This is a genomic window from Marinobacter sp. MBR-105 (assembly GCF_053628895.1).
In genome coordinates this window covers 1-225607 of sequence record NZ_JBRJHG010000002.1, presented here as the reverse complement: position 1 = coordinate 225607, position 225607 = coordinate 1, and the positions used below count along the sequence as shown (strand labels likewise).

The following is a 225607-nucleotide window of genomic DNA, read 5'->3' as shown; positions in this document are numbered from 1 at the left end:
TTTCTGCCATGGCGTTGATGGTCAGGTCACGGCGGCGAAGGTCGTCTTCCAGGGAGACATCCGGTGCACTGTAAACGCTGAATCCGTGGTACCCGCGCCCCTGCTTGCGCTCGGTCCGGGCCAGGGCGTATTCCTCGCCGGTGTCCGGGTGCAGGAAAACCGGGAAATCCGCGCCTACCTGTTTGAAGCCTCGCTGGAGCATGTCTTCGGGGGTGGCACCAACCACTACCCAGTCCCTGTCTTTAACGCCCAGGCCGAGCAGTTTGTCGCGGACAGCGCCGCCCACCAGATAGGTTTGCATAATGCGGTTTGTTCCTGATTGCCATGAATGGGTAACGGGGATTATCCGGCCACGACCGGCCAGAGGCAAACTGTGGTGAACTGGCGTCTTCCGTGATATCCAGCACGCTGGATAATGACTTGTTCTGTCTATATCGATAGAGGCAATATTTTGCCGTCGAAACTGTTCGAGTGTGGTGCCAAATGGTAGAAAGTGAATAAATATCAATTAGGTGGAGAACGTGGCGTGATTTTTTCATGATTCTGGCTAAAGTCTTTTGTGGAGACATGATAATGACGTTGCGCTGGATCCTAGTTCCTGTTCTGGCTATTGCTGTTGCCGCCTGTGCGCCGTTGAGCAGTTACTGGAGCGACCAGTCCGGATCTGAAGTCTTTCAGCCTATAACCGTTCGGGTTAGTGGTTTTGGTGCCTATCAACATACTCAGAACGATAGGGTTGACCCCAGGAAGCGCTTACTGGCTCGACGGGCTTCACAGCTGGACGCCTACCGGAACCTGGCCGAGCGGGTCTACGGTACCGTGATCTACGGCAGTTCCACGGTGAATGACTTCGTGTTGCAGAACGACAGTTTCCGCACCTATGTGGACAGCTACATTCGCGGCGCCCGGATGGTGGCGGTGAATGAGCATAGCGATGGCGTGGTGGAAACCGTGATGGAGCTGCGCCTGGAGCCGAGGTTCCGGGAGTGTGTGGCGAAGGTGGCGGACGATCAGGTGCAGGATGTCTGTGCCATTCCCATGCCCAGGCGGAATGACCGTGTAGGGGATGTTGAGGCCCGTCGCACAGATTCCCTGTACTACCTCGATTAGGCCTGTTGATGAACGCCGTGATTGAACCGGTATCGTTCCGGTGGGTTAAATTGCCATGATGAGATCAATGCTTCTGTTCTGGATGCTGAGCCTGTGCACCGGGTTTGCCCATGGCGTGGTCCTCGAAGGCGTGGGGCACGCCAATATCCGGGAGAATAATCTGGACCAGGCCCGCACCGAGGCGCGTCAGGCGGCGATGCGCGACCTGGCGCTGCAATATCAGGCCAGGGTCAGCACCCGGGATACCATGGAGAACGGTGAGCTTGTGGGCTCTCATACCGAGCTGTCGGCCATGGCCCAGGTTCGCAATGCCACGATTGTGGATGAGTACCGAAGTGGCAATCTGCTGAGGGTGATTGTCCGGGCAGAGATGTCGGATGCCGAAGGCCACGCTGGCAGCTGCAAGGCCGGGCAGGCATCCGGTTTGCGTAAACGGGTGGCGGTAACCGCGTTCCCGATCACCCGTCCGGAGCAGGGCGGCGGTGCGGCCTTGGATGACGCCGGCGAACAGTTGCCGCGGGAACTGGTGGCTCGCTTGCAACAACAGGGGCAATTGCAGGTGCTGGGGGCGACATCGTTACAGCTGTTCAGCAACCTCCCGGATGCGCCCACGTCTCAGAAAAATCTGGCCAGCAATCATCTGACAAATGTGGTTCAGCTGGCCCGGGAACTGGGTGCTCAGTTTGTGGTGGCCGGTGTGATTCGGGATATCGGCCTGGCCGACCCCGGTGCCTGGGGCAGTTCGATTCTGGATCGCATGCAGCGCGGTATCGGAATGGCTGACACCACCCGCCGGTTTGAGGCCGAAGTGATGGTTTTTGACGGCTTCAGCGGTTCCCCGGTCTTCCGGCAGCGGTTTGAAACCTCGGCACGGTGGCAGCCGGATGGCAGTGGTACCGGCGGTTTTGCCTCGGCGGGCTTTGAAAGTTCCGAGTGGGGGCAGGCGGTTGACGGTGTGATTGCCGAGATGACCGCCGCCGTTAACAATGCTCTGGCCTGTCAGCCATTCATGGCCCGCATAACCCGTGTGGATGGCAACCGGGTGACTCTTGCCTCCGGCGCAACGGCGGGGCTCCGCCCGGGGGATGAGCTCAATCTGTACCGCAGTCAGCGTTACTTTGATTCATTGGACGGTACACCCGAACTGTCAGATACCGGGGTGACGCTGACACTGGACAACGTGCATCCGGATTTCAGTAACGGGCGAATCCCTACGGAAGGTGGCCTGATCAACGTTCAACGCGATGACCTGGCCATTATCTGGTAAGTCTCAGGCGGCCTCGGCCGCCGCAATATCCCGTATCTTGCCGACCATAGCTCGCAGGCCGTTGCCCCGGGTGGGGGAAATATGGCGGAACAGATCCAGCTGCTCGAACAACTCATCGATATCGGTGGCCAGCAGCTCTCGCGGCGTCTTGCCGTTCAGGGCCACCAGAATGATAGCGGCCAGGCCGCGCACAATCATGGCATCGGAATCGATCAGCAGGAACAGTTTACCGCTTTCCTCATCGTAACGATGAATCAGCCATACCTGGCTCTGACAGCCGTGTACGTAGTTTTCTTCAACCCGCTCATCATCCGGAAAACCGGGCAGCTGTTTGCCCAGATCGATGATGTAGGCGTAGCGTTCTTCCCAGTCGTCCAGAAACTCAAACGCATCCAGAACGTCTTCAAGGGTGGTGTCTTTGCCCAGGGGATTGTTCAGAAATTGTTCCTTGCTGGCGGTCATAGCATTCCCAGTTCAAGTTTGGCTTCGTCGGTGAGCATATCGTTGTTCCAGGGCGGATCAAAGGTCAGCTCAACGGTAACCTTGTCCACATTAGGTACATGCTCCACCTTGCGCTTCACATCGTCGGTGATTACCGGCCCCATGCCGCAGCCAGCCGCGGTCAGGGTCATTTTGATGTAAACGTGATTGCCGTCTTCTGTGCCGTTCTCAATCCGGCATTCGTAAATCAGGCCCAGGTTGACTACGTCCACCGGGATTTCCGGGTCGTAGCAGTTACGCAGCGCTTCCCATACCTGGTTTTCGTTGATGGTGCCGTCTTCCGGGGTCTCGAAGCTGCTTTCCAGCGGCTGCTTGCCCAGGGCATCGGCGTCGTGGCCTTCAATGCGGGCAAGATTGCCGTTGACCGCCACGGTGAAGCTACCGCCGAGGGATTGGGTAATGGTCACAAAGGTGTCTGACGGAATCATGATTTCCGTTCCGGCAGGTACCAGGCGGGCTTCCACTTCGCGTTTGGTCAGGACGACTTCGCGTTCTTGCATGTTTGATCAGTCCTATCTTTGTGCTTTACGCCACCGTGAAGCTTTCACCACAGCCGCACTCAGCGGTGGCGTTGGGGTTGCGGAAGCGGAACAGGGAGTTCACACCCTCGGTGACAAAGTCGATTTCGATGCCGTTTACCAGTGGCAGGTGTTCCTGCTTTACGAACACATCCACGCCGTCGATGGTAAAGATACGGTCATCGGATTCCGGTGTTTCTACCCACTGGGTTTCATACTTGAAGCCGGAGCAGCCACTCTTTTTGATGGCCAGGCGAATGCCTTTGGCTTCCGGTTTCTTGTCCAGTTGTTTGCGAACGTGTTTGACCGCCGTTGGGGTCATGGTCACGTTCACATCGCTTGGGGTGAAGACTTCGGCTGTCATGTTTCCACCTCCTCAGGCAAACAGGCGCTGGATTTTCTGCAGGCCGGTAAACAGTTTCTCGACCTCTTCCAGCGTATTGTAGAACGCAAACGAAGCCCGGGCTGTACCGGGTACTCCGTAGAAATCCATCAATGGCATGGCGCAATGGTGGCCGGTGCGGATGGCGATGCCTTGCTGGTCCAGCAGGGTGCCGATGTCGCTTGGGTGCAGACCGGCAATCTTGAACGACATCACCGGTACCTTATTGGCAGCGGTACCGATGATCTCCATGCCTGGCACGGTTTCGACCAATTCATTAGCGCGGCGCAGCAAGGCATCCTCTGCTGCTTCCATGGCCTTTCGGTTCAGCGAGTTCAGATAGTCGATGGCGGCGCCCAGGCCCACTGCTTCGGCAATAGCCGGGGTTCCGGCCTCGAATTTGTAGGGCAACACATTCCAGGTGGTTCGCTCGAACGATACCCGCTCAATCATTTCGCCACCGCCCTGATAAGGCGGCATTTCTTCCAGCAGTTCGGCGCGGCCATAAAGCACGCCAATGCCCGTGGGCCCGAACAGCTTGTGGGAAGAGAATGCATAGAAGTCACAGCCCAGAGCCTGAACGTCCGGCTGGAAGTGGGGCACCGCCTGGGCGCCATCCACCAGGGTCAGTACCCCCTGTTTTTTCGCCTGTTCAATCAGGGGCGCAATTGGGTTGACGGTGCCCAGCGCGTTGGACACGTGGGTGATCGCCAGCACCCGGGTGCGCTCGTTCAGCAGGCTGTTGAACGAATCCAGATCCAGCTCGCCTTGCGGTGTCACCTGGATGGGCACAACCCTGGCACCGGTGCGCTCGGCCACCATCTGCCAGGGCACAATGTTGGCGTGGTGTTCCATGTGGCTGACCAGAATCTCATCGCCGGCTTTCAGGCGTGGGGCCAGGCCATTGGCTGCCAGGTTGATGGCTTCGGTGGTGCCACGGGTCCAGATGATTTCGCGGGTGCTGGGCGCATTCAGGAATTCGCGCACGGTTTCCCGGGCGCCCTCAAAGGCGGCGGTCGCACGATCACCCAGGGTATGGGCGCCACGGTGCACGTTGGAGTGCATCTCGCGGTAATAGCGATCCATGGCATCCAGCACGGCCTGTGGCTTCTGCGCCGACGCGCCATTGTCCAGATACACCAGCGGCTTCCCGTTGATCTCCTGATGGAGAATCGGGAAGTTGCGGCGAATGGCTTGTACATCAAACGCCATCGACTGGGTGTTGTTTGCCACGGACAGATCAGTCATGCCCCTCAGGCCTCCTGAAAGGTTTGCTCAAAGAAATCACTCAACCGCGCCTGGGCGGTTTCACGCACGGCTTCGACCGGAATCTGTTGCACCAGCTCGTTAATAAACGCCATGGTGAGCAGAACATTGGCCTGCCGGCGGCCGATCCCGCGCGATACCAGATAGAACACGGAGGTTTCGTCCAGCTGGCCGATGGTGGCGCCGTGCGCGCACTTCACATCGTCGGCGTAGATTTCCAGTTCCGGCTTGGTATCAATCTCTGCCCCGTTGGACAGCAGCAGATTCTTGTTGTTCATATCCGCATTGGACTTCTGGGCGTCCTGGTGGATATGAATCCGGCCGTTGAACACAGCATGGGACTGGTCTGCTGCGATATTGCGATAGGTCTCTTCGCTGTTGCAGTGGGCGGCGACATGGTCAATGGACGTGTGGTTGTCGTAGTGCTGTTTGCCCTGGGTAACCACCACGCCATTGAGTTTTGTTTCCGCGCCTTCGCCTTCCAGTCGCACCTGCAGATCGTGCCGGCGCAGGGGGCCGCCAAAACCAACACAATGGCTCTCGAAACGGGAGCTGCGCTGCTGCAGCACACCGGTAGCGCCAATGTGCTGAACATTCTCGCCTTCCATGTTCAGGCGGATGCTGGTGACGTTGGCGCCATCGGCCAGATTGAATTCGGTTACTGTGCTGACCAAGGCGGATGCTTCACCACTGGAGGTGTATTCCTCTACCAGGGTCAGCTGGCTGTTGGCGCCGGCTTCCACGAAGATGCGTGGGTAGGCGGAGCCACTGGCGTCAGCGCTGGTTTCATGGATGATGAACAACGGCTGATCCAGCACCGCGCCGGGTTTCAGGCGAATGAACAGGCCATCTTCGAAGCGCGCCCCGTTCAGGCGGGCGAATTGGACCTGATCGTGATTCAGGGTGCTGCCCAGCTTTGCAGACAGGGCTTCAGCTTCGTCGTTAGCCAGATCGTTGAAGCTCAGGATCTCGATACCGTCGAGATCCGGATACTCGCTGGCTTCAGGAATCATCACGCCGTTGATGAAAACCACTTTGTAGCCGGGCACAGCGAGACTGTTGCCGGTCTTGCCTTCGGCCGGCAGGGAAATGGCCATATCGTCGGCCAGCTTCAGGTACTTGCTGGAGTACTTCCAGTTCTCGGTCTTGCGAGTAGGCAGCGGCATATCTACCAGCGCGCTGGCCCGCTCCTTGCGCAGCGCCAGCAACGGCTCCGGCAGGGATTCCCCGGCCGGGTGCAGGAAGGCGCTGGAAAGCATGGGTACAGATTTCATTCCACGGCCTCCTGATCAGTTGCTGGTGTCGTCGTCTTTAATGCCCAGCCAGCCGTAACCTTTCTCTTCCAGTTCCAGGGCCAGTTCACGACCGCCCGACTTGATGATCTTGCCACCAGCCAGTACGTGCACATAATCCGGAACAATGTGGTTCAGCAAGCGCTGGTAGTGAGTGACCATCAGAATGGCGCGGTCTTCCGAGCGCAGAGCATTCACGCCATCGGAAACCACTTTCAGGGCGTCGATGTCCAGGCCGGAATCGGTTTCATCCAGAATGGCCAGTTTCGGCTGCAGCAGCAGGGCCTGCATGATCTCGTTACGTTTCTTCTCGCCACCGGAGAAGCCTTCGTTCACGCCGCGTTTCAGGAAGGCCGGGTCCAGGTCTACCTGTTTGGAAACTTCCTTGGCCAGCTTCATGAACTCAGCCGCGTTCATCTCGTCCTGGCCCTTGTGCTTGCGCATGGCGTTAACGGCGGTGCGCAGGAACTGCAGGTTGCTCACGCCAGGGATTTCCACCGGGTACTGGAAGGCCAGGAAGATGCCTTCGCGGGCGCGTTCTTCGGTTTCCAGATCCAGGAGGTTGTCTCCGTTCAGGGTGACTTCGCCCTCGGTGACTTCAAATGCGTCGTTGCCTGCCAGAACCTGTGACAGGGTACTCTTACCGGAACCGTTCGGGCCCATGATGGCGTGAACTTCCCCGGCCTTGATCTCCAGGTTAATGCCCTTGAGGATTTCTTTGCCCTCAACGGAGGCGTGCAGGTTTTTGATACTCAGCATTTGTAGATGTCTCTCTATATCCTGAATTTCGATCTATAAATTCGTACCCTTTGATGCCCCTGAAAACGTTCGGGACAGTGAGCGGTTGAGTTTTCCGGGATCGTCAAAATCAGGGATGATTTTGTCGAGCGCACAGGGATGTATTCACAGCGTATCCCGGAAAACTCAACCGCTCGCTGGCCTCCTCCGAGGCCAGCGGGGCATAACGTTTAACCAACGGAACCTTCAAGGCTCACTTCCAGAAGCTTGCCAGCCTCAACCGCAAACTCCATCGGCAGCTCCTTGAACACCTCTTTACAGAAGCCGTTGACAATCATGGACACTGCCTGCTCCGGGTCGATACCGCGCTGGCGGCACAGGAACATTTGCTCGTCGCTGACCTTGGAAGTGGTCGCCTCGTGTTCCACGATGGCCGACTTGTTCTTGCTCTCGATGTACGGGAAAGTGTGCGCGCCGCAGCGGTCGCCGATCAGCAGCGAATCACACTGGGTAAAGTTACGCGCGCCCTCTGCGCCCGGGCCGAATTTCACCAGGCCGCGGTAGGCGTTGGAGCTCTTGCCGGCGGAAATACCCTTGGAGATGATGGTGCTGCGGGTATTCTTGCCCAGGTGGATCATCTTGGTGCCGGTATCGGCCTGCTGGTAATTATGCGTCAGCGCGACAGAGTAGAACTCGCCAACGCTATTCTCACCGCGCAGTACACAACTCGGGTACTTCCAGGTGACGGCGGAGCCGGTTTCCACCTGGGTCCAGGAAATCTTGGAGTTCTTGCCGATGCAGGCGCCACGCTTGGTCACGAAGTTATAGATACCACCCTTGCCGTTTTCATCGCCCGGGTACCAGTTCTGTACGGTGGAGTATTTGATCTGGGCATCGTCCAGAGCCACAAGCTCAACCACGGCCGCGTGCAGCTGGTTCTCGTCGCGCATCGGTGCGGTACAGCCTTCCAGGTAGCTTACGTAGCTGCCTTCGTCGGCGATAATCAGGGTGCGTTCGAACTGGCCGGTGTTGGCGGCGTTGATGCGGAAGTAGGTGGACAGCTCCATAGGGCAACGCACACCCTTGGGCACGTACACAAAGGTGCCGTCAGAAAACACCGCCGAATTCAGGCCCGCAAAGAAGTTGTCGCCGTGGGGAACCACGGTGCCCAGGTATTTCTGGACCAGTTCGGGGTAATCACGGACGGCTTCGGAAATCGAGCAGAAGATTACGCCGGCTTTGGCCAGAGGCTCTTTGAAGGTGGTGGCTACGGAAACCGAGTCGAATACTGCGTCCACGGCAACGCCGGCAAGCTTTTCGCGCTCGTGCAGGGGAATGCCCAGCTTTTCGTAGGTTTTCAGCAGCTCCGGATCCACTTCATCCAGGCTTTGTGGCATATCCTCTTTGCGCTTGGGCGCGGAATAATAGGAAATCGAGTTGTAGTCGACTTTCGGGTAGCCGACATGAGCCCAGTTCGGCTCTTCCATTTCCAGCCAGCGACGATAGGCTTTGAGGCGCCATTCCAGCATCCATTCCGGCTCTTTCTTTATGGCGGAAAGGCGGGCAATGACGTCTTCGTTCAGGCCGGGTTCGAACGTGTCGGCTTCGATTTCGGTCACGAAACCGTGTTCGTATTCCCGTTTGATCAGCTCTTTCACCTCGTTGTCGGTGGTCGCCATGATCGTCGCTCCGTAATTCTCTCATCCAGGGCTTGCGCCCTTTGTGTCATCGGCAGCCCTTGGGCTGGCGGATGGGTGTATTCGGTTTGCTGATGTCGCAGTGGTCGCTCTCTCCGTGAGTACGCCCTGCAATCGGTTTTTGGATGACGGGAGGGGCTGTTAGCCGGTTTCCCGTTGCTTCTGGCGAGCGATTATACAATACCAGAGTAAAATAGTCAGGTATTAAATCGGTTGTGTAGGGATTATACCTTAATCGGCCTTTGGGGCACTAAGGGGGCGTACAGATCGCCCCTCGAGTTTAACGGCAGGTGTTTTCGGCAAAAATCTTGGTCAGATAGGTGAAGTCCAGTTTATCCGGCAAGTTCGCTGGTTTAGGAATTTTTACGATGTGGCCACTGCCTGGTGCGCACTCCATGGCCTCGCCGTGGCGATTTTCCATGGTGTTGGCAGAGAATCGCAGGTTGCCGGCCGGGGTGATGAGTTCCAACTGGTCGCCGGGGGCGAATTTGTTTTTTACGTCGATGGTGAGCCATCGGTCATCCGCATCGGCAATGGTGCCTACCACTTGCTGGGTGCCGAGATATGAGGAGCCCTGTTCGTAGGTCTGGTATTCCTGGGGCACGTGCCGGCGCAGGAAGCCTTCGGTGTAGCCGCGGTTCGAGAGGGCTTCGAGTTCGTCCATCATGTGCATGTCGAAGGGTTTGCCGGCGAGGGCGTCGTCGATGGCTTTTCGGTACACCTGAGTGGTGCGGGCTACGTAGTAGGTGCTTTTGGTGCGGCCTTCGATTTTCAGGGAGTGAACGCCCATTTTGACCAGTTCCTCCACGTGCTGGACGGCGCGCAGGTCTTTAGAATTCATGATGTAGGTGCCGTGTTCGTCTTCGTAGGCCGGGATGAAGCCGCCGGGGCGGTTGGGTTCTTCCAGCAGGATTTCTTTGGGCTCGCAGGTTTCTACCGCATCTGCAGAGGTGGCGATCAGGTCGCCAGTCTGGTCATGGCTGTGCTGGACTTCTTTATAGTTCCAGCGGCAGGCGTTGGTGCAAGCGCCCTGGTTGGCGTCGCGGTGGTTCATGTAGCCGGACAGCAGGCAGCGGCCGGAGTAGGCCATGCACAGGGCGCCGTGTACAAACACTTCCAGTTCCATCGCCGGAACCTTTTCGCGGATTTCGCGGATTTCTTCCAGGCCCAGTTCCCGGGACAGGATCACGCGGCTGATGCCCTGGCGGCGCCAGAATTCCACGGTGGCCCAGTTGACAGCGTTGGCCTGCACCGACAGGTGGATGGGTTGATCCGGCCACTTCTCCCTTACCAGCATGATCAGGCCGGGGTCAGACATGATCAGGGCGTCGGGTTTCTGTTCTATGACTGGTGCCAGGTCTCTCAGGTAGCTGCGCACCTTGTTGTTGTGGGGTGCAATGTTGGAGACCAGGTAGAACTGTTTGCCCAGTTCGTGCGCTCGTTCAATGCCGGCGCCCAGGGCTGCAACGTCTTTGAAACTGTTGTTCCTTACTCTCAGCGAATATCTCGGCTGGCCGGCATAGACGGCATCTGCGCCATAGGCGAAGGCGGTTTCTAGATGTTCGGGGGTGCCGGCGGGAGCAAGCAGTTCCGGGGTGGTCATGGTATCTCCGGGTATTAACTGAAAAGCGGATGGATGCAGGTAGGGCATTCTGAAAGCGAGCATTGTGCCGCAAATAATCCGATGCGCCATTGATCTTGCTCAAAGGTCGTATTGATTGATTTCGGCTAACATGTGTACGCTGATGGAGTTGGCAGTTTGGGCCAGGACGATAGGCAGGAGGAACCAGCATGGCATCAGAGCCATTAAGGCCTGAAAATTCAAAGCGTTCGCTGAGTATGCGGGTCAGCAAGCTGATCCGGATTCAGTTGGAGCGAGGGAAAGTCGGTGTCGAGGCGGTGGCCGGGCAGTTGAATATGAGCCGGTATACGTTGCACAAGAAGTTGCGCCAGGAGGGGCTGACGTTTGCGGCTCTGCTGGAGCAGGTTCGTCGGGAGCAGGCGATCACCTATATGAAAGATAAATCCAAGCCGCTGGTGGAAATTGCCGAGCAGCTCGGATTTTCGGAATTAAGCGCATTCAGCCGGGCATTCAAGCGCTGGATGGGGACGCCGCCGGCTGAATATCGCTCGCTTCGGCTGTCCTGATCAGACCTTCTTGAAGATCAGGGTGGCGTTGGTGCCGCCAAAGCCGAAGCTGTTGCTCATTACCAGGTTCAGATTCTGGTTGTCCATGCGTTCACGCACAATCGGGTAGCCTTCGGCGCCTTCGTCCAGGGTCTGGATGTTGGCTGACGGGGCAATAAAGTTCTCCCGCTGCATGATCAGGCTGTAGATGGCCTCGTGTACGCCCGCCGCACCCAGTGCGTGGCCACACAGGGGTTTGGTGGAACTCAGCGGCGGGATCTTGTCGCCGAAGGTTTCCTTGAGCGCTTTCAGCTCGGTTACATCACCTGCCGGCGTGCTGGTGCCGTGGGTGTTGATGTAGCTGATTTCGCCGTCGATGTTGGCCATGGCCTGTTTCATGCAGCGAATGGCACCTTCACCGCTGGGAGCCACCATGTCGGCACCGTCGGAGGTGGCGCCAAAGCCGACCAGTTCGGCCAGGATGGTGGCACCGCGGGCTTCGGCGTGTTCCAGGGATTCCAGTATCAGCGTGCCGCCGCCACCGGAAATCACGAAACCGTCACGGTCTGCATCGTAGGTGCGCGAGGCCTGTTCCGGCGTGTCGTTGTACTTGGTGGACAGCGCCCCCATGGCATCGAACATCAGGCTCAGGGTCCAGTGGATGTCTTCGCCGCCACCGGCCAGCATCACGTCCTGGCGGCCCAGGGCGATCTGGTCAGCCGCGTGGCCGATGCAGTGGGCGCTGGTGGCGCAGGCAGAGGTGATGCCGTAGTTGATACCGGTGATACCAAAGGCGGTGGTGATGGAGGCGTTGATGGCGCTACCCATGGTGCGGGGTACCCGGTACGGGCCCACCCGGCGAAGGCCTTTGTCGCGGTGAGTGTCGATGGCATCCAGCAGTTCGACGGTGGAAGCACCACCAGTACCAAATACGGCGCCGGTGGTGTTTGCACGCAGCTGTTCGTCGGTCAGGCCAGCCTGCTCAATGGCCTCTTTGGCGGCCAGGTAGCAGTAGCCGGCGGCCGGGCTCATAAAGCGCCAGATCTTGCGGTCGATCAGTTCTGACAGGTTCAGGTCGATCTTGCCTGCAACGTGGCTGCGCAGGCCGTTATCCCGGGCTTCTTCGCTGAAGGCAATGCCGGAGCGGGATTCGCGAAGCGACTGGGCCACTTCTTTCTGGTTGGTTCCAAGGCTGGAGACAATCCCCATGCCGGTAACTACAACGCGACGCATTGTGCTAACTCCTAAAAGTCATCAGTCGATGTGAACAGGCCGACCCGAAGGTCTTTGGCGGTGTAGATTTCCCGCCCGTCCACTTCCATGCGGGCATCCGCAATGGCCATGGTCAGTTTGCGGCGAATCAACCGCTTGATATCCAGATAGTAGGTGACCTTTTTGTTTTCCGGCAAAACCTGTCCGAAAAACTTCACCTCTCCGGCCCCCAGGGCACGACCCTTACCTTCACCGCCGCTCCAGGCCAGGAAGAAGCCGACCAACTGCCACATGGCATCCAGGCCCAGGCATCCAGGCATCACCGGGTCGCCCTCAAAATGCACTTTGAAAAACCAGAGATCCGGGTTGATGTCCAGTTCGGCCACCAGGCTGCCTTTGCCATATTCGCCGTCATCGGCTCCGATGTGGGTAATACGGTCGACCATCAGCATTTCGTCGATGGGCAGGCGCATGGCGCCGGGGAACAGCTGGCCGTGGCCGCAGCGGATCAGGTCTTCTTTGTCAAAGTGATCAGGATACATGTTGCCTGTGTCTCTGTTGCAAAATGATTTCTTCTACTTTAGCGCCTGTTCTGTGAACGGCTATTGACCTTTAGTGGATGATTACCGCCGATAAGTTCCCCGAAAGCCGCATCCAGAGCCGGTTGATGGTCATCAAGGCTAATTTTTGTCCGGTTTGATACTTTCGTCGAATCTGTGAAGTTCGCCATATTTGGGAGGGCCTATGTCTGCAGATGAGGAATTCATCGATGGACAAATCCGGTTCGAGACGGGCCGGGTATTGGTACACCTGGAACGGTTGCTGGATCATCCTCCAGAGGCTGTCTGGAATATGCTGACCGATTCGGTGCATTTGGCCAACTGGTTGGCTGCCGGGTCTCTGGAGGCTCGTGAAGGTGGCCGGGTTCAGCTGGATTTTGGCAACAGTGGCATGCCCATCGACTGTACCATTACCGCCTGCCGGCCTCACCGGCTGTTGTCCTACTCCTGGAGTTCCGGAGATGCCCCTGAGCGGCCGCTGACCTGGGAAATACTGCGGGAAGGAGTCTGTACCCGGCTTTGCCTGACGCTGTCGTTGCCGGACGATGAGGTGGTGCCTATTGCCTGCGCCGGTTGGGATGCCCATCTGGAAATGCTGATGGCAGCACTGGAGGGCATCAGCATTCACTTTCCGGCAGCCCGGTTCCGTGCGGCCCGATCCCATTTTGAAAAGCTGCTGAAAGAGAAAATGGCGGCCTGAAGTCCTGCCGCCGAAAACAGAAAGGCCGGCTCGGTTACGCCCCGAGCCGGCCTTTTCGTATCTGGCACTGGATCAGCCTTCGCGCCCGTCTGGCCGGGGGCTGGCCAGAATGACGGTATAACGCACCAGGAACAGGCCATAGGCCAGCATCCACAGCAGGGTGCTGGTGCCAATGCCGGGGTGCCAGGGAATCAGATTGAATGCGGTCAACACCCTAACAACCGCAGCGAGCTGGATGGCCACAAACGCCAGAACCATGCCCTTCGGCAACACCAGCGGCCGGCCGGTATGGCCCAGTGACACTCGAGCAATCACCCCCAGAATCAGGCAGCCGATGGCGCCAGTGCCGGCGGCATGGCTCCAGGCATTGGTTGGCCAACCGGCCACCAGAGCGCCTGCCAGCAGAATCAGTGCAACCGGCACCCAGAGAATGGACAGGTGCAGAATCCAGAGCAAGGGATCTTTGCGCACCAGCCAGCCTTTCCAGTTATACAGGCGCACCAGCATCAACGATGCAGCAACCACCGCAATGACGGCGGTGACGGTTTGCCAGCCCGTCACCAGGGATGCCATCAGCAGGATCATGGAGAACAGTGCCGCCATATCCAGTGCCGGAATCATCTTGACCGCCTCTGCATTGCCGCCACGCTGGCGCAGCCATCCAGCCGAAAATGCCGGGGTAATCCGGCCTCCGATGATGCTGATCAGTGCCATGGCCATGATCAGCGCACCATAGCTGAACGCCATGTCCAGGCGGGTGACAAAGCCGATCTGCATCAACCAAAGTAACCCGAGCACCACCAGGATCATCAGCTGTCGTTTCTGGCGGGCCTTCCACACGCGCCAGCCGGCATCAATCATCACCAGGGGCAGAAAAGCCAGATTCACGCCCTGTACCAGCCAGTCCGGCAGGTTGCCGCCAAAGGCCAGTAACAGGCGACCGGCCAGCCACACGCCCCAGAGTCCTGCGAGCAGTGCACCATGGGTTCGGTTGGTCTGGGTCCAGACGCAGACAGCGGTGAGCAGAAAGCCTGCGATGGCAGCAGAGAGAAAGCCGAACAGCATTTCGTGCTGATGCCAGAACAGGGCGGGCAGAGCCAGTGGCAACTGAACCATGCCGGTGACTTCCAGAACCCAAAGCGGGATGGCAACAATGGCCAGTACCGTCATGGACAGGAAAAAAATCCGGAAAGGATAGGAAAAGAGTTGGCTGAGGCTGGCAGACGCCCGTTCAGGGGAAGTCGGTATGGCCTGCATAGATGTCTCCCATATACATGTATTCTGGGTATATGTTAAACCTTCATGCCAGTATTAACCATACCTGCTTGGGGGTAGTTTGCGTACAATGGCCGCAAATCGTTTGTTAACAAAGGAACTTCCATGACCTCGTACATGATCCTGAAGCACCTGCACATGACCACCGCCTACCTCACCATTACGCTGTTTGCCCTGCGGCTACTGCTTGATGCGGTCGGGCGACCAGGCTGGCGCCAGACGCCGCTACGGTTCATTCCCCACATCAATGACACCATCCTTCTGGTCGCGGCCATTGCGCTGGTGTTTGTGGCCGGTTATGCCTCTGCCATGCCCGGTTGGCTGATCACCAAGATCGTGTTGTTGTTCGGTTACATCATTGCCGGGGTGTTTGCGCTGAAAACCACTGTGGGCAAGCCCGCACGCATTGTGGCGGCGGTACTTGCCCTGGTGCAGGTGACGGCTATTTTCCATCTGGCCATGGCCAAGCCATTCTGAATCAGCGTTTCTCGCTGACCTGCTTCGTCAGTTCCTGCAGCTGTTCCTGTACAGCCCGGAGCTGACGGGCAATCTCATCCCGCTCATCGTGGGCCTTCTGGGCCTGTTTGGCGTTCTGCTCCTCGCTCATTACCTCCAGTATCGCCCCGATCATCATGTTCAGGAACACAAAGGCCGTCAGGAAGATAAAGGTCAGGTAGTACAACCAGCTCATGGGATAGTCTTCCATGGTGGCATACATCACGTCGGTCCAGTCCTCAAAGGTTGCAACCCGGAACAGTGTGAGCATGGCGATGGCGACATCGCCCCAGAGTGTTTCGTCAACGGTGGCGAAGAACATGGAGCCCATGGCAGCGTAGATGTAGAAGATGATGAACATCAGCAGGGCAATGTAGCCCATGCGCGGAATAGCTTTCAGTAACGAGTTGATCAGAAAGCGCAGCTCGGGCACCACTGATACCAGTCGAAGCACCCGGAATACGCGCAGTAACCGGCCCAGCAATACCGCCTCGGAATTGTCCAGAGGGATCAGGCTGCCGATCACCACGATGGTGTCGAACAGGTTCCAGCCATCCATGAGAAAGCGGCGTTTGAGTGGGCAGGCGGCGAACCGGAACAGGATTTCCACCAGAAAGAACAGGGTGATGGCGTTGTCCATCACCGACAGGCTCTGTTCCACCAATGGTGGCAGATCATAGGTTTTGGCGCCGATGGTCAGGGCAGACAGAATGATGATGGCGATAACAACAGTCTGGAACACCTTGCTCGATTCAATGCGCTTGAGCTGGGCAAAGCTGCTGGCGGGATTCATGTCCATGGACATCTCGACGGCTCCGGGAGAATTGAAACGCGGCAATTCTAAAGCTACGGAGCCGGTGGTGGTAGGCCTGTGATCTGAGTTTAATCGACCAGGTGGAGGATTTGCTGCCACTCGGCATCGCTGACCGGCATGACCGAGAGTCGGCTGCCTCTGCGTACCAGAGCCAGTTCACTGAGCTCCGGCATGGCTTTGAGTGAGTCCAGTGGGATCAACGCCGGCAATTTCCGTTCAAACTGCAGGTCGACCGCTTGCCAGCGAGGTTTTTCTGCAGTGCTTTTGGCGTCGTAGTAGGGAGACTCCGGGTTGAACTGGCTTGGGTCCGGGTAGGCGGATTTCACTACGCGAACAATACCGGCAATGCCTATGCGCTTGCAGCTGGAGTGATAGATAAAGACGAGATCTCCCTCCCGCATCTGCGCCAGGAAGTTGCGGGCCTGGTAATTGCGCACACCATCCCAGGGAATAACACCCTCAGGCTGACGGGCAAAATCATCAATGCCGCATTCAGAGGGTTCGGTTTTAACCAGCCATTTTGCCACCAGCGGGACTCCACTCGATCATTGTTGGGCCAGTATACAAAAAAGCCCCGAAGGCGGGGCATAAAGCACGAAACGGTGTCCGGGGCATTTACCCGTGTTGGTCGGAGTTCCGCATGGCGGCATCTGCTGCCGGACGACGGTTCATGGGATAGAACAACTGCGGGGAGGCCAGTTCCGGCAGATCGGTCTGCTCGGTCTGGGCCGCCCATTCCACCCGTTCCGCCTTGCGGATGGCGTAGTGCATCCAGGCCAGGGCTGCCGCCACAATGGCGAACATCAGCATGAAGCAGCTTTGCCAGATGCCGGTTATGTCGTTCAGCACGCCGAAGGTAAGCGGCAGAACGAAACCACCTATGCCCCCGATCATTCCTACCACGCCGCCGACCGCACCCACATGCATCGGGTAGTACACCGGAATGTGTTTGTAGACGGCCGCCTTACCGAGCGACATGAAAAAACCGAGTATAAAGGTGAGCACCACGAACATGGGCAGGCTCATGGCCAGGGTGAAATGGATATCCCCTTCGATGCCATGCACCACATAGCGGGTTGGTGGATAACTGAGCAGGAAGGTACAGACTGCCGAGGCAATAAACGTCCAGTACATCACGCGTCTGGCGCCGTAGCGGTCCGACAGCCAGCCCCCGAGGATGCGGAACAGGGAAGCGGGGATGGTATAGAGCGCGGCGATCATGCCGGCGGCCTTGATGTCCAGACCATAAACGCCGATCAGGTAATGGGGAAGCCAGAGAGCCAGGGCAACAAAGGCGCCGAACACAAAAAAATAGTACAGGGCAAAGCGCCACACCCGAAGGTCCCGGAGCGGCGCCATCTGTTCGGCAAACGATTTCTGTTCGGCGTTTCGGCGTTGTTCGGCCAGCGGGTCGGTTTTTGCCAGTAGCAGGAAGGCGATGCCCATAATGGCCAGCACCGTTGCGTATATCTGCGCGGTTTTCTCCCAGCCGAAGGCTACCAGCAGAAACGGGGCACCGAAGTTGGTCACGGCAGAACCGACGTTGCCGGCGCCGAAAATGCCCAGTGCTGTACCCTGTTTAGCCGGTTCAAACCAGGCCGCAGTATAGGCCACCCCGACAATGAAAGCGCCGCCGGCCAGGCCCACCCCGAGGGCCCCGACCAGCATCATGGCGTAGGTGGTGGCAAAGGTCAGCAGATACACGCAGGCCGCCGTGGTCAGCATCAGAATACCGAACACCCAGCGCCCGCCGTAACGGTCGGTCCAGATGCCCAGGAATAAACGACTGATGGAGCCGGTAAGAATCGGCGTGGCCATCAGCAATCCCAGCTGGGTGTCGGACAGCGCCAGCTCTTCACTGATGCGAATGCCGATGATGGAAAAGATGGTCCAGACGGCGAAACAAAGGGTGAAGGCAAAGGTAGAAAGGCCCAATGCCCGATATTGCTGAGCTTTTGCGGGCGTGCTCGTCATGGTCTCTCCTGGCCAGATAACTCTCCTCTGAAACCATACCAAAAAGCCGGATTTCTGGGCCGAGGCATTAGAGGTACCTCCTGCTGGGTGCAAAGGGGGTAGGTCAATGGTCACTATCCCGGGAAAGGTGATATTCCGGGGCTTTCTCTGGTGGGGTACGCGAGTTCAGGCTTGATCAAGATCAATTATGGCAGCTGGGTGCTATGGGGTAATGCTGACTGATATCAACTCGAATGCCTCCGTTTTGGGGGGTGTGATACCGGGAGAACCCCATGAACATCATGATTGCCTACGACGGTTCCCGAAACGCGAAACTGGCGCTGGCCCAGACCATCACCATGTTTCGGCGGCTGGAGCCAAAAATCACGCTGGTTGCGGTGGCAGAAAACCCACGCGACATCACCTCCGGTAATGAAGACCTGTTTCAGGAAGAAGTGGGCGAGCTGAAACAGCACCTGCAGGAAGCGCTGGAACTGTGTGAAAGCGAGCAGGTAAGCGCTGAGACCCTGATGCTGGAGGGTGACGCCCGAAAGAGCCTGCTGTTTGCCGCAGAGAAGAAGGTACGGCCAGACATGCTGGTCATCGCTCGTCACAGTCATGAGCCTGACGGCGGCTTCATTGCCCGATCATTGACCTATTTCGTGGACGAACTGGATTACATGACGTTTGGCAGCGTCAGCTCCTTCCTGGCTCGCCGGATCCAGTGCCCACTTCTGATTCTGCCCAGCCGTTGATGGCCGGGATTACCTGTTTCCATTGTCTTAGCCCCGGGAGGCTGAAATGAAAGTCGCTGACGTATTCCGCGTCCGCAATCCTGAAATCAGGGCACTACACCTGACCTGGATTGCCTTCTTTATTACATTCTATGTCTGGTTCAACATGGCGCCACTGGCGTCCAGCATGCTCAAAAGCGTGGACTGGTTGACCAAGGACGACCTGCGCCTATTTGCCATCTGTAACGTGGCGCTGACGATTCCTGCCCGCATCATCGTGGGTATGGCGCTGGACCGCTTCGGACCGCGGCGGGTATTTTCGGTGCTGATGGTGGTGATGGCCATACCGGCACTGGTGTTTGCTTTCGGTAACACCATGTCTCAGTTGCTGGTCAGTCGCCTGGTGCTGAGCTCCATCGGTGCCAGCTTTGTGGTTGGTATCCATATGACGGCCATGTGGTTCAAGCCGAAGGACATAGGCTTTGCAGAGGGCTTTTATGCGGGCTGGGGCAACTTTGGTTCTGCGGCGGCGGCCATGTCACTGCCAACCATTGCCATTACCATGTACGGCGGTGAAGACGGCTGGCGTTGGGCCATCGCCCAGAGCGCCATCGTGATGGCGGCATACGGCGTCTACTACTGGTTCGCGATTACCGACGGCCCTGCTGGTACCGTGCATCGTAAACCCCGTAAGGCCGTGGCACTGGAAGTCAGCACCTGGGGTGATATGGTCAAGCTGATCCTGTGGACCATTCCTTTGGTCGGGGTATTGGCTATTCTGGTGTGGCGTATCCAGAACATGGGGTACCTGTCTGCCACCGGGGCTGCTATCTGTTACGCGGTGATCTTCGCCATTGTCTGCTATCAGATTGTTCAGATACTGCGGGTAAACGTACCCATCCTGAAGAAAGGCGTGCCTGAGGACGACAAATACCCGTTCAACAGTGTGGCTGCCCTGAACAGCACCTACTTCGCTAACTTTGGCGCGGAACTCGCCGTGGTCTCCATGCTGCCGATGTTTTTCGAAGAGACCTGGAGCCTGAGCGCAACGGCAGCGGGGCTGATTGCGGCCTCTTTCGCCTTCGTGAACTTGATGGCGCGTCCGATGGGCGGCCTGGTATCTGACCGCATGGGGAACCGCCGCTTCGTGATGCTCAGCTACATGTTCGGTATTGCCGTAGGCTTCGGACTGATGGGCCTGCTGGATTCCAACTGGCCGCTGATCGTGGCTGTGGCAATCACTGTGTTCACATCCTTCTTCGTACAGGGGGCAGAAGGCGCCACCTTTGGCATCATCCCGTCTATCAAGCGCCGGTTAACCGGTCAGATATCCGGTATGGCAGGGGCTTATGGCAACGTCGGTGCGGTGGTCTACCTGACCATCTTCACCTTCGTTACCCCGACCCAGTTCTTCTTCATCATCGCCGCTGGAGCCTTTGTTAGCTGGATACTGTGCATTATGTGGCTGAAGGAACCCGAGAGCGGCTTCTCTGAGGAATACCACGTGTCTTCTGTCGATCTGCAGATCGAAGAAGAGGAGCGCCAACGGTTGGCGGGCCAGACAGCACGGTAAAAACGTTCCCTTTACAACGGGAGCTGTGACAACCCGCCGCGGAGCAATCCCGGCGGGTTTTTTGTATGCTCGGAGGAAAGTGGTCGCAACAGGAGAGAGGTCATGGGGTTCTGGGAACGCTGGCCCGGGCTGCTGGGGGCAGTGTCGGCGCTGGCTCTGTTACTCGGGTTCTGGCAGCTCCTGGGTGAAGGCGAAGATCTGGAAGCCCGTGACAGCAGGGGTAGAACTCCCCTGATTGTGGCGGCGGAAGAGGGCGAGACTGACCGGGTTGCCGAGCTGGTCGAGCGTGGGGCCCGGGTTGACGCAGGGGACGACTGCAAGTGGACGGCCATGATGAGGGCTGCCTCCCGTGGTCATACGGATATTCTTGCCTTCCTGCTGGATCATGGCGCGGATATAAACCATACGGAAAAAACCGGCTATACGGCTCTGATGGGGGCGGTGATTGCCAGCCGTCCGGAGGCTGTACGCCTGCTACTGACCAGAGGTGCCGATCCTGACATCCGGGAATACGAAAACGGGCAGACTGCGCTGATGATGGCTGTGCGCAACCGCAATCCGGAACTGGTTCGGTTGCTGCTCTCTGCCGGGGCAGATCCGGAGCTGGTTAATAAATCGGGCAAGAGCGCCAGGGATCTGGCGCTGGAGGCAAGTGCCGGGGAGGGGGAGCCCATGCAGCAGGTGCTCACTGCTCTGGGTTGTGAGCCCGAAGCCGCGGAGAAACGCTGATCATTGGTCGTTCCCTGCCGCCATAAAAAAGCCGGCCCTTGTGGGGCCGGCAAGCAGAGGTCTAACGCTTGGATTCTTGCTGTTACGGATTCTTGATGTAGGCGTTCTTGCGCAGGTAGAACCACCAGTTAACCACCAGACACACCGCATAGAACACTGCGAACCCGTACATGGCCACTTCCGGGGTGCCGGCCTGGATTTCCTGGCCCATCACCCGAGGAGCGATGAACGCGCCGTAGGCGGCGATTGCTGAGGTCCAGCCAAGTACCGGGCCCTTCTGCTGCTGGTTGAAGATGAAACCAATGCTGCGGAAGGTGGAGCCATTGCCAATACCGCTGGCGGCGAACATCACAATGAACAGGATCAGGAACAGGGCAAAGTAGCTGTTCGGATCAGTTGAGTTGTAGGCCAGCATCATCACGTAGCCGGTGGCGACCGAAGCGACAACCATCACCACCGAGATGATCTGGGTAACGATGGAACCGCCCATCTTGTCGGAAATCCAGCCTCCGACCGGACGAATCAGAGCGCCGACGAATGGTCCCATCCAGGCCCAGGTCAGAGCGCTGGGTGCATCCGGGTTGACTACACGGGTCATGGCGCCATCCGCTCCGACTTCCATCATGTTGCCGAAGATGACGCTGATGGACAGCGGCAGGGCGGCAGAAAAGCCGATGAAAGAACCGAAAGTCAGGATGTAAAGCACGGTCATGGACCAGGTGTGCTTGTTGCTGAAGATGGCAAACTGGTTCTTTATGTTGGGCTTGATGTCACCTGGGATCAGTCTGAGCAGCGCCACGGTCAGCACGATGGTGATGGGCAGGGCCAGCCACATATTCATGACTGACAGGGCCCAGACGCCGGCAATAGAGGTCAGCAGGCCAACGCCATAGAGACCAAGAATCTTACCGAAGGCAGATATCGGGCTGCCAGGATTGGGAGTCACCACCTTGAGGTTGTTCATGCCGAACCAGCCCGCGAAGGCCAGCGGAATCAGAAACACCAACCAGATGAAGCCTGCATTCTGGATCCAGGTGTCGGTGCCGGCCTCAATGCGCCCAATCAGAGTGCCACTTGGGCTTTGCAGCTGCATGGGGTCGCCGGCAAGGGCGCCGAACACTCCGACGGTCATCACCAGAGGGATCAGAATCTGCATGGTGGTCACGCCGAAGTTGCCCAGGCCGGCGTTCATGCCCAGCCCGTAACCCTGTTTACTCTTGGGATAAAACGCGCTTATGTTGCTCATGGAGCAGGCAAAGTTACCGCCGCCAATACCGGACAGCAGCGCCAGCGCCTGGAACACGATGAACGGTGTGTCTGGATTCATCAGGGCGACACCGGTGCCGAACGCCGGGATCATCAGCAATGCGGTGGTCAGAAAAACGGTATTGCGACCGCCGGCAATCTTGATCATGAACGAGGCCGGAATTCGCAGGGTTGCACCGGACAGGCCGGCAATGGCCGTAAGTGTGAACAGCTGTTCAACGGTGAAAGAAAACCCCAGGTTTTTCATCTGGGTGGTGATCATTCCCCACATCAGCCAGATGGCGAATCCCATCAGCAGGCTGGGGATGGAAATCCACAGGTTGCGGGAGGCGACTTTCTTGCCCTCCCGCTCCCAGAACTCCTCACTTTCGACATCCCAGTGTTCAATGTCGGCGTTGGTTTTTGCCATGGTTAAGCTCCTCGTTTCTTTGACCCGGAGCCACCGGAATCAGTGGCTGTCACGGCGTTGGAGTCATTTTGCAAACGAGGCGGGTATTTCAATCCTGATAAATATCAAGGAAGGTTGTCGGTAAGGTGATCTCGCAATTCGGCTCTTTTTCTGAAAGGCTTGGTCGCTTTTAAAAACCTTTTAAAACATAAAGTTATGTTGGTGGTATGCCGTAGGTAGTAGCTGCTTTTCGAGTTGGCGCAGTAGAGGTAGCCAATCATTTCCGGTGGCTATGGCGGGCCGTGCCGGGTTTTTGCGCAAGCGGATATAGGGCCATGACCTGACCGGCGACGCCTGCAAAGGTCAGAGCCCAGCAGCCGGAAGAGAGCCATAGAAGTTCAGGTTGGGAGTAGGGCATGGCCCCCGCCAGGTAGCGGCTTATGGTGGCGGCTGCCACCAGTATCGCGATGGCGGTAACCTGCCATGCTGGCGGAAATGTCCGGCGTGCCCGCTGCCAGGCCAGTCGAAGCATCACGCTCCCCGAGAGTGTCCCCAGCGCTCCGACAACAATCAGGTGCAGCGCGGGAAGAACCGGCCGTTCGGTCAGCAGGTGAGTGCCTGCGAACGCCGAGCCGATGGCCAGCCACAGATAGCCAAGGGCCAGCACCAGCAGGTCGGGCCGGTTACTGCAGTGCCAGAGCTTCCAGCGGACAATCCGGGTAACGACAAGTGCGCTGGCGGCGAGAAGAAGAGCGCCGGCCAGTTGTTCCGTGGCACTGAACAGCATCAATGCCATGGCGATTGGCAGGACGACCAGCAGCGCTCCTTCTATGTGGGGTTGTACCCGAGCTTCCAGGGGGATGCCCCGCTTTTCCAGCGTGCCGGCCACGGCCGGCGCAATAATCCTTCCGCCCATAAAAGTCATCAGTAATAGCAGGCCCAGGATGGTGGTTTGTAGCAGTCGGCGGGTGTCCGGCAACGGCAGGCCGGTTTCTGTCAGAAAGTAGATCAAAGCCATCAGGCAGAGCACGAGAATCAGCGGGCCGGCAATTTTGTTGCGCCATTTCTTGGCCGCCTGAAACCGTGGCACCACATACCATGCCAGCAGCAGTGCAAAAGCCGGGCTGAGTGACTGTGCGAAGAGTGTTTCGGGTGCCAGCAGCCAGGCAAGCCGGGCCGCTAACCAGAGCCCAAAGAGCAGAACGAGGGCGCGCCGGGGTTGCGGCCCGAGTGTGTAACCGGCGATCAATGCCAGTGCGAAACCAAAAATCAGCTCATGGCCATGGCCAGCACCAATCAGCCCCGGGGGCCACCCATAGCCGGATAGCGCTGCGTAGATGGACAATGGAACCACCGTAGCGGCCCAGAGTGAGGCCGCCGGGAAAAACAGCCAAAAGCTGTGCATATTGGGTTGTGTTGAGCGTGCCACAATGTCATCCGGAGTAATGAGTCGACTGAGTCGGAGTGTCAACGTTGGATGGGTTGTGGTCAATGCTTTGCGAACGGTGCGTGACGGCCACGCATTCAGACGGAATGAGGAAGAACCCCGTAATAGATAGCGCTGAAATGGCAGGCACTACCGCCAATGACGAACAGGTGCCACACCGCGTGCATGTAAGGGATGCGATCGGCCAGGTAAAAGGCTACACCGGCGGTATAGACAATGCCGCCAGCGATGGTCAGTTGCAGAGCCGTCTCACTGAGGTTGGCCACCAGGTCGGATGACGCGAAGGTGATCAGCCAGCCCATCGCGATGTAGATGCCTACCCGTGCCAGCTTGAAACGGTTTTTGAAAATCACCTTGAATACCACGCCGGTCAGGGCCAGGGACCAGATGACGGCAAACAGGGTCCAGCCGGTGGTGCCGCGCATGTTGACCAGCAGAAAGGGTGTGTAGGTACCGGCAATCAGCAGGAAAATGGCGCAGTGATCGAGAGTCTTGAAGGCCGTTTTCAGGCGCGGATGGCGGGCGCCGTGGTAGAGCGCGGACGCCATGTACAACAGAATCAGTGAGGCACCGAATATGCTGAAACTGACAATCTTCCAGACATCCCCCAGTTGGCTGGCGCCTGCGATCAGGGCGACCGTCCCTACCACACTCAGCAGGGCTCCAATACCGTGGGTGGCGCTGTTAATCCACTCTTCTATCCTGTGATGAACGGAATCTGGCTGGCTGTGCGTCATGGTTTGGATAATTGCCTTATGGGGAAATTGCGATTCAACGAAAGTATAGGGCATTTCAGCGTACAAGTGTACGCAAATCGTGGCCCATGAACATTCTGTGACTTCGTTCAGAAAAACTGAAAGACCTGCCGGAAAACTTCCGTTTTTGTCTTGCCGACAGAGCAGTTAGGCTTTGAATCATTGAACGCACACACAGGAGATTGTTGCGATGGCGAAAATTCTTGTTCTTTATTACTCCATGTACGGTCACATCGAGACCATGGCCAATACCGTGGCCGAAGGCGCTCGCGGTGTGAATGGGGCCGATGTTGTTGTCAAGCGTGTTCCAGAGACCATGGCCGATGAAGCCTTTTTGAATGCCGGTGGCAAGGCCGATCAGGGTGCCCCGGTGGCGGACCCGAAAGAACTGGCAGACTACGACGCCATTATCTTCGGTACCCCGACACGCTTCGGCAACATGGCCGGCCAGATGCGTACGTTCCTGGACCAGACCGGTGGCCTCTGGGCTGAGGGCAAGCTCCATGGCAAGGTCGGCAGCGTCTTCACCTCCACCGGCACCGGCGGTGGTCAGGAACAGACTATTACCTCCTTCTGGACCACTCTTGCTCATCACGGCATGGTGCTGGTGCCGCTGGGTTACGGCATACCGGAATTCTTCGATATTTCAGAAGTGAACGGCGGCACGCCCTATGGCGCCTCGACCATTGCCGGCGGTGATGGCAGTCGGCAGCCCAGTGAGAAAGAACTGGCCATTGCCCGTTTCCAGGGCAAGCACGTGGCGGAACTGGCGATCAAGCTGCACGGTTAATCGAAGCAGGACCTTAACTCAGGTATTGGCGGCGGACGAAGTTCCGCCGCTTTTTTATGGGTTCTTGCTCTGGTTGGCAAAGGCGGTCTTGAGGCGGGAGAAGGTGGCGGGCACCACACCCAGCCAGGAAGCGAGCTGGTTGTCCGGTACCCGCTTGACCAACTCCGGATATTCCTCCAGCAGCAGCTGGTAGCGTTCCCGGGCCGACATGGTGTGTTTTCGGTATTCCCGCATGCTGGTCAGTTCTGCGATTTCCTCTGTCAGTACCAGGGCAAACTTGTGCCATTGGCCATCGCCGTAGCTTTGAATGGCCGAACGGAACGCCGCAAAATCAGCTACCCACAGGGTGGCAGGCAGAACACTGGTCAGGCATAAGGTATTGCGAACCGTGCGGCTGCGACCAAAGACCGGCCAGATCAGGTCACCCTCTGAAAAGAAATGATGGACGGCGACCTTGCCGGCCGGGGATTCCCGGAACAATCGGAGGATGCCGTACTGAACCAGATAGACATTGCCCCAGGGACGGTCGTGTTTTTCCAGCGGGGTTTCCGGATCAACCCGTTGTTGCTGAAACAGGCTGGCGAGATGACTGAGAAACCGGGCCTCCGGATTGTCCTGGTTTTCGTTCAGGCAGATTCCGAAGGCGTGGCTCAGGCCATTCAGGAGTGCCACTTCGGCGGGTGCGACACTGTAGTGCATCAGATCATCACTGTCGCTACCCAGCAGGCATGGTGCGGAGGCCACGGGCGGCCTGAAACTGCTGTTCATATCTTGACCCCGGCTGCATTAGCTTAGGTCAATTATCCTACCATGAAAGCTACATTCGAAATGACTTAAACCATTAAGCCTATGTTACTCAGTCGATAAGGGTCAGTGGCTGGTGCCTTCCTCGTAGTTGATCTTGTTCCAGACGTTGTACTTGCCGGACGGCTTGTTCATCGGAATGCGTTTTTCCTCTTCCAGGGTGTCTGCGTCATAGACAATGATGGCGCCATCATCATCCCAGATGCTCAGCAGCAGCTTCTCGCCATGGCGGTCGAATTCCACGTGCGCGGCCACTTTTCCCGGCTCCGGCTGAAGAGTTTTGACGATCTCCAGGGTCTGCTTGTCGATAATGTGCACCTTGTCAGCGTTGGGGCCGAAGAACACATCTGCCCAGGCGTAACGGGAATTTTCGTGACTGCGCATGAAAAAACCGGGACCTTCGGTTTTCAGAGTCTTGATCACTTCCCAGTTGTCCATGTCGATAATGGAGATGGCGCCGGCCCGGAAGTGGGGAGTGGCCATGACCCGGCGGCCCTCATACTCCCAGGTAATGCCGGATCCGAGGTGAGGCATGCCAGGCAGCGGTAGTTCGGCGGTGGTTTTACCGGTATCCAGGTCGATTACCACGCCGTGCGTGCCGTCGCGGGCGGCGCCGATCAGGTGCTGGTAGCCCGGGTCGAAGAAGAAGTCGTCCAGCAGGGTGTCGGTGGCCATTCGGCGCACCTTTGCCTCGCGGTTTTCGACGGTGATTTCCCAGGCTTCGGGAATGTCTTTCAGGGCAGCAACAAAGCTGCTTCTGGGTGGTGCGGCGTAGACGGCGCTTACCCGGGAGCTCTCTCCGGTATCGTTTTCAACGGGGATAAAATTCAGCATCTCCAGATTGGCGGCGTCGAACAGCACCATGGAGTGGGGCAGGTAGTTTGCTGCCAGCACATAGTTGCCGTCAGCGGAAACTGCGATGTTGCGCATGTTGATGCCGGCGCGAACTTCGGCCACCACTTTCAGGTTGTAGATATCGTATTTGGTAATCCAGCCATCCCGAGAGCCGAAATATACATAACGGCCGTCCGGGCTGTATTTGGGGCCACCGTGCAGGGCAAAGCGGCTGGGAAACCGGTGAATGGGCTCCATCTTGTCGCCATCGAGCAGGGTGACATGGTGATCACCAATTTCCACCACCAGGAACAGATTCATCAGGTCCGCCTCAAACACTGGCTCATCCGGCAGTGAGCCCTGGGGGTGGCTGATTTCCCGGCTGCTGCGGATTTCCGCCTCGCTCCATTTCAGCTCATGGCTCGGGGGCTGATAGATGAAGGCGGTCAGCGCCGCGATCTGCTGGTCGTTGAGGATGGTTTTATAGCCTGCCATCTGAGTGGCCGGTCGTCCCTCCCGGATGACCTGCTCGGCCTCGGCTTTTTTCAGCCGGCCCAGGTTCTCCGGCAGCAGCGCAGGGCCCATACCACCGAGTCTGTCCGGGCCGTGGCAGGCCGCGCATTGCTGCAGGTAGAGGGTCTCTGTGTTCTGGCTGTTGGCCTGTTCGGCCAGGGCCGGGCCTGTGATCAGGGCGCCAGCGATCAGCAGGATGGTGTTCAGGCTTGCTCGGGCTTGGTTCAGGTTCACCAGCTACAGCTCCCGGTTGGTCAGATAACGTTTTGCGTTCAGGCGGGCCGTTGGCCGGCGGTGACGGCAGGCTCGGTCAGGGCGCTGTTCCATCCTGCCTGGGCCGGGCGGGCCAGCTTGTCCGCCAGTTGCACCACCTCGCCCACAATAATCAGGGTGGGTGGCTGGAAGTCTTCCCGATCAATGGTGTCTACCAGGTCTTTCAGGGTGGTGACCGTCATGTGTTGCAGTGGTGTGGTGCCGCGTTCCACCAGAGCCACCGGGCAGTTTTCTGAAAGGCCGTGGGCCGTCAGTTCGCGAACAATGGTCGGTGCATTGTGCAGGCCCATGTAGAACACCCGGGTTTGTCCCGGCGCGGCCAGTACCGGCCAGTTCAGTTCCAGAGTCTGGTCGGCCTTGCGGTGACCGGTGACGAAGGTCACGCTCTGGGAATAGTCCCGGTGGGTCAGTGGAATGCCGCAGTATGAGGCGCAACCCGCCGCAGAGGTAATGCCGGGCACCACCTGGAAATCGATGTCATTGTCCACCAGGAACTCGGCTTCTTCTCCGCCGCGGCCAAAAATATATGGATCGCCGCCTTTCAGGCGCACTACCCGCCGCTGTTTCATGGCCAGTTGCACCAGCAGTTCGTTGGTTTCTTCCTGGGGTACGTAGTGGCACCCGCTGGCCTTGCCCACATGAATGCGTTCAGCACGGGGGTTCACCAGTTCCATGATCTGCGGGGAAACCAGGCGATCATAAACAACGGCATCGGCCTGCTGAATCAGCATCAGCGCGCGCAGCGTGAGTAACCCGGGGTCACCCGGCCCGGCACCGACAATAGCAACTTCTCCCGGCCGCAGAGGTTGTTCCGCAAGCTGGAACTCCACCAGGCATTTCTTTCGCGGGTTTGTGGTCATGGCGCGTTCCTTAAAGATTGTGAACCGGGATTTCGATCACCGGAGCGGCGACCCGTCGGGGGGTGTTATCAACTACCCCGATTTCCTCGTTGGTGAGATAGCAGCCCGGATCTTCCTCCCAGAAGTCGCCAGACACGTTGTAAGCCCGTACCCGGGTGTTGCCGTTACAGATATTCAGATACTTGCAGTCCGCGCAACGCCCTTTCACCGGGCGCGGATGCTGGCGGAAGCCCTGCATCAGCGGGTCGGTGGTTTCCGACCAGATCTTCGAGAAAGGGGTTTCCCGAACATTACCCAGGTTGTGATCCCACCAGAAGGTGTCCGGGTGTACCACGCCCAGGTTGTCGATATTGGAGATATTGACGCCGGAGGAGTTGCCGCCCCAGTTGGTCAGCCGCTGGGTGAGGGCGTCGACCTGGTCCGGGTAATGCTCTTTGGCCCACTCAATCAGGAAGGGACCATCAGCATCGTTGTTGCCGGTGACGTACTCCCGCTCGATACCGCGCTTGAGTTCGTCGTGGCAGTGGTTGAACAGAAGGTTCATGGCATCGCGGGTCATGTCGTACCAGGCATCCCGCTTCTTGTTGCGGCCACCCCGGCCGGAGTAGTTCAGGTGCGACAGGTAGAACTTGTCGATCTGGTGCTCGTCCAGCATCTCCAGCATGGCCGGCAACTCGGGATAGTTATCCTGGGTCAGGGTGAAGCGCAGGCCCACCTTGATGCCGGCTTGCTTGCACAGGGCTACGGCGTGCATGGACTCTTTGAAGGCGCCTTTTTTCTGGCGGAATTCGTCGTGGGTGGTTTCCAGGCCGTCGATACTGATGCCCACGTAGTCGTAGCCCACCTCGGCGATTTTGCTGATGTTGTCTTCGGTAATCAGGGTGCCATTGGTGGACAGGCCCACGTAGAAGCCCATGGCTTTGGCCCGGTGGGAAATATCAAAGATGTCGGGTCGCATCAGGGGCTCGCCGCCGGAGAGGATGAGTACCGGCACGCCGAAGGCTTTCAGGTCGTCCATTACCTTGTAGACTTCCTGGGTGGTGAGTTCGCCCTTGAAGTCGATGTCCGCTGAAATCGAATAGCAGTGTTTGCAGGTGAGGTTGCAACGGCGGATCAGGTTCCAGATTACCACCGGGCCGCTGGGCTTGGGGACCGGGCGCACCGGTACCGGGTTCATCAGGCTCTTGATATAGCGGGTCATGCGAAACATAGTTTTTCTCTCTCATCGGGAGTGGCTTTCTTGCCTCTCCGGGCGGGCCTTTACCGGCTCTCTGCCCTTCTAACTATCCCCCTGCGGGTGCCGGGTATCCATACCTTTGATGGAGTACTTCAGGAGGTACGTGCTACTGCTTATCTGTTTGTTTTTTCAGTCGTAATCCTGTTTTTTTCAGGATGGCGGAACTGTACAGGATGGTGTGTCCGGTGCAGGCGTCGCCGAGCACCTCGCGGATTTGGGCTGCCTTGTCCTCGACTTCCTCGCGGCTGATCCCATGCACCATGGCAAAGAGGTTGAAGCTCCAGTAGGGCAGGTGTCTTGGTCGGCGGTAGCAGTGGCTGACAAAGGGCAGGCAGCCGACTTTCTCGCCGAGTTGGGCGATTGCATCATCCCGGACATCCCACACGGTCATGCCATTGAACCGGTACCCGAGTTTGTAGTGATCCGGTACCGCCGCGACTCTCCGGATGACCCCGGCTTCCTGCATTCGTTGAAAACGCGACAGCACCTCGTCTGCGGGCATGTCGAGCTGTTTTCCCAGTTCGGCCCAAGGGTCGGAAACCAGCGGTAATCCGGATTGGGTGGCAACGATGAGTTCACGATCCCGGTTACTCAGCACCGGGTCAGACTTCAAAGTGAAGGTGGACATGAAACTCCTGCTCCTTGGGCATGTTGTAAACCGTGTAGCCAGTGAGAGACTCAATGCGCTGGATGGTTTCGGTAATGCCTTCCGGGGTTTCTGTGGCCAGAACAAACCACATGTTCAATTCATGCTCGCGGCGGTAGTTGTGGGCCACCTCGGGAAAGCTGTTCACCTGCTCGGTCACCCTGCTGAAATCCGCTTCCGGAATCCGCATGGCTGCGAGCGTCAGGCCGCCGCCCATTTCGCCGGCATGAAACATGGGGCCAAAGCGTGTCAGCGTGCCGTTGTCCAGCAAGGCCTTCAGGTGCTTCAGTAGAGTCACTTCCGATACGCCCAGTTCATCGGCCACGTCTTTGTAGGGTGCCGGCGTGAGCGGCAGGCCGTATTGCAGGCGATTGATGATGGCGCGTTCCAGGGGCGTGAATTCGGGTAGCGTCGGCTTGTCGTCCGATGACTTTGAACGCTCAGCAATTGCTGACATAACGGCCTCCGCGCTGCAGGTAGGCTTTGTTGCTGAACAGGATTGCATGCTCCACATCGCTCAGCTCGTGTTGCTCAATCAGGCCCGCAAGCTGGTTCAGAACCCGTTCGCGGGTGACGCCATGAATCATGCAGAACAGGTTGTAGGGCCAGTCTGGCAGGCGTCTTGGGCGCTGGTAACAGAGTGTGACACAGGCGGCGGCTGCCATGGCCTCGCCCAGTGTTGAAACCTGGTCGTCCGGCACGTTCCAGACCACCATGGCATTGGCGCGATAACCCAGGGTGCGGTGCTTGACCACCAGCCCCAGGCGTTTGATCAGCCCCTGCTGCTGCCACTGGCTGACCGCGTTCATAACCTGTTGTTCGGACAGCCCGGTGCGCTCGGCCAGGGTCTGATAGGGGCGAGGTGTCAGGGGCAGGCCGTTTTCCAACTGCTCGCGCAACCTCAGCAGGCCCCAGGCACTCATGGATTCGGTATCAAACAGGTAGCTGTAGTTCGGGCCGGTGGCTGGCAGGTTCATGGTAATGCCTCCCAGTCGATGTCAAAGCCCAGGTCGATATGATAACCCTCGACCATTGGCAGTCTCAGCATCGGCAGCTTCAACTGGTGTTCCAGTTCGTCCAGTCGCTCCTCCAGAGTGTCTTCATCCGGAGCGGTCATCACGAACCAGAGGTTGTAGGTGTGCTCCCGGGCGTAGTTATGATTCACGCCCGGGGCACGGTTAATCCGGGCCGCCACCAGATCCATCTGTTCTTCTGGCGCGGCCACGGCAGCCAGCAGGCTGGCGCCTGCCTGGCTGTGTTCGAAAACCGGTCCGACCCGGCTGAGCACCTGCTGTTCCTGCAGGGCAGACAGTCTCTGGATAACCTCTTCCTCGGTCAGGCCCAGTGTCCGGGCCATTTCCTCGTAGGGGCGTTCGCAGACCGGCAGGTTACGCTGGTAACTGTCGATCAGTTGTCTGTCTGCCGCATCCAGTCTCATCAGGTTGCTCCTCCGGGCCGGGGCCGGGATCAGTACACGTCGTGCTGGGTGTTGTAAGTGTTGAACTTACCGGTCGGGGTGACCATGTAGTCGCCCTTGATCACCTTCTTCAGCTTGCGTGTCTTGTCGTCGACCACAACGATGGCGGATTTCTTGTCCTGGGTATTCCAGACAGAGAACCACACTTCGTCGCCCGCCTTGTTGTATTCCGGCTGAACCACACGCTTGGGACCTTCACCCAGGTCTGCCCAGTCGGCAATCGGCAGCACGTCATAGCCGGCATCAAAGTTGTTGATGTCGAAGACGGCTACGCTCTGGCTCACGGCTTCCGCCGGGTTGAGCGCGGTGTCTACCCACAGGTTCTTGGACTTCGGATGGGTCTTCACGAACAGTGAGCCACCACCCTGGCCATCCACCGTGCGAACCACTTTCCAGGCTTTGTCCGGGTGACCTTCGGGGTCAGTACCGATCATCTGGATGGTCTGATCACCCAGGTGAGAAGTCGCCCAGACCGGACCATGCTCGGGGTCAACGAAGTTGGCGCCACGTCCCGGGTGCGGAATCTTGCCAACATCAACGATCGCCTCCAGGTTACGATCCTGGGCATCCACAACCGCAATCTTGTTGGAGTTGTTGGCCGCTGTCAGGAAGTAACGCATGCTGGCATCCCAGCCGCCATCGTGCAGGAATTTTGCTGCATCAATGGAGGTGATGTTCATGTTCTCCATGTCTTCGTAGTTCACCAGCATGATCTTGCCGGTTTCCTTCACGTTGACGATGAATTCCGGATGGGCGTGGGACGCGACAATGGCAGCCACCCGTGGCTCAGGATGGTATTCCTGGTCGCCTACGGTCATGCCCCGGGTGCTCACAATCTTCTTGGGCTCCAGGGTGTCGCCGTCCATGATCACGAACTGCGGTGGCCAGTAGGTGCCGGCAATGGCGAGCTTGTCTTCCCAGCCCTTGTACTTGGAGGTTTCGACAGAGCGTGCTTCCATACCGACCTTGATCTTGGCGACGGTTTTAGGCTCTTCCATCCACAGGTCGATCATGTTGATCAGGGCGTCACGACCGATAACCATCACGTAGCGGCCGGAGGCAGACATCCGGGAGATGTGTACCGCGTAGCCGGTATCGATGATCTTCACGACCTCCTTGGAATCACCGTCGATCAGGGCGATCTGGCCGGCATCACGCAGGGTGACGCTGAACAGGTTTTCCAGGTCCAGGTCGTTCATCTGCTTGGTCGGCCGGTCTTCCGGCGGAACGATCACTTCCCAGGTTTCCTTCATGTCAGCCAGGCTGAATTCGGGAGGCATGGGAGGCTCGTGCATGATGTACTTGGCCATCAGTTCCACGGTTTCTTCATCGAAGTCACCGGAGGTCAGCCAGTTCGGCATACCGGCCGGGGAGCCGTAACTGATAAACGCCTTGAGGTAGTCGATACCGCGCTCCTGGGTGATGTCCGGAGTCAGCGGTTTACCGGTGGCGCCTTTACGCAGCACACCGTGACAGCCTGCACAGCGCTGGAAGTAGATCTGCTTCGCTTTCTCGAATTCTGCATCGGTCAGATCCGGCGCACCGGGGGAGCGAACGATTTTGGCAGATTCCGCATCGACCGCACTGGGGGTACCTTCATAGGCCATGGTGGACTTGTCAGGGTCTTTCGGGGCGGCCTGTGCGTTCATTACGCCTAACGACGTAATAGCCACGGCCAGTGCCAGCGGCTTGATCATCAGTTTGGTTACTCTCATCAGGTTCTCTCCTTGGGGTTCAAGAGTACTCCTAGGTTTCTCTTGTTATGGCTTATGAACCTTGATTAATGTCAGAAAGATGCTGGTTTTCAAGAGAGTACCTCGCAGGTGGTAGACGGCGTATGCCCAAAGATCACTGGATACCTGCCAAGAATTTAATCAATATCAAGGCCATGAAATTGTTGGGATTGCAGCATGGCTGTGATCCTTCAGGAGAACGCTGATGAAACGGTCCGCACTGGGCGTTTGCTGGCAAGTGGGTGTATTGGCTACCGCCCTGATGCTGTCGGCAGGTGCTGTTGCCGGGGCACCGGAAACCGAGGATGAGTTGGCCAATTTTGTCATTCAGGATTGTGGCTCCTGTCATGGCCTGAAACTGAAAGGCGGCCTTGGCCCGCCCTTACGGCCTGAGGATATCGAATCCCTGCCAGAGGCAGCTATTGCAGCCATCATTCGGGAGGGCGTTCCCGGTACGGCGATGCCACCCTGGAAAGCCCTGCTGACCGACCAGGAAATTGCCTGGATCAGCGAGCAGCTGAAATCCGGCGCCTTGATTGCCCCCGAAACCGATTCTTCCCGAAGCCGATAACCGAAGGACTCATGATGAAACGTCTGTTTGCACCGATTGCACTGACCATCGCCGCCACCGTGATCACCGGCTGCCAATCCCTGTCGGTGCCGGAGCCTGTTGAGCTTCGCGGCACAGGTGACCTGGGTTTGATCATAGAGCGGGCCACAGGCTCGGTACTGGTGGTGGACCACTCCGAACATGAAATCCTGGGCCGGGTAGAAGGCCTGGGCGATTTGTCTCACGCCTCAGTGGTGTACTCGCGGGATGCCCGCTACGGCTATGTGTTTGGTCGTGATGGCGGGCTCACCAAAGTCGACCTGCTCACCCGTGCGGTGACTGACCGGGTTATCCAGTCCGGTAACAGCATCGGCGGAGCGATCTCACAGGACGGTCGTTACGTGGCGGTATCCAACTACGAGCCCGGCGGGGTAAATATTTTCGACAGTCAAACCCTGGAAACCGTGGTGGAAATTCCCGCGTTCTATACCAATGCCCAGGGCGAGCAGGATCAGTCCAAAACCGTGGGCCTGGTAGACGCCCCGGGCAACCAGTTTGTCTTCAGCCTGTTCGAGGCCGGTGAAATCTGGACCGTGGATATGCACAGCAATCCGCCGGGCGTGACCCGCCATGAGGCTGGTAAAGAACCCTACGACGCCCTGATCACCCCCGATGGCCGCTTCTATATTGCCGGCCTGTTCGGCGAAGACGGCTTGTCGATGATGGATCTGTGGGAGCCGGAACAGGGCGCGCAGACCATCCTGCCGGATTACGGCAAGGGCGAGCAGCGACTGCCGGTGTACAAAATGCCGCACCTGGAAGGCTGGGCCATCGCCGATGGCTACGCGTTTGTGCCGGCAGTCGGTCGCCATGAGGTACTAGTGGCGGATATGGAAGACTGGAGCATGGTGCAGCGCATTCCGGTACAGGGCCAGCCGGTGTTTGTCATGGCCAGCCCGGACAACCGCCAGATCTGGGTCAGCTTTGCGCACCCGAAGAACGACGTGGTGCAGGTGATTGATTCCCGCACCCGCGAAATCATCCGTACCCTGGAGCCCGGCAAGTCCGTGCTGCACATGGAATTCACCCCGCGCGGTGAGGAAGTGTGGGTATCTTCCCGGGACAGTGATCGGGTGACCGTCTATAACACCCGCACCCTGGAAGAAGTGGCAACCCTGCCGGCACAAAAGCCGTCTGGCATCTTCTTCACCAACCGGGCGCACCAGCTGGGCTTGTGAGATGAGGGTGGCCGCTGGCGGCTGGCTGTTTATGCTCTGGGCCAGTACCGTCAGCGCCGGCCAGTTTTCCGGGCCGGTGCGACTTGAAGTACAAACGGAATCCAGGTCTGTCACCGTGGCCAGTTACCGGCTGCAGCGTTATCTCGACAAACAGAACTGCAAGGCAGAGCTGGTGTTCAATCAAGCCGTTGAGGGTGAGGCTCAGGTTGAGAGTGACCTGGTGTACCGGCAGGATGGCTGGGAGGGCAGGCTCAGGCTCCGGGCCGTCAACGCCGATGGCCAGGATCCGGTTCCGGTCTGGGTAACCCGGAGAACCGCCGGTGTGAGAACACTGGGGGAGCTGGAAGGGCGGGATGTCTCGCTGGTGGCAGGAACTGATCCGCTCTCCGGGCAGCTTGCACTCAAGGCCCTGGCTGCCGAGGGTATAACGCCGAAACCGGGGCAGCGATATGAAGCAGGTGATTTCAGCTCTGCCCTGGGTTTGTTGCTGCACAACAACACCCATGCGGCGGTCTCGGAACTCGGGTTGGTGACGCCGTTCCTGGAATCCCAGGGCCTGGCCATTACCTGGCAGGGAAAGCCCGTTTCAGGTGCTGGCTGGTATGCCGGTACCGACACCACGAACCCCGGATTACAGCCGTGCCTGAGGGCATTGCTGGAACTGAAGCGCAGCGACGATCGCCAGATATTCAATCTTTTCCCGGAATGGGTGCACGGCTTTGCCTCACCCGATTCCCAGCCTTAAAAGGAAGCTGTTTATGACCTTCTACCAACCCGCCGGCAACGAAGTCGAACTGTTCACCGCCGCTGCCGACAACGGCCTGCCGGTACTGATCAAAGGCCCCACCGGCTGTGGTAAAACCCGCTTTGTCCGCTACATGGCCGAAAAACTCGGTCGCCCGGTCTACACCGTGGCCTGCCACGATGACCTTACCGCTTCTGACCTGGTTGGCCGGCACCTGATCGGCCCCGACGGCACCTATTGGCAAGATGGCCCGCTGACCCGGGCGGTGCGGGAAGGTGGAATCTGCTACCTTGATGAAGTAGTGGAAGCACGAAAAGACACTACGGTGGTACTGCACCCGCTGGCAGACGACCGCCGGGAACTGCCCATCGAACGTACCGGCGAACTGCTCAAGGCAGCACCCGATTTCATGCTGGTGGTGTCTTACAACCCGGGTTACCAGAGTTTGCTGAAAGGCATGAAACCCAGTACCCGGCAGCGTTTTGTCTCCATGAGCTTCGATTACCCGCCGCCGGATGTGGAACAGACCATTGTCCAGGAGGAGTCCGGCTGCGATGCCGACCTTGCGAAGCAGCTGGTAGGGCTGGCAACCTCGCTGCGCAAGCTCAAAGATCACGATCTGGAGGAAGCAGCCTCAACTCGGTTGCTGATCCACACCGCATACCTGATCGCATCCGGTATGCCCCACATCGAGGCCTGCCGGGCCGGGATGATCGAGCCGCTATCGGATGACGCGGTCACTGTTAACGCACTGATGGAGGTGGTGTATGCCGTATTCGGGCAGTCCGAAGACTGAATCTCCCGGGGCGATTGCCCCGGTTATCTGGTACTTGCTGAACCTGCTGGCGTTGCCAGTCATCGGCTTCATTGTGCTTCTGACGATCGCCATGAAGTCCGGCGATGCCCATGCGTTGCGGCGGGCTCATAGCAAGGCGGCGGTTTATATGTCGATCCTGGGGGCGGTGCTGATCAGTTCGGGGGTTGCTGTTTGCTGGCTTATCTACGGCAACACAGGGTTGTTCTGGACCTACGCCATCGTCTGGGCAGTGGTGCTGCACACATCGTTTGTGCTGTGGGGCATGATTTCCCTGGCTCAAGCCATAGGAAACAAGCCGCCGACATTCCCGAAGAAGTTGCTTTAACCACTAGAGTTAGGGCGCCGTGGCGGGGGTAGGCCTTCCAGAAATGTGCGGAGCCATGGATGGCGGAGCAGAAGCGCCACATGGATGTGCCGTAAGGAGCGGTTTTTGGAAGGCCTACCCCCGCCATGGTGCAAGCTCCAGCCTGGAAGGCTACCGTTGCGTCCGGCTCAGGTGTCAGCCGACCAGGTGAATTCCTGCCAGTACCGAGACAACGACAACAGCCCATCCTTGCGCCGCCATTCTCCAGCCCCAGGGGGCATGCTTCATTTCCATGAAGTGATCTACCAGCAGGACTGCTTTCACAATCACCAGTCCAAAAACCAGCCAAATGAGAACCGACATATCCGCGCCAGCCTGCATAGCCACAACAGGAGCCATGGTGCAGATCATCAAGGCCACATAAACCGCTAACATATCAGCCTCCTCAGGCCAGAACGTAGAGCATCGGGAACAGCACTAGCCACACCAGGTCGACCATGTGCCAGTAGGAGGCGCCGGACTCCATGCCGTTCATGTCGTCGCCGTTGTAGTCGCCTTTTTTCACCTTTACCGCCAGTACCACGAGGATGATCTGGCCCAGCACCACGTGCATGAAGTGGAAGAAGGTGAGGAAGAAATAGAACATGAAGAAGGTGTCGGTGCCCAGGTTGTAGCCGTTGGCGTAGAGGTCCGCGTATTCGTAGAGCTTGCCGAAGGTGTAAACAGACGACGCCGCGATAGCGGCCCAGAGCAGGGCGGTTGTGCCGAGTTTCCGGTTGCGCAGGCGATGAACGGACAGGGCGACCAGGTAGCTGGCGGTGATCAGGCCAACGGTGTTGATCAGTCCGGTCCAGGGGTGCAGTGCCTCCTTGCCGGCGGAAAAGGTGGCCGGGTCCATGCTTCGGGCCACGCCATAGCCAATAAACAAAATGCCGAACACGGCCAGTTCCGCAAAGATGAAAAACCATACCGCGATGTCGCCGGGCAGGTGCCGCCTGTGGGAGGCTTGAACGTTAGCCATGACAGTCTCCGTTAACGGGTCAGGTTCATGTATAGCTTGGGTAGTTGACCGGGCAGCTGGGTCGGGTCTTTGATCACCACGAAGTTGCTGCTGCCGAACACGTAGGGCAGGTATTCGTTGGCTTCTTCGTCGATGGTCACGCAAAACGGCGTCAGCCCGGCCTTGTGTGCTTCCTGCACGGCCATGCGGGTGTCTTCCACGCCGTAGCGACCTTCGTACAGATCCAGGTCGTTGGGTTTTCCGTCGGTCAGCAGAAGCAGGATTTTCTGGTGCTCTGGCCGGGTCTGTAGCAGTTTGATGGACTGACGGATGGCGGCGCCCATACGGGTGTAGTAGCCCGGTTCCAGGGCCTGGATACGGCCTCTTGTGGTGTCGTTGTATGGCTCGTCGAAACTCTTGATGTGGTGGAAGCGAATGTGGTCCCGCCGCCGTGACGAGAAGGCAAACAGGGCAAACGGATCGCGGCTGGCGGTGAGTGCTTCGCTCAGCAGTTGCAGGCCATCCCGGGCGATGTCGATTACCCGCTGGTGGTTGTTGATGTAGGTGTCGGTGGACAGGGAAATGTCCGTGAGCACCAGGCAGGCCAGGTCCCGCTGGTTTTGTTTGCACTGACGGAACAGTTTCTGGTCCACTTCGCCGATACCGCGTTTGTGCTGTACCACTCGTTCCAGGCAGGCATCCAGGTCCAGCTCTTCACCTTCCAGTTGCCGGCGCTCCCACTGGCGCAGGGGCTTGAGGGCGCTGAACTGACGGCGCAGGGTCTGGGCGGAGCGATTCAGGTGCTCGGGCAAGGGCGAGGGCACGGCGTCTTTACTGAGCAGTGGCTGCAGGCAGCAGAACTTTTCCCGGTAGTCCTGCCGGCGCCAATCCCATTCCGGCAGATGAATGCCAGGCCCCAGGTGCAGGTCGTCGTTTTCTTCCGAGGGCAGGTCCAGGTCGAACTTGATGGCGGAAGAGGCTTCGCGCCGGTCCTGGGACACAGAAATCATGTCCATGTCGTCCGCCACGGCATCGGCGTCTTCCTCTTCACTGTCGTCGCCGGCGCGGTCGATGGGAATGAATTCAGACCAGGAAAACAGGCTTTCCAGTCGGAACAGCATCAGCCCCTGGTCCTTGTCGAAGGCATCCACCCGTTCGGCACGTCTGCGTTTCCGTTTTTTAGCCAGGCCACCGGATTTGGACATGGTGTTGTCGTCGCCAATGATCTGGCCTTTGAGTTTGCCCCGGCCCAGCACCGGGTAGAGCCAGAGTACTACCGGCCATGGGTCGGTCAGGGCTTCTGGCAGGTCGTCTACGCTGCCTGGGTGAATCAGGGCCTGACGAATGGCCGCCTCGCGCCTGGCTTCGTTGCCACGCAGGCTGTCTGGTTCTGGGCGCCACTGCAGCGTGTGTTTTACGAGCCGCTGGTACATGGGCTCCAGGCCCGGCCAGCGGCTCAGCAGTTCCTGCACCATGGCCTGATTGCCGTGCAGCCAGCTGTGATGGTGGATTTCGCCGAGTGAAGCCAGAGCCGCCAGCCACAGGTACAGCTCCCGGTTCACTTTGCGGGACGGGAACAGGGCCAGTCTGTCTGGCAGGCGCAGGCTTTCTTCATCGCGCCAGGCCAGTTCAAATTTGCGGTGGGTGCCGGCCAGCTTTTGCAGGAATCGCCGGCGAATCTGGAAATGCCGGGGCTCAGCAGTCACCAGGCTCAGCGCAGGGTCTCCGCCCATGGCCCGGAACATGACGCCGAGTGTGCGGGCTTCGTCTTTCAGATGCACGGTGTACTCGGGGAATTCGCCCATGGCCTGGCGGGTTACGTAGTCGTGCCATTTCAGTCCGACCCACTCTTCCATCTCGTGTCCTCGTCGTTCAGGCCCGTGAATGTCGCGGGGTGGATTCCACCTGGCGCACAGGAATCAGTACCGTCTGTTTGCCAGGTTCGCCGGGCTCCCAGGTCAGCAGGGAGCCTTCGGGGTTGTCTTTCTGTACTTCCCGGCAGGCGCTCACGCACTGCAGGCACTGGGTACAGCTGAATTTCGCCCGCTTGTGGCTGCGGGTGGGCAGTCGCATGGGGCAGGCCTCGTCGCAGGCCTTGGTGCAATCGCGGCAGGCGGCAGCGCGCTTGGTGTCGAAAGTCACTACCCGGCCCTTGCCGTTGGTCATCCAGGCAATGCTTTGTACCAGTCCCACTGCGCAGCCGTATTTGCAGAAGAGGTGCCGGGCAAACAGGAAATCAAAGGTGAACACCGCGGTGGCTACCGCCAGGAAAATGCCCGGGTACAAGCCAAGCTGGCCGGTCACCAGGTCGGTATACAGGGGCATGGGTGGCAGCAGGTATGAAAGTAGTGCCAGGGCCCAGGAAAAACCAATGAGCGCGCACACCAGGGTCAGGCCGGCCCAGTGAATGGCTTTGCCCGTGCTGCCTTTTTTCAGCGCTTCCCAGAGGGTTGGGCGGCCGGTTATGCGGGTCATCAGGTCGTTGATGGCTTCCACCACGGAGAAATGCGGGCACAGCCAGCCGCAATAAAGGCGGCCCCACTTGAAGGCAATCCAGAGCACCAGTGGCACCAGCACGAGAATGGGCAATACAAACCAGAACAGGATCTGACCAGCCACCTCGGCCGGGGTGCTCTGGGCGACCCAGTCCAGATTCAGGTTAAACGACAGGGGAAAGCCCAGCAGTATGAAGCGGGTTTCGGTCAGGTCGTAACGGAAAATATTGAGTACAGGCGCAAGCAAAAACAGCAGGAAGAAGGCGCTGCGGGTAATCAGGCGCTTCTGCTGGAGGGTGTCTTTCGGGTTGACGGTTTGCGCATGCACAGAGGTTGTCCAGGGTTTCGGGAATGTGCCGGGGCCCGAAGGCCCCGGCGATCAGGCTTTATCAGGCGTCTGCCGTGGCAGGACCACGGACTTCCTCAGCCGGGCTCGCTTCGCCCTTGATGAAGAAGCTACCGAAGTACACCACCAGACCGGCCATGAAGAAGGCACCGGCGACAAATCGCATCCAGTAGAACAGGGCGATCTGATCCTGGCCTGCCATGAAGGACAGCGCTTCACCGCTTTCCGGAATACGCTGCAGCCAAACCTGCAGTACACCGGCAGCGGTCAGGAACAGGGTGATGAACACCATGGAGATGGTCATCAGCCAGAAGCCCCACATTTCCACAATCTGGGCGGTATTGCTGTTGCCGTAGGGGCGACCGCGCATGATTGGCATGGCGTAGGAAATGATGGTCAGTACAATCATTACGTAGGCACCGTAGAAGGCCATGTGGCCGTGGGCTGCGGTAATCTGGCTACCATGGGTGTACCAGTTCACCGGAGCCAGGGTGTGCAGGAAGCCCCACACGCCAGCGCCCAGGAACGCCATGACGGTTGTACCCATGGCCCACAGCATGGCGGCCTTGTTCGGGTGATTGCGGCGGCGACGGTTGATCATGTTGAAGGCGAAGACCACCATCATGAAGAACGGAAGCGGTTCCAGTGCAGAGAACACAGAACCCAGCCAGAGCCAGTACTCGGGCGGCCCGATCCAGAAGAAGTGGTGGCCGGTACCGATGATGCCGGTAATCAGCGCCATGGCAATGATCACGTACAGCCACTTTTCGATCACTTCGCGATCCACACCGGTGAGCTTGATCAGCACATAGGCCAGGATGGCACCCATGATCAGTTCCCACACGCCTTCTACCCACAGGTGCACGACAAACCACCAGAAGTACTTGTCGGTAGCCAGGTTACCGGGGTTGTAGAAGGAGAACAGCCACAGTACGGCAAGGCCCACCAGGCCGGTGATCAGTACGATGTTGACCACCGTCTTTCGACCTTTCAGGGCGGTCATGGAAATGTTGTACAGGAAGGCCACCACAACCACGGCGATGCCGATCTTGGTTATCGTAGGTTGCTCAAGGAACTCCCGGCCCATGGTGGGTAGCAACTTGTTCATGGTGACTTCCGCCAGGGTGGCATAGTCCACAAACAGGTAGCCCAGGATGGTCAGAGTGCCTGCTGCCGCGAACACCCAGAACAGAATCCACGCCAGCAACGGGCTGTGCAATTCCGTTTGAGCTTCTTCCGGAACCATGTAGTAGGTGGCGCCCATGAAGCCGAACAGCAGCCAGACAATCAGCAGGTTGGTATGCACCATCCGCGCAACGTTGAAGGGAATTTCCGGAAACAGGAAATCACCGACAACGTACTGGAGCCCCAGAATCAGGCCGAACACAATCTGGCCGGCAAACAGAATCAGGGCAAAGATGAAGTAGGGCATGGCGACCCTTTGAGATTCGTATTTCATATCTGCTCCCTTACCCCTCGATGTTGGGTGGCCAACCGTTGTCGTCGATCTTGGATGTCCACTCCAGGAAAGCGGCCAGGTCTTCGATCTCGGAATCACTCAGATTGAAATCCGGCATCTGGCGCCGGCCCGGAATATTCGTGGGCATGGCGTTCATCCAGGCTTTCATGTATGCCTTGAAGACCTCAGTATCACCGCCGCCACGGCGGTCAAACACGTTGGCCAGTTCGGGAGCGAAGTAAGCGCCTTCGCCCATGATGGAATGACAACCGACACAGTTGTTCTCTTCCCACAGATGTTTGCCGCGCACCACCTGTTCGGTGAGCTCGTCGCGGTTATCCCGCTCGGGCATAGCACGCAGCTGAGTGTCAAAAGTCAGGGCCAGGAACAGCAGGACGAAGAAGGCACTTCCCCCCAGATATATGTTCCTGGCCATGCTTTTGGTAAAGCGCTCGGCCATTGGTCTCTCTCCTTGGTTGTTACGAATACCTGACTGCCCCACTAGGATATAAAGATGCATCCCTAATGCTATTGATGATTATCAAAGATGATCCCGGGTTTCTCTATTGCGCTGGGGAGTTACCTCTTGATGGGTAGGTGGTAGACTGCCCCGCTGGTTGTATTTTCAAGGTTTTACGCTCGGAGAGATCATGTCTGCCGCCCTGGCCCTGCTGCTTAAACTTCTTCCGCTTTATGTCACCGTTGCACTGGGTTGGATAGCGGGTCGGTTCCTGGAAGCCAGTGGCCGACATATAGCCGGCATCATGCTCTACATCGTCACACCGTCAGTGGTGTTTTCCGGCGTAATGGCGGCGCCGCTGAGCCCTGAGGTGATTCTGCTCCCCTTCCTTGTTTTCGGAACGTCATCGGTACTGGGGCTGGTTCAGTTGAAACTGGCCAAAAAGGCGCTGTCCGATGGCAGTGCAAACATAATTCCCCTGTGCGTAGGCTCGGGTAACACTGGTTACTTCGGGGTGCCAGTCGCATTGCTTTTGTTCGGGGAAGAGGGGCTGGGGCTTTATATTGTCTGTATGCTGGGTACGACGCTTTTTGAGAATTCCGTTGGCTTCTATCTTGCCGCAAGGGGCCGGTACAGCATCAAGGATGCACTGTGGCGGGTACTTAAGCTGCCTTCGGTGTATGCCTTTCTGGCAGCGGTGGTCCTGAATCTGGCCGGGATAGGCATTCCGGATATTTTCGTGCCGCTGTTTGATAACCTGCGAGGTGCCTACAGCATTCTAGGTATGATGATTATCGGCATGGGCATTACAAGCTTCCGGGGGCTGGCCGGCAACCCTCGGTTCACGGCGCTGGCATTTTTCGGCAAGTTTGTGATCTGGCCATTGGTGGCTATTGTGTTCTGGTGGGTGGATTCAGCGCTTCTGGGAATCTACGAGCCGGCGGTGCATCAGGCCATTTTCCTGATTTCCATCACACCGATTGCCGCCAATACCGTGGTGATTGCGACTTTGCTGGAGGCCTCACCGAGGCAGGCAGCGGGTACTACGTTGCTCAGTACCTTGTTTGCCCTCGGTTTTATTCCAGTGATGATTGCTTTGGCGTTCGGCGCCGGATAAAGCCGGCTCCGGCAATCAGTAGTCCGGAAGCGAAACCCAGTGCATGGGCCTCCCAGATTACCGGCCCTCCAATCAGGGCCGTGGTCTCGGAACGGTCCAGTCCAACGCCTTCCAATACAAGTTTCACGGACAGTGCTGCAAGCAGTGTGATGGAAAACCAGCGATCCGTTTTCAGCCCTCTCATTGCCAGAATTGCGGCCAGGCCGTGGATACAGCCGGAGAATCCTCGATAGCTGGCCAGGTCTGGCCGGAGCGACAATAGCCCCAGGGAGATCGCTGCGGCCATCAGCAGTGTGATCCAGAGTAACCTGTCGGCAGGCAGGAAGCGTGGGAACAGAAGAGCGAGAATGAGCACGCCTGCCAGATTCAACAGGAGATGGTTCACGTTCAGGTGAACCAGGTGACCCGTAAACAAGCGCCACCACTGTCCGGATGTGATTGTGTCCGGTTGCCACTGCAACAATTGCGGTGGAAGAAAAAATGAAAATACAAGCACCATGCATAACAAGAGTGCCGACCTGTTAACCACTCGAACCCTCATGCGGGACATGTCTCTCATAAATGCAGATTGTTACTGGTTCGGGCTGGTCTCGCCCTGCCAAGCCTATTAGTTTGCGCGAATTCCAATTGCCTTAACAGAAAAGGATTCGCCCGTGAGACGTTTGCTGTACCTTTTCCCGATACTGGTTCATGTCTGGCTGTTGTTGTTTTCAATTCATGCCAGTGCTTCGGAGTCACTGGAGTTGTGGATAGATGGCCAGGATTACGAAGTTGAGCTGCAAGCCAACAATCGGCTGGTCTCAGCCCTGGGGGCGCACCAGGCACTCGCCTCGGGCCGCCACTTCCAGGGTAAGGTGGCGGTCGACCCGGACAGCTGGGTAAGGGTGTCTCGCCTGCAGAATGGCTGGGAAGGTATGGCCTACCTGTTTGGGCGTATGCATGTGATTGGTGGCCGGCAGGACAGTCAGCAGTTGGTCACTAAGAGCTTTGGGTTTGATGTCGCTCCCAGCTGCGGTGTTGACCATGTACACAGCAGTGCCGTTATTGCTCCTGATCGTGTTCTTACGCCAATGATGGCGCAGGCGGTGTCTGCGAGCTACGACAGCCTCTGCGACAGCCGGGTAGAAGGAGCCTGCCTGCTGCTGGAGCTGGAGGTGGTGTTCGATCTCGAATTCCAGCAACGTTTCCCCGATGATTTCCAGGACCGGGCCGTCAGTATTCTGAATCTGGTGGAAGGGTTCTATTTCGAGCAGTTTGGTATTGGCCTGGACACCCTGAGTCTTACTTTCCTGAAGACGAATACCTTCACTACATCCACTTCAGCGAATGATCTGCTGGATGATGTGCAGACACAGGTGGCCGGCGGTAATCTTCCGTTTCAGCAGAATCGGCGCGCCCTGTTGCATCTGGTGAGCGGAAGGGATTTTGATGGAAGCACGGCCGGGCTGGCCTGGGTGGGCACTCTGTGTGATGGCAACGGTTACGGTACCGGCGTCACCAATGCGTTTGACTCCAACGTGCTGACCGCCGTCGTCGTTGCCCATGAGCTCGGTCATAATTTCGGTGCCAATCATGATGAGCAGCAGAACAGCTGTTCGACCGGATTCATCATGAGCCCCTGGGCAAATCCGGATGCGACCCGGTTTTCGTCGTGTTCTGAAACCAACCTGATTAATACCATTAACCAGCAACCGGCGCTGGAACAGTGCTTCAATTTTCCGGCCGATACCATGCTCACGGCAGTAACAACAAATCCTGAGAGGGTACCGGGACAGAGCCAGTTCCAGGCCTTTTTTGATATTGGCTATCAGAGCGCTTCTGAAAATGCAGACTGGCTGGAAGTGACGGGCGAACTGTCGGGCAAAGACACCCGGCTGGAGATGGTCACCGTTGACAGTGTGCCTTGCGAGATCTCATCCCGGTCCTATAGCTGTTCCGATCTTATCCCCGATGCTCAGGGACACCAGCTCGCGATTCAGGCATATTCAGGCACCGAAGCCAATCTGACCCTGAATCAACGGGTCTCCCTGATCAGCTTGAGTGGTGAAGTACTGGATTTGCAGCCGGCCAACAATACGCTGGAAAGCCGTTTTGAGGTGGCGCCCACCGCGGTTGCGGCACCTGGTGACCTAGTGGTGACACCGGAGGCCCGGAGTGCGTTTCTGCAATGGCAACCAAGCGAGACCACAGAAGCTGGCTATGTTGTGCAACGCATGGCCCCTGGCGAGACCGCCTATTCCGACCTGTCTGTGACCTTGTCTGCGGGCACGAATCAGTACCGCGATGCGTCTTTGATCGCGACTGGTGAGTATGCCTATCGCGTGGTGGCCGTGCTGGAGGGCGTGCGTTCATTGCCCGGCAATTCAGCGAGCATAAGCTGGAACAACGCCCCTGTTGCTCCCGAGGGGCTGACCGCTGTGGCCGAGGCGGGCCGTGTGCTGCTGGCCTGGACCGAGAATGCTGGTCCTCAGACCGGATATCGGATTGAACGCCGCCGTACAGGAACTGAATATACCCCGTGGCAGTTGCTGGCAACGGTTCCTTACGGTACCGAGAGCTATGTCGATGAGACACCGGTGGCGGGTTATACCTACGAATACCGACTGGTTGCTATCAACGGTGGTCAGTTTGCCAGCAGTGAGACGGTTCCGGCAATCATGCCGGAGCTCGAGGAAACCTCGACCGACGAAGACCAGGGTGGCGATTCATCCGGTGGCGGTGGCGGCCTGGGCGCGGGGTGGTTGCTGGTTGCTCTGACGGCCGTGATCGTCAGAAGGAGGCGGTGGTGGAACGTCAGATAACCTGCACAGGCCTGGTGCTGGTGGTGTCATTGCTGGCGGCGGGTTGCGCCGGCGCCGGCAAAGACAATACCCCGGTGCTGGATTTTCAACAGGCTCAGGCCGTTTGGCAAGCCCATGGTATCGACAGTTACGAGGTTACGGTGTGGCAAACCTGTTTCTGCCCTCCCGACCTGCTCCAGCCCATGCGAGTTACTGTGCGCGAGGGAACGGTGATCGATGTTGAAGGTTTGGAACAGCCGATCAACCATCCGGATATTCTGGACCCCAGGCGCCTGACCATTGATGGTTTGTTGGGTGTTATTGATAAAGCCCGGCACAGTGCAGAAACCCTGGTCGCTGAGTACGATCAACGCTATGGGTTCCCGGTACGGCTGGAAGTGGACGGTAGCCCATTCATCGCAGACGATGAATTCTCCTACCGTCTATCGGATTTCCAGCCTTTCTGAGAGACTCAGGTCTCGCTGACCTGCAATTGTGCGTCACGCTTCGCGTCGTTGATATCGGCGCGGGCATGGCGAACCACGCTAACTCCGGCGGTGACGGCCAGCGTACCCATGATGGCTGCGACGATCAGATCTGGCCAGGCACTGCCGGTGCCGAACACGCCCAGTGCGGCGGCCATAACGGCCATATTGCCGATAGCGTCGTTGCGGCTGCAAAGCCAGACCGAGCGCATGTCTGAGTCACCGTCCCGGAACCGGAACAGCATCACGGCAACAAAGACATTGGCGGCAAGCGCCAGCAGCCCCACCATGCCCATGGTCAGTGGTTCGGGCGTGATGCCGCTTTGCAGTACCCAGACGGCCCGGCCCCAGACCACCAGTCCGAACACGGCCATGGTCAGACCTTTTACCATCGCCGCCCGCCCGCGCCAGAGCATCCCCATTCCCAGAACGCTCAGAGAAAGCAGATAGTTGGCGCTGTCGCCAAAGAAATCGATGGCATCGGCCATCAGGGAAACGGACCCGGATTGCAGGCTGGCGAAGCCTTCCACCAGAAACATCACCAGATTCATCCACAGCGCCAGCCAAAGCGCTTTTCGGAACCCCGGAGCGGGAGTTTTGGGTTCAGGTGCAGAACAGGAACACGCCATAGAGACCTCCAATGTTTAAGTGTCTCCATTAAAAACCCTGTAGTTGCTACAGGGTCAACACCTGCTAATCATGATGGCCTGATCCATGAGTGCCTGGTACATGGTTATCCGATGCGGTGGGTTCCGGGAGGGTGGCCAATTCGTCGCTGAGCCCGCCCAGAATCCCACATTCCCGGATGGTCCGCGGGTCTGAACAGGCGTTCTGTAGGTTGACCAGCATCTGTTCCAGGCTTTTCAGTTCGTTGAGCCTGGCCCGCACATGTGACAGGTGTCGAGCCAGCAGAGCATTGACGTCTGAGCAATCGGCAGTGGGTTTTTCAGCCAGCCGGATGAGTTCACGAATCTCGTCCTGCGCCATGTCCAGATTGCGGCAGCGCCGGATGAACAGGAGGCGGTCGAGGTGTTCCTGACGATAATAGCGATATCCGTTATCGCCGCGCTCTGGCTTGGCCATCAGCCCGATTTTTTCAAAATAACGGATAGTTTCTACCGGAACACCGGCCTGCCGGGACAACTCTCCAATTTTCATGATGTATTCCCTTGAATGCCTGACATCGGTCAAGTCTCAGCCCGAAGACGATACTGTCACTATGGTACAGTGGCGCGGTGGTTTCATGGAATGAGGAGGCGACTGTGCTGGAGCGCCTGCAACACCGACTGGGCTTGCAGACAATACCCGGAGTGTTCTTTAGCTCAGCTGCTATTGCCGCGCTGTTTGTGGCTTTGGCGATTCCTTTTGACCAGGCTGTGGCCAGCAGTTTCGGGCAGTTGACCGGATGGGTGGCCCGTAACCTGGGCTGGTTCTATATCCTGGCGGTGTCTTCGCTTCTGATTTTTCTTCTTGGTCTGGCGCTCAGTCGCTACGGCAGCATTCGCCTTGGGGCGGATGACAGTCGGCCGGACTACTCGAATCTCACCTGGTTCACCATGCTGTTTGCTGCCGGTATTGGCACTATCCTCATGTTCTGGGGGGTGGCTGAGCCGGTGTCCCACTTTGCCAATCCGCCATTCGATGGTGTGCAGGGCGGCACCGAGCAGGCCGCTACCGACGCCATGACCATTGCCCTCTATCATTTCGGCCTTCACACCTGGACCATCTTTGCCATGCCGGGGCTGGCCATTGGCTATTTCTCCTATCGCCACAGCCTTCCCATGCGTATCAGCAGCCTGTTCTACCCGATTCTTGGTGAGCGCACCTTTGGTCCATGGGGCTGGGCGGTGGACGTTATCGCGGTGTTGGGCACGCTGTTCGGGGTGGCGACGTCGCTCGGGCTGGGCACGTTGCAGCTGAACAGTGGACTGAATTACCTGTTCGGTGTTCCTTCCGCGGGCTGGGTTCAGGTTCTGCTGATCACGGTTATTGCCAGCATTGCAGCGACCTCGGTAGCGCTAGGCCTGGACAAAGGAGTTCGGCGGCTGTCCCAGGTGAATATTCTGCTGGCGATTGTCTTGCTGCTGTTTGTATTTGCGGTGGGCCCTACCGTGTTTATTGCCGAAGGTATGGTTCAGAGCGTGGGTGATTATTTTGATGCCTTGCCCTGGCTGGCGTTCTGGACAGAAACCTTTCGCGAGTCGGACTGGCAACGCAACTGGACGTTGTTCTACTGGGCCTGGACGATTTCCTGGGCGCCCTATGTGGGTATTTTCATTGCCCGGATTTCCCGTGGGCGAACCATTCGGGAGTTCGTAGCCGGCGTACTGTTTGCGCCAACCGCGTTTACGCTGGTGTGGTTCGGCATCTTTGGTCTCTCTGCCATCAACGTTGAGATGAATGGCCTGGTGGCACTGGCAGATCAGGTGCAGAGGGATCCGTCGGTGGCCATCTTTGCATTTCTTGATGTTTTTCCACTGGCGGAGGCGGCTTCTGCTCTGAGTGTGGTCATTATTGTCATTTTCTTTACCACGTCATCGGACTCCGCCTCCCTGGTGATTGATATGCTGACACGCAGGGACGAGCAGCCTTCGCTGATTCGCCAACGGATTTTCTGGGCGGCGGCCCAGGGGGTAATTGCGGCCACTCTGTTGCTTGCCGGCGGGCTGGATGCTCTGCAGAACGTGATCACTTCACTTGGTTTACCGTTCTGTATTCTGCTGGTGTTTATGGCGGTGTCCCTCTATCGTGCTCTGCACGCCGATTATCGCGGCTACAGTGTGGATGAGCTGGTGCGAGGCCGCGCCTTCCCGGAAGTGGAAGCCGATTCTGAACCCAAACAGGAGAAAGGTTATGTACCGGAAGCTGCTGATCGCGATTGATCCGAAAGACGACGGGGAGGGCAAGCGTGCACTGGAAGCGGCCCTGAATCTTCTGGAGGAGGGGGGCGAGTTGCACCTGGCCAGTGTCTTCAACCCGGGTGGCAGCGGTTTCTTTCCTCACGTCACCGAAGAAGCACCGGAAGACAAAGAAGAACAGGTGCGGCACCACCTGGATCTGCTGGCCCGGAAATACCTGCCCCTGAACCGGGAGGCGATCCTGCACGTGGTGGCCGGTTCGGCCGGTGAGAAACTGGTGGCACTGGCCGGCCAGCTGTGTGCAGACCTGATGATTCTGGTCTCCCGTGGCGGTGGCAGCCACTGGCCGTTGCGCAAGGCAACGGTGGAGTATGTGTCGGTCAATGCCCCTTGTGCGGTGCTGGTGCTTCCCAGTATGGAGAAAAACGAGAGCGACGGACCTGTCGAGAGCGAGGAAGGCCCTTGTCCATTGGGATCAGAAAAGAGGGAGCTGTGATGCCGGTTCAGAGTCCTGGCTGCCAGTCCTGGGCCGGTTCTGTGTCGGCCCCTTTCGACTGCCATGACGGTTGAGAACCCGGTCCGTCTCTGTCTGGCTCACTTGCTGCTTCCTGAACTCCCCGACCGCCTTGCGAGCCACCCGTGCTGCCTGCTCATGATCACAGACCGGTGAAATATAGGTATTGCCACCAAAGCGCTGTTTCTGGGCCGGCGTCATCAGCCAAGGAGTGTGGATCATTTCCGCCGGGACGCCGGCCAGCTCCGGTATCCAGCGACGGATGAACTCACCTTCCGGATCCAGTTTCTGGCTTTGCAACACCGGGTTGTATATGCGCAGGGCGTTGATGCCGGTGAGCCCCGATTGCATCTGGGCCTGGGGATAGTGAATGCCGGGCTCGAAATCGGTAAACAGTCGAGCCAGGTGCAGTGCCGGGTCCCGCCAGTGAAGCCAAAGCTGATAACTGGCCACCGCCATCAGCATGGCCCGCATGCGGAAGTTGATCCAACCGGTGTGCTCCAGGCTGCGCATGCAGGCATCCACCAGCGGCCAGCCGGTCTGGCCCTCCTGCCAGCGATGCAGTCGCTCGCTGTTGTTTGGTCCGGTTTTCAGGTGCTCCAGTTCCCGATGCATGGCACGGAATTCCAGTTCCGGTTCATCCTCCAGCTTCTGGATGAAGTGGCAATGCCAGTGCAGCCTTGAGCGAAAGCTGGTGAGGCTTTTCTTCTTGCGGGGCAAAGTGTTGCGGTGGTCTCCGGTCTCTTTTGACTGCTGATAGACATCCCGCAGGCTGATGGTGCCCCAGGCCAGGTGAGGGCTGAGCCGTGAGCAGGCGCGAGGTGCGGTAAGCGGCGACGACATGTTGTATTGATAACTCACGCATCGCCGTTCCAGAAACGAATCCAGCAGGGCAATGGCCCGCTCGCTGCCGCCGGCCTGACGATCCGGGCACGGGCCCCCGTTAAGCTTAGTGGGTACGGGTAAGCTCTGTGGCCAGCCCGAGGTGTCCGGTGAATGGATCGCCTCAGGTGCAGGCAAGCGTGTGCTTTTGATGATCCGGTTCCAGTGCTGGTCCCAGTCGTCCCGGTTGACCAGTCGCCGAACGACACCAAAGCCCTGCCATTCGCGGAACTCAATCTGCTGGCTCTGGCACCAGGCAATCACCGCTTTATCCCGCTGAAAGGTCCAGTCCCCGCCGGTTTCCTGATGGCAGAACACCTGTGTGATGCCGTACTGCTGTTTCAGGTCATCCAGGGTTCTGATGACCTCCCCGTGAGCAATCAGCAGATCACTGCCCAGGCGTTTTAACTGCTTGCGCAAGGATTCGAGAGACTCCGCAACGAACTGCCACTGCCGGCGGGAGGTGTCCGGTTGCTGCCAGTATTCCGGCTCCACCACGTACAAGGGCACCACCGGCTGCCCCGATTGCACAGCGGCGTAAAGTGGGCCGTGATCCTCCACCCGTAAATCCCGTTTGAACCAGACCACGACTGCCATCAGTGCGGCCCCCGGTTGCGCCGGCAACGCTCACTGCAGTATTTCACCTGGTCCCAGTCCTTTGCCCACTTCTTGCGCCAGGTGAAAGGGCGGTGGCAGGCCGGGCAGATTTTCTCAGGTAAGTGCGGTTTTTTGTGCATGGGCGGTTTATGGGTTTAACTGAAAGAGGTGTGTGGATATACGTGACTGAGCTTCCAGAGGTTTTGCCATGTCCCGATTCGACGACAATATCCTGCCACCCTCGGTCCTGATCTTCGACTGGCACGGTACCTTGGTGGATACCCATGATGCCATGTTCAGCGCCATGGAGGAGATGTTACCGCAACTGGAAGAGCTGGGCCTCGTGGAACAGTTGCTGCCTGAAGACCAGTGCCGCACCGAAGACGATGCCCGGCTGGTGCGTTACATTCGCATCTACCGCCGATTGCACCCGCGGATTCTGGCTGAGCGCCGGGTCTCCCGAACGGATATTTTCAACGCCATCTTTGGTGAGAACAAGGCTGCCAAGCTGGTCGCCCATAAAGCCTACAACCAGGCCTACCGGAAGTACTTCGGCCAGGTGAAACCGTTTCAGCCGGGCGCTTATGAGTATCTGTCGGCCCTGAAAGCCCTGGGCATCAAGCTGGCGGTGTGCACCAACCGCAACCGGGAGTTCCTGGACAGGGAGTTGCAGATTGTCGACGAAGGCCGCTGGCTGCATTTGTTCGATGCCACCGTGTGTGCTGATGACGTCACTGAATACAAGCCGGATCCGGAGGTTATCCTCAAAGCGCTTGAAAAGCTGTCGATCCAAACGGATGAACACGCCTGGTACATCGGGGACAGTTATGTGGACATGCTTACCGCCCACCATGCCGGTGTGGCTGGAGTGTTCTACAACGGTGCCTGCTGGGAGCAGGACCGGATCAGCAGCTGGTTCACCAAGCGAGACGCCCCGACCGCTGTTCTCGACAGCTTTGAAGATCTGATGGATTTACTCGCCCTGCTGGAACGTGAACATTCCGAAGCGTTTGTCGCCAGCCCGGCAGAGGTGCGCCCGAAACCTTTCCCGGCGCCAGAGCGGCCGGAGCCCCGCATCGAGCCTGACTGGCACCCGGCGGTGGTGAAACTGATTCGTCCGGCGGTGATCCTGTTCGACTGGCACGCTACTCTGGTGGATACCCTTGATGCCATGTACCACGCGGTGGATGACATGCTGCCGGATTTCCACAAGCTGGGGTTGATGGACCGGATGGTGGCGCCGGAAGACAGCAAAACCCCGGAAGATGCCCGCCTGGTGGCATACGTGCGAGAGTTCGCCAAACTGCATCCCAAGGTAAAGGCTGATCGAAAAATCTCCCGCACCGATATTTTTGAAGTGCTGTTCGGTGAGGATCAGGACGCCAAGCAGATTGCCCACAAAGCCTTTAATCATCATTACCGGAATCACTACGGCACCGTGAAAGCCTTCGAGCCCAGGGTGCGGGAAATGCTGGAAGGGCTGCGCAAGCTGGGTATCCTGGTGGGCGTGATCACCAACCGCGACCGGGAGTTTTTCGAGCACGAACTGGCGGCGGTCGAAGATACCGGCTGGACACACCTGTTTGACGTTAACGTGTGTGGTGATGATACCCCGCTGCGCAAACCCCACCCGGATCAATTGCTGCTGGCAGTGCAGAAGCTGGATTACCCACCGGACCCCAGTGTGTGGTACGTGGGCGACTCTACCACTGACATCATTGCGGCCAAACGGGCCGGTATGACCGCGGTGTTCTTCAACGGCGCCCAGTGGGATTTGCCGTGGCTGAACCGGATTTTTCCCGGTACTCACAAACACCCGGACAAACCGGATGTAGTGGTTAACGATTTCTCTGAGTTCTGGGCCCTGGTGCTGGCCTGCGAAGTCGGGCCGCCCTGACTCTGGAAGATGTTGGTTATTCTGCCGAGCCGGGGGCGGGGGGGTTGTGAAGAGCGTGTTCGATGTCGAGCCCGAGTACGAGCACGCCTTCGAGTCCGTTGTTGGGTTTATTCAGCGGCACCGGAAAGCTGACCATCACCTGGAAACGGGCGGTGGAGGCATCGTAGCGAATCGGCGAAATCCACATGTCGCGCTTTCTCTCAACGCCTCGGTCGGTTTCAAGGGCGATTTCCTGAACCTTGGGCTCGTCGCCCTGCCAGTAGTCTGAGGACAGGCGGCTCATGGCGACCAGCGCCCCGGTTTTGTCGGTCAGCAGGACCTCGGTAACGAGTGGTGTGTGCCTGGCCTGCCAGGCTGTCATTGCCCGGGAAGCCGGCAGTTCAAGTATTTCGCCAGCCAGCGGTGTCGGATGGTGGGGTGCCAGCGCTTGCCAGAGCGTGTCCTTGGTCAGGATATCGGTCAGGTTGTCATAGGTCGGCCCCTGGTAGATGGCATTGGTCAGATTGATGTTGCCAGAGAGATCAGCCATCAGTGCTTGCGCCAGCCTCTGAACCTCGGACGCTTCCTGTTCGGACAATTGCATACTGGGCATGGCACAGTCGGCAAGGTGTGCGTTAAATCCGGACAGGAAGCGAGGGTGGTTCGCAGAAAAGCGAGAGCTCACATACAGGTGCAAAGGCGCATACCGAACAAAATCAGAATTCAGTGACCAATCTACCCCGGATTTCTGGTCTTGCAGGTAGTTCATGGCACGCTGATCCATCAGAGCGAGATCAATCCGCTTTCGTACCAGAAGCGCTGGAAGCTGCTCAGCCCCTGTAACCGTGATAAACGGTTTCAGATCATTGTCTTCCAGCCAGATGGCTTCATTGCTGCCACCGACCACGCCAATTCTTGCAGTGCCGGGGTCCGGTTTGGCTTCGGCGGTAAAGAACCAGTGCCATTTTTCCAGGGCGACCGGGTGCGAGCGAACGGCGGATTGGTCCAGTTCCTCGGATGACCCGACGGCATAGTAGCCGTCCACCAGGTTGCGTTCCAGCGAGTAACGGGCCCGGCTTTGCGGCATCAGACTGATCCTGGCCTGAAATCCGGACTTGTTCAGGGCGCAGCGGATGGTTTCCGTGGTTTCACCGGTAACCACCGGAATCTGGGGTTCCGCATACTGGTAAGGCGGTGCCAGAAAGGTATACAGGCTGAAGCCATGGTGGTCTGCCCTCACGCTCAATGAGGCCATAACAAGGCTCAATCCGATAATCAGGCTGCGGGCATCCATGTGCGCACTCAAGCGTCCAGATTGCTGACAATGGTATGAGCATAGCAGTCATAATCCCGCTTTTCCGTACCTCATTTGGCGTAGTCGGATCACAGTGTTTCGATATTGGCCAGAACCCAGTCTGCCCTTGCCCGCAAGGCTTCCCGCCGCTCTGGCTTCTGCTTGTCCCAGTTCCGGTACATCATGGTCATTCGTGGATTGTTGGCAAAATCCTCGCGGTGCCGGTCAATGAAGTGCCAGTACAGGCTGTTGAACGGGCAGGCGCGGTCTCCGGTAGCGTCCTGCACCCGGTAGTGGCAGTTCTGGCAGTGGTCAGACATGCGCTGGATGTATTTGCCGCTGGCGGCGTAAGGCTTGGAGCCCAGGTAGCCACCATCGGCGTGCATTACCATGCCCAGGGTGTTGGGCAGCTCCACCCAGTCGAAGGCGTCGATATACACCGCCAGGTACCAGTCACAGATGGCTTCCGGTTTCACCCCGGCCAGGAGGGCAAAGTTACCGGTGATCATCAGTCGCTGGATGTGGTGGGCATAGGCGTTGCGGGCCGTGGCGTTGATGGCCTTGTGCATGCAGCGCATCTTTGTATCGCCGGTCCAGTAGAACCAGGGCAGCTCACGGCTGTTGCCCAAACGGTTTTCCCGGTCGTAACCGGGCATCAGTAGCCAATAGATGCCGCGCACGAATTCCCGCCAGCCGATGATCTGGCGGACAAAGCCTTCCACAGCATTCAGCGGCGCCCGGCCGGCGTGCCAGGCCCGTACCGCTTCTTCACACACCTCCATGGGATCCAGCAAGCCGGTGTTGAGATAGGGGGACAGGATGGAATGGAATAGCCAGTCTTCGTTGTCTGACATGGCATCCTGGTAGTCGCCGAAGCAGGGCAGGGCGAAGTCGATAAAGTGAGCAAGCGCTCCCTGCGCCTGTTCGGCGGTAACGGCGTAGTGGAAATTTTCCGTGGTGCCGAAATGCTCTGAAAAGTATTCGTTTACCAGCTTGATCACTTCGGTGGTGATGGCATCCGGTTCCTCGCGGAACGGGGCCGGGGCGGGAGGCTTGCCGGCCCATTTCTTTCGGTTGTCGGTGTCGAAGTTCCACTGGCCACCTTCGGGCTGGCCTTCGGAGGTCATCAGCAAACCCGTTTTCTTGCGCATCTCTCGATAGAAGAATTCCATGCGCAGCTGCTTTCGGCCTTCGGCCCAGCGGGCGAACTCGTCAATATTGCAGACGAAGCGGGTATCTGGCCGGATTTCCACTGGGATGCTCAGTGTTTTGTGCCAGCGGCTGATCTGTTCGTGTAAACGCCACTCACCACATTCTGTCGTAATGACTCGCTCCGGTTGGCATTCCCGCACCAGCTCCGCTATTACCTGTTCAATAGACTGTGCCGGATTGTCCGGGTGATAGCGCTGATAGTGAACCCGCCAGCCATCCTCCGCCAGTGCATCGGCAAAGTGCCGCATGGCACTGAAAATGAACACCAGCTTCTTCTTGTGATGGTTGGTGTAGCTGGCTTCACTGTGGACCTCGGCCATCACGACCAGGTCGTTGTCCTTGTCTGCGCCCTCAAGGGCAGAGAGACGGTGGCTGAGCTGATCACCCAGGATCAGGATGAGATTGGCCATGACGGGCTCCGGCTGAGTTTATCCTTTAGAGGTAGGCAGAATACGCCATGGGCGCAAGGGTGGTTCATTGGGTATGCTGGTACACTCAGCTGATTCGCATCAAATCGTGCCGGCCGCCGGTCAGGCATAATGCCCGCTTTCCGGCATGCCGATCCTATTCGACGTTAGAGTTTTACTATGGCTTCTGATACCGCTGCAGCAAACAATCTGCCCGCTTTCATCTGGGATGAGGCGCTCATCCGCCGTTATGATCTGAGCGGACCTCGCTACACATCCTATCCAACAGCGGTGGAGTTCACCCCGAACTATTCCATTGAAGACATGGTCAAGGCGGCTGGCCGCAGCAAGGCCGCTGGCGGGCCCATCTCGCTGTATACTCACCTGCCGTTCTGTGCGCACCTTTGCTACTACTGCGCCTGCAACAAGGTGATCACCAAGAAGCGCGACAAGGCCATGCCCTATGTGGAGCGGGTACTGAAAGAAGCGGCCATCCAGTCGAAACTGTTCGGTGCCGACCGCCCGGTCAAGCAACTGCACTGGGGTGGTGGTACACCTACCTTCCTGCCCAGAGATGTGATGCAACACCTGATGGCCGGTTACGGTGAGTTGTTTAACCTGCAGTCCGGCGACGATCGGGACTACAGTGTCGAAATCGATCCCCGGGAAGTGGACGAAGATACTCTGTCCACCCTCTGGGAGCTGGGTTTCAACCGTATCAGCCTGGGCGTACAGGATGTGAATCCGGAAGTGCAGAAGGCGGTGAACCGTATCCAGCCCCGGGACATGACTGAGTCGGTATTGAACGAAGCGCGCCGCATCGGCTTCCGCTCCATCAACCTGGATCTGATCTACGGCCTGCCGTACCAGACTCCGGAAAGCTTTGCCGAAACCCTGGAATCGGTGATCGAGATGTCGCCGGACCGGCTTTCGGTGTTCAGTTACGCGCATCTGCCGGACCGTTTCTATCCGCAAACACGGATTCAGGCCGATACACTGCCCAGTCCGCAGCAGAAACTGACGATTCTGCACAACACCATCAACCGTTTGCTGGAAGCTGGTTACGAATACATCGGCATGGACCACTTCGCCAAGCCGGACGACAGCCTGGCGGTAGCCCAGCGCGAAGGCCGCCTGCATCGGAACTTCCAGGGGTACACCACTCACTCGGATTGTGACCTGGTGTCCCTGGGTGTATCAGCCATTGGCCAGACCGACGATGCCTACTTCCAGAACAACCACGACCTGCCGTCCTGGGAGGCGTCCATCGATGCTGGCCAACTGGCGATTATTCGTGGCGTGGGCCTGACCCGCGACGACCGCATCCGACGCTGGGTGATCGGCCAGCTGATCTGCCAGTTCCGACTGGACCGCAAGCAGTTTGCCGAACAGTGGAATGAAGATTTTGACCGCTATTTCGCGGATGAAATGAACCGCCTGAAGCCGATGATCCAGGATGAGCTGATTGCGGATTGCGGTTCTTTGCTGCAGGTTCAGCCAGCCGGTCGCCTACTGATCCGGGCCATTTGCCAGATCTTCGATCTGTACCGCAAGGAAGGGGCGAGCCAGCGGTTCTCCAGAATTATCTGACTGGAGAACAATGAGCACAAACGCAAGAGGGCTGCCACATGGCAGCCCTCTTGCGTTGTCGTGGAGGGTTTTCTGATCAGGCCACTTTGAACTCATTGGCCAGATCCTGTAGCTGTCGGGCCAGCCGCGCCTGTTCCTGGGTGACCTCGGTGATTTCCTGGGAGCCGGTCAGGGTCAGGAGGGCAGCTTCGCTTACAGATTCCATATTACCCGCCAGTTCGCGCGTGACCGCAACCTGCTGTTCCGACGCAGTGGCAATCTGGGTCGCCATATCGGAAATGCTATTCACGTCCATCAGAATGTCAGCAAAGGTCTGTTCCATCTCCGAGGCTTGCGCGCTGGTCTGGTCGGCCAGTTTGTGGCTGGTGATAATTGAACGGCTGGCGTTGTCGGTGATGGTCTTGAAGCCGTTGATGATATCTTCGATCTGGGTAGTGGATTCATGGGTTTGCTGCGCCAGTGTGCGAACCTCATCCGCCACTACCGCAAAGCCTCGTCCGTGCTCGCCCGCCCGGGCGGCTTCGATCGCTGCATTCAACGCCAGCAGATTGGTCTGGTCGGCAACTTTCCGGATAACATCAACCACATCGCTGATGGTCGTGCTGCGTTGTTCCAGTTCTTCGATAACCTGGTTGACGTCCTGTACTGACTTCGCCAGTTCCCGGATCTGGGAGACACTGGTGTGCAGCACCTTCTCGCCGGTCTGGCTTTTCTCCATAGCCCGACTGGAGGCGTCCGCCACCTGCTGGGTGTTGTGAGAAATCTCCTCTGAGGTTGCCGACATTTCTTCGGTGGCAGCGGCCACTTGCTCAATCTGTTGTTGCTGGTTCTTGATCTGTGAGGAATTCTGGCCCGCGGTTGAGCTGGTTTCCTCGGTGGCTGTGGCCAGCTGTACGCTTGCCTTGTCGATTTGCAGCAAGGCCTCGCTAAAACGGCCAAACAGTTCATTGATTGCCTCGGCTATGGTGCCAGTCTCGTCCTTGCTGGAGACCGGAATCGCCTGCGACAGGTCCTTGTTGTCCATGGCGTTTCGAACACCTTCCAGCAGCTGATTCACCTGCTGATGAATGGCTCGAATAATCACGGTCATTAACAGAACCACCAGAACGATTGACGTCGCGGCAATGGCCGATGCCCAGATCAGATTGCTTCTGGCGGCAGTCACGCCAGCGGTGCCCAGTGCTTTAACCTGTGAGAGCATATCAGTGCGGATGCCGTTAATGGCCTGGATGCGGTTGGTAGAGGCTGAAAACCAGTCACTGGCTTCCAGGCCGTACATACCGGAAGGGCTGCTCAGAAGCATATCTCGCTGATCCAGCATTTTTCGGTGCTCGGCGGTTTCGGGAAATGACTCAATCCGACCACGGATATCCGAATCGGCGCTCAGCATGGTGATTGCGGTCTGGAAATACGCTTGCTGACGCCCTGACAGTGCCGCTATTTGTCCAACTGCAGGCACGTCGAAGTTGCCGCTGCGCACCAGTGACGCCCCTGCAGCCCGTTCACGGCCTGCCATTTCGGCAGCTTCGGCAAGGGCAAGGTAGGCATTGATCTGCCGGGCCAGCTCGGGCTCAGATGCCCGGCGCACCAGCAACGGAATACGGTTAAGGATTTCCATGATCAGGCTGGTGTAGCGGGCGCCGGATTCGGCACCAGACAACACCCGGTTATCAATATCCCTGCGCAGGCTGATTAGATTGCCAATGTCCCGCTGGAATTTGTCGACGCTTGCCTGAATGCTGCTGTCAAAGCGGGCTTCTTCAGTCAGTGCCTTGATTCCGTTCTGGTAGGCGCTCAGGTTCCTGTCGGTATTTTGTCTCTGGGATTGAAGATTGCGGGCTGCCTCGCGTTCGCCGTCAGAATCCGGGGCGCTGGAAATAAACACGGCCGAACGGCCCCGTTCTTTCTGCAATTCCTCAACCAGCGGATCCCCAAGCTCAGCCAGCCGAACCAAGGTATTGAGCTGTTGCATGCTGTCCAGGTCATCCATATTACGGGAGATGCTCTGGACCGCGAAAAATACAATGACCAGCAGCGCAGGCAGCACCAAAGTAATCAGCTTGCCTCGCATGGAGAGATTATTGATAAAAGTCATGGGAGGGCCTCGTCAGTGAGAATGGCGTCCATTGTGGGCAAGTGTAGCAGTTCAGACCATTGACGCCTTGGGGTAGCTGAGGGGGTAGATTTCCACATGTAAGTGCTTGTAATAAAAAGTTAAAGCAATGAGTTTTAGGCAGTTTTGGTTCAGGTAGGGGTTAATACGTAGAGTACTGCCAAAGGGGTATTTGACCGGTTTCGGTCAATCCGCTGACAAAGGTCAAGGTGGGCTAAGTCGCTGACCGGTAAGGTGCACGGCAACGTGCTCAGCGGAGAAAACCATGGAACTTGTATGCCCGGCTGGTAGCCTTCCCGCCCTTAAAACCGCCGTGGACAATGGAGCCGATGCGGTCTATTTCGGCTTCCGGGACAGTACCAACGCCCGCCAGTTTGCTGGCCTGAATTTTAACGACAAACGTGCAGCCGAGGGCATTGAGTACGCTCATTCAAAAGGCAGTCGTGTGTTCTGTGCCATCAATACCTATCCGCAACCGGATGGCTGGGAACACTGGAAAGCCGCGGTGGATCGTGCCGCCGGCCTTGGAGTGGATGCTATTATCCTGGCCGATATGGGACTGCTGGATTACGCTGCAAACAGGCACCCGGATATCCCCCGGCATTTGTCGGTTCAGGGTTCTGCCACCAGCCATGAGGCCCTGTCGTTCTACAAGGACAACTTCGATATCCGCCGGGCAGTGCTGCCGCGTGTGCTGTCTCTGGATCAGGTTCGGGGTGTGGCCAAGCATAGCCCAGTGGAGCTGGAAGTTTTTGCCTTCGGCAGCCTGTGCATTATGGCGGAGGGTCGCTGCTACCTGTCTTCTTACCTCACGGATGAATCCCCCAACACCCGGGGTGCCTGTTCACCGGCCAAGGCGGTGCGTTGGCAGGAAACCTCTCAGGGGCTGGAATCCCGCCTGAATGAAGTGCTCATTGATCGCTATGGCCCCGGTGAATCTGCCGGTTACCCGACCCTGTGCAAGGGCCGGTTTGAAGTGGAGGGCAGCGTGTACCATGCCATCGAAGAGCCGGTAAGCCTGAATACCATGGATCTTCTGCCGGAATTGAAGGGGCTGGGTATCAGCGCAGTAAAAATCGAGGGCCGCCAGCGCAGCCCGGCCTACATTGCAGATGTTGCCCGAACCTGGCGCCAGGCCCTGGACCGGGTTCAGACCACCCCTGACAGCTTTGCTGTAGACAGTGCCTGGAATAGCACTCTCGCCGGTCTTTCCGAGGGTGGCCTGACCACCATCGGGGCCTACCATCGCAAGTGGAAATAAGGTTTTGCCCGCTATGATGAAACTCTCTCTTGGCCCGATTCTGTGGTTCTGGACCAAGCAGTCCGTATTCGATTTCTACGCTAACGCTGCGGAGTGGCCAGTAGATACCATCTATCTTGGCGAAGTGGTGTGCTCCCGCCGACGCGAACTGAAGCCCGATGACTGGCTGGACCTGGCCCGGGACCTCAAAGCCTGCGGCAAGAACGTGGTGCTCTCCACACTCACACTGATCGAGTCTGAAGCGGATCTGCGGCGTCTGCGCCGGTTCTGTGAACAGGATGAATTCCTGGTGGAAGCGAACGACCAGAGCGCCCTGCAGGTGGCGATCCGCAACAAGATTCCGTTTATCACCGGCCCGTCCATGAACATCTACAACACGGCTACCCTGAAGATCCTCGCCAGACAGGGGCTGCAGGGCTGGAACCTGCCGGTAGAACTGGGCAAAGAGACCCTGGAGCAGCTGATCCGTGAACTGAAGGACGAAGGCCTGGAACTGCCCGCCGAGGTATTCTCCTGGGGCTTCCTGCCATTGGCCTGGTCGTCTCGCTGTTTTACTGCCCGTCATTACAACCTGCCTAAAGACAACTGCGAATTCCGTTGCCTGGAGCATCCAGATGGCATGGAACTGCGTTCCCGGGAAAGCCAGGAACTGTTCCGCATCAACGGTATATCCACTCTCTCTGGCTCCCGCTACGACCTGATGCGGGAGCTGCCCGATATGGAGCGAATGGGCGTGAGTACCGTGCGACTGAGTCCGGAGCATCAAGGTATGGATGAGGTGGTCAAACGCTTTGATCAGGTACGCCGGGGGGAAGTGCCGGTCGCCGACCCGCTGCAGCTGGTAGAGGCGCCACCCTGCAACGGGTACTGGTATGGCAAGCCGGGGATGGATCTGGTGGGTGTATGAACAATCGCAAAAGGCCGGGGCATTGAACCCGGCCTTTTGCGTCAGGACCCGTTATTCCGGGCCCAGCCCAGATCCTCAAGAATGGCATAGAGCGCTGGCAAGGCCACCAGGATCAGCACGGTGGACACCAGCAGGCCGAACACCACCGAGATCACCAGCGGAATGACCGCCATGGCCTGGGTGCTGGTTTCCGCCAGCAGCGGCAGCATGCCAGCCACCGTCGTGCTGGTGGTAATCAGGATGGCCCTGAAGCGGGCCCGGCTCGCGGCACCGGCAGCTTCCTGTGCGCTCATGCCCTGTTCCCGGTAGCTCTTGATGAACTGCACCAGCAGGATGGCGTTATTCACCACAATCCCGGCCAGTGACGCGGCACCAATCAATGACGGCATGGACAGGTTGTAGCCCATCAGCAGGTGGCCCCAGACGGCACCCATAAAGGCTACCGGGATGGCCAGCATCACGATGACCGGCTCCAGGTAACTACGGAACTGGAACGACAGAATCAGGAAGATCCCCAGCAGGCCGATCAGCAAGCCCCGGGCGATGGACTGGCCGGTTTCCCGGGAGCGGGCGGTCTGGCCTTCTACCTGCAGGGTGATTTCCGGCCATTGCTCCTGAAGTTTCGGGAATACCTGGCTCTGCAAATCCGCCACGATGGCATCGGCGTTGGTCGTCCGGCCGTTCACATCGGCAGACACGGTGACCGTGCGCAGGCCGTCAATCCGGGTCACCTGCGCCCACTGGCGTTCCTCGGTTATATCGGCCACCTCCCGCAGGGGCACCATCTGGCCCTTGCCGGTGGTGATCACGGTGTCTTCCAGGAACTGGCGGGTGTTGCGTTCGGCGCTGGTCTGGCGCACCAGGATTTCGATGTGCTGATCACCAATCTGCACCGTATCCACAATATCCCCGAGCAGCCCGGTTCGGATCTGGCTGGCCACGTCGGATGCCGTCAATCCGAGCGACAGGGCGCGGTCGTTCAGCGACAGTGTGCGCTGGGGCTTGCCGGGGCGAAGATCATCCAGCACGTTGAAGGTACCGTTATAAAGGGCAACTTCGTCGCTCAGATACCGGGCCGCGGCCTTCAGCTCATTCAGGTCAGTACCCTGCAGGCGCACTTCAATGGGGATGCCCGCGGGGCCGAAACCGGGTTCCTGGATATTGAGGGCGATCAGGCCGGGGATATCTCCGATCTCTTCATACCAGCGGTCGGTGAGGGTAGCCAGATCCACGGTGCGCAGCTCCGCCGTCAGCAAATCGGCCATCACCGTGGCCACGTGGGCACCTTTCTCACCGGCGCCGGCGTGCTGGTTGAAGCGGGTCTGGATGTTTTGCACCAGCGCTTGCTGGTCGGGCTGGTCTGGCGTGTATTCCTCGTTGAGCCGGAGCATAGCTGAGGTGATGCGCTCGGTAATGGCCTGAGTCTGGTGCAGGGGCGTGCCCTGGGGCATCAGCACCCGGGCTTCCAGCACGTCGCCGTCGATTTCCGGCATGGCTTCCATGCGCACATGACCGCCGGCTATCAGCCCCACGGAGCCAAGAAGTATCAGCAGCATGCCTGCCAGCACGCCGTAGCGGAAACGGATAGCCCCGTCGGCCAGTTGCCCCACTTTCTCCCGGGTTTTTTCAAAGCTGTTGTCGAAGGCGGAGCGAAAGCGGGAAGGCGCTTTCTTGCGCTTTTTGCCAAGGCCGCTTTTCAGGTGGTGAGGCAATATCCAGAAGGCTTCGATCAGTGAGGCGGCCAGTGCCGCAATCAGCACCACCGGCAGCACCTCCAGTACAGCTCCCAACTCCCCGGCCAGAAAGGCCAGGGGGATAAATACGGACACCGTGGTCAGGAAGGAGGACAGCACCCCGGGCAGAATCTCCCGGGTTCCTTTGGCGGCCGCCTCCAGCGGGCTGTTGCCGTCGGCGTGCCACTGGGCAATGTTGTCGGTGATCACCACCGAATCGTCCATCACAATACCGATGGCCATTAGCAGGGCCACCAGGGTGATCATGTTCAGGGACAGGCCGGTGAGAACCATCACCACAAAGGCACCGGCAAACGCAGCCGGCAGCCCGAACAGCGACCAGAAGGCAAGGCGGGGGCGGAAAAACAGGGCCATCACCAGGCCTACCAGCAGCAAACCGGTGATGCCGTTGCCCACCAGCATTTGCAGGCGGTCTTCGACGATGGAGGTCATGTTCTGGGTGATTTTCAGCTCAACATCGCCGCCATGGCTGGCCTTTTCCTCGTCGACAAAAGCCTGAAGGGAATCCATCACCCGCAGGGCATCATCATGGCGGTTTTTGTGGATCTCCAGAACGATGGCGCGCTGGCCGTTGAAATCCACCCGCTCCTCTTCCCGTTCGTGGGCCTCGGTGATGGTGGCAATGTCGCCCAGTGTCAGCACAGCGCCGGCTGCTCCGCCGATCACTGGCAGATCGGCCAGGGCCTGTAATGAACGGCGTTCATCCACAAACCGCAGCTGAATCTCCTGGCTGTCAGTCTCGATGGTGCCCAGGGGCATGTCCAGGTTCTGGCTGTTGATGGCCCGGGCAATATCCCGCACGCCCAGGCCGTACTGGCGCAGTAAGTCCCGGGCGACTTCGATGTGCCACTGGCGCTGGGACAGGCCCACGGGAATCACATCGGCCACGCCGTCCATGGCAAACAAACGGTCTTCCAGCTGGTTGGTGTAAGCCTCCAGGTGGGAAAAGCTCATAGGCCCGTATATGGCAATGGCGGCTACAAGGCTGGTGCGGTACAACTCTCGGATTATGGGTTTTTCTGCTTCTTCGGGCAGGTCGGTCAGGGCTTCGATTTCGGTGCGGATATCATCCAGAAACCGGCCCATATCACCCTGTGGTGCCATGCTGGCGATGGTCTGGGCCTGGTTATCCCGGGCGGTGCAGGAAATCTCCTTCATGTAATCCACCCGTTGCAGCGCTTCACCCAGTCGCTGACAGATGGCTTCTTCCACATCCGCTGCGGTGGCCCCCCGGTATTCCATGGTGATGCTGACTTCCGGCGGCAGGTAGTCCGGAAAGGTTTCCCGGGCCAGGTTGGGGGCGGCGAACAGGCCCACGGCTAGGATCAGGATCAGCAACAGGTTGCCCGCCGTAGGGTGGCCAGCAAACCAGCGGATCATGGCTGATCTCCCGGAGCCAGCAGGGTGCCGGCGATGGCGGGAACCAGGTCATCCAGAACCAGCCGGTCTCCCGGTGCCAGTCCGTCATCGATAATGGCATCTTCACCTTGTTGCCAGGCGACAGACACGGGCCGACGCTGCAGGCGGTTGTGCTCGTCGGCAAGGTAGACCACACCCTGATGCACCGCGCTGGCCGGGATGACGATGACGGGCTCGGGAGTCTGCGCGGTAATGCTGGCCTGCACGAACATGTTGCGAACCAGGGGCGGGCGCGCCGGTGGGTTGGCGTTGCGGTAGGGTTCGTCTACAGAAATAACAGCCTGGACTGTGCGAGTGGCCGGGTCCAGGCTGCTGGTGACCCGGGTGAGTTTGCCCGGCCAGTTGGCATCCGGCACGTTGGTGGGGGTTACCCGGATATCGAGTTCGCCCAAGGGCAATTGATCATGAAAGTCGGTGAAGTGGTTGGTGGAACCCGTTTCTGGCAGGCTGCCCCCGGACAACTGCGACAGCACCCGGCGCAGTTCCGCCACTTCCAGCTGCACAGTGGCTTCGGCGCGGGTGATATCGTCGGCAATAAACAGTGTCTGCCCGGGGCTGACATGCTGGCCGGTGTCGACGTTGGCCTGGTGTACCCGCAGATCCCAGGGCGCTTCAAAGCGGGTGTCTTCCAGGTCTTCCCGGGCACTGGCCAGGGAAGATTCCGCTCGGGCCTTGCGGGCCTGCAGGGTGTCACGTCGGACCGGAACCAGGTTCAGCTGGTTGCGCAGGGACTGGACCGCCTGCTCCTGTTGCAAGGTGGCCCGTTGCTGCTCGTCGTACCGGGTTTGCGACAGGGCGCCCCGCGCCACCAGGGTTTCTGCCCGGTCCAGCTCCCGACGGGCCAGTGTCAACCGGCGTTCTTCCAGCTTCAGTAACTCGCCGGTATTGAGTTCTTCCTGCTCAAGCTGTCGCAGTTCCGCTTCAATGCCTGTCAGGTCCGCCCTGGCGGAAGCTTCGGCCAGCTCGTAACGGGTAGGGTCGATTTCAAGCAGCCGCGTGCCCTCTGGGATCATATTGCCGCTCTCCAGATCCGGGTGTTTCCAGATAACCCGGCCACCCACGTTGGCCACCGCATTCCAGCTTCGGGCCGGCAGCACCTGACCATAGCCGCGGGCTTCGGTACGGAACTTACGGGGAGTGATTTCCATAATCCGCACCGGCGTCGCAGTTGCTTGAGCCTCGACCCTTTCCGGGGGTTGTTTCAGCTTTACCATGATGACCACAAAGGCAATGCCGGCAATCAGGGCCAGCGCCAGCGTCAGTTTATTATTCCGGGTCATTGCTCATCTCCTGAAAACTGGCGCTGTAAAGTTTGAAAATTCGTGGGGCAGTCTGCTCAAGCGTCGCAATCTCTCCGCTGACCATTGCCTGAACCACCAGCCCCTGAATGGCGCCGAGGTACAACACCGCCGCCGCGTCGGTATCGATACCGGCGGCTATGCGCCCCTGTTCGATGCCTAGCTTCAGTAAACCGACCACCTTTTTGCGGTAGCGGGCAAGGGTCTGACGGACGATGGTTTTGGCCGGGCCGTTGCCGGGTTTTTGCAGCTCACCCAGCATCAGGCGGGGAATGCCCGGGTGCCGGGCGATAAACCCCACATGGGCAAGGAACATGGCTTCCAGGGCCTGGTCGGCGTGCTCGTGCCGGTCCGCCTCCCGGAACACCTGGCTGGTCAGTTGCTCCGAGACCCAGCCTGCCACGGATTCCCACAACCGGTTCTTGTTCGGAAAATGCTTGAACAGCGCCCCCTGCGAAAGCCCCACTTCATCGGCAATCCGGGCGGTGGTCAGGGTGGCCGGGTCCTGCTCGGCACAGAGCTGAACAACCGCCTCGATGGTGGCGGACTGGCGCAGTTCGGTGCTTTGGTAGGTGCGTTTATCGGGCGCTTTTGTGGTTGCCATTGGAGTTTACCTGAAGGAAAGTAATCAATTGCTTTATTCTGGTAGCTGAATGCCAATTACGCAAGAAGCACGGTGAACGAGCCGTGCCTCGAGGAGTAGGTAAAAGCCGTGTAAAGGTCCCGGGGTTTGATTTACCTCAAGCGTTACGATCGGTGGTAAGCGTAGTTTGCTATTTGTTGATGGCGACGCAGAGGAAATTGTCATGTCGCGTATTCCGTTGTTTTTCTGGGGGCTGGTTGCAGTCGTCAGTGGTGTCTGGTTCGCAGCCGATAGCCTTTGGGTGAGTCCGTTTGCTTACTTCCCTTTCCGGTCGGTGTTTGTGCAGTATTCCGGCATCCTGGCGGTGGTCATGATGGCGGTGGCCCTGGTATTGGCACTGCGTCTCCGGGTTCTGGAGCGTTGGGTTGGTGGTCTCGACAAGGTGTACCGGCTGCACAAATGGCTGGGCATTGGTTCACTGGTGCTGGCTACGTTGCATTGGTGGTGGGCCAAGGGCACCAAGTGGATGGTGGGCTGGGGCTGGTTGGAGAAGCCGGCCGGCAAAGCGGCCGGACAGCAACTTACCGGCCTGGAAGCCTGGTTCAGGGGGCAGCGGGGGCTGGCAGAAACCCTGGGAGAATGGGCTTTCTACGCCGCGGCCGTATTGATTGTGCTGGCATTGGTAAAAGCCTTTCCTTACCACCTGTTTCGTAAAACACACAAACTGCTGGCGGTGGCTTTTCTGCCTCTGGCCTGGCACAGCTTTATCCTGATGAAGTTTGATTATTGGGCGGCGCCGATTGGCTGGCTGACCCAGTTCGCTGTTGTCGCCGGCAGTATCGCAGCGGTTTTACTGCTGCTTGGCTGGCCGGGTAAGGTCCGGAAGGTGCCGGGGGAGGTGGTTTCGGTAACCCGATATCCGGAGCTGAGAGTTTTCGAGTTTCTGGTGAGGGTCGACCAGGGCTGGTCCGTCCATAACCCCGGGCAGTTCGCCTTTATTACGTCGGATGCTGCGGAGGGCCCTCACCCTTATACCATTGCTTCAGACTGGAACCCGGAAACCCGATGTCTGAAATTCGTGGTCAAGGAACTGGGGGACCATACCCGCCGGGCCAGCCACCGGATCTGCGAGGGCATGCCGGTTACACTGGAGGGGCCCTATGGCGGTTTTGATTTTGAAGATGATTGCCGCACTCAGATCTGGGTAGGCGCGGGCATCGGCATTACTCCGTTTATTGCCCGGATGGGGCGCCTGGCCAGCAAACCGGATAATCGTACTATCTACCTGTTCCACCCCACTGCCGATGTCAGCGAGGAGGCTCTGACAAAGCTGCGGGCGGATGCCGAAGCCGCGGGCGTTAACCTGGTTATTCGATGCAGTCGTACCGAAGGCCGACTGACACCGGAGGAAATTCGCGATGCGGTGCCGGATTGGCAAGGCGCCAGCCTGTGGTTCTGCGGCCCGGTGGGCATGGCCCGGACCCTGTTCAACGAATTCCGCAGATGGGGCCTGCCTGCCCGGCGGATGCATCGGGAGTTTTTTGAGATGCGGTAAATGCGTTATGTCATGGCGGGTTTTGAATTCATAAGGGGTGAAGGCTAGGCTCAAGGACACCATTAGCCGGTTGGGAGGTTTCTATGGATATCCGCCTGAAACGAGCCTACGACCACGCTGCCCGCTCAGATGGCCCGCGTATTCTGGTGGATCGCATCTGGCCCAGGGGCGTTGCCAAAGAAGACGCAGACATTGCCCATTGGCTGAAAGGGCTTGCGCCATCTTCAGAATTGCGGAAGTGGTTCGGCCATGACCCGGACAGATGGCCCGGGTTTCGAGACCGCTACTTCAAAGAGCTCAAGTCTGATGGGGCCGCAGAGGACCTGGATTTGTTCCGGCAGATCCTCAAGGAGCACAAACGCGTCACGCTGGTATTTGCCGCCAAAGATACCGACCATAATAATGCGGTGGCGTTGCGGGATTTTGCGTTGAGCGACCAGCTCTGAGACAGCTCCGCTCTCTGATTTAAAACAACTACATTTATTGGCAGTTGAACTATGCTCAAGACGGTGGTTGCCGTTTTGGGAGTCCTTCTGTGACCAATAATGTGCCGAGTGAGTTCGAAATCTTTCCCTGGAACCGGAATTTCGAAACCGGCATTGATGATATTGATCAACAGCATAAGGTGCTGGTTAACATCCTTAATCGGCTGGCTTGGCACTTTGCATCGGACACCTCGGAGTTAACATCCGATCAGATACTGGACGAGCTGCTTTCCTATGCGGCGTTTCACTTTAAATTTGAGGAAGCCATCTGGAACAAGGCTCTCAGCGAAGATGAGATGGCGAGAAATCACCATGATGCACACCAGATGTTCTTTGTGCAGGTTGAGGAGCTGCGCAACAGTCGCGAACCTCAGGAAGAGGTGTTGACCCGGCTGTTTGACTTTCTCACACGCTGGTTAGCCTTCCATATTCTCGAGTCTGATCGCCGAATGGCGCTAACGGTTGAACTGGTTCAGCAAGGTCTGGGGCTGAGTGAGGCCAGGAACCGAGTCGATTCAGAACTGAGCGGTTCCGCCTCGGTGCTGGTCAATGCGCTGTTGGAGATCTACGGAAAACTGTCATCAAGCACGATTCAGTTGATGCGGGAGAAAATGGCTCGCTTGAGGGCAGAGGATGAGCTTTCCCGAATCCAGCATGAAAGGCTTCATCAGGCATTGGAAGAACAGGCCCTTGAGTATCAGCAACATCTGGAGACCCTCGCTTATACCGATGCCTTGACCGGCCTCTGGAACCGCAATGGCATCGTTCGCCGAGTCCGGGAATATCTGGGCGAAGAAGTAAGACCTGAGAACTCGGCAGCCCTGGTGTCTATTGATCTTGATAACTTCAAGGATCTCAACGACTGTCTCGGTGAAGATGCCGCGGATCGACTGCTTGGCCTGTTGTCTCGACGGTGGCTGGATGCGATCCCTGCGGATGCTTGTCTGGCGCGAACGGGCGGGGATGAGTTTGCGTTGTTGCTGCCGGATGCAAACCACGCCGAGTCGCGGCTGGAAGCTCTGCGTTTGACAGCCAGGCAGCCCTTTGAACTGGACGGAGTTGAAGTTTCTGCAGGATTTACCGCTGGTGTCGTTCTGTTTCCAGATGGCGCCGTTGAGGACGCGGACATATTGTTGCGGCAGGCAGATAACACCCTGTATCGGGCGAAACATGAGATGCGCAGTGGCTGGCTTTATCTTGATGCCGGTGAGCGGAGTCAGTATCGAGCCCGTCAGTTGTTACTGGAGGATATCCGCAGGGGGCTCAACCAGGATGAGTTCCGGCTTTATTATCAGCCCAAGGTTAACCTTCGAACTGGTGAGGTTCTTGGTTTGGAAGCCTTGATCCGGTGGCAACACCCCCGGAAAGGACTACTTTCTCCGATCCACTTTCTGCCCGCCATTGAGCACCACACGCTCAATATTCAGGTGGGTGAATGGGTTCTGAGAGAATCGCTTCGGCAGTTACAGTGTTGGGATGAACAGGGAGCCAACCTGAATGTCAGCGTAAATATTGCGGCCAACCATCTTCAGTCTGATAACTTTACGGGGAGCCTGAGTCAGATTCTTGCTGGATTTCCCGATGTTGATCCCGCTCGGCTTGATCTGGAAATACTGGAGACGGCAGCGCTCGGGGAATTGGATAAAGCGGTCAAGATGATCAACGATTGTCGACAGCTTGGCGTGACCTTCTCCCTGGACGACTTCGGTACCGGCTATTCATCGTTGTCCTATCTCAAGCGCCTCCCGGTTAATACCCTGAAGGTTGACCGGGAGTTTGTATCCGGCATTGAAGATAACAGTGAAAACCTGTCGATTCTTCAGGGGGTGATCGGTCTATCGCGGGTTTTCGGGAAGCAGGTGGTTGCGGAGGGCGTGGAAAGTGTCAGGCAAGGTGAGATTCTGCTGAGCCTCGGGTGCGAGTGCGCCCAGGGGTTTGCCATGTCTCCGCCCATTGAAGCCACCCGGATTCCTGCCTGGGTTACCAACTGGCAAACCTTCCCGGAGTGGGCGCTTACCAGGGCTTCAGAAAATCCCTGAGTCGCAGGTGCCAGTCCAGGCTGTCGAGCAGGTTTTTCAGGGCCAGCCCCAGTTCAGTATCCCCCTCGATAACCAGCCGGCGCTGGAAGAACAACTGATCGGGGTCTTGCTTTCGCTCCGCCAATGTACGGAATGCACCAACGGACCCCCGGATGGTGGCTTCACCGGGTCCGTTCAGCACCCGCAGGCGCCCGGCCCAGTAACCGAGGGTGATGCCTGGTTGGCCGCCGTTGATTTCGAGGCGGATACGGCGGCCTTCGAAATCGTCGAACTCACCTTCTGCAATGGCATCCGAGAATAGCCGGTTGAGGGGCGCTTCGGCTGCCAGTTGTTTCAGGGGGAGGGGGATTCGCTGATCAATGCCGTTCAGGAGCGGCACCGGTGACGGGGCATACTCCCGGATGACGGCTAGGGTCTGGTCCGCAAGCGGATTGTGCTGGAGTTGACTGCTCAGGCGTTGCAGCTGCGCGAACCCGGGTGGTGTGGGCAATTTGCCGAAACTGGGCATGGTGGGCAGCATGGCAGGCTCTCCTGGAATCATTGAACAGATCGGGAGAGCCTACCTCAAACCGTACAAAACGGAGTTGATATAACTCAGGCGAATGCCAGTCAGCCCTTGTGCAGGCCTTCCTCGACCGCCCAGACGGCCACTTCCACCCGCGAGCGCAGGTTCAGTTTTTTCAGCAGATGTTTGACGTGAACTTTGACAGTGCCGTCACTGATGTCGAGTTTTCGCCCGATCATCTTGTTGGACAGGCCTTCGGCAATCAGCCGGAGGATGTCTTTCTCCCGCGGCGTCAAGCTGTCGAAGTCGGGACGGCTGGTCTGCTGCGGTTTGTTGGAACGCAGGGCTTCGGCCAGCAGGGTGGTGAGGCGGTCGCTGATTACCATCTTGCCTACGGCAGCCTGATGCAACTGGGCGATCATGTCTTCCGGCTCCATGTCCTTGAGCAGGTAACCGTCGGCGCCCGCACGCAGTGCCGCAACCACATCGTCTTCCTGGTCGGAGACGGTGAACATCACAATGCGGGAACTGACATTCTGTTCCCTGAGCTTTCTCAGGGCTTCGATACCATCCATTTCCGGCATGTTCAGGTCCATCAGGATCAGGTCCGGCTCCAGCTCGGTGGCCAGACGGATGCCATCGGCGGCATTGCTGGCTTCGCCAATCACTTCCATGTCGTCTTCCATGCCGATCAGCTGTTTGATGCCCTGGCGCAGCAGCGGGTGGTCGTCGATCAACAGAATGCTTGCGGGTGTCTCAGACATTGTTTCTCTCTTTTGTCCTGCGCTCGGCTCAGGCCGGCGAAGTTTCCGTTGGAATCAGATTGCGGCTCTTGGGTACGAATGTTAGCGCGACTTCCACGCCGCCTTCATCCCTGTTTCTCACATTAACCTTGCCGCCGAGTGTGCGGGCACGGTCCTGCATAATAATCAGGCCATAGTGGTTCACGGGCTGGTCGCCACCGGGCAGGCCTTTACCATTGTCCTGTATGCTGGCCCGCACCTGTGGTGAATCGAACAGAACTTTCACGACGATGTCGGTGGCATCGGCGTGTTTGACGGCATTGGCCAGCCCTTCACGAATGATTTGCAGGGTGTGGATTTCTTCATTTGGCGACAGCGTCTGCGGCGGCAGGTTGTATTCGAACTCTACAGGTTTCCCGAGTCGCTCCGAGAATTCGTCGATGGTTTTGCGCAGGGCAGTCGCCAGATCCGGCGTATCCAGTTTCAGCCGGAAGGTGGCCAGCAGTTCCCGCAACTGGCGGTAGGCGCTGTTCAGGCCGGTACTCAGTTCATCCAGGATGTCGTCGTGGATGGGCTTCTGCTCGCCATCGATGTTCAGCCGGCGCAAACGGGTCACCTGCATTTTCAGGTACGAGAGCGATTGTGCCAGGGAATCGTGCAGCTCCCGGGCAATCACCGTGCGTTCTTCTGCCAGCGTCAGCTGTTGTTCTTCGGTGATCTGTTTTTCCAGGAAAATGGCAGTTGCCAGCTGGTCGGTCAGGGTTTCCAGCAGGCGGCGAGAGGTCTCCGGTAATCCTTTCTCAGCCGGATACCAGACCTCCAGTGTGCCCAGCAACTGCCCGGGAGTGCGGATGGGCAGCAACAGCCGCCGGCCGTCATTATTTTCCAGCGGCATCTCATCGTAGACCTCGGGGGTTACCAGGCAGGCATTGCAATGGTGATCCCGGCAATAGAAGGGGCGTTTGGGTGTGGCGGTGGTAATGGCCTCCACCGGTTCTGCCGATTCCTTGTCATGCAGGAACAGGCGGATGGGGCCGATGCCCAGCAGTTGCTCCAGATCCTGCAGCATCGGGATGGCGCCACTGCAAAGATCATGATTGGCGAACAGCCCTCGGCTGGCGGAGTGCATTACTTGCAGAGCCGCGTGGCTGATTTCAAGTTCTTCGGTTTTCTGCCGGGCCCGGCTTTCAAGCTCGTAGTAGGTCAGCGCCAGTTCACTGGTCATCTGGTCGAAGGCCTGGCCCAGTTGTGCCAGTTCATCGGAACCTTTGAGGTTGGCTTTGTGGGTGAAATCCTGCTCGCCCACGGCAGTAGCGATGCCCACCAGTTTCCGCAGCGGCCGGAGAATCCGGTTTTTGAGGTCCAGAAACAGGGCGAGAACAATCAACACCGAGAACACCATACTGATGATCTGGATAAGGTGCAGCAGATCGATGCGGGCTTCAGTGCGTTGCTCCAACATGGAGACCAGTCGATCTACTTCTCCGGTGTATTCCTCCACTGCCGCGATCATCTCGGCGGATAGGGGTGAGCCGGTTTGGTGGCTTTCCAGTGACGGTCTGAGCTGATTGGCCCAGCCGTATTCCACGGTTTTGTATTGCTCCACAAGTGGGTGGTCATCTGTTCGGGGGATGGAGCGGATGATGGCGGGATCCCTGAGCCTGTCCTCATATTCTTCGATGCGTTGATCAAGGGCGCCAGTGCTGTCCCGGGGATCGTCCGTGGCCGATCTTGCCGCCAGTTGAAAGGCTCCCATTCGCAGAGAACCGGCAAGGTTGATAGCAGTAGCATTGCCCTCAATGCTGTTGGACACAGCCAGAGTAGTGGCCATGCTGACAATGGCAGTCAGCACGATGGCGCCGATAACAACAGCCAGTCGATTTACTAGCGGGCTTCTGGAGGTCATGGATAGCTTCAAGGCTCAAGGAATGTGGATAGTGACAGGCAGCAAAATTATCGTGGAAAACGCGCCGCCGTGATACCTCCTTGAGGATAGTCAATTACCCCAATGGTTTATAACCCATCATAGCCTTTGACCCGTGTTCAGGCAAAAGTCGAGACTAAAGAATGGGATTGAGGGGGCGTGGAATGCAATCGGAACGGGATGAAGACAGGCTGGCGTCTCTGGCAGTGGTGTTACCACTGGCGCTGACTGGTTTTGTCGTGGCGGCCGGTTGCTGGACGCTGTTCGCGGTCGCTGGGGTTCATCTCCGAGCCGACCTGGGCCTGAGCAGTTTACAGTTTGGAGTTTTGCTGGCCATGCCCATGGCGGTCAGCGCCATACTTGCCATTCCTGCCGGGCTTGCGGCGCAGCGATATGGTGCCCGTGAAGTCATGCTGTTGTGTCTGTGCGGTCTTGCAGTGTGCATGGGGATACTGCTGCTGACAAACACCTACGCTGGCTACCTTATTGCCGCTGCCGGACTGGGGCTGGCAGGCGGTTTCTACGGCGCCGGCCTGCAGTTTGTGATCAGCCATTGCCAGACCCGGCGGCTGGGCCTGGTACTTGGAGTATTTGGCTCCGGGGTAACCGGAGCGGGTTTCAATTATTATCTGGTACCGCTGTTTCATGAGGCATTCTCCTGGCAAGGCGTGCCCCTGGCGTATCTTATTACTCTGCTTCTGGTGATCGCGCTATTGATCATGCTGACTGATGCGACGGGTGAGGAGGACGAAAGTCGTGAACGATCGGTCAGAGAAATTCTCGGGGTGATCCGGCAGGGTCGGAACCTCCCTTTATGTCTGTATTTTGGTGTGGTCGCCGGCAGTTTTTTTGCACTGGCGTTGTGGCTTCCGGATTTCCTTTCAGGCCAGTTTGGGCTCACGCTGGATTCCGGGGCGCGCCTGGCGCAATGGTTTGTGATTCCCGGAGCAGTGGCTCAGGTGGCGGGCGGTGGCCTGTCTGATCATTTCGGTTCGGCCCGGGTTGCGACGCGCGCACTGGCGGGCTGTCTGGTTGCACTCGTGGTGTTGTCCTATCCACCAATGACTTTGTTCATTACCGGGGTGGAGGAGGAACTGATCGTGGAGTTTGCACTGCCAGTCTCTCTTGAGAGCGGCCTGGTGGTGGTTCTGGGAGTTGCCATGGGCACCGCCATGGGGTCGCTTCAGCGCATGGTGATACTGGCCAATCGACAGGAAGCGTCTCTGTTTGCCGGGGTTCTGCTGGTCAGTGCCTGTGCCATTGCATTTGTGTTGCCGGTTGCGTTTGGCGGCTTGAATCAGTGGCTGGGGGTGCGCACCGCAGTATTCATGATCCTCTTCCTGTTACTGAGTGGCAGCTTGCTGCTTTTCTCCCGGCACGCCCGCAGAGAGGAGCGAAAGATGCTTCTCCACCCCGGGATATAGATCACCTACCCACAGGGTGGTACACCCGGGTTATGTGGTAGTAACCACGCAGATTTCAGGGTTTTGATGCCACACAATGGTCTCCATTCGGAACAACGATCCGGCAAACGGGTTGATGGAGAGAGAGACCATGAGTCATTTGATCGACAAGTTGAATTACTTCAGGAAGAACCGCGAATCGTTCTCCAACGGTCACGGTGAAACCCACGAAGTGAACCGCGACTGGGAGAACAGCTACCGCCAGCGCTGGCAGCATGACAAGATCGTGCGCTCCACCCATGGCGTGAACTGCACCGGCTCCTGCAGCTGGAAAATCTACGTGAAGAACGGGCTGGTTACCTGGGAAACCCAGCAAACCGATTATCCCCGCACCCGCCCGGATCTGCCCAACCACGAGCCCCGTGGTTGCCCTCGTGGCGCCAGCTACTCCTGGTACATGTACAGTGCCAATCGCCTGAAATACCCGCTGATGCGCAAGAGCCTGATGAAGCTCTGGCGTGCTGCCCGTATCCAGTTCAATGACCCGGTGGAAGCCTGGGCCTCTATTGTTGAAGATCCCGCCAAGACCGCCGAGTACAAGCCTCGCCGTGGTATGGGCGGTTTTGTCCGTTCCAGCTGGGACGAAGTCAACGAGATGATTGCCGCCTCTAACGTCTACACTGCCAAGAAGTTCGGCCCGGACCGTATCATCGGTTTCTCTCCGATTCCTGCAATGTCCATGGTCTCCTACGCCGCGGGCAGCCGTTACCTGTCCATGATCGGTGGCGTCTGCATGAGCTTCTACGACTGGTATTGCGACCTGCCGCCCGCCTCTCCGCAAACCTGGGGTGAGCAGACCGACGTGCCGGAATCCGCCGACTGGTACAACTCCGGCTACATCATCGCCTGGGGCTCCAACGTACCCCAGACCCGTACCCCGGATGCCCACTTCTTCACCGAAGTACGCTACAAGGGCACCAAGACCGTTGCCATTACCCCGGACTATGCGGAAGTTTCCAAGCTGTCTGACGAGTGGCTGAACCCGAAGCAGGGTACAGACGCCGCTCTGGGCATGGCCATGGGCCATGTGATCCTCAAAGAGTTCCATGTTGACAAGCCCAGCGAGTACTTCACTGACTACGTTCGTCGCTACACCGACATGCCCTACCTGGTCATGCTGGAACAGAAAGACGACGGCAGCTACGTACCGGGCCGCTTCCTGCGTGCCAGTGACCTGGTGGATGGCCTCGGTGAAGAGAACAACCCGGAATGGAAAACCATCGCCATTGACGAAAGCACTGGCGAACTGACTGCGCCGAACGGCTCCATCGGCTACCGCTGGGGCGAGAAAGGCAAGTGGAACCTGAAGCAGACCGCCAAAGGCGCCGATGTAAACCTTCAGCTGTCGATGGTTGAAAAGCACGACGAAGTCGTCGATGTCGCCTTCCCGTATTTCGGTGGTATCGAACACGACCATTACAACCACGTGGAATTCAAGGACATCCTCAAGCACAAGCTGGGTACCCGCAAGGTTCAACTGGCCGATGGCTCCGAAGGTCGCGTGGTGACTGTGTACGATCTGATGGTTGCCAACTACGGCATCAGCCGCGGCCTGGGTGACGACGATGGCGCCACTTCCTATGACGAAGTGAAGCCGTACACGCCTGCCTGGCAGGAGCAGATCACCGGCGTACCGGCCGAGAAAGTGATCCGCATCGCCCGTGAGTTCGCGGACAACGCTGACAAGACCAAGGGCCGCTCCATGGTCATCGTCGGTGCAGGTATGAACCACTGGTACCACATGGACATGAACTACCGCGGCCTGATCAACATGCTGATCATGTGTGGCTGTATCGGCCAGAGCGGCGGTGGCTGGGCCCACTATGTGGGTCAGGAGAAGTTGCGCCCGCAGACCGGCTGGCAGCCGCTGGCCTTTGGTCTCGACTGGCAGCGCCCGCCACGCCACATGAACTCCACCTCCTTCTTCTATGCTCACTCCGGTCAGTGGCGCTACGAGAAACTGGGCGTGGATGAAATCCTGTCGCCGCTGGCAGACAAGTCCAAATTCGGGGGCAGTCTGATCGACTACAACGTACGCGCCGAGCGCATGGGCTGGCTGCCGTCTGCGCCGCAGCTGAACCGAAACCCGCTGACCATTGCCGCGGAAGCCGAGAAGGCCGGTATGGAGGTGGCGGACTACGTGGCCAAGTCCATGAAGGACGGATCTCTGGCCTTCGCCAGTGAAGATCCGGAAGCGCCGGAAAACTGCCCGCGTAACCTGTTCATCTGGCGCTCCAACCTGCTGGGCTCCTCAGGTAAAGGTCACGAGTACATGCTCAAGTACCTGCTGGGTACCAAGAACGGATTGCAGGGCAAGGATCTGGGTGTCGAGGGTGGCGCCAAACCGGAAGAAGTGAAATGGCGCGACCAGGCGCCGGAAGGCAAGCTCGACCTGCTGGTGACCCTGGACTTCCGTATGTCCACCACCTGTCTGTATTCCGACATCGTTCTGCCGACCGCAACCTGGTATGAAAAGAACGACCTGAACACCTCCGACATGCACCCGTTCATCCACCCGCTGACCGCTGCCACCGATCCGGCCTGGGAAGCGCGCAGTGACTGGGAAATCTACAAGGGCATTGCCAAGTCCTTCTCCAAGGCTGCCGAGGGGCATCTGGGTGTCGAGAAAGACGTGGTTACCCTGCCGCTGCTGCACGACGCGCCGGCGGAGCTGGGCCAGCCGTTCGATGTGAAAGACTGGAAAAAAGGCGAGTGCGACCTGATTCCGGGCAAGACCGCGCCCAACTTCATTACGGTGGAGCGGGATTACCCGAACACCTACGCCCGCTTTACTTCCCTTGGTCCGCTGATGGACAAGCTGGGTAACGGTGGTAAGGGCATCAACTGGAACACCGAGAAGGAAGTGAACTTCCTGAAGGACCTGAACTACACCCACCTTGAGGGTGCCAACGCAGGACGCCCGAAGATTGAGAGTGCCATTGATGCCGCCGAGGTCATCCTGACCCTGGCGCCGGAAACCAACGGCCAGGTGGCGGTAAAAGCCTGGGCGGCGCTGTCCGAGTTCACCGGCCTGGATCACACCCATCTGGCCACCAACAAGGAAGAGGAAAAAATCCGCTTCCGGGACATTGTGGCGCAACCGCGCAAGATCATCTCCAGCCCGACCTGGTCTGGCCTGGAAGACGAGCACGTGTCCTACAACGCTGGTTACACCAACGTCCACGAACTGATCCCCTGGCGCACCCTGACCGGTCGTCAGCAGTTCTACCAGGACCATGAGTGGATGCGCGCCTTCGGCGAGAGCCTGCTGGTGTACCGTCCGCCCATCAACACCAAAGCCGTAGGCAGCATGATCAACCAGCGCAGCAACGGTAACCCCGAAAAAGCGCTGAACTGGATCACCCCGCACCAGAAGTGGGGCATCCACAGCACCTACAGCGACAACCTGTTGATGCTGACCCTGTCCCGTGGCGGCCCGATTGTCTGGTTGAGTGAGGACGACGCCAAAGAGATCGGCGTGGAAGACAACGACTGGATCGAACTGTTTAACGCCAACGGTGCCATTGCCGCCCGTGCGGTGGTGAGTCAGCGAGTGATGCCCGGCATGGTGATGATGTACCACGCCCAGGAGCGGATTGTGAACATACCCGGCTCCGAGATCACCGGTACCCGTGGCGGTATCCACAACTCGGTTACCCGGGTGTGTCCGAAGCCGACCCACATGATTGGTGGCTACGCCCAGTACTCCTACGGCTTCAACTACTACGGCACCGTAGGTTCCAATCGGGACGAGTTCGTGGTGGTCCGCAAGATGAAGAACGTGGACTGGCTCGACGGTGAAGGCAATGACTATGCTCAGGAGGCTGTAAAATGAAAATCCGTTCCCAAGTCGGCATGGTACTGAACCTGGACAAGTGCATTGGTTGCCACACCTGTTCCGTCACCTGCAAAAACGTATGGACAAGCCGTGAAGGCATGGAATACGCCTGGTTCAACAACGTTGAAACCAAGCCTGGTATTGGCTACCCGAAAGAGTGGGAGAACCAGGACAAGTGGAAGGGCGGCTGGATGCGTGACAGCTCCGGCAAGATCCGCCCCCGTATTGGCGGTAAATTCCGGGTGCTGGCGAACATTTTCGCCAACCCGGACCTGCCGGAAATCGACGACTACTACGAGCCGTTCGACTTCGATTATCAGCACCTGCACACCGCCGGTGATACCAAACACCAGCCGGTCGCACGGCCACGCTCGCTGATCTCCGGCGAGCGCATGAAGAAAATCGAATGGGGCCCGAACTGGGAAGAAATCCTGGGCACCGAGTTTGCCAAGCGCCGCAAGGACAAGAACTTTGACCAGGTGCAGGCAGACATCTACGGCCAGTTCGAAAACACCTTCATGATGTACCTGCCGCGCCTGTGCGAGCACTGCCTGAACCCGGCGTGCGTGGCCAGCTGCCCGAGCGGTGCCATCTACAAGCGCGAAGAGGACGGCATCGTCCTGATCGACCAGGACAAGTGCCGCGGCTGGCGGATGTGTGTCTCTGGCTGCCCGTACAAGAAGATCTATTTCAACTGGAAAACCGGAAAGTCCGAGAAGTGCATCTTCTGCTATCCGCGTATTGAAGCCGGCATGCCCACCGTGTGCTCCGAGACCTGCGTGGGCCGGATCCGCTACCTGGGCGTGTTGCTGTATGACGCAGACCGCATCGAAGAAGTAGCCAGCACCCCGGGCGAGCACGAGCTGTACGAGAAACAGCTGGAAATCTTCCTGGACCCGTTCGACCCGAAAGTGATCGAACAGGCGAAGAAAGACGGCATCCCGATGAACGTCATCGAAGCCGCCCAGCAGAGCCCGGTCTACAAAATGGCGGTGGACTGGAAACTGGCCCTGCCGCTGCACCCGGAATACCGCACCCTGCCGATGGTCTGGTACGTGCCGCCCCTGAGCCCGATCCAGTCTGCGGCGGAAGCCGGCAAGGTCGAGTTCGACGGCGTGCTGCCAAAGATCGAGAGCCTGCGGATTCCGGTCAAGTACCTGGCCAACCTGCTGACTGCCGGTGATGAAAAGCCCATCGTACTGGCCCTCAAGCGGATCATGGCCATGCGTCTGTACAAGCGCGCCGAAACCGTGGAAGGCAAGGAAGACCTGCGTGCCCTGGAAGAGTGTGGCCTGACCAAGGCCCAGGCGGACGAAATGTACCGCTACCTCGCTATCGCCAACTACGAGGATCGCTTTGTGATTCCCACCAGCCATCGCGAGCTGGCCAAGGAAGCCTTCCCGGATGCGACCGCATACGGCGAGCGTGGCGGTTGTGGCTTCAGCTTCGGCGACGGCTGCAACGGTGGCGACAGCGACTTCAGCCTGTTCGGTGGCAAGAAGCAGACCACCAGCATGGTCAGCAAGCTGGCGACCGTGAAACAGGTTGACCCGAAGCAGCTGCAGGACTGAGGAGGCCACAATGCAACTTTTGAAAGTACTGGCGCGGGTACTGGAGTACCCCACCGAAGAACTGCAGCAATCCAAAGACGCCCTGGTCGCCGCTGTCCTGGAGGACAGCCGGCTGCCGCGGCAGAACAAAGAACAGCTGCTGACCTGTATCGACCGCCTGTGCGACGGCGACCTGATGGACCTTCAGGAAGCCTACGTAGGCACGTTCGACCGGGGCCGGGCGACCTCCCTGCTGCTGTTCGAACATGTGCACGGCGAATCCCGCGACCGCGGCCAGGCCATGGTAGACCTGATGGAGCAATATCGGGCCAACGGCCTGGAGATTGATGCCAAAGAGCTGCCGGATTACCTGCCGCTGTTCCTGGAATATCTCTCCACCCGCCCCTGGGAGGAGATCCGCAACTGGCTGGAAGATATCCACCACATACTGGGCCTGCTCGGAGAGCGGCTGTACCAGCGTGAGAGCTTCTACCACGTAGCGATGGATTCCCTGCTGGTACTGTCCGGACGCAAGGCTGACAGGCAGGAGCTGGCGCAGCTCGTTGCCTCGGAAGAACGCGACGACACCCCCGAAGCACTGGACAAGGTCTGGGAAGAGGAAATGGTGAAATTTGTGGATGACCAGGGCAGCTCCTGTGGCACCGGTGGCGTGGTTGGACAGCGCCGCCGCGAACTGGAACAGACCCAGACCATTCACCTGAGTGATCAGCTGATGACGGACGCAACGCCCCGTCCGGCAGGGCGCGCCTGAGGCGCAGGAGGAAAAGACAATGTCCTATATCAACACACTCTTGTTCGGAATCTATCCCTACATCGCCCTGCTGGTACTGTTTGTCGGTACCTGGGCGCGTTATGACCATGGCCAGTTCACCTGGAAAGCCCATTCCAGCCAGATGCTGCGCAAGAAAAACATGGTGATGGCCAGCGTGCTGTTCCACGTCGGCGTACTGGTGATCTTCTTCGGCCACCTGGTGGGCCTGCTTACTCCGCACTGGGCCTACGAGTGGATCATCACCCCGGGCCAGAAACAGGTGATGGCGATCTTGGTGGGCGGTATCGCAGGTATCATGGCCATCATCGGTGGCGGCATGCTCGCCTGGCGTCGTATGACCGACCCGCGGGTTCAGGCCAGCAGCACCTTCGCTGACAACATGATCATCATCATTCTGGTGGTTCAGCTGGTCCTCGGTATGCTCACCATCCTGCCCACCATGGGCCACCTCGACGGCAGCACCATGCTCAAGTTCTCCGCCTGGGCCCAGGGCGTGTTCACCCTGGAAGGATCCGGCATCGCCGCCTACATCGCCGACGTGCACTGGATCTACAAGACCCACATCTTCCTGGGCCTGACCATCTTCGTACTCTTCCCGTTCACCCGGCTGGTGCACATGCTCAGCGTGCCGGTGGAGTATTTCGGACGGAAGTATCAGGTGGTTCGCAAGCGCGCATAACGATGAGTTTGCCACGGAACCTCTCGGCTCCGTGGCAAAGTATCTTTCTGGAGAAGCAACATGCAAATGATCCCCGTCGGTGAAGCCGGCAAACCCAGAAACCAGTTCCCGCCGGTCTACGTGGGTGACACGCTGATCCACGAAGATGACATCGCCCGGGAAATGCAGCATCACCCCGCCGAGGAACTGGCTGAAGCCTGGCACGAAGCAGCCAGAAGCCTTGTCATCCGTGAACTGTTACTGCAACAGGCCAGCCGCCTGAACCTGGATAACATCGAAGACGAAGAAGACCGCATCGCCCGGGTGCTGGAACTCGAGCTCAATGTGCCAGACCCCAGCGAACAGGATTGCGAACGCTTCTACGCCGCCAACCCAGGCCGCTTCTGCAGCCCCACCATCATGGCCGTCAGCCACATACTGCTGGCTGCCGCTCCGGATGATATTGAAGAGCGCATGCGCCAGGAAGAAGCCGGCCGACAACTCCTGTCCGCGCTTCTGGACGGCCGCTCCCAGTTCAACGAACTGGCCAAACAATATTCCGCCTGCGAATCCCGCCACCAGGGCGGCAGCCTCGGCCAGATCAGCAAAGGCCAGACCGTCGAAGAATTCGAGCGCCCGGTCCTGAGCCTGAACGAAGGCCTGCACCCGGAACTGATCGAAAGCCGCTATGGCTGGCACATCGTTCGAGTAGACCAGCGAATCAACGGCGAACTGCTACCTTATCAACATGTAAAACCACAAATTCGCCAGTACCTGAGCGAAAGCGTGACTCGCCGGGCATTCCGGCAATACCTCCAGGTATTGGCTGCGGAAACCGGTGTGGAGGGCGTGGATCTGGAGCTGCCGGATTCGCCATTGATGCAATGACTGCATGGTTAGCAAAGCGAATAATTGAGCTAAGTCAATTACCCAGGAATAACACCAAGGATACCCCCATCGGGGGAGCGATTTTTCATCAGTATCCTTCTAGTATTTAAAATAAGATTTTGAATGCATGAATATGCAGAGAGGGTACAACCATGGCCATGACACAAACTGCTGAACAGCGATATACCAAGCCGGTGCTTGTCGCCATCAACAAACCACTTGATGAAGAAGACAGCCTGGAAGCGCTTCGCAGCCATGCCCTGTTCTGCAATCTGCGCCCGAAAGACCTCGATAGTCTGATCCAGCAATCACGCCGGCTCAGACTCGGTCACCACCAGCTGCTGTACCGTCAGGATATGCCGGCTCATCACTTCTTCTTTGTGATTTCTGGTCGCCTGCGTCTGTATCGCCTCGATTCCTCCGGCGTAGACCGAACCCTGGACAGTATTGCACCCGGAGACTGTTTTGCTGAAGTCATGATTTATGCCAATCCGCCCAGGTATGCATGCTACGCAGAGGCCCTGAAGTCCAGCGAAGTGCTCATGATCCCGGTTAAAGCTTATCGGGAATTGCTGGATCGGAATCCCGAGTATGCCCAGGCGGCCCTGAGCCACTACGCCATGCGTGCGGTGTCCAGATTCCACGATCTTGAGATCATGACCGTCCAGAATGCCCGGGATCGTTTGATTCGTTACCTCATTGATTTGCTGCCGAACGGCGCGGAGGAAGGTGGCGAAGTCGAGTTGCCGTTGCCCAAATGCCTGGTGGCTTCACGCCTGGCCATGCAGCCCGAGACTTTCTCCAGAATACTGGCAGATCTCAAGTCTAATGGTTTGATCAGAGTGAATCGCAGCAAGCTCTTTATTTCCGACCCTCAGCGGCTGATCGCTATCAGCCAATAGCCTCTCCGGGCCTCCGGGCCCGGCTTTTTTGACCGCCTTGAACATCAGGGGATAGTGATGATCAGCAGTTACCAGGATCTTGTTCAGGCCAGCCGGAAAGAACCGGAGCCCCAGCGGTTTCTGTTCGTTTTTTGCAAAGCCGAATTACCAGACGACGCCAGTGCCGCAGAACGGGCTGCTTTTGAACGCGGCGAGGGTGGCGCACTGACGCCGGTTATCTGTGTCGACAAAACCCCCGATGAGGTTCCTTATTTCGATGTGTTAGCGGAGGAATCCCGCGCGACAGGCCAGGACTGGGACATGGTCTTTGTCGCGGCCATGTCGGGCCGTGGCGGCCATGCTCCTTCCAGTGATGAGGCCCAGCAACCCCTGACCATGATGGTGGAAAGCATCCGCATGGGGCATCTGGGCAATTACCTTCCCCTCAACAAAGCCGGCCACGCCATTAGCCTTGACTGAACTCAAGGCGCCTCTGTTTGGCCGAGGACTATCCTCAAAGAGGTATTTGATTTTCCTCAAAATTGAACGACCCTTGATGTAATCCATGGGGTATTGGGAGTTGTAGTGAGAAACGTCCTCCGTTGTGCGCTATCCATCTTGATGATACTTGCTGCTTCGCTGAGCTGGGCCCAGCCGTTATCGGAATACAGCCCTCCGGCCGGACGCCAGCTTATCGAAAAAGCCTTCCCGGAAGCGACAGAACTCCAGCCGATGGAGGGCAACCGTGCCATCCAGCAGGTGTATTCCGGTGAGGAGCTTATAGGCTACGCCTACCAGTCCCTGGACTTTGTCCAGACCCCCGCCTATTCCGGCAAGCCCCTGAATGCCATGGTGGTGCTCGATACCGCCGGAGAAATTCGTGCCGCCAAAGTCATACATCACGATGAACCCATCCTGCTGGTGGGTATCCCCGAAAGCAAGATGCATGAGTTCACTGACCAGTACACCGGTCTGAAAGCCGACCAGCGGGTGACCGTTGGGGGCACGTCTACCGAACGCAAGGTGGCGGTGGATGGCTTGTCCGGCGCTACGGTCACCGTGATGGTTATTAACGAAGTCATCATGCGCACTGCCCACCGGGTGGGGGTCGAGATTGGGTTGATTGAAGGTGGCAAAAGCAACCGTCCGCCCATGGCCAATGTGAACTCGGAACAGTTTCAGGAGAAGTCCTGGCAGGAGTTGACCGGTGACGGTTCCATTCGCCGCCTGGTGTTGACCAAAGGGCAGGTCGACGACTCTTTTGTGGGGACCCCTGCCGAGGGCATCGAAACTGCAGACGCGGGCGAACGCGGTGACACCCTGATCGATCTCTACGCCGCCTATCTGGATGCGCCGACCATCGGCCGCAATCTGTTGGGTGAGAGCCAGTACCAGTGGCTGATGTCGGAACTGCAAGAGGGTGAACATGCCATTGCGGTTATGGCCAACGGCGAATACTCCTTCAAAGGCTCAGGCTATGTGCGGGGCGGCATTTTCGACCGGGTGCAGATCCGCCAGTTCGGCGACACCTTCAACTTCCGGGATCTGGATTTCCACCGGCTCAGTGACGTCTACGCCGAGGGCATGCCCGAGTTTTCGGAAATGGCGATCTTTATTGTGCGCCAGCAGTACAACTTCGACCCTGGCACCCCGTGGACGCTGGAACTGACGGTCAAGCGCCAGACTGGCCCGCTCGACAGCGAATTTCAGGTGTTTCCGCTGGAGTACCAGTTGCCGGACCAGTATTACACCCGTCCGGAGCCTGTATTGACCGAGGAAGAATGGCTCGAAACCCAGCCGCTGTGGATTCAGGTGTGGTACCAGAAGCAGTTCCAGATCACCGTGCTGGGTCTTGGTATAGCCGTACTGCTGTTCATCCTGTTCTTCCAGGACTGGCTGGTTCAGAAGCCGAAAATGATGCGCTGGATTCGCCATGGCTTCCTGGTTTACACCCTGTTCTTCATTGGCTGGTATGCCCTGGGTCAGCTTTCCATCGTCAATGTGCTGACGTTTGTGAACAGCCTGATCAGCGGCTTCAAATGGGAAACCTTCCTGATCGATCCGATCATGTTCGTACTCTGGGCCGTGGTGGCTGGCATCGTCCTGCTATGGGGTCGGGCGGTCTACTGTGGCTGGCTATGCCCGTTCGGCGCCCTGCAGGAGTTGATCAATGAAATCGCCCGCAAGCTCAAGGTACCGCAGTACACCGTGCCTTTTGCCTGGCACGAGCGCCTGTGGGCCATCAAGTACATCATCCTGCTGGTGCTGTTTGGTATTTCTCTGGAGTCCATGGCCACCGCCGAGCGCATGGCGGAAGTGGAGCCGTTCAAGACCGCCATTACCCTGCACTTTGATCGCACCTGGCCATTCGTGACCTACGCTGTGCTGTTGCTGGTGGTCAATATCTTCACCCGCAAGGTGTACTGCCGCTACCTGTGCCCGCTGGGTGCCGCCCTGGCATTGCCCACCAAACTGCGGGTGTTTGACTGGCTCAAGCGTCGCAAGGAATGCGGTAACCCCTGCCGTCTCTGCGACAAGGAATGTGAAGTCCAGGCGATCCATCCGGATGGACACATCAACTACATGGAATGTCACTACTGCCTGGATTGTCAGATGACCTATTTCGATGACCACAAGTGCCCGCCGCTGATCGTGAAGCGCCGTGGCAAGCGCCGTGGTCACAACGCACCCGGCCACCCTGAGGAAATTCCGGTGGTGCAGGTGAACTGAGTAGTCCCGAGGAGCCAGCCATAAGGCCCCGGAAAGCCATGAGAAGCAATAACCGCCATAACCAATAACGGAGTTGGATGCTATGAAAAAAAGAGATGATCTGACCAAGGACACGCCGGAGGTTTCCGAAGGTGGTCTGAGCCGTCGTCGCTTTATGGGTGCGGCTGCGCTGGCCGGTGTCGCTGGTGCGACCGGTCTGGGCACCTCGGTCATGTCGCGGGAAGCCTGGGCAGCCGCCGCCGAAGAAGCCCGTAACAAGGTACACGTGGGCCCCGGTGAGCTGGACGAGTACTACGGCTTCTGGAGCGGTGGTCACCAGGGCGAGGTTCGTGTTCTGGGCGTACCGTCCATGCGTGAGCTGATGCGTATTCCTGTATTCAACATTGACTCCGCCACTGGCTGGGGCATCACCAACGAAAGTAAAGATGTGCTGGGCCATGATAACGAGTACCTGAACGGTGACTGCCACCACCCGCACATTTCCATGACCGACGGTCGTTACGATGGCAAGTACCTGTTCATCAACGACAAGGCCAACACCCGGGTTGCCCGTATCCGTCTGGACATCATGAAGACGGACAAGATCACCCACATTCCTAACGTTCAGGCTATCCACGGTCTGCGTTTGCAGAAAGTGCCAAAGACCAATTACGTGTTCTGTAACGCCGAGTTCGTAATTCCTCAGCCCAACGATGGCAGTGAGTTCAGCCTGGATCAGAGCTATACCATGTTTAACGCCATCGACGCGGAAACCATGGAAGTAGCCTGGCAGGTGATTGTTGATGGCAACCTGGATAACACCGATGCCGACTACACCGGCAAGTATGCTGCTTCTACCTGCTACAACTCAGAGCGCGCAGTAGACCTTGCGGGCACCATGCGTAACGACCGCGATTGGGTGGTGGTATTTAACGTAGAGCGTATCGCAGCGGCGGTGAAGGCTGGCAATTTCAAGACTATTGGTGACTCCAAGGTGCCGGTCGTAGATGGCCGTGGCAAATCCGAGTTCACCCGCTATATTCCGGTGCCGAAGAACCCGCACGGCCTGAACACGTCTCCGGATGGCAAATACTTCATTGCCAACGGCAAGCTGTCGCCAACCGCATCCGTGATTGCCATCGACAAGCTGGACGATCTGTTCGACGACAAGATCGAACTGCGCGATACCATCGTGGCCGAGCCGGAGCTGGGTCTTGGGCCCCTGCATACTACCTTCGATGGCCGTGGCAACGCTTACACCACGCTGTTTATCGACAGCCAGGTCTGTAAATGGAACATTGCCGATGCCATCAAACACTATAATGGCGAGAAGGTGAACTACATCCGCCAGAAGTTGGATGTGCATTACCAGCCGGGCCACAACCATGCGTCTCTGACTGAGTCCCGCGATGCCGACGGCAAATGGCTGGTGGTTCTTTCCAAGTTCTCGAAAGACCGCTTCCTGCCGGTTGGCCCTCTGCACCCGGAGAATGACCAGCTGATCGATATTTCCGGTGAGGAAATGAAACTGGTTCACGACGGCCCGACCTTCGCTGAGCCGCACGACTGTATCCTGGTGCGCCGTGATCAGATCAAGACCAAAAAGATCTATGATCGTGACGACCCTTACTTTGCCAGTGCCCGGGCCCAGGCGGCCGAAGACGGTGTCACCCTGGAATCCGACAACAAAATCATCCGTGACGGCAAGAAGGTGCGTGTTTACATGACCTCCGTCGCGCCGCAGTACGGCATGACCGAGTTCAAGGTGAAGGAAGGCGATGAAGTCACGGTTTATGTCACCAACCTGGATATGGTTGAGGATGTGACCCACGGTTTCTGTATGGTAAACCATGGCGTGAGCATGGAGATCAGTCCGCAGCAGACCGCTTCCGTGACCTTTACGGCAGGTAAACCAGGGGTTTACTGGTACTACTGCAACTGGTTCTGTCATGCCCTCCATATGGAGATGGGCGGGCGGATGCTCGTCGAAAAGGCCTGATAGAGAGTTGCCTGACTTGGGGTCCCGTTCTCGGGGCCCCTGGTTGCTTATCACTATCTCGAGATCTATTGATGTATCAACTATTGCGTTATGGAGTGGCCCTGTCAGTCGCTCTGTTTGCGCTCTTCGCCAACGCGGACCTGCAGCAAGAGCTGGATAACCTGGCCCCGGGTTCGTCGTTCGAACTTCCTCCGGAAACCTTGTCTTCACTGGCTATCAGGGTGCCCGGGGTATCTGTGTCCTGCGCCCCGGAAACGGTGATTGACGGTGCCGGGCAGGGCAATGCGGTTGAGATTCTGGCCGAGCGGATAACGTTTTCCGGTTGCCAGGTTCGCAATTGGGGCAAAGACCTGAACGAACTGGATGCGGGAATCTTCGTGGCCCGCGAGGCGCAGGGGGCGGTGGTGGAAAACAACCGTCTGCAGGGCCCGGCGTTCGGCGTGTGGCTGGATGCAACACCGGATGTGACCGTAAGGGAAAATCACATTCGCGGTGATACCAGCCTGCGGTCCCAGGATCGGGGCAACGGTATTCACCTGTTCAATACCACGGGTGCGCTGATTGAAGGCAACGATATCAGCCAGACCCGCGATGCCATTTACATAGAGACCGCGAACCGAAATACCATTCGCGGCAATGTGATGAGTGATCTCCGTTACGGTATTCATTACATGTATTCGATGCATAACCTGCTGGAAAACAACGTCACTCGGGGCACGCGTACCGGGTATGCGTTAATGCAGAGCAAGTACCTCAAGGTATTCAATAACCGCTCTGAGAATGACGAGAACTACGGCATTCTGATGAATTTCATCACCAACTCCGAGTTGCGCAATAACGTGGTTACCGGAGTGTCCCAGGGCCAGAGCGCCGGAGTGGTGATTTCCGGTGCCGAGGGTAAAGCGGTGTTTATCTACAACTCGCTGTACAACACCTTCGAAGGCAATTATTTCGGCCAGAGCAATATCGGTATTCATCTGACCGCAGGTTCCGAGGAAAACCAGGTGTTCAACAACGCCTTTGTGGAAAACCAGCGTCAGGTGAAGTATGTGGCTACCCGCACCCAGTCCTGGGCCGAGGATGGCAAGGGCAACTACTGGAGTGACTATCTGGGCTGGGACCGAAATCAGGACGGCCTGGGTGATGTGCCCTATGAGCCGAACGACAACGTCGATCGGCTGCTTTGGAAATATCCGGAGGCCAAGGTGCTGATGTTCAGCCCGGCGGTGGATACCCTGCGTTGGGTGCAGGATGCTTTCCCGGTAGTGAAGTCTGCCGGGGTGAGTGACCCCCACCCCTTGATGCGAATTCCCGACCACCTGCAATCGGAGATCCGATGAACTGTTTTCGACTGGAGAACGTCAGCCACCGTTACGACAAGGCCACGGTGCTGCACGGGGTAGATCTTCGGCTGGAGCCGGGGGAAATCCTGGGCCTGTTCGGCCACAACGGGGCGGGCAAAACCACCTCGATCAAGCTTATTCTGGGTCTGATGCAGCCCACCGAGGGCAAGGTTTCCGTGCTGGAAGGCGCGGCTGGCGATCCGCAGGTAACCCAGCACATCGGCTACCTGCCGGAGAACGTGATGTTCTACCCGCAGCTGACCGGCCGGGAAATTCTCAGCCACTTTGCCCGCCTCAAAGGCGCGCCGCTGAAGCAGGTGCCTGAACTGTTGGAGCAAGTTGGCCTGAGAGACGCCATGGACGCCCGCACCAAAACCTATTCCAAAGGCATGCGCCAGCGTCTTGGCCTGGCCCAGGCTCTGCTCGGCAAGCCCAAATTGCTGATGCTGGACGAACCCACCGTCGGCCTGGACCCGGTTGCAACGGCGGATCTGTACCGCCTGCTGCGCCAGCTTCGGGATGAGGGGGCCGGAATCGTGCTCTGTTCGCACGTACTGCCGGGGGTCGAACCTTACATCGATCGCGCTGCGATTCTGACCGAAGGCGCCCTGAAAGCGTCTGGAGACCTGCCATCGCTGCGGCGGCAGGCAAACATGCCGGTCACCCTGACCGTACAGCCCGCCACCAGCCTGTCGGCGCTGGAGAAAGCCATTGACCAGGCCGACCAGCGAGCCGGCTTGATGATGAAAAGTGAAAACGGACGGTTGCAGGTAGACGTGAGACCTCAGGAAAAAATGGAACTGATCAAGACCTTGATGGCCTCCGGCGAAGTGGCAGATCTGGGCATCCATCAGCCCAGCCTGGAAGACATCTACGTACACTTTATTGGCTCGGGTGGTCTGGCCCACCGGGGAGGAAGCCAATGAGCGCCATCTGGACCATCGCCCGCAAGGAACTAAGCGACAGCTTCCGAAACCGCTGGCTGGTTGCCATTTCCCTGGTGTTCGCCACTTTGGCCCTGGGCATTGCCTGGTTCGGCGCCGCCGCCTCCGGGCAGGTGGGCTACGCCTCCACACCTGCGACCATTGCCAGCCTGGCCAGCCTGGGCATCTTCCTGATTCCGCTCATAGCGTTGCTGTTGGCATACGACGCCATCGTGGGGGAAGAAGAGGGCGGCACCCTTTTGCTACTGATGACCTACCCCCTCAGTAAAAGCCAGTTACTGTTGGGCAAATTCCTCGGCCACGGCCTGACCCTGGCGCTGGCCACCATCATCGGCTTCGGTGTGGCTGGTATTGCCATTGCCGTGTTGGTGGAAGATGTTGCCATTGCCGCCCTGGCAGTGGCCATGGGGCGTTTTGTGGGCTCCACCGTTTTGCTGGGCTGGGGCTTTATCGCACTGGCCTACCTGGTGAGCGTACGGGTGAGCGAGAAACCGGTCGCTGCCGGTCTGGCCCTGGCCATCTGGTTCTTTTTTGTACTGATCTTCGACCTGATGCTGCTGGGCACCCTGGTGGCCAGCGAAGGCAAACTGAATCCCGAACTGCTGCCCTGGCTGCTAATGCTAAACCCCACTGACATCTACCGCCTGCTCAACATCGTCGCCTTCGGCGACAGCGGTCAACTCAGTGGCGTACTCAGCCTGGGTGCAGACCTGCCTATCGGCGCTGCGGGCCTTTGGCTAGGCCTGATCCTGTGGTGTGCCATACCCCTGGCCGGCGCACTGTTACTGTTCAAAAACCGACGAATCTGATCCCGACCGGAGACACACAAACATGGCAAACCCAGCAACCAAATGGCTCATCGCCGCCTTCGCCGCCACCCTTCTGGCGGGCTGCTCCGGCAGTGAACCCGAAATCGTTGAAAAACCCGACCCGGTGCACTTTGAATCCGGCGACGAGTGCCACGTCTGCGGCATGGTCATCACCAACTTCCCGGGCCCAAAAGGCCAGGCCTTCACCGAGCGAGAGCAGAACATCCGGAAATTCTGCTCCACCAAAGACATGTTCGCCTGGTTCCTGCAGCCGGAAAACGAAAACCGGGATCACACCCTCTACGTCCACAATATGGCCGAAACCCACTGGGACAGCCCGGATGACACCCACCTGATCGACGCCCGCGAGGCCTTCTACGTGGTCGGCTCAAATCTTAACGGCGCCATGGGCCCAACCCTGGCCTCGTTCGCCAACAAAACCGACGCCACAGACTTCGCGGCCGAGCATGGCGGCAACGTACTGGCGTTTGCCGAGGTCACGCTGGAGCATCTGAATAATGGTATGACGATGCACGATATGAGCGGGATGGATGATATGGCTGGTATGCATGAAGATCATGACGTAAACGGAGAGTCTGAAATGGCCCATTAAAACATGGGCTCCTTGGCGATTACTCCAGTGCTCTAAAGATCAGGTGCGGGTAGCCTTTCCAAAAATTTGCGGAGCCAAGGATGGCGGAGCAGAAGCGCCACAGGGGCTCAGCCGAGCGCTTATGAAGCGAAGCTTCATGCGAAAGCTGGGCGACCACAATCTGTGATTGTGGGCCGGACCCCGAAGGGGTGCCGTAAGGAGCGTTTTTTGGAAAGGCTACCCGCACCTGATCAAACGCCAGAGTCAGCAGGCTACGTTTATCAGTTTGCAGAAAAGGTCAGCCGCCAGTCATATTCATAAACCGAAGAATCTGCACATCCCCATTGCTGGAAAAATGATGCCGCTCCGGCTTCAGATCCATGGCCTTGATGATCGCCTCCTGCAGCTTGTCATCCGTCACCGGATGCCCCCGCAACACACGGCGAAGATCCACCGAATGCTCATTGCCCAGGCACAGCAGCAGACGCCCCTCCACCGTCACCCGAACCCGATTGCAGGTCGAACAGAAATTGTGGGAATGCGGCGAAATGAACCCGACACGAACCTCACTGTCCGGCATCCGGAAATAACGCGCGGGGCCACCGGAATCCTCCGTTGCCGGAATCAGCTCATGGTGCCTGCGGATAATGTCGCGCACCTCCTCACTGGTGCACAGTGCCAAACCGCGGTCATGCTCCGAAATCTGCCCCAGCGGCATCTCCTCAATAAAACTGATGTCTACCTGCTTTTGACGGGCAAACTCAATCAGCTCCGGAATCTCCTCGTCGTTGCGGCCTTTCATCACCACCGTGTTCAACTTGATACCACGGAAGCCTGCGTCCCGGGCGGCATCAATACCATCCAGAACCTGGCTGAGATTACCGGTGCGGGTAATGGCGCGGAATTTATCAGCGTCCAGGGAATCCAGACTGATATTGAGACGGTGCAAACCGGCCTTACGCAATGGTTCCGCCATGGTGGGCAACTGACTGCCGTTGGTGGTCATGGCGAAATCACGGAGGCCATAAGTGCCGACTTCGCGTACCAGCTCGAGGATATCGCGGCGCACCAGAGGCTCTCCGCCGGTCAGCCGGATCTTCTCCGTCCCCAGAGCAACAAAGTTCCGTGCCAGCCGGGCGATCTCTTCAAGCGTCAATACCTGTTGGCGCGGGAGAAAGGTCATGTCTTCCGCCATGCAATACACGCAGCGGAAGTCACAGCGGTCGGTCACCGACAGGCGAACATAGTTTACTGTGCGGCCAAAGCGGTCTGTCAGTCGGGTCTGGGGCATTGAAGCCAGGTCCTGTTGCAATATCACCATGAGTTTAGGGCAAGTATGGCAAAGCGCGCGGCGGATTCCGATACCCCTCGGGGAGTATCTCCCGCGACCTTGCAAAGCCATCGGTCTTCCTCTATAACATTTAAATAAAATATATGTTAAAAAGTGGAGCGACACCAATCGCAATGGTGTTGTCAGTTTAATACCCATCAAAAGCTTGGGAGACCGCTATGTGGTTCTACGAGAAATGGCTCGCTCGCGCTAATGCGGGTGTTCTGGTCAGTGTGCTCGGATTACTGTTAACCGTTGCTTTGGCATATCCTCTAGCGGCCAGATTGCCAATCGCGGTTCAGATACTCGCCCACATGGGAACGTTAATCTTCGCAGTCGGGGTGAAAATTGCGTATGTCGCCCGCTTGGCGTTCCTCAGTAAACTGGGAAGACCTGTGCACTGAATCACGGTAGAATAGATGCAGTTATGAACGGTCAAGAGGCCCACGCCATGGGCGCACAGCCAGGTAAAACCGGTTTCCGGATTCTTGCGTATATGAGTGTGGGGCTGGCAGCAGCGGGCGTGGTTTTGCCACTTTTGCCAACAACCCCTTTTGTTATTCTCGCGGCCTTTTTCGCCAGCAAGAGCTCCCCGGCCTTTGCCCGGTGGTTGGAAGAGCACCCGATATTCGGCCCAGCGATTGAAGAATGGCGCGCCCGGCGTGCCATTCCACGCAAAGCCAAGTTGCTGGCCTTTGCCATGATGGGGCTGAGTTGGAGCATGCTGGTCTGGCTTGGATCGCCGGTTCTGGTACTGGCTGTCTCGGGGCTGTTTTTACTGGGTGTTGCTGGCTATATGCTGAGCCGGCCATCCTACTGATGTTTTTCTGTCATTTTGGAGTCATGAATGCACATCACCCGTTATACCGATTACTCACTCAGAGTGCTGATCTATCTGGCTGCAGAGGGTGATCGTCTGGCGACCATTCAGGAAATTGCCGACAGCTACGACATCTCCAAGAATCATCTGATGAAAGTGGTTCACCAACTGAACAAGAAAGGCTACATCGAGACTATCCGTGGCAAGAAGGGCGGGATGAGGCTGCATATGGCGCCGCAGGATATCAATATCGGAATCCTGGTGCGCGAAACCGAGCAGGACCTCAGCATCGTGGAATGTTTTTCCTCCAAAAATGCCTGCAAGATCACTCCGGTATGCGGACTTAAATCCATGTTTGGTGAAGCCCTGAAAGCCTTCCTTGAGGTGCTTGATCGATACACGCTCGCCGACGTGATTCAGGACCATCACCGACCACAGCTGTTGCGACTGCTCCAGATTGCTTGATTGCTGAACTGACGCACTGCTGTATTTGCAGTGCGTCAGACCTCCCAGGCTTCAAACGAGTATCCAGAGTTATACGTTTACGGGGTTCGCGGACCTCCGTTCCGGCAGTGAATATCGCAGGACTCTCTGCAGCACAGTTTTATACTGGCTCATAAATGAGCCCGTGTTGTAGTGAATGCCGTGTTTGCGACAGATTTCCTGCACCCGCTCGGAAACCTCAGGATACCGGTGTGCTGGCAGATCTGGAAACACGTGATGCTCGATCTGGTAGCTCAGGTGTCCACTCAGAATGTGCAGCCAGCGGCCACCTGTGAAGTTGGAAGAGCCGGTAAGCTGGCGCAGATACCAATGGCCCTTGCTCTCACCTTCGCATTCCCGTTCTGTAAAGGTTTCTGCATCCTGAGTGAAGTGACCGCAGAAAATCACCGTTGAGGCCCAGAGGTTCCGGATCAGGTTAGCCCCGACGTTGCCGGCTAGCACGATCGGGGCCACTGGCAGAGTCAGCACTGGAAAGAAGACATAATCCTTGAATGCCTGGCGGCCGCCTTTACGAAAAAAGTCTTTCAGGAACGGCAGTTTCTCGCGCCAGGAAATCTCCCGGCGACGTAGCTTCTCGGTTTCCAGTTCATGCAAACCTACACCCCACTGAAAGAACACGCTCAGCAAGATGTAGTTGATGAACTGCAGCGTGTGCCAGGGTTTCCAAGGCTCTTCGTCGCTCAGGCGAAGCACCGCATAACCGTAGTCCCGGTCTTTGCCGATGATGTTGGTGTAGGTGTGGTGCTCGTAATTGTGAGTCCGGCGCCAGGACTCACTGGTGCACACCGTATCCCACTCGTAGGTCTGCGAGTTGAGGGTGGGATCGTTCATCCAGTCGTACTGGCCATGCATCACGTTATGGCCAATTTCCATATTCTCCAGAATCTTGGCCACGCCGAGGGTGGCCGTTGCCGCCACAAACACCGGCGGAATAAAGCCGAAGGGCATCATCACCCGGCCGCCGACTTCAAGGGCGCGGTGCAGGCGTACGATCTTGCGAATGTAGCGGGCATCCCGCTCGCCAAGATCGGCCAATACCTCATCGCGTACGGCATCCAGATCTTTCTGAAGTTCGTTGAGCTGTTGTTCGTCAAGTTTGATCATAAGGTCTCCTTGCGGCTGTATGAGGCCGCGCTCGAATTCTGTGTGTCAGGCTTCCAGAGTCACCGGGCCACGGGGTACGGAAATGCAGAGTTGAACGCTTTCCTCTCCGGGGCCGGAGGCTTTACCCGTCAGCCGATTGATCACGGTGCCGCTGGTTTTTCGGCAACTGCATTGGTGGCAGATGCCCATACGGCAGCCGTATTGAGGTTTGAGGCCCGCGGCTTCTGCGATCTCCAGCAGTGTGGCATCGCCGGAAGAGTCCACATTGAGGTCCGCGCGGGCAAAACTCACCTCGCCGCCGAGTGTTTCATCCCCCAGAGGGGAGGAAATCGGAGGGGCGAAAAACGTACAGTGAATCTGTTCTTCGCCGAGACCGCGCTGGTAAAGCAGGTCATTGGCGAGATCCATCAGCCCGCCCGGTCCGCACAGATAGACCTCGCGGGCCTTCAGACCGGGCACGGAATCCAGGTCGGCGTCGTTGAGGTAGCGCGGCTCGTCGGTTTCGTGGGTGCATATAATACGGACCGAGAGTGCCGAGTATCTTGCCGCCAGTGCTTCCAGTTTTTCACTGGCGATCACGTCCTCCTGAGTGCGAACAAAGTAGAGCAGTGTGACCGGTGCCCGGAAGGGCTCTGCCGCCATGGTCTCCAGCAGGCTTAGAATCGGCGTAATGCCGCTGCCCCCGGCAATAAACAGCACCGGTTTGGGCATGGCTGGCATCAGAAAGTCGCCAAAGGCTTCGGTCAGGCCCAGTACCGCACCTTCTTCCAACTGATCATGCAGCCAGTTGGTCACCAGCCCTCCGGGCAGGCGCTTGATGGTCAGTGTGACCACGCCGTCGTTCTGCCAGAGCAGGGGGGAGCTGGACAGACTGAAGGTGCGTTGGCGTCGCACACCATCAATATCTACACAGATGTTCACGTGCTGGCCGGCATGAAAGCCACTCCATCGGCTGGCAGGCCGGAGCACAAAAGTCTTGGTGTCGTGAGTCTCGACCAGAATGCGCTCTACCCGTGCAGGTGTGTACGCTTGTATCCACATGGGATTGATGGCCTCCGCCAGTGGATCAAAATAACTGGCAGGGTTGCTTCGATTCAGTAGCTGTCGGGCAAGCCAGTGCATGGCGCGGGTCTGGTTCATTTTTGCCAACATAGGTTTTCTCCAAGGTTTGTACCTGATCGTTGGTAACGATGTGTACACTTGTTCACTTATGTGTACGACTGTACACAGTGAGGGTTGCCGTAACAATCAGGGGGGCGCTTCGTTGGCTCGAAATGACAAGTTTTGCGGACTTTTCTGCCGTCAGATGTGTACACTTGTTACCGCAACTATCGTGATAGGAAGACTATGGCAGACAGACCGAAACGCAGGCCCGGCGAAACCCGAGAGAAGCTGATGAACGCAGCGCTGACTCTGGTGGGCAAGGGGCGACACTTTGCCAGCCTGGGTATTCGGGAAGTGACCCGGCAGGCCGGCGTGGTGCCAACGTCGTTCTACCGTCACTTTCGCAGCATGGACGACCTGGGTTTGCAGCTGGTGGACGAGCTCGGGCTGGTCCTCAGGCGGATGATGAGGGAGGCCAGGGCCAACGTGTTGCAGGCCGACAAGCTGATTGAGGAATCGGTGGGTATCTTTGTGGCCCATGCCCAGGCCAACCGCAGTTTTTTTCTGTTTATGGCGCAGGGGCTGGCAGGCGAGAGCCGGGCCGTTCAGGAAGGGATTCGCAGCGAGATGCGGTTTTTTGCCAGCGAACTGGCCAATGACTTACGCCGGCTCCGGCTCATGGAGCACCTGAGCGATGCCGATCTGGATATGACCTGTGATCTGGTGGTGCGCACCGTCGCCTTCAGTCTGACCGATCTGCTCAGCATTTCCGAAGACGACGATTATCAGATCGGCCAGGTGCGAAAACGCACCACCCGATTCCTGCAGATGATTTTTGTCGGGGCTGGTCACTGGCAAAGCGACTGACCCCGTCCTGGGTTACTTGCGGGTTCGGGCGCGCTTCTTCTTCGGCGGCAGTATCAGCGATTCCAGCTCATCCAGAGCCTCACCGGTATAAACCGCCAGTTTCTGCATGCTCGGCAGCGTATCCCGGCAGCCGGTAAAACCGAAATTCAGCGATCCGGCATAGCTCAGGCAGGTGATGTTCAGTGCGCCGCCGTGAGCAATCAGCGATACCGGATACATGGCCTCAAGCCGGGCACCTTCATAATACAGCGTGTCTTCCGGGCCGGGCACGTTGGAGATAGTCACGTTGAAGACTGGTCGCATCCGCCCCCCGAGACCCGACATCAACTGCAGAATGTAGGGTGACATCAGCAGCATGGTGTACTGGGTCAGGGCACTTTTGGGAAGTTTCTGCAGGTGCTCCTTGGCCCGTCGGGTCGAGGTTTTGATCTGTTGCAGGCGGTTCAACGGGTCAGCTTCGTCGGTGGCCAGCGAGGCAATCATGAAACTGATCTGGGTGCCCGTACCCTCGTCGTCTGCCGGCCGGATATTCACCGGTATACCAGCCGTCAGCGGGTTGTCGGGCAGATTGTTCTGCTCGGCCAGAAAGCGACGCAATGCTGTGCCACACAGGTAAAGCACGATGTCGTTCAAGGAGCCGCCGGAAGCATGGGCCAGGTTTTTCAGCCGGTCCAGTTGATAATGCTGGGTGGCAAAACGTCGCTGCGCGGTAACCCGGTGATTGAGCACCGAAACCGGTCCAGTGAAGGGCGCGGTCAGTCCGTCTTCCGGGTGTCGAACCGAATGCACCAGGCGATTGCCGGCCTGCCACAGCCTGGGGGCCATGTCTGCCTGGAGCTTCAGGGCGTCCATGGCCTGGGAAACCGCTGCGGGCACGCTGGCCTCTTTGTCGGTTTTTGCACCACGGCGTTGGTGTGGGCGTACCGTCCAGGGCGGTGGCATATTGCAGCGTTCGGGATCGGTGGTGAGCACCCTTTGCATCAGCCGCACGCCACTGATGCCGTCAATCATCGAGTGGTGCATTTTGGTGTAAAGGGCGAAACGGTTGTTCTCCAGGCCTTCTATAACGTGGCATTCCCAAAGAGGGCGGGAAAAATCCAGGGGGTTAGAGTGCAGTCGGGATACCAGAATACCCAGTTCGCGTTCCCCGCCGGGGCGAGGCAGGGCTGAGTGCCGGACGTGATAATCCAGATCGATATCCTTATCGACTTTCCAGGCCGGGGCGATCACACGCCCGAGGAAACCAGACCATGCCAGTTTGTATCCCCAGGGTGGTGCCACATCGCCGGCTTCTTTCATTCGAGTGACCATGTCACGCAGGAAGGTTTCTGGTGCGCCTTCCGGCAGTGAGAAAATCTGAAGCGTACCCACATGCATCGGGGTGTCTTCAGATTCAACCGCCAGCCAGGAGGCGTCCAGGGTTCCGAGACGTTTCATTCCTTGTCATTCTCCGCCAGTCATTTGTGTTTTGGTTGTTTCCTGCAAGTATACTGATATCGGTAGGTTCACACGATCAAAACCGGGATTGGGCTCCCATCTTTTTGCAGGGTTTCACGGTTACATAATGTCGCGAAGCCGGGCTCCCGGTCAGAAGGTTCGTGTGCTAATTTCTAAGGCCATAGGAACTAACAACAAGAATATTCGGAGGCTTTGTGGAATCCAGCCCGCTGATCTCGGCAGGTTTGCCGATCGCATTGTTCATTATCATGATCGGTATCGGTATGACGCTTACCCTGAGGGATTTTCGCCAGGTGGCGGTGTATCCGAAGGGCATGGTTGTGGGCACCTTCGCCCAGATTCTCCTGATGCCGATGGTGGCGTTCGGGCTGGCTTATCTGTTCGGTGTGGCGCCGGCCATTGCCGTTGGTCTGGTGATCATCGCGGCCTGCCCCGGAGGTACCACGTCCAACCTGTTTGTGCTTCTGGCCCGGGGTAATATTGCGCTTTCCATCGTGCTGACGGTCTCCGCCAGCCTGATCACCATTCTTACCCTGCCACTGTTTACCAACATGGCGCTGCAGCATTTCATGGGCACGGAAGAGAACATCTCGCTGCCGGTGGGCAAGACCATTGCCATGCTGGTGGCTATTGTTCTGCTGCCGGTGGCCATTGGCATGCTGGTGCGAACCCGCAAGCCGGAGCTTGCGCGCAAGGCTGAGAGCCTGGTCAGCATCTTTGGTGGCATCGTGCTGGCAGTGCTGATTGTGGCGCTGCTCTATGGCGTTCGGGACCAGATGTGGGATCTGCTGAAGCAGGCAGGCCCCTCCACTATCGCTCTCAATGTCGCCGGTATCGCCCTGGGCCTGCTGGCGGGCAGGGTGGCCGGATTGACCCAGCGGGAATCCCTGGCGGTGGCGGTGGAACTCGGTGTGAAGAACGGCACCATTGGTTTGATGGTCACCCTCACGTTGCTGGAGTCCAGCACCATGTCGATTCCCGCTGCCGTTTACGGTGTGCTTATGTTCCCCATTGGATTCCTGCTGGCAATGTATGGCCGGAAGGTGATTCCCAAAAGCAACGTGGCACATGCAGGCGGGGAATCCTGATTCATGAAGTTTCTGAACGGTGTGACGTTACTGCTGGTTTATCAACTGACAGGCGAGATTCTGGTACGACTTCTCGGGCTGCCGATTCCCGGGCCGGTGCTTGGCATGGTCATGCTGTTCGTTACCTTGATGATCCGAGGTAGTGCCCCGGATTCCCTGAGCGAGGCCTCCAGCGCGTTACTGAGCCATCTGTCACTGCTCTTCGTGCCTGCGGGCGTGGGGATGATGACGCATTTCGGGCGTATAGCGGATGAGTGGTTGCCGATCACCCTGGCTCTGTTTCTGAGCACGGTGATCACCATGGTTGCCACGGCGTTGATTATGCAACTGACGACGCGCTGGTTTGTCCATTCCGTTTCAGAACAAGGTGGGCAGCATGAATGAGCCGGGTTTGCGCGACATCTGGGTTTACCTGTCGGCGTCGCCACTGCTAGGGCTGACCATTACTCTGGTGGCCTACGGGCTGGCCTACCGGCTCTATCTGAAAACGCATTCTAACCCGCTGGCCAATCCAGTCGTTACTTCGGTGGCGATGCTGATTCTCCTGTTGTTGGCAACGGGCACCTCATACAGCGATTACTTTGAGGGCGGTCAGTTCGTGCATTTTCTGCTGGGTCCGGCAACGGTGGCACTGGCGGTTCCTCTGTATCAGCAGTTTCGCCGGCTCCGTCAACTCTGGTTGCCGGTCGCGATATCGTTGATTAGTGGGGTGGTTATTGCTGCTGGCAGTTCGGTGGGCCTGGCAAGGTTGTTGGGGGGTTCCCTGGAAATCCAGATGTCGCTGGCGCCTAAATCGGCAACGGCACCGGTGGCCATGGGTATTTCCGAGAAGATTGGTGGTTTGCCGTCGCTCACGGCAGTGCTGGTGGTATTGACCGGAATTACCGGTGCGGTGCTGGGCACCAAACTGTTTGAATGGTTGCGCGTGAAAGATGACACCGCAAAAGGGATTGCCATGGGCGTGGCGGCCCATGGTATTGGTACCGCCCGGGCATTCCAGGTCAGTTCCCAGATGGGCGCGTTTTCAGGCCTGGCCATGGCACTTTCGGCATTCGCCACGGCGCTGCTCGTGCCCTGGTTGGTGGACATGCTGGAAAACTGGTTGCCCATGTAAACGCGCAGTTCTTTCCGGGGCGCCGCTGTACACTCTTTTTATGTCTGTCTGGAATGGCTATGCTCAGCCAATCATTGGCACAACATCAGGGTCTTAACACCATGCAAACCAAGTTCTTGCTCGACGAAGAACAAATGCCCAGGTATTGGTACAACCTGCAGGCGGATTTCCCCGAACCCCTGCCTGCCGTTCTCCACCCGGGAACAAAGCAGCCGGTCGGTCCAACGGATCTGGAGCCATTGTTTCCTGCGTCGCTGATTGAACAGGAAATGACCACGGAACGGGAAGTGGAGATTCCGGAGCCCGTTCGCGATGTTTATCGAATGTGGCGGCCGGCGCCCATGTTTCGGGCGCATCGGCTGGAAAAAGCCCTGGGCACCCCGGCCAAGATCTTCTACAAGTACGAGGGTGGCAGTCCTGCGGGCAGTCACAAGCCCAATTCCGCGATTCCGCAGGCCTTTTTCAACCGGGAGGCCGGTATTCGGCGTCTGACGACAGAAACTGGTGCTGGTCAGTGGGGGACCTCGCTGTCGTTTGCAGGCTCCCTGTTCGACATTGATGTGACCGTGTTCCAGGTTCGCGTGTCCTACAACCAGAAGCCCTATCGCCGTGCGGTGATGGAGACCTACGGGGCTAACTGCGTGGCTTCACCATCAGAAATGACAGAGTTTGGTCGTCGAGTGCTGGGGGAAAACCCCGACCACACCGGCAGTCTTGGTATTGCTATTTCCGAGGCGGTGGAGCTGGCCGTTCAGGATCCGCACACCAAGTATGCTCTGGGTTCCGTGCTGAACCATGTCCTGTTGCATCAGACCGTAATCGGCCTGGAGTCCATGAAACAGATGGAGATGGCCGATTGCTGGCCAGACGTGATCGTTGGGTGCACCGGTGGCGGCTCTAATTTCGCGGGTATTGCTTTCCCGTTCATGGGCCATGCGTTGAGAGGCGGGGAGAAGTCCCGGATTGTCGCGGTTGAACCCTCAGCGTGTCCGACGTTGACCCGAGGTAAATACGCCTATGACTACGGCGATACGGCACAAATGACACCACTCACCAAGATGCATACCCTGGGTTCGGGTTTTACACCGCCGGGGTTCCATGCTGGCGGCCTGCGCTATCACGGCATGGCTCCGATGGTGTCGCACGCCAAGGAGCTGGGACTGTTCGATGCTGTTTCCTACACTCAGCGCGAGTGCTTTGAGGCGGGTGTCCTGTTTGCGCGCAACGAAGGGATCGTACCGGCCCCTGAAGCCAATCATGCCGTGAAGGGTGCGATTGACGAGGCGTTGCGGTGCAAGCGCGAGGGCAAGGAGGAGGTGATCCTGTTCAACCTTTGTGGTCACGGGCATTTCGATATGGCGGCCTATACCTCGTATTTTGCCGGTGAACTGAGCGACCATGAGTACGGCGAGCAGGAGCTGGCTATGGCGTTGTCGGGGCTGCCCTCGGTCAGCGTCTGATTGAACTTGCCCCCGGTCAGGCACTGTGCCTGACCGGGTTGCGGCTTCCTGCTCACTTGTCCCTTTCGATCTTCAATGGCTCCAGGCTTCCGATCCGGAACTTCAATTCCAGTTCCGCACCGTTTTCATCATCGCCTTCCACTTCAATATCGCCATTGCGGTTGACCTTTAGTTCCTCAATAGTGGCCATTCCCTGCTGCTGAGCGGCTTTCAGATAAGAGCGCACATCGTCCGCGCTCACACCGTAGATCTCGCCTTTGGCTTTGCGGCGCTGCTCCCGGTCGATGTCGCCGTTGCCGTTCAGGTCCAGTTCCACGAACCAGTCCTGGCCCATCCAGCCTTCGAGCTCGATTTCATTATCATGGTCGTCGTCAAATTCGATGCTCTGGAAGTGGCTGATACCGTAGTTGTTGCCAACCTGAAGCATGCGGTCCGCATCGTCAAAGCTGCCTTTGGCGAAGGCTGCGGGGGCTGCGACAAGGCCGCTGATCAGCGCGATGGTCAGAGTCTTTTTCATGGTGTTCTCCTTGCTTGTCTGTGTTTGAAAAACTGCCGGTTCTGCCCGGTTGGCTACCAGCTTGAGCCCAGATTAACGGGGCAGGGCTTTCAGCATCGTGATAGGCTCATTCATGATTCGTTCATCTGGCTTTTGTCACCATAAACACCATGACCAGACCTCGTTTACATTCATCGCTGTTACCCGCAGACCGGTTTTCACGCCGGGTGTTCCGGGTATTGATGCTGACTCTGTTTGCGGTGAGCGCGCTGCCGTTTGCCCAGGTGGCCTGTGCCGATGATGACGACGACTGGCGGCGCCTGCACCACGAGGTTGAGGCCGGCCGTATCAAACCCCTGAGCGAAATCCTGGACAGCCTTGGCCGCGACTGGCGCGGAGACGTGATCGATGTAGATATCGAGAAAGACGATGGTGAGATCCTCTACGAGATCGAGTTGTTGGGCCCGGAAGGCCAGGTGGTGGAGTTTGAGATCAATGCCCGGACCGGAGAGGTTCTGGAGATAGAGGGCAGGAATATCCAGGGCATGAAACGCTGATGAAAATTCTTCTGGTGGAAGACGATGCCGCTCTGGCACAAGGGCTGGCCGGTAGCTTGCGGGATGCCGGGCTGCTGGTGGAAGTCGCCGGGGAAGGCCGCACGGCCGACTTTCTGGTGAGCACCGAACGTTACGATGCGGTGGTGCTGGACCTGGGCTTGCCGGATGGCAATGGCACCCAGTGGCTGGCCGGTTGGCGGGAGCGGGGTATTGATCTGCCGGTGCTGATTCTGACCGCCCGGGAGCGCTGGTCCGATAAAGCCGCGGGGTTTTCGGCCGGTGCCGATGACTATGTCACCAAGCCCTTTGAAACCGCAGAAATCCTGTTCCGCCTGCGTGCCCTGGTGCGCCGGTCCCACGGCCACGCCCACCCGGTGATTACCGTGGGTGACATTGCTCTGGATACCCACGCGGGGCAGGTCACCCGCTCTGGTATGCCGGTTTCACTCACGGCCCAGGAGTTCAGGCTGTTATCGCATCTGATTCACGCCGCGCCCAGAATCGTGTCCCGCACCGAGTTGTCCGAACATGTCTATGACGGCGACCAGGAGCCGGATTCCAATGTTATCGATGTCCAGGTCAGCCGGTTGCGGCGCAAACTCGGCGCCCAGGCTATCGAGACCATCCGTGGCCAGGGCTATCGCATGAACGGCCACGGAGAACCATCCTGATGCTGACACGTCTGCGCCGCTGGCCGGTGGCGCTGCGGATGCTGGTGTCTGCTCTGGTATTGGTCCTGGTGGTGTTGCCGCTGGCCGGTATCGTGTTGGCCTGGAACTTTCGCCAGACCCTGAGCCAGTCCTTTGATGAGCGCCTGTTATCGTTCCTGAATGTGGTAATTGCCGGCATTGAGTCTGACCCTCAGACCGGCGAATTGACCCCCGGCCCGCAGCTGGGCGATCCGCGCTTCGAGCGGGTGTATTCCGGCTGGTACTGGCAGGTGAACGACAACAGCGGGCGGGTGATCACCTCAAGGTCACTGTGGGATCAGCGACTGCCACAGATCAGTGGCCGGGGGCCGGACTGGGCCCAGGCCCCGGGGCCGCGTGGCCAGACACTTCGGATAGTGGAGCGGGATGTCCAGTTACCGGCTTTCGAAGGCTGGTTATCTGTGTCTGTCGCGGCCGACCAGGCGGAGCTCGATGCCCAGGTTGCGCGCTTCAACCGGTTGCTGGTGGTTTCGCTGACCACGCTCGGTACGTTGTTACTGGTGATGATCGGGTTGCAGATCCGCTGGGGCCTGGCACCACTTCGGCGCCTGGAGCGGGATCTCCGGGCCATGGAGTCCGGCCAGACCCGTTCACTGACCAGTGATCTGCCCGAAGAACTTGCGCGGCTCTCCGAGGCCATGAATCAGGTGCTTGAGCGGGATCAGATACTGATTGAGCGGGGGCGCTCGGCTGCGGGCAATCTGGCCCATGCCCTGAAAACGCCGGTATCTGTGCTTACCACCCTGAGTGATCGTTTGCCGCCAGCGCAGAAAACCGCTTTCCGTACCGAACTGAGCCGCATCGACGACGCCGTGCGCCATCATCTGGCCAGGGCTTCAGCGGCCGGACCGGCCGCCCTGGGGCGTGTGGATCTTGGTGAAACCCTGGAGCCGGTGCTGTCGGCACTCAATACTCTCGCGGAACGCCGTGGCGTTACCCTCGAAAGCGACCTGGGCGATACGGGCGCGGTTCGGCTTGAACAACAGGATTTACAGGAAATTGCGGGCAATCTGCTGGAAAATGCCATCAACTGGGCGGAAAGTCAGGTAAAATTTCGGGTAGAAGGCTTGCCGGATGGTCTGGCGCTGATGGTGGAGGATGACGGCCCTGGCCTGTCTGACGCCGATATCGAGCAGGCTCTGACACGGGGCACCCGGCTGGATGAAACCCGGTCCGGTTCCGGTCTGGGCCTGGCGATCGTCAAAGAGCTGGCTGAACTGTATGGCGGCACGCTGACCCTGGCCCGATCTCCCCTCGGAGGGTTACAGGCCAGTGTGCGCTTTCCATCTCACTCATCGTCCAAGGCCCGCGGCGGGCAGTGATGCTCCTCCACCAGCGTGCCTTCATCCACGCTTTCCAGGTGTACATCAAAGCCCCAGAGCCGATGTACGTGCCTCAGCACTTCATCAGTTTCGTTGCCCAGCGGCACCCGGTCTACCGGGATGTGTCGCAGGGTTAACGAACGATCACCGCGAATATCCACACTCCATACCTGAATGTTCGGCTCTCGGTAACTGAGGTTGTATTGGCGCGCCAGCTTTTCCCGCAGCGCACGATAACCGGGCTCATCGTGAATGGCGGTGACGGTGTAGTGTTCTTCCCGATCGTCGTTTTCGATGGCAAACAGCTTCAGATCTCGCATCACCTTGGGTGACAGGAACTGCTGGATAAAGCTCTCGTCCTTGAAGTTGTGCATGGCGAAATGCAGCGTCTCCAGCCAGTCTTTACCGGCAATGTCCGGGAACCATTCCCGATCCTCATCGGTGGGGTTTTCACAGATGCGGCGAAGATCGGTGAAAATGGAGAAACCCAGGGTGTAGGGGTTGAGACCGGAATACCAGGGGCTGTTGAAGGGCGGCTGGTACACCACTGCGGAATGGCTTTGCAGGAACTCCAGCATAAAGCCGTCGTTCACCAGCCCCTTGTCGTACATCCGGTGCAGCAGCGTGTAGTGCCAGAATGTCGCCCAGCCTTCGTTCATCACCTGGGTCTGGCGCTGGGGGTAGAAATACTGGGCCAGCTTACGCACGATGCGAACCAGCTCCCGCTGCCAGGTTTCCAGCAACGGCGCGTTCTTCTCGATGAAGTACAGCAGGTTCTCCTGGGGCTCTTCCGGGTACCGGGGCCGACGGCGAATTGGATCCCCGTCGTCCTCCGCCTTCGGAATGGTGCGCCACAGATCGTTGATACGGCGTTGCTCGTATTCTTCCCGCTCCTTCTGCCGGTGGGCTTCCTCGGCGGCTGAAATCGGGGCAGGGCGCTTGTAGCGGTCAACGCCGTAGTTCATCAGCGCATGACAGGAGTCGAGTATCTCTTCCACCGCATCCACGCCATAGCGCTCCTCGCACTCCGACACGTAGTGGCGGGCGAACACCAGGTAATCAATGATGGCGCTGGCGTCGGTCCAGGTGCGGAACAGGTAGTTGCCCTTGAAGAAGGAGTTGTGGCCATAACTGGCATGGGCAATCACCAGGGCCTGCATGGGCAGGGTATTCTCCTCCATCAGGTAGGCGATACAGGGATTGGAGTTGATCACAATCTCATAGGCCAGGCCCATCTGGCCCCGCTGATAACCCTTGGAGGTTTGCAGGAACTGCTTGCCGAAGGACCAGTGATGATAGCCCACCGGCATGCCGACGGAGCTGTAGGCATCCATCATCTGCTCGGCGGTAATCACTTCAATCTGGTTCGGGTAGGTGTCCAGCCCAAACTCGGCGGCGCATTTGGCAATTTCCTCATCGTATTTCTGGATCAGTTCGAAGGTCCATTCCGAACTGGTGGAAATGGGCGTACCTGCCTTGGGTTGTTCGCTCTCCGGTGCGTTCGGGCGATCAATCAGGCTGCTCATGCCGCTTTCCTCTCGAACAACTGTCGGAATACCGGGTAAATGTCGCCAGGATCGGCAATCTGCTGCATGGCGAAGCTCTGGGGAAACTGCTCCATGATTTTCTCGTATTCGTACCAGAGCATCTGGTGATCCTGGGGCGTGATTTCGATGTAGGAGTAGTACTGCACCAGCGGCAGAATCCGCTCAGACAGCAGCTTGCCGCAGATGGGGGAGTCATCGTTCCAGTTGTCGCCGTCGGACGCCTGGGCGGCATAGATATTCCATTCCGCCGGCGAGTATCGGGCTTCGACAATCCGGTGCATCAGTTTCAGAGCACTGGATACAATGGTGCCCCCGGTTTCCCGGCTGTAGAAGAACTCTTCTTCGTCCACTTCCTTGGCGCTGGTGTGGTGGCGGATAAATACCACCTCGATCTTCTTGTAGTTCTTCTTCAGAAACAGATACAGCAGGATAAAGAAGCGTTTGGCGATGTCCTTGTGCATCTGGGTCATGGAGCCGGATACATCCATCAGGCAGAACATCACCGCACTGGTGGCGGGTTTGGGCTGCTTCAGGTGTTGCCTGTAGCGCAGGTCGATCTCGTCGATGAAGGGAATGCGTTTGACGTTGGCTTTCAGCCGCGCGATTTCCTCTTCCAGCACCTTGATCTGGTCTTCATGGCTGAAAGCCGGATCCAGATCGTCCGGTGCGCTTTTCAGCGCCTCGAGCTGTTTTTCCAGGTCCCGGATCTTTTTCTTGCGGGCGCCGCCAAGGCCCAGACGCCGGGCGTGGGCGCCCCGAAGGGAACGCACCACATCCAGCTTGGCGGGAACACCCTGGGTGGTGAAGCCCGAGCGTACATAACTGAAGGCTTCGGTGTCCTTGAGTTTTTTCCGGGCCAGATTGGGTAACTCCAGATCGTCGAACAGGAAGTCGAGGAATTCTTCCTGGGTAATCTGAAAGGCGAACTCATCCATGCCTTCGCCGTCCGGGCTGGCCTGGCCTTGCCCATGGCCCTGACCGCCGCCGCCCTCGGGTTTGGGGATGGTATCCCCGGCCACCCATTCCTGATTGCCGGGGTGCACCACCTCGCGCCGGCCACCGTGGCCGTGGTGAAATATGGGTTCGTCAATATCCCGGGAGGGAATGCTTACTTTCTCGCCCCGTTCGATATCGGTGATGGAGCGCTTCTGCACGGCATCTGACACCGCCTTCTTGATGTGGTGGCGGTAACGGCGCAGGAACCGTTCCCGGTTCACTGCGCTCTTGTTCTTGCCGTTCAGGCGCCGGTCAACAATGTGGGTCATACCCATGGTACTGCTCCCGCTGGCCGTTAATGGGATTTCCGAACACGCAGGTACCACTCGGCGAGCAAGCGAACCTGTTTCTCGGTGTACCCACGGTCAACCATGCGTTCCACAAACTGCTTGTGCTTCTTCTGGTCTTCTTGGCTGGCCTTCGGATTGAAGGAAATCACCGGCAACAGGTCTTCGGTGTTCGAGAACATCTTCTTCTCGATCACGCTGCGCAGCTTCTCATAGCTGAGCCAGGAGGGGTTCTTGCCACCGTTGTTGGCCCGGGCCCGCAGCACAAAGTTGACCACTTCGTTGCGGAAGTCCTTGGGGTTGGAAATGCCCGCTGGTTTCTCGATTTTCTCCAGCTCGTCGTTGATGGAGGAACGGTCCAGAATCTCGCCGGTTTCCGGGTCCCGGAACTCCTGATCCTGAATCCAGAAGTCGGCATAGGTGACATAGCGGTCGAACAGGTTCTGGCCATACTCGCTGTAGCTTTCCAGGTAAGCCGTCTGGATTTCCTTGCCGATAAACTGGACGTAGTGGGGCGCCAGGTACTCCTTGATGAAGCGCAGGTATTTTTCCTGCAACTCCGGCTGGAACTGCTCCTGTTCGATCTGCTTTTCCAGCACATAGAGCAGGTGCACCGGGTTGGCGGCAATCTCGGTGGTGTCGAAATTGAACACTTTCGATAGAATCTTGAAGGCAAAGCGGGTGGACAGGCCATCCATGCCTTCCATCACCCCGGCAGCATCCCGGTACTCCTGGATGGACTTGGCCTTGGGGTCGGTGTCCTTGATGCTCTGGCCGTCGTATACCTTCATCTTGGAGAAGATGCTTGAGTTTTCCGGCTCCTTGATCCGGGACAGCACCGAGAACTGGGCCAGCATATCAAGAGTGTCAGGTGCGCAGGGCGCTCCGGACAGTGAGCTGTGCTTCAGCAGCTTGCGATAGATTTCAATTTCTTCAGTGACCCGCACACAGTAGGGCACCTTGACGATGTATACCCGGTCCAGGAAGGCTTCGTTGTGCTTGTTATTGCGGAAGGTCTGCCACTCGGATTCATTGGAGTGGGCCAGGATCACGCCGTCGAAGGGCACCGAGCCCATGCCCTCGGTGGTGTTGTAGTTGCCTTCCTGGGTGGCCGTCAACAGCGGATGCAGCACCTTGATGGGTGCCTTGAACATTTCCACAAACTCCATCAGCCCCTGGTTGGCTTTGCACAGGCCGCCGCTGAAGCTGTAGGCATCCGGATCATCCTGGGAATAGTCTTCCAGCATTCGGATGTTGACCTTGCCCACCAGGGCCGAGATGTCCTGGTTGTTGTCGTCGCCCGGCTCGGTCTTGGATACACCGATCTGGTCCAGCACCGAGGGGTAACGTTTAACCACCCGGAACTGGCTGATGTCGCCGCCAAACTCATGCAGGCGCTTGACTGCCCAGGGTGACATGATGTTTTTCAGGTAGCGGCCGGGAATGCCGTATTCCTCTTCCAGAATCGGGCCATCCTCGGCCGGGTCGAACAGGCCTAGCGGGCTTTCGTTTACCGGAGAGCCTTTGATGGCGTAGAAAGGGACCTTCTGCATCAGGGCCTTGAGTTTCTCGGCCAGGGAAGACTTACCGCCGCCAACGGGGCCGAGCAGGTAGAGAATCTGCTTCTTCTCCTCCAGACCCTGGGCTGCGTGGCGGAAGAACGAAACGATGTTTTCGACGGCATCTTCCATGCCGTAAAACTCGTCGAATTCCGGGTAACGCTTGATGACTTTGTTCGAGAAGATGCGTGACAGGCGGGGGTCACGGGAGGTATCGATCAGTTCTGGTTCGCCGATGGCAATCAACATCCGCTCCGCGGCGGTGGCGTATGCCGTTGGGTCCTTTTTGCAGATCTCCAGGTATTCCTCAAGGGAGTATTCCTCCTCCTGAGTCTGTTCATACCGGTCTTTGAAGTGCTGCAGAATGCTCATAGATGGCCCCTCGCTTACTCTTGCCTGTTATAAATTCACGCAATGTCCCCGTTGCTGTTTCGCCGCCTGTCCCGGCGGTGTGTCTGGTTAAGGAATGAATGGGATGGTGTTAAGCAGGTATACGTTATCCGGAGGTTTCCGGCCTGCTTAATCTGAGCTTAGTTCAGAGTTCGGAGGTTGGACAGTGAGCAGTCAAATTAGGTTCATTAAATTATGTTACGGGCGGTAAGCCAGACGGGACACAAGGGACTTACCGCCCATGATCGAAGGTTATTTCTTGACGAGGGTAAAAACACTCTCTGTGGCGCCGTTTCTCAGGCCCCGGCGTTTGGCAAACGGGTTGTCACGGGCCATGTCCCGTTTCAGCACCTGGTTGATCTCATAATCCTCACCGTAAAGCCTGAACACTTCGTCGTCGGTAACGTTGAACGGCGGGCCCTGCATTTCCGAACTGTCGTAATCCAGCGTGATCAGCAGGATTCTGGTGTCGTCCGGAATAATAGCGGTGAGATGATTGACATAGCTCTTGCGCATTTCCGGGGGCAGGGCGATCAGGGCAGCCCGGTCGTACACCAGGCGAATGTGTTTGAGGTCGTCCGGCACCAGCTGGAAATAATCCCCACACCAGATCTGCAGGTCGTCATGGCGGAAGGTGGTAAAGGGTTCACCCGGGTGAACGATGGCTTTCTCCTGCGCTTCCTCGAAAAAATCCTTGCAGGCAACCTCGCTTAACTCCACGCCGATAATCGGATGTCCGCGATCGTGCAGCCACCACATGTCATGGGCCTTGCCGCACAGGGGAACGAACACGGCGTCGGTGCCGTTGCCTGCCAGTTCGGGCCAGTGGTCATGCAGGTACTGATTAACCGTGCCTTCGTGGAAGCCGATTTGGTCTTTTGCCCAGCGTTCGTGCCAGAATTCGTGTTCCATGGGTAGCCTCCCGGAGATTGATCGTTTTCCTCAGTCTACCTTAATCTGTGGGGTCGATGAGTCAGGAGAAAAGTATGAAAGCCGTTTTTCTGGATGCCGAAACACTGGGCGAGGATGTGGATCTGAGCCCCATTGAAAACATCACTGGCGGACTGACCTGCCACCCGCGCACTAACCCCGAGCAGGTGATTCAAAGGATTCAGGGCTTTGATACGGTGCTGGTGAACAAGGTGGTGCTGAACGGCGAACATTTTGAAGCCTGCCCGGAACTGAAAACCATCGCGGTGGTGGCAACCGGTCTCAATAACATCGATCTGGAGGCGGCCAAGGCCCACGACATCAAGGTAATGAACGTTACCAATTATGGCCGTTCCACCGTGGCCCAGCACACCATGGCTCTCATCCTGGCACTGGCCACCCGGCTGCTGGATTACAACCGGGGTGCCCGCAACGGCCAGTGGGCCAAAAGCGATATGTTCTGCCTGATGGACTACCCGATTATGGAGCTGGAAGGCAAAACGCTGGGCATTGTCGGCTACGGCGATCTTGGCCAGGGTGTGGCGGAACGGGCAAAGGCGTTTGGCATGAACATCGTCCTCGGCTGCCGGCCCGGCCAAGAGCCTGGCGAGGTGGATGGCTACCCTCGAATTCCGTTGGATGAACTGTTGGTGCAGGCTGATGTGCTATCACTCCACTGCCTGCTGACAGAAGAAACCCGCAACATGATTGGCGCCCGGGAACTGGGTTTAATGAAGTCGTCGGCACTGCTGATCAACACCAGTAGAGGCGGCTTGGTTGATGAATCGGCTTTGGCTGACGCCTTGCGGAATGGCGATATTGCCGGTGCGGGCTTTGACGTGTTAACCGAAGAACCTCCTCGCAATGGTAACCCGCTGCTGGCAGACAATGTTCCCAATCTGATTCTGACCCCACACTCGGCCTGGGCGAGCCAAGAGGCGCGGCAGCGAATTGTGGAGATTACGGCGCGTAATCTGGCGTCGGTTACCTGAAGTCGGGTGAAGGAAGCCCACCGCCAGGAGGATTTGTCCGGGTGTACAACAAATACCCGGTTTCCGGGTTGTTTACTGACAGCTGCCTGATAAGCTTGAAGAAACACTGACAAGCAGGATGTTACGTGGCTTCCACCCAGATGAAAGAGCGGCTCCAGGCTGCTGAAGACTGGATACTGTCCAATTCCAACCCACCGCAGACCTGGCCCTGGACCTGGCTGTATAAATCCGGGCGCTCGGCTTATGCCCTGATCCGCGATGTGATCAGTGGTCAGCTGACACTGCACGCCATGAGCCTGGTTTACACCACGTTGCTCAGCATTGTGCCGTTGCTCGCCCTGAGCTTTTCCGTGCTGAAAGCGCTGGGTGTGCACCAGCGCATGGAGCCATTCCTGTACCAGTTCTTCCAGCCGATGGGCCCACAGGGTGTGGAGGTGGCTGAGCGAATCCTGGGCTTTGTCGATAATATGAAAGTCGGTGTGTTGGGCTCGGTGGGTCTGGCCTTGTTGGTGTACACCGTCATTTCCCTGGTTCAGAAAATCGAGCGCTCGTTCAACATGATCTGGCGGGTGCCGGAAATGCGCTCCATGGCGCAGCGTTTCAGTAACTATCTGAGCGTCATCATGGTCGGCCCCTTGTTGATGGTTTCGGCTATCGGGGTAACCGCCACCATATTCTCTTCAGAAATCGCTCAGAATCTTATGGCCATCGAGCCGTTTGGTTCGTTGATTGTCCTTGCCAGTCGATTTACACCATTTTTCCTGGTGGTGGGCGCGTTCACCTTTGTTTACATCTTTATCCCTAACACCCGGGTGAAGCTGCGCTACGCGTTTATCGCCGGGCTGGTGGCCGGCGTTTCCTGGCAGGCTGGCGGCATGCTGTTTGCCTCGTTCGTGGCCGGCTCGGCCAAGTATGCGGCCATCTACTCCGGTTTTGCGGTCGGTATCATTCTGCTGATCTGGACGTATCTGAACTGGATGATCCTGCTGCTTGGCGCCAGTCTGGCTTTCTATCTGCAAAACCCGGGGGCCGTAGCCAAGCGCCGGAATGTCCAGCTGGCGCCGGAATTGCAGGAGCGGGTAGGGCTTGCCCTGATGTGGATGGTGGCCAAGCCGTTCAGCCGCGGTGAACCGGCGCCTCAGCAGGAGTCTCTGGAGCAGCAGTTGCGGATTCCCGGCGAAGTCACCCGCAAGATCAGCGACAAGCTGATCCGCGCCGGATTGCTGAATCTGGCGGGGCGAGATGGCGATCAGCTGGTTCCAGGGCGAACACTGGATCTGATTACGGTCGGCAGTGTGCTGCGGGCTGTGCGCAAGGACGAAGACCGGGTGGTGGATCGTCTTCCAGCCGGTGCCATGCCGCGGGAGTTGATCGATCTTGCGCCCACCAGCGATGACGTCAGTTTTGCCAGCCTGCTGAATGCCGATATACCGCCCGGGGCGGACACTGTCAAAGCACCGGCGTCAGGTCCGAACCTGTGAACTTTTGCCTTCCTGGAGCATTCTGAGCAATACCGTACGTACCCTGCCCAGTTGCTCCGGGGACAGGTGCACAATGCGAATCAGATTCTCTTCTGACAGGTTTCTTTGGCGGGCATGGCGCAGCACCTCCCGGGTGCCCAGAAGCAGGCCGTCGGTCAGTGCCGAGTGCGCCTGCCGCGGCGCCGGCCGTTCTGCCGATAACAGCCAGGCATGGTATTTGGGAGGCAGAGTCCAGACATTCGCCAGTAGCTGACAAGTGGCCCACTGATAGCGGGCCAGGGCCAATCTCAGCAACGCCGGCTCCGGTTCACTGCCAGAGCCCCTGGTGCGGTAGATACGCCCCAGTTCCCTGCGAATGGTGATGTACGCCAATGCTGGCAGCAGGCCAACCATGAAGTGGGCGCTGGTGTCGTCCCGGTGAATCTTGGCAATCATTTCCGCCGCTCGGGCGCAGGTCAGGCCCCAGCGCCAGGATCGTTGGGCGAAAAGTGCCTCGCGGCTGTTTCGGGCCGCCATCATAGGCCGCATAACCGCCGCAGCAATCACGTTCCGGATGCCGTCCACACCCAGCACGAACACCGCCTGGTCAACGGATTCTATGACGTGTTCACTCGGGCGGAAGTAGGGGCTGTTGGCCACCTGCAGCAACTGGTCGGTCAGTGACGGGTCACTCAGAATGATGCGGGTAAGCTCTTTGCGTTCGGTGGCGTCATTGGACAGTGCTCGCATCAGCATGGGTAAGCTGCCAGGCTTCCTGGGCAGTTCTTCCATTTCGTTCATTTGCAGGCGCCGCTCGAGCTCGGCCAGTTCCCTTTCGCCACTATCTGTGCCGGCACGAAGTCGCGCGGGTTCCACATCAAGCAGCCAGGTGAACAGGTGGTCTTCCAGTTGGCCAACAATGTCGCCTTCATCGTTGCTATTGCCGGGCTGGCTGGTGCTGGAAGGATTAAAAAGCCGGGTTTCGGAGGCAGCCTGTGGGACGGATTGAGTGCTGTTGAACAGGCCTGATATCCAGGAAAAAAAGCCCGGCATCCCTTGCCTCCGCATAGCGTGTATAAAGAATGGACTGGTTATCTGGCCAGTATAGTAGCGTAATGCAACCCTGCACAGCCCTGACAACGATCAGAAAAAGGACTCGCCAAAGACAAAGACCAGTTGGCACACACCGGCCACCAGACCCAGGAAGGCGCCCACCAGGATCAGTTTGATCTCGTCTTCCTGGAAGCACGGGCGCAGCAGATCCTGGAATTCTTCCGAGGACAGGGCATTCATCCGCTCCACCATGATGGACTCCACCGCCCGGGCACGGTCTCGCTCGAACACGGGGTTGTTGAAGGAACTCTGGGATATCGCGATGGCTTTTTCGCCCACCTGGTTTTTCAGGGTGGCAAAACCCGTTGGGCCGAACGCCATCTGGGTCAGGGCCTTGCCCATGCCTGCGGTTTCATCCACCAGTGGTTTGATGTGTTTTTTCACCATGTTGCGGGCGCGGTCACCTTTGGGTCCTTCGAGGATGGCGTTGATGATGTTGCCCACGGTCAGTATCTCGTGGGTCACGATGTGACAGAAGGATTCCGCCACTTCTGGCTGGCGCTTGAGGAACAGGCCCTGGATGCGCAGAGGGCCGACCTTGTGTTCATGCAGGGGCCGGAAGATCACATTCAGCGCAATCCAGTTGGTGGCCCAGCCCACCAAGAGGCCAAACAGGGGTAGTACCCAGATGGCCGGGTACAGGTACCACACGCCCATCTGGATAATGCCGAACAGAAAGCCGAAGTAGAGGCCGGAATTGATGATGAAGCGGAACTCCACGTCACCGCACTCCAGAAATATCCGGTTGAGCAGCTTTTTATCCCGGGCCAGGCGCTCGATGACCATGCCTTTGATGTCGAGCAGGTCTTCAATGTTGTCGGAGATGTCTTCAACCAGGTTGTCGACCAGTTGCGGGGTGGATTTGCGTACCCGGTCATAGACCATTTTGCGGGCCGAGGCGGGCAGGTTTTCCCAGAAGGTGGGGTATTCCCGCAGCATGAGTTCGTCGACATATTCCTCGATGCGGGGGTCGACGGTGTAGATGATGTGGGCGGCCAGGACTTTTGGGTCGATCTGTTCGAAGATCTCCTGAACGGTACCGATTTTGGAAATGGTGGCATCCACGCTTTTGGCGGCCATTTTGCGGGCTTTGGAGGGAATAATGCCCTGCCAGCCCAGAATCGGTGGCTTGCCGATGAACTCCAGAGGGTAGAAGGTCATTTTGATGGCGAGCCAGTTGGTGCTCCAGCCGATGAGGGCGGCGATCACGGGAATGCTGAGGTATTGCCAAAATTCCGGATTGGTAAGTAGGTTTATCATCCTGGGCTCTTAATTGTTTTCTTGGGTGCAGGCGCCCATACAAGGTGGCATTCCCGCCCACTTTTTGTCAGACAAGATAATGTTGTGCACCGACAGCTCTGTCAATGACTGGGATGCCAGGACGTGACGCCATGAATAGTCACCCGCCTGTCTCAGGAGCCGATATCCCCCCAGAGCCACTGACACAGGGCGATGGCGGCAACGGGTGCAGTTTCGGTGCGCAGTACCCGGGGGCCCAGGGCAACGGGCAGAAAACCGTTGTCCTCGGCCAGGGCAATTTCTTCAGCGGTCAGGCCGCCTTCGGGGCCGATCATCAGGGCGATGCTGGAGGGCTTTTCGAGGGTGTTCAGGGACCGTTCGGTGCGATGGTGTAGCACCAGGCGCAAGTCACAGGCCCGGGCGTGTTCCAGCCACTGTTGCACGGTCATAACCGGCTGTATTTCCGGAACCCTGGCACGGCCGCACTGTTCGGCGGCGCTGATGGCAACCTGTTGCCAGTGGCGAAGACGCTTGTCTTCCCGGTCGCCTTTGAGTTTGACGTCGCAGCGTTCGGTAGTCAGTGGCACGATTTCGCTCACGCCCATTTCCACCGCTTTTTGTACGGCGTAGTCCATGCGGTCGCCCTTGGACAGGGTCTGTGCCAGTACTACTCTGAGGGAAGATTCTGTTTCGTTTTCAGCGGCTTCCGTGACTGCCACCTGCACGTGTTTCTTTCCGGCTTCGGTAATGGTGGCGTGATAGTCCTGACCGTCACCGTTGAAAAGCAGAAGTGCCTGGCCCGCCTGCATGCGCAGGACCCGCCCCACATGGTTGGCGGCGTTGTCGTCCAGCTGGCACTGGCCGCCGACAGCCAGGGGGCTGTCGGTGAAGATGCGTGGGATTCTCATGGCGGCGGTTCTCAGTCCTTGACCGCGATTTCGATGCCTTCGGTGGCCACCTGAGCCAGATGGCGAATCTGTTCTTCGGTGATCACGTAGGGCGGCATGAAGTACAGCACGTTACCCAGGGGGCGCAGCAAGGCCTGGCGGGTGAGTGAATGCTTATACACTCTGATGCCACGGCGCTCCTGCCAGGGGAACGGGGTTTTGCTGGCTTTGTCTTTAACCATTTCAATGGCCATGGTCATGCCGTGCTGGCGGATGTCGCCCACGTTCGGGTGGTCGGCCAGATGGGCAACGGACTCGGCCATACAGCGGGACAGCTGGCGGTTGTTTTCGATGACGTTCTCATCCCGGAAGATGTCGAGCGTGGCCAGGGCGACGGCGCAGCCGATGGGGTTGCCGGTGTAGCTGTGGCTGTGCAGGAAGGCGCGCATGGTTTCGTAGTCGTCGTAAAAGGCGTTGTAGACGTTGTCGGTGGTGAGCACCACGGACAACGGCAGGTAGCCGGCGGTCAGGCCTTTGGACAGGCACATGAAATCGGGGGTGATACCAGACTGTTCACAGGCGAACAGCGTACCGGTGCGGCCAAAGCCGACGGCAATTTCATCCGCGATCAGGTGCACCCCGTAACGGTCGCAGGCTTCCCGCAGTTTGGTGTGGTAAACCGGGTGGTGCATGCGCATGCCACCGGCGCACTGGATCAACGGCTCCACCACCACAGCGCAGATTTCGTCGTGTTTCTCGGCCAGCAGTTTGTCCATGGCCTCGAACTGGCGCAGGGCGTACTCTTCATCGGTTTCGCCCGGCTCTTTGTTGTAGGCGTCCGGTGAGGGGGCGGTCAGCACTTCCATCAGCAGCGGCTGGTAGGTGTCCTTGTACAGGGCCACGTCGCCCAGGGCCAGCGCGCCCAGGGTTTCGCCATGGTAGCTGTTGCTGAGGTTAACGAAGTTCTTTTTGCCCGGTTTGCCGTGGTTTTTCCAGTAGTGGTAACTCATCTTCAGAGCGGCTTCGATGGCCGAGGAACCATTGTCGGCATAGAAACACTTGTTCAGGCCTTCCGGCGTTACCTCGATCAGCCGCTCCGACAGATTAACCACTGGCTCATGACTGAAACCGGCCAGAATCACATGTTCGAGCTGACCGATCTGTTCCTGAATGGCGGAGTTGATGCGCGGATTGGCGTGGCCGAACAGGTTAACCCACCAGGAGCTGACGGCGTCGATGTAGCGGTTGCCCTCAAAGTCCTCCAGCCAGACACCTTCGCCCCGTTTGATGGGGATCAGGGGCAGGGTTTCGTGGTCTTTCATCTGGGTGCACGGGTGCCACACGGATTTAAGATCCCGTGCGACCAGATCGGCATTGCGCATTGTAGTCTCCTGTCAGCTCCCGGGCCGTTTGTTCGGTTTGTTAAAATCCTCACATGATACTTGCCCGGGCCATCGCTTAACAGCGCCAGAATGTGAACCAATCGGTCTGGCTTGCTTGCCCGGTTTGCTTGCCCGCCCGGCCAATGTTGCCACGCCGGGCGACCGCAACAATAGGGGTAAGACAGGTTCGGAGGTAATCATGGAACTCAATCTGGAGCACCCCTACGAGCGGGGGCTTGATCAGGTGATCGAGCGTTTCTTCGATGAGGCGCATATTCGCAACAAAAACGAGCAACTGGGTGCCCGCAATCTCAAGGTGACCGAGCTGAAAAAGGACGAAATGTCGGCCAAACTGGTGATCGAGCGGGAAATGACCGCCTCGGCACCGGTGCCGGGTGTGCTTTCCGGTTTCCACCGGGAATGGAACCGGGTGCGGCAGGAAGAGCACTGGTTCCGCAAAGACGATGACGAGTGGCACTGCGAGTTTCGGGTGCGCATTGACGGCGTGCCGGCTAAGATCAAGGGCGCGATGCGGCTGTTGGGCAACGGCGACCGTTGTATCAACTACGTGAGCCTGTCGGTGCTGTGCGAGGTGCCGTTTCTGGGCCGGAAGATTGCGAAGTTTCTGGCGGATGACTCCCACGCCAAGATTGAACGTGAGTATGACGTCATCCGCCAGTTGCTTTAAACGCGAGGGTCAGTGAGCCAGTACCCGGGACAGGAATGCCTGGGTGCGCTCATTCTGAGGGTTATCGAACACCTCGTCGGGTTTGCCTTCCTCGACAATCTGGCCTTCGTGAATGTAAATCACCCGGTCGGCCACCTCGCGGGCGAAGCCCATTTCATGGGTGACGACCATCATGGTCATACCTTCTCGGGCCAGCTCCCGCATGACATCCAGCACTTCCCCGATCATTTCCGGGTCCAGCGCTGACGTGGGTTCGTCGAACAGCATCAGCCTGGGCTCCATGGCCAGAGCCCGGGCGATGGCCACCCGCTGTTGCTGGCCGCCGGATAGCTGGCTGGGGTATTTATCGGCCTGGTTGCCGATGCCTACACGTTCCAGCAGGCGTTCGGCGGTGGCGTTGGCAACCACTTCGGCCGTTCTTTTCACCTTCATGGGCGCCAGCATGATGTTCTTTTTCACCGTCAGGTGCGGGAACAGGTTGAACTGCTGGAACACCATGCCCACTTCCTTGCGGATTTCCGCCAGGCTGTTCTGATTCCCGCCTTTCGGGGCCAGAGGGTGGTTATCCACCTCAAGCGACCCGGATTCGTATTCTTCCAGGCCATTCACGCAACGAATCAGGGTAGATTTGCCGGAGCCACTGGCGCCGATGATCACCACCACTTCGCCCTGTTCCACGGTCAGGTCGATATCCTTGAGGACATGCAGTTTGCCGAAGTATTTGTTCATGCCCTTCATTTTTACAATCTGTGTCATTGCTCGGGCTCCTTCAGGCAGACGCGACACCACGGCGCTCAAGCAGCCGCAGGATCAGTGACAGGGACAGCGTAATGGCCAGGTACATGATGGCCACCACAAAATACACCTCGAACGCGGTGAAGGTATTGGCAATGTACACCTGGCCCTGGCGTACCAGTTCGCCCACGCCGATGACCGAGAACAGTGAGGTGTCCTTGATGCTGACGATGGCCTGGTTGCCCAGGGGCGGAATCATGCGTCGGAAGGCCTGGGGCCAGACAATGTTCCAGAAAGTCTGGGAGCGTGACAGGCCCAGAGACAGACCGGCTTCGGTCTGGCCTTTGTCGATGGATTGCACGCCGCCACGGACCACTTCGGAGATATAGGCACCGGAGTTAAGGGCGATCGCGGCAATACCGGCTGTCAGCGGGTCGATCGGGCCGCCAACCAGGTCGGGCAGGCCGTAGAAGATAAACAGCACCTGTACCAGGATGGGGGTGCCGCGGAAAATCTCGATGTAGGCAGTGGCGGGCCAGCGCAAGAACCAATTCTTGTTGATGCTGAGCAGGCCGAACACGATGCCCAGAACAAAACCGATGGCCAGGCCACCGAAGGAAATCATCAGGGTGTAGGGAATACCCTTGGCCAGGTAGGGAATGGAATTGATGGCCGCCTGCCAGTCAAACTGAAACTGGAATTCCACAGTGTGTTTCTCCGTTGGGTTGGGAGGAATCGGCCAGGGCATTGTGTGCCCCGGCCGGTTCGAGTGGCGGGTTACTTGTCTTCAGGCATGGGGCCGAACCATTTTTCATAAATGGTCTTGTAGGTGCCGTCTTCCTTGATTTCTGCCAGGGCCTCGTTAACCGGGCCGACCCATTTACTGCCGTTTTTCAGGGCAATACCGTACTGCTGGCCTTCATACAGGGGGCCTACGGTCTTGACCTTGCCTTTGCCGCGGGTGCTGGCGAAGTAGCCAACATTTGGGGCATCGTAGAAAACCGCATCAACGGCACCGGACATTAGCGCCATGTACATGTCCGAGCTGCCGGGGTACGGCGTTACACCGTCGTTGTCGTCCAGGCTTTTCATCAGGAAGTCATAGCTGGTGCTGCCAATCTTGGTGCCGACTTTCATGCCTTCCAGGTCCGACATTTCATCAACGTCGCCGTTGTTCTGGCTCACCAGGATGCGCAGACCGGAATCGTAGTAAGGATCGGAGAAGTCGACGATTTCCTCGCGCTCATCGGTAATGGTGATGCCGGCGATGGCAATATCCACGTTGCCGGTTTGCAGGGCCGGGATAATGCCGTTGAAATCCATGGTGTTGAGGTCGTAATCAAAGCCTGCACGTTCGGCGACTTCGGCAATGATCTCCATATCGAAACCGATCATTTCTCCGGTTTCCTGATCCATCATTTCAAACGGGACGAAGCTTGGGTCGGTAACCACGCGCAGGGTCTCTGCGCTGACTGAGGTTGCGGCTACAGACAGTGCCATACCAGCACCCAGTGTTTTCAGCCATTTCGTGCTCATGCTTTCTCCTTTCTGTTTTTTTATGCCCCGTCTGCCCGGTAAGGCAGTCTGTGAAAGCACTCTTTGTGACCGTGCATCACAGGGAGCGTTGATGGGGATGCATCAGATACAGTCTAGACTATGGAGACAGGATTTGCAGGAAATCAGGCGGTTATGAAAGGAAAGAGGGGCCGGAGCCCCTCTCTTTACCGGCTGGGAAGGCGTGTCAGAACGCGATTTTCTCCCGGTCGCTGATACCCAGGTTCTTCCAGATGGAAAGGCTGGGTTCAGCCTGGTTCAGGGTATAGAAGTGCAACCCTGGAGCGCCGGCCTTCAGCAGTTTTTCACACATGTCAGTGACCACTTCTTCACCGAACTTGCGGATGCTGTCAGTGTCGTCACCGTAGGCTTCCAGCTGCTTGCGGATCCAGCGCGGGATCTCCGCGCCGCACATGTCCGAGAACCGCACCAGGCTGGAGAAGTTGACGATGGGCATGATGCCCGGCACCACCGGAATGGTGACGCCCATCTGCTCCAGACGGTCGATGAAGTAGAAGTAACTGTCGGCATTAAAGAAGTACTGGGTGATGGCGCTGTTGGCACCGGCCTGTACCTTTCGCGCGAAGTTCTTCAGATCTTCCTCGGCGTTGCGGGCCTGAGGGTGAAACTCCGGGTAAGCGGCCACTTCCAGATTGAAGTGATCGCCGCTGTGCTGCCGTATGAATTCCACCAGTTCATTGGCGTAACGCAGTTCACCGGAAGCGCCCATGCCCGATGGCATATCGCCGCGCAGGGCAACGATCCGGTTGATGCCGTTCTCTTTATACACATCCAGCAGCTCGCCGATTTCCTCACGGGTACCGCCCACGCAGGACAGGTGCGGTGCCGTGGAGATGCCCTGCTGGTGCAGGTTCAGCACCGTCTCGATGGTGCGGTCCCGGGTGGAACCGCCCGCTCCGAAGGTGACCGAGAAGAAGTCCGGGTTCACCTCGGCCAGCTGGTTACGAACCGCTTGCAGCTTCTCCTTGCCCTGATCGGTCTTGGGCGGGAAAAACTCGAAACTGAAGCGGCGTTTGAATTGCTTCTGGGATTCCATGTTCGTTTCCGATTAGTACCTGTAGCTTTCCGGCTTGTACGGGCCTTCGACCGGTACACCGATGTATTTCGCCTGGTCCGGAGTCATCTTGGTGATCACGCCACCAAAACCTTCCACCATGGCGCGGGCCACTTCCTCGTCCAGCTGCTTGGGCAGAACCTGGACGTAAACGCCCTTGGCCTTGGAATCTTCCGGCAGGTCGGCAAACTTGCGCTCGAACAGGTACATCTGCGCCAGCACCTGGTTGGCAAAGGAGCCATCCATGATGCGGGACGGGTGACCTGTGGCGTTGCCAAGGTTTACCAGACGGCCTTCGGACAGCAGGATCAGGTGGTCGTTGCTGGCCTTGTCGCGGTAGATCACGTGCACCTGCGGCTTGACCTCGTCCCACTCCCAGTTTTTGCGCATGTAGGCGGTGTCGATCTCGTTGTCGAAGTGGCCGATGTTGCACACCACGGCACCGCTCTTCAGCGCTTTCAACATGTTGGCGTCACACACGTTGACGTTACCGGTGGTGGTTACCAGCAGGTCGGTGTTGGCCAGCAGATCCTTGTTGATGCCCTGCTCGGTACCGGTGTTCACGCCGTCAATGTACGGAGACACGACTTCAAAACCGTCCATGCACGCCTGCATGGCACAGATCGGATCGGCTTCGGTGACTTTGACGATCATGCCTTCCTGACGCAGGGACAGAGCGGAACCCTTGCCCACGTCGCCGTAGCCGATTACCAGGGCCTTTTTGCCAGACAGCAGGTGGTCGGTGGCACGCTTGATGGCATCATTCAGGCTGTGACGACAACCGTACTTGTTGTCGTTCTTGGACTTGGTCACCGAGTCGTTGACGTTAATCGCCGGGATCTTCAGGGTGCCGTCACGCAGCATTTCCTGCAGGCGGTGTACGCCGGTGGTGGTTTCTTCGGTTACGCCGTGGCACTTGGCAATTACCTGTGGGTATTCCTTGTGCAGCAGCTCGGTCAGGTCGCCGCCGTCGTCCAGGATCATGTTCGGCTCCCAGCCGTCTACGTCCGCACCGACGGTTTTGTGCAGGCACCATTCGTACTCTTCGTCTGTCTCACCTTTCCAGGCAAACACGGGAATGCCTTGCGCCGCGATGGCGGCTGCAGCCTGATCCTGGGTGGAGAAGATGTTGCACGAAGACCAGCGTACGTTAGCGCCCAGCTCGACCAGTGTTTCAATCAACACGGCGGTCTGGATGGTCATGTGGATGCAGCCCATGATGTTGGCGCCTTTCAGCGGCTGCTCCGCTTTGTACTTCTCGCGCAGTTTCATCAGGGCGGGCATTTCGCCTTCGGCGATCTTGATTTCCTTGCGGCCCCAGTCGGCGAGGGTGATGTCGCGGACTTTGTAGTCCTGGAAGTCATTCAATTTTTCGGCCGGAGTGCTCATGGTGTTCTCCTGTCAGTTTGGTTTGGGCGTATTCGGTGAAATGGAATACGCCCAGTTATCCGGAATGGTCTGTTCAGATGCCCGCAGCGTCTTTCAGGGCTGCCGCACGGTCAGTTTTCTCCCACGGGAACGCGGTGAAGGTCTTGCCACCGACGGTCATCTCGTACGGATCACGGCCGAAGTGGCCGTAAGCTGCGGTGGCCCGGTACATCGGGTGCAGCAGGTCGAGCATGTTGGTGATCGCGTACGGACGCAGGTCGAAGTGTGCACGTACCAGATCGATGATCTTGTCGTCGCTGATCTTGCCGGTGCCAAAGGTGTTCAAAGAAATGGAGGTCGGCTGGGCTACACCGATGGCATAGGACACCTGAATCTCGCACTTCTCGGCCAGGCCGGCGGCGACGATGTTCTTGGCGACGTAACGGCCGGCGTAGGCAGCAGAACGGTCAACCTTCGAGGGATCTTTGCCGGAGAAGGCGCCACCACCGTGACGGGCCATGCCGCCGTAGGTATCTACGATGATTTTGCGGCCAGTCAGGCCGCAGTCGCCCACCGGGCCACCGATTACGAACTTGCCGGTCGGGTTGATGTGGAACTGGGTGTCTTTGTGCAGCAGTTCAGCCGGCAGGGTGTGCTTGACGATCAGTTCCATCACCGCTTCTTTCAGGTCGGCCTGGGTGACGTCGGGGTCGTGCTGGGTAGACAGAACCACAGCATCGATACCCACAACCTTGCCGTTCTCGTAGCGGCAGGTGACCTGGCTCTTGGCGTCTGGACGCAGCCACGGCAGCAGGCCGCTCTTGCGGGCTTCGGCCTGGCGCTGAACCAGGCGGTGGGAGAAGGTGATCGGCGCCGGCATCAGCACGTCGGTTTCGTTGCTGGCGTAGCCGAACATCAGTCCCTGGTCGCCTGCGCCCTGGTCTTCCGGCTTCTGGCGGTCAACGCCCTGGGCGATGTCGACGGACTGTTTGCCGATGATGTTGATCACACCACAGGTGTCGCCGTCGTAGCCTACTTCCGAGGAGGTGTAGCCGATGTCTTTGATCACACCGCGTACCAGGTCTTCCAGATCGACCCAGGCGCTGGTGGTGATTTCACCGCCGACGATGGCCACGCCGGTCTTGACCATGGTTTCGCAGGCCACGCGCGCGTGCGGATCGTCGGTCAGGATGGCGTCCAGTACCGCATCGGAAATCTGGTCGGCCAGTTTGTCCGGATGGCCTTCGGAGACCGATTCGGAGGTGAAGATGTTGTAGTCAGACATAGGTGTGCTCCTCTTGAGCGATTGCAAATTCGTACCGGCTCCGTCCTGTTCGACCTACCGGCTGCCTTGGTTGTTGTTAGGGCATACGTAAAACTACCTACACCCATATCAAAAGTTTTTGATATTCCTGTGGCGGCGACTGGTTACGCCGCTTCTGTACTCTTCCAGAATTCTCTTACCTGTACCTGGAACCCGTTGCGCAGGCCTATAAACAGCTGTTCGCCAGCGGTCAGCCCGGCGTCTGCCGCCCAGGAAGTCAGTTCTTCCGGCTCGAAGCCCAGCCACAGGTCGCCGCAGTTTTCTTTGGCCCAGTCCTGGTCGTGACTGCACAGATCACTGACGACCAGACAACCGCCACTGTTCATCAGGGCTGCGGCGTCCAGAAAAATGTCCGCGGGGCTGGGCACATGATGCAGCACCATGTTGGCTACAATCAGGTCAAAGGCGTCGCCCCGCGCCAGCAGGGTGTCGGTCACGCCTTCGATCAGGTCGACGTTGTTCAGGTGTTCCTCTATGCAGGTGCGCGTCGCCTTGGCAAGCATGTCTTTGCTGTTGTCCAGGCCAACCACATGCTGGAACAGCTCCGACAGTACCGGCAGGAACCCGCCTTCACCCGGTCCGATTTCCAGAACGCTCTGCCATGACTGCCTCGCTGCACGCTTGCGAATAAGTTCCGCGGTAGGCTCGGCATACAGGTCAAAGGCAGCAATCAGCTCCTGCTGTTCCCGGAATTGTTCGGAGTGCCGGGAGAAAAAGGCCTGGGACTGTCCCGCCCGCTGCTCTCGTATGGCTTCAATCTTTTCATTAAGGTGCCGGGGCAGGGCAACCCTGTCGACGGTTTCGAAAATTTGGCGGATCGCCTGGTCGGCCAGTTTGTCACTGTCCAGATTCAGCGGGCGACGATAGAAAATGGCATTGCCTTCCCGCTGGGGCTCCAGCAAGCCGGCCTTGTGCATCACTTTCAGGTGATGGCTCATGCCGGACTGGCGCATGTCGAACATCTGGCTCAGCTCCAGCACACCGAAGGTGTCCCGCCGCAGCACCCGCAGGATTTCCAGGCGCAGGGGGTCGCCGCTCGCCTTGAAGATCGGGGCCAGTACGTCCACAGAGGACAATTCGTTCGCATGTGCATTGAGTGAGGTCATGGTTGGCAAGTGTAGGGGCGTTCGGTTGGTCGATCAATAGCCATATCAAAATTTTTTGATATAGATTTATGAGTTCTGTGAAATCAGTCGGTTTGGTGATTTTGTGCCGGCTTCATCGGAAAACCACTACATATGGATTTGCCCCGGCATACCCTAATCGGCGAAAATACGCGCCTTCTTTTTGAGCAGTATTTGCAGCTTGAAGTCTTTTCCTGAAAAACACTGGAGAATTGTCAATGCCGTCCCGTAAAGATCTCGCCAACGCCATTCGCGCGCTGAGCATGGATGCGGTTCAGAAAGCCAAATCCGGCCACCCGGGTGCGCCCATGGGTATGGCGGATATCGCCGAGGTGCTGTGGAACGATTACCTCAGCCACAACCCGGCCAACCCGCATTGGGCCAACCGTGACCGCTTCGTGCTGTCTAACGGCCATGGCTCCATGCTGCAGTATTCCCTGCTGCACCTGAGCGGGTACGACGTCAGCATTGATGACCTGAAGAACTTCCGTCAGCTGCACTCCAAAACACCGGGCCATCCGGAATTCGGTTATACCCCGGGCATCGAGACCACCACCGGCCCGCTGGGGCAGGGCATCGCCAATGCTGTTGGCTTCGCGCTCGCAGAGAAGGCACTGGCTGCTCAGTTCAACCGTCCGGGCCACGACATTGTTGACCACTACACCTATGCGTTCCTGGGCGACGGCTGCCTGATGGAAGGTATCTCCCACGAAGTCGCCTCTCTGGCCGGCACCCTGGGCCTGGGTAAACTGGTGTTCTTCTATGATGACAACGGCATCTCCATTGATGGAGAAGTAGAGGGCTGGTTCACCGACGACACGCCCAAGCGTTTCGAGTCCTACGGCTGGCAGGTTATCCCAAATGTTGATGGTCACGATTCCGATGCCATCCGTGCGGCCATTGAAGCTGCCCGTGCCAACACCGCACAGCCCACCATTATTTGCTGCAAGACCATTATCGGCTTCGGTTCCCCCAACAAGCAGGGCAAGGAAGAGTGTCACGGTGCCCCGCTGGGTGACGATGAAATCGCTCTGACCCGCGAAGCCCTGGGCTGGCAGCACGGCCCGTTCGAGGTGCCGTCCGAGATCTACGCCGCGTGGGATGCCAAAGAAAAAGGCCAGGCTGCACAGAGTGCCTGGGAAGAGAAATTTGCGGCCTATGAGAAGGCCGAGCCGGAACTGGCCGCCGAGTTCAAACGCCGCATGGCGGGTGACCTGCCGGCAGACTTCGCCGAAAAAGCCCAGGCCTATATCCAGGAATGCCAGGACAAGGGCGAGACCGTTGCCTCCCGTAAGGCGTCCCAGAATTCCCTGAACGCCTACGGCCCGCTACTGCCGGAACTGATGGGTGGCTCTGCCGACCTGGCCGGTTCCAACCTGACTATCTGGTCAGGCTGTAAAGGCGTGACCAAGGAAGACGCCTCCGGCAACTACATCTATTACGGTGTGCGCGAATTCGGCATGGCGGCCATCATGAACGGTATCGCTTTGCACGGCGGCTTCGTGCCCTACGGCGCCACCTTCCTGATCTTCATGGAATACTGCCGTAATGCCGTGCGCATGGCCGCACTGATGAAGCAGCGCTCGATCTTTGTCTTTACCCACGATTCCATCGGTCTGGGTGAAGATGGCCCGACCCACCAGCCTATCGAACAGCTGGCCAGCCTGCGCACCACCCCGAACATGAGCACCTGGCGCCCGGCCGACACCGTGGAGTCTGCGGTGGCCTGGAAAGCGGCCCTGGAGCGCAAGGATGGCCCGACGGCCATGGTCTTCTCCCGTCAGGGACTGCCGCACCAGCAGCGTGATGCCGAACAGCTGGCGAATGTGGCCAAGGGTGGTTATGTCCTGTCGGACAGCGAAGGCACGCCGGAGCTGATCCTGATCGCCACTGGCGGTGAAGTGGGCCTGGCCCAGGAGGCTGCAGCCAAGCTGCGAGAGCAGGGTAAAGCGGTGCGTGTTGTATCCATGCCGTCTACCGACGTATTCGATGCCCAGAGCGCCGAGTACAAGCAGCAGGTGCTGCCGCTGGAAGTCACCAACCGCATCGCCATTGAAGCGAGCATTGCGGACTACTGGTACAAGTACGTGGGCCTGGACGGTCGCATCGTTGGCATGACCACCTTTGGTGAATCTGCGCCGGCCGGTGAGTTGTTCAAGGAGTTCGGCTTTACTGTCGACAACATCCTGGAAGTGGCTGACGAACTGCTGGACGCCTGATGACCAACGCAACGCCGTTTCGAATTGCCATCAACGGGTACGGCCGCATCGGCCAGTGCGTGTTGCGGGCCCTTTATGAAAACGGCTATCGCGACCATCTGCAGGTGGTCGCGATCAACGAGTTGTCGGATATCGACACCATAGCCCACCTCACCAAATACGACTCCACCCACGGGCGGTTTCACGGTGAGGTGGCCGTGGATGGCGATAACCTGGTTGTGAACGGCGACCGCATCCGCGTATTGCGTCATCCTGAACCCGAGGAACTGCCCTGGCGACTGCTGGATGTGGATCTGGTGCTGGAATGCTCCGGCGCCTATTCTGACCGGGCCACGGCGGAAAAGCATATTGAAGCCGGTGCCCAGCGCCTGCTGTTTTCCCAGCCGGGCGATCCGGATGTCGACCGCACGGTGGTCTTCGGCATTAACGACGGGGACCTGAACGGTCAGGACGTGATCGTAGCTGCCGGCTCCTGCACCACCAACTGCCTGGTACCGGTCATCAAGGTCCTGGACGATGCCTTTGGCGTAGAGCAGGGCAGCACCACGACGATTCACGCCGCCATGAACGACCAGCCGGTCATCGATGCCTACCACCATCAGGACCTGCGCCGTACCCGAAGTGCCCTGCACAATATTGTGCCCGTGGACACTGGCCTGGCCCGCGGTATCGAGCGTTTGTTGCCTCATATGGAAGGCCGTTTCAGCTCGGTTGCCATGCGCGTGCCAACGCTGAATGTCTCTGCTATAGACATGGTGGTTAACGTGCGTGAGCCGACCGACATAGCCACAGTGAATCAGTTGCTGTGCGGTGCATCCGCTGGCTCATTGAAGGGTATCCTCGGCTATACCGATGAACTGCTGGCCAGTTCTGACTTCAACCATGATTTCCATTCCGGCGTGGTCGATGGCGGGCAGACCCGAGTCACCGGCGGCACCATGGTGAAAGTGTTGTGCTGGTTTGACAACGAGTGGGGCTTTGCCAATCGCATGCTGGATGTCAGCAGAACCTGGTTGAGCAAAACCTGAAGAATATTGTGGGGGCTGATCCCGAAGGGAGTCAGGCTCCAGCCTTAGGCTTAGAATTTGCACCTTTGAACCCATAACTACGGAACCTGATTATGGCCATCAAGAAAATGACTGACCTGAACCTCGCCGGCAAGCGGGTTCTGATTCGTGAAGACCTGAACGTCCCGGTCAAAGACGGCAAAGTATCCAGTGACGCCCGCATCCGCGCCTCGCTGCCCACCATCAAGGCCGCCAAAGACGCCGGTGCCAAAGTCATGCTGATGTCCCACCTGGGCCGCCCGGAAGAAGGCGTGTACGACGAAGCCTCCTCCATGAAACCGGTTGCCGAACACCTGGGCGCCCTGCTGGGCCAGGAAGTCCGCCTGATCAAGGATTATCTGGACGGCGTTGAAGTGGCCGACGGCGAAGTAGTGCTGTTCGAAAACGTTCGCTTCAACAAAGGCGAAAAGAAAGACAACGAGGACCTGGCCAGGCAATACGCCGCCCTGTGCGACATCTATGTGATGGACGCCTTCGGCACCGCCCACCGCGCCCAGGCCTCCACCCACGGTGTGGCCCGATTTGCCCCTGAAGCCTGCGCCGGCCCGCTGCTGGCAGCGGAGCTGGAAGCACTCGGCAAAGCCCTGGATAACCCAGCCAAGCCGGTCGTTGCCATCGTTGGTGGCTCGAAAGTCTCCACCAAGCTGGACGTGCTCAACGCTCTGGAAAAAGTGTGTGACCAGATCATCGTTGGTGGCGGCATCGCCAACACCTTCCTGGCCGCAGCCGGCCACCCGGTAGGCAAGTCCCTGTGCGAACACGACCTGATCGACACTGCCAAAGACATCGCCAGCCGCGTGGAAATCCCGCTGCCGGTTGACGTGGTGGTCGCCAGCGAATTCGCTGAAACCGCCACGGCGACGACCAAAAACATCTCCGACGTCAGCGACGAAGACATGATCCTCGACGTAGGCCCGGAAACCGCCGGCCAGTTCGCTGAACTGCTGAAAAACGCCAAAACCATCCTGTGGAACGGCCCGGTTGGCGTGTTCGAATTCGACCAGTTCGGTAACGGCACCAAGGCACTCGCCCAGGCCATCGCCGAAAGCGACGCCTTCTCCCTGGCCGGTGGCGGCGACACCGTCGCTGCCGTTGACAAATACGGCGTAGCTGACAAGATTTCCTACATCTCCACCGGCGGCGGCGCGTTCCTCGAATTCGTGGAAGGCAAAACCCTGCCGGCAGTAGCCGTGCTGGAAGAGCGTGGTAATTAAGACGCCACTCCAAAATCCAAAACGAACAGAATTCAAACCTCAAAACGTCAACGAAGGAGACAACCCATGGCCCTGATTTCGCTGCGGCAACTTCTGGACCACGCCGCCGAGCATGGTTACGGTGTGCCAGCCTTTAACGTAAACAATCTCGAACAAATGCGCGCCATCATGGAAGCGGCCGACAAAACCGACTCCCCGGTCATTGTCCAGGCCTCCGCCGGTGCCCGCAAATACGCCGGTGCGCCTTTCCTGCGCCACCTGATCCTGGCCGCCATCGAAGAATGGCCGCACATCCCCGTGGTTATGCACCAGGACCACGGCACCAGCCCGGCCGTATGCCAGCGCTCTATCCAGCTTGGCTTCAGCTCCGTGATGATGGACGGCTCCCTGGGTGAAGACGGCAAAACGCCGACCAGCTACGAATACAACGTCGACGTGACCCGTCGTACCGTTGAAATGGCCCACGCCTGTGGTGTCTCCGTAGAAGGTGAGCTGGGCTGCCTGGGCTCCCTCGAAACAGGCCAGGCCGGTGAAGAAGACGGCATTGGCGCCGAAGGCACCCTGGATCACAGCCAGATGCTGACCGATCCGGAAGAAGCCGCTGACTTCGTGCAGAAAACCCAGGTCGACGCTCTGGCTATCGCCATCGGCACCAGCCACGGCGCCTACAAGTTCACCCGTCCGCCTACAGGTGACATCCTGGCCATCGACCAGATCAAAGCCATCCACGCCCGCATCCCGGACACCCACCTGGTCATGCACGGCTCCAGCTCCGTACCTCAGGAGTGGCTGAAAGTGATCAACGAATTCGGTGGCGAGATCCCGGAAACCTACGGTGTACCGGTGGAAGAAATCGTCGAAGGTATCAAGCACGGCGTGCGCAAGGTCAACATCGACACCGACCTGCGCCTGGCCTCTACCGGTGCTGTTCGTCGCTTCATGGCTCAGAACCCGGCGGAATTTGACCCGCGCAAATTCCTCAAGGCCACCATGGTTGCCATGACCGATATCTGTGTCGCCCGCTACGAAGCCTTCGGCTGTGCCGGCCAGGCCAGCAAGATCAAGCCGCTGAACCTCGAACAGATGTTCGAACGTTATGCGGCTGGCGAGCTGGACCCGAAGGTCAAGTAAGACCCGTCTTGAAGCCCCCGACCTCCGGGGGCTTTTTCTGATGGGTGAGCTGAAAGCCCATCGCCCGTGTTGATCCCCGCACTTATCGCTGCAACAAAGAACAGGATGCCGACGGCAAGGGTTGTCGCTTCGAAGATTGGTATTGCTTAACGGCAGATTTTTGCGTTTTGGCCTGGATGGCCAATACTTGAAGGCATGCTCTTGCCGGTAATGGCCAAGGATGCCTTCCAATGAAGCTGTTCCACTGCGGTCGATGTGCCAACCTGCTTTATTTTGAAAACAGTCGCTGTACCCATTGCGGAGCTGACCTGGGCTTTGCCCCGGATGTCATGGATTTGCTGGCGATCGAGCCGGAAGGCGATAACACCTGGGCGACGGTCGCACGTGGTGATCTCTACCGGTTGTGTGACAACTATCAGAATCAGCGAGCCTGTAACTGGCTGATCCCCAAAACCGATCCGCATACCTTCTGTGTTGCCTGTCGCCTGAATCGCACAATCCCGGATCTCAGCATCGAGAAGAACAATGACCTCTGGCGTCGTCTCGAAAAAGAGAAACGGCGGCTTGTGTATTCCGTCTTGCGCCTGGGACTCCCGTGCGAACCCCGGAACGAAGATCAGCTTGGGCTGGCATTCGATTTTCTGGCCGATCAGCCGGCTATGTTTGACGAGCGTGAAAAAGTAACGACAGGCCATGCCAATGGCGTCATTACCATCAACATTGCCGAAGCAGACCCGGTGGAACGCGAGCGGATGCGCAACCAGATGGCCGAGCCGTATCGCACTGTTTTAGGGCATTTTCGCCATGAGTCCGGACACTATTACTGGGATCTGCTTGTCCGGAGTAGCCCGTGGCTTGGCAAATTCCGGGACCTTTTTGGTGATGAGACCAGGGACTACAGGCAAGCGCTGGACCAGCATTACCAATACGGCCCGTCCTCTGACTGGCAAAGCCGATACATCAGCGCCTATGCCAGCAGCCATGCCTGGGAGGACTGGGCAGAGACCTGGGCACATTATCTGCATATGGTGGATACATTGGAAACCGCCTGGCAGCTCGGTCTGCGTGTGAATACCTTGCAGCCCGAGGAAACAAGCGGCGAAACAGGCCCTGCCTTCGACCCCTGCCAGACCGGTGATTTCGATGCGCTGATCAGGCATTGGTTGCCTTTGACGCTTGCGCTCAACAGCCTGAACCGAAGCATGGGGCACGACGACGCCTACCCCTTTGTGCTGGCGCCTGCGGTGGTGGAGAAGCTCCGTCTGGTGCACCAGATCGCTCACGGACGTTAATGAAAGGATCCCGAATGAAAAAGAACAAAGCGATTGACTGGAAAAACTACGATCCCAACGACTTCTACGATGAGCTGATCGCTGCCAAAGGGAAGCCCAGACGAGCCGCGACGGCGATTACCGACTACCTGGGCAATCTCGGGTCCGAGGAGATCCAGGCGCGCCAGCAGGCTGCCGAACTGGCGATACTGGAGATGGGGATCAGTTTCACCATCTACAGCGAGGGCGAGAATATCGACCGGGCCTGGCCTTTCGATATCATTCCCCGGGTGATCTCGCTCCGGGAGTGGGAAAACATTGAACAAGGGCTGGCCCAGCGCCTGACGGCCCTCAACATGTTCATTAACGATATCTACAACGACCAGAATATCGTCAAAGACAAGGTCATTCCCAAGTACGTGTTCGCCAACTCCAAAAACTTCCGCGAGCAGTGCCGTGGTTTTACGCCGCCACTGGGGGTCTGGGCCCACATTTGCGGATCGGATCTGGTGAGGGACAAGGACGGAAAGGTATATGTTCTTGAGGACAACCTGCGGGTTCCTTCCGGTGTTTCCTACATGCTGGAGAATCGCCAACTGACCAAGCGGGTGTTCCCGGAACTGTTCGACAACAACAGTATCCTGCCGGTGGATGACTACACCAACCAGCTGTTCGACATGCTGGCGTCGATTTCTCCAAGGCCCCAGGATCATCCAAGAATTGCGGTACTCACTCCGGGGATTTTCAATTCGGCCTATTTCGAGCACTCGTTCCTGGCGCAACGCATGGGTGCCGAGCTGGTGGAGGGGGCTGATCTCGTCGTTGGTGAAGACGATTGCGTGTACATGCGCACAGTAGAAGGCCTGGAGCGCGTGGACGTGATCTACCGGCGCATTGATGACGACTTTCTGGACCCGGAAGTCTTTCGGGCAGACTCTACCCTGGGCGTGCCGGGCCTGATGCGAGCCTGGCGCAATGGCAAGGTTGGCCTGGCCAATGCGCCCGGTGCCGGAGTGGCCGATGACAAGGTGATCTACGCCTTCGTGCCGGACATGATCCGCTATTACCTCGATGAGGAGCCGATCATCCCGAACGTGCCCACCTATATGTGTGTGAACAAGCAGGACCAGGAGTATGTGCTCGAGCACCTGGACGAGCTGGTGGTCAAACCGGCGAATGAGTCCGGTGGTTACGGCATGCTGGTGGGGCCGCATTCCACCAAGAAGCAGCGCACCGAATTTGCCCGTCTGATCAAGAAGAACCCACGCAACTACATCGCCCAGCCCACGTTGAGTCTGTCTGTCGCTCCCACGCTGTGCGACGAGGGTTTGGCGCCGAGGCACCTGGATCTGCGGCCCTTCGTGCTGCAGGGCGTGCGAACCTACGTTACCGCCGGCGGGCTCACGCGGGTGGCGATGCGCAAGGGCTCCCTGGTGGTGAATTCTTCCCAGGGCGGTGGAAGCAAGGATACCTGGATCGTGGACGAGGAGAATTGATGTGCTGTCACGTGTAGCGGAAAGACTGTACTGGATGGCCCGATACCTTGAGCGGGCCGAGAACAATGCCCGGATGATCATGGCTTTCAATTCCCTAGCATTGGATATGCCCCGGGAGACCCAGCTGTCCTGGAAGGGACTGGTGGCGGTGACGGGCATGGGTGCGCTGTTTGACCAGCACCACCAGAAGGCCGATGAGCGCAACTGTGTGAAGTTTCTGATGGCCGACAGTTACAACCCGAGCTCCATCGCCTCCTGCATCAAGGCTGCCCGGGAGAATGTTCGCACCACCCGGGACCAGGTACCGACCGACGCCTGGGAAGTCATCAATGAACTATATCGTTACATCCAGGAGTACATCGACCAGGGGGTGGGGAAACGCGCGCGATACGATTTCCTGAACGAGATCGTCGGCCGCTGCCAGATGCTCAATGGTTTGCTGGCCGGGTGTATGAGTCACGACGAGGGCTACGACTTCATCCGGGTGGGTCGCAACCTTGAGCGGGCCGACATGGCCACCCGTCAGATTGAAGTGGGAGCTCTGCAGTTCCTCGATGGCTGGGACGGCACGGAAACCTACGGCGGGCTATTGTGGACGAGCGTTCTGCGCTACCAGAGTGCCTTCCAGATGTACCGCCACAACGTGCGGCGCAAGGTCAGCGGGCCTCTGGTGATTCGCTTCCTGTTGCAGAACGAACCCTTCCCGCGCTCGGTGCTACACAGTCTCAGCGAAGTGGCCGGTGCCCTCGGTCGCCTGCCCAGGAACGAGATTCCGCTGCGCACGGCGCTGCAGGCGGTCCGTCACACCCGTGAAGGCGACGTGGATGCGTTGATCCGCAAGGAGGACGTGATCCTGTTCCTGGAGAACCTGCAGCTGGAGATCGGTGAACTTCACGACGACATTGCAGAGACCTGGTTTCCTGTCTACGAGACAGCCTGAAACTCCCAACACTATTCGCCTGCGAGATAGGTTCCATGTCGATTCACGTTGCCCTGAGTCATACCACCCATTATCGCTACGAGCGCCCGATTACCCTGGGCCCTCAGATTGTTCGTTTGCGACCCTGTCCACATGCGCGCACCCGGATTCTCAGTTACTCGCTGAAGGTTGAGCCCGAAGGTCACTTCCTGAACTGGCAACAGGACCCGCAGGCCAACTATCTGGCCCGGCTGGTGTTTCCGGAAAAGACCGACGAGCTGAAAATCACGGTGGACCTGGTTGCCGAGATGGCCGTGATCAACCCTTTCGATTTCTTTCTGGAACCCCGGGCGGAGACCATTCCCTTCGACTATGAGGAATGGCAGACGGCGGAGCTGGCGCCTTACTTGCAGAAACTGCCGGAAACACCGGAATTCCGGAAGTGGATGGCCACCATAGACCGCAAGGAAACGCCCAGCGTCGATTTCCTGGTGGGCGTAAACCAGCGGCTTGCCAACCGGATCGATTATCTGATCCGGATGGAGCCGGGCGTACAGACGCCGGAAGAGACCCTGAAAAAAGGGTCCGGATCCTGTCGGGATTCCACCTGGTTGCTGGTCCAGACTCTCCGGCACCTGGGCCTGGCGGCGCGGTTCGTCTCTGGCTACCTGATTCAGCTCAAGGCAGACCTGAAAGCCCTGGATGGTCCCTCGGGCGCGGAGGAAGACTTCACTGACCTGCACGCCTGGTGCGAGGTCTTCCTGCCCGGCGCCGGTTGGGTGGGACTGGATCCGACGTCTGGCCTGTTTGCCGGTGAAGGGCATATTCCGCTGGCCTGCAGCCCGGATCCGTCCTCGGCGGCGCCCATTTCCGGCATGGTGGAAGACTGCGAGGTCGAATTTGAGCATCAGATGAGCGTCCAGCGCATCTGGGAAGCGCCGCGGGTGACCAAACCCTACACCGAGGAGCAGTGGCAACGCATTGTGGATCTGGGGCATGAGGTGGACGAACGCCTGACCGAGCTGGATGTGCGCTTGACCCAGGGCGGTGAACCCACCTTCGTGGCCAATCACGACCGTGATGAGCCGGAGTGGAACACCGAGGCGATGGGCCCCACCAAGCGGAAAAAGGCCATCGAGCTCTACCATCGGATGCGGGACCGGTATGGAGCCGGTGGGCTGGTGCACTTTGGCCAGGGCAAGTGGTACCCGGGCGAGCCGCTGCCACGGTGGTCCCTGAACTGTTTCTGGCGCAAGGATGGTGAACCAATCTGGCAGGATGAACGGTGGCTGGCGGACGAGCGTACTGAAGGCAAGGCAAACCCGGAAGATGCTCACCGGTTTTTGGGGGCCCTGGCGAGGGAACTGGGTGTCGATGAAAAGCACCTGTTCCCTGGGTTCGAGGATGTCTTTTATTACCTGTGGCGGGAACGACGGCTGCCGGTCAACGTCGATCCCTTCGATGCCAGGCTCGACAATGCCCTGGAACGGAAGCAGCTTCAGCAAATTTTCAGCCGGGGGCTGGATAAGCCCGTCGGCTACGTGCTGCCACTGCGTGTTTCCGAAAAGGAGAAGGCCTGGGAGACCGGACCCTGGTTCCTGCGCAGTGAGCGCTGCTATCTGATTCCGGGCGGCTCACCCATGGGCCACCGACTGCCGCTGGACAGCCAGCCCTGGGTGGAAGAAGCGGATTACCCCTGGATACACGAGCAGGACCCGTTTGCCCCCCGTGGTCCGTTGCCCGCCAGTGAGCAGATCCGTCAATGGAACAGCCGAAGCCAGTCTGGCCAGCCGTCTTCGGAGCGGAAGCCGCCGGCAAAAGGCAAGTCGGCCCCCGAGATTGTCCGCACGGCCCTGTGTGTTGAGCCCCGGGAGGGCATCCTTCGCGTTTTCATGCCGCCGCTGGCGGAGCTGGAACCCTATCTTGTGCTGGTCTCGGCCATCGAGAAAACCGCCGCAGAGCTCAAACAACCGGTCTTGCTGGAAGGCTATGAGCCACCTTCCGACCCACGGTTGAGTCATTTCCGGATTACCCCGGATCCGGGGGTGATCGAAGTGAATGTGCAGCCGGTCAAGACCTGGGACGAATTGGTAGAGCAGACCGAGACGCTCTATGCAGACGCCTACGAATGCCGGCTTACGTCTGAGAAGTTCATGATGGACGGCCGTCATACCGGTACCGGTGGCGGCAACCATTTTGTGCTGGGTTCGCAAACGGCCGAAGATTCTCCGTTCCTGCGGCGCCCGGATCTGTTGCGCAGCCTGATCAGCTACTGGCACAACCATCCCAGTCTGTCCTACCTGTTCTCCGGCCTGTTCATTGGCCCCAGTTCCCAGGCCCCCAGGATTGACGAGGCCCGCAATGACCACGTGTTCGAAATGGAGCTGGCCTTCAAGGAGATGGAGCGGTTATGCCCGGTGGGCAAGAAAATCGCGCCCTGGATGGTGGACCGCTTGCTCCGGGACCTGCTCACCGATGTCACCGGCAACACCCACCGGGCCGAGTTCTGTATCGACAAGCTCTATTCCCCGGACGGTCCGGGCGGGCGTCACGGTTTGCTGGAGCTGCGTGCCTTCGAGATGCCGCCCCATGCCCGCATGAGCCTGACCCAGCAGCTGCTGTTGCGCGCGCTGGTGGCACGCTTCTGGGAGCAACCCTACAAGCCGCCAGGGCTGGTGCGCTGGGGCACCGAACTGCACGACCGGTTCCTGCTGCCTCACTATGTCTGGCAGGATTTCGAAGATGTGATCGACGATATGAAGGCCCGTGGTTACCCGCTGGAGAGCGAGTGGTTCGCGCCCCATTTCGAGTTCCGGTTCCCCCGGATCGGCGACTACAAGGTCAAGGGCATCACCCTTGAACTGCGATCCGCCCTGGAGCCCTGGCACGTCACCGGTGAGCACGGTGCAATTGGTGGCACTGCCCGTTATGTGGATTCCTCCCTGGAGCGTCTGCAGGTGAGGGTGCGCGGTGCTGCGCCGGATCGTTACCAGATCACCTGTAATCAGGTGCCTCTGCCACTTCAGCCTACCGGCATGGTGGGCGAGTCGGTCGCCGGGGTCCGTTACCGGGCCTGGCAGCCGTCGCAGTGCATGCACCCGACCATCGGGGTGGATGGGCCGCTGGTGTTTGATATCGTGGACACCTGGAACGAACGCAGTCTGGGCGGGTGTGAGTATCACGTGACCCATCCCGGTGGCCGGAATTTCGAGACGCTGCCGGTGAATTCGTTCGAGGCTGAAGGCCGCCGTATGGCGCGTTTCTTCCGGATGGGACACAGCTCAGGCCAGCAACCCCTGCGGCCGGTGCCGGAGCACCGGGAGTTCCCGTTCACCCTGGATTTGCGGTATCACAAATAACATGTGTGAACTTACCGTTTGATACTGGCTCAGGGGGCTGGAAAGCGGCTATGCTTCCAGCTCATTGACTAACGGAGCCCGAATTCACGGTGGCGAAGCAGCGCGCAGTAACGGACATCCTCCGCCAGTACCATCCGGTGCCGGATCGGTTTGATGAGCTTGGTTCCCTGGGTTCCGGGCCAAAGCCCCATTGGCGGCCGTTGTTGCAACAGTTGAACCTTGAGTCGGTCGCCGGTCTCAATCTCAGGGCTCAGGCGGTTTCCAGCGCGATTGCCGAAGACGGGGTAACCTACAACGTCTACGAAGATCCCCGTGGCGATACCCGGCCCTGGGAGGTCGATCTGCTGCCGCTGGTTCTGGGCGCGGATGAGTGGCAATGGCTTTCGAAAGCGGTCGCCCAGCGAGCTGAACTGCTGGACAGCGTTCTGGGCGATCTGTATGGCGATCAGGCGTTGCTCAAAGAGGGGTTGATGCCGCCGGCCCTGGTTTACGGTCAGGCTGGTTTTCAATGGCCCTGCCAGGGCATACAGCCGGTGAGTGGCCGCTTCCTTCACCTTTATGCAGTGGACTTGGCGCGGGCGCCGGATGGCGGCTGGTGGGTGATGGCGGACAGGACCCAGGCCCCTTCGGGGGCGGGTTACGCCCTGCAAAACCGGTTGGTCATCTCCCGGGCGTTCCCCGCGCCCTTCCACAACCTGCCAGTGACCAACCTGGCGGAATTCTTCCAGGGGTTCCAGAACAGTCTTGCGAGCATGTCTCCGGCGCGAAATGAGACCGCGTTGTGTGTGCTTCTGACACCGGGCCGTTTTAACGAAACCTATTTCGAACACGTATTTCTTGCCCGCTACCTCGGTTTACCTCTGGTGGAAGGTCAGGATCTCACCGTGCGCGATGACACGGTCTACCTGAAAACACTTCAGGGCCTGCGTCGTGTGCATGCCATCTATCGCCGGCTCGATGATGGCTTTTGTGATCCGCTGGAACTCCGTGCCGATTCCGTGTTGGGTATCCCCGGCTTGCTGGGTGCTGTGCGAGCCGGCAAAGTGCTGATGGCAAACGCCCTGGGCTCCGGCGTTCTTGAAAGTGCGGCGCTGTTCGGTTTTCTGCCGGAGATTTCAAAAAAACTGCTGGGTTCACCTCTGGCTATGCCATCCGTGGCCTCCTGGTGGTGTGGTGAAAAACCCGCGTTGGACTATGTCATTGAGCACCTCGATGAACTGGTCATCAAACCGGCATTTGCGAGTATGCGCATGGAGCCGGTGTTCGGTTATCAGATGAAGGGGGCAGAACGGACCGCACTCATCAAGAAGATGAATGCCCACCCCCATGCTTTTGTCGGGCAGGAGTTGGTTCACCTTTCTCAGGCCCCGGTCTGGAAGGGTGATCAGAACCAGCCGCTGGCAACCCGGTCTATTGGCCTGCGCCTGTTCGCGGCGGCCACGCCCTCCGGCTGGCGGGTGATGCCCGGTGGATTGACCCGTGTCGCCATGGATGAGGGCGTGGAGGTCATCTCCATGCAGCGGGGCGGGTTGTCGAAGGATACCTGGGTACAGTCGCGTTACACTGCGCCATCCAAATCGCTGATCAAGAAACGGTTGCAGGTTTCCGACCTGCTGGATGGCGAGCGGGACACTCCGTCCCGTGTGGGCGAAAATCTGTTCTGGATGGGCCGACATTCTGAGCGGGCGGAAGGCACGGCTCGCTTGCTGAGGGCGGCGTTCAACCGGTTGTCGGGGCACGATCAGGCCAGTGAGGAGGCACTGCTTGGGCTCCAGCAGGCGGCCGAGCAGTTCGGTACGCTTCCTGAGCCGGAAAAAGATGCCGTACCCGAGCCCCTCCCCGAGGCTTTGCTGAGAGCAGTAAGTGACCAGGAATCCCCGGGGTCGATTGCGTCGATCATCCAGGCCTTGCTGTTCAATGCCAGCCAGGTCCGGGATCGGTTATCCACAGACAACTGGCACACACTCAACCGGGTCGGGAAACCTCTCAGTCCGGCGCCGGCGACGCCAGAACAATCAATCCGGGCGTTGAATCTGGTGTTGCTGGATTGCATATCGCTGGCTGGATTTGCCATGGATGACATTACGCGGGACGCCAGTTGGGTTTTCCTGGTGATCGGGCGGCGCCTGGAGCGGTTGGCCAATCTGTGCACCCTGATTTGTGTGCCGCTGTTCAGTGACCGTTTCAGTCGTAACGCCATGCTGGAGTGGCTGCTGGAAGTGGCAAACTCGGAAGTGACCTACCGGACCCGATATCGCCGGACACCAGAGCTTCTGGGGGTGCTTCACACCATTGTGATCGACGCGAGCAACCCCCATTCTGTGATGTTCCAGTTGCGCCAGTTGCAGAAGGATTTACCCGAAATGGGTCAGAAAACCGGACAGCTGTTTTCCCCGGATCTGAACGACTCCCTGCGTCGTTTACAAGGGTTGGATCTGCACCCGTTTGAGCGCAAGCATCCGGATCAGGCCTGCGGAGCTCTGGCAGAGCTCTTGTGTGATATCCGGTCAGAAGCCTATCGTGTATCGGATGAAATCCAACGGCAGTGTTTTATTCACACCCGGTATTCCGACCGGCCGGTGAAAGCGGATTAAGGCGCCTGTCATGACATTTGTCCGTTACCATGTGCGTCATGAGACCCTCTACCACTACGACCAGGTGGTGGGTGAGTCTCATCACCTGCTCAGGCTGACTCCGCGGGCGCTGCCCTGGCAGAGGAATCTTGAGCATCACCTGGCGATCTCACCGGATCCATCGGCACGTCGTTCCTTCCTGGACTGCTTTGGCAACCGGATTACCAAGATTCATTTCACTGGTGATCACGACTATCTGGAGATCATCAGCGAGTTCTGGGTGGAGCTGCGCGATCGACCGAAGCCGTCGGCAACTGCGGCAAAAGTACCCTGGGAAAGCGTGCGTGACAGCCTGCGGTATCGGGCGGACAGGACGTTTTCGCCGGCACATCTCGAAGCCACGGCGTTCCGGTTTGTGTCCACCAACGTACCCATCGATTCCCAGTACGCCGCTTATGCACGCGAGGCATTTCTCCCCGGACGCCCCCTGGTGGAAGCAGCGGATGCCCTGATGCGGATGATCCATCGCGACTTCCGCTTCGATGCGACGGCGACCGAAACCTTCACCCCGGTGGAGCAGGCGTTCAAGGCCCGTCGTGGGGTCTGCCAGGATTTCTCCCATATTATGATCGCCTGCCTGCGTTCGGTGGGACTGGCGGCCCGTTACATGAGTGGTTATATCCTGACTCACCCGCCGGAAGGAAAGGAGCGGCTGGTCGGTGCCGATGCCACCCATGCCTGGGTAGCGGTGTTCGTGCCGGATTTCGGTTGGCTGGAGTTGGACCCCACCAACGCGCTGAGGCCCGACCTGGAGCACATTACCCTCGGCTGGGGGCGAGACTTCTCCGATATAACGCCGATGCGGGGCGTGTTGCTGGGCGGTGGTGACCATGAACCGGAGATTGCCGTGACCGTTGTTCCGGAGGAGGAGTTTGCCTCGCTATACGGAGATGGAGAAACCTACCTGGAAGAACTCTCTCCCTGAGTTGAGGCCGTCATTCACTGCCAGGGCTAAAACAAAGCATTGTCTAGCCCTTTCTCGCCAGCCGCTCCAACGTCAACAACGTATCGGTGTAACGAGCAAATCGTGCCAGATACTCCGGTGACAACGTCTGCATCTCAGCAATAGCACGGCTTACCAACCGATGCGCGTTCATCGGCCCCGCTTCTTTCGGTGTGCTTTCAATGGCGTGTCGAATTCGCTCGGCAATAACGTGATGGCCCTGGTTTGCCTGGGCTCTGATCATGGCTTTCAGGGGGCGCGGGTTATTGGGTGCTGAGGCTGGATGTGCCTTTGGCGGCTCTTGTGGCGACTGCCCGAATACCCGTTGTTCCAGAACCGACTGCGGCGCTTCAACCGATGCCTCTGGGGTTTCATTCAGCTGGTTCAGCAACCCGGAAAGAGGCGAATTGCCGCCGACATCGGGGGTGGGCTCATCGCGCTGCCCGGCACTGTCCAGCCTTGCCTGATAGTCCGATATCGCCTGTTCCAGCTTCCGCCAGTGCGTCGTTCCCTTATGCAGCCCCTTTGCGCGCAGTCTTTGCTCGAAAGACTCCAGATAGCGGAATCGAACCGGGTCATTCTGATGGGCGCCGTTTTGCCTCAAGCTTTCCAGCAAGGAGGGGCCGGGGGCTTCGCTCATGGTCAATCACCTTCCCCGGTTTCAGTATCCTCAGCCGACGAAGGCGCCCGAGGCACGGTACTGATTTCCACCCGCCGGTTCTGGGCCCGGGATTCGGCATCGACATTGGGTACGGCCGGGTGGTGAGGACCAAAGGCGGCAGCGAATACCCGGTCATTGGGCAAGCCCAGCTCTGTGAGGGTTCGGGTAACCGTCAGGGCCCGCTGGGCCGACAGGCCCCAGTTGTCCTGATAACGGTTGCCCGGATGCATCGGCAAGTCGTCGGTGAATCCGCTCACCATCAGCAGTTCATCGTGCTGTTCCAGGTAGGCCTGTAGCGGGCGAATCAGTGATTCCAGTACTTCTTCACCTTCGGCCTGCAACTGGTCTGAATTCAGCTCGAACAATACGTTACCGCTGATGCCGATACGGCCATCGCGGAACGTCACCAGACCTTTGGTGAGCGGATCTTCGAGAGCTTGCTCCAGAGCCATCCGGCGCTGTTCTTCGGCTTCCCGCTTCTCGATCTCCTCGGCCAGGGACTGGCTGAGCTCCAGCTGAATGCCGATCACCCACACAAGAATCAGCGCCAGAATACCCACAAGCGCCGCCATCAGGTCCGAGAAAATAGCCCAGACCGGTGCCGATTGCTGTTCGCCGCCTTCCAGCTGTTCCATCACCCGGCCTCGCTGGATTCTGCCCGGCGCAGCGCCGCAGCGGCATCAATCACATCTTTCTGGGCACTGACGCTGAGATCAATCACCTCGCGGGCCTGGGCGACGTAGTAGGCCAGTTGCTCATCGTGCCGATTGCCGGCCTTGTCCAGCGCTGCCTGGATGTCCGCCAGGCCGGCGATGACCTGCTGGTTGGACTGGCTGAACAGCTCAATGGCCTGCATGAACGCATCGCTCAGGGCGCCGACTTCCTGGCTGCTGCCGGTAATGTCGTTGCCCAGTTTGCCCAGTTGCTGGCTCTGTTCCTGGATCAGGGTGTTGAAGCGCTCGCTGATGCCGGTCAGGGTTTCGCCGGCGCCGCGGATCAGCGTATCCACCGCCTCCCGCTGACTGTCAGCGGTGCTGCGCTGGTTCTCCAGCAGGGTGTCCAGCTCCTGAACCAGTCGCTGGCGTTCCTCCAGCAGCTCGTTTTCCCGCTCGCTGTTGCGGGCGATTTCCGACTGCAGCTGTCGGATCACCTCGGCGGCGGCCTTCGGTGTTTCCGAAGCCGTCTCAATCAGGCGGGTCATGGGCGCTTCCAGTGCAGTGCCCAGCTCACTCAGGTGGCGTGCTGCTGTGGCTTCCAGTTGTTCCATTCGCTCGTTTGCAGCCCGGGCTCGTTCGCTTTCCTGTTCCCGGAGTTGATCGAGCTGAGCGCCAACGGTGCTGAGCAGTTCCGCCAGCCCGGCCTGTTGCTGCTCAATCAACCCGGTGCTGCTGGTCTGGAAATGGCTTTGGTATTGAGTCAGCGCCTCATTGAATGCTGCCAGCATGTCGTCACTTTGAGCCTGCTGTCGGGCCAGACCGGCCTGCCAGTGTTGCGACACCTCAGCTCCGGCATTGTTCAGGCGTTCACAGCTCTGTACCAGTTGTTGCTGCTGTTCCTTGAGCCAGGTTTGGTGCTGATCGTTGATGGCGCCAAGCCAGGTGTGGAGTTGTTCCTGCAACTGGCTTTGAGTTTGTTCGTTCTGCTTTGAGAGGGTCGCCAACGTCTCCTGGTTCTGGGCCTGCTGTGCAATCAGATTCTGCTGCCAGCGTTCGCCGGCTTCTGCAGTGGTTTTCTGGAAAGCGGCGGTCAGTTCCGCTAACTGCTGGCGGGCATCATTAGCCCAGCTTTGTTGAAGGCTGTGAGCATCTTTCTGAAGCTGCTCCATGGCATGGATAACAATGGGCTCAATCCGTTGCGAAGCCTGTTTTGCGCTGTCATCCAGCGCCGATTTCAGGGATTGGGCCACAGAATCGGCCAGTGTCTGGTAGTGGCTGCCGACCGTGCTGTGGAATTCCTGCTGGTTTCGGGTCAGGGACTGTTCCAGTTGCTGGCCGAGCTGCTCCATGCGTGCGGTCATGCGCTCCATGGCCGAGGCCATTTCGGGCAGGGCTTTGGCCTGGCTTTCCAGTGCCTGGAACGCCTGGTGGCGTTGATGATCTGCGGATAGATGATGCAGCTTGTCGCGCAGAGCACTATCCAGTGCGCGGGAAGCCTGCAACCGGTCCCGGCGGCTCAGGGTGGAGGCCAGCCCCAGCATGGCGGAGGCCGCCACGCCGGCAATGGAGGTGCCAAAGGCCAGGCTCAATCCGGCAATCGGCGCGGCCAGGGCGCTGCGAATGGCGCTGAGTTCGGTGCTGTTGTCCAGTGCCGAGGCGGCGCCGCCCAGGGTCACAATCATGCCCGCAAAGGTGCCCAGCAGGCCCAGCATCACCAGCAGGCCGGTCAGGTAGGGTGTCAGTTGCGGGCCGGGTAATGCGGCGGCATGGCCCTCGATTCGCCGTTGCACCGGGAACTGCATCGGGGCGGGCAGTGTGCCAAGCCAGTGGTTAACCTGCTCCTGGCTTTCAGGTAACTGATGAACCTGTGCGTTCAGTTCGCGGGTTTGTCGGCGGAAATTCACCAGTTCGCCAAAGCCGAGACAGTAAACGGCGCCAATCAGGCCGGTAAACGCCAGCGCCAGCAGGTCGGAACCGACAAATCCGGCACCAATCCAGGCTACCACGGCCAGGCCGATGGCAAACGCCAGGGTAAAGAACAGTTTACTCATGGGGTGTTGTTAACCTCTTTGTGGCAAGCCTCCAGCAAACCCAGAACCGGTTCCAGCCGAACATCCAGTTCAGCGAGTAACAAAGACTGCGCTTCCTCGCAGTAGCGGTGGAACCAGTCGGCCGTTGTGGCCGGGGTGGGGCTTTGCTCCGGGGTGGTCGATCGGTGCTCGAATCGTTGTTCAAGAACCTTGGGAATATGGGAAAAACACTGTGCGGTATACCCGGCCATTGTTTGATCAAACACGGCGTCCAATTCGGCCAGGTGGGCCAGCTTCGGGCCCTGATCTTTCATCGATTTTCGAACCTTGTCCCGCAACTGACGGCTGTTGGCCGCCACTTTGCGTTGCAGCGCCAGCCAGGCATTGAGAGCGGCTTCAAGCTCGGGTTCACCGTCAAACTCCAGATCGGCGCCAAACCCGCGAATACGCTGAACCAGTGCCCTGCGTATTGTCGCCAGCTCCTCGGTTAACCGCTCTACCGTGGCGCCCTGAGGCGTGCCTGGCTGTTTCGCCCGATAACCAATGGCCGCATCCAGAGTCATGGTGTCGCCCAGGCCAAATAGCCGGCTCAGGCGCTCTGCGAAGCAGGGCAACTGGCTGCCATCCAGCGTTGTCGCTGAATCATCCAGTTGGCGCAATAGCCTGGCTCTGGGACCAGTATTTGCCAGAGGTTGCGAGGGCATTGGCTGGGGTTTCACTCCGGTTTCCGCACAGGTAGCGTTCAAAGCTCGCTATTCTACTGGCTAAGCGGAGTGAATGATAATGACTGTAGCGTGAGAAATGAGCGCCTATCTGGCCTCAGGCACCGGCTCAGGCCGGCGCCAGGCAACCAGGAAAATCATCAGCCCGGCTACGGCGGTTGCAGCTCCTACGTAGCCAGTGGACTGCCAGCCGAAGCCGGCGGTAATGGCCATCCCGCCCAGCCATGGGCCCAGGGCATTGGCAAGATTGAATGCGGCGTGATGGGAGGCAGCCGCCAGAGTCTGGGCGCCGGTTGCCACATCCATCAGGTGGGTTTGCAGCGCCGGGCCCAGAGCCACCATTAAAGCGGTCAGGAAACAGACCACGAGCAAGACGGGCAATGAGCCTGTGGCAGAAGGAAAGACGCTCAGAATCATGGCGCTGAATACCAGGATCACGCCAACGGCCCGGAATTGCAGCCGGTCAAACAACCAGCCACCAAGCAGGTTGCCCACAAAACCGCCCAATCCGAATACCACCAGGGCCACGGGAATCCAGGCAGCATCCACTCGAGTGACTTCCAGCAGTGTCGGGGCAAGGTAACTGAACACAGCGAACATGCCTGCGAAACCGATAGCGCCAATGGCCAGTGCAAACCAGATTTGTGGTTTGTTAAAGGCGCGGATTTCGCTTAACGGGCTGTGCCTTTGTTCCTGAGGATTTTTGGGCAGGAACAGGGTTACCAGCACCGCGGTGAGTAAAGACACCAGGCCAACAAAACCAAAGGCATAGCGCCAGTCCATGGATTGCCCCATTACCGTGGCCAGGGGATTGCCGATCAGCAGTGCAAGAGTCAGCCCCATCATGATCTGGCTCACCGCCTTGGCCCGCTTGTGTACCGGCACCAGTGAGGCTGCCACGAGGGCCGCAACACCGAAGTAGGCGCCATGGGGCAGTCCGGCGATAAACCGGAAAAGCAGCAGGGATTCGTAATTGCTGGCCAGGGCACTGGCCAGGTTGCCCAGCGCGTAGAAGGGCATCAGTAGTATGAGCAACTGCCGCCGGAAAAGTTGCGCACCGAGAATGGCCAGAATGGGTGCACCGACCACCACGCCCAGCGCATAAGTGGAGATAAGATGACCTACCTGTGGTTCAGAAACGCCGAGATCCTGAGCAACATTGGGCATCAATCCCATAATGGCGAATTCACCGGTACCGATACCAAAGCCGCCCATCGCTAACGCAAAAACGATTAGCCAGGTCGGAAGGCCCGAATCGGGATTGTGGGTGGCGGCGCTCAATCTGATCTCCTTGATTTCATCAGGGAAGAGAAAGCCCGCCATTGTCAGGATTGGGTGCGCTAGCAGCTATAAGCGATTATGAGGATGGACGTTAGCTTACTAATTCAAGCCGTAGCGGCGTTCGCGCTCAAACCGGAAAAAGCCCTCTTCCTCTTCCCGTTCGATGGTCGGGGCAGAAAACCCGAAATGTTCCTGGCGAAGATCCGTTAACGCGGCCTCCAGTTGATCGCCGTTCAGGCGGTTCTCCAGGGCGCGTCTTTCGGCCATATAAGCTTTGCCTTTCTGCCATTTTTCCTCCCGGCGCTGGTCTTCCTCGGCCAACTGGCGAACGGTTTCTTCGGAGTAGCCTATCTGGCGGCGCAGAGCGTTGATGGTTTGCTGGCGTTTGTCTGCCGGCAGGCTGGCGAGTTGTTGTTGAACGCTGTCCATGGAGAACAGGGCGTGGCCGGTCGCACCGGAACCCGCCAGTTGCCGGGCCAGATCGGCACCATAGAGTTCGTCTGCGGTGGTCTGTAGCTGGTGAGCCAGTTCGGTCAGTGGCATCTGGTTGGCCTGGTCCAGCCGCGCCAGAGTCTGCTGGAACTGGTCCGATTTGGCTTCCACCGGGTTCTGCTCCTCGGCCCAGATCTGGCTTGCCAGGGGGCCGAAAATCGCTTCGCGTTGCTGCCAGAGCTCGGCGTAGCGTTCCATGTCCGGCAACCCCTGTAAACGAAGCTCGTGATTGTCGAGCCACCGGTTATACAGGTCCAGCTTGGCCATTAACGCGAAAATGCTGTCGGCCAGTTCCGGAAAGGCCGTGGTGACGGCGGACTGGAAAAGCTCGTCACCGGCATCCGGATAACGCGCCAACAGGTTTCGGCGTTCGTTATACAGACGTGCCTGGGTGGCCGGCTCGGTGATGGTGTCGCCGTACAGTTCCAGGTACTTAACGGCCAGTTCAACAACGCGTTGGTCGCCGCTTTGGGTTGGCTCGGTGGTGGGCGTCGCTGCCGCACGCGAGGGGGTGGAACCATTGGGTGCTTGCATAGCCGCCGGCTTTGATGACTCGGGCCAGTAATGAAAACCGCCCGCAATCACTAAGGCCAGGGCACCGAGCGCCAATACGGAATTGAGTGGTTTCATTGCAGCGGTCCTGCTATTGGTTTTGCCGAATGCGGTCCCGGCCGCCGTTCGGCCGGGACACCTGGGGCTCAGAGGAGCGGTTGCAGTTTCGGCCAGATCAGATCAGCGATCTTTTTCGAACCGCTATCCGCCGGGTGGATACCATCAAAGATGATGTCGCGGTCGTTGATTACCCAGCGCGGATCCACAAACGTGCAGTCCAGTACCGAGTTCTCGCAGGCCCTGGCCAGTGTGGCATTGCCGTAGTCCACTGCCTCTTTCATATCATCCAGCCGGAACAGGCCGTTTTTGGTGTAGTAGTAGCCGGTCAGAATGCCGTTCTGAACACCGGCTTCCGCCATCTCGTTCAGGAAATCGACGCCTTCCACATAGATATCATCGATGAAATCCCGGCATTGCTGGCTCAGACGCCCGAAGCGCCACCAGGGTGTCTTGCAGTTGTTGGAGTTGAAGGCAATCGCAGGAATCAGAATGTCATTCCCGCCGGCATCACCCACAATGGTTTTGATATCCGGGTTATCGGTAACTGCTTCCCGGAACTGATTGGGAATGGACGGGGCAATCAGCTCTCCGGACAGCTCTGCACCGGAGACCGTATAGCGCCGGAAGGTTTCGCCGGCTTTGGCCTCCAGCTGATTCTGGATTTCACCGGAGAGGGCCAAGATGGAATCACCAACGAAAACCACCTGGTCGTTGTCGGCGTCGGTTACCTTGTCGTTGCTGAGCAGATAGCCGAGCTCACTGCAGCCGGTAAACAGCAGGGCCGCGCCCAGCGCCATGGCTGGCTTGAAGGTTTTGCCCAGGAACCCGGGCAGGAACGAACGGTGTTCATTAGTTGTCATTGTTTGAACTCCTTGTGTAAGGGATAGACGGTCCGTCTATGGGTACTGCCTATTCAATATCGTCCACAGGCGCCGGTTTGCAGAATGGGAGAAGGGGCTTCGCGGTTGTCAGATCCGGCCATCTGGCGGTCATTGTGAACCGCATCTCACTGCTTGACCTGCCTCAAATGCCGCTCAGCCACGGCTTGTATTTTTTCCATCAGCGTCAAATATAGGTAGTCAGAGAAACCTCTTTGGTCAGATGCGAGGAGCGCCATGGATTTCAAAGACTATTACGCCGTCCTCGGTGTGAGTGAGTCTGCCACGCCCGAGGAGATCAAGAAGGCCTACCGTAAGCTGGCGCGGAAGTACCACCCGGATGTCAGCAAAGAGGCCGACGCGAGCGACCGTTTTAAAGATGTGGGCGAAGCGTATGAAGTGTTGAAAGATCCCGAAAAACGGGCCGAGTACGACCAGTTGCGCAAGTACGGTGCCCGCGCCGATGGCTCATTCCAGCCGCCACCGGGCTGGCAGAGTGCCTCCGGCTTTGGCGGTGGAGGATACACCGAGGCCGACGCTCGCCAGTTCAGTGATTTTTTTGAGGAAATCTTCGGCGGTGGCCGGCGTGGAGGCTTCGGGGGTGGCGGTTTTCGCCAGAGCATGAGAATGCGGGGCGAGGATGTGCATGCCCGGCTGGCCCTGTTTCTTGAAGAGGCTTTTAACGGTTGCGAGAAACAGGTGTCGTTCACGGTTCATGAACCGGATGACCATGGCCGCCTGATACCACGTCAGAAAACCCTGAAAGTAAAGATCCCCGCGGGAATGCGGGAAGGGCAGCACATCCGGCTCAAAGGCCAGGGCGCGCCCGGCGTTGGTGGCGGGGAGCCTGGCGATCTGTTTATCGAAGTGGAACTGGCGCCCCACCCGCACTTCAGTATTGAGGGCCGGGATGTGCTGGTTACCGTGCCCATTTCGCCGTGGGAAGCCGCCTTGGGGGCAACGGTCACAGTGCCAACGGTGAGCGGAAAGGTGAATGTGAAGGTGCCGAAGGGGGCCACCAGCGGGCGCAAACTCCGGCTCAAGGGCAAAGGCTTTCCGGGCAAACACCCGGGCGACCAGATTGTGGTACTACAAGTGGCTATGCCCGAACAGCACACGGCGGAAGCCGAAGCACTCTACGAGAAGCTGGCTGAGCTGGAGAAAGGCTTTAATCCGCGCAGCAAGCTGCACGTGTGAGGGAGGCGAACATGACGAGCAAAGACCGGATTCTGACGGTGGAAGTCACCGACACCGATGGCAGCACCTTCTCACTTCGGGAAATCTGCGAACGCGGGGACTGCCATGCAGAGTTTGTGATCAAACTGGTGGATTATGGAGTCATCGCGCCACTGGACGAGGTGCCGGAAATGCGCCAGTGGCAATTCGACGTGGCCGCACTGAGTCGCCTGCAGAAAGCGCTGCGCCTGCAGCGGGACCTGAAACTCAACCTGCCCGGGCTGGCCATGTCGCTGGAGCTGCTGGACGAAGTGCAGGACATGCGGCGGGAGGTGGACCGCCTGAACCAACGCATTCGTCAACTGATGGGCGAGTAGCGGTATTTTGTCCCGGGGGCTGAACGTCTGATTCAGCTCCCGGACTTTTCCAGTGCCTGTATTTCGGCGTAGATCTTCTCTGCCTCCTCCATCAGCGTGCCGTGACTGCGCAAATCGCCATTGCGCTGCGCATGCAGCGCTTTTGCGAGCTTTTCCTCATAGGCTTTCTGCAGTTTTTTCTTTGGATCGCTCTTCAGGAATCCCAGCATGGCCAGTTTCTCCACTTGGTGAGTGTCTCTGCATATACGCTATGTGGCCGGCGAAGTTCACACCGGCGCTTACATAAGCGCTCACATAGGCCCGCCTTTTGCTATACATAAAGATAGAACGTCGGCAGGGAGCCGGTTGTCGGTGTGCAGGAAGCGTCGCGCGCGAACGCTAGCGGAGTCCCTATGTCCATACGTTTTTTCAAACACCTCGTGACCAGTCGTCTTTTGCGACCGGTGTTTATTGTGCTGCTGGTGGCTGGCCTGATACAGGTCGTTGTCAGCCAATGGTTGATATCGAGCCAGGTTGAGCGCCTGGTCGAGACCGCAGGCACAGCGCTGGAGGCCAGCAGCAATAATGTCAGCGCCTCGTTTGGCGAAACTCGTGAGGATGTCCGGGGCCGTCTGGAGCGCATGCGCCAGAAAACCACCGACGAACTCTCCGCGGAACTCACGCGCCAGCAGACCGAGCAGCAGGAGCGCGTGGCCGGTAATGTTCGCACAGCCGTTATGGCGGAAGCCCAAGGCCTGGCTGACGTATTGGCGGCGGTGGCAGCACCTTTGATCTGGGACCGTGACATCCCCCGCCTGACCGATCTGGTGGAACTGGCGGATGCCAGGGATTCTGTTCTGTTTGCGATTTACTACGATCAGTATGGCGAGCGTCTGACCCGATACGTTGATCGGACCGACGATCGCGTTCGCACTCTGATGGAGCAGGGTGAGGGCCGGGGTGCTGCAAACCGGGTCCTGGATGCCGCCAGCAGGGACCCCGATGTGGTGATTATCAGTGCTGATATTGCGCCACAGGGATCGGCCATCGGCGAGTTGAAGCTCGGGTTGTCACTGGAAGGCATCAATCGTGACCTGGCCCAGCTCGAGGCGGAATTCGGGGCAACCATTGCGGGCAGTATTGACGCACTCAGAGAAACGCTGGGCACAGAAACGGAGCAGGTGAACCAACGGTTGCAGCAACAGCTCGCAGGCATGGACTCCGAAACCCGCACCAGCATGGAAAACACCGTGCAGGCGCTGAACGATGAAGCCGCCAGTCTGTCCACCAAGCTGTCGCTTCTGGCCGTGGTGTCGGTCGTGACTCTGGTTGTGCTGGTGGCAGTGGTACTGGGCGGCGGCGTACTGCCCAGAATTTACCGTCTTAGCCAGGCCATCTGGGGTATTGCCGACGGCGAAGCCGATCTCACCCGGAGAGTCACACTCAAAGGCAAGGATGAACTGACGGAAATGGGGCACGGGGTAAACCGGTTCATTGCTCGGATCCAGGAACTGGTCTCAGACGTCAAGGCCTCGGCAGAGTCCGCCGCCGGTCAGGCGGAGGCCCAGCGTGATATCAGCCGCCGCGCTGTGGCCGCAGTGAATCGTCAGGAGCAGGACGTCGCCCAGGTTTCCGGCACCATGGAGACCATGTCCCGGAGTATTTCCGAAGTCGCCGGCGATGTGCAGGACATTGCCGGGGAAGTCCGGAACGTCAGCGCCGAAAGTGCGGCCACGGCGGAGATATCCCGTGAAGTGCGTGATCGTCTCGACAAGGTCGTGCGGAATGTTGAGCAGGCGGTTACGGCGGTTCATCAGCTAGATACCCAGAGCAAAGAGATTGGCTCGGTATTGTCCGTGATCGGAGCCATTGCGGAGCAGACCAACCTGCTGGCACTGAATGCCGCCATCGAAGCCGCACGCGCTGGTGAATCCGGCCGCGGGTTTGCGGTGGTGGCGGATGAAGTGCGTACCCTGGCCAGCCGAACCCAGGAGTCGACCACCGAGATTCAGGCCATCATCGAACGGTTGCAGCAGGGCAGTCGCCAGGCAGTCAGCACCATCGGTGAGGTATCCGGGCAGGTCACCGAATCCTCGGCCGAGTTTCACCGTGCCGATGAGCACTTAGACCGTATTAACCAACTGCTGGTCAGCCTTCAGGAAAGGGCCCTGGGGATCTCCCGGGTGGCGGAAGATCAGAGTGGCCACGCCAGCGAAGTCAGCGTTAGCGTCCGTGACATCGCAGATTCCTCCCGGGAAACCGTTGATTCCATAACGCGCTCGGACGAGGCCAGCGGCGAGATCGCCAGAACCCTGTCGGCCCTGCAAACAAAGGCATCCCAGTTCCGGGTCTAGCGGGCCCGGACACTTCTACCGGAACGATTCACGAAATTGTCATCTTCCTGAACTGGACAAATTTAAAATTTGGGATTATTTTCCCATTTAAATATTTGGGAAAATAATCCCAGATAATGTGGCGCTGAAAAAGGCGCCGGATTCTGTCAAATCAGTCGGGAGAAGGAAGATGAAGCGCAACGGCCTTTCAAAAGCAATCAAGTTGGTTCTGGTCGGTACATTAGCCAGCGGTCTGGCCGCCTGTGGTGGCGGCGGCTCTGGCTCCTCCGGTTCAGTAAGCACCGGTGCCAACGCCGAGGGCACCAGTGTGGGTGCCGTCACCGGTTTTGGCAGTGTCTACGTCAACGGCACCCGGTTCGCCACCGATGGCAGCGTGACCAGTGACGACGGGATCGAGCGGGAGGATCAGCTGGAAAAAGGCATGGTGCTCAAGGTTAAAGGCAGCTGGGATTCACGCGGCCAGGGGCAGGCGAGTGATATCCGTTACGACGATACCCTCCGTGGGCCACTCACCGGCGCAAGCTGGGACTCCGTTGCAGCTGCGGGTGAATTGCAGCTGCTGGGGCAGACGGTTGCGCTGACCAACCAGACGGTATTCCGGGGGGCAACACCCGACACGCTTGCGGCTAACCCTACCGGTTACCGGGTGCGCGTGAGCGGCTGGCGACTGGACGATGGTAGCTTCCGGGCCAGCTATGTAGGCGCCAGAGCAATCGGCATGGACTTCGATGACGACAACGAAGTCGAACTGGAAGGGGTAGTTCAGAATCTGGATGCGATGGCACAGACCTTCACCATCAATGGCTTCAATGTCGATTACCAGCTGGCCACCGGTGATGATGACTTTGATCTGGATGACCTGAGTAACGGCATGACGGTAGAAGTGGAAGGTTATCTGCAGGGCGCCACCTTGATGGCCCGAGAAATTGACGACGAAGATGACCTCTTTGACGACAACGACGATGTCGAAATCTCCGGTGATATTTACGATTACGACAGCACCGCCCGCACCTTCCGCATCAATGGCGTACTGGTGCAGATTGATGGTGACACCGACTTTGACGACATCAGCGCCGGTAGCTTGCAGGATGGCGTGTTCGTAAAAGTGGAGGGCGACTACCGAAACGGCGTTTTGCTGGCCGATGAAATCGAAGGCCGTGAGGGCGATGCCGAGCTGGATGGCCAGATCGAACAGATCGACCTCAGCAATGAGTTGCTGGTTGTCAGTGGCGTTCGCGTACAGCTCACCGCCAACACCTTGATTGATGACGACGACGATGATGACGACCGCCGTAACCGGGTGGACGACATCAATGCTTTCAATGTTGGCGATTACGTGGAAGTGGAAGGCCGTCAGCGCGCGGACTACCTGGAAGCCTTCACCATTGAACGGGAAGACGGCGACGACGATGACGACTTTGAGCTGGAAGCCCGGGTCGATGCCCTTGGCAGCAACTCCGTTACCTTCATGAATCTGGAAATTCTTCAGGGTAATTTCAGTCTTTCCGGCGTTCGGGTAGGCGATGAGGTGGAAGCGGAATATCGCAAAACCACCGGTGGCCAGTACGAACTGGTTGAAAATCTCGACGACTGATCGATAACACTGGCGCGGGCCGCAACCAACAGGGCCCGCGCTGGCTTTTACGATCACGATGGGAATACAATCCCAAACATGACCGACGCCAAGACCAAATCCCTGCACCAAGCGCTGTTTCGCATTCTGCGCCCGATGGCCAGGCTGCTGCTGCGTAACGGGATTCCCTTTGGTGAGTTTTCGGAGCTGGTGAAGCGGGCCTATGTGGAAGCGGCGCTGGAAGATTTTTCCGATGGCCGCCGTAAACCGACCGATTCCCGGGCGGCCGTCATGACCGGGCTGACCCGTAAGGAAGTACGCAAACAGCGGGAGATCCTGGCGGGCGAAAACCCGGTTCGGGAAACCACCTCCCACGCCAACCGGGCCTCACGAGTGGTCTCCGGCTGGGTTCACGACATCGGTTTCCAGGCTAGTAACGGAGAACCCGCCGCCCTGGCCTTTGAAGGCCAGGGCAGCTTCAGTGAGCTGGTTCGAAAATACAGCGGCGACATGACGCCACGGGCCGTACTGGATGAGCTGCAACGTGTAGGAGTGGTCAGTGTGGATGTGGACAGCGGCCAGTTGCACCTGAAACAACGAGCCTATGTTCCCACCGGAGACAGCGAAGAAATGCTCCAGATCTTCGGCGAAGACGTATCTGATCTTGTAGCCACCATTGATCACAACCTGGTGAGCGGTGAACACGGGCAGCAACCCCTGTTTCAGCGAACGCTCACGTACAACGGTATTCCACCAGGCGTCATCAGTGAGTGGCGCGAGCGTGCCGCAAGGCAGTCCCAGGCCCTGCTGGAAGAACTGGATAGCTGGCTTGGGCCCCACGACCGTGGAGTATCCGGCCGGGAGGGCGGCGAATCGGTTCGGACCGGCCTGAGCATTTTCTATTTTGAAGAGCCGGTTCAGATGAACAAGAGCGGAGACAAGGAATAATGGTGCTCTCAGTCATGGCCGGACAAATAGACCGTTGGCAACCTACAGAACTGGTCAGCATGCTGCTCTCCCCGGGCGCACGCCAGGTGGTGAACAGCTGGCTGAAAACCGACGTTTTTCTGGATGAACAGCACCACCCCCGAATGCTGCTTTCCATGCCCCACGATCCCCAGTCATTTGCAGATCTAGTCCAGGCGGCGAACCCCAATCTGGTGCCCGCTGTTGTTCTGAACGAACTGCTCCGAAAGGGCATCGTGGAATCCCTGGAAAGCGGTCATGTTCTGTTAAAACGCAGCGCCTATGCTCCCCTGGGAGAGAAAGGCACCGATCACATCGGCGACTACGACACGGATTCCGACTTCGACAACCGTCGCCGACGCCACAGCGATCCCTGATGATAGCGTGCCGGCCCGGATGGCCTGCAGGAGAAGACAATGTCCAGAAGCCTACCCAGCCATAACCTGCTCAAGTTCACCGCCATTCCCCTGGCCCTTGGCATCCTCAGCGCCTGTGGCGGAGGCGGCGGTGGCGGCATCGGTATTGCCGATGGCGGCATTCGTGGCACCGGCTCCAGTGTCGGCCCGGTGTCCGGGTTCGGGAGTGTGTTTGTGAATGGGGTGAAGTTTGAGACCCGGAACATACCGAATCGAAGCGTAGACAGTAATGATGACATCTCGAGTGAGGACAAGCTTGAGAAAGGTATGATTCTTCGGGTCGAGGGTGTCTGGCGGCCGGACAACACCGGTGAAGCCGAGCGGCTGGAATACGATGATACCTTCCGCGGCCCAATATCGGATGTCGTTCTTCCCGATGCTGCGAATAACACCCCCGGCAGCTTCCGGTTGCTGGGACAGAATATCCGTTTTGATAATCGAACCGTGGTTCGCGTCGGCAATGGCGAACTGACCGATGGCATGACGGTGCGTGTCAGTGCCTGGCGAACCGGCGATGGCTACCGGGCAAGTTATGTCGGTTCGGTAACGACCGGTCCCGATTTCCCTCTGGAGCTTGAAGGGCAAATTGAGGAAGTAAATCAGGAGGGGTTCCGGATCGGTGATCAATGGATTCAAGGTCGCTTTACTGCCGGTTATCCCGGAAATCTCACGATTAATGATGTGTTGGTCGGAGCACTGGTAGAAGTAGAAGGCAGGTTCCTGTCGCCCGGTAGAGATATTATTGCTGCTGAAATCCGGTTTGCTGATGACCGCCGGTTCCGGGGCGATGAGGATGAGGATATTGAACTGTCCGGGCCGGTGCAGTCACTGAACCTTTCGGGATCGACGTTCCTGCTCAACGGTGTGCCGGTCGATTTCGATAGCAAGACCGAATTTGATGATTTCTCGCGTTCCCGCATTGCCGATGGCCTGCTGGTTCAGGTGGAGGGCGAATTCAGATCCGGCCGGGTATACGCGGAAGAAATTGAATTGCTGGAAGGTAACGCGGAAGTTGAAGCGGCGGTTCAGAGTGCTGACCCTTCGGCCAACGAGCTGATTGTAGGTGGCGTAACGGTCCGGATCACCAACAACACGTTGATCGATTCGGATGACGATATCACCAACAATGTCTTTGATGCCGATTTTCTTGAGGTTGAAGGTATTGAGCGACGAGACGAAAACGATCAGGTCTTTCTGGAAGCGCTCAACATCGAGATTGAGTCCGCCGAAGATGAGTTTTCGCTGAAAGGCCGGCTCGAGACCGGGAACTATCCTCTTGTAACAGGCACCGTGAAGGTACTGGGTGTCAGCTTGTTATACGATGAGGGCGCCTACACGGAGGTGGAGAATGACGATGACGAGGATTGGCGTGATTGCAGTGTCGTGAGCATTGACTACGAACAAAGTGGCAATCAATTCCGAGCCTTGGGTATCGAGTGCGAAGATGACGATTGAGGCCGCCTGATGAACCACCTCGCCCACACCTTCCTCGCCCCGGACTCACCGGAGGCGAGAGTGGGCAGTATTCTCGGGGATTTTACCCGGGGACTGGACTGGGATCATGTGCCGTCGCCGGTGCTTGCAGGCGTGCGGCACCACCTGGCGGTTGATGTATTCACCGATCAGCATCCGCAGGTGCTGGCCAGTAAATGCCTGTTCTCAAGGGAGCGCCGGCGCTTTGCCGGCGTGGCTCTGGATATCCTCTACGACCACTTCCTGCTCCGGCACTGGGAACAGTTCAGTGACTGGGACAAAGATACCTTTATCCGGACCGTATACCGGGATCTGCAAAACCACCAGGCGCTGATGCCCGACAACATGGCGGTGGTGACCCGTCGCATGGTCGAGCATGACTGGTTTGGCGCCTATCAGGATCTGGACAACATCGGCTATGCCCTCGATCGCGTGGCCAGCCGAATCCGCTTTGCCAACCGGTTTACCGGCATCATCGACGAAATCCGGGCCAATGAATCGGAACTGGAGGAACATTTTCTGGCCTTCTTTCCGGAACTTCAGGCCTTCGCCAACCGCTATCCGGAATCATCCCATCAGGCGTGAACGGGCCTGCTGATATTCCGCTTCCAGACGCTGAACCAGTGCCTCAACCGACACCACATCGTTAATCTGACTCACACCCTGACCGGCGGACCAGACGGTCTTCCAGGCCTTGGCCTCATCGTCCATGGGCTTGAGCTTCTCGCCGTAGTTCACATCGCCGGCCTGGTTCAGCTTCTGCATATCAAAGCCAGCGGCCTCCAGGCTCTGGCGCATAAAGCTGGCCGGTACACCGGACACCGCCGGGGTATGGATGATATCCGCTGATACGGCTTTGATGATCATGTTCCGATAGGCATCCTCTGCCTCGGATTCCTCGGTATTGATAAACCGTGTGCCCATATAGGCCAGATCTGCCCCCAGCGCCTGGGCTGCCAACAGATCCTCTCCGTGGGACAAACCGCCGGCCAGCAAAATGGTGCCATCGAACACCTCACGGATTTCATGCACCAGTACAAACGGGTTGGTGGTACCGGCATGGCCACCGGCGCCGGCGCTGACCGCAATGATGCCATCCACCCCGGCTTCTGCCGCCTTGCGGGCGTGTTTCTGATTGGTGACATCGTGGAATACCAGCCCGCCGTAACTGTGCACGGCTTCCACCACCTGGCTGGCGGCGCCCAGGGAGGTAATGACAATTGGCACCTGATGTTTTACACAAAGCTCCAGATCCGCTTGCCAGCGCGGGTTGGTGCGGTGAACCACCAAATTCACGGCATAGGGCGCGGTTGTCGCGCTTGGTTGCTGCGCTTGCCATTGCGCCAGCTCGTCATTCATCTGCATCAGCCATTGCTCGAAACCCTCACTGCTGCGCTGGTTCAGGGCCGGAAAGCTGCCTACGATGCCGGCTTTGCAACAGGCAAGGGCCAGGCGGGGTGAGGAAATCAGAAACATGGGGGCGGCAATTAACGGAAGACGAAGCTGATTTTGGAGCTGTGCGGGAATTGGCATGTTGAGTCCTTGATTTTTATTGGAACTTTCTCAAGCTATGGGGGATCTTAGCCTGTTCCCGCAGAGCCGCGAAACCGGTTTTCTGAGATAGTGTGTTATTAACCTCTAGACAAGGAGCCCGTCATGGGTGAAGCAAAACGACGTAAACAGACCGGCGCCCCCTCGCCGCGCAACACGCAGGGCCGCAAATCACTGATCATCGTCCTGTCACTGGTGATCGGGGTGGCCGTCATCGCTGGCCTGTACTTCGTCACCAAACCACCGGCACCCAGCTCCGACGCACTTCCCGTGGCGGCCCCTAACGCCGACGAATTCCCGGCCATTGTTGACCAGTACGGCATTTCCGTTGGCAGCGAAGATGCGCCGGTTGTCGTCCGCGAGTTCGCCGACTACCAGTGCCCGGCCTGCGCCCGCTTCGCCGAAGCCAGCCAGCGCCTCAAGAAGGAATATGTGGAGTCCGGTAGAGTCCGTTTCGTCTATTTCGACCTGCCTCTGCGCCAGCACCAGAACGCCATGCCCGCCGCCCTGGCCGCCCGTTGTGCGGGTGATCAGGACCAGTACTGGGCCATGCACGACAAACTTTACGGTTCCCAAATCGACTGGAGTGGCTCCAACGACCCGACGGCCACCTTCACCCGCTATGCCAACGACCTTGGCCTGGAAGAACGCCGCTTCCGCCGCTGCATGGAAACCGAACTGCATAGGGAAGCTGTCGAGCAAAGCCTGCAAGTGGCCGTCCAGCTCCGGGTTGCCAGCACCCCGACAGTCATGGTCGATAACATCCAGTTGACCCGCCCCGGCTGGGGCCAGTTGTCGGCGGTTGTAGAACGGGAGTTGGCCAAAGCGGAGTAATGCGGCCATCCGCAACTTGCATCGGGGGCCTGGTTGATTAAACTTTGCCCCTCGCGCCCACCGGCCGTGACAAATATCAAATCATGCTCCGGATTTACGATCCGGCCCGCAGGAGAAAACCATGAGCAACGAAATCGTCGTCTGCGCACTCTACAAGTTCGCAGTCCTCAATGATTACAAAGATCTACGCCAGCCCTTGCTGAACCTGATGCTGGAAAAGGGCGTGCACGGCACCCTGCTGCTGGCCCGCGAAGGCATCAATGGAACCATCGCCGGCAGCCGAGAAGGCATCGACGCTGTGAAAGCGTGGATTGGCAAAGACGACCGCTTCAACGGCATCGACTACAAAGAATCCTTCGTCGATATCCAGCCGTTCAAACGCACCAAGGTCAAACTCAAGAAAGAAATCGTCACCATGGGCGTCGATGGCATCGACCCGAAGCGGATTGTCGGCACCTACGTGGAGCCGCAACAATGGAACGATCTGATCTCTGATCCGGACGTTGTCCTGGTCGACACCCGTAACCAGTACGAAGTCGAGATCGGCACTTTCAAAAACGCCGTCAATCCGGCCACTGACACCTTCCGCGAGTTTCCCGAGTATGTGAAGCAGAACCTCGACCCGCAGAAGCACAAAAAAGTTGCCATGTTCTGCACCGGCGGTATCCGCTGCGAGAAGTCTACGGCTTATCTGAAAGAGCAGGGCTTCGAAGAGGTGTATCACCTCAAGGGCGGCATCCTGAAGTACCTGGAAGAGGTTCCTCAGGAGCAGAGTCTGTGGCAGGGTGAGTGTTTCGTATTTGACGACCGGGTAACGGTGAATCACAACCTGGAACGTGGCGAATACGACCAGTGCCACGCCTGTCGCCGGCCGATTACCGAGGCCGACAAACAGCGCCCGGAATATGAACAGGGTGTCAGTTGCCACCAGTGCATCGACAGCCTGACCGAAGAACAGAAAGCCCGTTTCAAGGAGCGTGAGCGCCAGATGCGCCTGGCCCGTGAGCGGGGAGAAGAACACGTCGGCGGCGAGGCCGCACGCATTATTGCTGAGCGAAAGGCCCGCAAGAAGGCCGAACGGGAAGCACAGGCGCGCAGGAGTCTGGAGGGGGAAAAGCAGCGTAAGTCTGCTGTGAATTAACAGCCCCTGAGTAAGGAGACAGTATGTTGATCAGAAAACCCCTGGCGGTTGCCTGCCTGGTGGTGGCCCCCGTGGCCTGGGCCCAGGAAAGCGGCAACGTCGAAGGTGAGGCTGAGCTTGGCATTTTGCTGACCTCTGGCAACACCGAAGAAACCAAGGTGAATGGTCGGCTGGCTCTCAAACATGAGACAACGATGTGGCGGAATACCGGCGAGTTCAGCTCCCGGTACACCGAAGCTGACGACGAAACCACCGCAGAGGAATATCAGGCTGCGCTGGAATCCGACTACAAGTTCGATGAGCAACAATACTGGTTTGTCAGAGGTTCCTGGGAAGACGATCGTTTCTCCGGTTACGACTTCGAGTCTACCTTGAGCACTGGTTACGGAAACCGAGTCTGGCAGGTGGGAGAGCGATCGTTCCTCGACCTTTCTGGAGGCCTGGGTTATCGGTATAACAAGCTTGAAGAGGTGAATGACGATGGCGACGACGCCGAAAAGGAAGCGATCGCAAGATTAGCCGCCCATTTCGACTACGCCTTATCCGACACCGCCCTGTTCCGGCAGAAGCTCAGTACCGAAATCGGACTGGATGAGAACAACACCATCAGCCAGTCCGAAACGTCCCTGCAGACCAGTATCGTGGGTTCGCTGTCGATGAAAGCGGCGTTCCGCGTAAAGCATGTATCCGATGCGCCCGCCGGTACTGACAAGACCGACACAGAAACGTCGTTGTCGTTGCTGTACGGGTTCTGACACATCCGGTAGCCACAAACAAAAACGGGGCAGGGAAAGAATCCTCTGCCCCGTTTGTTTTTGGGGTTATACGTTGTTTCTCAGGCCCAGTTCGTCCGGGTAGGGCGTCAGGTATTTCTGGGAGTGCAGGTAGTCTACCGGTTCCTTGCGTTGGGCCAGGCGCAGCAGCGTCATGGGCACCACCAGAGGTATCTCACCGCGCCGGTAGGCTTCGATCTGCTCCAGCAGCACGGTTTTTTCCTCGGCCGACATGCCTTCTTTCAGAAAACCCAGCAGATGCTGCATGGCATTCACATGCGAGCCACGGCTTACCCGTTGGGTCATGGCTTCCATGAACTGATGGATGTAGCGGTCGGCAATCTGTTCCAGAGGTTCGGATTTGAGGTCGCCCAGCATCGGGCCCAGTTGCCGGTAGATCTTTTCTGAATGGGCCAGTAGCGTGAACTTGTGGCGGGTGTGGAAGTCAATCAGCGCCTGCTTGGTCAGGTTTTCGCCTGCCACGTTCTGCATCCAGTCGTCGTAGGCAAATACCCGTTCAATGAAGTTTTCCCGCAGCATGTCATCGTGCAGGCGGCCTTCCTCTTCCACCGGCATCAGCGGGTAGGCTTTCATCAGCGCCTCGGCAAACATGCCGCGGCCATCCCTGTGCATGAAACTGCCTTCGGCGTTGTGAATCTTGATGCGTTCCATGCCGCAACTGGGCGATTTCGCCATCAGGATGTAGCCGCGAAGGTTGGCCAGAGAGGGTAGTACCTCGGCAATGAAGTTCTGCATGCCTTCGGTGTGGTCTTTGCTGCCCTTGCTTTCCACCAGATGAAGACCGTCTTCATGCTCACGCAGATGAATGGCGGGGCGGGGAACGCCTAGGCCGGCTTCCAGTTCCGGACAGATGGAGCGGAACTCGAAGTGCTTTGCCAGCACCTGGGTGCAGTAGCGGGAGTGTTTGTGGCCGCCGTCGTGCCGAACTTCCTTGCCCAACAGGCAAGTGCTGATGCCAACCGGTATACCGCTCACAGGCTTCTCCAATACACAAAAGTGACGTTACTGATACCGCTTACGTTGATTCAGTGTAAACCGATCAGAGCAATGCACCCAAGGTACTCATGAAGACGTTTTGTTACGTTTCTCCCGGGCAGCCAGGCTGGTCGCGTAAATGCCGCGGACATCCCGGGCAAATTGCTCGATGGAATAATCCTCGGCAAAGGTCCGGGCTTTGTCCGACAGCTCGGTGCGCAGTTTGTCGTCCTCAAGCACCCGTTGGGCTTTCTCAATCCAGCGGGCCTGGTTCTCCGGAGTCTTGTAGCCGTTCAGGCCGTCCCGAACCACATCTTCAATACCGCTGGAGCGAACCGCTACCACCGGCAGCCCGGCAGACATGGCTTCCAGAATGACCATGCCCTGGGTCTCGGATTTGGAGGCGAACAGGAAGGCATCGCCAAGGTTGTACCAGAGCGCCATCTCCTCCGGCTGAACCGCGCCCACCAGGGTAAAGTGAGAGCCCAGCTCCAGGCTGTCAATTTTCTTCTGTAGCCGGTCCCTCTGGTGGCCATCGCCGATCATCAGAAACCGGAATGGCACGTCGCTTTCCTGCCGCAGCCGGTCGATGGCTTCGATCATGAAGTCGATGTTCTTCTCGTTGGAAAGCCGGGCCACGCTGATAAAGACCTTCTCGTTGCTCAGCCCCAGTTTTTTCCGGAGTGCCTCCACGTCTGCGGGTTTCACAGCCTGGAAGCGCTCGTACTCGATACCGGTGGGTTGTACGAAGGTGGGCGTGGTCACCCCGATCATCCGCAGGTATTCCTCGGTGGAGTAAGTCGGTACGATCACGCCATCGCAGCGGTTGGCAAAGCGTTTGATCAGAGCGTGGGAAATCAGGTTCCGGAACAGCATCCCGGGCAGGGGGACAAAGTGAGCGTAGTGCTCCAGACGGGTGTGATAGGTATAGATGGCCGGAATACGCAGCTGACGGGCCATAAACAGCCCCAGGCTACCCAGCCAGAACGGATGATGCAGGTGCATCACATCCGGCCGGAAGGCCCGCACCTGCTTGCGGATACGGGCCAGGAAAATGTTGGCCAGACGGAATTCCCGTTTCTCGCCCATGGCCAGCAGTGATGGTACCCGAACTACCGCATCCTCATGACTGGGCTGGTCGCGATACCGGGGCGCGACAATCTGGGTGCTATCTCCCAGATGTTCCAGGCCACGGCGCAGCCGTTCAATGGAAATCGGAACCCCGCCAATGAAAGGCAGATAGTTGTTGGTGAACATGGTGACCCGCAACGGCTTTTCGAGCCACGGGGTGGGGTCCAGGTCGTAATCCGGGTAGTAATCCTTGCCGATGAAGATAACCTGGTAAAGCTTGATGGTCAGCGCCAAAAACACCGAGACGATCAGAATGAAGTTCAGATAGCCGGTGTAGAACAGGGAATACACGAAGAACCAGAAGCTCTCCAGGCGCTTCCAGACCGGATGCTGGCCCACTTCCAGACGCTCCATCTGGTAGCTGACGTCGCCGTCTGGAGAGACCCGTACGTCCACGTAGTGGTAGAAGCTATCCTCCGTATTCAGCACCAGCCCGCCGGCACCCCCGGTGGTGATGTAGGGCGTGCCATCCACCACTTGCTCGTCAAAAAGCGACAGGTTGGCCGAAAACACCAGGTCGATGCCTTGCTCCCGAATCAGCTGCAGCAGCTCCTCCCGGAAGGCGGGAGGTTGCAGGTAGTCGTCTTCATCGTCGAACAGGGCAGGGGTTTCCGGTTGCAGAAGCGGGTGGCCAATAAACAGGATGTGGGCGTTGCTGGTGTCGTGGGCCAGAAGGTCCCGGAGCCAGCGCATCTGCCAGCGCCAGGGCGTTTTCCCGGTGCTGTCCAGGAAGATCAGCCGGGTATTACCGGCCCGCACACTGTAGAAATGGGGCCCGAAATGATCATAAAACCGGAAACTGCCAAAATTCTCGTATTCGTGCGGGCCGAAGGTGAGCAGATAGGGAATGTCCAGGTGGCTCAGAGTGCCATACAGTGCCCGGTATTTATCCTCGCCACCGCCGCTCACGGCATTGCCGGACGACACCAGAAAGTCCACACCGGCCTGATTCAGGGTCGGGATAAACCGGCGCTCGAAGATGCCCACGGAATTGTTGATGTTGCCCACCACCGCAAAACGGATACCGGAGCCTGGCGGAGTGCGTTGGTGGATGCGTTCAACCTGCTCGCTGTGCAGAGCCTCAAAGTCCTGTTTGAAGAAATTCAGGTACACCTTGTAGCCCACCAGCGCCACCACAATGGCCAGGCACAGATAGAACAGCAGTTTAAGCGGGTTACGACGGATCATTCCGGCCTCCGGTGGCTTTTGATCAGTTCCCTCTGCATCACCAGCAAACCGATGAGCATGCCCAGGTAGATAGTGAGAAAACGCCAGGCAATAGTGACCAGCACCAGGTGATTGCCCGACAGGATATCCCGGAAGAAACTGCCGAACACGCCTTCCGATATGCCAGAGGCTCCGGGGGTGGGGGAGAAATACATGATGAAGGTGGTTACCACCAGCAAGCCCAGAGTGGTCAGGTAATCCACCTCATAGCCCAGGCCGTGAATCAGCAGGGCCGGAAAACTGAACAGGCTGAGCAGGAACACGGCGGTGAACACTACCGACAGCAGCACGTCCCGTGGCGCGCCATGGAGGTATTCGCTGAAACACAGGGCAAACCGCAGCATTTCCCGCCGTAATTTGAACTGCCAGCGGTCGTGCCGGCGGTGGTTGATCAGATGTGCCTTGCGCAGGCCTGCGACAAGAGCGCTCAACGGCAGGATCATCCAGCGTGTCCGGAACAGCAGCACGGCGAAGAATCCCAGATAGAGCGACACAAACACCGCCAGTGCGGTGCCGATACCGGACGACCAGATGCCGCCGTCCAGGGCCTCCAGGCTCAATAGAAAGACCGGTGTCAGTGAGAAAATGAACGCCACCGCGAGTACCGTTCGGATAGTGGTGGCCGCCGTGGCGCGGGCCACGGGCACGCCATGGCGGGTGAGATACCAGATCTGGGCAAACCCGCCCCCGGTGGCCATGGGCGTTACGTTGGAGAAAAACAGATTAATGAACACCAGCCGGAAGATCTTGCGCAATGGCAGCCGGTGCCCCAGCGCCTTGAGGGTGTAGTGCAGGCGCAGACCATCGGCCATGAAGTAGATCAGCAGCAGGGCCGCGACCGGCAACAGCAGAGTGGGAGAAAGCAGGCGATCGTCGAACTGGAAACTGCGGCCGGCGAAGCGGTCGTAGACCGCATACAGGCCGGCGCCGGTCATGATCAGGAACAACAGGGCGAAGGCTGTAAGCCGTCGCCAGGAAGTCCGTTTCTGGTAGTTGCTGTCAGTGCTGTTGGTCATGCTCTGCCCGTCTGTTGGTGGCGGGCAGTGTACCCTGTGCAGGGCAGTGCTTGTCCAGTTCGGCTTAGTGACCGTACACCATCAGATTGGTGTTGGTGATAGCAAAGTCTGTGAACTGGACCGAGCCGATGCTGGTGTCACCCATGCGGAATACCGGCATATCGATATCAGCCCGGAATTCCACATCGTGTACAGAAAGGCCTTCTTTGCCAGAAGCGGCACTGGTGCCCCGGGACAGGTTGGCTTTAGCATGGGCCATACCAAAGTGCCCCAGGGTATCCGCGCCACGGCGGTTATGGATCTGTAGCCCTTCAATGCCAACGGCGGCGAAGTTGAACAGCAGAATCACGTCGGCTGCGTCCCAGTTCAGGCTACCATTGCTGATTTCGAAATGGGTATCGAGCTGCAGTTCGGAGCCGGACACCACGTTGCCATTGGCCAGGGTGCGAGTGGCGCCGCCGTTATTGCGGATAACCAGATCGGTGGGGCCGATGTAGCCCTGCAGCAGGATGTTTGACAACAGACTGGCGCTGCCTTCACTGCCGGTGGTGGTAATACTGTCGATGGCCAGTTCGAAATCTACCGCCTGCAGATAGTCGGTCAGGCTGGTGGGGTCGCCGTAATCGCTGGCCCCGAGATGGATCACCAGGTCGCCGTTGTCGAACTGTTTGCCGAAACTGCCGCCAACCGAGTATTTCGCCAGCGCGTCCGCGACATCGGGATTACTGGTATCGAGCAGACCGGCGTTGGCGCGGCGTGCTATCTCGGAGAAACCGTGCTCCAGAACTTCGCCACTGCCCGCGATATCAATCGTCAGCTTCATGTTGTCCAGCACGGTATCGTTCTGGCCGGACAATCTCAGGCCGTTGATCCCCAGGGAGCCTTCATCGGTCCAAATCAGGTGATCAATATTGAGCTTGGTTTCCAGTTCAATGGTTACACCGGCCTGGCCAGTCACACCCGCCAGGGTTGTGTCATCCAGCGGCTGGAACTCGGCCATGGCAGGCACGGCTAATGAGGCACCGGCCATCAGACTCAGGCAGGCGAGGGATTTTCTGGCCTCAGGAATGAGAAAAGACATGTTGGCCCCGGTTCGTTCGACGATTTGTTGTTATTGATTGCTTCAGAACACCTGACGTGTGCTGATCAGCCGCAGGGACAACATAACCAGAGCTGCGGTCGTTAAAAGTTACACATTGTTACTTTAAGCCTGAAGGCGGGGGTGATCTGTGAGGCTGGTCACAACCTGAACAGTCGTGACCGGTGTTTCAATCCAGTGCCTGGCGGATGAGGTTTTTCTGATGTTCAGCGAAGCCCCGGATCAGCTCAGTGGCTTTGGTCGCATCCCTCGCCAACACCGCCTGCGGCAACTCCGAGAAAAATGTGCTGGTGGTCGCGAGGCCCTGGCGATAGCGGTCTGCTCCGAGATAATAGGCACGGCTTACGGCAGGCTTGAAGTTGGACAAGGCCTCGGTCAGGTAGGGGTTGGCGACAACCTCACAGCAGGCTTCCATCACGTTGAAGCTGGCTTCCACCACCCGGGTGATGTCGGGTTGGGGTTCTTGTATGCGCTCGACCACCTGAGATACCGCGGCCAGTACCCGGTCTCTATCGGATTCCTTCCAACGTTCGCACAGGCGCGAAGCCAGCATCATCAGCAAATGCATGTAGACGTCGTAAAGCTCTGCCGCGTACTCGGCATTCAGCTGGGTTGCGGAAGCCCCTCTCCGCGGCGTGATTTCCACCAGGTGCCAACGCTCCAGGGTGTAAAGCGCCTCTTTCACCGATGCCCGGCTCACTTTGAGTTCCGAGGCCAGGGTGGCCTCCTGAATGCGTTCTCCGGGGGGAACCTGGCCGGTCATGATTCGCTCTGCCAGATAGTTGGCGATCTGCTCCGCCAAAGTGTTGGGCACCTGAAAATCCATAAGAGCTCTCTGAACAGGTTTAACAAGCCGGTTGGCTAAGGAGGGCAAAGCACCGGCAGTCGTGGAAATGCGCATGAGTCTATCACAGCCTGTAACGGGTCAGGGATGGTCCGGCGGAAGATATCCGGTTCGTGAACCTTGTCATCTCCAGAATAACATTTTATTTGACGACTGCAATATTGTTAGACAATAATGCATGGAGGCTGGGGTCTCATCAAACGCCCGGTTCCGATTCCTACAAAAAGGAGCAACCATGAGCTCAGAGTCCATCACTTTCAGTACAGAAGCCGGTCGCCGCCGGCTGTTGTTAACCCTTAAAAAATACAGCTACCTCATTGCGATGATTCCGTTGGTGTTGCCTCCGTTATTACTGGCTGTGGGGGAAAGCACCGGTCTGGTCAACGCCTTCTCCTGGGGCGTCCCCGTGGTTGTGTTTGGCATTATCCCTCTGCTTGATCTGATGCTCGGAAAAGACGCTCTGAATCCTGATGAACAATCCGATGTGCCGCGGCTTAATCAGGAAAAGTATTACCGGGCCGTGACCCTGATCTGGGTCGTCGCCTATGCAGCGTTATTGGGATGGGGTGTCTGGGTACTGGCCTCCGGCGTTTTCAGCCTGGTGGGCGCCCTTGGCTGGGTTGTATCCATCGGTATCGTCGGCGGTCTCGGGATCAATGTGGCCCATGAACTGATTCATAAAGACGACAAACTCGAAACCTGGGCCGGCGGATTTTTGCTTTCCATGGTTTGTTATGCCGGGTTCAAGGTTGAGCACATTCGTGGCCATCACGTGCATGTTTCTACACCAGAGGATGCCTCATCTTCCCGCTACAATCAGTCGCTCTACAGCTTTTTACCACACGCATACGTGCACAACTTTCTGAATGCCTGGAAGCTTGAAGCAGAGCGCCTCAAACGCAAAGGTCATGCTCCAGTCAGCTGGCGCAATGAGTTAATTTGGTGGTACGGAATCAGTGCGCTGCTGCTGGTTGTGTTCAGTGTCGCGTTCGGCTGGCTGGGGGCGCTGTTTTTCCTGGGCCAGAGCTTTATCGCGTTCACGCTTCTTGAGATCGTCAATTATCTGGAGCACTACGGCCTGCATCGTCGCAAGCTTGAAAACGGTCGATATGAACGAACAACACCGGAGCATAGCTGGAACAGCAATTACTTTCTGACTAATGTGTTCCTGTTTCAGTTACAGCGTCACAGCGACCATCACGCCTACGCCAAGCGTCGTTACCAGGTCCTGCGCCATCATGAAATTGCACCCCAGCTTCCTGCCGGTTACGCCACCATGGTGGTGCTGGCATGCTTCCCGCCACTCTGGCGCAAGGTTATGAATCCGAGAGTGGAAGCCTATTACCGAGGGGAGGAGCATCAGCTGCAATCCTGACGCTTTCAGGCTTTCCCAATTGGCGTCTTCGGACGCCAGACCAACTTCAGAGTGTCTCTGAAGAACGCCGGCTTCGGTCGGCATTAACGCCCTGCGGGTACCTGTCTCTGGCCCGTGGGGTCTTTTTTGCTCTTGAAATTACCGTGGGTCGCACAAAGGTATAGGGTTCGAATCCTTGAACTGAAAGGGAAGCCAACATGCCCAAGCATTTTGAGCAGGCCCCGGGCCTGTACGATGACCCCGTTCCCGAAACCGAAGGCTATGTCTTTAACCAGACCATGATGCGCATCAAGGAGCCTGAGCGTTCCATGGACTTCTACACCCGGGTACTGGGCATGCGCCTGGTTCGCAAGCTGGATTTCCCGGAAATGAAGTTCACGCTCTACTTCCTGGGCTATCTGGACGACAAGCAGGCCCAGTTTGTGCCAAACGATGATGGCCACCGCACTACCTACACCTTTGGCCGGGAAGCGATGCTGGAGCTTACCCATAACTGGGGCACCGAAGACGATGCCGACTTTGCCTACCACAACGGCAATGATGAGCCCCAGGGCTTCGGCCACATCGGCATTGCCGTGCCCGATGTCTACGCTGCCTGTGAGCGCTTCGAAAAGCTGGGCGTGGAATTCGTGAAAAAGCCGGACGACGGCAAAATGAAAGGCCTGGCGTTCATCAAAGACCCGGATGGCTACTGGATTGAAATCCTGCAGCCAGACATGCTGGAGAAACAGCGCAAGGACAGCTGATCACTACGCTGTTTCTGATCCCGGCGTTCAGCTTTCCTGGCTGGCGCCGGGCGCCTTGCCATAGCGCGAGGCGACAATCACCGCCACCGTCAGAATGAATGCGCCCGCAACGCCAATCTGCCCCAGTTCCTCTCCCAGAATCAGCCAGGCCAGCAAGGCAATAAACAAAGGTTCGAGCACGACGACAATGCTGGATACCGTCGCCGGCGTGGATTTCATCCCGGTAAAAAACAGCAGATAGCCAATGCAGGTGGGCACCACGCCGATGTAAAGCACCATCAGCCAGTGCTTTAGCCCCATCGTCTCCAGCCCCGCAAAGCCGCCGCTCATGGCCACCACGGGCAACAGCAGCAGTGCGGCGGTACCAAAGCAGATAAAGGCGGTGGTAAACACCGGTGTGCCCGTTGAGTTGTAGCGGCTGGTCAGGGTAAAGCCGGTGTATACCGCCGCCGCCAGCAGCGCCATCAGAATGCCTGCCAGTCGCAGGGTGCCGGCGGTGTCCATGTCACTGACTACCAGCATGCCCGTGCCCAGAATCGCGGCAATCGCGGCCAGGATAGTAAGCAGCCCTGGTTTCTCGCCCAGCAATGGGGCAGCCAGAATAGCCACCAGTACCGGTGGCAGGCACAGGGATATCAGGGTGGCAATGCCAGCCCCGGTCAGATCCACCGCCAGCAGATAGCTGCCCTGATAGAACGCCTGGAACAGCCCCAGGGCGGTGAGGGTGAGCATGGCCTTGCCGCTGAGCGAACGCAAAGAGCTACCGGGTACCGTCTGGCCGGGATTGCGGGCCACCAGCTGCCGCTGCTCGCGCCGCATCAGTAGCCAGAAGAATGGCAGCGCAACCACCAGGCGTAAAAAACCGAGGGTGATGGCCTCCAGTTCCGTACCGTTGAACAGAAACTTGGCGACAATCCCTGTAGTGGCCCAGAGCAAAGAGGCCAGGGCAATAAGAAGTGCTCCGTGGATCATGACAAACTGCCGGTTGGAGAAACAAACAGGCAAGGGTATCAGCGGTAAGTGCGTGGCGCCATAAGGGAAAGGAGAGGGGCAGCGAGGCTGCCCCGGGGCTTATTTCACGGCGAGGCGGTCGGCGTTCTTTTCAACCGTACGCGCGCCAATACCCTTCACATCGGCCAGTGCTTCAATGCTGGCAAAGGGGCCGTTAGCTTCGCGGTAGTCAATAATGGCCTGGGCTTTGCTCTCACCGACACCGCTCAGAGACGCCAGAGTGGCTACATCTGCGGTGTTGATGTTCACGGCGGGCTGCTCGCTGGCGAAGGCGGCAGAGCCAGTGATCAGGCTGAAAAACAGAACAAGGGTGGCCAGAAATGAGGTTGGTTTCATTGGTGATCTCCTGATTGTAATAACGTTGTTATGAACAGTCAGGCACGACAACCCATTGAGAGTGTTGGTGATTCGAAACGGTGCAGAATAAAAGGGGGACGTGGGTGCGAGGGAGGGTTAGTGCACGGAAAGGGACTACTGTCCGTGTAGTCCCCAAATTCCGTGGCTGACCCCTGCCTGATCCATCAGGCTGCGCATCATCCTGTGCGCTTCATCCTTGCAGTCATCCCTGTAGCCCTTATCCAGCAGGCAACTCCGAATCCGTGGAGTTGTTATCCGTAAGCCAACGTCCATGCTGGCTTGTCATCCCTGACATTATTTAGTCTACGGAAGATAAAATTTCGGGAAACCGGACATCCGCCAGACGGTTTGTGCGAGATATCCCACACCACTGTGAGTGTTAAGCTGGACCGGAATTCATTGTTTTCAGGGTGTTTTTTCGGGCAATTTATTGCCTGAAAATCAGCGCGCTACCAGATGGTGCAGTGGGATTTGCCTGCTCTGCACCAATTGAGGGCGGCGGGTTGGCCGAGGCACCGGATTGAGGCCTGAAACGGCGCACCAATTCATTGCAGAGCCGGTCCGGGCATGTTTCTTGTTATTTAACATTATGTTTTGTAAGTGCTTTTTTGGTTGTTGGAACGGCGAATGCAATTGGCTGTTTGCGTTTGACGACCCAAAACCAACGAAAAGGACGCACAACATGAGCATCAAAAAACACGTGAAACTGGGCCTCTCTGCATTGGCGCTGTCTGTCTCTTTGAATTCTGTTGCCGCCGAAGATCCCATCAAGGTGGGTATTCTCCATTCCCTGTCCGGCACCATGGCCATCAGTGAAACCGCACTGAAAGACACCATGCTGATGCTGATCGAAAAGCAGAACGAAGCCGGTGGCGTACTTGGCCGCCAGCTCGAGCCGGTGGTGGTTGATCCGGCTTCCAACTGGCCGCTGTTCGCCGAGAAAGCCCGTGAGCTGCTGGAGAAAGAAAAGGTCGACGTTATCTTCGGTAACTGGACCTCGGTGTCCCGTAAATCCGTTCTGCCGGTGGTAGAGGAACTGAATGGCCTGCTGTTCTACCCGGTTCAGTACGAAGGCGAGGAATCGTCTGAAAACGTGTTCTACACCGGTGCGGCGCCCAACCAGCAGGCGATTCCCGCGGTGGATTACCTGATGAACGACCTGGGGGTTGAGCGCTGGGTTCTGGCGGGCACGGATTACGTTTACCCGCGCACCACCAACAAGATTCTGGAAACCTACCTGAAAGACAAAGGCGTGGCCGCCGGCGACATCATGATCAACTACACGCCTTTCGGCCACTCTGACTGGCAGACCATCGTGTCTGACATCAAGAAGTTCGGCAGCGCCGGCAAGAAGACCGCCGTGGTTTCCACCATCAATGGCGACGCCAACGTGCCCTTCTACCGTGAACTGGGCAACCAGGGCATTTCCGCCACCGACATTCCCGTGGTTGCGTTCTCCGTGGGTGAACAGGAACTCTCCGGCATCGACACCGCTCCGCTGGTTGGCCACCTGGCTGCCTGGAACTACTTCATGAGCGTGGATAACGACGCCAACTACGACTTCATCGACGCCTGGGTTGCCTACAAGGGCGACGATGCCGCCGTGACCAACGACCCGATGGAAGCCCACTACATCGGTTTCAACATGTACGTTGAAGCGGTGAAGAAAGCCGGCACCACCGACGTGGATGAAGTGAAAGACGCCATCATCGGTGTGAGCGTACCGAACCTCACCGGCGGATACGCCACCATGATGCCGAACCATCACATCACCAAGCCGGTGCTGATTGGAGAGATCCAGGACAACGGCCAGTTCTCCGTGGTCTGGGAAACCCCGTCTACCGTGGCTGGCGATGCCTGGTCTGACTTCCTGCCAGGTTCCAAGGACCTGATCAGTGACTGGCGAGCGCCTCTGCGCTGCGGCAACTTCAACGTGGTCACCGGCAAGTGCGGTGGTGGCTCGGCTGACGTGGCCTCCAACTAAGCTCCAACCGGGCACAGCCGGGCAGGCCTGAGCCTGCCCGGCACCGCTCCCGAATTCCCAAGCCAACAGGAATGAATCATGAGCATTCACCGATTGCTCGCCAGGATGGTATTGGCTGTCTGTCTGGCCCTAGGGGCCACACTGGCGAATGCCCAAGCGCAGACGAATGCGCCCGAAGCGCTGCTGAAACGGCTCGTAGAAGCCGGGCAAGCTGAAAAAACCGACTTACTCAAAGCCCTCTCCGAAACCGGCGATGAACGCGCCCGGGGCTGGCTGGAAGCCGTTCGCGACGGCAAACTCGCGATGATTGAAGACACCGGTGCCCTGGTAATTGTGGTTAATAACCGGGGCCGTAACTGGCAGATCGCCGACGCCCTGACCGGCGAAGACCTGGGTGAAATGTCGCGCCGGGATCTGCAAAGCCTGCGGGTGAACAACGCCCTGCGGGCCGACATCGAGGGCATCCTCTCGGTGATCGACCTGACCGTGGCCGACCCAGGCCAACGCCTCGATGCTGCGCGCAATCTGCTGGGCGAAGTGAATGAAGCGCTGGCCACCCAGCTCCAGGCCCGTTTGCAGGTGGAAGACAACGGCCAGGTGCGTGACATGCTCACCAATGCCCTGGCCATTTATCAGGTGGAGCAGGGCGATGTTGAGGCGGTAGCCACTTTGTCCGGCAGCCTGAACCCGATCGTGCGTGCCGCCCTGAATAATGCTGTGAACAGTGATGACCCCGCGCTGGCGGCGGCGGCCGAAAAAGCCCTGGCCAGCATTGAACAGAAACTGAAACTCAACCGCGCTGCCGAGACCCTGTATTTTGGCCTGTCTCTCGGCTCGGTACTGGTGCTGGCCGCCATTGGTCTGGCCATCACGTTTGGTGTGATGGGCGTGATCAACATGGCCCATGGCGAGCTGATCATGCTCGGTGCCTACACCACCTGGGGCATGCAGCAGCTGTTCCCGGGCCAGCCCGGCCTGGCCCTGATCCTGTCCATCCCGGCCGGTTTCCTGGTGGCAGCACTGGCGGGCATCGCCATCGAGCGCAGCGTTATCCAGTACCTGAAAGGCCGCCCGCTGGAAACCCTGCTGGCCACCTTCGGCATCAGCCTGATTCTTCAGCAACTGGTGCGTACCGTGATTTCCCCCCTCAACCGCACCGTGGTTACGCCCGAGTGGATGAGCGGCTCGATCATGGTGAACGAGGCGCTGTCTCTCACCCTGAACCGCCTGTACGTGATCGGCTTTGCCCTGGTGGTATTCGCCGGGCTGATGCTGATCATGCGCAAGACCCGCCTGGGGCTGGAAGTCCGTGCTGTTACCCAGAACCGGGCCATGGCCCGCTCCATGGGCATCAAAGCCACCAAAGTGGACATCATGACCTTCGCCCTGGGCTCCGGCGTGGCCGGGCTGGCGGGCGTGGCCCTGTCGCAGATCACCAACGTCGGCCCCAACCTGGGCCAGAACTACATCATCGATTCGTTCATGGTGGTGGTGTTCGGTGGCGTGGGCAATCTCTGGGGCACCCTCATTGCCGGGCTTTCCCTGGGCACCATCAACCAGCTGCTGGAACCCTGGGCGGGGGCGGTCCTCGCCAAAATCATGGTGCTGGTGCTGATCATCCTGTTTATTCAAAAGCGGCCACGCGGGCTATTCCCGCAGAAAGGCCGTGCGGCGGAGGGCTGAGTTATGGCGACATCACAAACCTGGCTGCTCCGGCCCTTCCAGGAGCGTTCCACCCAGCTTTTCCTCGGTGTGCTGTTCGCCGCCCTGGTGGTGGTTACCTTCCTGCACCTGTTTATGCCGGAAGACAGTGCCCTGCACGTAAGCGCCTACACCGTTACCCTGCTGGGCAAATACCTCTGTTACGCGCTGCTGGCGGTGGCAGTGGACCTGGTGTGGGGATATCTGGGCATTCTCAGCCTGGGCCATGGCGCCTTCTTTGCCCTCGGCGGCTACGCCATGGGCATGTACCTGATGCGCCAGATTGGGGATCGCGGCGTGTATGGCGATCCTGTATTGCCAGACTTCATGGTGTTCCTGAACTGGCAGGAGCTGCCCTGGTACTGGCAGGGCTTCGACATGGCCTGGTTCGCCTTCATCATGGTGCTGCTGGCCCCGGGCCTGTTGGCGCTGGTGTTCGGCTTCCTGGCTTTCCGCTCCCGGGTAACCGGCGTGTACCTGTCCATCATCACCCAGGCGCTGACCTTTGCGTTGATGCTGGCATTCTTCCGTAACGAGATGGGCTTCGGTGGCAACAACGGCCTGACCGACTTCAAAGACATCCTCGGCTTCGACCTGCGCAGCGATGCCACCCGGCTTGGCCTGTTCCTGGCAACCGGCATCGCGCTGGCAGTGGGCTATGTCGTGTGCCGTGCCATTGTGACCAGCAAGCTGGGCCGGGTCAGCGTGGCCTGCCGCGACGCTGAAGCCCGTACCCGGTTCCTCGGCTACCGGGTGGAACGGGTGCAGCTGTTCGTGTTCGTGGTCTCCGCCATGCTGGCGGGCGTGGCCGGCGCGCTGTACGTGCCCCAGGTGGGCATTATCAACCCCAGCGAATTCTCGCCGCTGTTCTCCATCGAAATCGTGGTGTGGGTTGCCCTCGGTGGCCGCGCCACCCTGTATGGCGCGGTTATCGGCGCCTTGCTGGTGAACTACGCCAAGACCGTGTTCACCGGCATCATGCCGGACGCCTGGCTGTTCGCCCTGGGCGCGCTGTTCGTGCTGGTGACGGTGTTCCTGCCCAAGGGCATTGCCGGGCTGTTGCAGAAACGCCGCCAGAAGGACGAGGACCAACCCGGCGCTCAGGAGGCCACCGCATGAGCATCTTTGAACAACTTGCCAACCGGGATCAGGTATTTGAGTTTCTCACCCCCGTGGCCTCGCCGGTTGACGTGCGCCACGGCCCGATCCTGTACATGGAAGACGTGAGCGTGAGCTTCGATGGCTTCAAGGCCATCAACAACCTCAACCTCACCATCGACGACGGCGAACTGCGCTGCATCATCGGCCCTAACGGGGCGGGTAAAACCACCATGATGGACATCATCACCGGTAAAACCCGGCCCGATACCGGCTCGGTGTGGTTTGGCAGCCGCCACAACCTGCTGCGCATGAACGAGCCGGATATTGCCACCCTGGGCATTGGCCGCAAGTTCCAGAAGCCCACCGTGTTCGAGGCTTTGACTGTGTTCGAAAACCTCGAACTGGCCATGGCCGCCGACAAACGCATCCTGCCCACCCTGACCGCCATCATGACCGCGGAATACCGGGACCGGATTGACGAAATCCTGGAAATGATTGGTTTGCAGGCGCTGCGCGACAAGCCCGCCGGCATCCTCTCCCACGGCCAGAAACAGTGGCTGGAGATCGGCATGCTGCTGATGCAGAAACCCCGGCTGCTGCTGGTGGACGAACCCGTGGCCGGCATGACCGAACAGGAAATGGAACGCACCGCTGAACTGCTCACCAGTCTCGCGGGCAAACAGTCCGTGGTGGTGGTGGAACATGACATGGGCTTTGTGCGCTCCATCGCCCGCAAAGTCACCGTACTGCACCAGGGTAGCGTGCTGGCCGAAGGCACCATGGACCAGGTCTCCAACGACCCGGACGTGATCAAGGTATATCTGGGGGAGGAGGCCTGATGCTCAAGATTGAAAAGCTCAACCAGTTCTACGGCGAAAGCCACACCCTCTGGGACCTGGAGCTGGACGTGCCCCAGGGCCAGTGTACCTGCGTGATGGGCCGCAACGGCGTGGGCAAGACCACGCTGATGAAATGCATCATGGGCGAGGAAACCGTGAAAAGCGGTTCCATCGAGTTTGCCCGGGATGTGGAACTCACCAAAAAGAAAATCGAAGACCGCTCCCGCCTGGGCATCGGCTACGTGCCCCAGGGCCGGCAGATCTTCCCGCTGCTGACCGTGGAGGAAAACCTGCGCACCGGTCTGGCGGTGCGGGCCGATGGCAGCAAGCAAATCCCCGAGCGCATATACGAGCTGTTTCCGGTGCTGAAAGAAATGAAACACCGCCGGGGCGGCGACCTCTCCGGTGGCCAGCAGCAACAGCTGGCCATTGGCCGGGCGCTGGTGATTGAGCCGCGCCTGCTGATCCTCGATGAGCCGGGGGAGGGTATTCAGCCCAACATCGTGGCCCAGATTGGCGAGGTGATTCGACGGTTGATTGAAGAAGACGGCCTGACCGTGCTGCTGGTGGAACAGAAACTGCCCTTCGCCCGCAAATACGCCGACCGCTTCGCCATCCTCGACCGGGGCCGGCGCGTGGCCGAAGGCGACATTGCCGGGCTGACCGATGAACTCATCAAACAGCACCTGACCGTATGACCGCCTATCAAGCCATCGACCGCCACGCCTCCGGCCACCGTTTCGACACCGAACGGCGCTGGGCGGCGGCCCTGGAACTGGGGTTTGAAGCCCGCGCCGAGAGCGAACCTGCGCCGGTAACCCGGCTGGTGCGCCGGCGCCACCATGGCCCCCTGCGGGTGCAGCGCCCCTTCTACCCGGAGGGCAAAACCGGCTGCTGCCATGTGTACCTGCTGCATCCCCCGGGTGGCCTGGTGAGCGGCGACGAACTGCGCATCGACGCCTCTGTGGCCGAAGGTGGCCACGCGCTTTTGACCACCCCGGCCGCGGCGAAACTGTACAAGGCCGACAGCCATGGCGTGGCCTGGGGCCAGCACACCCGGTTGCAGGTAGCCAAAGACGGGATTCTGGAATACCTGCCCCAGGAAACCATCGCCTTCGACGGCTCCCGTGGTTTGCAAACCACCACCATTGAACTGGCAGCCGGCGCCCGCACCCTGGGCTGGGAAGTGCTCGCGCTGGGCCGCCCGGCCAGCGACCTGCCGTTTGCCACCGGCGAACTGGAACAGCGTTTCCATTTAAGCCTGGACGGCCAGCCGCTGTGGCTGGAGCGCCAGCTGCTGGACCCGAAACACCGCCGGTTCAACGGCCCCTGGGGCCAGGGTGGCGCCACTGTACAGGCCACCCTCTGGGCGGTCGGGCTGGACGACGAAGCCGCCGCCATCGAATTGCTGAGAGCACAGTTACCAGACCACAACCGCTGGGCCGTCACCCGGCGCCGGGGCGTGCTGCTCCTGCGCTACCTGGGGACCGAACGCAACGATGCCTGGGCCCTGTGCGAACAGGCCTGGCACCTGCTGCGCCCCATGCTCGCCAGCGTACCGGCCCACACACCCAGAATCTGGCTTACCTGACGCATAAGAGACAACGGAGTCATCCATGGAACTCACCCCCAGAGACAAAGACAAGCTGCTGCTGTTCACCGCCGCCCTGCTGGCCGAACGCCGCAAAGCCAAAGGCCTGAAACTGAATTACCCCGAAGCCGTGGCCCTGATCAGCGCCGAAATCATGGAAGGCGCCCGCGAAGGCCGCACCGTGGCCGAACTGATGAGCGCCGGCACGGAAATCCTCACCCGCGAAGACGTGATGGACGGCGTGGCTGACATGGTGCACGAAGTGCAGGTGGAAGCCACCTTCCCGGACGGAACGAAACTCGTGACGGTCCACAATCCCATCGTCTAAGGAGCAGACACATGATCCCCGGTGAATACCAACTCAAAGACGGCGACATCGAACTCTGCGCCGGCCGCGAACGCATCCAGCTGGACGTCGGCAACACCGGCGACCGCCCGGTGCAAATCGGCTCCCACTACCACTTCGCCGAAGCCAACCCCGCCCTGGACTTCGACCGCGCCAAGGCCCGCGGCTACCGCCTGGACGTGGCCGCCGGCACCGCCATTCGTTTCGAGCCCGGCCAGACCCGATCCGTGACGCTGATTCCGTTTGCCGGAACGCGCGAAATCTATGGCTTCCGGGCGGAAGTGATGGGGCCGTTGGAGGACACGAAATGAAAATCAGCAGACAAGCCTACGCCGACATGTACGGCCCGACCGTTGGGGATCGCGTCCGCCTGGGCGACACCGAGCTGTGGATAGAAGTAGAAGAAGACCATACCCACTACGGCGACGAAGTAAAATTCGGCGGAGGCAAAGTCATCCGAGACGGCATGGGCCAGAGCCAGCGCTGCGACGACGCCGTGATGGACACCGTGATCACCAACGCCCTTATCCTCGACTGGTGGGGCATCGTCAAAGCCGATGTAGGCATCCAGAAAGGCCGCATCGCCGCCATCGGCAAGGCCGGTAACCCGGACACCCAGCCAGACGTGACCATCGTCATCGGCCCCGGCACTGAAATCATTGCCGGCGAAGGCAAGATTCTCACCGCTGGCGGCATCGACCCCCACATCCACTTCATCTGTCCCCAGCAGGTGGAAGAAGCCCTGATGAGCGGCGTGACCACCATGCTCGGCGGCGGCACCGGCCCGGCCACCGGCACCAACGCCACCACCTGCACGCCCGGCCCCTGGCACATCGGCAAGATGCTGCAGGCCGTGGACAGCCTGCCCATGAACATCGGCTTCCTGGGCAAGGGCAACGCCAGCCTGCCGGAGGCGCTGGAGCTGCAGGTAAAAGCCGGCGTGATCGGCCTCAAACTGCACGAAGACTGGGGCACCACCCCGGCCAGCATCGACAACTGCCTGACCGTCGCCGACCAGTACGACATTCAGGTGGCCATCCACACCGACACCCTGAACGAATCCGGCTTTGTGGAAGACACGCTGGCCGCCTTCAAAGGCCGCTGCATTCACACCTTCCACACCGAAGGCGCCGGCGGTGGCCACGCTCCGGACATCATCACCGCCTGCTCCAAAGACTATGTACTGCCGTCGTCCACCAACCCGACCCGGCCCTACACCGTGAACACCATCGACGAACACCTGGACATGCTGATGGTGTGCCACCACCTGGACCCGAACATCCCGGAAGACGTCGCCTTCGCCGATTCCCGCATCCGCCGGGAAACCATCGCGGCGGAAGACATCCTGCACGACATGGGCGTGATCTCCATGATCTCCTCCGACTCCCAGGCCATGGGCCGGGTGGGCGAGGTAATCTGCCGAACCTGGCAAACCGCCCACAAGATGAAAGTGCAGCGAGGCCTGCTGCCGGAAGACCAGGAGCGCGGCGCCGATAACTTCCGCGCCAAACGCTACATCGCCAAGTACACCATCAACTCCGCCATCACCCACGGCATCGCCCATGATGTGGGCTCTGTTGAAGTGGGCAAACTGGCGGACCTCGTGCTGTGGAGCCCGGCCTTCTTCGGCGTAAAGCCGGCCTGCATCCTCAAGGGCGGGATGATTGCCGCCGCCCCCATGGGCGACCCGAATGCCTCTATCCCCACACCGCAGCCAGTGCATTACCGCCCCATGTTCGGCGCCTTCGGCAAGGCCGCCAGTGCCACCCGCCTGACCTTCGTCAGCCAGGCCGCGCTGGACGCCAACATTGGTGAGGAACTGGGCCTGGACAGCCCGCTCTCTGCCTGCAAAGGCGTGCGGGACGTGCGTAAACAGCACATGAAACTGAACGACGCCTGCCCGCACCTGACCGTAGACCCACAAACCTACGAAGTGCACGCCGACGGCGAACTGCTCACCTGCGAGCCGGCGACCGAGCTGCCCCTGGCCCAGCGTTATCACCTTTTTTAATCGAGACAGCTTAAAGCTGTTCCGAGCCGGACACTGGAGACAACCATGTTGGAACTGACTAAACGCATCACCCACGTAGACGCCAGCGAAATCCACGACAACCTGGTGCTGCCCTACGAACTGCGCATTCGCGGCCGCCTGCGGGCCACCACCGAAACCAACCTGGACGTGGGCCTGTTTCTGGACCGCGGCCCGGTGCTGAGAGACGGCGACCTGCTGGAAGCGAAATCCGGCGAGATCATCCGCATTCGCGCCGCGGAAGAGCCGGTGGTCACCGCCCGCGTAGAAACCGGCCTGCCGCTGGCGCGCTTGTGTTACCACCTGGGCAACCGGCACGTTTCCCTCCAAATTGGCTCCGGCGGTGCGATCGGTGAAGACGAGCGCATGGGGTGGGTGCGCTTCCCGCCCGACCACGTACTGGAAGAACTGGCCGAACGCCTGGGCGCCACCGTGGTGCACCACACCGCCACCTTCGACCCGGAACCAGGCGCCTATAACCAGGCCGGGCAGGGCCATTCGCACGGTCATAGCCATGGCCATTCCCACGCGCATTCGCACGGTGAAAGCCATGACCACACTCACGCTGCTGGACATACCCATGCTCACGACCACAAACACACCCACTGAGCCGGCAGCCATGGCCGGTGAGGGCGAACCCGGCGGCGACCTGGCCTTGCTGGGGCTGATGCAGCTGGTCAGCCCGGCTTTGCCCATCGGCGCCTTTGCCTGGTCTCAGGGCCTGGAAAGCGCCTTTGAACTGGGCTGGGTGAACAACGAAGCGGAACTGGCCCAGTGGATTGAAGGCGTGCTGGAAGACGGCCTCAGCCGGTGCGAGTTGCCATTACTGGCCCGGCTGCAAACCGCCTGGGCGAACGACGACGGCGCCACCATCGCGCACTGGAACCAGTGGCTGCACGCCACCCGGGAAACCGCCGAACTGAGCGACGAAGACACCCGCCTGGGCGGTGCCCTGAAAACCCTGCTGGGCAACCTCAACCTGTTACCGGACCAAACCCTGATTCCGGCCGAGTCCGGCTACATCACCCTGTTTGCCTGGGCCGCCCAGGTGCGCCGGGTTCCGGTGCGGCAAACCCTGCTGGGCTTTGCCTGGGCCTGGCTGGAAAACCAGCTGGCGGTGGCCTGCAAAGCCTTGCCCCTGGGCCACACCGCCGCCCAACGGATTATCGAACAACTGCGCCCGGCACTGGTGATTGCCACCGACCAGGCGCTGGCACGGCAAGACCACGAACTCGGGCCCATCCTGCCGGGCCTCGCGCTCGGCAGTGCCCTGCATGAAACCCAGTATTCACGGCTTTTCAGAAGCTGAATATAAACATCAAGGAGATACAGCCATGACACATTGTCTGAGAGTAGGCGTCGGCGGCCCGGTCGGGTCTGGTAAAACCGCATTGCTGCGCCAGCTATGCACAGCCCTGCGGGACCACTACGACATCGCCGTGGTCACCAACGACATCTACACCCGGGAAGACGCCGACTTCCTGCTGCGCCACGAAGCCCTGGCCGCAGACCGCATTCTGGGCGTGGAAACCGGCGGCTGTCCCCATACAGCGATACGCGAGGATGCCTCCATGAACCTGGCCGCCATCGACGACCTGCAAAGCCGTCACCCCGGCCTGGAACTGGTGCTGGTGGAATCCGGCGGCGACAACCTTTCCGCCACCTTCAGCCCGGAACTGAGCGACCTCACCTTGTACGTGATCGACGTGTCTGCCGGCGACAAGATCCCCCGCAAAGGCGGCCCCGGCATCACCAAGTCCGACCTGCTGATCATCAACAAGATCGACATTGCCGAACAGGTACACGCCTCCCTGGACGTAATGGAGCGGGACAGCAAAAAGATGCGCGGCGAACGCCCCTTCGTGTTCACCAACCTGTACGACGGGGTAGGGCTGGACACCATCATCAGCTTCATTCTGGAGCGCGGCATGCTGCCTGAAAGGCGTCCTGAAAAACTGGCCGAAATGGCCTGAGCAAACGAACCAATACGATTACAGAACCACCAGGAGCAACACCATGAAACTGACTTCAAGACTTCTCGCCACCGCTGCGCTGCTGACCGCCTCCGCCACCGCCATGGCCCACCCCGGCCACACCGAAGGCGGCTTCACCAGCGGCCTGCTGCACCCCATGCTGGGCCTGGACCACCTGCTGGCCATGGCCGCCATTGGCTTCTGGAGCGTGCGCCAGAGCAAACTCATGAAAAACGCCACCCCCGCCTTCGTCATCGGTGGCATGATATTCGGCGCCGCCCTGGCCTGGGGCGGCCTGAGCCTGCCGGGCGTGGAAACTGGCATCACCTTCTCGGTATTGGTGGCCGGTATCCTGATCGCCACCCTGGCCAAACTGCCCACCGCCGTGGGTGGCACCCTGGTTGGTGCGTTCATGCTGTTTCACGGCTTCGCGCATGGGGCGGAAATGCCCGAAGGCGCTACGTTGGCGGCTTACCTGGCAGGCTTCTCCTTCGCCACGCTGGCCATCACGCTGGTTGGGCGTGGGCTGGGTAGTTTGATGTTGAAGGCGGATAGCCGGTTTAGTCGGGGGGTTGGGGGTGTGTTGGCTGTGGCGGGGGCGTACCTGGCTGCTGCTTGATACCGTAAGTCCTCCAGAAACGAAAAAGCCGCCCGGGAAACCGCGCGGCTTTTTCAGTATATGGTTTACAAAATTTGACCTTGACGGTATGGGAAGTTTACTGAAGAGTAGGTTAGTGTGTAGTTATAAGAAACGGATTGACAGCTGTTAAGGAAAACCGATGGACTTCGGCCAGCTATTCAACACCCTCCTGTACTCTCTACCGAATCAAGTCTGGTATTTCGTACCGCTGTTCATCCTGTTACCCATTCTGAGAACACCCTGGTTCAAAGGCAAGGCCGGCGAAGCCATGGTCAACATCGCCGCAAAGCTGTTTCTTGATAAAACCCGTTACCACCTCATCAAAAACGTCACCTTGCCCACCGAAGACGGCACCACTCAGATCGACCACATCATAGTCTCCCGGTATGGCGTGTTTGTGGTGGAAACCAAGAATATGAAGGGCTGGATCTTCGGTAACGCAAAACAGCGGTATTGGACGCAGAAGATCTTCAAGCACTCGCAGAAATTCCAGAACCCGCTGCACCAGAACTACAAACACGTGAAGACACTGCAAAGCCTGTTGGGCCTGAGTGATGAACAGGTATTTTCGGTAGTGGTCTTTGTGGGTGATTCCACATTTAAAACGCCCATGCCGGAGAACGTGACCCACGGTGGTGGGTATGTCCGCTTTATCAAAGCCCAAATCGATCAGCGGCTGTCGGATGATGAGGTTCAGAAAGTGATCGAAGCTATTGAATCCGGGCGGCTGGCGGCTACGTTCAGAACTCAGCGGGAGCACGTGGCGCATGTGAAGGAAATTGCGGCGAAGAAAAGCAGTGAGCCACGGTGCCCGAAGTGCCAGGGTGAGATGGTAAAGCGCACGGTGAAGCGCGGAGAGAAGATCGGGAAGGAGTTTTTTGGGTGCAAGGCATTCCCCAAGTGCCGGGGGCTTCGCCATTGGGATAGAGAAGTTGCCAGATGATGACAAAGGCCTGGCACTTTTGGGTAAGATTCTGAATTAATATGAAAAGGTTCATGTATCAAGGATTGAAGTTGAATTGTTCATAGCCGTCAGGTGACTGCTATAACTAAACGTGCGGACCAATTGATGTTGAACGTAGAGAGATACAATGGCTGAAAATGAAATTATCCCTGCCCCAAACACGGAAATAGTTGAAGCGGCTGGCGTGCCTAACTTACTTCAGGATATTCGTCCCGAATGGAAAGCTAAGAATCTTATCCAGAGAGTTACTAGGCTTTTAAAAGCTGATCCAAGCAGCGCATGCCAAAGAATTTTTAATGCAGCGATACACGATCTGAAAGAAAAAATTGTTGTGGCCGGATTAGATATTGCTGAAGAAGCCGCTAAACAGCATCGCCTTCCGCCGGTGTCAAAACATGAGGACATAGAGAACTATTCTGTCTCAAGAACTATCGATCTAGCATACCGAATGGGACTTCTGTCAAGGCCGGAATATCGTAGAATTACAAGGGCATATGATATTAGAAAAGATTTAGAGCATGAAGATGATGTTTATGAGGCTGGAGTCGAAGATTGTGTGTACATGTTTAAAACTTGTATTGATGTGGTTTTAGCAAAAGATCCAGTCCATTTGCTAAAACTTACCGACATAAAAGATGTTGTTGAGAATCCAGACCCATCTGTAGTTGGTGATGAAATTATTGAAGATTACAAGCATGCACCTGTTCCCAGGCAATCGGAAATATATAAATTTTTAATAGGAAAAGCTTTGGACAAGGAGCAGCCTGATATCGTGCGTCAAAATTGCTATAACGCACTTCACTCACTGCGCGAATACACTTCAAAAGAAGTACTGCTTGACGCTGCAAGAAAGCATGTCGAAAAAATTGCCAGAGGAATTCCCGATCACGCTTTAGTAAGAGTCTGTCATGCCGCTGGTACATTTCCTTACCTGAAAAAGGCACAAATTAATGCCTTTTTTAGAGAGTTTTTGGGGCAGATGGAGTCAGTTGGTTACCACTGGGCAAAATATAGTGCTCATGGTGAATTGTTACGAAATTTGAAAGAAGTTGGTGGATTAAAGTACTGCCCACAAGATCTATTAGAAGATTACTGTTCTTGGCTATGTCTATGTTATATCGGTGAGCCTGGTGGCTATGGCGCAGGATATAATCGCAATGTTTTTTATAGCAACTCCGGAGCGCCTCTGTCTTTAGAGATCTTGCAGGCAGACAAGTCGAGGACTCTTTCGGTATGCGAAAAATTAGAAAAAACGAAAGAAATCAGAAGAGCATGCTCAAACCAACACGTTGCTCGGCGATTTGAGCAAATATTGGAAGAATTGGAATGACAAATCAGCGCGGCGTTGCATCAGAAGATTCATGAACTCGGTGTTAGTTGCTTTCGGTGTCTACTGGTAGGGATTTAAAATTGATTTCAAGAAAAGATGTTACAGAAGTATTCACGCCACGCATGAGTGAAGTTAATACATCTATGTATGTGCACAGACCTGCACTTGAAAAGGCAATGCAGAGAGCAATAAAGCGGAATTCGCACACTCTCCTTTTCGGAGAGAGCGGGAATGGGAAGTCCTGGCTCTATAAAAAGGTACTTGAGGAAATGAGGGTTCCGTTTGTCGTGGCGAACTGCGCTAATGCGTCAAGAATGGGTTCGCTAACCAAAGAAATATGTAACACATTGATTGAACCTGGAACTGTTAAAAAGTTGGGGTTTAGTGAGGAAAAGGCTGCGGAAATTGGAGCCTATTTTGCTAAAGGAGGAGTTAAAAATACCAGCAACTATGAAATCGCTTTGGATGAGCCGTTGCTTGAAGCTTTTAAATTATTTAATGATGTTGCTCCTGAAAAGAAAATACTCGTCCTAGATAATTTGGAATCTATATTCGCTTCTGAAGAGCTGATGACAGAGTTGGCAGATATAGTTATTTTGCTCGATGATTCTAGATACTCCGCTTGCAATATTAATATATTGATTGTTGGAATACCTAATGGCGTTTTGCAGTATTTCAGAGAAACGAAAAACGCTGAATCAGTTGCCAATAGAATAACAGAAATTGATAAAGTTTCAGGTCTAGACTCAGGCCAAGTTCAGTCAATAGTTTCAAAGGGTTTTCATCAGCTTAAGATTAGTTTAACAGGGGCATCTTTGAAAGAGATTTCTGATCATGTTTGGAACGTTACCCTTGGGACAGCGCAGAGAGTCCATGAATATTGTGAACTTTTAGCTTATGCTATTGAAGATAACGCGTGGAAGTTTGAAAGTGAACTTTTGAAAAGAGCGGACAGAGATTGGCTGCTTGGAGGGCTAAGGCATAGCTTTCAAGTAGTCGAGGGGCATCTGAATAGTAGGGAAACTTCTGTAGCGAGAAGGAATCAAGTAATCTATTGTATTTCAAGGATTAGAGTCCATCAATTTGACTCTAATATTATTGATAAACAAATAAGAAAAGACTTTCCTGGCACCATCCCAGAGACAAATATGGGTATTGGTGCGATTTTGGGAGAACTTTCAAAAGGTGAAACGCCTCTTTTAAATAGAAACGAAAAAACGAACTCTTTTACTGTGCGAGATTCGCGTTACTTAATGTGTATTAGGCTTATGCTTTATAAGGAGTCAGCAAGCCAGAGGGTGGTGAAAAGAAATTTTTATAGATGATGCAGGTAAAGATGCGCACAAGATGACGACCATAAATTGTCAGTTTTGCTGAAGTTTAACTTTTCACTACATTCATCCCACTGACAAGGACGTTCGAATATGAAATGGGCTTTCATTGATTACGAAAACATCGGAAACCTCGGCAAGGTGAATCTCTCCGAGTACGAGCGAGTCGTCGTGTTTCTTGGAGCAAAACAGCCCAAGCTGGACTTCACGGAAACAAAATACGACAAGCCCATCAACATGGTCGTTGTTCAGCTGAAAGTTTGTCAGGCGAATAATCTGGATTTTCACCTCGCGTACTATCTGGGCAAGTATGACGGTCAGGCCGAGCGTTCGGTCGCGTTCGATGTGATCAGCAACGACACCGGTTTCTCGCCGTTGATTGCCCACATCAAGGCCAGTGGGCGGGCGTGCAAGCAAGTCAAGGTGGCGGGTGCCACGGGTGATGCGGAGAAGTTGATCAAGAACCTCTCCGCAAAGCCACGAGAGAAACGCCCCCAAAAGGTCACAGCCCTTCGTAATCACATTGCCTCTCACCTGAGTATTCAGGGCAATGAAATGGCTATCCAGAAGGCGGTTAATCTACTGGTGCAGGAGAAGTTTTTGAAAGTGTCGGATACTGGCGTGGAATATCTTGCCTGAAGGTCTAGCCACTGCCGGTGGCGCTAACGGAGTATGACGTCTTGGACCCAGTAAGTTATGTTTTTACTGCTTACCTCAATACCGTGCAGTCGACGGTTTCGAATCATTTCAGTGAAACCAGAAATCTTGAGGTGACGCCTGTTGTTGTCGAATATGAGGGAGTTCCCATCTCCTACCAGTATCAGATGTGGCGTGTTCGCTCCGAGAGTGTGTGCGCCAACTATAAGCAGGAGATAGGGCAGTTCTCTGAGTGCACCGTGAAGGCATCGCAGTTGTTCAACGCGCTATGTTCGGAATTGAAGCAGACTAGTTCCAGTAACTGGCAGCAAGCGAAGTTCCAGACAATGTATTGCAACGCGGCGATATCTTTCAAACCCACAGTAGCAAATATTGGGGCGGCACCAGCGATGTCGGGTTTGGATGAGGCTCGTCAGGCCTGCAATGCAGCGACAGTTGCAGCCATGGGGAATAGTGATCCCAGGCTGGCGCGAGAGCGAGATAGGGCTTGTGATCACTACCGTGGCTTGAAGGAGCAGTAAGCATTTGGCGCTCAGTTCTCGAGGGCGCTCAACCTTTCCATGCGTGGCCGGAAGGCATTAACGAACGCATTCAGCGTTTCGGAGAAAAATGCTTTTTACGCCTGGGTTAGATACCGGAGGCCAATCCCCCTCAATTCGCCGATGGGTGATTATGCGGCAGTTTTTGTCATCCCATTCAACCGTCAACGGCAGTTCGCTATTGATAGCCTCTGCATGCCAGGCGGAGAAGTGGCTGGGTTTGCTTGCTATCCTATTCCACCGGAGATGGACTTAACAGGTCAGAGGTTTGGAACTATCCTGCTTGTCACTGTCCGAAACAGTGGTTCTACACAATAAAATTTCTGATCATCGGAATCTTTGCCGCCATCGTCGCTTTCCTGATCTGGCGCAGCAAACAAAACACCGCACCTGAAGAGCAAGCCTGCGCCATCGAAATCGGCAGCCTGCTCAAAGCCAATCCGGGTGCCCAGCCGCAGGTCATTGCTGATGTCTTCAGAAAACACGGTGTTGATCAATCTCGGTGTAAGGATGTGGGCGCAATGGTGATGCCGCAGTTGCGAAAACAGGGCCTGAAACCGGAAGATGCCCGGATTGTGATGGGGCAGGTGAGGGCAGCTTATCCTCTTGTTCCCTAAGCTGAATCTATTCATTTGTTGATCGGAGAGCGCTATGGCTGGCGGTTGGTCACGGGATGGCGCAGTTCAGGATCAGATAGACGCGAGCGTCGAAGACGAAGTGCAACGGGCACGGAGCCAGCTTGGTGGCGGAGAGAGTGCTCGCTATTGTGATGAGTGTGAGTGGGCGATTCCTGAAGCTCGCCGCAAGGCCATTCCGGGTGTGCGGCTTTGCATTGCCTGCCAGTCTGCGCTTGAGAAGCAGCAATCGACTTCACGCGGTTTTAATCGGCGGGGCAGCAAGGATAGCCAACTAAGGTGAGTACAATGACGGCCTCTATGGTCTCCCGTTGAGTTTCGGCGCTCTTTTCATGGCAGATTCATTGCTATCGTCCGTTTTTGCATCAACTTTCCTGAGCCCCCGTGGCGCAAGGTTGTCGCCTAGTTAACCCTAGGTTTCCAACACAGTTATCCACAGCTTTTGTGGGTAAAGTCTGTGGTATACCTACCAGCAAGGGGCTGTGCCGACACCGTTCGCTGCCGGGTGCCCCAATGATAACGTCATCAAGGGAAGATGACGTGCTGATTAAATAGTTCCTGGATTTCCCTACGAACAAGCTACTGTTCTAGCGCTACGTCCTCATCATCTGTATTCGGTAAAGGTGTTGTTTTAGTAATTTTTGGCGGAGGTGGTGTCCAGGCTTTCAGCGACTGGCCCGCTTCCTGATAAAAGTGAGGCACTGCTTTTTCTAGCTCCTCGACAAACACCTTCCGGCCACTGAACTTTCCAGCGAGATCCACTTCGTAAACTACTTCAAGCGTAGTGGCCGCTGTTTTCGATGTATCCGATTCCAGCAACTCCGGTGAATCTCGCAAATCTTTCAGGGCCTGGTAGGTGGTTTCTGCTTTACCGGGTCGAGTAGCTCGAATGTAGAAGCCGGCGGGCTCGGTTTTTTTCAGTTGGCGCAGGAGCCAGTTCACTCTTGCTTTGGTGCTCTGTTTGTCCTTGGGAGCCGTAAGGCGCATAGAGCAGTAGATCATTCGCCGTTGCAGGTCTGCGGTCACGTCCAAGTCTGCAGCCGCGTTGATAATGCTGAGTGCACAATTAAGAATTGGTGTTTTACAGAATGCTTCGGCATCGTCTTTTACGCGTTTGGCGGGGTCTAGCCGGTGTTCGTTTTTCAGTTTCAGTGACACGTCACTACCGGTTAAGCGGGACATTATGAGGCAAAGATCCCGTTGCTCTTGATGCCAGGCTGCAATCGTGTTCTGGACTTCATCACTGGTTTTGGCCAGTGGAGCATTACTCTTCACTTTGTTGACGACGTCTTTCCATTCAGCATTCATCTGGTCGAAGTGACTGATGCCGGAACGGTCGCTTTCAAGATAACGCAGTATCTCGCTGAGTATGAATACCTGGTCTACGTCTTCAACGCTGTCGTTCTTGAGTAAAAGCTGACACTGAGTGCGAATGAAGGCCCAGGACCAATGGAATAACGCTACGGACTTGGTGGCGCTTTTCGGAAGCTTCACAGGGTGATGAGTTGGCAGTGCTGCGAATTGGTTGGTGATGGTGATTACAGCGTCCAGACCGTGGGTTTTAGCTTGTTGGAGGTAGCGCGAAACCTGTTCCTCACCGATCGTGTCGTTGTTTACCTTGGCTTCAATCAATGCCCGCCACTCCCGGCGTCCTGTGCGGAGAATCAGAAGTCCATCCGGCCGGTCTTTCTGTTTGGCGGCTTTCTTGTCCTCGTTCTGGAAGACCACTTCTGTCCAGGCTTCCAGCGTGGCATTTGTGCCTACCCTGACATTCAGGGATTTCAGGAGTGCCTGGCGCAGTTCCAGGACGGAGCGGAGGCCCGCAAGTAGTACCGAAACGGATTTCTGTTCCCGCGCACTGTCGGCGGCTATTGGGATGAGTCGGGCGGGTTCCCCACCAGAGAGGAAGTCAGGACGGTTGGTCACGGCTAGCTCCATGCTTTTATTCGATTTAGGTTCCTATTTAAGCGTAGCAGTGATTCGAGATAGTGCCGGTTTGATGTGTAAAAGATTTTAAAACGGAAAAGGCTTTCCCAACTCTTTTGCAAAGAGGCTGAAAAGTGGCTCTTCCAGAGCAGCCCCGGCGACGATTTGGCCAATTGCTTCTAGCATTTGGTTCATCAAGGCCTGTTTGAGCCCGAAGCTTCTGCCCTCCCGCACCAGACTGAACATAAACCTGAGGCGCGGTGTTCAGTCTGGCACCCATAAAGTGGTCGCCCTCTTTGGCCGCAGAAAGCAGAACCTGGGCAAAGACTGGGGAGCGCCGGTTTGGGCGTTGTGGGCCGCTGTGATGGCTGCGGCGACAGAGACCGATTCGCGCCCGTGACAGTTCAAGTGGGCATGGGAAACCCCTGTCATGGGTTGTACGTTTGCACTGGGTCTCGCCACTATGGGGGTTAGGCGCGCTCGGACCTGAGAGCTGGGTTTAGTGGTTAATGAGAAAAAAGTGCTGACGACACCGGTCGCTGTCGCAGAGCATTGTGGTTTTCAGCGTCTGTGCGCTGGTCATTGCGATTGCGGGCACACGCATCACTCGGGTGGTCGACCAGCTCGCCGACCGGACCGGGCTGGGTGAGGCTACCGCTGGAGCCGTGCTTCTGGGGGCCGCGACGTCCCTCAGTGGTTCGGTGCTCTCGGTAACAGCGGCCTACCGCGGGCACCCGGAGTTGGCTGTGAGTAATGCTCTCGGGGGCATCGCAGTACAGACCTTTTTTCTGGCTATTGCCGATATGGTCTACCGTCGTGCAAACCTGGAACACGCGGCGGCTTCGGCGCCGAACATGATGCAGAACGGACTGCTGATCGCGCTCCTGGCATTGCTCCTTCTGGCGCCGACCTTGCCGGATGTGACCGTCTGGAACATCCATCCAGTTACCCCGATACTGCTGGGCTTCTATTTCTATGGCACCCGGCTCATACAGGGTGCCGGCGACAACCCCATGTGGTACCCCTCCGTTACTAGCGATACCCGGCAGGACGAGCCGGAGAGCGAGAGCAGCTTGCCATCATTGAGCCGTCTCTGGACCGAATTCCTGGTGCTTATGGCCACGCTTGGCGTGGCTGGACTGGTGTTGGAGCCCGCCGCCACCACCATCAGCGCGGAAGCCGGGTTGAGCCAGACAATCGTGGGTGTTCTTCTGACTGCGATCAGTACGTCTATTCCTGAGCTGGTCACGTCGGTTGCCGCGGTAAGGCGGGGTGCGCTCACACTCGCGGTGGCCGGCATCATCGGCGGGAATGCCTTCGATACGCTGTTTATGGCCGCCTCGGACATCGCTTACCGGCAAGGCTCGCTCTACCATGCAATGACCCTCGATTCGGAACGTTGGGTCGCACTGACCCTGTTGATGTCGGCCATCCTGATCATGGGGCTGATACGTCGGGAACGCTATGGCGTGGGACGAATCGGTGCGGAGAGCCTGGCAATCATGGTGCTCTACGGGCTTGGTGTGGTGCTGATGTTTGCTGGCTGAATAGCGGTGTCATCCATAAGCGATGAGCTATCTGAGACTCACGAACGAAAAGCACGCGAGCCAGACAGTGATCGAAACGCGCCTGGAATTTCAGGGCGATGGTACAGCCTCTCGAGGGTTATGTCTGAGATCCGAAGGGTTAACGGGAGCCACGCAGTGCTTTATCGTGTAGTTAGATGAATGCGATGCAAACAGGAGGGGATAGCGATGACGGCACCAGGCGATCAGCTTCGCGTGTTCTACGATGGCGCCTGCCCGAGCTGTGTCAAGGATCGCAGGCTTTATGAACGACTCGCGGGCAGGACCGGCGAATCGGTGGAGTGGGTGGATATCACCGGCCGTGATGAGGAGTTGAAGGAACGTGGTATAGACCCGCAATCCGCGCTTCAGGAGCTCCATGTGGAAGATGGCCAGGGCAACATCCACCGGGAACTGGATGCCTATATCCTGTTGATGTCGCGGGTCTGGCTGCTGAAACCGCTTGCCTGGCTGATTGGTTTGCCGGTAATTCGGCCTGCGCTGGCAAAGCTGTATCACAAGTGGGTGAACGAGCGGCTGGAGCGAACCGGGCGCATGCCGGATTCAAAGGAAACGCAGAGATGCACCGAGGCGCGCAAGGCCGAGGTTGAAGATGGAAAAAAAGACCCATCCCGGTTTAGCTAAGATTATGATTCCAGGTTCCTGAGCGAACAGCGCGGACACGGAGGCAGCATGAAGTACTTTGCCTACGGCTCGAATATGTCACTCCTCAGATTAAGAGCGAGGGTTCCAAGCGCAGAGCGCATCGGTACGTTCACACTCTTTGATCACGCCCTTCGGTTTCATAAGTGGAGCAGGAAAGACCAATCCGCAAAATGCGACGCACTGTTTACCGGCAATCCGGAGGACTTCGTTATTGGCGCGCTGTTTGAGATACCGCGCAGCGAGAAAGGCCCGCTGGATAAAGCTGAGGGTTTGGGCTTCGGTTACGATGAAAAGCGGGTCAGGGTTACGGATGCTCTCGGCAATTCCGTTGATGCTTTCACCTACTGTGCAACGTCAACGGATCCCTCTTTGCTGCCTCACTCGTGGTATTTGAATCACGTGATCGTTGGAGCGAAAGAATCCGGCGTTCCTGCCGACTACCTGGATGCCATTTCAGCCACGCCAAGCCAGGAAGACCCTGATCGAGAACGGGATGCGAGGGAGCGGGCTATCTACGGTTAAAGGCGGCCCGCCTGCCCATAATATTCCATTAGTGCCCTCAGGAGACGATCCGTCATGGGAAAATCGGGACAGGTTTAATTTGGCGACGTCTCTGATGGCTCAGGAAAGAAGATCCAGGAAAAGCAGATCTGTCCGGGTTTCGCCCTCGCTCAGTCAGCGTCATTTACCTTGCAAACTGAAGCCGTCCAATTCCAATACGAATTGCCTAGTTAACTTTTTCAGCCGCCTTGTGTGCTGGTCGGACGTGAGAAAGCCCGTCGCATCGAAACAATCTCCTGCAAAAGGAATAGAAAGTTGGTCAGGCGAGACAAAGGCACCTACATTCGAGAACAACTGCCTCGAAGCTTGCAGCCCTCGTACCCCACCTAACTTACCTGGCGAAGCAGACATTAATAACACCGGCTTACGTCGAAACGGTCCCGCTACTAGATGGTCAGGAACAGGTCGTGAAAGCCAATCGACGAAATTCTTGAGTAATGGCGTGAAGAAACCGTTGTATTCGGGGGAGGTGACAATAAAGCCCCTGGCCGTACTGATTTGCTCATGTATAAGACAGAGATCCTCAGGCAACCCATTCCGGTCTTCACTATCTCCATTATACAAAGGAATGTCGAAGTTACGCAGGTCTAGGAAGGTCGAAGATACCCCCTCACTTTCTAATTCATTTACAACAGTCTTGGCAAGCATAACATTAATCGAATGATCACGTAGGCTGCCCGAGAAAACAACAATATTGCCTGTTTGGCTCATACCAAAGCTCCATTAGTTAAATATCGGCTCCGGATTTATAGCACTGGCCTATGCTCTAATCAATAAATGATATGCAGAAAAAATAATATCTAAAAAATAGCAATTTTTTCCAATACTGTTATGACTTGATTGCCGAGAATGTGCTCAAAATCTATTAAATGGAGATGATAGATGAGTGCTACTAACTTCTGGCCACGCGCTACTAAATACGACGTTCATGTGCTTCCACTGGATTTTCCGGGAACTCTTAGTAACACCGCGAGAGCCTTGATAAATGAAACTCTTGTTTTAACTGACATGCTCAGAGCCAATCAAAACACAGAACATCGTTGGCAGAGCCAAATCACGGCGTTAACGACGCAGCGGCTTAAAACTGCCTTTCTATCACTATCTACCCACCTGAATGACAAGGACTCTAAGCTGGCACTAGAATGGAGAGCTCAAACGTTTGATGATCAAAATGCAAAGAAGGAGCTATCCGAGAAAATTGCTCAGATGGACGAAAAAGAACTGCTGTGCTATTCCGGTGCTATGTCGACTTGGGTGGGAAAGTCCAAAGAGCTATTTTATTCGACCTTTTACGCAACTCCGAATCAAAATCTTCAATATGTGTCAAATGTTGTAGATAATAATATTGATGAGGCTGTTTTAACGCTTAGGAAAAATATAAACGCAGAGCTCAAATGTTTGCCGTTCTGTGGATACAAAATTGTAGATCTATTTGCTTCCTCAGGTGAGGCCAATTTATACCCCAAGCACTTCGCATATTTCATGCCTGAAGATGAGGGTGTCAAGTACGCAGGATCTAAAAGAACAATCGTATTCGCCAACGTTTACTCCGCTTTATTTGAGAATATTTCGACACAACGTCTCGCATTTTATGGCTGGGACAGTAGTGATCTCCCCTCTAATAACGACCTTAGCACCTACCTGATCGCCTGGTTTCGGGGGCACGATCTTGGTCACTCAATAGTAACCCCTACGACCAGCTTTCGTGCATTGAGCAAGTGTGACCGGTGGGGTTCAATGGTGATACAGGAAGCCTTGGCGGACATTTTTGGTCTGCTAATTTGTACTACCAGTTCTATAGTTAATGAATTGAATCTGAACAAAGAAAAATTGGCCCGAGTATACTTATTGGAGATGCTCCGCTACCTGAGAAGAGGACCGTGCGATTTCCCTGATGCGGGTGCCGCCTACGTCCAGCTCAAGTTCTTTGTCGAGTCCGGATGCTTGAAGTTAAACAGTAATGGTGAGATTCGTGCTGACCTTACAGGATTTTATCCTGCGGTTTTGAGGTTGGCAGGGCATCTAACTGAAAATATTCTTCAGGGCAACATCGAAAGCGCTGAACTTTTCATGCGTAGCTATTGCCCGCATCACGACGTTGAAAATTGTACCAGTATCATGGCGAACTTGGGCGTGATTACTGACAATATTGAGTATGAACAAAGAATAAGGGAGGTCTAAGTGGAATTTTTTAATGGCTTCCTGTTGAGTCTTTCCTTATGCCTCGATATTGGCATAGCGAATGTTGCAATGATTACTTTGGCCATGCAGCGAGGATACTTCCAAGGCTTCTCCCTGGGTGTTGGTACGTGTATCGGCGATTTAATCTATGCCGTTTTGGCACTTTTCGGTATGGCTGCCTTGTTGCAGTATGAGTCTGTTCGATGGACTCTTTGGGTCGGTGGCTCAGTAATTCTTGTGTATTTCACATACAAGATGCTTCGCTCTGCCGTCGTTGAGAGTCATTCTGTCGAAATCGAGGACACCGGCGCATCGTCAAGTTATCTTCAAGATTTTTCGAAAGGTGTATTCTTAGCGATGTCCTCTCCCACTGCGATACTGTGGTTTGCTGCGGTGGGCGGAGTCATTATTTCACGATCTGGAGATCAAGGTCTCCAAAGTGCCTCTCTTTTCCTAACCGGCTTCTTTGCGGCTGGTATATTTTGGGCTGGTGTACTCTGTTTCGTCGCTAGTCAAGGAGGAAGGGTGCTGGGGGAACGGCTGCTTAAATACTCATACTATGCTTCAGCTGCCATTTTTGCTTATTTTGCAGGGTACGTCATTATTACAGGTTATGCAGAGTTTCTAGGATAGTTTTATTTATTGTGATCGATAGTAAAGGTCAGGTGTCATAGCCATGACCTTTTTAAATGTATTTATAAAGTGACTTTGATCATAAAATCCTAGATCAGCCATCACATCGATTGGTCTAATTCCATCTTTAATCATTCTTCGGGCCTCAATTAGTCTCAGTTGCATATGATATTGCACTGGAGCGATTCCGACCTCCTGTCGGAATACTCTAACAAAATGGTACTTGCTGAGTCCGACTGATGATGCAAGCGATGAAAGGTCGATCTTTCTATCAAGGCAATCTTTCATGTTGTTTATTGCCATATTAACCGAATGCCTTTTTCGTCCGGTAACAGGCTTATCTTCTTCTAATAGTGTGGCTAGCAGCCAGAGAATTGACTCTTCCTTGTACTCAGTAGAGCTTCGTGCAGTTAGATAGCACTCTTGTATAGCTCTAAAGATCTTGTCGTTTTTCAGGGCGCCTTGTTGAAGTAATGGATAAGAGTCTCGATGAGCAATATTATTGTCTATCGCGACCTTTTTTATTGTTTCCGGATTTATATGTAGACTGACGAATTCGACGCCATCGGCACAGAATTGTGAGGATTGTATCGCCATTGGATTGTATACAGTGACATACCCTGCCGGTACAACATAGTCCTTGTTGTCAACCCAAACGCTTTCTATTCCTTTGAGGTTTGCAGAAATAATATATTCTTCATGTGTGTGTTTCGGATAGGAAGTACTGATGGCACATACTCTTGAGCACTCAATATCGTCACCAACATAAAGATCCTCAACCCCGATACTCACCAGTAATTCTCCTTGAATGTTTACAAGCTCTTCAGTCCCTTGCGCATGACCCGCCATGCCTTACCTGGAGTTGATAAACCATACCATGTCCCTGTTGGAAGGGGGTAGGTTGTGCTTTCACTGCCACTTTCTATAACTATGGCTCATTATCCCGAAAGGCCCATTCGTGGATGACTTGACCTGAATTGGGTGCCGGCGCGCCGGGTCGGTCTCAGTAGGAGGCATACTCTGCAGCTTTGGATCGAATGTGTTCTAACTCCGGTTGTGATGAAAAGCGGCCCGCAACGGTCTAAAAAATAGGATCGCCCGTGGCTTTAACCGCGTAGAACAGGCAATCGCTCTTCGCAATCACCGGGTTGGTGGTAATCATGAAGGCCTTGAGGGCCTGGGCAGGGTAGATTCGCCCATCCCTGATTTGCAGTACCTGCTCCATGTTCTCGGTTCGGTTGTGGCTGATCGCCGTGAGCACGTCCAGGCCTTTTTGCCCCACCCATCCAAGCGGCTCATCCGGCGACACAATCCCGAAATTGCGGTGCTCGAAATCGGGCGGGAACGTGAGGTCCGCCTGCCCGCTGGGCGTTAACCGGTACTCGATGGTCGCATCGGGTGCCAGTTCCACTCGAATCGGGTTGCGCAGTACCGCAACGTTCCATTCCGCTTTTTCCAGCGATAGCACGTCTGGCTGTGAGGCATACCGAACCAGCCCTTCGTACGCCAGTTGGTGGGCGTGATCATCCTGGGCCCCGCCACACTCGATGGTGACGGTGGGCACCTCCTGCTCGGAATACTCCATCAGTGCCCCCAGGCGAAGATCCGTCATGATCAGCCGGTCGGTAAAGAGCGACGCCAGTGCCTGGTGGGCGGCGTCATTGGTGATGGTCACGGCGAAGGCTGGGCCGGTGCCTGAGGTGTTGTGCACATCCAGCAGGCACTCGGGGTTGGCTGTCTGTAGCTCGGCCAGCATGGCCTCGGCAATGGCGCCTTCCTCTCCTGCAAACGGTTCTTTGAAGCACCGGTTCAGATCACGTCCGCCTGGCACTTGCCGCAGCGACAATACTGGCGGGATTTTCGCGGGGCGCACGCCGGCCAGAAGGAAAAGCAGGTTGACCTCCGGGGTGTGCTGCTCCAGTAGCCATCGGTGCATTGCGAACAGCCCGGAGGGTTCGTTGCCGTGAAGCAGCGTTGCCATGGCCCGGGTTCTGGAAGGGTCGCGGCCAGCAACGCGAACTACCGTGGGCCGTTGCAGCCGGTCCAGCCACTCCAGGGGCGAGCGGCCGAGGGTCTGGGGAGACGGGTTGTTGAGATAATCCAGAATGTTCGAGCGGCTCATGGTGACAAGGTCCATTCGTGCAGTGGTGTGTTTGTCTTCTGATGGCCCATGTAAACAGACAGCATACTCCTGAACGCCTCGTCGGTAGTCTGGGACCGGAAAAAAGACTCAGTGACCTGTCGCTGCCACCGGGCGCCGGTCATCCGGGTTTGGATGCGGCCTTCGATGATTCCCAGCAGGCGGTGGATCTCCGCCTCGTCCACTGCGGTCCGTTGCAAGGCTTCCCGGGCGCGGGGTAGCAGGTCACGGGCAACGTTTAACAGGGGCGTATCCTGTAGCTGTACCTGGTCTTTGTGGGGCCAGATGATGTCGGCTCCGATGCCGTATTTGGCGGCGCGATAGAAATTGTGTTCGGTGTAGTGAAAGGGAAGTATCGACGTCAGGTGGCGGATATCCTCGAGTACCGCCAACGCCGCGCCGATCACGAACAGCCCGTTGGCGCACATGTCCACCGCCGTTGGTCCGGCCGGCATGGAACGAATCTCGATGCGCAGGTGGCCGCCGTCTGTGTGATCAAAGATGGCCCGGTTCCAGGGCCAGGTGGTGCCATGGTGCAGTCGCAGTTCGGCCAGTTCCGGTAGCTCTCCCCGATCAATGACGGCCATCGGATCTTCTTCGGACATCAATGGCAGGATGGGCGGATACAGGGAGGCCGAGGCGGCAAACAGCTCCCAGGCGCTGCGTGTCCAGCCGTTGCCGTAATAGACCCTAGGCGGGTGTTTCCAGGTTCTGTGGTTGGGCGAGCGGCTGTCGACGGATTGTTTGAACAGTGCGATACGGGTTTCGTCCCAGAGGTGGTGGCCAAACAGGCTGGGCGAGTTGCTGGCCAGAGCCAGCGCAATAGGTGTTACCAGCTGCACGGCGTTGAAATAGTCGGCAAAGCGGTGAGCCGGAACGCGCCAGTGCAATTGGAAAGAGGTGGTCGCCCCTTCCATGGTAACGTCGTCTGCTTGCAGGTCGATGACGTCGTTGCCACCGATGTGAATGCTGAAGGGCTCGCCCCGTTGCTGGATTAATGCCCTGGATAGCGCATGGTAGCGGGGTTCGTCTGTCATCACCTTCGCGCCCATATCGGACTGGCGCAACGTGGGCAGAATGCCGATGGCCACCAGTTCGCCATTCAACGGGGCGGCGTGCTGGTTGATTCGCTGCATGGCCTTGAGCAGTTCCTGCTCGGTTCTGGCAAAGGGGGCACCCTTGAAGGCCTGGGGGCTGAGGTTGTATTCCAGATTGAAGCGGTTGAGCTCAACAGTCAGTTGTGGGTCCTGGACGCTGGCGGCGATGTCTGTGTTGATCGGCTGAACATGCAGGTTCGGGTTTACGATGTAGAACTCGACTTCGGCCCCAATGGAGGATGCCCCCTCACCAAAACCGGGCCGGTCCAGAAGGCGGGTGAGTGCGGTAAGGTCCGTTCGCACCTTGGCCGAAAAACGGTCAAATTCTTCCGCTGTAAATTCCGATTGTTTTATCGACAGTCCCATGGCGCTTGAGCCTCTGACACCGACTTACTTTGATAGTAGCGGAAAGCGGTTGATGCGTGTTCGTGAGATGCGCGATTTTTAGTGCCGCTTGATTTCTCTTCTCTTGCCCTGATTATTTCTACCATCAGCTAATCAGAGGCCTGTTCATCATGACTGACGTTCGACACCTGGTATGTCCCCATTGCCACAAAGTGAATCGCGTGCCGGCCGACAAGTTGTCCTCCGGCGGCAATTGTGGTGCCTGCAAACAACCGCTTTGGCCGGATCAGGTTCTGGAGCTAACGGAGCAGAACTTTGCTACCCATACCGGGCGCAGTGATCTGCCCGTGTTAGTGGACTTCTGGGCCAGCTGGTGTGGCCCGTGCAAAATGATGGCGCCCCAGTTCGAGCAGGCAGCGAAGGCCTGGCGCGGGAAAGTGCGCTTTGCCAAGCTGAACACGGAGCAAGCCCCCGGGCCGGCCGGTCAGTTTGCGATTCGCAGCATACCGACCCTGATTCTGTTCCAGAACGGCCGGGAGGTGGCGCGCCAGAGTGGCGCCATGAATCAGGCCCAGATCAGTCAGTGGCTGCAATCGCAGGGTATTCGCTAGGAAAAATCGGGACAAAGGTGCCTTAGTATGAAGTTTCTGATCATCGGTGTTTTCGTCGCCATCGTGGCTGTCCTGATCTGGCGTAGTAAACAGAACACTGCCCCTGAAGAGCAGGCCTGTGCCATCGACATCGGCAACCTGCTGAAAGCCAATCCGGATGTCCAACCACAGGCCATTGCCGATGTGTTTCAAAAGCACGGAATTGATAGCTCCCGTTGCCAGAAGGTGGGCGCGATGGTGATGCCGCAGTTGCGAAAGCAGGGTTTGAAGCCGGAGGATGCCAGGATTGTGATGAGGCAGGTGAGGGCGGCCTACCCTCTTGTGCCCTAGGCTGAATCAATTGAATTGATGATCGGAGAACGCTATGGCAGGTGGATCGTCACGAGATTGCCCGTTTTAGCATCAATTTTCCCGAGCCCTTTTGCTGCGGGGCTTCCGGGCGCTTAATCCGAGGTTTCCAACACAGTTATCCACAGGTTTTGTGAGTAAAGTTCGTGATAAAGCCGGTCAGGAATCAGGCCGACGGTCGTCCCGGTCTTCCGGGGTTTGGTTCGGCCCGCCGGCTCAGCTCCACTTCAGTTTGGGAGCTTGGTAGGACTGGATGGCCGAGAGCAGTTGCGCTTCGTTATCCGTGTGGATAATCATCTCGGCATGGTGCGGTTTCAGGAAGCCGGAATCGGTCATGTTCGAGATCATCTCGAACAATTTATCGTAGAAACCATTGACGTTGTAAAAGGCGCAGGGTTTTGCGTGATAGCCGAGTTGAGCCCAGGTCCAGGCTTCGAAGATTTCTTCCAGGGTACCGACGCCGCCGGGCAGGGCCACAAAGGCATCGGCCATTCGGGCCATGGCGGCTTTTCGTTCGTGCATATCAGCAACAATTTTCAGCTCGGTCAGGCCGGGGTGAGCCAGCTCCCGGTCTTTCAGGTATTCGGGAATCACGCCGTACACTTGGGCGCCCTTTTCCAGAAAGGCGTCTGCGACCACGCCCATCAGGCCGACGTTGCCGCCGCCGTACACCAGATCCACTCCGTTCGTTGCCAGGTAGTGCCCCAGAGCACGGGTTGCCTGGGCGAATTCCGGGGTTTCACCAATGCTTGAACCACAAAATACGGCAATTCTCATGGGTCTTACGAGGCTCCATCGATTCGGTTCAGAGGGGTGAGTGAGTTCTTCACTCTGTTGTGGTTGGTCCGGGCGTCTTTAGGTGCCGGAGCCTAATAGAATGCCGCCTCCGGTCTGCCCAGTCTAGCCGTTGACCCTACATCCGAACCCGGAGGCCAGTTGTTAAGGCTTTGTAACCTGTTGAAGTATAAATAAAATGTAAGAGGTGGCTTCTCGTGTGTTTCTGATATTCTCGAATGGTTCAAAACTGACAGGTGCCTGGTGGGGCGCTGAGAACAGGCTCTCCTGCCCGCGATACAGGACAAGTCAGACCACCTGAACCATGGGATTTACATCATGAATATGAAACCACTGCTCGTTTTTCTGTCTCTGAGTGCCACCTCGTTGGGTGCCGTTGCGGGTGACACCGCCGACGCCGCGCTGGGTGGTGGTATTGGCGGCGCACTCGGGGCCGCCATCGGCAACGAGGTGGGTGGCAGAGATGGTGCGATTCTTGGCGGTGCTGTCGGTGCGGCAGCGGGAACGGCCGTGACCACCCGGGACCAAAGGGAACACGATCGCGATTATGATTATGATCGCCGTCGGTATGACGATGATCGCAGGTCTTACCGGAAGTCTCGTGGCCATTTCTGCCCACCGGGCCAGGCGAAAAAGGGTAACTGCTGAGACGCTTGTGTGTTTCCGGGCGCACGGGGGCGTGCTGTGGAGATCACCGCTGGAGGAATTGATGCGTAACCTGCAGGAGGTGATGTCCGGAGCCTAGTGACTCTCTGCATCGTCAATCCATCCAGTTCCAGGGGGGCGCGTCCAGAAGCCCCTGGCCAAGAATGCGGGTTTCACCCAGCTCTTTGTTCAGTGCGATGGAATGGCAATCGTCGTCTGCTTCCAGAGCGGCTACCAGTCGAGGGGCATGGGAAACAACCCACACCTGGGTTTCCCGCGAGGCGCGAATGATCAGTCGGCCGAGGGCCGGAAGCAAGTCGGGATGCAGGCTTGTTTCTGGTTCATTCAACACCAGTAGTGATGGTGGGCGGGGTGTGAGCAGCGCGGCGACTAACAGCAGGTAGCGAAGGGTGCCATCAGAAAGCTCGGCCTGATTCAGGGGGCGGAGTAAGCCGGCCTGCTCAAATTCCAGGACGAAACGGTTACCTGCGTCTGTGCTGAACCCGAGCCTCGCTCCGGGAAAGGCATCTTCAATAGCGCTGTGCAGGCCCTCCCGGTCGCCGATTTCGTGAATGGTACGCAGGGCTGCAACCAGGTTATGGCCATTGTGGTCCAGCACCGGGGTGCGGGTCCCGATTTGCGGGGTGCGGATGCTGGAGTGTTGATCGGTGCGGAACTGATCGTAAAATCGCCACTGCCTGATGGCCTGCCGGACGGCATGGACTTCAGGTATAGCCACAGGATCACTGATCTCGCTCAGAATGCTCTCATAGGTGTTTAGCCGGGTGTCGTAGACCTCCCATTTCCGCCCTGAACGTACTTTGACAACCGGCCCGACGCGATCAATCAGACAACTGCTTGGGCGGCAGACATCACCCACCCAGATACATTCGCGTTTTATTTCAGGGTCGAGCTGAAACATGCTGGGTTCCTGATAACCTGCAAACCCCGTAGAGGCCGGAATCCCAAGAGAAATCGCGTAGCCGAATTCTTCGCCGGCAAACCCCAGACGTAGGCGGGATGGGGTGTTCCCGGCGGTCCCCTGAACGGGCGCGGAGCCGTCCCGCATCTCCTTTGAGAACTGGCAGGGCCCTGCCCAGAAGGTGTAGTCCAGGCCGCCTTCTTCCGCCAGGGAGGAAATCAGGTTGCCTTTTGCCGTTTCCGCCAGCAGGCGCAACGATTTATAGAGGTTTGATTTGCCACAGCCGTTCGGACCGGTAACAACGTTCAGGCCCGCCAGCGGTGCGACCACGTGTCTGAGGCTGCGATAGTTGGAAACGGCAAAGGCTTTGATCATGATCCGGGCCGAACCTGTTTCTTGAAGAAGGTTGGAGGTGTGCCTGCAACGAGCAGGAGAGGGCCAATGAGTCTGGATTTTCCCATGGATGCTTCTCTTTGCCATAAGTGATCTTGTTTCGCGAAGAGAATATCATTTTGTGATCCCACAGTTTGAGCTAGGTTGCTCAATGGGATCCGGGAGGCTGCATGACCGGAGAACACTCTGTTCTGGGCCGCCCACTTGAACGCTTTCTGATACACTCAGAATCTAGACAGTCCAGGCGAGAACCATGGCCCCTGATCTAACCAAACATCCCGATATCGAGAAGCTCAGCGAGTTACTGGCTGATTTCCCGCATATCCGGGTTGCCGCTCTCTTTGGCTCCATAGCTCGGGGAACGGCCCGGCCAGACAGCGATATAGATATTGCCGTTCAGGCTGACAAAGAGCTCCGTGCGGATGAGCGTATTGCCTTAACCGAAGCCATTGCTCTGGCCTTCAACCGCCCTGTGGACCTGGTGGACTTGCGCACAGCGGGGCAGCCTTTACTGAACCAGATTGTCAGCACTGGCATACAGGTTGTCGGCACACGCCACCAATGGGGTGACCTGATTTATCGCAATATCATGGAAAACGAGGACTTTGTCCCTTACCAGAAACGTATCCTCGAAGGTCGACGCAACGCATGGATGAACAACTCGTAGCATCGATACTGAGCTGGCGTCTCGCATGCGGAAGTCCGTCGGATTCCGAAATGTGATGGTTCACAATTATGACGATGTGAACTGGGAGATCGTGTACGCCATTTGCAGTAAGCACCTGGGCGATTTTCGGGCCTTTGCCAAGGTGTTTTCGGATTTGATTGCGTAGACGGAAAAGTCTGAGTAGATCCTCTGAGAAAATAGTGTTTGCCGCCGTCGCTTCTTTCCCTATTTGGCGAGCAATGATCGGCTTGTTTTTTAGTGGCCGGCCACAAATAGCGGACCAGCGAGCTCAGGGATATCACCCTCAATCATCATGTTCTTGGAGTATTTGTAAGCATCAGCTTCGAGTTGGGTATTGGTGAGCATTTGTTTACCATAGGGCTCTGGTTGCCAGTGACGGCTACTGAAATGGATGACTCTTCAAGGAAAGAAGGAACAAAGTAATGAGCAAGAAAGTTGTGCTGTTGGGTGACTTGGGAACAGACCACCAAGGATTCCCTCCCACGCCGGTGATTGCGGGCTCTCCAGACGTGCTGATTGATGGCAAACCCGTCGCCCGCGTTGGCGACCCTCTCGCGCCACACTCCAAACCAAAGCACCCTCCTCATCCTCGTGCTATTGCTGCGGGTTCGGCAACGGTACTGATTAATGGCATTCCTGCTGCAGTGACTGGCAGTGCAATCTCTTGTGGTGGTGTCACGATCGGCACTGGTAGCGTTGTGATTGGTGATAGCCATTCGCCTGCGCCGTTTTCAGGGATCTCCCCCGCGCCGTCAAAGATCGCTTCGCGGGCGGCACCTCCTGCTACTCACTCTGGCAGCGCTATTCCTGTATCACCAAGGACCAATGGTTCCGGGATTGGTGCGAGTAATCCTGTGGCAGGTGGGCCGGTAGCATCCAGTATGACTGGGCCAACTGTGACTTCAACTCCAACTAATGGTCAGCCAGAGCCCGAGATAGAGCCGGGCTTCCATGTCGTTCAGGCACCCATGAGTAAAAGAGAATTGTTGAGTGCGCTGTACGGCGATGCCTCGGCAAAACCAAATAGCTTTGATTGGTTGAATCCGGATCTTGGCGCACAGGTGTTGCCCGGTGAGATGATTGTATTGAGCGACCCTGAGAGCACGGAATGCACTCAGAAAGAAGCCGAATTGATGGAGGTGGCTGCTAGCGTAAATGCTCAGGTAAGGTCGCTGGAGCAGGACGAGGCGGAGTTTCTCGTTAAGTATTACGACTTGTTGGAAGCCATTACCTCAACGGGTTCGGCGGGGCTCGGTGCAGGCGCCGTGATGGTGTCGAAGCAGATCAGCAGTATTGAGAAGACGTTGAGGAACATTGAGCGTCTTCATCAGGAGAGTTACCGCAAACACGGCCATCTAAACCATCCGGAGTTCTTCGAGAAACGGCGGGCGCTTTTCAAGGAACTGGATTTTGCTTTGGGAAGCATTGCCCGCCGGGGGATGTCGCTGGATGACGATGCCAAGCTGAAACGAGCGCTGGGGTTGTCGTCGAAAAGTATTGTTAATCACTGGAATAAGGCTGGGGTGGGTGACATACCCGGCTACGCTACGCACTATGAGCGGGTGGCTAAAGGGGCAAAGTATGCCCGAAATGTGGGATATCTCGGGATTACTCTGGATGTCTCCATGTCCGCGCTGAAAATTCGTGAGGCTTGCACTGCGGGTGACGAGAAGGATTGTCAGGTCGTAGCTTACCAGGAGGGGGGTAAATTGACTGGTTCAATGCTGGGTGGCGGTATTGGAGGTGCCCTAGCAACGTCTACGTGCGTAGCGTTCGGAGTTACGACCGCTGGAATAGGTGGCGTGGCATGTGCGGTTATCGCGGGTGGCCTCGGTGCAGCAGGTGGCGGATTTGTTGGCGGAGTAGGTGGTGAGACTATTGGAGCAAAGCTGAGAGAGGTTGTCCATGACTGAAGAGTTCTTGGCTGACTTAGCGGCAATCATAGGGGCAGCTTGTATGCTCCTTGGTGTTCTTTTGATGTTTCTGATGGTCACGCTGTTTTTTCGCAAAACCGAGGAAGTCGAGCGGAGGATTGCAACGCCCGGTAAGCAATTGGATGGAATTCGCAGTATCTGGGGTAATGGTCCTATTGGTCGCTGGATGAGGGTTTCGCATGTCTATGCTTTTTTCGTATTCCGGAAGTTTCCGCGTATAGGGGCTCGTATCGAATCCCGAATGGGTGACGAGGAGGAGCCGTTACCTCGTTCATTAAAGCTTTGGGTGATTGTGCCCTATACCGCGTGCTTGATTCTTACGTTTTTGTTTTTCTTTTCCGGTTGGTACCTTGGGGCGTTTGATTAATAGATCCCGCTAATTGCAGGGGCTTTTGCAAGGGATTTCCAGCCGTTTTGCTAGCGTCATCAAGGAGCAGTGACGTGCTCATAAAATACTTTCTGGGTCACAAAAAGGCACTGACGCTTTGCGGAGGGGCCTTGGTGATTGCCCTGACGTTGTACCCGATGTTCTATCGCACCTGGGCGTTTGGCTCCGATGCCTGGGGGTTATCCGTCATAGCGATTCTTGATCCCGAAGAAGTGCCCTGGAGCCCTTCGGATTTCAACAGTCTGGCGATCCGGCCTGCCGTTGCCTACTGGCTTCTGACAAATTTCGATTGGCCTTATGAGCGCTGTGGTAAAGCGATGACCGCGATGGACGGTTGTTCGCAGCCTCTGGTTAATTTTGTGGGCACGACGCTGGATACGCACGAACCTGACTCGATCATGACGCGCCGAGGCTATGGGTTGCTCCGACATTTTGCGGCACGGGGAGAGCCGGTGAACGGCTATTACAACGGGCTGACGCCCGTGCACGAAGCCGTTCTCTATGCCAATGTGGACTACCTTCACGCCTTGCTGGAGCTGGGGGCGGACCCGAACCTGCCCATTGATATGCCGGAGAAGGACTACCACGGCTTCAATGCGTTGGAGTTTGCAGCGTTTCTGGAGGCCCGGAATCCGGAAATGTATCAGGCTATTCGGGCAGTACTTGGCGGCAGCGAGTGAACTACTTTGAATGCGAGTCGACGATCAGCGCAGCGCTGAAATAGATCTGCGTGTAGCTAGAAGAAATGGTGGCATACGTTACCCGCCCAAGCGCTCACCGTTTCTGGCCACCACGTCTGTAAGAAAGTCTGCCAGGGCTCTGATTCGTCTAGACTTTGCCAAGTCGGTTTGTATGACTAGATAGATAGGCTGATCGACTCCAAGATCGGTGTCGACACAAACGAGTCCTGAGTTCTGAGCGATGAAATGTGGCAACAGTGCGAGCCCAAGCCCTGCCTTTGCTGCGGCCACCTGGGTGGCTAGTGAAGTGGTTGTCAGGGCGGGTCTTCTTCCACGCAAGATCCGCTCTATCCACTGAGCGGCAGGCAAATGTGAGTACATTTCCCCCCAGGTAATGAAATCATCCGTATCGTAGTAACCTAGGTCCGGGTTGCTCTCACGTCTTAGCTCATAGGACGTGCTGCAGTAGAGTCCATACCCCAAGGTGCCGAGAGCACGAAGTGTGACGTTGCCCCTTTCTGGCCGCACCATTCGCAATGCTAAATCCGCATCGCGTCGATGCAGGTTGGCGGTTGATATGTCTGTAACCAGCTCAACCAACAGATCGGGGTATTGGGCTCGAAATGCCGGGAGTTCCGGCAGTATGAGTTCGGTGGCGACATTTTCCGCTGTAGCCAGACGCACGTGGCCACTCATCTGCGCTTGGGTGTCTGCGCCTACGGCAAACGCGTGCGCTGCAGCCTCCAAGGCTTCGGCCTTTTCTATCAACTCAGCACCGTCCTCAGTTAACTCGTATCCCGATTGCTGACGTACGAAAAGCGGAAGTTTTAGTGCCGACTCAAGCCGCTCGATGCGACGTGAAAGTGTCGCAATGCCTACATTCAAGTTCTGGGCTGCGGCGCTTAGCGTGCCGCAACGGGCCACTGCCAGAAAGGCGCGGGTGTCATCCCAAACCATGCCCCTCGGCATCTCGTTTCCGATAATGGAAATCCTTTTGCCAAATTTGTTTGTATTTTCCATTTTTCGAGTCTGTCACGATTTAGTTCTAGACATCAAGGAGTCAGACATGGAAAAACGAGTGCTTGGAACAGGCTTCTCCGTTTCATCGATCGGATTAGGGTGCATGGGGATGAGCGAGTTCTATGGGCCCCGTGATGACAGTGAGTCGTTGCGTGTAATGGAAAGGGCGGTGGAGCTCGGCGTTGACTTTTTCGACACCGCCGACATGTATGGGCCACACCACAATGAGGAGCTTATCGGTCGGTTTCTAGCCGGTAGTAAGGCGCCTGTTCACGTCGCGACTAAGTTCGGCATTGTGCGTAATCCTGGCGAATATAAGCGGAGCTTGAAGAACGGTTCCGACTATGCGCGCAGGGCATGCGAAGCCTCTCTTCGTAGGTTAGGAATTGAGCAAATCGATCTGTATTACGTGCATCGCGTCAATCCGGAGGAGCCAATAGAGGAGACGATTGGCGGGCTTGAGAAGCTCATTCAATCAGGGAAAATCGCCCGTATTGGTCTTTGTGAAGTGAGCGCTGAAACCTTACGAAGGGCTCATGCAGTGCACCCGATTACCGCTATTCAGACTGAGTATTCACTTTGGGCTCGAGAGGTAGAGCGCGATGTTCTGCCGACATGCCGTGAGTTGGGTATTGGTTTTGTTCCATACTCCCCCCCTGGGCCGAGGTTTTCTGACAGGGCGATTTCAAGACCCCGGAGAGTTCGATCATAACGACTTTCGTGCTCACCTCCCACGGTTTGCGGAACGAGCAATCGGCGCGAACCGCCGAATTGCCGATGTTATAGCTGAAAAAGCCAAGCTTAAAGGGTGCACGCCAGCTCAACTCTCATTGGCGTGGCTGTTAGCCCAAGGGGACGATATCGTTCCAATCCCTGGTACCAAGCAGTTGCGCTACCTGGAAGAGAATGTCGCAGCAGCAGATGTCAGTCTTACCGTAGCGGAGCAGCGGGAGCTCGAAACCGCCACTGAGTCATTGCCAGTAGTGGGTGAGCGTTACAGCGAGGAAGGCATGAAGGGGGTGAATGTATGAGTTCTCCAGGCTCTGATCGCCGCGCTCAAGCTTTAAATCTACTCGAAGCACTCGACCCGGCCGCGCCGGGAAAGGTTGCCGCAAGCCTTGATGAGTTTCACAGCGAGGCTGTAGAAATACTTCTCGGGTTTTCCTTTGCTGATGTAGTGGCGCGTGAGGGGTTATCACTTAGAACACGAGAGATGCTCACTGTCGCCATGTTGTCTGCCGTAGGCACGGCACCAGGCCAATTGGAGTTTCATATGCGCGCAGCGCTGCATATTGGAGTGACGCAAGAGGAAATTGTCGAGATTGTCCTCCAAGTTGCTGTATATGCGGGAATTCCTGCCGCAATGAATGCCATTACAGCGGCAAAATTGGCCTTCAAGGAAGACCGGTTGGGCACACAGTCTCATGGCGCAACGCAGGGAGGAGAGAAAAATGTACGCTAGAACCACAACCTGGCGTGATTGGGTTGCCGTGACCGCGCTTGGTATTGGTAGCTTCACAATTGTCACTGCGGAATTGGCACCGATTGGATTGCTCTCCGATATTGGGAACAACCCGGTCTAGGCTATCGACAATAGATATTCTACCGGCTGCGCTTACTTCGACCGCACAAGGAGCGGAACAGCTCTATCGCGCCTTGCTGGAGCAGGGGGCGGCCCCGAACTTGCCCAGTGATATGCCGGAGAGGGACTGCCACGGCTTTAAGGTGGTTGAGCTTGCAGCGTTTTGGGAAGCCTAGAGTCCGGAAATATATCAGATTACTCAGGCAGAACTTGGCGGTAGCGAGTGAGTATTACCTGGAGTTGGAGTAGTCTATCAGCGCCTGAACACAACGGCGGAACAGTTCAGCCGAGAAAAACCGGTGTTCGCCGGGCTGTTCTGCCACGAGTAGCTGGCCACCGGACTCCTGGAGGCCACATTCAATCATCAGGTTGTCGCTCATCTCGAAGTCTTCAATGCTGTGGCCCAGTTCATCCCGATCGGCTGCGCCCGCGCGTTCACGGTAGTGCCTGCGGTCCATTGTGAATCCGAATGCAGCTTTGCCCTGGCCGATAATGTAGCCGACTTCGAACACCGTGCCCGGGTCCGCACTGATGCCTCGGAAGGGGGTGAGGTTGGCAATGACGGCGTCGCAACTGTCCATCAGTTCGCGGTTGGCCTGGTAGATCCGGTGGCCGCGCGCCGGTTTCGCTTCCTCGTCGGAAAACGTCAGGGCGGTGTCCAGTGGGTCTATGCCTTCATAGCCGGCTTCGCGCAGCAGGCGCTTTTTCTCGGCGACGATAGTGTTGTGTTCTTCGTGTGGGAAAAACACCTCCGGGCCGGCCAGGTAGATGCGTTTGGGTTTTGTCATGGCGAAGTCGTTTCCTGCTTCAGTCCTGGCAATTGCCCAAATCCAAACCGTATTGGACTGGCGATCAATGCTGAGAGGCTGGGTCGTATTCAATTGCTTCCAGTTTTACCCGAAAGCCACAGGCTGCTGCGTATTTGTTGAGCGTTCCCCAGCTTGGGTTGCTACGGCCTCTCTCAAGCCTCGAGATGTTGCTTTTGTTGGTTCCGAGCTTTTTCGCAACGTCTTCCTGAGTAAGGCCTGCTTTAGTCCTCATTGCGATCAACTGGTCGATCAGGCTGAATTCTTCCTGGAGGGCATCGTACTCCTGGTGAACTTCCGGATTTTCGAGTGCCTTTTGTCTGAACTGTTTGAAATTCATGATTTTTTGACCTCCTTTAAACGCTCTTTCGCGAGCTCTAGGTCTTTCTTCGGTATCTTTTGATCCTTTTTTACAAACACGTGCAGGATGATGATCCGTTTGCCCTGCATGTAGCAGAAGATTCCTCTACCTATTCCTTCTTTGGCTTTTGCTCGGATTTCAAACAGCTCACCACCTAAAGACTTTGTGTGCGGCTCTCCAAGGTTGGCCCCGTGCTTCTCCATCAATTCCATCAGCCGAATCATTCTGGCCTGAATCTTTGGCGGCATCTTAGCCAACTCTTCGCCTACTGAGTCGTAGAATTCAATCTCCCAATCCATGGGTGCTCCTTTGCCTTTTTGTTATCATATACGATAACTCTGAGCTTGAACACTATCTTGATAGCCGCCTCAACGAGCCTGAAGCTGTGCCACATAGGCGGTAATAAAAGCATTTTCCTGGAAGACTTTCAGGCCTGTGTCGGCAAAGGTGATGGGCACGGGGTTGGACGCCAGGGTGGATTTGATCAGGGCCGGGGGCACCAGGGTCACGTTCAGCTCAGAGTCGGCAATCAACTGGATGGCGGCTTCCATTTTGAAGCTGATGGCGCCACCGGCAAACTTGCCTTTTTGCATCCGCTCTTTTATCGCGACCGTGGCCACTCCGTATTCGGCCATCAACTCCGCAAAGGTGGCCTGAAACGTTTTCAGGTCGTCCCGGCTGTGGTTTTTCGGTAGCGACAGTTTGCGTACTTTGCAGTCGGGCAGGTTGAATTGGCCCCGGTCCATATTCAGCATGCACACCACCGCGTCGCTGCCGGTCAGTTCTACACCGCATACAATCATAATAATGCCCCCTATGCCCCGGTTACTCTCAGCCGCAGCATTTCTTGAATTTGAGTCCGCTACCGCAAGTGCAGGCGTCGTTGCGGGAGGGAGATTTTGCTGTGGTGACTGTTCCCGTTTTATTCAGGATAGACGTGAGCTCGTTAACGGATTCAACGGCGCCCTCGCGGGTATCAACGGAGATGGTCGCGTGAAGTTTCGCCGCGGCCACTTGAGCCTCAACTTCTTTCTTGCGCGCTTCACTGGTAACCACCAGCGTTAGCGGGTACTTCTTGCTGCCGCTCTTTTGGCTGGCGTTGGTCTGAAAGCCGCCGTAAGCCGTGTGGTGCTGGCGGGCGTCTTGCCGACCTTTATAGAAAAATTTATATGACATGCTGATATCCTGAAGGAGAGAATACCCTGGCGACGGCCGGGCGCAATCTTTTAGCACGCTTGCGGAAACAGTGATATAGGGAAAATCGGAAAAGACTAATCAAGGAAGCACCACGTGAATCAAAAAGGCTTACTCACCTCATGGAACGACGCCAAGGGTTTCGGTTTTATCACGCCAGAGAAAGGTGGCGAGCGTCTGTTTGCCCACATCAGCGCCTATCAGGGCCGGGGCAGGCCCTCGGCCAGCCGCAAGGTGGTCTACGCACAGACAAAAGATGAGAAGGGGCGGCTGAGGGCGTCCAGTTTCCAGTACGCTGGCGTGGCGAGACACAGCGTAGCGGTCGCCACGGGCGTTTGGTTTGCTCTGTTGATTGCCGCTGCAGTCGCAGGGGCGGTTTCTGTGTTGTACGTTCAGGGTTATGTGCCAGTGCTGTTGCCGGCGGCCTATGGCGTAATGAGTGTAGTGACCTTCTTGATGTATGCCGTCGACAAGGGGGCAGCTGAGAGCGGCAAGAGGCGTGTCCCTGAGGGGCGGTTGCATCTGTTTGAACTCCTGTGCGGTTGGCCGGGGGCACTGGTGGGCCAGCAATTCTTTCGTCATAAAACCCGAAAGACCTCGTACCAGGTGTCTTTCTGGTTCAATGTCGTCCTCAATCTCGCAGTGCTTTGCTGGTTGTTACTGTGGCCGGGCGCCGAGTTCGTCAGGCAGGCCCTGGAGATCAGGCCGGTTATGCTTCTAAGGTTTTGATGATGCAAAACGTCTGCTCGGACGACGAGCTCTCAACATTGCTGCAGTCCAACCCTGCGGTGCTGCTGCTATATGGCGGGGCAAGTTGTGGCGTCTGCCAGGCTATCAAGCCCCAACTGGAGCGCCTTTCCAGTGAACAATTCCCGAAGCTGGTTACTGCCTACATTGATTGCCAGGCATCAGCCGGTGCGCTGTGTGCGGCTCAGGGTATTTTCTCGCTGCCGGTGGTGCAGTTATGGTTTGAGGGGCAGCGATTTGCGGAATTCGCCAGGGTGTTTTCAATCGGCGAGGTGCGGGTAGCTCTGGAACGGCCATATGGGCTTTTGATCGAGTGCTGAGCCCTCTCTGTACTCGTGGCAGGACCCAAATCTCGCTGTGCGGATTGGCTACGGCTCGCAGATGCCCCTAACAAACACCAGCAGTTCATTATTGGCGGGCATTGCAAAATCGTCCCGGAGTTGCAGGCCAACGGCCTCGGCCAGCTCAGACAGGGCTTCAATATCTCGGATGCCCATGTGGGGTGCTTGGGATTTCAGCGACTGATCAAACGCCTTGTTGCTCTCGCTGGTGTACCCGCCCTTATGCTTGAACGGCCCGTACAGGCAGAACGCACCGTCTTTTTGAAGGCAGGCGGCGACGCCTTGAAACATCGTTTCAACTTCCTCCCAGGCCATGATGTGAGCTGTGTTTGCTGAGAATGCCCATCGACAGGTGGACACAGGCCATGGCATTTGGTTTACGTCCAGCTCAAGGATTGGGAGGACGTTGGGCAAGGCGGCCTGTTGCAGTCGGGCGCCGGCCATGTGCGCCGCTCTGGGGTGGTCGGTGGGCTGCCATTGCAGGTGGGGCAGAGCCGCAGCGAAGTGCTCGGCGTGCTGGCCGGTGCCGGTTCCTATTTCCAGGACGGTACCTGGTGACGTAAAGACGTCACGCAGTTTTTCCAGAATGGGGGCTTTGTTGTTTTCGCAGGCCTGGGAGTAAGGCAAGGGGGTGTTCATTTGAGCTCTCCTTCTTCAGGGTGGCACACAGCATGTTGCGTGGTCGGCGATGACTGGTTTTACCAAAGCGTGGCATTCAAGGGTAAACTGCGGGACGTTTTATGTCTGACGAATCTCTGAAAAAGACCATAGGAAATCCAACATGCTAAAAGTGCGAACGCTGTCGCCTGTGCGATCGCCCATTAGTGCAGACAGCGAGCGTCGCGCTGCGGATACCCTGAAACAGATGGCGGAGGCTGGCTCCAGTGCCGGCGGATTGGTCAATCTGTTAGCTGAAACCGACACCCTCAGTAGCTTTGAATGGCCGTGGGCCAATGGCTACGGGACGCTTGAGCACGATAACCTGCCAGCGTTCTTCCAACCCTTCGCATGTTACTCGGTTGCGATGGGTGACGTGTCTTTGCCTTCTGATATCAGCCAACTATTGGTCAACAACGGAGGTGCGATCGAGTGCTGTCGTTTGTACCTTTACGATGACACAGTCGCCTTGCTCCAGCTGGATGTGGCCTTTGAAACCAGCGAATCAGGCCTTGGTGATCTGCTCCGAGGGCATAGCCTGGACGGCGCGCTTTCCAATCTGGCCAAACGGGTCTATGAGCACGCGGTATACCCGGCGTTTCACCAGTACGCACTCGGATTCCGCAAGAGCAGGCGATACAAAGCCTCCGGCGCGGTCTCGTACCTTCGAGATCCGAAGAAGCTTACGGTGTTTCGGGATGTTTCGTTCGATTCGCCGGAAGCGCCAGACACCTATGTGCTGTGGACAGGGCGATACGTGGTGACGCCTCCGAGCACCCTGAACGGTCCGCTTGGAGACAGTCTGCGACTTTGGGCGTCGTATACCGGATCAACGGAGGCTTTGTTGGAGGCCAGACAGTTTGTGGGCTCGGGCAACATCCTGGCGGTTGCGGACGATGCCGAGGCCCAGGCGGACAACTGGCTGCGCGGCCTGTCCGTCTGCCAGCTTTACAATGCCGTGTTGTCGATATACGGCGGTATTCTGAAGTCCAGTTATTCGGAGCTTAACGACTTTGCGGGCTCGCGACACCGCAGTAAAGATTTGCATCGGCTGATGGGCGACATTACGAAGACCTTGGACCATCTGGAATTCACTCGCCTTGAATTCAATGAGGCCATCATCGGGGTTCAGGCTGAGCGAGCCAAGGTGGTCAGAGCTGCGTATGCGGCCTGGAATCTCGGCGAGTTGATTGAGGGTTCCCTGGAGCGCACGAGCTTGATTCGCTCCAAGATCTCCCGCCTGCTGGAGGCACGAAAAAGCCAGCTCGATCGTTCGGTTGAATTGATTCTTGCCGGTATCGGTGGCGTTGCCGTTATTGATCTGTTTATTTCGTTGACGACGGCTTCCCGGAGCCTGGACCGTGATGATATTCCCGGAGTGCTGGATGTGTTTGAGTGGCTCCAGCCGGATGGTTCCATTGCGCTGTCGACGACCATTCTTGTGCTGATCTCGTTCTACATCTATCTCGCCAAGCGTTGATGAAAAGGAGTTTGCCATGTCGGGCAGTGAAAGAATTCGTTTTCTTGTAATTCTGTCAGCAGAACCGGGACAGATCCCTCGGGCGAGTGAGCAGATCGCCCGGGAGCTTTCCCGGAAGTTTGGCGGGGCGACGGTGATGGGAGGGGAGGATAGTTCCTGGCTCGCCGGTTACTGGGCTGAAGATGGCCATGCCTTCAAAGGCGAATACGATGGCGAGGTTCACAAGGAGTCCGTGTTCGCCGTCATGCTGATGGTGCTACCGGAAGACGAGGCCCGGGCCTTTGCTGAAATCCGGAATGCCGTGAGGCAAGCGGTGTCCGATTTTGGCCTGAACAGCCGCCACATTCATGTGGAGGTGAGTTCCGTGCGATCACGGCACTTTGATATTCAGGATCATGAGCCTGACTAAGTGTCTTCGAGCATGATCGCCCATGGCCACCTTCACGGCCAGGGCGTTCAACATCTCTGACCAAGGGCGGGGGTTACTCGGCCTCGACGGTTTCGTTCAGCAGTTCCGGCTTTTTCAGTGCCTTGGTGAACAATTCTTTTTCTTCCGCAATGGCCAGGGCGCACTGTTCTGCCAGCTCTTCAGACAGGCCGCCGACCTTACGTTGCAGGAAGGTGGTAATCTCTTCGGACAGTTCAAGAACCTTGTCCCGGGCATCGGCTTCTGCTTTGGACGAAAACAACATTTTGTCCGGGTTTTTCAGTGCCATGTCCAGTCCGTCCCTCTCGGAATAGTAGAGTGCTTTTACGCCCATGGTATGCCATCGCCTCCGGGGTAATGATGGTTGGTAAGACCGTTAATGAAATCGCAGCTTATCACGGGTAGTGTATATTTATACAGTATTTTGCTGCGTCATCCTGTCCTCTTTTGCTGTTCCAGCGCCGGACCCGGCCCCCGTATGATGGATTGTCAGACATCAGCTCCGGAGTCCTGAAATGAACGCCAGAACAGCCATAACCGGTACTCAACCCACGCCGTCTCCCAAAACCAGGGCGTCCCTTCCCGAAGTTCGTCAGCCGGATTTTGACCTGGCGGAAGACGTGCCCAAGTACTGGTGGGATAGTGATCCTGCCAAAACGCTGTTGCTGGCGGCCCTGTCTGCAAGTTTCCCGCCTGGTGAGCGGTTCTTTATTGACTCCGTGCGCCATTATCAGAAAGAGATTACAGACCCGGAGCTAAAGGCGGCGGTGCGAGCGTTCATCGGCCAGGAGGCGCACCACTCGAAGGAACACGAGGCCCTGAACGGATACATGCAGGCGCGCGGCATCAACCTCAAACGCCTTGAGCGCGAGGTGCTGTGGCTGATGAATGTGCTGCGCAAGCGCCTGAGTCCGGAGCGCCAATTGGCCCATACGGTGGCGGTGGAGCATTTCACGGCACTGATGGCAGAGGAATTCCTCCTGAAATATGACGCTTTGGAAGAGATGGACCCGCGTATGGCTCCCATCTGGGCCTGGCATGCGATTGAGGAATCCGAGCACAAGGCGGTGGCTTTCGACGTATACAAGACAATCGGAGGCAGCGAGTTTGTCCGGTTGACCGAGATGATGGTGGTTAGCGTGCTGTTCCCGGTCTCTAGCGGCATTCACCTGATTCAACTGATGAAAGAAGACGGCCAGTTGTTCAACCTGAAATCCTGGGCGAACGGTCTCAATTACATGTGGGGCAAGCCAGGTGTATTCCGCAAACTCCTGCCCTCTTACTTCAAGTACTACAGCCCCGGTTTTCATCCCTGGAATCACGATGCCCGTGATCTGGTGGAGAAAGCCAAACGGAAGTGGCTGGCGCCGGTGATGAAAAAGGCGGCTTGAGGGTCACCGCATTTGCTACCATGTCGGACTTTTCACTGGGTTGATGATCTAAGTCCGGCAACATGAATGCTCCTTTCCAGCTTCGGCCTTACCAGCAGGAAGCCGTCGACGCCACGCTGAACCACTTCCGTAAATCGGATGAATCTGCGGTCATTGTGCTGCCGACCGGTGCCGGCAAGAGCCTGGTGATTGCCGAGTTGGCTCGTCTTGCGCGCCGAAAGATTCTGGTCCTGACCCATGTGAAGGAACTGGTGGAGCAGAATCACGCCAAGTACCAGAGTTATGGTCTGTCGGGGGGGATCTTTGCGGCCGGGCTGAAACGCAAGGAGAAGCACCATCAGGTGACCTTTGCCAGTGTGCAGTCGGTGGCGGCGAATCTGGACCAGTTCCGGGATGAATACTCGCTGGTTATTATCGATGAGTGCCACCGGGTGAGTGGCGAGGAAACCAGCCAGTACCAGCGGATCATCGAGCTTTTACGGCAGCAGAATGACTCCCTGAAGGTGCTTGGGCTCACCGCTACTCCCTACCGCCTGGCCATGGGATGGATCTATCGTTACCACTACCGGGGTTTTGTTCGTGGCTCCGATGACGAACAGGACAAGCCTTTCCGGCACTGCATCTACGAATTGCCCCTGAGCTACATGATCAACCGTGGTTACCTCACCCGGCCTGAATTGGTTAACGCGGCTGTGGCCCAATACGATTTCTCCGCACTCACGCAGGACCGCTTTGGCGAATACGCCGAGAAAGACGTCAACCAGTTGTTGAGCAAACATCAGCGGGTGACACGTGCCATCATCGAACAGGTGATGGAGATGGCGGCCGAGCGCCAGGGGGCGATGGTTTTCGCGGCGACAGTGCAGCACGCGCAGGAAATTGCCGGGTATTTGCCTGAGCAGGAAACCGCCCTGGTGACCGGCGCGACTGATCTTCGAGATCGCGACCAGCTGATCCAGCGCTTCAAACAACGGCAGTTGAAGTACCTGGTGAATGTGTCTGTGCTGACGACCGGGTTTGATGCCCCTCATGTGGACCTGATCGCCATCTTGCGGCCTACTCAGTCGGTAAGCCTGTATCAGCAGATTGTCGGCCGAGGCTTGCGGTTGGATGAGGGGAAACGGGATTGCCTGGTGATTGATTACGCCGGCAATCATGTCAATCTGCATCATCCGGAAGTTGGGGAGCCGAAGCCCAACCTCGACAGTGAACCGGTGCAGGTGTTCTGCCCGGGCTGCGGTTTTGCCAACATCTTCTGGGGCAAAACCGACAGCGACGGTCGTGTCGTTGAGCATTATGGCCGCCGGTGCCAGGGCCTGCTGGAATCCATAGAAGATGACGCTGGGTGGCCACAGCAATGCGACTACCGGTTCCGGTTCAAGGAATGTCCACATTGTGGTGGTGAGAATGACATCGCTGCCCGCAACTGCGGGCACTGCCACAAGGCGATTATCGACCCGGATGATCAACTGCGTGATGCTCTCAGGCTTAAGGATGCCATGGTCATCCGATGCGCCGGCATTTCTCTGGCGGAAGAAGGCCAGAAACTTCGGATGACCTACCACGGAGAAGACGGGGAGGAACTCCGGGAGTCTTTCGATTTCAGCAAGCCCGGCCAGCGCGCCGTGTTCAACAAGCTGTTTGGCCGACGGTTTGCCAATGGCCAGGCTCCGAAAGTCTTTGCCCGGGCAAATGAGGTGCTGGAGATGCAGGTGCTGTTACCCGCGCCGGATTTCGTGATTGCCCGCAAGCAGAAGCATTACTGGCAAGTGCAGGAGCGAATCTTCGATTATCGGGGGCAGTATCGTAAGGCCTATTGACTGGTTAAGCGACGCTACGGTGGCGCGTTGGATGCCTTCTGGTCTATCGCCCTGTATGATTCGGATATAATCATCTGTCAGCTTTTAAGCGGTGTCTACTCGGATCATGTCGGCTACCTTTCAAACCACAGTGCTCGTACTGCTACTGCTTGTAGCGACGGCATCGCATGCAAAGATCTACAAATGGGTAGATGAGCACGGCAAGGTGCACTTCAGCGACCGCCAGGATCATAGCGTTAAACAGGAAGTGGTCGACGTGAAACCCAGGGCCTCCGAATGGTCGCGTTTTGAAATCCGCATTGAAACGGTTGATCTGGAGCTGACCGCCGAGGAAAACCAGCAGATTGTCGATGGCGTGAACCATGTTTACGAGTTTTACGACCACGTGCTGTCTTTCGATATGTACCGGACGGTGCCCGTTAATATTCTGATTTTCAAGGATATGGTCAGTTACCGGAACTACCTGATTCAACGGGACAGGGGTTGGCTGGTTGCATCCTACGGTTTGTACATGCCATCTGAGCATCAGATTGTGGTGTATATTCAGGAGGACAGGGAACGCACCTTCAGAACCATCAAGCATGAGGTCAGTCATGCGGTTGTCAATTCCATCGTCCCCTATGCTCCCGCCTGGTTGAACGAGGGGCTTGCCGAGCAGATGGAGATGCTGGAACGGGATGACGCCGGCCTGTATTTCGAGAGCCACCCGGAAAACCGATGGATTGTCGCTAAAGCCCGTGAACAGGGTCGGTTAACCGGCATCGATCAATTCCTGAAGCTGCCCAGCAACAAGTGGCGACACTCAGATATGTCTGGTAGCGGCAGCGTACGTGCACAGGCTGGCCAGTTTGTCTATTTCCTGCTTGCCAAGCCCACGCGCCGCAGTTTTCTGGTGCGGCTGATGCATAACTTCAACCGAGGTGACCGCACACTCTCGTATTACCTGGTAGACGACAACTACATCGGCGGGGTCAACATGCTGGGCCTGGACTGGAGACGCTGGCTGCATGCCCAGGGTGAGGGTTCGGTGCGGTTTGCGTTCTGACACTTTAGGCGGGGGCATTGTTGTGAAGGTTTTCAAATCATTGGTGATTGCCGGAGCGCTTGTGCTGCCGGGTTGCACCAACGTGATCGGGGACGTGCCCCGTTCCATTCATCTATCCTCGTCTGCCGGGCAGGAAGCAGGGGAGCTGTTGTCGGTTGCCCGCGATTTCTTCACCGGCTCGGGGTATCAGTGTCATGCCGATCAGCCTGCGGACAGCCTGCGTTGCAGCCGACCACTCCGGGACCTGTACATTCATCAAACCACGGCAGTGGTCCGCATTTATTCAGACGATGACGCCACCCCTGAGGTGACACTGGTGGCAACGCGCTGGGATGAGGGGCTGATTCCCAGCGAGTTTATCTCGGACGAATTCCACAACCCGGATGTCGAGGCGTTTTGTGAGTACGTGAAGGCGCAGGCTTTGGGAGTGTGTCAAACCGTCTCGAGCTAGGGCCTGCCATTGTCAGGGGGGCAGAACCGAAAACCAATGGCGGCAACAATCGGATGGAAACCATTGTCGAAGTCGGTTTTACTCATCGCTACGACCATGATTAAAAGGGTGATGAGATGTCTCGCTCCCCGGAACAGGATAGCGATTGGACGACAGGCGTCGGCGACTCTGCGGCAGGGGAGAGTGCACGGGTAGCCAGGCTGGTCAGGGTGGCACAGCACATTGAGATGCACGCCGATGAAGCACTCACGCTCTCGAGCCTGGCGAAGGTGGCCGCTCTGTCACCGTCCCGTTTACAGAAACAGTTCAAGGCGGCGTTTGGTGTCTCTCCAAAAGCCTATCAGGATGCCGTCCGTATGCGGCGCTTCAAGCAATCCCTGAAAGACGGGAGTAAAGTGACGGACGCGATATTCGCCTCCGGGTTTGGTTCGGTAAGTCGTGTCTACGGTGAAGCGAACCGTAGCATCGGTATGCCGCCCAGGACCTATCGGGCCGGTGGTGCGGGTGAAGTCATCGTCTATGCCGGCCGAACCACCGCACTGGGGCTGATGATGATGGCGGCCACGGATAGGGGTGTTTGCTTTGTGGAATTCGGTGACGATGAAGCGTCGCTGGTGGGCCGATTGAGGTCGGAATTTCCTAAGGCTGAGCTGACCGCCTCACCAGCCCGGAACGCCCCGGAACTTGATGCCTGGATGGAAGCCCTGGATCAGCATATCAGTGCGGGAGCCCCACGGCCGGATTTGCCGTTGGATATGCGAGGCACCGCGTTTCAGGTAAAAGTCTGGCAGTTTCTGTTGAGTATCCGCGAGGGCGATGTCCTGAGCTACAGCGAGGTGGCCGCGAAGATCGACAAGCCCAGGGCGGTGCGGGCCGTGGCGTCAGCTTGTGGCAAGAACCGGATTGGTGTGTTGATTCCCTGCCATCGTGTATTGCGGGGCGATGGCGGGCTTGGCGGTTATCGCTGGGGATTGGAGCGAAAGCGGGCGTTGTTGGAGGCAGAGCGGAGAAGTGTGACGAGGGAATAAACGATCCCAAAATGCTCCGACAGCAATTTTTTCCTGTTTCAGTTATACTGGAGCGCTTATATTGGCGAATAAGCCAATAGCGAACCGGGGAAATATCATGAGCAAGAAAGTCGTAAAAGCTGTTTTAACGTCTGCTGAGATTGAAGAGCAGACAGCTGCCTTTTTAAAGTCCGGTGGGCGTGTTGAATATGTGGTTAAAGGTAAAAGCGCACAATTAACTGCTGCCGGCCCTAAACAGATTAATCTGAAGAGTAATTAAGAGTTTTCGATAGCGGGATGGGCTGGGGAACATAAATCTGGCCGGATCTGAGCAATAAAAAAGGCAGCCGAGGCTGCCTTTTTTACGTATTGGCCGTTAGCCCGGATTTCTCATGACGGGATAAAAGAAAGCGGCTGAAAGTGCTATAGTTTCAGGACCTTACACCGTTCACCAAGCACCAACAGCCGCTAT

At 57.6% G+C, this 225607-nt stretch carries 219 protein-coding genes and 1 pseudogene (1 of these 220 cut by a window edge); 122 read left to right on the top strand and 98 right to left on the bottom strand.

What is annotated here, in order from left to right:
• Positions 1-301, bottom strand: the 5' portion of a protein-coding gene (locus ACSSVV_RS04025; protein ID WP_454105606.1) for a multifunctional CCA tRNA nucleotidyl transferase/2'3'-cyclic phosphodiesterase/2'nucleotidase/phosphatase. Its footprint begins 821 nt before the window's first position; 301 of the gene's 1122 nt are visible here — the first part of the coding sequence; it begins with the start codon at positions 299-301; the stop codon falls past the left edge of the window.
• A 272-nt stretch (positions 302-573) separates the two neighbouring features.
• On the opposite strand from ACSSVV_RS04025, the gene ACSSVV_RS04020 reads away from it, so the two are divergent.
• Both ACSSVV_RS04020 and ACSSVV_RS04015 read left to right on the top strand, forming a co-directional pair.
• Entirely contained in the window at positions 574-1110 is a 537-nt protein-coding gene (locus ACSSVV_RS04020) for an LPP20 family lipoprotein (protein WP_022990805.1), read from the top strand.
• Between the two features lie 55 nt (positions 1111-1165).
• Entirely contained in the window at positions 1166-2377 is a 1212-nt protein-coding gene (locus tag ACSSVV_RS04015; RefSeq protein ID WP_036148040.1) for a flagellar assembly protein T N-terminal domain-containing protein, read from the top strand.
• A 3-nt stretch (positions 2378-2380) separates the two neighbouring features.
• Here the strand turns inward: ACSSVV_RS04015 and ACSSVV_RS04010 are convergent, their stop codons facing one another.
• From ACSSVV_RS04010 to trhP, 8 genes are all read right to left on the bottom strand, one after another.
• A complete protein-coding gene (locus ACSSVV_RS04010) occupies positions 2381-2839 on the bottom strand; it encodes a SufE family protein (RefSeq protein ID WP_022990807.1) in 459 nt (152 codons plus the stop codon).
• Positions 2836-3378 (bottom strand): putative Fe-S cluster assembly protein SufT, encoded by a 543-nt coding sequence (sufT, locus tag ACSSVV_RS04005; protein WP_022990808.1) that lies wholly within the window; start codon positions 3376-3378, stop codon positions 2836-2838. The genes ACSSVV_RS04010 and sufT overlap by 4 nt, the downstream gene beginning before the upstream one ends.
• A 25-nt stretch (positions 3379-3403) precedes the next feature.
• A complete protein-coding gene (locus ACSSVV_RS04000) occupies positions 3404-3760 on the bottom strand; it encodes a HesB/IscA family protein (RefSeq protein ID WP_011786597.1) in 357 nt (118 codons plus the stop codon).
• 12 nt (positions 3761-3772) lie between these two features.
• Positions 3773-5026 carry an aminotransferase class V-fold PLP-dependent enzyme gene (locus tag ACSSVV_RS03995; protein ID WP_023012292.1) on the bottom strand — a complete coding sequence of 418 codons (1254 nt, stop codon included), beginning with the start codon at positions 5024-5026 and terminating at the stop codon, positions 3773-3775.
• 5 nt (positions 5027-5031) lie between these two features.
• Positions 5032-6318: a Fe-S cluster assembly protein SufD gene (gene sufD / locus ACSSVV_RS03990; RefSeq protein ID WP_023012291.1), complete on the bottom strand. Its 1287-nt coding sequence runs from the start codon at positions 6316-6318 to the stop codon at positions 5032-5034.
• 15 nt (positions 6319-6333) lie between these two features.
• Entirely contained in the window at positions 6334-7095 is a 762-nt protein-coding gene (sufC, locus tag ACSSVV_RS03985) for a Fe-S cluster assembly ATPase SufC (RefSeq protein ID WP_011786594.1), read from the bottom strand.
• Between the two features lie 209 nt (positions 7096-7304).
• On the bottom strand, positions 7305-8753 hold the full coding sequence (sufB, locus tag ACSSVV_RS03980; RefSeq protein WP_011786593.1) for a Fe-S cluster assembly protein SufB: 1449 nt from the start codon (positions 8751-8753) through the stop codon (positions 7305-7307).
• Positions 8754-9051: 298 nt separating this feature from the next.
• Positions 9052-10374 (bottom strand): prephenate-dependent tRNA uridine(34) hydroxylase TrhP, encoded by a 1323-nt coding sequence (trhP, locus tag ACSSVV_RS03975; RefSeq protein WP_454105605.1) that lies wholly within the window; start codon positions 10372-10374, stop codon positions 9052-9054.
• Between the two features lie 188 nt (positions 10375-10562).
• Here trhP and ACSSVV_RS03970 point away from each other — a divergent pair, with 188 nt between their 5' ends.
• Positions 10563-10919 carry a helix-turn-helix transcriptional regulator gene (locus ACSSVV_RS03970; RefSeq protein ID WP_011786591.1) on the top strand — a complete coding sequence of 119 codons (357 nt, stop codon included), beginning with the start codon at positions 10563-10565 and terminating at the stop codon, positions 10917-10919.
• Here ACSSVV_RS03970 and fabB read toward each other — a convergent pair whose 3' ends face one another.
• Positions 10920-12131, bottom strand: a complete 1212-nt coding sequence (gene fabB, locus ACSSVV_RS03965; RefSeq protein ID WP_011786590.1) for a beta-ketoacyl-ACP synthase I — start codon at positions 12129-12131, stop codon at positions 10920-10922.
• Positions 12132-12142: 11 nt separating this feature from the next.
• Positions 12143-12652, bottom strand: a complete 510-nt coding sequence (fabA, locus tag ACSSVV_RS03960) for a bifunctional 3-hydroxydecanoyl-ACP dehydratase/trans-2-decenoyl-ACP isomerase (protein ID WP_011786589.1) — start codon at positions 12650-12652, stop codon at positions 12143-12145.
• Positions 12653-12854: 202 nt separating this feature from the next.
• Here fabA and ACSSVV_RS03955 point away from each other — a divergent pair, with 202 nt between their 5' ends.
• Positions 12855-13370 carry an SRPBCC family protein gene (locus tag ACSSVV_RS03955; protein ID WP_011786588.1) on the top strand — a complete coding sequence of 172 codons (516 nt, stop codon included), beginning with the start codon at positions 12855-12857 and terminating at the stop codon, positions 13368-13370.
• Between the two features lie 72 nt (positions 13371-13442).
• Here ACSSVV_RS03955 and ACSSVV_RS03950 read toward each other — a convergent pair whose 3' ends face one another.
• A complete protein-coding gene (locus ACSSVV_RS03950) occupies positions 13443-14627 on the bottom strand; it encodes an NnrS family protein (RefSeq protein WP_022990810.1) in 1185 nt (394 codons plus the stop codon).
• A 123-nt stretch (positions 14628-14750) separates the two neighbouring features.
• Between ACSSVV_RS03950 and ACSSVV_RS03945 the strand changes: the two genes are divergently transcribed.
• Entirely contained in the window at positions 14751-15122 is a 372-nt protein-coding gene (locus ACSSVV_RS03945) for a SirB2 family protein (RefSeq protein ID WP_014422505.1), read from the top strand.
• A gap of 1 nt (position 15123) precedes the next feature.
• On the opposite strand, the gene ACSSVV_RS03940 is transcribed toward ACSSVV_RS03945, so the two are convergent.
• From ACSSVV_RS03940 to ACSSVV_RS03930, 3 genes are all read right to left on the bottom strand, one after another.
• The gene (locus ACSSVV_RS03940; RefSeq protein ID WP_022990811.1) at positions 15124-15945 is read right to left on the bottom strand and encodes an ion transporter; all 822 of its coding nucleotides are present in this window, start codon (positions 15943-15945) and stop codon (positions 15124-15126) included.
• 77 nt (positions 15946-16022) lie between these two features.
• Positions 16023-16481 carry an EVE domain-containing protein gene (locus ACSSVV_RS03935; RefSeq protein ID WP_454105604.1) on the bottom strand — a complete coding sequence of 153 codons (459 nt, stop codon included), beginning with the start codon at positions 16479-16481 and terminating at the stop codon, positions 16023-16025.
• 88 nt (positions 16482-16569) lie between these two features.
• Positions 16570-17928 (bottom strand): MFS transporter, encoded by a 1359-nt coding sequence (locus ACSSVV_RS03930; RefSeq protein ID WP_022990813.1) that lies wholly within the window; start codon positions 17926-17928, stop codon positions 16570-16572.
• Between the two features lie 272 nt (positions 17929-18200).
• On the opposite strand from ACSSVV_RS03930, the gene ACSSVV_RS03925 reads away from it, so the two are divergent.
• The 3 genes from ACSSVV_RS03925 to ACSSVV_RS03915 all read left to right on the top strand — a co-directional run bounded on the left by ACSSVV_RS03925 (position 18201) and on the right by ACSSVV_RS03915 (position 20943).
• Positions 18201-18662, top strand: coding sequence for a universal stress protein (locus ACSSVV_RS03925; RefSeq protein ID WP_014422501.1), 462 nt, complete (start codon positions 18201-18203; stop codon positions 18660-18662).
• Positions 18663-18708: 46 nt separating this feature from the next.
• A complete protein-coding gene (locus tag ACSSVV_RS03920; RefSeq protein WP_011786581.1) occupies positions 18709-20214 on the top strand; it encodes an MFS transporter in 1506 nt (501 codons plus the stop codon).
• 102 nt (positions 20215-20316) lie between these two features.
• Complete coding sequence (locus ACSSVV_RS03915; protein ID WP_454105603.1) at positions 20317-20943, top strand: ankyrin repeat domain-containing protein; 627 nt, start codon at positions 20317-20319, stop codon at positions 20941-20943.
• 82 nt (positions 20944-21025) lie between these two features.
• Here ACSSVV_RS03915 and ACSSVV_RS03910 read toward each other — a convergent pair whose 3' ends face one another.
• From ACSSVV_RS03910 to trhA, 3 genes are all read right to left on the bottom strand, one after another.
• Positions 21026-22618: an MFS transporter gene (locus ACSSVV_RS03910; RefSeq protein ID WP_011786579.1), complete on the bottom strand. Its 1593-nt coding sequence runs from the start codon at positions 22616-22618 to the stop codon at positions 21026-21028.
• A 256-nt stretch (positions 22619-22874) separates the two neighbouring features.
• A complete protein-coding gene (locus ACSSVV_RS03905) occupies positions 22875-24026 on the bottom strand; it encodes an NnrS family protein (protein ID WP_227499618.1) in 1152 nt (383 codons plus the stop codon).
• 95 nt (positions 24027-24121) lie between these two features.
• Positions 24122-24781, bottom strand: a complete 660-nt coding sequence (gene trhA / locus ACSSVV_RS03900) for a PAQR family membrane homeostasis protein TrhA (RefSeq protein ID WP_454105602.1) — start codon at positions 24779-24781, stop codon at positions 24122-24124.
• A gap of 208 nt (positions 24782-24989) precedes the next feature.
• Between trhA and wrbA the strand changes: the two genes are divergently transcribed.
• Positions 24990-25589: an NAD(P)H:quinone oxidoreductase gene (gene wrbA / locus ACSSVV_RS03895; protein WP_014422496.1), complete on the top strand. Its 600-nt coding sequence runs from the start codon at positions 24990-24992 to the stop codon at positions 25587-25589.
• Positions 25590-25643: 54 nt separating this feature from the next.
• On the opposite strand, the gene ACSSVV_RS03890 is transcribed toward wrbA, so the two are convergent.
• The 9 genes from ACSSVV_RS03890 to ACSSVV_RS03850 all read right to left on the bottom strand — a co-directional run bounded on the left by ACSSVV_RS03890 (position 25644) and on the right by ACSSVV_RS03850 (position 33948).
• Complete coding sequence (locus tag ACSSVV_RS03890; protein ID WP_278350468.1) at positions 25644-26357, bottom strand: Crp/Fnr family transcriptional regulator; 714 nt, start codon at positions 26355-26357, stop codon at positions 25644-25646.
• A gap of 102 nt (positions 26358-26459) precedes the next feature.
• Positions 26460-27974 carry a cytochrome D1 domain-containing protein gene (locus tag ACSSVV_RS03885; RefSeq protein WP_454105601.1) on the bottom strand — a complete coding sequence of 505 codons (1515 nt, stop codon included), beginning with the start codon at positions 27972-27974 and terminating at the stop codon, positions 26460-26462.
• Positions 27975-28012: 38 nt separating this feature from the next.
• Complete coding sequence (gene cobA / locus ACSSVV_RS03880) at positions 28013-28873, bottom strand: uroporphyrinogen-III C-methyltransferase (protein WP_022990816.1); 861 nt, start codon at positions 28871-28873, stop codon at positions 28013-28015.
• A gap of 10 nt (positions 28874-28883) precedes the next feature.
• A complete protein-coding gene (nirJ, locus tag ACSSVV_RS03875) occupies positions 28884-30083 on the bottom strand; it encodes a heme d1 biosynthesis radical SAM protein NirJ (protein WP_278350466.1) in 1200 nt (399 codons plus the stop codon).
• Positions 30084-30216: 133 nt separating this feature from the next.
• Positions 30217-30738 (bottom strand): siroheme decarboxylase subunit beta, encoded by a 522-nt coding sequence (ahbB, locus tag ACSSVV_RS03870; protein ID WP_022990818.1) that lies wholly within the window; start codon positions 30736-30738, stop codon positions 30217-30219.
• Positions 30713-31213, bottom strand: coding sequence for an Lrp/AsnC family transcriptional regulator (locus ACSSVV_RS03865; protein WP_224851446.1), 501 nt, complete (start codon positions 31211-31213; stop codon positions 30713-30715). Before ACSSVV_RS03865 ends, ahbB (ACSSVV_RS03870) begins: the two co-directional genes overlap by 26 nt.
• Positions 31197-31733 carry a siroheme decarboxylase subunit beta gene (gene ahbB / locus ACSSVV_RS03860; RefSeq protein ID WP_454105600.1) on the bottom strand — a complete coding sequence of 179 codons (537 nt, stop codon included), beginning with the start codon at positions 31731-31733 and terminating at the stop codon, positions 31197-31199. The genes ACSSVV_RS03865 and ahbB (ACSSVV_RS03860) overlap by 17 nt, the downstream gene beginning before the upstream one ends.
• The gene (locus ACSSVV_RS03855; RefSeq protein WP_011786568.1) at positions 31730-32194 is read right to left on the bottom strand and encodes an AsnC family transcriptional regulator; all 465 of its coding nucleotides are present in this window, start codon (positions 32192-32194) and stop codon (positions 31730-31732) included. Before ACSSVV_RS03855 ends, ahbB (ACSSVV_RS03860) begins: the two co-directional genes overlap by 4 nt.
• A 29-nt stretch (positions 32195-32223) precedes the next feature.
• Positions 32224-33948, bottom strand: a complete 1725-nt coding sequence (locus ACSSVV_RS03850; protein WP_454105599.1) for a cytochrome D1 domain-containing protein — start codon at positions 33946-33948, stop codon at positions 32224-32226.
• 223 nt (positions 33949-34171) lie between these two features.
• On the opposite strand from ACSSVV_RS03850, the gene ACSSVV_RS03845 reads away from it, so the two are divergent.
• The 5 genes from ACSSVV_RS03845 to ACSSVV_RS03825 are packed head-to-tail and all read left to right on the top strand — an operon-like array spanning position 34172 to position 37641.
• Positions 34172-34537 carry a c-type cytochrome gene (locus ACSSVV_RS03845; protein WP_226609505.1) on the top strand — a complete coding sequence of 122 codons (366 nt, stop codon included), beginning with the start codon at positions 34172-34174 and terminating at the stop codon, positions 34535-34537.
• Between the two features lie 11 nt (positions 34538-34548).
• The gene (locus ACSSVV_RS03840; protein WP_454105598.1) at positions 34549-35754 is read left to right on the top strand and encodes a cytochrome D1 domain-containing protein; all 1206 of its coding nucleotides are present in this window, start codon (positions 34549-34551) and stop codon (positions 35752-35754) included.
• Position 35755: 1 nt separating this feature from the next.
• Entirely contained in the window at positions 35756-36499 is a 744-nt protein-coding gene (locus ACSSVV_RS03835; protein WP_222179393.1) for a PhnD/SsuA/transferrin family substrate-binding protein, read from the top strand.
• 13 nt (positions 36500-36512) lie between these two features.
• Complete coding sequence (locus ACSSVV_RS03830) at positions 36513-37295, top strand: AAA family ATPase (RefSeq protein ID WP_454105597.1); 783 nt, start codon at positions 36513-36515, stop codon at positions 37293-37295.
• The gene (locus ACSSVV_RS03825; RefSeq protein WP_454105596.1) at positions 37267-37641 is read left to right on the top strand and encodes a hypothetical protein; all 375 of its coding nucleotides are present in this window, start codon (positions 37267-37269) and stop codon (positions 37639-37641) included. The genes ACSSVV_RS03830 and ACSSVV_RS03825 overlap by 29 nt, the downstream gene beginning before the upstream one ends.
• A gap of 174 nt (positions 37642-37815) precedes the next feature.
• Here ACSSVV_RS03825 and ACSSVV_RS03820 read toward each other — a convergent pair whose 3' ends face one another.
• The 6 genes from ACSSVV_RS03820 to ACSSVV_RS03795 form a co-directional block, all read right to left on the bottom strand.
• Positions 37816-38055, bottom strand: coding sequence for a cytochrome C oxidase subunit IV family protein (locus ACSSVV_RS03820; protein ID WP_022990828.1), 240 nt, complete (start codon positions 38053-38055; stop codon positions 37816-37818).
• A 10-nt stretch (positions 38056-38065) separates the two neighbouring features.
• Positions 38066-38641 (bottom strand): cytochrome c oxidase subunit 3, encoded by a 576-nt coding sequence (locus ACSSVV_RS03815; protein WP_226609496.1) that lies wholly within the window; start codon positions 38639-38641, stop codon positions 38066-38068.
• 11 nt (positions 38642-38652) lie between these two features.
• Positions 38653-40476 (bottom strand): VWA domain-containing protein, encoded by a 1824-nt coding sequence (locus tag ACSSVV_RS03810; RefSeq protein ID WP_454105595.1) that lies wholly within the window; start codon positions 40474-40476, stop codon positions 38653-38655.
• A 16-nt stretch (positions 40477-40492) separates the two neighbouring features.
• On the bottom strand, positions 40493-41443 hold the full coding sequence (locus ACSSVV_RS03805; RefSeq protein ID WP_454105594.1) for a 4Fe-4S binding protein: 951 nt from the start codon (positions 41441-41443) through the stop codon (positions 40493-40495).
• Between the two features lie 61 nt (positions 41444-41504).
• Positions 41505-42920 (bottom strand): cbb3-type cytochrome c oxidase subunit I, encoded by a 1416-nt coding sequence (locus tag ACSSVV_RS03800; RefSeq protein WP_114434503.1) that lies wholly within the window; start codon positions 42918-42920, stop codon positions 41505-41507.
• 10 nt (positions 42921-42930) lie between these two features.
• Positions 42931-43380, bottom strand: a complete 450-nt coding sequence (locus ACSSVV_RS03795) for a c-type cytochrome (RefSeq protein ID WP_022990832.1) — start codon at positions 43378-43380, stop codon at positions 42931-42933.
• A gap of 190 nt (positions 43381-43570) precedes the next feature.
• Between ACSSVV_RS03795 and ACSSVV_RS03790 the strand changes: the two genes are divergently transcribed.
• Positions 43571-44497, top strand: coding sequence for an AEC family transporter (locus ACSSVV_RS03790; protein ID WP_011786555.1), 927 nt, complete (start codon positions 43571-43573; stop codon positions 44495-44497).
• Here the strand turns inward: ACSSVV_RS03790 and rrtA are convergent.
• Positions 44457-44996, bottom strand: a complete 540-nt coding sequence (gene rrtA, locus ACSSVV_RS03785; protein WP_157680653.1) for a rhombosortase — start codon at positions 44994-44996, stop codon at positions 44457-44459. The two genes, ACSSVV_RS03790 and rrtA, sit on opposite strands and share 41 nt — an antisense overlap.
• A 154-nt stretch (positions 44997-45150) precedes the next feature.
• On the opposite strand from rrtA, the gene ACSSVV_RS03780 reads away from it, so the two are divergent.
• Positions 45151-47298, top strand: coding sequence for a M12 family metallo-peptidase (locus tag ACSSVV_RS03780; protein ID WP_454105593.1), 2148 nt, complete (start codon positions 45151-45153; stop codon positions 47296-47298).
• Positions 47283-47744, top strand: coding sequence for a DUF6174 domain-containing protein (locus tag ACSSVV_RS03775; protein ID WP_011786552.1), 462 nt, complete (start codon positions 47283-47285; stop codon positions 47742-47744). The genes ACSSVV_RS03780 and ACSSVV_RS03775 overlap by 16 nt, the downstream gene beginning before the upstream one ends.
• Positions 47745-47749: 5 nt before the next feature.
• On the opposite strand, the gene ACSSVV_RS03770 is transcribed toward ACSSVV_RS03775, so the two are convergent.
• Both ACSSVV_RS03770 and cadR read right to left on the bottom strand, forming a co-directional pair.
• Entirely contained in the window at positions 47750-48391 is a 642-nt protein-coding gene (locus ACSSVV_RS03770; protein WP_454105592.1) for a cation transporter, read from the bottom strand.
• 64 nt (positions 48392-48455) lie between these two features.
• On the bottom strand, positions 48456-48920 hold the full coding sequence (gene cadR / locus ACSSVV_RS03765) for a Cd(II)/Pb(II)-responsive transcriptional regulator (protein WP_454105591.1): 465 nt from the start codon (positions 48918-48920) through the stop codon (positions 48456-48458).
• Positions 48921-49024: 104 nt separating this feature from the next.
• Between cadR and ACSSVV_RS03760 the strand changes: the two genes are divergently transcribed.
• Positions 49025-50644, top strand: coding sequence for a BCCT family transporter (locus ACSSVV_RS03760; protein ID WP_222196732.1), 1620 nt, complete (start codon positions 49025-49027; stop codon positions 50642-50644).
• Entirely contained in the window at positions 50616-51116 is a 501-nt protein-coding gene (locus tag ACSSVV_RS03755; protein WP_050999024.1) for a universal stress protein, read from the top strand. The genes ACSSVV_RS03760 and ACSSVV_RS03755 overlap by 29 nt, the downstream gene beginning before the upstream one ends.
• Here the strand turns inward: ACSSVV_RS03755 and ACSSVV_RS03750 are convergent.
• Both ACSSVV_RS03750 and ACSSVV_RS03745 read right to left on the bottom strand, forming a co-directional pair.
• Positions 51096-52613 (bottom strand): FAD-binding domain-containing protein, encoded by a 1518-nt coding sequence (locus ACSSVV_RS03750; RefSeq protein WP_454105590.1) that lies wholly within the window; start codon positions 52611-52613, stop codon positions 51096-51098. The genes ACSSVV_RS03755 and ACSSVV_RS03750 overlap by 21 nt on opposite strands.
• Positions 52613-52753: a DUF2256 domain-containing protein gene (locus tag ACSSVV_RS03745; RefSeq protein WP_011786546.1), complete on the bottom strand. Its 141-nt coding sequence runs from the start codon at positions 52751-52753 to the stop codon at positions 52613-52615. Before ACSSVV_RS03745 ends, ACSSVV_RS03750 begins: the two co-directional genes overlap by 1 nt.
• Before the next feature lie 68 nt (positions 52754-52821).
• Here ACSSVV_RS03745 and ACSSVV_RS03740 point away from each other — a divergent pair, with 68 nt between their 5' ends.
• Positions 52822-54510 carry an HAD family hydrolase gene (locus tag ACSSVV_RS03740; RefSeq protein WP_022990842.1) on the top strand — a complete coding sequence of 563 codons (1689 nt, stop codon included), beginning with the start codon at positions 52822-52824 and terminating at the stop codon, positions 54508-54510.
• 16 nt (positions 54511-54526) lie between these two features.
• Here the strand turns inward: ACSSVV_RS03740 and ACSSVV_RS03735 are convergent, their stop codons facing one another.
• A complete protein-coding gene (locus ACSSVV_RS03735) occupies positions 54527-55783 on the bottom strand; it encodes a hypothetical protein (RefSeq protein ID WP_454105589.1) in 1257 nt (418 codons plus the stop codon).
• Between the two features lie 89 nt (positions 55784-55872).
• Positions 55873-57405, bottom strand: a complete 1533-nt coding sequence (locus ACSSVV_RS03730; protein WP_454105588.1) for a cryptochrome/photolyase family protein — start codon at positions 57403-57405, stop codon at positions 55873-55875.
• Positions 57406-57582: 177 nt separating this feature from the next.
• Here ACSSVV_RS03730 and hemN point away from each other — a divergent pair, with 177 nt between their 5' ends.
• Positions 57583-58992: an oxygen-independent coproporphyrinogen III oxidase gene (gene hemN / locus ACSSVV_RS03725; protein WP_014422464.1), complete on the top strand. Its 1410-nt coding sequence runs from the start codon at positions 57583-57585 to the stop codon at positions 58990-58992.
• A 76-nt stretch (positions 58993-59068) separates the two neighbouring features.
• On the opposite strand, the gene ACSSVV_RS03720 is transcribed toward hemN, so the two are convergent.
• A complete protein-coding gene (locus ACSSVV_RS03720; protein ID WP_454105587.1) occupies positions 59069-61087 on the bottom strand; it encodes a methyl-accepting chemotaxis protein in 2019 nt (672 codons plus the stop codon).
• A 283-nt stretch (positions 61088-61370) separates the two neighbouring features.
• On the opposite strand from ACSSVV_RS03720, the gene ubiU reads away from it, so the two are divergent.
• Both ubiU and ACSSVV_RS03710 read left to right on the top strand, forming a co-directional pair.
• Positions 61371-62366 (top strand): ubiquinone anaerobic biosynthesis protein UbiU, encoded by a 996-nt coding sequence (gene ubiU, locus ACSSVV_RS03715; protein WP_222179378.1) that lies wholly within the window; start codon positions 61371-61373, stop codon positions 62364-62366.
• Between the two features lie 13 nt (positions 62367-62379).
• Entirely contained in the window at positions 62380-63273 is an 894-nt protein-coding gene (locus ACSSVV_RS03710) for a U32 family peptidase (RefSeq protein ID WP_454105586.1), read from the top strand.
• 41 nt (positions 63274-63314) lie between these two features.
• On the opposite strand, the gene ACSSVV_RS03705 is transcribed toward ACSSVV_RS03710, so the two are convergent.
• From ACSSVV_RS03705 to ACSSVV_RS03695, 3 genes are read right to left on the bottom strand one after another with little or no spacing between them, the layout of a single operon-like run.
• Positions 63315-66407 carry an efflux RND transporter permease subunit gene (locus ACSSVV_RS03705; RefSeq protein ID WP_114434512.1) on the bottom strand — a complete coding sequence of 1031 codons (3093 nt, stop codon included), beginning with the start codon at positions 66405-66407 and terminating at the stop codon, positions 63315-63317.
• Positions 66404-67726, bottom strand: a complete 1323-nt coding sequence (locus tag ACSSVV_RS03700; protein ID WP_114434513.1) for an efflux RND transporter periplasmic adaptor subunit — start codon at positions 67724-67726, stop codon at positions 66404-66406. Before ACSSVV_RS03700 ends, ACSSVV_RS03705 begins: the two co-directional genes overlap by 4 nt.
• On the bottom strand, positions 67713-68348 hold the full coding sequence (locus tag ACSSVV_RS03695) for a TetR/AcrR family transcriptional regulator (RefSeq protein ID WP_114434514.1): 636 nt from the start codon (positions 68346-68348) through the stop codon (positions 67713-67715). The genes ACSSVV_RS03700 and ACSSVV_RS03695 overlap by 14 nt, the downstream gene beginning before the upstream one ends.
• Before the next feature lie 202 nt (positions 68349-68550).
• Between ACSSVV_RS03695 and ACSSVV_RS03690 the strand changes: the two genes are divergently transcribed.
• From ACSSVV_RS03690 to ACSSVV_RS03680, 3 genes are all read left to right on the top strand, one after another.
• Positions 68551-69882: a ferredoxin reductase family protein gene (locus ACSSVV_RS03690; RefSeq protein ID WP_454105585.1), complete on the top strand. Its 1332-nt coding sequence runs from the start codon at positions 68551-68553 to the stop codon at positions 69880-69882.
• Positions 69883-69965: 83 nt separating this feature from the next.
• Positions 69966-70328, top strand: coding sequence for a DUF488 domain-containing protein (locus tag ACSSVV_RS03685; protein WP_011786534.1), 363 nt, complete (start codon positions 69966-69968; stop codon positions 70326-70328).
• 89 nt (positions 70329-70417) lie between these two features.
• Positions 70418-72406 carry a putative bifunctional diguanylate cyclase/phosphodiesterase gene (locus ACSSVV_RS03680; RefSeq protein WP_454105584.1) on the top strand — a complete coding sequence of 663 codons (1989 nt, stop codon included), beginning with the start codon at positions 70418-70420 and terminating at the stop codon, positions 72404-72406.
• Here ACSSVV_RS03680 and ubiT read toward each other — a convergent pair.
• The 3 genes from ubiT to ACSSVV_RS03665 form a co-directional block, all read right to left on the bottom strand.
• Positions 72381-72926, bottom strand: a complete 546-nt coding sequence (gene ubiT / locus ACSSVV_RS03675) for a ubiquinone anaerobic biosynthesis accessory factor UbiT (RefSeq protein ID WP_454105583.1) — start codon at positions 72924-72926, stop codon at positions 72381-72383. The genes ACSSVV_RS03680 and ubiT overlap by 26 nt on opposite strands.
• A gap of 89 nt (positions 72927-73015) precedes the next feature.
• The gene (gene narL / locus ACSSVV_RS03670) at positions 73016-73675 is read right to left on the bottom strand and encodes a two-component system response regulator NarL (protein ID WP_011786531.1); all 660 of its coding nucleotides are present in this window, start codon (positions 73673-73675) and stop codon (positions 73016-73018) included.
• Between the two features lie 28 nt (positions 73676-73703).
• Entirely contained in the window at positions 73704-75560 is a 1857-nt protein-coding gene (locus tag ACSSVV_RS03665) for a histidine kinase (RefSeq protein WP_114434528.1), read from the bottom strand.
• A gap of 182 nt (positions 75561-75742) precedes the next feature.
• Between ACSSVV_RS03665 and ACSSVV_RS03660 the strand changes: the two genes are divergently transcribed.
• The 14 genes from ACSSVV_RS03660 (at position 75743) to ACSSVV_RS03595 (ending at position 94066) form a co-directional block, all read left to right on the top strand.
• Entirely contained in the window at positions 75743-77002 is a 1260-nt protein-coding gene (locus ACSSVV_RS03660; RefSeq protein WP_454105582.1) for an MFS transporter, read from the top strand.
• Positions 77003-77132: 130 nt separating this feature from the next.
• Positions 77133-80876, top strand: coding sequence for a nitrate reductase subunit alpha (locus tag ACSSVV_RS03655; RefSeq protein WP_031211914.1), 3744 nt, complete (start codon positions 77133-77135; stop codon positions 80874-80876).
• The gene (gene narH / locus ACSSVV_RS03650) at positions 80873-82450 is read left to right on the top strand and encodes a nitrate reductase subunit beta (protein WP_121207441.1); all 1578 of its coding nucleotides are present in this window, start codon (positions 80873-80875) and stop codon (positions 82448-82450) included. Before ACSSVV_RS03655 ends, narH begins: the two co-directional genes overlap by 4 nt.
• Before the next feature lie 10 nt (positions 82451-82460).
• The gene (narJ, locus tag ACSSVV_RS03645; RefSeq protein WP_222179374.1) at positions 82461-83201 is read left to right on the top strand and encodes a nitrate reductase molybdenum cofactor assembly chaperone; all 741 of its coding nucleotides are present in this window, start codon (positions 82461-82463) and stop codon (positions 83199-83201) included.
• A gap of 19 nt (positions 83202-83220) precedes the next feature.
• A complete protein-coding gene (gene narI, locus ACSSVV_RS03640) occupies positions 83221-83901 on the top strand; it encodes a respiratory nitrate reductase subunit gamma (protein WP_022990857.1) in 681 nt (226 codons plus the stop codon).
• A 60-nt stretch (positions 83902-83961) separates the two neighbouring features.
• Positions 83962-84768: a peptidylprolyl isomerase gene (locus ACSSVV_RS03635; protein ID WP_454105581.1), complete on the top strand. Its 807-nt coding sequence runs from the start codon at positions 83962-83964 to the stop codon at positions 84766-84768.
• 152 nt (positions 84769-84920) lie between these two features.
• Positions 84921-85670, top strand: a complete 750-nt coding sequence (locus ACSSVV_RS03630) for a Crp/Fnr family transcriptional regulator (RefSeq protein ID WP_014422450.1) — start codon at positions 84921-84923, stop codon at positions 85668-85670.
• A 57-nt stretch (positions 85671-85727) separates the two neighbouring features.
• Positions 85728-86129, top strand: coding sequence for a hypothetical protein (locus ACSSVV_RS03625; protein ID WP_011786522.1), 402 nt, complete (start codon positions 85728-85730; stop codon positions 86127-86129).
• A 141-nt stretch (positions 86130-86270) separates the two neighbouring features.
• Entirely contained in the window at positions 86271-88379 is a 2109-nt protein-coding gene (nosR, locus tag ACSSVV_RS03620) for a transcriptional regulator NosR (protein ID WP_022990858.1), read from the top strand.
• Positions 88380-88461: 82 nt separating this feature from the next.
• On the top strand, positions 88462-90357 hold the full coding sequence (gene nosZ, locus ACSSVV_RS03615; protein ID WP_113880303.1) for a TAT-dependent nitrous-oxide reductase: 1896 nt from the start codon (positions 88462-88464) through the stop codon (positions 90355-90357).
• A 71-nt stretch (positions 90358-90428) separates the two neighbouring features.
• The gene (locus tag ACSSVV_RS03610; RefSeq protein ID WP_454105580.1) at positions 90429-91697 is read left to right on the top strand and encodes a nitrous oxide reductase family maturation protein NosD; all 1269 of its coding nucleotides are present in this window, start codon (positions 90429-90431) and stop codon (positions 91695-91697) included.
• Positions 91694-92626 (top strand): ABC transporter ATP-binding protein, encoded by a 933-nt coding sequence (locus ACSSVV_RS03605; protein ID WP_023012238.1) that lies wholly within the window; start codon positions 91694-91696, stop codon positions 92624-92626. Before ACSSVV_RS03610 ends, ACSSVV_RS03605 begins: the two co-directional genes overlap by 4 nt.
• On the top strand, positions 92623-93453 hold the full coding sequence (locus tag ACSSVV_RS03600; protein WP_023012237.1) for an ABC transporter permease: 831 nt from the start codon (positions 92623-92625) through the stop codon (positions 93451-93453). Before ACSSVV_RS03605 ends, ACSSVV_RS03600 begins: the two co-directional genes overlap by 4 nt.
• Before the next feature lie 22 nt (positions 93454-93475).
• Positions 93476-94066: a nitrous oxide reductase accessory protein NosL gene (locus ACSSVV_RS03595; RefSeq protein ID WP_023012236.1), complete on the top strand. Its 591-nt coding sequence runs from the start codon at positions 93476-93478 to the stop codon at positions 94064-94066.
• Positions 94067-94343: 277 nt separating this feature from the next.
• Here ACSSVV_RS03595 and moaA read toward each other — a convergent pair whose 3' ends face one another.
• Positions 94344-95336: a GTP 3',8-cyclase MoaA gene (gene moaA, locus ACSSVV_RS03590; RefSeq protein WP_023012235.1), complete on the bottom strand. Its 993-nt coding sequence runs from the start codon at positions 95334-95336 to the stop codon at positions 94344-94346.
• A 218-nt stretch (positions 95337-95554) separates the two neighbouring features.
• On the opposite strand from moaA, the gene ACSSVV_RS03585 reads away from it, so the two are divergent.
• The 3 genes from ACSSVV_RS03585 to ACSSVV_RS03575 are packed head-to-tail and all read left to right on the top strand — an operon-like array spanning position 95555 to position 96660.
• On the top strand, positions 95555-95779 hold the full coding sequence (locus ACSSVV_RS03585; protein WP_023008570.1) for a hypothetical protein: 225 nt from the start codon (positions 95555-95557) through the stop codon (positions 95777-95779).
• Positions 95780-95802: 23 nt separating this feature from the next.
• Positions 95803-96195: a YbaN family protein gene (locus ACSSVV_RS03580; RefSeq protein ID WP_235853728.1), complete on the top strand. Its 393-nt coding sequence runs from the start codon at positions 95803-95805 to the stop codon at positions 96193-96195.
• Between the two features lie 27 nt (positions 96196-96222).
• On the top strand, positions 96223-96660 hold the full coding sequence (locus tag ACSSVV_RS03575) for an RrF2 family transcriptional regulator (RefSeq protein ID WP_011786513.1): 438 nt from the start codon (positions 96223-96225) through the stop codon (positions 96658-96660).
• A 69-nt stretch (positions 96661-96729) separates the two neighbouring features.
• On the opposite strand, the gene ACSSVV_RS03570 is transcribed toward ACSSVV_RS03575, so the two are convergent.
• Both ACSSVV_RS03570 and ACSSVV_RS03565 read right to left on the bottom strand, forming a co-directional pair.
• Complete coding sequence (locus tag ACSSVV_RS03570; protein ID WP_113880305.1) at positions 96730-97803, bottom strand: fatty acid desaturase family protein; 1074 nt, start codon at positions 97801-97803, stop codon at positions 96730-96732.
• A 45-nt stretch (positions 97804-97848) separates the two neighbouring features.
• Positions 97849-98955 carry a ferredoxin reductase gene (locus ACSSVV_RS03565; RefSeq protein ID WP_222448806.1) on the bottom strand — a complete coding sequence of 369 codons (1107 nt, stop codon included), beginning with the start codon at positions 98953-98955 and terminating at the stop codon, positions 97849-97851.
• Between the two features lie 195 nt (positions 98956-99150).
• Between ACSSVV_RS03565 and ACSSVV_RS03560 the strand changes: the two genes are divergently transcribed.
• Positions 99151-99774: a TetR family transcriptional regulator gene (locus ACSSVV_RS03560; RefSeq protein ID WP_014422436.1), complete on the top strand. Its 624-nt coding sequence runs from the start codon at positions 99151-99153 to the stop codon at positions 99772-99774.
• Between the two features lie 12 nt (positions 99775-99786).
• Here the strand turns inward: ACSSVV_RS03560 and ACSSVV_RS03555 are convergent, their stop codons facing one another.
• Positions 99787-101211, bottom strand: a complete 1425-nt coding sequence (locus ACSSVV_RS03555; protein ID WP_022990869.1) for a WS/DGAT/MGAT family O-acyltransferase — start codon at positions 101209-101211, stop codon at positions 99787-99789.
• A gap of 215 nt (positions 101212-101426) precedes the next feature.
• On the opposite strand from ACSSVV_RS03555, the gene ACSSVV_RS03550 reads away from it, so the two are divergent.
• The 4 genes from ACSSVV_RS03550 to ACSSVV_RS03535 all read left to right on the top strand — a co-directional run bounded on the left by ACSSVV_RS03550 (position 101427) and on the right by ACSSVV_RS03535 (position 104894).
• Positions 101427-102320, top strand: a complete 894-nt coding sequence (locus ACSSVV_RS03550; RefSeq protein ID WP_113880307.1) for a bile acid:sodium symporter family protein — start codon at positions 101427-101429, stop codon at positions 102318-102320.
• Positions 102321-102323: 3 nt separating this feature from the next.
• A complete protein-coding gene (locus ACSSVV_RS03545; protein ID WP_113880308.1) occupies positions 102324-102704 on the top strand; it encodes a CidA/LrgA family protein in 381 nt (126 codons plus the stop codon).
• Positions 102697-103434 (top strand): LrgB family protein, encoded by a 738-nt coding sequence (locus ACSSVV_RS03540; protein ID WP_022990872.1) that lies wholly within the window; start codon positions 102697-102699, stop codon positions 103432-103434. Before ACSSVV_RS03545 ends, ACSSVV_RS03540 begins: the two co-directional genes overlap by 8 nt.
• A 101-nt stretch (positions 103435-103535) precedes the next feature.
• Positions 103536-104894: a TrpB-like pyridoxal phosphate-dependent enzyme gene (locus ACSSVV_RS03535; RefSeq protein ID WP_031210004.1), complete on the top strand. Its 1359-nt coding sequence runs from the start codon at positions 103536-103538 to the stop codon at positions 104892-104894.
• Positions 104895-104946: 52 nt separating this feature from the next.
• Here ACSSVV_RS03535 and ACSSVV_RS03530 read toward each other — a convergent pair whose 3' ends face one another.
• Positions 104947-105411: a hypothetical protein gene (locus tag ACSSVV_RS03530; protein WP_014422430.1), complete on the bottom strand. Its 465-nt coding sequence runs from the start codon at positions 105409-105411 to the stop codon at positions 104947-104949.
• A 149-nt stretch (positions 105412-105560) separates the two neighbouring features.
• Here ACSSVV_RS03530 and ACSSVV_RS03525 point away from each other — a divergent pair, with 149 nt between their 5' ends.
• Genes ACSSVV_RS03525 through ACSSVV_RS03515 form a run of 3 tightly spaced genes read left to right on the top strand, consistent with a single transcriptional unit; the run spans position 105561 to position 107979 of the window.
• Complete coding sequence (locus tag ACSSVV_RS03525) at positions 105561-105947, top strand: PepSY domain-containing protein (RefSeq protein ID WP_036148083.1); 387 nt, start codon at positions 105561-105563, stop codon at positions 105945-105947.
• On the top strand, positions 105947-106618 hold the full coding sequence (locus tag ACSSVV_RS03520; RefSeq protein WP_022990876.1) for a winged helix-turn-helix domain-containing protein: 672 nt from the start codon (positions 105947-105949) through the stop codon (positions 106616-106618). Before ACSSVV_RS03525 ends, ACSSVV_RS03520 begins: the two co-directional genes overlap by 1 nt.
• Positions 106618-107979 (top strand): sensor histidine kinase, encoded by a 1362-nt coding sequence (locus tag ACSSVV_RS03515; RefSeq protein ID WP_454105579.1) that lies wholly within the window; start codon positions 106618-106620, stop codon positions 107977-107979. The genes ACSSVV_RS03520 and ACSSVV_RS03515 overlap by 1 nt, the downstream gene beginning before the upstream one ends.
• On the opposite strand, the gene ACSSVV_RS03510 is transcribed toward ACSSVV_RS03515, so the two are convergent.
• The 4 genes from ACSSVV_RS03510 to tmpT all read right to left on the bottom strand — a co-directional run bounded on the left by ACSSVV_RS03510 (position 107946) and on the right by tmpT (position 113670).
• Positions 107946-109505, bottom strand: coding sequence for a SpoVR family protein (locus tag ACSSVV_RS03510; RefSeq protein WP_454105578.1), 1560 nt, complete (start codon positions 109503-109505; stop codon positions 107946-107948). The genes ACSSVV_RS03515 and ACSSVV_RS03510 overlap by 34 nt on opposite strands.
• The gene (locus ACSSVV_RS03505; protein WP_454105577.1) at positions 109502-110797 is read right to left on the bottom strand and encodes a YeaH/YhbH family protein; all 1296 of its coding nucleotides are present in this window, start codon (positions 110795-110797) and stop codon (positions 109502-109504) included. The genes ACSSVV_RS03510 and ACSSVV_RS03505 overlap by 4 nt, the downstream gene beginning before the upstream one ends.
• 20 nt (positions 110798-110817) lie before the next feature.
• Positions 110818-112740, bottom strand: coding sequence for a PrkA family serine protein kinase (locus tag ACSSVV_RS03500; RefSeq protein WP_011786498.1), 1923 nt, complete (start codon positions 112738-112740; stop codon positions 110818-110820).
• A 270-nt stretch (positions 112741-113010) separates the two neighbouring features.
• Positions 113011-113670 (bottom strand): thiopurine S-methyltransferase, encoded by a 660-nt coding sequence (gene tmpT / locus ACSSVV_RS03495; protein ID WP_022990880.1) that lies wholly within the window; start codon positions 113668-113670, stop codon positions 113011-113013.
• 74 nt (positions 113671-113744) lie between these two features.
• On the opposite strand from tmpT, the gene ACSSVV_RS03490 reads away from it, so the two are divergent.
• The gene (locus ACSSVV_RS03490; RefSeq protein WP_022990881.1) at positions 113745-114680 is read left to right on the top strand and encodes a D-2-hydroxyacid dehydrogenase; all 936 of its coding nucleotides are present in this window, start codon (positions 113745-113747) and stop codon (positions 114678-114680) included.
• A 125-nt stretch (positions 114681-114805) separates the two neighbouring features.
• Positions 114806-116161: a YihY/virulence factor BrkB family protein gene (locus tag ACSSVV_RS03485; RefSeq protein WP_022990882.1), complete on the top strand. Its 1356-nt coding sequence runs from the start codon at positions 114806-114808 to the stop codon at positions 116159-116161.
• On the opposite strand, the gene ACSSVV_RS03480 is transcribed toward ACSSVV_RS03485, so the two are convergent.
• The 4 genes from ACSSVV_RS03480 to ACSSVV_RS03465 all read right to left on the bottom strand — a co-directional run bounded on the left by ACSSVV_RS03480 (position 116144) and on the right by ACSSVV_RS03465 (position 120761).
• On the bottom strand, positions 116144-117193 hold the full coding sequence (locus ACSSVV_RS03480) for an HDOD domain-containing protein (RefSeq protein WP_022990883.1): 1050 nt from the start codon (positions 117191-117193) through the stop codon (positions 116144-116146). The genes ACSSVV_RS03485 and ACSSVV_RS03480 overlap by 18 nt on opposite strands.
• 90 nt (positions 117194-117283) lie before the next feature.
• Entirely contained in the window at positions 117284-118513 is a 1230-nt protein-coding gene (locus ACSSVV_RS03475; protein WP_023012221.1) for a DUF445 domain-containing protein, read from the bottom strand.
• 152 nt (positions 118514-118665) lie between these two features.
• Positions 118666-119400 (bottom strand): 16S rRNA (uracil(1498)-N(3))-methyltransferase, encoded by a 735-nt coding sequence (locus ACSSVV_RS03470; RefSeq protein ID WP_011786492.1) that lies wholly within the window; start codon positions 119398-119400, stop codon positions 118666-118668.
• 11 nt (positions 119401-119411) lie between these two features.
• On the bottom strand, positions 119412-120761 hold the full coding sequence (locus tag ACSSVV_RS03465; protein WP_011786491.1) for an adenosylmethionine--8-amino-7-oxononanoate transaminase: 1350 nt from the start codon (positions 120759-120761) through the stop codon (positions 119412-119414).
• 199 nt (positions 120762-120960) lie between these two features.
• Here ACSSVV_RS03465 and ACSSVV_RS03460 point away from each other — a divergent pair, with 199 nt between their 5' ends.
• The gene (locus ACSSVV_RS03460; protein WP_023012220.1) at positions 120961-121449 is read left to right on the top strand and encodes a DUF2505 domain-containing protein; all 489 of its coding nucleotides are present in this window, start codon (positions 120961-120963) and stop codon (positions 121447-121449) included.
• A gap of 9 nt (positions 121450-121458) precedes the next feature.
• On the opposite strand, the gene ACSSVV_RS03455 is transcribed toward ACSSVV_RS03460, so the two are convergent.
• From ACSSVV_RS03455 to ACSSVV_RS03425, 7 genes are all read right to left on the bottom strand, one after another.
• Positions 121459-122205 carry an amino acid ABC transporter ATP-binding protein gene (locus ACSSVV_RS03455; protein WP_011786489.1) on the bottom strand — a complete coding sequence of 249 codons (747 nt, stop codon included), beginning with the start codon at positions 122203-122205 and terminating at the stop codon, positions 121459-121461.
• Positions 122206-122218: 13 nt separating this feature from the next.
• Positions 122219-122890, bottom strand: coding sequence for an amino acid ABC transporter permease (locus tag ACSSVV_RS03450; protein WP_031210002.1), 672 nt, complete (start codon positions 122888-122890; stop codon positions 122219-122221).
• 71 nt (positions 122891-122961) lie between these two features.
• Positions 122962-123720 (bottom strand): transporter substrate-binding domain-containing protein, encoded by a 759-nt coding sequence (locus ACSSVV_RS03445; protein ID WP_022992445.1) that lies wholly within the window; start codon positions 123718-123720, stop codon positions 122962-122964.
• A gap of 205 nt (positions 123721-123925) precedes the next feature.
• The gene (gene metF / locus ACSSVV_RS03440) at positions 123926-124795 is read right to left on the bottom strand and encodes a methylenetetrahydrofolate reductase [NAD(P)H] (protein WP_022992444.1); all 870 of its coding nucleotides are present in this window, start codon (positions 124793-124795) and stop codon (positions 123926-123928) included.
• 12 nt (positions 124796-124807) lie between these two features.
• Positions 124808-126202: an adenosylhomocysteinase gene (gene ahcY / locus ACSSVV_RS03435; protein WP_011786485.1), complete on the bottom strand. Its 1395-nt coding sequence runs from the start codon at positions 126200-126202 to the stop codon at positions 124808-124810.
• 73 nt (positions 126203-126275) lie between these two features.
• Positions 126276-127466, bottom strand: coding sequence for a methionine adenosyltransferase (metK, locus tag ACSSVV_RS03430; protein ID WP_023008553.1), 1191 nt, complete (start codon positions 127464-127466; stop codon positions 126276-126278).
• A gap of 143 nt (positions 127467-127609) precedes the next feature.
• Complete coding sequence (locus ACSSVV_RS03425; protein ID WP_022992441.1) at positions 127610-128611, bottom strand: metalloregulator ArsR/SmtB family transcription factor; 1002 nt, start codon at positions 128609-128611, stop codon at positions 127610-127612.
• A gap of 236 nt (positions 128612-128847) precedes the next feature.
• On the opposite strand from ACSSVV_RS03425, the gene tkt reads away from it, so the two are divergent.
• The 10 genes from tkt (at position 128848) to ACSSVV_RS03375 (ending at position 144863) form a co-directional block, all read left to right on the top strand.
• Positions 128848-130848 (top strand): transketolase, encoded by a 2001-nt coding sequence (gene tkt / locus ACSSVV_RS03420; protein ID WP_023012219.1) that lies wholly within the window; start codon positions 128848-128850, stop codon positions 130846-130848.
• The gene (locus ACSSVV_RS03415; protein WP_022992439.1) at positions 130848-131876 is read left to right on the top strand and encodes a type I glyceraldehyde-3-phosphate dehydrogenase; all 1029 of its coding nucleotides are present in this window, start codon (positions 130848-130850) and stop codon (positions 131874-131876) included. Before tkt ends, ACSSVV_RS03415 begins: the two co-directional genes overlap by 1 nt.
• Before the next feature lie 92 nt (positions 131877-131968).
• The gene (locus ACSSVV_RS03410) at positions 131969-133129 is read left to right on the top strand and encodes a phosphoglycerate kinase (protein ID WP_023012218.1); all 1161 of its coding nucleotides are present in this window, start codon (positions 131969-131971) and stop codon (positions 133127-133129) included.
• A 66-nt stretch (positions 133130-133195) separates the two neighbouring features.
• Positions 133196-134260, top strand: a complete 1065-nt coding sequence (fba, locus tag ACSSVV_RS03405; protein ID WP_011786479.1) for a class II fructose-bisphosphate aldolase — start codon at positions 133196-133198, stop codon at positions 134258-134260.
• A gap of 230 nt (positions 134261-134490) precedes the next feature.
• Positions 134491-135552 (top strand): zinc-binding metallopeptidase family protein, encoded by a 1062-nt coding sequence (locus ACSSVV_RS03400; protein WP_023012217.1) that lies wholly within the window; start codon positions 134491-134493, stop codon positions 135550-135552.
• Between the two features lie 14 nt (positions 135553-135566).
• Complete coding sequence (locus ACSSVV_RS03395; RefSeq protein WP_011786477.1) at positions 135567-137027, top strand: circularly permuted type 2 ATP-grasp protein; 1461 nt, start codon at positions 135567-135569, stop codon at positions 137025-137027.
• Position 137028: 1 nt separating this feature from the next.
• Positions 137029-137967 carry an alpha-E domain-containing protein gene (locus tag ACSSVV_RS03390; protein WP_011786476.1) on the top strand — a complete coding sequence of 313 codons (939 nt, stop codon included), beginning with the start codon at positions 137029-137031 and terminating at the stop codon, positions 137965-137967.
• Between the two features lie 35 nt (positions 137968-138002).
• Positions 138003-141305, top strand: coding sequence for a transglutaminase family protein (locus ACSSVV_RS03385; RefSeq protein ID WP_454105576.1), 3303 nt, complete (start codon positions 138003-138005; stop codon positions 141303-141305).
• A gap of 89 nt (positions 141306-141394) precedes the next feature.
• Entirely contained in the window at positions 141395-143899 is a 2505-nt protein-coding gene (locus ACSSVV_RS03380; RefSeq protein ID WP_011786474.1) for a circularly permuted type 2 ATP-grasp protein, read from the top strand.
• Positions 143900-143909: 10 nt separating this feature from the next.
• Positions 143910-144863 carry a transglutaminase family protein gene (locus tag ACSSVV_RS03375; protein ID WP_011786473.1) on the top strand — a complete coding sequence of 318 codons (954 nt, stop codon included), beginning with the start codon at positions 143910-143912 and terminating at the stop codon, positions 144861-144863.
• A gap of 43 nt (positions 144864-144906) precedes the next feature.
• Here the strand turns inward: ACSSVV_RS03375 and ACSSVV_RS03370 are convergent, their stop codons facing one another.
• The 7 genes from ACSSVV_RS03370 to ACSSVV_RS03340 all read right to left on the bottom strand — a co-directional run bounded on the left by ACSSVV_RS03370 (position 144907) and on the right by ACSSVV_RS03340 (position 152195).
• Positions 144907-145521 carry a DUF2894 domain-containing protein gene (locus ACSSVV_RS03370; protein ID WP_454105575.1) on the bottom strand — a complete coding sequence of 205 codons (615 nt, stop codon included), beginning with the start codon at positions 145519-145521 and terminating at the stop codon, positions 144907-144909.
• A 2-nt stretch (positions 145522-145523) separates the two neighbouring features.
• Positions 145524-146177 carry an OmpA family protein gene (locus ACSSVV_RS03365; protein ID WP_011786471.1) on the bottom strand — a complete coding sequence of 218 codons (654 nt, stop codon included), beginning with the start codon at positions 146175-146177 and terminating at the stop codon, positions 145524-145526.
• The gene (locus ACSSVV_RS03360; RefSeq protein ID WP_454105574.1) at positions 146177-148249 is read right to left on the bottom strand and encodes a DUF802 domain-containing protein; all 2073 of its coding nucleotides are present in this window, start codon (positions 148247-148249) and stop codon (positions 146177-146179) included. Before ACSSVV_RS03360 ends, ACSSVV_RS03365 begins: the two co-directional genes overlap by 1 nt.
• On the bottom strand, positions 148246-148947 hold the full coding sequence (locus ACSSVV_RS03355; protein WP_454105573.1) for a DUF3348 family protein: 702 nt from the start codon (positions 148945-148947) through the stop codon (positions 148246-148248). The genes ACSSVV_RS03360 and ACSSVV_RS03355 overlap by 4 nt, the downstream gene beginning before the upstream one ends.
• Positions 148948-149037: 90 nt before the next feature.
• A complete protein-coding gene (locus tag ACSSVV_RS03350) occupies positions 149038-150273 on the bottom strand; it encodes an MFS transporter (RefSeq protein WP_011786468.1) in 1236 nt (411 codons plus the stop codon).
• 57 nt (positions 150274-150330) lie between these two features.
• Positions 150331-151353, bottom strand: a complete 1023-nt coding sequence (locus ACSSVV_RS03345) for a hypothetical protein (RefSeq protein WP_011786467.1) — start codon at positions 151351-151353, stop codon at positions 150331-150333.
• 68 nt (positions 151354-151421) lie between these two features.
• On the bottom strand, positions 151422-152195 hold the full coding sequence (locus tag ACSSVV_RS03340) for an SGNH/GDSL hydrolase family protein (RefSeq protein WP_454105572.1): 774 nt from the start codon (positions 152193-152195) through the stop codon (positions 151422-151424).
• Between the two features lie 255 nt (positions 152196-152450).
• Between ACSSVV_RS03340 and ACSSVV_RS03335 the strand changes: the two genes are divergently transcribed.
• Both ACSSVV_RS03335 and ACSSVV_RS03330 read left to right on the top strand, forming a co-directional pair.
• Entirely contained in the window at positions 152451-153410 is a 960-nt protein-coding gene (locus ACSSVV_RS03335; protein ID WP_113880316.1) for a DnaJ C-terminal domain-containing protein, read from the top strand.
• Positions 153411-153421: 11 nt separating this feature from the next.
• Complete coding sequence (locus ACSSVV_RS03330; RefSeq protein WP_011786464.1) at positions 153422-153766, top strand: chaperone modulator CbpM; 345 nt, start codon at positions 153422-153424, stop codon at positions 153764-153766.
• Between the two features lie 32 nt (positions 153767-153798).
• On the opposite strand, the gene ACSSVV_RS03325 is transcribed toward ACSSVV_RS03330, so the two are convergent.
• Positions 153799-153975, bottom strand: coding sequence for a DUF6435 family protein (locus ACSSVV_RS03325; RefSeq protein WP_113880360.1), 177 nt, complete (start codon positions 153973-153975; stop codon positions 153799-153801).
• A 183-nt stretch (positions 153976-154158) separates the two neighbouring features.
• Between ACSSVV_RS03325 and ACSSVV_RS03320 the strand changes: the two genes are divergently transcribed.
• From ACSSVV_RS03320 to ACSSVV_RS03295, 6 genes are all read left to right on the top strand, one after another.
• Positions 154159-156099 (top strand): methyl-accepting chemotaxis protein, encoded by a 1941-nt coding sequence (locus ACSSVV_RS03320; RefSeq protein WP_454105571.1) that lies wholly within the window; start codon positions 154159-154161, stop codon positions 156097-156099.
• 169 nt (positions 156100-156268) lie between these two features.
• Complete coding sequence (locus ACSSVV_RS03315; RefSeq protein WP_114434569.1) at positions 156269-157693, top strand: DUF5666 domain-containing protein; 1425 nt, start codon at positions 156269-156271, stop codon at positions 157691-157693.
• 78 nt (positions 157694-157771) lie between these two features.
• Positions 157772-158620: a DUF6502 family protein gene (locus tag ACSSVV_RS03310; RefSeq protein ID WP_113880318.1), complete on the top strand. Its 849-nt coding sequence runs from the start codon at positions 157772-157774 to the stop codon at positions 158618-158620.
• Positions 158620-159015, top strand: a complete 396-nt coding sequence (locus ACSSVV_RS03305; protein WP_113880319.1) for a DUF6502 family protein — start codon at positions 158620-158622, stop codon at positions 159013-159015. The genes ACSSVV_RS03310 and ACSSVV_RS03305 overlap by 1 nt, the downstream gene beginning before the upstream one ends.
• A gap of 39 nt (positions 159016-159054) precedes the next feature.
• Complete coding sequence (locus ACSSVV_RS03300) at positions 159055-160509, top strand: DUF5666 domain-containing protein (protein WP_454105570.1); 1455 nt, start codon at positions 159055-159057, stop codon at positions 160507-160509.
• A gap of 9 nt (positions 160510-160518) precedes the next feature.
• Positions 160519-161112 (top strand): acyl carrier protein phosphodiesterase, encoded by a 594-nt coding sequence (locus ACSSVV_RS03295; protein ID WP_454105569.1) that lies wholly within the window; start codon positions 160519-160521, stop codon positions 161110-161112.
• Here ACSSVV_RS03295 and ACSSVV_RS03290 read toward each other — a convergent pair.
• Positions 161095-162060 (bottom strand): NAD(P)H-dependent flavin oxidoreductase, encoded by a 966-nt coding sequence (locus ACSSVV_RS03290; RefSeq protein WP_454105568.1) that lies wholly within the window; start codon positions 162058-162060, stop codon positions 161095-161097. The genes ACSSVV_RS03295 and ACSSVV_RS03290 overlap by 18 nt on opposite strands.
• Before the next feature lie 123 nt (positions 162061-162183).
• Between ACSSVV_RS03290 and ACSSVV_RS03285 the strand changes: the two genes are divergently transcribed.
• The 3 genes from ACSSVV_RS03285 to ACSSVV_RS03275 all read left to right on the top strand — a co-directional run bounded on the left by ACSSVV_RS03285 (position 162184) and on the right by ACSSVV_RS03275 (position 164808).
• Positions 162184-162912 (top strand): DsbA family protein, encoded by a 729-nt coding sequence (locus ACSSVV_RS03285; protein WP_454105567.1) that lies wholly within the window; start codon positions 162184-162186, stop codon positions 162910-162912.
• Between the two features lie 121 nt (positions 162913-163033).
• On the top strand, positions 163034-164053 hold the full coding sequence (gene trhO / locus ACSSVV_RS03280) for an oxygen-dependent tRNA uridine(34) hydroxylase TrhO (RefSeq protein WP_011786454.1): 1020 nt from the start codon (positions 163034-163036) through the stop codon (positions 164051-164053).
• Positions 164054-164076: 23 nt separating this feature from the next.
• On the top strand, positions 164077-164808 hold the full coding sequence (locus tag ACSSVV_RS03275) for a DUF481 domain-containing protein (protein WP_022992418.1): 732 nt from the start codon (positions 164077-164079) through the stop codon (positions 164806-164808).
• Positions 164809-164874: 66 nt separating this feature from the next.
• Here ACSSVV_RS03275 and ACSSVV_RS03270 read toward each other — a convergent pair whose 3' ends face one another.
• The 5 genes from ACSSVV_RS03270 to ACSSVV_RS03250 form a co-directional block, all read right to left on the bottom strand.
• Positions 164875-165822, bottom strand: a complete 948-nt coding sequence (locus tag ACSSVV_RS03270) for a YbgA family protein (protein WP_011786452.1) — start codon at positions 165820-165822, stop codon at positions 164875-164877.
• 87 nt (positions 165823-165909) lie between these two features.
• Positions 165910-168141 carry a glycosyltransferase gene (locus ACSSVV_RS03265; protein WP_454105566.1) on the bottom strand — a complete coding sequence of 744 codons (2232 nt, stop codon included), beginning with the start codon at positions 168139-168141 and terminating at the stop codon, positions 165910-165912.
• Positions 168138-169196 (bottom strand): lysylphosphatidylglycerol synthase transmembrane domain-containing protein, encoded by a 1059-nt coding sequence (locus tag ACSSVV_RS03260; protein ID WP_370231432.1) that lies wholly within the window; start codon positions 169194-169196, stop codon positions 168138-168140. Before ACSSVV_RS03260 ends, ACSSVV_RS03265 begins: the two co-directional genes overlap by 4 nt.
• A gap of 64 nt (positions 169197-169260) precedes the next feature.
• On the bottom strand, positions 169261-170277 hold the full coding sequence (locus ACSSVV_RS03255) for a DUF6160 family protein (RefSeq protein WP_454105565.1): 1017 nt from the start codon (positions 170275-170277) through the stop codon (positions 169261-169263).
• Positions 170278-170464: 187 nt separating this feature from the next.
• Complete coding sequence (locus ACSSVV_RS03250) at positions 170465-171121, bottom strand: GntR family transcriptional regulator (protein ID WP_023012199.1); 657 nt, start codon at positions 171119-171121, stop codon at positions 170465-170467.
• Between the two features lie 253 nt (positions 171122-171374).
• Between ACSSVV_RS03250 and ACSSVV_RS03245 the strand changes: the two genes are divergently transcribed.
• Positions 171375-172514 carry an alkane 1-monooxygenase gene (locus tag ACSSVV_RS03245; protein WP_113880326.1) on the top strand — a complete coding sequence of 380 codons (1140 nt, stop codon included), beginning with the start codon at positions 171375-171377 and terminating at the stop codon, positions 172512-172514.
• Between the two features lie 197 nt (positions 172515-172711).
• Positions 172712-173260 carry a lactoylglutathione lyase gene (gene gloA, locus ACSSVV_RS03240; RefSeq protein ID WP_011786447.1) on the top strand — a complete coding sequence of 183 codons (549 nt, stop codon included), beginning with the start codon at positions 172712-172714 and terminating at the stop codon, positions 173258-173260.
• A 27-nt stretch (positions 173261-173287) separates the two neighbouring features.
• Here gloA and ACSSVV_RS03235 read toward each other — a convergent pair whose 3' ends face one another.
• Both ACSSVV_RS03235 and ACSSVV_RS03230 read right to left on the bottom strand, forming a co-directional pair.
• Complete coding sequence (locus ACSSVV_RS03235; RefSeq protein WP_023012197.1) at positions 173288-174232, bottom strand: DMT family transporter; 945 nt, start codon at positions 174230-174232, stop codon at positions 173288-173290.
• Between the two features lie 99 nt (positions 174233-174331).
• Entirely contained in the window at positions 174332-174607 is a 276-nt protein-coding gene (locus ACSSVV_RS03230; protein ID WP_023008528.1) for a ComEA family DNA-binding protein, read from the bottom strand.
• A gap of 703 nt (positions 174608-175310) precedes the next feature.
• On the opposite strand from ACSSVV_RS03230, the gene urtA reads away from it, so the two are divergent.
• The 20 genes from urtA to ACSSVV_RS03130 all read left to right on the top strand — a co-directional run bounded on the left by urtA (position 175311) and on the right by ACSSVV_RS03130 (position 192571).
• Positions 175311-176612: an urea ABC transporter substrate-binding protein gene (gene urtA, locus ACSSVV_RS03225; protein WP_011786443.1), complete on the top strand. Its 1302-nt coding sequence runs from the start codon at positions 175311-175313 to the stop codon at positions 176610-176612.
• A gap of 78 nt (positions 176613-176690) precedes the next feature.
• Positions 176691-178295, top strand: a complete 1605-nt coding sequence (gene urtB, locus ACSSVV_RS03220; protein WP_454105564.1) for an urea ABC transporter permease subunit UrtB — start codon at positions 176691-176693, stop codon at positions 178293-178295.
• 3 nt (positions 178296-178298) lie between these two features.
• Positions 178299-179432, top strand: a complete 1134-nt coding sequence (urtC, locus tag ACSSVV_RS03215) for an urea ABC transporter permease subunit UrtC (RefSeq protein ID WP_114434576.1) — start codon at positions 178299-178301, stop codon at positions 179430-179432.
• Entirely contained in the window at positions 179429-180253 is an 825-nt protein-coding gene (urtD, locus tag ACSSVV_RS03210; protein WP_014422380.1) for an urea ABC transporter ATP-binding protein UrtD, read from the top strand. Before urtC ends, urtD begins: the two co-directional genes overlap by 4 nt.
• Positions 180253-180951 (top strand): urea ABC transporter ATP-binding subunit UrtE, encoded by a 699-nt coding sequence (urtE, locus tag ACSSVV_RS03205; protein ID WP_011786439.1) that lies wholly within the window; start codon positions 180253-180255, stop codon positions 180949-180951. Before urtD ends, urtE begins: the two co-directional genes overlap by 1 nt.
• Entirely contained in the window at positions 180948-181844 is an 897-nt protein-coding gene (locus tag ACSSVV_RS03200) for an urease accessory protein UreD (RefSeq protein ID WP_222533868.1), read from the top strand. Before urtE ends, ACSSVV_RS03200 begins: the two co-directional genes overlap by 4 nt.
• Positions 181845-181869: 25 nt before the next feature.
• Entirely contained in the window at positions 181870-182172 is a 303-nt protein-coding gene (ureA, locus tag ACSSVV_RS03195; protein WP_022992779.1) for an urease subunit gamma, read from the top strand.
• An 11-nt stretch (positions 182173-182183) separates the two neighbouring features.
• On the top strand, positions 182184-182501 hold the full coding sequence (locus ACSSVV_RS03190; RefSeq protein ID WP_014422375.1) for an urease subunit beta: 318 nt from the start codon (positions 182184-182186) through the stop codon (positions 182499-182501).
• Entirely contained in the window at positions 182498-184201 is a 1704-nt protein-coding gene (gene ureC, locus ACSSVV_RS03185) for an urease subunit alpha (protein WP_014422374.1), read from the top strand. Before ACSSVV_RS03190 ends, ureC begins: the two co-directional genes overlap by 4 nt.
• A gap of 45 nt (positions 184202-184246) precedes the next feature.
• The gene (gene ureE / locus ACSSVV_RS03180) at positions 184247-184828 is read left to right on the top strand and encodes an urease accessory protein UreE (RefSeq protein ID WP_022992780.1); all 582 of its coding nucleotides are present in this window, start codon (positions 184247-184249) and stop codon (positions 184826-184828) included.
• Positions 184800-185528 carry an urease accessory protein UreF gene (locus ACSSVV_RS03175; protein WP_036149802.1) on the top strand — a complete coding sequence of 243 codons (729 nt, stop codon included), beginning with the start codon at positions 184800-184802 and terminating at the stop codon, positions 185526-185528. The genes ureE and ACSSVV_RS03175 overlap by 29 nt, the downstream gene beginning before the upstream one ends.
• 25 nt (positions 185529-185553) lie before the next feature.
• Positions 185554-186192, top strand: coding sequence for an urease accessory protein UreG (gene ureG / locus ACSSVV_RS03170; protein WP_011786432.1), 639 nt, complete (start codon positions 185554-185556; stop codon positions 186190-186192).
• 43 nt (positions 186193-186235) lie between these two features.
• Positions 186236-186811, top strand: coding sequence for a HupE/UreJ family protein (locus ACSSVV_RS03165; RefSeq protein ID WP_454105563.1), 576 nt, complete (start codon positions 186236-186238; stop codon positions 186809-186811).
• A 160-nt stretch (positions 186812-186971) separates the two neighbouring features.
• A complete protein-coding gene (locus tag ACSSVV_RS03160) occupies positions 186972-187775 on the top strand; it encodes an NERD domain-containing protein (protein ID WP_454105562.1) in 804 nt (267 codons plus the stop codon).
• 148 nt (positions 187776-187923) lie between these two features.
• Entirely contained in the window at positions 187924-189126 is a 1203-nt protein-coding gene (locus ACSSVV_RS03155) for a hypothetical protein (protein WP_454105561.1), read from the top strand.
• Positions 189127-189206: 80 nt separating this feature from the next.
• Positions 189207-190451: an AAA family ATPase gene (locus ACSSVV_RS03150; protein ID WP_454105560.1), complete on the top strand. Its 1245-nt coding sequence runs from the start codon at positions 189207-189209 to the stop codon at positions 190449-190451.
• A gap of 99 nt (positions 190452-190550) precedes the next feature.
• On the top strand, positions 190551-191096 hold the full coding sequence (locus ACSSVV_RS03145; protein ID WP_454105559.1) for a PIN domain-containing protein: 546 nt from the start codon (positions 190551-190553) through the stop codon (positions 191094-191096).
• Between the two features lie 41 nt (positions 191097-191137).
• A complete protein-coding gene (locus ACSSVV_RS03140) occupies positions 191138-191635 on the top strand; it encodes a hypothetical protein (protein WP_454105558.1) in 498 nt (165 codons plus the stop codon).
• A 242-nt stretch (positions 191636-191877) separates the two neighbouring features.
• Positions 191878-192270 (top strand): hypothetical protein, encoded by a 393-nt coding sequence (locus tag ACSSVV_RS03135; RefSeq protein ID WP_454105557.1) that lies wholly within the window; start codon positions 191878-191880, stop codon positions 192268-192270.
• 34 nt (positions 192271-192304) lie between these two features.
• Positions 192305-192571, top strand: coding sequence for a DksA/TraR family C4-type zinc finger protein (locus tag ACSSVV_RS03130; protein ID WP_454105556.1), 267 nt, complete (start codon positions 192305-192307; stop codon positions 192569-192571).
• A 296-nt stretch (positions 192572-192867) separates the two neighbouring features.
• Here ACSSVV_RS03130 and ACSSVV_RS03125 read toward each other — a convergent pair whose 3' ends face one another.
• A complete protein-coding gene (locus ACSSVV_RS03125; RefSeq protein ID WP_454105555.1) occupies positions 192868-194214 on the bottom strand; it encodes a hypothetical protein in 1347 nt (448 codons plus the stop codon).
• A gap of 554 nt (positions 194215-194768) precedes the next feature.
• On the opposite strand from ACSSVV_RS03125, the gene ACSSVV_RS03120 reads away from it, so the two are divergent.
• From ACSSVV_RS03120 to ACSSVV_RS03110, 3 genes are all read left to right on the top strand, one after another.
• On the top strand, positions 194769-195761 hold the full coding sequence (locus tag ACSSVV_RS03120; protein ID WP_454105554.1) for a sodium:calcium antiporter: 993 nt from the start codon (positions 194769-194771) through the stop codon (positions 195759-195761).
• A gap of 207 nt (positions 195762-195968) precedes the next feature.
• Complete coding sequence (locus tag ACSSVV_RS03115) at positions 195969-196424, top strand: thiol-disulfide oxidoreductase DCC family protein (protein WP_454105553.1); 456 nt, start codon at positions 195969-195971, stop codon at positions 196422-196424.
• A 48-nt stretch (positions 196425-196472) separates the two neighbouring features.
• Entirely contained in the window at positions 196473-196967 is a 495-nt protein-coding gene (locus ACSSVV_RS03110) for a gamma-glutamylcyclotransferase family protein (protein WP_454105552.1), read from the top strand.
• Between the two features lie 159 nt (positions 196968-197126).
• On the opposite strand, the gene ACSSVV_RS03105 is transcribed toward ACSSVV_RS03110, so the two are convergent.
• Positions 197127-197717 carry an NADPH-dependent FMN reductase gene (locus tag ACSSVV_RS03105; protein ID WP_454105551.1) on the bottom strand — a complete coding sequence of 197 codons (591 nt, stop codon included), beginning with the start codon at positions 197715-197717 and terminating at the stop codon, positions 197127-197129.
• Positions 197718-197888: 171 nt separating this feature from the next.
• On the opposite strand from ACSSVV_RS03105, the gene ACSSVV_RS03100 reads away from it, so the two are divergent.
• Entirely contained in the window at positions 197889-199187 is a 1299-nt protein-coding gene (locus ACSSVV_RS03100) for a hypothetical protein (protein WP_454105550.1), read from the top strand.
• The gene (locus tag ACSSVV_RS03095) at positions 199188-199820 is read left to right on the top strand and encodes a LysE family translocator (protein ID WP_454105549.1); all 633 of its coding nucleotides are present in this window, start codon (positions 199188-199190) and stop codon (positions 199818-199820) included. It abuts the gene before it with no gap.
• A gap of 6 nt (positions 199821-199826) precedes the next feature.
• Here ACSSVV_RS03095 and ACSSVV_RS03090 read toward each other — a convergent pair whose 3' ends face one another.
• From ACSSVV_RS03090 to ACSSVV_RS03080, 3 genes are all read right to left on the bottom strand, one after another.
• Positions 199827-200669, bottom strand: coding sequence for an AraC family transcriptional regulator (locus ACSSVV_RS03090; protein ID WP_454105548.1), 843 nt, complete (start codon positions 200667-200669; stop codon positions 199827-199829).
• 232 nt (positions 200670-200901) lie between these two features.
• Positions 200902-201942, bottom strand: a complete 1041-nt coding sequence (locus ACSSVV_RS03085; protein ID WP_454105547.1) for a succinylglutamate desuccinylase — start codon at positions 201940-201942, stop codon at positions 200902-200904.
• Complete coding sequence (locus tag ACSSVV_RS03080; RefSeq protein ID WP_454105546.1) at positions 201939-203423, bottom strand: hypothetical protein; 1485 nt, start codon at positions 203421-203423, stop codon at positions 201939-201941. Before ACSSVV_RS03080 ends, ACSSVV_RS03085 begins: the two co-directional genes overlap by 4 nt.
• Positions 203424-203572: 149 nt before the next feature.
• On the opposite strand from ACSSVV_RS03080, the gene trxC reads away from it, so the two are divergent.
• Both trxC and ACSSVV_RS03070 read left to right on the top strand, forming a co-directional pair.
• Positions 203573-204013 carry a thioredoxin TrxC gene (gene trxC, locus ACSSVV_RS03075; RefSeq protein ID WP_113880344.1) on the top strand — a complete coding sequence of 147 codons (441 nt, stop codon included), beginning with the start codon at positions 203573-203575 and terminating at the stop codon, positions 204011-204013.
• 27 nt (positions 204014-204040) lie between these two features.
• Entirely contained in the window at positions 204041-204343 is a 303-nt protein-coding gene (locus ACSSVV_RS03070; protein WP_114435478.1) for a hypothetical protein, read from the top strand.
• 234 nt (positions 204344-204577) lie between these two features.
• Here the strand turns inward: ACSSVV_RS03070 and ACSSVV_RS03065 are convergent, their stop codons facing one another.
• Positions 204578-205138, bottom strand: a complete 561-nt coding sequence (locus tag ACSSVV_RS03065; protein ID WP_022991747.1) for an LOG family protein — start codon at positions 205136-205138, stop codon at positions 204578-204580.
• Between the two features lie 336 nt (positions 205139-205474).
• Here ACSSVV_RS03065 and ACSSVV_RS03060 point away from each other — a divergent pair, with 336 nt between their 5' ends.
• Positions 205475-205804 (top strand): hypothetical protein, encoded by a 330-nt coding sequence (locus tag ACSSVV_RS03060; protein WP_022991746.1) that lies wholly within the window; start codon positions 205475-205477, stop codon positions 205802-205804.
• 112 nt (positions 205805-205916) lie between these two features.
• Here the strand turns inward: ACSSVV_RS03060 and ACSSVV_RS03055 are convergent, their stop codons facing one another.
• Positions 205917-207098: an AAA family ATPase gene (locus tag ACSSVV_RS03055; protein ID WP_022991745.1), complete on the bottom strand. Its 1182-nt coding sequence runs from the start codon at positions 207096-207098 to the stop codon at positions 205917-205919.
• 271 nt (positions 207099-207369) lie between these two features.
• On the opposite strand from ACSSVV_RS03055, the gene mntA reads away from it, so the two are divergent.
• The 5 genes from mntA (at position 207370) to ACSSVV_RS03030 (ending at position 210806) form a co-directional block, all read left to right on the top strand.
• The gene (gene mntA, locus ACSSVV_RS03050; protein ID WP_022991744.1) at positions 207370-207783 is read left to right on the top strand and encodes a type VII toxin-antitoxin system MntA family adenylyltransferase antitoxin; all 414 of its coding nucleotides are present in this window, start codon (positions 207370-207372) and stop codon (positions 207781-207783) included.
• A 1-nt stretch (position 207784) separates the two neighbouring features.
• The gene (gene hepT, locus ACSSVV_RS03045) at positions 207785-207949 is read left to right on the top strand and encodes a type VII toxin-antitoxin system HepT family RNase toxin (protein ID WP_085987371.1); all 165 of its coding nucleotides are present in this window, start codon (positions 207785-207787) and stop codon (positions 207947-207949) included.
• 277 nt (positions 207950-208226) lie between these two features.
• Positions 208227-209717 carry a type VI secretion system PAAR protein gene (locus ACSSVV_RS03040; protein ID WP_454105545.1) on the top strand — a complete coding sequence of 497 codons (1491 nt, stop codon included), beginning with the start codon at positions 208227-208229 and terminating at the stop codon, positions 209715-209717.
• Positions 209710-210105 carry a hypothetical protein gene (locus ACSSVV_RS03035; RefSeq protein ID WP_454105544.1) on the top strand — a complete coding sequence of 132 codons (396 nt, stop codon included), beginning with the start codon at positions 209710-209712 and terminating at the stop codon, positions 210103-210105. The genes ACSSVV_RS03040 and ACSSVV_RS03035 overlap by 8 nt, the downstream gene beginning before the upstream one ends.
• 74 nt (positions 210106-210179) lie before the next feature.
• A complete protein-coding gene (locus ACSSVV_RS03030) occupies positions 210180-210806 on the top strand; it encodes an ankyrin repeat domain-containing protein (protein ID WP_022993464.1) in 627 nt (208 codons plus the stop codon).
• Positions 210807-210884: 78 nt separating this feature from the next.
• Here the strand turns inward: ACSSVV_RS03030 and ACSSVV_RS03025 are convergent, their stop codons facing one another.
• Positions 210885-211826 (bottom strand): LysR family transcriptional regulator, encoded by a 942-nt coding sequence (locus ACSSVV_RS03025; protein ID WP_022993463.1) that lies wholly within the window; start codon positions 211824-211826, stop codon positions 210885-210887.
• A 46-nt stretch (positions 211827-211872) separates the two neighbouring features.
• Here ACSSVV_RS03025 and ACSSVV_RS03020 point away from each other — a divergent pair.
• A pseudogene (locus tag ACSSVV_RS03020) lies at positions 211873-212857 on the top strand (aldo/keto reductase).
• Complete coding sequence (locus ACSSVV_RS03015; RefSeq protein WP_454105543.1) at positions 212854-213288, top strand: carboxymuconolactone decarboxylase family protein; 435 nt, start codon at positions 212854-212856, stop codon at positions 213286-213288. The pseudogene ACSSVV_RS03020 and the gene ACSSVV_RS03015 overlap by 4 nt, the downstream one beginning before the upstream one ends.
• Positions 213289-213638: 350 nt before the next feature.
• Here ACSSVV_RS03015 and ACSSVV_RS03010 read toward each other — a convergent pair whose 3' ends face one another.
• The 5 genes from ACSSVV_RS03010 to ACSSVV_RS02990 form a co-directional block, all read right to left on the bottom strand.
• Positions 213639-214196, bottom strand: coding sequence for a nucleoside 2-deoxyribosyltransferase (locus ACSSVV_RS03010; protein WP_199452414.1), 558 nt, complete (start codon positions 214194-214196; stop codon positions 213639-213641).
• Between the two features lie 64 nt (positions 214197-214260).
• Positions 214261-214554 carry a helix-turn-helix domain-containing protein gene (locus tag ACSSVV_RS03005; RefSeq protein ID WP_022992835.1) on the bottom strand — a complete coding sequence of 98 codons (294 nt, stop codon included), beginning with the start codon at positions 214552-214554 and terminating at the stop codon, positions 214261-214263.
• Positions 214551-214874 (bottom strand): type II toxin-antitoxin system RelE/ParE family toxin, encoded by a 324-nt coding sequence (locus tag ACSSVV_RS03000; RefSeq protein WP_022992834.1) that lies wholly within the window; start codon positions 214872-214874, stop codon positions 214551-214553. The genes ACSSVV_RS03005 and ACSSVV_RS03000 overlap by 4 nt, the downstream gene beginning before the upstream one ends.
• A gap of 69 nt (positions 214875-214943) precedes the next feature.
• A complete protein-coding gene (locus ACSSVV_RS02995; protein ID WP_023008506.1) occupies positions 214944-215378 on the bottom strand; it encodes a DUF3010 family protein in 435 nt (144 codons plus the stop codon).
• A 28-nt stretch (positions 215379-215406) separates the two neighbouring features.
• Positions 215407-215751 carry a PBPRA1643 family SWIM/SEC-C metal-binding motif protein gene (locus ACSSVV_RS02990; RefSeq protein ID WP_023011215.1) on the bottom strand — a complete coding sequence of 115 codons (345 nt, stop codon included), beginning with the start codon at positions 215749-215751 and terminating at the stop codon, positions 215407-215409.
• Positions 215752-215865: 114 nt separating this feature from the next.
• On the opposite strand from ACSSVV_RS02990, the gene ACSSVV_RS02985 reads away from it, so the two are divergent.
• Positions 215866-216498 (top strand): DUF1294 domain-containing protein, encoded by a 633-nt coding sequence (locus ACSSVV_RS02985; protein WP_022992831.1) that lies wholly within the window; start codon positions 215866-215868, stop codon positions 216496-216498.
• Positions 216499-216500: 2 nt separating this feature from the next.
• Positions 216501-216836, top strand: coding sequence for a thioredoxin family protein (locus tag ACSSVV_RS02980; protein ID WP_031209987.1), 336 nt, complete (start codon positions 216501-216503; stop codon positions 216834-216836).
• Positions 216837-216884: 48 nt separating this feature from the next.
• Here ACSSVV_RS02980 and ACSSVV_RS02975 read toward each other — a convergent pair whose 3' ends face one another.
• Entirely contained in the window at positions 216885-217496 is a 612-nt protein-coding gene (locus tag ACSSVV_RS02975) for a DUF938 domain-containing protein (protein ID WP_023011214.1), read from the bottom strand.
• A 142-nt stretch (positions 217497-217638) separates the two neighbouring features.
• On the opposite strand from ACSSVV_RS02975, the gene ACSSVV_RS02970 reads away from it, so the two are divergent.
• Positions 217639-218994 (top strand): hypothetical protein, encoded by a 1356-nt coding sequence (locus tag ACSSVV_RS02970; RefSeq protein WP_454105542.1) that lies wholly within the window; start codon positions 217639-217641, stop codon positions 218992-218994.
• A gap of 16 nt (positions 218995-219010) precedes the next feature.
• Positions 219011-219403, top strand: a complete 393-nt coding sequence (locus ACSSVV_RS02965; protein WP_022992827.1) for a hypothetical protein — start codon at positions 219011-219013, stop codon at positions 219401-219403.
• A gap of 73 nt (positions 219404-219476) precedes the next feature.
• Here the strand turns inward: ACSSVV_RS02965 and ACSSVV_RS02960 are convergent, their stop codons facing one another.
• Positions 219477-219755, bottom strand: a complete 279-nt coding sequence (locus tag ACSSVV_RS02960) for a YebG family protein (RefSeq protein ID WP_022992826.1) — start codon at positions 219753-219755, stop codon at positions 219477-219479.
• 181 nt (positions 219756-219936) lie between these two features.
• Between ACSSVV_RS02960 and ACSSVV_RS02955 the strand changes: the two genes are divergently transcribed.
• The 6 genes from ACSSVV_RS02955 (at position 219937) to ACSSVV_RS02930 (ending at position 225415) form a co-directional block, all read left to right on the top strand.
• Complete coding sequence (locus ACSSVV_RS02955) at positions 219937-220812, top strand: metal-dependent hydrolase (RefSeq protein ID WP_222448856.1); 876 nt, start codon at positions 219937-219939, stop codon at positions 220810-220812.
• 62 nt (positions 220813-220874) lie between these two features.
• Positions 220875-222632, top strand: a complete 1758-nt coding sequence (locus ACSSVV_RS02950) for a DEAD/DEAH box helicase (protein WP_222448857.1) — start codon at positions 220875-220877, stop codon at positions 222630-222632.
• Between the two features lie 106 nt (positions 222633-222738).
• Positions 222739-223677 carry a DUF4124 domain-containing protein gene (locus ACSSVV_RS02945; RefSeq protein ID WP_236040826.1) on the top strand — a complete coding sequence of 313 codons (939 nt, stop codon included), beginning with the start codon at positions 222739-222741 and terminating at the stop codon, positions 223675-223677.
• 22 nt (positions 223678-223699) lie between these two features.
• Positions 223700-224128 carry a hypothetical protein gene (locus tag ACSSVV_RS02940; protein WP_454105541.1) on the top strand — a complete coding sequence of 143 codons (429 nt, stop codon included), beginning with the start codon at positions 223700-223702 and terminating at the stop codon, positions 224126-224128.
• A gap of 116 nt (positions 224129-224244) precedes the next feature.
• Positions 224245-225156 (top strand): bifunctional transcriptional activator/DNA repair enzyme AdaA, encoded by a 912-nt coding sequence (locus ACSSVV_RS02935; RefSeq protein WP_023008499.1) that lies wholly within the window; start codon positions 224245-224247, stop codon positions 225154-225156.
• 97 nt (positions 225157-225253) lie between these two features.
• Positions 225254-225415: a hypothetical protein gene (locus tag ACSSVV_RS02930; protein ID WP_023008498.1), complete on the top strand. Its 162-nt coding sequence runs from the start codon at positions 225254-225256 to the stop codon at positions 225413-225415.
• The last annotated feature ends 192 nt before the right edge of the window (positions 225416-225607 follow it).

Coding starts and splice junctions, on each gene's coding strand:
- ACSSVV_RS03810 (WP_454105595.1), bottom strand. CDS start 40,476: ATGGAAGAGTGGGTCGGACTGAAATGGCACGACTACGTAACCCGCCAG.
- ACSSVV_RS03285 (WP_454105567.1), top strand. CDS start 162,184: ATGGGTGAAGCAAAACGACGTAAACAGACCGGCGCCCCCTCGCCGCGC.
- ACSSVV_RS03630 (WP_014422450.1), top strand. CDS start 84,921: ATGGCCATGACACAAACTGCTGAACAGCGATATACCAAGCCGGTGCTT.
- ACSSVV_RS02955 (WP_222448856.1), top strand. CDS start 219,937: ATGAACGCCAGAACAGCCATAACCGGTACTCAACCCACGCCGTCTCCC.
- ureE (WP_022992780.1), top strand. CDS start 184,247: ATGTTGGAACTGACTAAACGCATCACCCACGTAGACGCCAGCGAAATC.
- ACSSVV_RS03570 (WP_113880305.1), bottom strand. CDS start 97,803: ATGATCAAACTTGACGAACAACAGCTCAACGAACTTCAGAAAGATCTG.
- ACSSVV_RS03740 (WP_022990842.1), top strand. CDS start 52,822: ATGTCCCGATTCGACGACAATATCCTGCCACCCTCGGTCCTGATCTTC.
- trxC (WP_113880344.1), top strand. CDS start 203,573: ATGACTGACGTTCGACACCTGGTATGTCCCCATTGCCACAAAGTGAAT.
- ACSSVV_RS03555 (WP_022990869.1), bottom strand. CDS start 101,211: ATGAAACGTCTCGGAACCCTGGACGCCTCCTGGCTGGCGGTTGAATCT.
- ACSSVV_RS03115 (WP_454105553.1), top strand. CDS start 195,969: ATGACGGCACCAGGCGATCAGCTTCGCGTGTTCTACGATGGCGCCTGC.
- ureC (WP_014422374.1), top strand. CDS start 182,498: ATGAAAATCAGCAGACAAGCCTACGCCGACATGTACGGCCCGACCGTT.
- ACSSVV_RS03475 (WP_023012221.1), bottom strand. CDS start 118,513: ATGATAAACCTACTTACCAATCCGGAATTTTGGCAATACCTCAGCATT.
- ACSSVV_RS03275 (WP_022992418.1), top strand. CDS start 164,077: ATGTTGATCAGAAAACCCCTGGCGGTTGCCTGCCTGGTGGTGGCCCCC.
- tmpT (WP_022990880.1), bottom strand. CDS start 113,670: ATGGAACACGAATTCTGGCACGAACGCTGGGCAAAAGACCAAATCGGC.
- ACSSVV_RS03290 (WP_454105568.1), bottom strand. CDS start 162,060: ATGCCAATTCCCGCACAGCTCCAAAATCAGCTTCGTCTTCCGTTAATT.
- metK (WP_023008553.1), bottom strand. CDS start 127,466: ATGTCTGACTACAACATCTTCACCTCCGAATCGGTCTCCGAAGGCCAT.
- ACSSVV_RS02930 (WP_023008498.1), top strand. CDS start 225,254: ATGAGCAAGAAAGTCGTAAAAGCTGTTTTAACGTCTGCTGAGATTGAA.
- ACSSVV_RS04010 (WP_022990807.1), bottom strand. CDS start 2,839: ATGACCGCCAGCAAGGAACAATTTCTGAACAATCCCCTGGGCAAAGAC.
- ACSSVV_RS03315 (WP_114434569.1), top strand. CDS start 156,269: ATGAAGCGCAACGGCCTTTCAAAAGCAATCAAGTTGGTTCTGGTCGGT.
- trhA (WP_454105602.1), bottom strand. CDS start 24,781: ATGACGCACAGCCAGCCAGATTCCGTTCATCACAGGATAGAAGAGTGG.
- sufC (WP_011786594.1), bottom strand. CDS start 7,095: ATGCTGAGTATCAAAAACCTGCACGCCTCCGTTGAGGGCAAAGAAATC.
- ACSSVV_RS03540 (WP_022990872.1), top strand. CDS start 102,697: ATGAATGAGCCGGGTTTGCGCGACATCTGGGTTTACCTGTCGGCGTCG.
- ACSSVV_RS03545 (WP_113880308.1), top strand. CDS start 102,324: ATGAAGTTTCTGAACGGTGTGACGTTACTGCTGGTTTATCAACTGACA.
- ACSSVV_RS03070 (WP_114435478.1), top strand. CDS start 204,041: ATGAAGTTTCTGATCATCGGTGTTTTCGTCGCCATCGTGGCTGTCCTG.
- ahbB (WP_454105600.1), bottom strand. CDS start 31,733: ATGAACCTGCCAGCCACCGGCCCGAACTACAGCTACCTGTTTGATACC.
- ACSSVV_RS03790 (WP_011786555.1), top strand. CDS start 43,571: ATGTCTGCCGCCCTGGCCCTGCTGCTTAAACTTCTTCCGCTTTATGTC.
- ACSSVV_RS03505 (WP_454105577.1), bottom strand. CDS start 110,797: ATGGGTATGACCCACATTGTTGACCGGCGCCTGAACGGCAAGAACAAG.
- ACSSVV_RS03915 (WP_454105603.1), top strand. CDS start 20,317: ATGGGGTTCTGGGAACGCTGGCCCGGGCTGCTGGGGGCAGTGTCGGCG.
- ACSSVV_RS03585 (WP_023008570.1), top strand. CDS start 95,555: ATGTGGTTCTACGAGAAATGGCTCGCTCGCGCTAATGCGGGTGTTCTG.
- ACSSVV_RS03455 (WP_011786489.1), bottom strand. CDS start 122,205: ATGACACAGATTGTAAAAATGAAGGGCATGAACAAATACTTCGGCAAA.
- ACSSVV_RS03655 (WP_031211914.1), top strand. CDS start 77,133: ATGAGTCATTTGATCGACAAGTTGAATTACTTCAGGAAGAACCGCGAA.
- ACSSVV_RS03930 (WP_022990813.1), bottom strand. CDS start 17,928: ATGACGAGCACGCCCGCAAAAGCTCAGCAATATCGGGCATTGGGCCTT.
- ACSSVV_RS03730 (WP_454105588.1), bottom strand. CDS start 57,405: ATGGCCAATCTCATCCTGATCCTGGGTGATCAGCTCAGCCACCGTCTC.
- urtE (WP_011786439.1), top strand. CDS start 180,253: ATGCTCAAGATTGAAAAGCTCAACCAGTTCTACGGCGAAAGCCACACC.
- ACSSVV_RS02950 (WP_222448857.1), top strand. CDS start 220,875: ATGAATGCTCCTTTCCAGCTTCGGCCTTACCAGCAGGAAGCCGTCGAC.
- ACSSVV_RS02975 (WP_023011214.1), bottom strand. CDS start 217,496: ATGAACACCCCCTTGCCTTACTCCCAGGCCTGCGAAAACAACAAAGCC.
- ACSSVV_RS03580 (WP_235853728.1), top strand. CDS start 95,803: ATGAACGGTCAAGAGGCCCACGCCATGGGCGCACAGCCAGGTAAAACC.
- trhO (WP_011786454.1), top strand. CDS start 163,034: ATGAGCAACGAAATCGTCGTCTGCGCACTCTACAAGTTCGCAGTCCTC.
- ACSSVV_RS03750 (WP_454105590.1), bottom strand. CDS start 52,613: ATGGCAGTCGTGGTCTGGTTCAAACGGGATTTACGGGTGGAGGATCAC.
- ACSSVV_RS03040 (WP_454105545.1), top strand. CDS start 208,227: ATGAGCAAGAAAGTTGTGCTGTTGGGTGACTTGGGAACAGACCACCAA.
- ACSSVV_RS03155 (WP_454105561.1), top strand. CDS start 187,924: ATGGCTGAAAATGAAATTATCCCTGCCCCAAACACGGAAATAGTTGAA.
- fabB (WP_011786590.1), bottom strand. CDS start 12,131: ATGCGTCGCGTTGTAGTTACCGGCATGGGGATTGTCTCCAGCCTTGGA.
- ACSSVV_RS03325 (WP_113880360.1), bottom strand. CDS start 153,975: ATGCTGGGATTCCTGAAGAGCGATCCAAAGAAAAAACTGCAGAAAGCC.
- ACSSVV_RS03945 (WP_014422505.1), top strand. CDS start 14,751: ATGACCTCGTACATGATCCTGAAGCACCTGCACATGACCACCGCCTAC.
- ACSSVV_RS03235 (WP_023012197.1), bottom strand. CDS start 174,232: ATGATCCACGGAGCACTTCTTATTGCCCTGGCCTCTTTGCTCTGGGCC.
- ACSSVV_RS02970 (WP_454105542.1), top strand. CDS start 217,639: ATGCTAAAAGTGCGAACGCTGTCGCCTGTGCGATCGCCCATTAGTGCA.
- rrtA (WP_157680653.1), bottom strand. CDS start 44,996: ATGGTGCTTGTATTTTCATTTTTTCTTCCACCGCAATTGTTGCAGTGG.
- ACSSVV_RS03500 (WP_011786498.1), bottom strand. CDS start 112,740: ATGAGCATTCTGCAGCACTTCAAAGACCGGTATGAACAGACTCAGGAG.
- nosR (WP_022990858.1), top strand. CDS start 86,271: ATGATACTTGCTGCTTCGCTGAGCTGGGCCCAGCCGTTATCGGAATAC.
- ACSSVV_RS03295 (WP_454105569.1), top strand. CDS start 160,519: ATGAACCACCTCGCCCACACCTTCCTCGCCCCGGACTCACCGGAGGCG.
- tkt (WP_023012219.1), top strand. CDS start 128,848: ATGCCGTCCCGTAAAGATCTCGCCAACGCCATTCGCGCGCTGAGCATG.
- ACSSVV_RS03835 (WP_222179393.1), top strand. CDS start 35,756: ATGAGGGTGGCCGCTGGCGGCTGGCTGTTTATGCTCTGGGCCAGTACC.
- ACSSVV_RS03770 (WP_454105592.1), bottom strand. CDS start 48,391: ATGGCGTGTTCCTGTTCTGCACCTGAACCCAAAACTCCCGCTCCGGGG.
- ACSSVV_RS03335 (WP_113880316.1), top strand. CDS start 152,451: ATGGATTTCAAAGACTATTACGCCGTCCTCGGTGTGAGTGAGTCTGCC.
- ACSSVV_RS03660 (WP_454105582.1), top strand. CDS start 75,743: ATGCAATCGGAACGGGATGAAGACAGGCTGGCGTCTCTGGCAGTGGTG.
- ACSSVV_RS03460 (WP_023012220.1), top strand. CDS start 120,961: ATGGAACTCAATCTGGAGCACCCCTACGAGCGGGGGCTTGATCAGGTG.
- ACSSVV_RS03795 (WP_022990832.1), bottom strand. CDS start 43,380: ATGGCCGAGCGCTTTACCAAAAGCATGGCCAGGAACATATATCTGGGG.
- ACSSVV_RS03970 (WP_011786591.1), top strand. CDS start 10,563: ATGGCATCAGAGCCATTAAGGCCTGAAAATTCAAAGCGTTCGCTGAGT.
- narI (WP_022990857.1), top strand. CDS start 83,221: ATGTCCTATATCAACACACTCTTGTTCGGAATCTATCCCTACATCGCC.
- gloA (WP_011786447.1), top strand. CDS start 172,712: ATGCCCAAGCATTTTGAGCAGGCCCCGGGCCTGTACGATGACCCCGTT.
- ACSSVV_RS03820 (WP_022990828.1), bottom strand. CDS start 38,055: ATGTTAGCGGTTTATGTGGCCTTGATGATCTGCACCATGGCTCCTGTT.
- ahcY (WP_011786485.1), bottom strand. CDS start 126,202: ATGAGCACTCCGGCCGAAAAATTGAATGACTTCCAGGACTACAAAGTC.
- ACSSVV_RS03890 (WP_278350468.1), bottom strand. CDS start 26,357: ATGAACAGCAGTTTCAGGCCGCCCGTGGCCTCCGCACCATGCCTGCTG.
- ACSSVV_RS03230 (WP_023008528.1), bottom strand. CDS start 174,607: ATGAAACCAACCTCATTTCTGGCCACCCTTGTTCTGTTTTTCAGCCTG.
- ACSSVV_RS03265 (WP_454105566.1), bottom strand. CDS start 168,141: ATGATCCGTCGTAACCCGCTTAAACTGCTGTTCTATCTGTGCCTGGCC.
- ACSSVV_RS03395 (WP_011786477.1), top strand. CDS start 135,567: ATGAAAAAGAACAAAGCGATTGACTGGAAAAACTACGATCCCAACGAC.
- cadR (WP_454105591.1), bottom strand. CDS start 48,920: ATGAAAATTGGAGAGTTGTCCCGGCAGGCCGGTGTTCCGGTAGAAACT.
- ACSSVV_RS03575 (WP_011786513.1), top strand. CDS start 96,223: ATGCACATCACCCGTTATACCGATTACTCACTCAGAGTGCTGATCTAT.
- ACSSVV_RS03850 (WP_454105599.1), bottom strand. CDS start 33,948: ATGAGAGTAACCAAACTGATGATCAAGCCGCTGGCACTGGCCGTGGCT.
- hemN (WP_014422464.1), top strand. CDS start 57,583: ATGGCTTCTGATACCGCTGCAGCAAACAATCTGCCCGCTTTCATCTGG.
- ACSSVV_RS03600 (WP_023012237.1), top strand. CDS start 92,623: ATGAGCGCCATCTGGACCATCGCCCGCAAGGAACTAAGCGACAGCTTC.
- ACSSVV_RS02960 (WP_022992826.1), bottom strand. CDS start 219,755: ATGGGCGTAAAAGCACTCTACTATTCCGAGAGGGACGGACTGGACATG.
- ACSSVV_RS02990 (WP_023011215.1), bottom strand. CDS start 215,751: ATGTCATATAAATTTTTCTATAAAGGTCGGCAAGACGCCCGCCAGCAC.
- ACSSVV_RS03685 (WP_011786534.1), top strand. CDS start 69,966: ATGGATATCCGCCTGAAACGAGCCTACGACCACGCTGCCCGCTCAGAT.
- ACSSVV_RS03320 (WP_454105571.1), top strand. CDS start 154,159: ATGTCCATACGTTTTTTCAAACACCTCGTGACCAGTCGTCTTTTGCGA.
- ACSSVV_RS03165 (WP_454105563.1), top strand. CDS start 186,236: ATGAAACTGACTTCAAGACTTCTCGCCACCGCTGCGCTGCTGACCGCC.
- ACSSVV_RS03260 (WP_370231432.1), bottom strand. CDS start 169,196: ATGACCAACAGCACTGACAGCAACTACCAGAAACGGACTTCCTGGCGA.
- ACSSVV_RS03565 (WP_222448806.1), bottom strand. CDS start 98,955: ATGTTGGCAAAAATGAACCAGACCCGCGCCATGCACTGGCTTGCCCGA.
- ACSSVV_RS03635 (WP_454105581.1), top strand. CDS start 83,962: ATGCAAATGATCCCCGTCGGTGAAGCCGGCAAACCCAGAAACCAGTTC.
- ACSSVV_RS03925 (WP_014422501.1), top strand. CDS start 18,201: ATGAACATCATGATTGCCTACGACGGTTCCCGAAACGCGAAACTGGCG.
- sufD (WP_023012291.1), bottom strand. CDS start 6,318: ATGAAATCTGTACCCATGCTTTCCAGCGCCTTCCTGCACCCGGCCGGG.
- trhP (WP_454105605.1), bottom strand. CDS start 10,374: ATGACCACCCCGGAACTGCTTGCTCCCGCCGGCACCCCCGAACATCTA.
- ACSSVV_RS03625 (WP_011786522.1), top strand. CDS start 85,728: ATGATCAGCAGTTACCAGGATCTTGTTCAGGCCAGCCGGAAAGAACCG.
- ACSSVV_RS04015 (WP_036148040.1), top strand. CDS start 1,166: ATGATGAGATCAATGCTTCTGTTCTGGATGCTGAGCCTGTGCACCGGG.
- ACSSVV_RS03410 (WP_023012218.1), top strand. CDS start 131,969: ATGGCCATCAAGAAAATGACTGACCTGAACCTCGCCGGCAAGCGGGTT.
- ACSSVV_RS02965 (WP_022992827.1), top strand. CDS start 219,011: ATGTCGGGCAGTGAAAGAATTCGTTTTCTTGTAATTCTGTCAGCAGAA.
- sufB (WP_011786593.1), bottom strand. CDS start 8,753: ATGGCGACCACCGACAACGAGGTGAAAGAGCTGATCAAACGGGAATAC.
- ACSSVV_RS03470 (WP_011786492.1), bottom strand. CDS start 119,400: ATGAGAATCCCACGCATCTTCACCGACAGCCCCCTGGCTGTCGGCGGC.
- ACSSVV_RS03865 (WP_224851446.1), bottom strand. CDS start 31,213: ATGTCAGCAATTGCTGAGCGTTCAAAGTCATCGGACGACAAGCCGACG.
- ACSSVV_RS03005 (WP_022992835.1), bottom strand. CDS start 214,554: ATGAATTTCAAACAGTTCAGACAAAAGGCACTCGAAAATCCGGAAGTT.
- ACSSVV_RS03370 (WP_454105575.1), bottom strand. CDS start 145,521: ATGAGCGAAGCCCCCGGCCCCTCCTTGCTGGAAAGCTTGAGGCAAAAC.
- fba (WP_011786479.1), top strand. CDS start 133,196: ATGGCCCTGATTTCGCTGCGGCAACTTCTGGACCACGCCGCCGAGCAT.
- ACSSVV_RS03130 (WP_454105556.1), top strand. CDS start 192,305: ATGGCTGGCGGTTGGTCACGGGATGGCGCAGTTCAGGATCAGATAGAC.
- narL (WP_011786531.1), bottom strand. CDS start 73,675: ATGTCTGAGACACCCGCAAGCATTCTGTTGATCGACGACCACCCGCTG.
- ACSSVV_RS03950 (WP_022990810.1), bottom strand. CDS start 14,627: ATGCAGGCCATACCGACTTCCCCTGAACGGGCGTCTGCCAGCCTCAGC.
- ureA (WP_022992779.1), top strand. CDS start 181,870: ATGGAACTCACCCCCAGAGACAAAGACAAGCTGCTGCTGTTCACCGCC.
- ACSSVV_RS03755 (WP_050999024.1), top strand. CDS start 50,616: ATGTACCGGAAGCTGCTGATCGCGATTGATCCGAAAGACGACGGGGAG.
- metF (WP_022992444.1), bottom strand. CDS start 124,795: ATGGAATCCCAGAAGCAATTCAAACGCCGCTTCAGTTTCGAGTTTTTC.
- ACSSVV_RS03025 (WP_022993463.1), bottom strand. CDS start 211,826: ATGGAAAATACAAACAAATTTGGCAAAAGGATTTCCATTATCGGAAAC.
- ACSSVV_RS03840 (WP_454105598.1), top strand. CDS start 34,549: ATGATGAAACGTCTGTTTGCACCGATTGCACTGACCATCGCCGCCACC.
- ACSSVV_RS03910 (WP_011786579.1), bottom strand. CDS start 22,618: ATGGCAAAAACCAACGCCGACATTGAACACTGGGATGTCGAAAGTGAG.
- ACSSVV_RS03000 (WP_022992834.1), bottom strand. CDS start 214,874: ATGGATTGGGAGATTGAATTCTACGACTCAGTAGGCGAAGAGTTGGCT.
- ACSSVV_RS03845 (WP_226609505.1), top strand. CDS start 34,172: ATGAAACGGTCCGCACTGGGCGTTTGCTGGCAAGTGGGTGTATTGGCT.
- ACSSVV_RS03800 (WP_114434503.1), bottom strand. CDS start 42,920: ATGAAATACGAATCTCAAAGGGTCGCCATGCCCTACTTCATCTTTGCC.
- ACSSVV_RS03010 (WP_199452414.1), bottom strand. CDS start 214,196: ATGACAAAACCCAAACGCATCTACCTGGCCGGCCCGGAGGTGTTTTTC.
- ACSSVV_RS03105 (WP_454105551.1), bottom strand. CDS start 197,717: ATGAGCCAAACAGGCAATATTGTTGTTTTCTCGGGCAGCCTACGTGAT.
- ACSSVV_RS03250 (WP_023012199.1), bottom strand. CDS start 171,121: ATGGATTTTCAGGTGCCCAACACTTTGGCGGAGCAGATCGCCAACTAT.
- ACSSVV_RS02980 (WP_031209987.1), top strand. CDS start 216,501: ATGCAAAACGTCTGCTCGGACGACGAGCTCTCAACATTGCTGCAGTCC.
- ACSSVV_RS03425 (WP_022992441.1), bottom strand. CDS start 128,611: ATGACCTCACTCAATGCACATGCGAACGAATTGTCCTCTGTGGACGTA.
- ACSSVV_RS03415 (WP_022992439.1), top strand. CDS start 130,848: ATGACCAACGCAACGCCGTTTCGAATTGCCATCAACGGGTACGGCCGC.
- ACSSVV_RS03350 (WP_011786468.1), bottom strand. CDS start 150,273: ATGGCGGGCTTTCTCTTCCCTGATGAAATCAAGGAGATCAGATTGAGC.
- ACSSVV_RS03015 (WP_454105543.1), top strand. CDS start 212,854: ATGAGTTCTCCAGGCTCTGATCGCCGCGCTCAAGCTTTAAATCTACTC.
- ACSSVV_RS03695 (WP_114434514.1), bottom strand. CDS start 68,348: ATGGCAACCACAAAAGCGCCCGATAAACGCACCTACCAAAGCACCGAA.
- ACSSVV_RS03305 (WP_113880319.1), top strand. CDS start 158,620: ATGGTGCTCTCAGTCATGGCCGGACAAATAGACCGTTGGCAACCTACA.
- ACSSVV_RS03665 (WP_114434528.1), bottom strand. CDS start 75,560: ATGACCTCCAGAAGCCCGCTAGTAAATCGACTGGCTGTTGTTATCGGC.
- ACSSVV_RS03700 (WP_114434513.1), bottom strand. CDS start 67,726: ATGACCCGGAATAATAAACTGACGCTGGCGCTGGCCCTGATTGCCGGC.
- ACSSVV_RS03035 (WP_454105544.1), top strand. CDS start 209,710: ATGACTGAAGAGTTCTTGGCTGACTTAGCGGCAATCATAGGGGCAGCT.
- mntA (WP_022991744.1), top strand. CDS start 207,370: ATGGCCCCTGATCTAACCAAACATCCCGATATCGAGAAGCTCAGCGAG.
- ubiT (WP_454105583.1), bottom strand. CDS start 72,926: ATGCTGCCCACCATGCCCAGTTTCGGCAAATTGCCCACACCACCCGGG.
- ACSSVV_RS03710 (WP_454105586.1), top strand. CDS start 62,380: ATGATGAAACTCTCTCTTGGCCCGATTCTGTGGTTCTGGACCAAGCAG.
- ACSSVV_RS03595 (WP_023012236.1), top strand. CDS start 93,476: ATGGCAAACCCAGCAACCAAATGGCTCATCGCCGCCTTCGCCGCCACC.
- ACSSVV_RS03830 (WP_454105597.1), top strand. CDS start 36,513: ATGACCTTCTACCAACCCGCCGGCAACGAAGTCGAACTGTTCACCGCC.
- ubiU (WP_222179378.1), top strand. CDS start 61,371: ATGGAACTTGTATGCCCGGCTGGTAGCCTTCCCGCCCTTAAAACCGCC.
- ACSSVV_RS03825 (WP_454105596.1), top strand. CDS start 37,267: ATGCCGTATTCGGGCAGTCCGAAGACTGAATCTCCCGGGGCGATTGCC.
- ACSSVV_RS03345 (WP_011786467.1), bottom strand. CDS start 151,353: ATGAAACCACTCAATTCCGTATTGGCGCTCGGTGCCCTGGCCTTAGTG.
- ACSSVV_RS03200 (WP_222533868.1), top strand. CDS start 180,948: ATGACCGCCTATCAAGCCATCGACCGCCACGCCTCCGGCCACCGTTTC.
- ACSSVV_RS03480 (WP_022990883.1), bottom strand. CDS start 117,193: ATGCCGGGCTTTTTTTCCTGGATATCAGGCCTGTTCAACAGCACTCAA.
- ACSSVV_RS04000 (WP_011786597.1), bottom strand. CDS start 3,760: ATGACAGCCGAAGTCTTCACCCCAAGCGATGTGAACGTGACCATGACC.
- ACSSVV_RS03515 (WP_454105579.1), top strand. CDS start 106,618: ATGCTGACACGTCTGCGCCGCTGGCCGGTGGCGCTGCGGATGCTGGTG.
- ahbB (WP_022990818.1), bottom strand. CDS start 30,738: ATGTCCACCTTCACTTTGAAGTCTGACCCGGTGCTGAGTAACCGGGAT.
- ACSSVV_RS03085 (WP_454105547.1), bottom strand. CDS start 201,942: ATGAGCCGCTCGAACATTCTGGATTATCTCAACAACCCGTCTCCCCAG.
- fabA (WP_011786589.1), bottom strand. CDS start 12,652: ATGTATCCTGATCACTTTGACAAAGAAGACCTGATCCGCTGCGGCCAC.
- ACSSVV_RS03385 (WP_454105576.1), top strand. CDS start 138,003: ATGTCGATTCACGTTGCCCTGAGTCATACCACCCATTATCGCTACGAG.
- ACSSVV_RS03855 (WP_011786568.1), bottom strand. CDS start 32,194: ATGAGACTGGATGCGGCAGACAGACAACTGATCGACAGTTACCAGCGT.
- ACSSVV_RS02935 (WP_023008499.1), top strand. CDS start 224,245: ATGTCTCGCTCCCCGGAACAGGATAGCGATTGGACGACAGGCGTCGGC.
- urtC (WP_114434576.1), top strand. CDS start 178,299: ATGGCGACATCACAAACCTGGCTGCTCCGGCCCTTCCAGGAGCGTTCC.
- ACSSVV_RS03705 (WP_114434512.1), bottom strand. CDS start 66,407: ATGATCCGCTGGTTTGCTGGCCACCCTACGGCGGGCAACCTGTTGCTG.
- ACSSVV_RS03520 (WP_022990876.1), top strand. CDS start 105,947: ATGAAAATTCTTCTGGTGGAAGACGATGCCGCTCTGGCACAAGGGCTG.
- ACSSVV_RS03745 (WP_011786546.1), bottom strand. CDS start 52,753: ATGCACAAAAAACCGCACTTACCTGAGAAAATCTGCCCGGCCTGCCAC.
- urtD (WP_014422380.1), top strand. CDS start 179,429: ATGAGCATCTTTGAACAACTTGCCAACCGGGATCAGGTATTTGAGTTT.
- ACSSVV_RS03400 (WP_023012217.1), top strand. CDS start 134,491: ATGAAGCTGTTCCACTGCGGTCGATGTGCCAACCTGCTTTATTTTGAA.
- ACSSVV_RS02995 (WP_023008506.1), bottom strand. CDS start 215,378: ATGATTGTATGCGGTGTAGAACTGACCGGCAGCGACGCGGTGGTGTGC.
- ACSSVV_RS04020 (WP_022990805.1), top strand. CDS start 574: ATGACGTTGCGCTGGATCCTAGTTCCTGTTCTGGCTATTGCTGTTGCC.
- ACSSVV_RS03815 (WP_226609496.1), bottom strand. CDS start 38,641: ATGGCTAACGTTCAAGCCTCCCACAGGCGGCACCTGCCCGGCGACATC.
- ACSSVV_RS03340 (WP_454105572.1), bottom strand. CDS start 152,195: ATGACAACTAATGAACACCGTTCGTTCCTGCCCGGGTTCCTGGGCAAA.
- ACSSVV_RS03160 (WP_454105562.1), top strand. CDS start 186,972: ATGGACTTCGGCCAGCTATTCAACACCCTCCTGTACTCTCTACCGAAT.
- ACSSVV_RS03100 (WP_454105550.1), top strand. CDS start 197,889: ATGAGTGCTACTAACTTCTGGCCACGCGCTACTAAATACGACGTTCAT.
- ACSSVV_RS03735 (WP_454105589.1), bottom strand. CDS start 55,783: ATGGATGCCCGCAGCCTGATTATCGGATTGAGCCTTGTTATGGCCTCA.
- ACSSVV_RS03940 (WP_022990811.1), bottom strand. CDS start 15,945: ATGTCCATGGACATGAATCCCGCCAGCAGCTTTGCCCAGCTCAAGCGC.
- narH (WP_121207441.1), top strand. CDS start 80,873: ATGAAAATCCGTTCCCAAGTCGGCATGGTACTGAACCTGGACAAGTGC.
- ACSSVV_RS03955 (WP_011786588.1), top strand. CDS start 12,855: ATGTCTGCAGATGAGGAATTCATCGATGGACAAATCCGGTTCGAGACG.
- ACSSVV_RS03080 (WP_454105546.1), bottom strand. CDS start 203,423: ATGGGACTGTCGATAAAACAATCGGAATTTACAGCGGAAGAATTTGAC.
- ACSSVV_RS03065 (WP_022991747.1), bottom strand. CDS start 205,138: ATGAGAATTGCCGTATTTTGTGGTTCAAGCATTGGTGAAACCCCGGAA.
- moaA (WP_023012235.1), bottom strand. CDS start 95,336: ATGCCCCAGACCCGACTGACAGACCGCTTTGGCCGCACAGTAAACTAT.
- nirJ (WP_278350466.1), bottom strand. CDS start 30,083: ATGTTTCGCATGACCCGCTATATCAAGAGCCTGATGAACCCGGTACCG.
- ACSSVV_RS03490 (WP_022990881.1), top strand. CDS start 113,745: ATGAAAGCCGTTTTTCTGGATGCCGAAACACTGGGCGAGGATGTGGAT.
- ACSSVV_RS03360 (WP_454105574.1), bottom strand. CDS start 148,249: ATGAGTAAACTGTTCTTTACCCTGGCGTTTGCCATCGGCCTGGCCGTG.
- ACSSVV_RS03530 (WP_014422430.1), bottom strand. CDS start 105,411: ATGAAAAAGACTCTGACCATCGCGCTGATCAGCGGCCTTGTCGCAGCC.
- ACSSVV_RS03920 (WP_011786581.1), top strand. CDS start 18,709: ATGAAAGTCGCTGACGTATTCCGCGTCCGCAATCCTGAAATCAGGGCA.
- ACSSVV_RS03090 (WP_454105548.1), bottom strand. CDS start 200,669: ATGGCGGGTCATGCGCAAGGGACTGAAGAGCTTGTAAACATTCAAGGA.
- cobA (WP_022990816.1), bottom strand. CDS start 28,873: ATGACCACAAACCCGCGAAAGAAATGCCTGGTGGAGTTCCAGCTTGCG.
- ACSSVV_RS03110 (WP_454105552.1), top strand. CDS start 196,473: ATGAAGTACTTTGCCTACGGCTCGAATATGTCACTCCTCAGATTAAGA.
- wrbA (WP_014422496.1), top strand. CDS start 24,990: ATGGCGAAAATTCTTGTTCTTTATTACTCCATGTACGGTCACATCGAG.
- ACSSVV_RS03995 (WP_023012292.1), bottom strand. CDS start 5,026: ATGACTGATCTGTCCGTGGCAAACAACACCCAGTCGATGGCGTTTGAT.
- ACSSVV_RS03175 (WP_036149802.1), top strand. CDS start 184,800: ATGCTCACGACCACAAACACACCCACTGAGCCGGCAGCCATGGCCGGT.
- ACSSVV_RS03190 (WP_014422375.1), top strand. CDS start 182,184: ATGATCCCCGGTGAATACCAACTCAAAGACGGCGACATCGAACTCTGC.
- ureG (WP_011786432.1), top strand. CDS start 185,554: ATGACACATTGTCTGAGAGTAGGCGTCGGCGGCCCGGTCGGGTCTGGT.
- ACSSVV_RS03145 (WP_454105559.1), top strand. CDS start 190,551: ATGAAATGGGCTTTCATTGATTACGAAAACATCGGAAACCTCGGCAAG.
- ACSSVV_RS03245 (WP_113880326.1), top strand. CDS start 171,375: ATGAGCTCAGAGTCCATCACTTTCAGTACAGAAGCCGGTCGCCGCCGG.
- ACSSVV_RS03365 (WP_011786471.1), bottom strand. CDS start 146,177: ATGGAACAGCTGGAAGGCGGCGAACAGCAATCGGCACCGGTCTGGGCT.
- ACSSVV_RS03535 (WP_031210004.1), top strand. CDS start 103,536: ATGCAAACCAAGTTCTTGCTCGACGAAGAACAAATGCCCAGGTATTGG.
- ACSSVV_RS03255 (WP_454105565.1), bottom strand. CDS start 170,277: ATGTCTTTTCTCATTCCTGAGGCCAGAAAATCCCTCGCCTGCCTGAGT.
- ACSSVV_RS03690 (WP_454105585.1), top strand. CDS start 68,551: ATGTCGCGTATTCCGTTGTTTTTCTGGGGGCTGGTTGCAGTCGTCAGT.
- ACSSVV_RS03525 (WP_036148083.1), top strand. CDS start 105,561: ATGACCAGACCTCGTTTACATTCATCGCTGTTACCCGCAGACCGGTTT.
- ACSSVV_RS03720 (WP_454105587.1), bottom strand. CDS start 61,087: ATGACTTTTATCAATAATCTCTCCATGCGAGGCAAGCTGATTACTTTG.
- ACSSVV_RS03300 (WP_454105570.1), top strand. CDS start 159,055: ATGTCCAGAAGCCTACCCAGCCATAACCTGCTCAAGTTCACCGCCATT.
- ACSSVV_RS03310 (WP_113880318.1), top strand. CDS start 157,772: ATGACCGACGCCAAGACCAAATCCCTGCACCAAGCGCTGTTTCGCATT.
- ACSSVV_RS02945 (WP_236040826.1), top strand. CDS start 222,739: ATGTCGGCTACCTTTCAAACCACAGTGCTCGTACTGCTACTGCTTGTA.
- ACSSVV_RS03330 (WP_011786464.1), top strand. CDS start 153,422: ATGACGAGCAAAGACCGGATTCTGACGGTGGAAGTCACCGACACCGAT.
- urtB (WP_454105564.1), top strand. CDS start 176,691: ATGAGCATTCACCGATTGCTCGCCAGGATGGTATTGGCTGTCTGTCTG.
- ACSSVV_RS03605 (WP_023012238.1), top strand. CDS start 91,694: ATGAACTGTTTTCGACTGGAGAACGTCAGCCACCGTTACGACAAGGCC.
- narJ (WP_222179374.1), top strand. CDS start 82,461: ATGCAACTTTTGAAAGTACTGGCGCGGGTACTGGAGTACCCCACCGAA.
- nosZ (WP_113880303.1), top strand. CDS start 88,462: ATGAAAAAAAGAGATGATCTGACCAAGGACACGCCGGAGGTTTCCGAA.
- ACSSVV_RS03610 (WP_454105580.1), top strand. CDS start 90,429: ATGTATCAACTATTGCGTTATGGAGTGGCCCTGTCAGTCGCTCTGTTT.
- urtA (WP_011786443.1), top strand. CDS start 175,311: ATGAGCATCAAAAAACACGTGAAACTGGGCCTCTCTGCATTGGCGCTG.
- ACSSVV_RS03055 (WP_022991745.1), bottom strand. CDS start 207,098: ATGATCAAAGCCTTTGCCGTTTCCAACTATCGCAGCCTCAGACACGTG.
- ACSSVV_RS03445 (WP_022992445.1), bottom strand. CDS start 123,720: ATGAGCACGAAATGGCTGAAAACACTGGGTGCTGGTATGGCACTGTCT.
- ACSSVV_RS03510 (WP_454105578.1), bottom strand. CDS start 109,505: ATGAGCAGCCTGATTGATCGCCCGAACGCACCGGAGAGCGAACAACCC.
- ACSSVV_RS03560 (WP_014422436.1), top strand. CDS start 99,151: ATGGCAGACAGACCGAAACGCAGGCCCGGCGAAACCCGAGAGAAGCTG.
- ACSSVV_RS03060 (WP_022991746.1), top strand. CDS start 205,475: ATGAATATGAAACCACTGCTCGTTTTTCTGTCTCTGAGTGCCACCTCG.
- sufT (WP_022990808.1), bottom strand. CDS start 3,378: ATGCAAGAACGCGAAGTCGTCCTGACCAAACGCGAAGTGGAAGCCCGC.
- ACSSVV_RS03375 (WP_011786473.1), top strand. CDS start 143,910: ATGACATTTGTCCGTTACCATGTGCGTCATGAGACCCTCTACCACTAC.
- ACSSVV_RS03465 (WP_011786491.1), bottom strand. CDS start 120,761: ATGCGCAATGCCGATCTGGTCGCACGGGATCTTAAATCCGTGTGGCAC.